Annotated in this window: 190 protein-coding genes and 1 pseudogene (1 of these 191 only partly in view); 70 read left to right on the top strand and 121 right to left on the bottom strand. The window is 59.1% G+C overall.

The window, feature by feature from the left end:
• Positions 1-222 precede the first annotated feature (222 nt).
• The 5 genes from L8H52_RS17320 to dadA form a co-directional block, all read right to left on the bottom strand.
• Positions 223-636, bottom strand: a complete 414-nt coding sequence (locus L8H52_RS17320) for a c-type cytochrome (protein WP_347340752.1) — start codon at positions 634-636, stop codon at positions 223-225.
• Positions 637-817: 181 nt separating this feature from the next.
• Positions 818-1366, bottom strand: a complete 549-nt coding sequence (locus tag L8H52_RS17315) for a cupin domain-containing protein (RefSeq protein ID WP_008086779.1) — start codon at positions 1364-1366, stop codon at positions 818-820.
• 88 nt (positions 1367-1454) lie between these two features.
• Positions 1455-2528, bottom strand: a complete 1074-nt coding sequence (alr, locus tag L8H52_RS17310; protein WP_242207817.1) for an alanine racemase — start codon at positions 2526-2528, stop codon at positions 1455-1457.
• A 94-nt stretch (positions 2529-2622) separates the two neighbouring features.
• Entirely contained in the window at positions 2623-2976 is a 354-nt protein-coding gene (locus L8H52_RS17305) for a RidA family protein (protein WP_242207818.1), read from the bottom strand.
• Entirely contained in the window at positions 2948-4252 is a 1305-nt protein-coding gene (gene dadA / locus L8H52_RS17300; RefSeq protein ID WP_016985828.1) for a D-amino acid dehydrogenase, read from the bottom strand. The genes L8H52_RS17305 and dadA overlap by 29 nt, the downstream gene beginning before the upstream one ends.
• Before the next feature lie 156 nt (positions 4253-4408).
• Between dadA and L8H52_RS17295 the strand changes: the two genes are divergently transcribed.
• Positions 4409-4897 (top strand): Lrp/AsnC ligand binding domain-containing protein, encoded by a 489-nt coding sequence (locus L8H52_RS17295; protein WP_003177284.1) that lies wholly within the window; start codon positions 4409-4411, stop codon positions 4895-4897.
• A 109-nt stretch (positions 4898-5006) separates the two neighbouring features.
• Here L8H52_RS17295 and L8H52_RS17290 read toward each other — a convergent pair whose 3' ends face one another.
• Positions 5007-5360 (bottom strand): YkgJ family cysteine cluster protein, encoded by a 354-nt coding sequence (locus L8H52_RS17290; RefSeq protein ID WP_038359217.1) that lies wholly within the window; start codon positions 5358-5360, stop codon positions 5007-5009.
• Positions 5361-5508: 148 nt separating this feature from the next.
• Here L8H52_RS17290 and L8H52_RS17285 point away from each other — a divergent pair, with 148 nt between their 5' ends.
• A complete protein-coding gene (locus tag L8H52_RS17285) occupies positions 5509-6819 on the top strand; it encodes an FAD-binding oxidoreductase (RefSeq protein WP_242207819.1) in 1311 nt (436 codons plus the stop codon).
• A gap of 114 nt (positions 6820-6933) precedes the next feature.
• On the opposite strand, the gene L8H52_RS17280 is transcribed toward L8H52_RS17285, so the two are convergent.
• On the bottom strand, positions 6934-7179 hold the full coding sequence (locus L8H52_RS17280) for a DUF1127 domain-containing protein (protein ID WP_242207820.1): 246 nt from the start codon (positions 7177-7179) through the stop codon (positions 6934-6936).
• 179 nt (positions 7180-7358) lie between these two features.
• On the opposite strand from L8H52_RS17280, the gene L8H52_RS17275 reads away from it, so the two are divergent.
• Both L8H52_RS17275 and L8H52_RS17270 read left to right on the top strand, forming a co-directional pair.
• Positions 7359-8780 (top strand): PLP-dependent aminotransferase family protein, encoded by a 1422-nt coding sequence (locus L8H52_RS17275; RefSeq protein ID WP_242207821.1) that lies wholly within the window; start codon positions 7359-7361, stop codon positions 8778-8780.
• Between the two features lie 60 nt (positions 8781-8840).
• A complete protein-coding gene (locus L8H52_RS17270) occupies positions 8841-10409 on the top strand; it encodes a phospholipase D family protein (protein WP_242207822.1) in 1569 nt (522 codons plus the stop codon).
• 12 nt (positions 10410-10421) lie between these two features.
• Here L8H52_RS17270 and L8H52_RS17265 read toward each other — a convergent pair whose 3' ends face one another.
• Both L8H52_RS17265 and L8H52_RS17260 read right to left on the bottom strand, forming a co-directional pair.
• The gene (locus tag L8H52_RS17265; protein WP_242207823.1) at positions 10422-11567 is read right to left on the bottom strand and encodes an MFS transporter; all 1146 of its coding nucleotides are present in this window, start codon (positions 11565-11567) and stop codon (positions 10422-10424) included.
• A gap of 191 nt (positions 11568-11758) precedes the next feature.
• Positions 11759-13252 (bottom strand): aldehyde dehydrogenase, encoded by a 1494-nt coding sequence (locus tag L8H52_RS17260; RefSeq protein ID WP_242207824.1) that lies wholly within the window; start codon positions 13250-13252, stop codon positions 11759-11761.
• 239 nt (positions 13253-13491) lie between these two features.
• Between L8H52_RS17260 and L8H52_RS17255 the strand changes: the two genes are divergently transcribed.
• On the top strand, positions 13492-13854 hold the full coding sequence (locus tag L8H52_RS17255) for a cupin domain-containing protein (RefSeq protein ID WP_242207825.1): 363 nt from the start codon (positions 13492-13494) through the stop codon (positions 13852-13854).
• Positions 13855-14034: 180 nt separating this feature from the next.
• Here the strand turns inward: L8H52_RS17255 and rpmG are convergent, their stop codons facing one another.
• Together rpmG and rpmB are read right to left on the bottom strand one after the other, a co-directional pair.
• Positions 14035-14190, bottom strand: a complete 156-nt coding sequence (rpmG, locus tag L8H52_RS17250) for a 50S ribosomal protein L33 (RefSeq protein ID WP_003177274.1) — start codon at positions 14188-14190, stop codon at positions 14035-14037.
• 11 nt (positions 14191-14201) lie between these two features.
• Positions 14202-14435 (bottom strand): 50S ribosomal protein L28, encoded by a 234-nt coding sequence (gene rpmB, locus L8H52_RS17245; RefSeq protein ID WP_007920377.1) that lies wholly within the window; start codon positions 14433-14435, stop codon positions 14202-14204.
• A gap of 448 nt (positions 14436-14883) precedes the next feature.
• On the opposite strand from rpmB, the gene L8H52_RS17240 reads away from it, so the two are divergent.
• Positions 14884-16470, top strand: coding sequence for an ABC transporter substrate-binding protein (locus L8H52_RS17240; protein WP_242207826.1), 1587 nt, complete (start codon positions 14884-14886; stop codon positions 16468-16470).
• A gap of 135 nt (positions 16471-16605) precedes the next feature.
• Here the strand turns inward: L8H52_RS17240 and radC are convergent, their stop codons facing one another.
• Positions 16606-17280, bottom strand: coding sequence for a DNA repair protein RadC (gene radC / locus L8H52_RS17235; RefSeq protein ID WP_016985817.1), 675 nt, complete (start codon positions 17278-17280; stop codon positions 16606-16608).
• 134 nt (positions 17281-17414) lie between these two features.
• On the opposite strand from radC, the gene coaBC reads away from it, so the two are divergent.
• The 4 genes and pseudogenes from coaBC (at position 17415) to argB (ending at position 21702) form a co-directional block, all read left to right on the top strand.
• The gene (gene coaBC, locus L8H52_RS17230) at positions 17415-18623 is read left to right on the top strand and encodes a bifunctional phosphopantothenoylcysteine decarboxylase/phosphopantothenate--cysteine ligase CoaBC (protein WP_007920365.1); all 1209 of its coding nucleotides are present in this window, start codon (positions 17415-17417) and stop codon (positions 18621-18623) included.
• 5 nt (positions 18624-18628) lie between these two features.
• A complete protein-coding gene (gene dut, locus L8H52_RS17225; protein ID WP_122594515.1) occupies positions 18629-19084 on the top strand; it encodes a dUTP diphosphatase in 456 nt (151 codons plus the stop codon).
• 291 nt (positions 19085-19375) lie between these two features.
• Positions 19376-20779: pseudogene (locus tag L8H52_RS17220) on the top strand (phosphomannomutase/phosphoglucomutase); the annotation flags it as partial.
• 17 nt (positions 20780-20796) lie between these two features.
• The gene (gene argB / locus L8H52_RS17215) at positions 20797-21702 is read left to right on the top strand and encodes an acetylglutamate kinase (RefSeq protein ID WP_007954443.1); all 906 of its coding nucleotides are present in this window, start codon (positions 20797-20799) and stop codon (positions 21700-21702) included.
• A 180-nt stretch (positions 21703-21882) separates the two neighbouring features.
• Here argB and pyrE read toward each other — a convergent pair whose 3' ends face one another.
• Entirely contained in the window at positions 21883-22527 is a 645-nt protein-coding gene (pyrE, locus tag L8H52_RS17210) for an orotate phosphoribosyltransferase (protein WP_008078597.1), read from the bottom strand.
• A gap of 82 nt (positions 22528-22609) precedes the next feature.
• Between pyrE and L8H52_RS17205 the strand changes: the two genes are divergently transcribed.
• Positions 22610-23389 carry an exodeoxyribonuclease III gene (locus L8H52_RS17205; RefSeq protein ID WP_007920349.1) on the top strand — a complete coding sequence of 260 codons (780 nt, stop codon included), beginning with the start codon at positions 22610-22612 and terminating at the stop codon, positions 23387-23389.
• A gap of 78 nt (positions 23390-23467) precedes the next feature.
• On the opposite strand, the gene gltS is transcribed toward L8H52_RS17205, so the two are convergent.
• The 3 genes from gltS to rph form a co-directional block, all read right to left on the bottom strand.
• On the bottom strand, positions 23468-24679 hold the full coding sequence (gltS, locus tag L8H52_RS17200; RefSeq protein WP_242207827.1) for a sodium/glutamate symporter: 1212 nt from the start codon (positions 24677-24679) through the stop codon (positions 23468-23470).
• Positions 24680-25036: 357 nt separating this feature from the next.
• Positions 25037-25405, bottom strand: coding sequence for a DUF4870 domain-containing protein (locus L8H52_RS17195; RefSeq protein ID WP_007920344.1), 369 nt, complete (start codon positions 25403-25405; stop codon positions 25037-25039).
• 28 nt (positions 25406-25433) lie between these two features.
• Positions 25434-26156 (bottom strand): ribonuclease PH, encoded by a 723-nt coding sequence (gene rph / locus L8H52_RS17190; protein WP_090287527.1) that lies wholly within the window; start codon positions 26154-26156, stop codon positions 25434-25436.
• Between the two features lie 270 nt (positions 26157-26426).
• Between rph and L8H52_RS17185 the strand changes: the two genes are divergently transcribed.
• From L8H52_RS17185 to L8H52_RS17160, 6 genes are all read left to right on the top strand, one after another.
• Positions 26427-27290 carry a YicC/YloC family endoribonuclease gene (locus tag L8H52_RS17185; protein WP_122842199.1) on the top strand — a complete coding sequence of 288 codons (864 nt, stop codon included), beginning with the start codon at positions 26427-26429 and terminating at the stop codon, positions 27288-27290.
• 12 nt (positions 27291-27302) lie between these two features.
• On the top strand, positions 27303-27923 hold the full coding sequence (gene gmk / locus L8H52_RS17180; protein WP_242207828.1) for a guanylate kinase: 621 nt from the start codon (positions 27303-27305) through the stop codon (positions 27921-27923).
• Positions 27924-28091: 168 nt separating this feature from the next.
• The gene (gene rpoZ, locus L8H52_RS17175; protein WP_242207829.1) at positions 28092-28355 is read left to right on the top strand and encodes a DNA-directed RNA polymerase subunit omega; all 264 of its coding nucleotides are present in this window, start codon (positions 28092-28094) and stop codon (positions 28353-28355) included.
• A gap of 57 nt (positions 28356-28412) precedes the next feature.
• Positions 28413-30518: a bifunctional GTP diphosphokinase/guanosine-3',5'-bis pyrophosphate 3'-pyrophosphohydrolase gene (gene spoT / locus L8H52_RS17170; protein WP_007920338.1), complete on the top strand. Its 2106-nt coding sequence runs from the start codon at positions 28413-28415 to the stop codon at positions 30516-30518.
• Positions 30519-30542: 24 nt separating this feature from the next.
• A complete protein-coding gene (locus tag L8H52_RS17165; RefSeq protein WP_003229509.1) occupies positions 30543-30923 on the top strand; it encodes a RidA family protein in 381 nt (126 codons plus the stop codon).
• Between the two features lie 67 nt (positions 30924-30990).
• On the top strand, positions 30991-31731 hold the full coding sequence (locus tag L8H52_RS17160; RefSeq protein ID WP_242207830.1) for a hypothetical protein: 741 nt from the start codon (positions 30991-30993) through the stop codon (positions 31729-31731).
• A 140-nt stretch (positions 31732-31871) separates the two neighbouring features.
• Here L8H52_RS17160 and L8H52_RS17155 read toward each other — a convergent pair whose 3' ends face one another.
• Positions 31872-32729: an SDR family oxidoreductase gene (locus tag L8H52_RS17155; protein WP_242207831.1), complete on the bottom strand. Its 858-nt coding sequence runs from the start codon at positions 32727-32729 to the stop codon at positions 31872-31874.
• Between the two features lie 188 nt (positions 32730-32917).
• On the opposite strand from L8H52_RS17155, the gene exbB reads away from it, so the two are divergent.
• The 6 genes from exbB (at position 32918) to L8H52_RS17125 (ending at position 39820) form a co-directional block, all read left to right on the top strand.
• Entirely contained in the window at positions 32918-33871 is a 954-nt protein-coding gene (gene exbB / locus L8H52_RS17150) for a tonB-system energizer ExbB (RefSeq protein WP_242207832.1), read from the top strand.
• 6 nt (positions 33872-33877) lie between these two features.
• On the top strand, positions 33878-34306 hold the full coding sequence (gene exbD / locus L8H52_RS17145; protein WP_242207833.1) for a TonB system transport protein ExbD: 429 nt from the start codon (positions 33878-33880) through the stop codon (positions 34304-34306).
• Positions 34303-35049: an energy transducer TonB gene (locus L8H52_RS17140; protein ID WP_034152067.1), complete on the top strand. Its 747-nt coding sequence runs from the start codon at positions 34303-34305 to the stop codon at positions 35047-35049. Before exbD ends, L8H52_RS17140 begins: the two co-directional genes overlap by 4 nt.
• A gap of 276 nt (positions 35050-35325) precedes the next feature.
• Positions 35326-36255 carry a hydrogen peroxide-inducible genes activator gene (locus tag L8H52_RS17135; RefSeq protein WP_007920331.1) on the top strand — a complete coding sequence of 310 codons (930 nt, stop codon included), beginning with the start codon at positions 35326-35328 and terminating at the stop codon, positions 36253-36255.
• 9 nt (positions 36256-36264) lie between these two features.
• On the top strand, positions 36265-38340 hold the full coding sequence (recG, locus tag L8H52_RS17130) for an ATP-dependent DNA helicase RecG (protein ID WP_016985805.1): 2076 nt from the start codon (positions 36265-36267) through the stop codon (positions 38338-38340).
• A 79-nt stretch (positions 38341-38419) separates the two neighbouring features.
• The gene (locus L8H52_RS17125; protein ID WP_064116442.1) at positions 38420-39820 is read left to right on the top strand and encodes an aminoacyl-tRNA deacylase and HDOD domain-containing protein; all 1401 of its coding nucleotides are present in this window, start codon (positions 38420-38422) and stop codon (positions 39818-39820) included.
• A 151-nt stretch (positions 39821-39971) separates the two neighbouring features.
• On the opposite strand, the gene L8H52_RS17120 is transcribed toward L8H52_RS17125, so the two are convergent.
• Positions 39972-40355 (bottom strand): helicase, encoded by a 384-nt coding sequence (locus L8H52_RS17120; RefSeq protein WP_016985803.1) that lies wholly within the window; start codon positions 40353-40355, stop codon positions 39972-39974.
• A gap of 585 nt (positions 40356-40940) precedes the next feature.
• On the opposite strand from L8H52_RS17120, the gene L8H52_RS17115 reads away from it, so the two are divergent.
• Positions 40941-41312 carry a DUF6124 family protein gene (locus tag L8H52_RS17115; RefSeq protein WP_123376100.1) on the top strand — a complete coding sequence of 124 codons (372 nt, stop codon included), beginning with the start codon at positions 40941-40943 and terminating at the stop codon, positions 41310-41312.
• A 62-nt stretch (positions 41313-41374) separates the two neighbouring features.
• Here L8H52_RS17115 and L8H52_RS17110 read toward each other — a convergent pair whose 3' ends face one another.
• The 42 genes from L8H52_RS17110 to L8H52_RS16905 form a co-directional block, all read right to left on the bottom strand.
• On the bottom strand, positions 41375-42394 hold the full coding sequence (locus L8H52_RS17110) for a hypothetical protein (RefSeq protein WP_242207834.1): 1020 nt from the start codon (positions 42392-42394) through the stop codon (positions 41375-41377).
• A 153-nt stretch (positions 42395-42547) separates the two neighbouring features.
• Positions 42548-43519, bottom strand: coding sequence for a hypothetical protein (locus L8H52_RS17105; RefSeq protein WP_242207835.1), 972 nt, complete (start codon positions 43517-43519; stop codon positions 42548-42550).
• A gap of 71 nt (positions 43520-43590) precedes the next feature.
• The gene (locus tag L8H52_RS17100) at positions 43591-44292 is read right to left on the bottom strand and encodes a lysozyme inhibitor LprI family protein (protein WP_347340751.1); all 702 of its coding nucleotides are present in this window, start codon (positions 44290-44292) and stop codon (positions 43591-43593) included.
• Between the two features lie 56 nt (positions 44293-44348).
• Complete coding sequence (locus tag L8H52_RS17095) at positions 44349-45212, bottom strand: tetratricopeptide repeat protein (protein ID WP_242207837.1); 864 nt, start codon at positions 45210-45212, stop codon at positions 44349-44351.
• 4 nt (positions 45213-45216) lie between these two features.
• The gene (locus L8H52_RS17090) at positions 45217-45672 is read right to left on the bottom strand and encodes a hypothetical protein (RefSeq protein WP_242207966.1); all 456 of its coding nucleotides are present in this window, start codon (positions 45670-45672) and stop codon (positions 45217-45219) included.
• 88 nt (positions 45673-45760) lie between these two features.
• The gene (locus L8H52_RS17085) at positions 45761-46489 is read right to left on the bottom strand and encodes a hypothetical protein (RefSeq protein ID WP_242207838.1); all 729 of its coding nucleotides are present in this window, start codon (positions 46487-46489) and stop codon (positions 45761-45763) included.
• The gene (locus L8H52_RS17080; protein ID WP_242207839.1) at positions 46486-48936 is read right to left on the bottom strand and encodes an alpha/beta hydrolase; all 2451 of its coding nucleotides are present in this window, start codon (positions 48934-48936) and stop codon (positions 46486-46488) included. The genes L8H52_RS17085 and L8H52_RS17080 overlap by 4 nt, the downstream gene beginning before the upstream one ends.
• A 9-nt stretch (positions 48937-48945) precedes the next feature.
• Positions 48946-50340, bottom strand: coding sequence for a TIGR01777 family oxidoreductase (locus tag L8H52_RS17075; protein WP_242207840.1), 1395 nt, complete (start codon positions 50338-50340; stop codon positions 48946-48948).
• A 138-nt stretch (positions 50341-50478) separates the two neighbouring features.
• The gene (locus L8H52_RS17070; protein ID WP_242207841.1) at positions 50479-51846 is read right to left on the bottom strand and encodes a lysozyme inhibitor LprI family protein; all 1368 of its coding nucleotides are present in this window, start codon (positions 51844-51846) and stop codon (positions 50479-50481) included.
• Between the two features lie 32 nt (positions 51847-51878).
• Positions 51879-52328 (bottom strand): hypothetical protein, encoded by a 450-nt coding sequence (locus L8H52_RS17065; protein ID WP_242207842.1) that lies wholly within the window; start codon positions 52326-52328, stop codon positions 51879-51881.
• A gap of 37 nt (positions 52329-52365) precedes the next feature.
• Positions 52366-53295 carry a hypothetical protein gene (locus L8H52_RS17060; RefSeq protein ID WP_242207843.1) on the bottom strand — a complete coding sequence of 310 codons (930 nt, stop codon included), beginning with the start codon at positions 53293-53295 and terminating at the stop codon, positions 52366-52368.
• A 307-nt stretch (positions 53296-53602) separates the two neighbouring features.
• The gene (locus L8H52_RS17055) at positions 53603-54190 is read right to left on the bottom strand and encodes a hypothetical protein (RefSeq protein WP_242207844.1); all 588 of its coding nucleotides are present in this window, start codon (positions 54188-54190) and stop codon (positions 53603-53605) included.
• Between the two features lie 133 nt (positions 54191-54323).
• Positions 54324-55424 (bottom strand): tetratricopeptide repeat protein, encoded by a 1101-nt coding sequence (locus tag L8H52_RS17050; protein ID WP_242207845.1) that lies wholly within the window; start codon positions 55422-55424, stop codon positions 54324-54326.
• On the bottom strand, positions 55421-58567 hold the full coding sequence (locus L8H52_RS17045; RefSeq protein WP_242207846.1) for a hypothetical protein: 3147 nt from the start codon (positions 58565-58567) through the stop codon (positions 55421-55423). Before L8H52_RS17045 ends, L8H52_RS17050 begins: the two co-directional genes overlap by 4 nt.
• Complete coding sequence (locus tag L8H52_RS17040; RefSeq protein WP_242207847.1) at positions 58567-59568, bottom strand: sel1 repeat family protein; 1002 nt, start codon at positions 59566-59568, stop codon at positions 58567-58569. The genes L8H52_RS17045 and L8H52_RS17040 overlap by 1 nt, the downstream gene beginning before the upstream one ends.
• Before the next feature lie 38 nt (positions 59569-59606).
• A complete protein-coding gene (locus tag L8H52_RS17035) occupies positions 59607-61643 on the bottom strand; it encodes a type VI secretion system tip protein VgrG (protein WP_242207848.1) in 2037 nt (678 codons plus the stop codon).
• Between the two features lie 28 nt (positions 61644-61671).
• Positions 61672-62673 carry a serine/threonine-protein kinase gene (locus tag L8H52_RS17030; RefSeq protein WP_242207849.1) on the bottom strand — a complete coding sequence of 334 codons (1002 nt, stop codon included), beginning with the start codon at positions 62671-62673 and terminating at the stop codon, positions 61672-61674.
• Entirely contained in the window at positions 62670-63398 is a 729-nt protein-coding gene (locus tag L8H52_RS17025) for a PP2C family serine/threonine-protein phosphatase (RefSeq protein WP_038359322.1), read from the bottom strand. The genes L8H52_RS17030 and L8H52_RS17025 overlap by 4 nt, the downstream gene beginning before the upstream one ends.
• On the bottom strand, positions 63398-66937 hold the full coding sequence (gene tssM, locus L8H52_RS17020; protein ID WP_242207850.1) for a type VI secretion system membrane subunit TssM: 3540 nt from the start codon (positions 66935-66937) through the stop codon (positions 63398-63400). The genes L8H52_RS17025 and tssM overlap by 1 nt, the downstream gene beginning before the upstream one ends.
• Positions 66938-66950: 13 nt before the next feature.
• Positions 66951-67826, bottom strand: a complete 876-nt coding sequence (icmH, locus tag L8H52_RS17015; RefSeq protein WP_016985783.1) for a type IVB secretion system protein IcmH/DotU — start codon at positions 67824-67826, stop codon at positions 66951-66953.
• A 5-nt stretch (positions 67827-67831) separates the two neighbouring features.
• On the bottom strand, positions 67832-69163 hold the full coding sequence (gene tssK, locus L8H52_RS17010; protein ID WP_007920300.1) for a type VI secretion system baseplate subunit TssK: 1332 nt from the start codon (positions 69161-69163) through the stop codon (positions 67832-67834).
• A gap of 2 nt (positions 69164-69165) precedes the next feature.
• Positions 69166-69666: a type VI secretion system lipoprotein TssJ gene (gene tssJ, locus L8H52_RS17005; RefSeq protein ID WP_007920299.1), complete on the bottom strand. Its 501-nt coding sequence runs from the start codon at positions 69664-69666 to the stop codon at positions 69166-69168.
• 5 nt (positions 69667-69671) lie between these two features.
• Positions 69672-70868, bottom strand: a complete 1197-nt coding sequence (tagH, locus tag L8H52_RS17000) for a type VI secretion system-associated FHA domain protein TagH (RefSeq protein ID WP_122604593.1) — start codon at positions 70866-70868, stop codon at positions 69672-69674.
• Positions 70869-70886: 18 nt separating this feature from the next.
• Positions 70887-71027 (bottom strand): hypothetical protein, encoded by a 141-nt coding sequence (locus L8H52_RS16995; RefSeq protein WP_007920296.1) that lies wholly within the window; start codon positions 71025-71027, stop codon positions 70887-70889.
• A 93-nt stretch (positions 71028-71120) separates the two neighbouring features.
• On the bottom strand, positions 71121-72641 hold the full coding sequence (locus L8H52_RS16990; protein WP_242207851.1) for a sigma 54-interacting transcriptional regulator: 1521 nt from the start codon (positions 72639-72641) through the stop codon (positions 71121-71123).
• A gap of 10 nt (positions 72642-72651) precedes the next feature.
• Complete coding sequence (tssH, locus tag L8H52_RS16985) at positions 72652-75309, bottom strand: type VI secretion system ATPase TssH (RefSeq protein ID WP_242207852.1); 2658 nt, start codon at positions 75307-75309, stop codon at positions 72652-72654.
• Positions 75310-75320: 11 nt separating this feature from the next.
• Positions 75321-76328, bottom strand: coding sequence for a type VI secretion system baseplate subunit TssG (tssG, locus tag L8H52_RS16980; RefSeq protein WP_064116462.1), 1008 nt, complete (start codon positions 76326-76328; stop codon positions 75321-75323).
• Positions 76292-78079, bottom strand: a complete 1788-nt coding sequence (gene tssF / locus L8H52_RS16975; protein WP_242207853.1) for a type VI secretion system baseplate subunit TssF — start codon at positions 78077-78079, stop codon at positions 76292-76294. Before tssF ends, tssG begins: the two co-directional genes overlap by 37 nt.
• A gap of 27 nt (positions 78080-78106) precedes the next feature.
• Entirely contained in the window at positions 78107-78532 is a 426-nt protein-coding gene (locus tag L8H52_RS16970) for a hypothetical protein (RefSeq protein WP_242207854.1), read from the bottom strand.
• Positions 78525-78941 carry a hypothetical protein gene (locus L8H52_RS16965; protein WP_242207855.1) on the bottom strand — a complete coding sequence of 139 codons (417 nt, stop codon included), beginning with the start codon at positions 78939-78941 and terminating at the stop codon, positions 78525-78527. Before L8H52_RS16965 ends, L8H52_RS16970 begins: the two co-directional genes overlap by 8 nt.
• Entirely contained in the window at positions 78941-79315 is a 375-nt protein-coding gene (locus tag L8H52_RS16960; RefSeq protein ID WP_242207856.1) for a hypothetical protein, read from the bottom strand. Before L8H52_RS16960 ends, L8H52_RS16965 begins: the two co-directional genes overlap by 1 nt.
• 23 nt (positions 79316-79338) lie before the next feature.
• The gene (locus L8H52_RS16955; RefSeq protein WP_242207857.1) at positions 79339-79731 is read right to left on the bottom strand and encodes a hypothetical protein; all 393 of its coding nucleotides are present in this window, start codon (positions 79729-79731) and stop codon (positions 79339-79341) included.
• Positions 79732-79768: 37 nt separating this feature from the next.
• Entirely contained in the window at positions 79769-80113 is a 345-nt protein-coding gene (locus tag L8H52_RS16950) for a hypothetical protein (protein WP_150694286.1), read from the bottom strand.
• Complete coding sequence (locus L8H52_RS16945) at positions 80103-80927, bottom strand: hypothetical protein (RefSeq protein WP_242207858.1); 825 nt, start codon at positions 80925-80927, stop codon at positions 80103-80105. The genes L8H52_RS16950 and L8H52_RS16945 overlap by 11 nt, the downstream gene beginning before the upstream one ends.
• A 14-nt stretch (positions 80928-80941) precedes the next feature.
• Complete coding sequence (locus L8H52_RS16940; protein ID WP_095119779.1) at positions 80942-81442, bottom strand: PAAR domain-containing protein; 501 nt, start codon at positions 81440-81442, stop codon at positions 80942-80944.
• An 11-nt stretch (positions 81443-81453) separates the two neighbouring features.
• Positions 81454-81861, bottom strand: coding sequence for a type VI secretion system baseplate subunit TssE (gene tssE / locus L8H52_RS16935; protein WP_007920274.1), 408 nt, complete (start codon positions 81859-81861; stop codon positions 81454-81456).
• 9 nt (positions 81862-81870) lie between these two features.
• Positions 81871-83346, bottom strand: coding sequence for a type VI secretion system contractile sheath large subunit (tssC, locus tag L8H52_RS16930; RefSeq protein WP_007920272.1), 1476 nt, complete (start codon positions 83344-83346; stop codon positions 81871-81873).
• 25 nt (positions 83347-83371) lie between these two features.
• Positions 83372-83875: a type VI secretion system contractile sheath small subunit gene (tssB, locus tag L8H52_RS16925; RefSeq protein WP_003229587.1), complete on the bottom strand. Its 504-nt coding sequence runs from the start codon at positions 83873-83875 to the stop codon at positions 83372-83374.
• Between the two features lie 32 nt (positions 83876-83907).
• On the bottom strand, positions 83908-85470 hold the full coding sequence (gene tssA, locus L8H52_RS16920; protein ID WP_242207859.1) for a type VI secretion system protein TssA: 1563 nt from the start codon (positions 85468-85470) through the stop codon (positions 83908-83910).
• Between the two features lie 651 nt (positions 85471-86121).
• A complete protein-coding gene (locus L8H52_RS16915; protein WP_003213368.1) occupies positions 86122-86397 on the bottom strand; it encodes an HU family DNA-binding protein in 276 nt (91 codons plus the stop codon).
• A gap of 192 nt (positions 86398-86589) precedes the next feature.
• Positions 86590-87738, bottom strand: a complete 1149-nt coding sequence (locus L8H52_RS16910) for an FAD-dependent oxidoreductase (protein ID WP_242207860.1) — start codon at positions 87736-87738, stop codon at positions 86590-86592.
• 20 nt (positions 87739-87758) lie between these two features.
• Complete coding sequence (locus L8H52_RS16905) at positions 87759-87926, bottom strand: rubredoxin (protein WP_007954349.1); 168 nt, start codon at positions 87924-87926, stop codon at positions 87759-87761.
• A gap of 200 nt (positions 87927-88126) precedes the next feature.
• Here L8H52_RS16905 and L8H52_RS16900 point away from each other — a divergent pair, with 200 nt between their 5' ends.
• Both L8H52_RS16900 and ubiA read left to right on the top strand, forming a co-directional pair.
• A complete protein-coding gene (locus L8H52_RS16900; protein WP_242207861.1) occupies positions 88127-88687 on the top strand; it encodes a chorismate lyase in 561 nt (186 codons plus the stop codon).
• Positions 88687-89577 (top strand): 4-hydroxybenzoate octaprenyltransferase, encoded by an 891-nt coding sequence (gene ubiA / locus L8H52_RS16895; RefSeq protein WP_158836332.1) that lies wholly within the window; start codon positions 88687-88689, stop codon positions 89575-89577. Before L8H52_RS16900 ends, ubiA begins: the two co-directional genes overlap by 1 nt.
• A 122-nt stretch (positions 89578-89699) precedes the next feature.
• Here ubiA and L8H52_RS16890 read toward each other — a convergent pair whose 3' ends face one another.
• Positions 89700-90077: a hypothetical protein gene (locus L8H52_RS16890; protein ID WP_242207862.1), complete on the bottom strand. Its 378-nt coding sequence runs from the start codon at positions 90075-90077 to the stop codon at positions 89700-89702.
• A 151-nt stretch (positions 90078-90228) separates the two neighbouring features.
• Here L8H52_RS16890 and phoB point away from each other — a divergent pair, with 151 nt between their 5' ends.
• From phoB to L8H52_RS16875, 3 genes are all read left to right on the top strand, one after another.
• Positions 90229-90918 carry a phosphate regulon transcriptional regulator PhoB gene (phoB, locus tag L8H52_RS16885; protein WP_007896474.1) on the top strand — a complete coding sequence of 230 codons (690 nt, stop codon included), beginning with the start codon at positions 90229-90231 and terminating at the stop codon, positions 90916-90918.
• Between the two features lie 74 nt (positions 90919-90992).
• A complete protein-coding gene (phoR, locus tag L8H52_RS16880; protein WP_219342044.1) occupies positions 90993-92279 on the top strand; it encodes a phosphate regulon sensor histidine kinase PhoR in 1287 nt (428 codons plus the stop codon).
• Between the two features lie 110 nt (positions 92280-92389).
• Complete coding sequence (locus L8H52_RS16875) at positions 92390-93730, top strand: hemolysin family protein (RefSeq protein WP_007920256.1); 1341 nt, start codon at positions 92390-92392, stop codon at positions 93728-93730.
• Between the two features lie 114 nt (positions 93731-93844).
• On the opposite strand, the gene L8H52_RS16870 is transcribed toward L8H52_RS16875, so the two are convergent.
• From L8H52_RS16870 to L8H52_RS16835, 8 genes are all read right to left on the bottom strand, one after another.
• Positions 93845-94741, bottom strand: a complete 897-nt coding sequence (locus L8H52_RS16870; protein WP_242207863.1) for a M23 family metallopeptidase — start codon at positions 94739-94741, stop codon at positions 93845-93847.
• A 208-nt stretch (positions 94742-94949) separates the two neighbouring features.
• On the bottom strand, positions 94950-95906 hold the full coding sequence (locus L8H52_RS16865; RefSeq protein ID WP_242207864.1) for a response regulator: 957 nt from the start codon (positions 95904-95906) through the stop codon (positions 94950-94952).
• 177 nt (positions 95907-96083) lie between these two features.
• Positions 96084-96845: a phosphate signaling complex protein PhoU gene (gene phoU, locus L8H52_RS16860; RefSeq protein ID WP_016985766.1), complete on the bottom strand. Its 762-nt coding sequence runs from the start codon at positions 96843-96845 to the stop codon at positions 96084-96086.
• A gap of 70 nt (positions 96846-96915) precedes the next feature.
• Positions 96916-97749, bottom strand: a complete 834-nt coding sequence (pstB, locus tag L8H52_RS16855; protein WP_097089455.1) for a phosphate ABC transporter ATP-binding protein PstB — start codon at positions 97747-97749, stop codon at positions 96916-96918.
• 144 nt (positions 97750-97893) lie between these two features.
• Entirely contained in the window at positions 97894-99564 is a 1671-nt protein-coding gene (gene pstA, locus L8H52_RS16850) for a phosphate ABC transporter permease PstA (RefSeq protein WP_242207865.1), read from the bottom strand.
• A 16-nt stretch (positions 99565-99580) separates the two neighbouring features.
• On the bottom strand, positions 99581-101614 hold the full coding sequence (locus L8H52_RS16845; protein WP_172828111.1) for an ABC transporter permease subunit: 2034 nt from the start codon (positions 101612-101614) through the stop codon (positions 99581-99583).
• Between the two features lie 422 nt (positions 101615-102036).
• Positions 102037-103038 carry a phosphate ABC transporter substrate-binding protein PstS gene (locus L8H52_RS16840; RefSeq protein WP_242207866.1) on the bottom strand — a complete coding sequence of 334 codons (1002 nt, stop codon included), beginning with the start codon at positions 103036-103038 and terminating at the stop codon, positions 102037-102039.
• Positions 103039-103271: 233 nt separating this feature from the next.
• Positions 103272-104570, bottom strand: a complete 1299-nt coding sequence (locus L8H52_RS16835; RefSeq protein ID WP_150749869.1) for an MFS transporter — start codon at positions 104568-104570, stop codon at positions 103272-103274.
• A gap of 376 nt (positions 104571-104946) precedes the next feature.
• Between L8H52_RS16835 and L8H52_RS16830 the strand changes: the two genes are divergently transcribed.
• Both L8H52_RS16830 and L8H52_RS16825 read left to right on the top strand, forming a co-directional pair.
• A complete protein-coding gene (locus L8H52_RS16830) occupies positions 104947-105351 on the top strand; it encodes an acyl-CoA thioesterase (protein ID WP_003229628.1) in 405 nt (134 codons plus the stop codon).
• Positions 105352-105408: 57 nt separating this feature from the next.
• On the top strand, positions 105409-106308 hold the full coding sequence (locus tag L8H52_RS16825) for a D-hexose-6-phosphate mutarotase (protein ID WP_242207867.1): 900 nt from the start codon (positions 105409-105411) through the stop codon (positions 106306-106308).
• 123 nt (positions 106309-106431) lie between these two features.
• On the opposite strand, the gene L8H52_RS16820 is transcribed toward L8H52_RS16825, so the two are convergent.
• The 5 genes from L8H52_RS16820 to L8H52_RS16800 all read right to left on the bottom strand — a co-directional run bounded on the left by L8H52_RS16820 (position 106432) and on the right by L8H52_RS16800 (position 110244).
• Positions 106432-106968: a DUF3299 domain-containing protein gene (locus L8H52_RS16820; RefSeq protein WP_007920225.1), complete on the bottom strand. Its 537-nt coding sequence runs from the start codon at positions 106966-106968 to the stop codon at positions 106432-106434.
• 93 nt (positions 106969-107061) lie between these two features.
• Positions 107062-107307, bottom strand: a complete 246-nt coding sequence (locus L8H52_RS16815) for a GlsB/YeaQ/YmgE family stress response membrane protein (RefSeq protein WP_003229635.1) — start codon at positions 107305-107307, stop codon at positions 107062-107064.
• A gap of 110 nt (positions 107308-107417) precedes the next feature.
• The gene (locus L8H52_RS16810) at positions 107418-108500 is read right to left on the bottom strand and encodes a 5-(carboxyamino)imidazole ribonucleotide synthase (RefSeq protein WP_242207868.1); all 1083 of its coding nucleotides are present in this window, start codon (positions 108498-108500) and stop codon (positions 107418-107420) included.
• A gap of 10 nt (positions 108501-108510) precedes the next feature.
• Positions 108511-109002: a 5-(carboxyamino)imidazole ribonucleotide mutase gene (gene purE / locus L8H52_RS16805; protein ID WP_007920220.1), complete on the bottom strand. Its 492-nt coding sequence runs from the start codon at positions 109000-109002 to the stop codon at positions 108511-108513.
• Between the two features lie 333 nt (positions 109003-109335).
• Positions 109336-110244 carry a LysR substrate-binding domain-containing protein gene (locus L8H52_RS16800; RefSeq protein WP_127930274.1) on the bottom strand — a complete coding sequence of 303 codons (909 nt, stop codon included), beginning with the start codon at positions 110242-110244 and terminating at the stop codon, positions 109336-109338.
• Between the two features lie 180 nt (positions 110245-110424).
• Between L8H52_RS16800 and L8H52_RS16795 the strand changes: the two genes are divergently transcribed.
• The 3 genes from L8H52_RS16795 to L8H52_RS16785 all read left to right on the top strand — a co-directional run bounded on the left by L8H52_RS16795 (position 110425) and on the right by L8H52_RS16785 (position 114927).
• Entirely contained in the window at positions 110425-111849 is a 1425-nt protein-coding gene (locus L8H52_RS16795) for an aspartate ammonia-lyase (RefSeq protein WP_016985755.1), read from the top strand.
• 450 nt (positions 111850-112299) lie between these two features.
• Positions 112300-113751: an alanine/glycine:cation symporter family protein gene (locus L8H52_RS16790; protein ID WP_242207869.1), complete on the top strand. Its 1452-nt coding sequence runs from the start codon at positions 112300-112302 to the stop codon at positions 113749-113751.
• 171 nt (positions 113752-113922) lie between these two features.
• Positions 113923-114927 (top strand): asparaginase, encoded by a 1005-nt coding sequence (locus L8H52_RS16785; protein ID WP_242207870.1) that lies wholly within the window; start codon positions 113923-113925, stop codon positions 114925-114927.
• Positions 114928-114999: 72 nt separating this feature from the next.
• Here the strand turns inward: L8H52_RS16785 and L8H52_RS16780 are convergent, their stop codons facing one another.
• Positions 115000-115431: a hypothetical protein gene (locus tag L8H52_RS16780; RefSeq protein WP_242207871.1), complete on the bottom strand. Its 432-nt coding sequence runs from the start codon at positions 115429-115431 to the stop codon at positions 115000-115002.
• A gap of 399 nt (positions 115432-115830) precedes the next feature.
• On the opposite strand from L8H52_RS16780, the gene L8H52_RS16775 reads away from it, so the two are divergent.
• From L8H52_RS16775 to L8H52_RS16765, 3 genes are all read left to right on the top strand, one after another.
• Positions 115831-116823 (top strand): AraC family transcriptional regulator, encoded by a 993-nt coding sequence (locus L8H52_RS16775; protein WP_242207872.1) that lies wholly within the window; start codon positions 115831-115833, stop codon positions 116821-116823.
• A 127-nt stretch (positions 116824-116950) separates the two neighbouring features.
• The gene (locus L8H52_RS16770; RefSeq protein WP_242207873.1) at positions 116951-117976 is read left to right on the top strand and encodes a histone deacetylase family protein; all 1026 of its coding nucleotides are present in this window, start codon (positions 116951-116953) and stop codon (positions 117974-117976) included.
• Positions 117977-118128: 152 nt separating this feature from the next.
• Entirely contained in the window at positions 118129-122733 is a 4605-nt protein-coding gene (locus tag L8H52_RS16765; protein WP_242207874.1) for a DUF6543 domain-containing protein, read from the top strand.
• Here the strand turns inward: L8H52_RS16765 and L8H52_RS16760 are convergent.
• Positions 122690-124243 carry a PLP-dependent aminotransferase family protein gene (locus tag L8H52_RS16760; protein ID WP_242207875.1) on the bottom strand — a complete coding sequence of 518 codons (1554 nt, stop codon included), beginning with the start codon at positions 124241-124243 and terminating at the stop codon, positions 122690-122692. The two genes, L8H52_RS16765 and L8H52_RS16760, sit on opposite strands and share 44 nt — an antisense overlap.
• A 92-nt stretch (positions 124244-124335) precedes the next feature.
• Between L8H52_RS16760 and L8H52_RS16755 the strand changes: the two genes are divergently transcribed.
• From L8H52_RS16755 to L8H52_RS16745, 3 genes are read left to right on the top strand one after another with little or no spacing between them, the layout of a single operon-like run.
• Entirely contained in the window at positions 124336-124959 is a 624-nt protein-coding gene (locus L8H52_RS16755; protein WP_026000519.1) for an FMN-binding negative transcriptional regulator, read from the top strand.
• A gap of 10 nt (positions 124960-124969) precedes the next feature.
• The gene (locus tag L8H52_RS16750; protein WP_242207876.1) at positions 124970-125416 is read left to right on the top strand and encodes a GNAT family N-acetyltransferase; all 447 of its coding nucleotides are present in this window, start codon (positions 124970-124972) and stop codon (positions 125414-125416) included.
• 12 nt (positions 125417-125428) lie between these two features.
• Positions 125429-126100: a GNAT family protein gene (locus L8H52_RS16745; protein ID WP_242207877.1), complete on the top strand. Its 672-nt coding sequence runs from the start codon at positions 125429-125431 to the stop codon at positions 126098-126100.
• 48 nt (positions 126101-126148) lie between these two features.
• Here the strand turns inward: L8H52_RS16745 and L8H52_RS16740 are convergent, their stop codons facing one another.
• The gene (locus L8H52_RS16740; RefSeq protein WP_242207878.1) at positions 126149-127048 is read right to left on the bottom strand and encodes a homocysteine S-methyltransferase family protein; all 900 of its coding nucleotides are present in this window, start codon (positions 127046-127048) and stop codon (positions 126149-126151) included.
• 113 nt (positions 127049-127161) lie between these two features.
• Between L8H52_RS16740 and L8H52_RS16735 the strand changes: the two genes are divergently transcribed.
• Both L8H52_RS16735 and L8H52_RS16730 read left to right on the top strand, forming a co-directional pair.
• The gene (locus L8H52_RS16735) at positions 127162-127983 is read left to right on the top strand and encodes an ABC transporter substrate-binding protein (RefSeq protein ID WP_242207879.1); all 822 of its coding nucleotides are present in this window, start codon (positions 127162-127164) and stop codon (positions 127981-127983) included.
• Positions 127980-128816 (top strand): amino acid ABC transporter permease, encoded by an 837-nt coding sequence (locus L8H52_RS16730; RefSeq protein ID WP_242207880.1) that lies wholly within the window; start codon positions 127980-127982, stop codon positions 128814-128816. The genes L8H52_RS16735 and L8H52_RS16730 overlap by 4 nt, the downstream gene beginning before the upstream one ends.
• Positions 128817-128848: 32 nt before the next feature.
• Here L8H52_RS16730 and L8H52_RS16725 read toward each other — a convergent pair whose 3' ends face one another.
• A complete protein-coding gene (locus L8H52_RS16725; RefSeq protein WP_077575106.1) occupies positions 128849-129127 on the bottom strand; it encodes a transcriptional regulator in 279 nt (92 codons plus the stop codon).
• Positions 129128-129370: 243 nt separating this feature from the next.
• Here L8H52_RS16725 and L8H52_RS16720 point away from each other — a divergent pair, with 243 nt between their 5' ends.
• The gene (locus L8H52_RS16720) at positions 129371-132328 is read left to right on the top strand and encodes an autotransporter outer membrane beta-barrel domain-containing protein (protein ID WP_242207881.1); all 2958 of its coding nucleotides are present in this window, start codon (positions 129371-129373) and stop codon (positions 132326-132328) included.
• A 200-nt stretch (positions 132329-132528) separates the two neighbouring features.
• Positions 132529-134700: an autotransporter outer membrane beta-barrel domain-containing protein gene (locus tag L8H52_RS16715; protein WP_242207882.1), complete on the top strand. Its 2172-nt coding sequence runs from the start codon at positions 132529-132531 to the stop codon at positions 134698-134700.
• 198 nt (positions 134701-134898) lie between these two features.
• Here the strand turns inward: L8H52_RS16715 and oadA are convergent, their stop codons facing one another.
• Together oadA and L8H52_RS16705 are read right to left on the bottom strand one after the other, a co-directional pair.
• Complete coding sequence (oadA, locus tag L8H52_RS16710; RefSeq protein WP_242207883.1) at positions 134899-136707, bottom strand: sodium-extruding oxaloacetate decarboxylase subunit alpha; 1809 nt, start codon at positions 136705-136707, stop codon at positions 134899-134901.
• A gap of 11 nt (positions 136708-136718) precedes the next feature.
• Positions 136719-138134, bottom strand: a complete 1416-nt coding sequence (locus L8H52_RS16705) for an acetyl-CoA carboxylase biotin carboxylase subunit (protein ID WP_025112637.1) — start codon at positions 138132-138134, stop codon at positions 136719-136721.
• Positions 138135-138324: 190 nt separating this feature from the next.
• On the opposite strand from L8H52_RS16705, the gene L8H52_RS16700 reads away from it, so the two are divergent.
• Positions 138325-139287: a LysR family transcriptional regulator gene (locus tag L8H52_RS16700; RefSeq protein WP_242207884.1), complete on the top strand. Its 963-nt coding sequence runs from the start codon at positions 138325-138327 to the stop codon at positions 139285-139287.
• Here the strand turns inward: L8H52_RS16700 and L8H52_RS16695 are convergent.
• The 3 genes from L8H52_RS16695 to L8H52_RS16685 all read right to left on the bottom strand — a co-directional run bounded on the left by L8H52_RS16695 (position 139229) and on the right by L8H52_RS16685 (position 143535).
• The gene (locus L8H52_RS16695; RefSeq protein ID WP_194935733.1) at positions 139229-139432 is read right to left on the bottom strand and encodes a hypothetical protein; all 204 of its coding nucleotides are present in this window, start codon (positions 139430-139432) and stop codon (positions 139229-139231) included. The genes L8H52_RS16700 and L8H52_RS16695 overlap by 59 nt on opposite strands.
• 238 nt (positions 139433-139670) lie before the next feature.
• A complete protein-coding gene (gene hexR, locus L8H52_RS16690; protein ID WP_007912071.1) occupies positions 139671-140537 on the bottom strand; it encodes a transcriptional regulator HexR in 867 nt (288 codons plus the stop codon).
• A 127-nt stretch (positions 140538-140664) separates the two neighbouring features.
• Positions 140665-143535: a GGDEF domain-containing phosphodiesterase gene (locus L8H52_RS16685; protein ID WP_242207885.1), complete on the bottom strand. Its 2871-nt coding sequence runs from the start codon at positions 143533-143535 to the stop codon at positions 140665-140667.
• Between the two features lie 257 nt (positions 143536-143792).
• On the opposite strand from L8H52_RS16685, the gene uvrD reads away from it, so the two are divergent.
• The 4 genes from uvrD to L8H52_RS16665 all read left to right on the top strand — a co-directional run bounded on the left by uvrD (position 143793) and on the right by L8H52_RS16665 (position 148157).
• Positions 143793-145976 carry a DNA helicase II gene (uvrD, locus tag L8H52_RS16680; RefSeq protein ID WP_064389631.1) on the top strand — a complete coding sequence of 728 codons (2184 nt, stop codon included), beginning with the start codon at positions 143793-143795 and terminating at the stop codon, positions 145974-145976.
• A 141-nt stretch (positions 145977-146117) separates the two neighbouring features.
• Complete coding sequence (locus L8H52_RS16675; RefSeq protein ID WP_016984014.1) at positions 146118-146558, top strand: EamA family transporter; 441 nt, start codon at positions 146118-146120, stop codon at positions 146556-146558.
• Between the two features lie 177 nt (positions 146559-146735).
• Positions 146736-147611 carry a Tim44 domain-containing protein gene (locus L8H52_RS16670; protein ID WP_242207886.1) on the top strand — a complete coding sequence of 292 codons (876 nt, stop codon included), beginning with the start codon at positions 146736-146738 and terminating at the stop codon, positions 147609-147611.
• Between the two features lie 138 nt (positions 147612-147749).
• Positions 147750-148157, top strand: coding sequence for an SMI1/KNR4 family protein (locus tag L8H52_RS16665; protein ID WP_008078852.1), 408 nt, complete (start codon positions 147750-147752; stop codon positions 148155-148157).
• A gap of 21 nt (positions 148158-148178) precedes the next feature.
• Here L8H52_RS16665 and L8H52_RS16660 read toward each other — a convergent pair whose 3' ends face one another.
• On the bottom strand, positions 148179-149942 hold the full coding sequence (locus tag L8H52_RS16660; RefSeq protein WP_242207887.1) for a cation:proton antiporter: 1764 nt from the start codon (positions 149940-149942) through the stop codon (positions 148179-148181).
• A gap of 278 nt (positions 149943-150220) precedes the next feature.
• Here L8H52_RS16660 and L8H52_RS16655 point away from each other — a divergent pair, with 278 nt between their 5' ends.
• Positions 150221-150703, top strand: coding sequence for an acyl-CoA thioesterase (locus L8H52_RS16655; RefSeq protein ID WP_003229693.1), 483 nt, complete (start codon positions 150221-150223; stop codon positions 150701-150703).
• A 117-nt stretch (positions 150704-150820) separates the two neighbouring features.
• On the opposite strand, the gene pdxY is transcribed toward L8H52_RS16655, so the two are convergent.
• A complete protein-coding gene (pdxY, locus tag L8H52_RS16650) occupies positions 150821-151693 on the bottom strand; it encodes a pyridoxal kinase PdxY (RefSeq protein ID WP_242207888.1) in 873 nt (290 codons plus the stop codon).
• Between the two features lie 117 nt (positions 151694-151810).
• Between pdxY and L8H52_RS16645 the strand changes: the two genes are divergently transcribed.
• Positions 151811-152224, top strand: coding sequence for a DUF3301 domain-containing protein (locus tag L8H52_RS16645; protein ID WP_242207967.1), 414 nt, complete (start codon positions 151811-151813; stop codon positions 152222-152224).
• Positions 152225-152230: 6 nt separating this feature from the next.
• On the opposite strand, the gene L8H52_RS16640 is transcribed toward L8H52_RS16645, so the two are convergent.
• Positions 152231-153196 (bottom strand): CobW family GTP-binding protein, encoded by a 966-nt coding sequence (locus tag L8H52_RS16640; RefSeq protein WP_242207889.1) that lies wholly within the window; start codon positions 153194-153196, stop codon positions 152231-152233.
• A 29-nt stretch (positions 153197-153225) separates the two neighbouring features.
• Here L8H52_RS16640 and L8H52_RS16635 point away from each other — a divergent pair, with 29 nt between their 5' ends.
• Positions 153226-153582, top strand: coding sequence for an NADH:ubiquinone oxidoreductase (locus L8H52_RS16635; RefSeq protein WP_242207890.1), 357 nt, complete (start codon positions 153226-153228; stop codon positions 153580-153582).
• 15 nt (positions 153583-153597) lie between these two features.
• Here the strand turns inward: L8H52_RS16635 and L8H52_RS16630 are convergent, their stop codons facing one another.
• Complete coding sequence (locus tag L8H52_RS16630) at positions 153598-154242, bottom strand: DUF1826 domain-containing protein (RefSeq protein WP_242207891.1); 645 nt, start codon at positions 154240-154242, stop codon at positions 153598-153600.
• Positions 154242-155447: a zinc metallochaperone GTPase ZigA gene (zigA, locus tag L8H52_RS16625; RefSeq protein ID WP_242207892.1), complete on the bottom strand. Its 1206-nt coding sequence runs from the start codon at positions 155445-155447 to the stop codon at positions 154242-154244. Before zigA ends, L8H52_RS16630 begins: the two co-directional genes overlap by 1 nt.
• Positions 155448-155669: 222 nt before the next feature.
• On the opposite strand from zigA, the gene L8H52_RS16620 reads away from it, so the two are divergent.
• A complete protein-coding gene (locus tag L8H52_RS16620; protein ID WP_242207893.1) occupies positions 155670-156047 on the top strand; it encodes a glutamine synthetase in 378 nt (125 codons plus the stop codon).
• Here L8H52_RS16620 and L8H52_RS16615 read toward each other — a convergent pair.
• Positions 156044-157246 carry an N-acetylmuramoyl-L-alanine amidase gene (locus L8H52_RS16615; RefSeq protein WP_242207894.1) on the bottom strand — a complete coding sequence of 401 codons (1203 nt, stop codon included), beginning with the start codon at positions 157244-157246 and terminating at the stop codon, positions 156044-156046. The genes L8H52_RS16620 and L8H52_RS16615 overlap by 4 nt on opposite strands.
• An 84-nt stretch (positions 157247-157330) precedes the next feature.
• Between L8H52_RS16615 and folE2 the strand changes: the two genes are divergently transcribed.
• Genes folE2 through L8H52_RS16585 form a run of 6 tightly spaced genes read left to right on the top strand, consistent with a single transcriptional unit; the run spans position 157331 to position 162537 of the window.
• Entirely contained in the window at positions 157331-158227 is an 897-nt protein-coding gene (gene folE2 / locus L8H52_RS16610; protein ID WP_242207895.1) for a GTP cyclohydrolase FolE2, read from the top strand.
• Positions 158224-158892 carry an ATP-binding cassette domain-containing protein gene (locus tag L8H52_RS16605; RefSeq protein ID WP_242207896.1) on the top strand — a complete coding sequence of 223 codons (669 nt, stop codon included), beginning with the start codon at positions 158224-158226 and terminating at the stop codon, positions 158890-158892. The genes folE2 and L8H52_RS16605 overlap by 4 nt, the downstream gene beginning before the upstream one ends.
• Positions 158892-159758: a metal ABC transporter permease gene (locus tag L8H52_RS16600; RefSeq protein WP_242207897.1), complete on the top strand. Its 867-nt coding sequence runs from the start codon at positions 158892-158894 to the stop codon at positions 159756-159758. The genes L8H52_RS16605 and L8H52_RS16600 overlap by 1 nt, the downstream gene beginning before the upstream one ends.
• An 11-nt stretch (positions 159759-159769) precedes the next feature.
• A complete protein-coding gene (locus L8H52_RS16595; RefSeq protein WP_242207898.1) occupies positions 159770-160645 on the top strand; it encodes a metal ABC transporter substrate-binding protein in 876 nt (291 codons plus the stop codon).
• Positions 160642-161202: a carbonate dehydratase gene (locus L8H52_RS16590; RefSeq protein WP_122842141.1), complete on the top strand. Its 561-nt coding sequence runs from the start codon at positions 160642-160644 to the stop codon at positions 161200-161202. Before L8H52_RS16595 ends, L8H52_RS16590 begins: the two co-directional genes overlap by 4 nt.
• Before the next feature lie 3 nt (positions 161203-161205).
• Positions 161206-162537, top strand: a complete 1332-nt coding sequence (locus L8H52_RS16585; RefSeq protein WP_242207899.1) for a dihydroorotase — start codon at positions 161206-161208, stop codon at positions 162535-162537.
• A 97-nt stretch (positions 162538-162634) separates the two neighbouring features.
• Here L8H52_RS16585 and L8H52_RS16580 read toward each other — a convergent pair whose 3' ends face one another.
• Positions 162635-163153, bottom strand: a complete 519-nt coding sequence (locus L8H52_RS16580; protein ID WP_242207900.1) for a DUF3617 domain-containing protein — start codon at positions 163151-163153, stop codon at positions 162635-162637.
• A gap of 131 nt (positions 163154-163284) precedes the next feature.
• On the opposite strand from L8H52_RS16580, the gene cls reads away from it, so the two are divergent.
• On the top strand, positions 163285-164724 hold the full coding sequence (cls, locus tag L8H52_RS16575; RefSeq protein WP_242207901.1) for a cardiolipin synthase: 1440 nt from the start codon (positions 163285-163287) through the stop codon (positions 164722-164724).
• A gap of 29 nt (positions 164725-164753) precedes the next feature.
• Here the strand turns inward: cls and cfaB are convergent, their stop codons facing one another.
• The 8 genes from cfaB to L8H52_RS16535 all read right to left on the bottom strand — a co-directional run bounded on the left by cfaB (position 164754) and on the right by L8H52_RS16535 (position 174011).
• A complete protein-coding gene (gene cfaB / locus L8H52_RS16570; RefSeq protein ID WP_158955426.1) occupies positions 164754-165941 on the bottom strand; it encodes a C17 cyclopropane fatty acid synthase CfaB in 1188 nt (395 codons plus the stop codon).
• A gap of 84 nt (positions 165942-166025) precedes the next feature.
• Positions 166026-166814 carry a DNA-binding domain-containing protein gene (locus L8H52_RS16565; RefSeq protein ID WP_242207902.1) on the bottom strand — a complete coding sequence of 263 codons (789 nt, stop codon included), beginning with the start codon at positions 166812-166814 and terminating at the stop codon, positions 166026-166028.
• Positions 166805-167650 (bottom strand): DUF692 domain-containing protein, encoded by an 846-nt coding sequence (locus L8H52_RS16560; RefSeq protein ID WP_242207903.1) that lies wholly within the window; start codon positions 167648-167650, stop codon positions 166805-166807. The genes L8H52_RS16565 and L8H52_RS16560 overlap by 10 nt, the downstream gene beginning before the upstream one ends.
• A gap of 64 nt (positions 167651-167714) precedes the next feature.
• Positions 167715-167966, bottom strand: coding sequence for a hypothetical protein (locus L8H52_RS16555; RefSeq protein WP_150774640.1), 252 nt, complete (start codon positions 167964-167966; stop codon positions 167715-167717).
• A gap of 111 nt (positions 167967-168077) precedes the next feature.
• Positions 168078-169985 (bottom strand): heavy metal translocating P-type ATPase, encoded by a 1908-nt coding sequence (locus tag L8H52_RS16550; RefSeq protein ID WP_242207904.1) that lies wholly within the window; start codon positions 169983-169985, stop codon positions 168078-168080.
• A complete protein-coding gene (locus L8H52_RS16545) occupies positions 169982-171031 on the bottom strand; it encodes a protease modulator HflK (protein WP_242207905.1) in 1050 nt (349 codons plus the stop codon). The genes L8H52_RS16550 and L8H52_RS16545 overlap by 4 nt, the downstream gene beginning before the upstream one ends.
• The gene (locus tag L8H52_RS16540; RefSeq protein WP_242207906.1) at positions 171028-172053 is read right to left on the bottom strand and encodes a protease modulator HflC; all 1026 of its coding nucleotides are present in this window, start codon (positions 172051-172053) and stop codon (positions 171028-171030) included. The genes L8H52_RS16545 and L8H52_RS16540 overlap by 4 nt, the downstream gene beginning before the upstream one ends.
• A complete protein-coding gene (locus tag L8H52_RS16535; RefSeq protein ID WP_242207907.1) occupies positions 172050-174011 on the bottom strand; it encodes a protease modulator HflK in 1962 nt (653 codons plus the stop codon). The genes L8H52_RS16540 and L8H52_RS16535 overlap by 4 nt, the downstream gene beginning before the upstream one ends.
• Positions 174012-174222: 211 nt before the next feature.
• On the opposite strand from L8H52_RS16535, the gene lpdA reads away from it, so the two are divergent.
• Positions 174223-175623 (top strand): dihydrolipoyl dehydrogenase, encoded by a 1401-nt coding sequence (lpdA, locus tag L8H52_RS16530; RefSeq protein WP_242207908.1) that lies wholly within the window; start codon positions 174223-174225, stop codon positions 175621-175623.
• A 130-nt stretch (positions 175624-175753) separates the two neighbouring features.
• Here the strand turns inward: lpdA and L8H52_RS16525 are convergent, their stop codons facing one another.
• Positions 175754-176227: an Lrp/AsnC family transcriptional regulator gene (locus L8H52_RS16525; protein ID WP_242207909.1), complete on the bottom strand. Its 474-nt coding sequence runs from the start codon at positions 176225-176227 to the stop codon at positions 175754-175756.
• Positions 176228-176372: 145 nt separating this feature from the next.
• Between L8H52_RS16525 and L8H52_RS16520 the strand changes: the two genes are divergently transcribed.
• Positions 176373-177002, top strand: a complete 630-nt coding sequence (locus L8H52_RS16520; RefSeq protein ID WP_242207910.1) for a LysE family translocator — start codon at positions 176373-176375, stop codon at positions 177000-177002.
• On the opposite strand, the gene L8H52_RS16515 is transcribed toward L8H52_RS16520, so the two are convergent.
• The 6 genes from L8H52_RS16515 to L8H52_RS16490 all read right to left on the bottom strand — a co-directional run bounded on the left by L8H52_RS16515 (position 176999) and on the right by L8H52_RS16490 (position 185326).
• Complete coding sequence (locus L8H52_RS16515) at positions 176999-179137, bottom strand: hypothetical protein (RefSeq protein WP_242207911.1); 2139 nt, start codon at positions 179135-179137, stop codon at positions 176999-177001. The genes L8H52_RS16520 and L8H52_RS16515 overlap by 4 nt on opposite strands.
• Positions 179124-180308: a DUF3142 domain-containing protein gene (locus tag L8H52_RS16510; protein ID WP_242207912.1), complete on the bottom strand. Its 1185-nt coding sequence runs from the start codon at positions 180306-180308 to the stop codon at positions 179124-179126. The genes L8H52_RS16515 and L8H52_RS16510 overlap by 14 nt, the downstream gene beginning before the upstream one ends.
• 74 nt (positions 180309-180382) lie before the next feature.
• Positions 180383-181531, bottom strand: a complete 1149-nt coding sequence (locus L8H52_RS16505; protein ID WP_242207913.1) for an acyltransferase — start codon at positions 181529-181531, stop codon at positions 180383-180385.
• Complete coding sequence (locus L8H52_RS16500) at positions 181528-182451, bottom strand: class I SAM-dependent methyltransferase (RefSeq protein WP_242207914.1); 924 nt, start codon at positions 182449-182451, stop codon at positions 181528-181530. The genes L8H52_RS16505 and L8H52_RS16500 overlap by 4 nt, the downstream gene beginning before the upstream one ends.
• Positions 182448-183752, bottom strand: coding sequence for a glycosyltransferase (locus L8H52_RS16495; protein ID WP_242207915.1), 1305 nt, complete (start codon positions 183750-183752; stop codon positions 182448-182450). Before L8H52_RS16495 ends, L8H52_RS16500 begins: the two co-directional genes overlap by 4 nt.
• The gene (locus L8H52_RS16490) at positions 183746-185326 is read right to left on the bottom strand and encodes a glycosyltransferase (protein ID WP_242207916.1); all 1581 of its coding nucleotides are present in this window, start codon (positions 185324-185326) and stop codon (positions 183746-183748) included. The genes L8H52_RS16495 and L8H52_RS16490 overlap by 7 nt, the downstream gene beginning before the upstream one ends.
• A 416-nt stretch (positions 185327-185742) precedes the next feature.
• On the opposite strand from L8H52_RS16490, the gene L8H52_RS16485 reads away from it, so the two are divergent.
• From L8H52_RS16485 to L8H52_RS16450, 8 genes are read left to right on the top strand one after another with little or no spacing between them, the layout of a single operon-like run.
• On the top strand, positions 185743-186657 hold the full coding sequence (locus tag L8H52_RS16485; protein WP_242207917.1) for a GDP-mannose 4,6-dehydratase: 915 nt from the start codon (positions 185743-185745) through the stop codon (positions 186655-186657).
• On the top strand, positions 186654-187625 hold the full coding sequence (gene gmd / locus L8H52_RS16480) for a GDP-mannose 4,6-dehydratase (RefSeq protein WP_242207918.1): 972 nt from the start codon (positions 186654-186656) through the stop codon (positions 187623-187625). The genes L8H52_RS16485 and gmd overlap by 4 nt, the downstream gene beginning before the upstream one ends.
• Positions 187626-187628: 3 nt before the next feature.
• The gene (locus L8H52_RS16475) at positions 187629-189071 is read left to right on the top strand and encodes a mannose-1-phosphate guanylyltransferase/mannose-6-phosphate isomerase (protein ID WP_242207919.1); all 1443 of its coding nucleotides are present in this window, start codon (positions 187629-187631) and stop codon (positions 189069-189071) included.
• Positions 189072-189869 carry an ABC transporter permease gene (locus L8H52_RS16470; protein ID WP_242207920.1) on the top strand — a complete coding sequence of 266 codons (798 nt, stop codon included), beginning with the start codon at positions 189072-189074 and terminating at the stop codon, positions 189867-189869.
• Complete coding sequence (locus tag L8H52_RS16465; protein ID WP_242207921.1) at positions 189869-191122, top strand: ABC transporter ATP-binding protein; 1254 nt, start codon at positions 189869-189871, stop codon at positions 191120-191122. The genes L8H52_RS16470 and L8H52_RS16465 overlap by 1 nt, the downstream gene beginning before the upstream one ends.
• Positions 191119-192486 (top strand): glycosyltransferase family 1 protein, encoded by a 1368-nt coding sequence (locus L8H52_RS16460; RefSeq protein WP_242207922.1) that lies wholly within the window; start codon positions 191119-191121, stop codon positions 192484-192486. The genes L8H52_RS16465 and L8H52_RS16460 overlap by 4 nt, the downstream gene beginning before the upstream one ends.
• The gene (locus L8H52_RS16455) at positions 192470-193600 is read left to right on the top strand and encodes a glycosyltransferase family 1 protein (RefSeq protein ID WP_242207923.1); all 1131 of its coding nucleotides are present in this window, start codon (positions 192470-192472) and stop codon (positions 193598-193600) included. The genes L8H52_RS16460 and L8H52_RS16455 overlap by 17 nt, the downstream gene beginning before the upstream one ends.
• Positions 193601-194731 carry a glycosyltransferase family 4 protein gene (locus tag L8H52_RS16450; protein WP_242207924.1) on the top strand — a complete coding sequence of 377 codons (1131 nt, stop codon included), beginning with the start codon at positions 193601-193603 and terminating at the stop codon, positions 194729-194731.
• Positions 194732-194867: 136 nt separating this feature from the next.
• Here the strand turns inward: L8H52_RS16450 and L8H52_RS16445 are convergent, their stop codons facing one another.
• The 16 genes from L8H52_RS16445 to L8H52_RS16370 all read right to left on the bottom strand — a co-directional run.
• Positions 194868-196898, bottom strand: coding sequence for a pyridoxamine 5'-phosphate oxidase family protein (locus L8H52_RS16445; RefSeq protein ID WP_242207925.1), 2031 nt, complete (start codon positions 196896-196898; stop codon positions 194868-194870).
• 45 nt (positions 196899-196943) lie between these two features.
• Entirely contained in the window at positions 196944-197570 is a 627-nt protein-coding gene (locus L8H52_RS16440; RefSeq protein ID WP_242207926.1) for a glutathione S-transferase, read from the bottom strand.
• A 104-nt stretch (positions 197571-197674) separates the two neighbouring features.
• Positions 197675-198601: a LysR family transcriptional regulator gene (locus L8H52_RS16435; RefSeq protein WP_242207927.1), complete on the bottom strand. Its 927-nt coding sequence runs from the start codon at positions 198599-198601 to the stop codon at positions 197675-197677.
• Between the two features lie 266 nt (positions 198602-198867).
• Entirely contained in the window at positions 198868-200700 is a 1833-nt protein-coding gene (gene glmS, locus L8H52_RS16430; protein ID WP_242207928.1) for a glutamine--fructose-6-phosphate transaminase (isomerizing), read from the bottom strand.
• A 2-nt stretch (positions 200701-200702) separates the two neighbouring features.
• Positions 200703-201479 carry a DeoR family transcriptional regulator gene (locus tag L8H52_RS16425; protein ID WP_242207929.1) on the bottom strand — a complete coding sequence of 259 codons (777 nt, stop codon included), beginning with the start codon at positions 201477-201479 and terminating at the stop codon, positions 200703-200705.
• Positions 201480-201640: 161 nt separating this feature from the next.
• Positions 201641-203008 carry a bifunctional UDP-N-acetylglucosamine diphosphorylase/glucosamine-1-phosphate N-acetyltransferase GlmU gene (gene glmU / locus L8H52_RS16420; protein WP_242207930.1) on the bottom strand — a complete coding sequence of 456 codons (1368 nt, stop codon included), beginning with the start codon at positions 203006-203008 and terminating at the stop codon, positions 201641-201643.
• A 118-nt stretch (positions 203009-203126) separates the two neighbouring features.
• Positions 203127-203552 (bottom strand): F0F1 ATP synthase subunit epsilon, encoded by a 426-nt coding sequence (locus L8H52_RS16415; RefSeq protein WP_007911962.1) that lies wholly within the window; start codon positions 203550-203552, stop codon positions 203127-203129.
• 45 nt (positions 203553-203597) lie between these two features.
• Entirely contained in the window at positions 203598-204977 is a 1380-nt protein-coding gene (atpD, locus tag L8H52_RS16410; RefSeq protein ID WP_016984062.1) for a F0F1 ATP synthase subunit beta, read from the bottom strand.
• Between the two features lie 27 nt (positions 204978-205004).
• Positions 205005-205865 carry a F0F1 ATP synthase subunit gamma gene (gene atpG / locus L8H52_RS16405; RefSeq protein ID WP_007911960.1) on the bottom strand — a complete coding sequence of 287 codons (861 nt, stop codon included), beginning with the start codon at positions 205863-205865 and terminating at the stop codon, positions 205005-205007.
• 50 nt (positions 205866-205915) lie between these two features.
• Positions 205916-207460, bottom strand: a complete 1545-nt coding sequence (atpA, locus tag L8H52_RS16400; RefSeq protein WP_016984064.1) for a F0F1 ATP synthase subunit alpha — start codon at positions 207458-207460, stop codon at positions 205916-205918.
• Positions 207461-207481: 21 nt separating this feature from the next.
• Complete coding sequence (locus tag L8H52_RS16395; RefSeq protein ID WP_007911956.1) at positions 207482-208018, bottom strand: F0F1 ATP synthase subunit delta; 537 nt, start codon at positions 208016-208018, stop codon at positions 207482-207484.
• A 12-nt stretch (positions 208019-208030) separates the two neighbouring features.
• Positions 208031-208501, bottom strand: coding sequence for a F0F1 ATP synthase subunit B (locus tag L8H52_RS16390; protein WP_003229781.1), 471 nt, complete (start codon positions 208499-208501; stop codon positions 208031-208033).
• Positions 208502-208560: 59 nt separating this feature from the next.
• Positions 208561-208818 (bottom strand): F0F1 ATP synthase subunit C, encoded by a 258-nt coding sequence (gene atpE, locus L8H52_RS16385; protein ID WP_003097235.1) that lies wholly within the window; start codon positions 208816-208818, stop codon positions 208561-208563.
• Positions 208819-208951: 133 nt separating this feature from the next.
• The gene (atpB, locus tag L8H52_RS16380; RefSeq protein ID WP_007911917.1) at positions 208952-209821 is read right to left on the bottom strand and encodes a F0F1 ATP synthase subunit A; all 870 of its coding nucleotides are present in this window, start codon (positions 209819-209821) and stop codon (positions 208952-208954) included.
• Positions 209822-209837: 16 nt separating this feature from the next.
• Positions 209838-210245, bottom strand: a complete 408-nt coding sequence (locus L8H52_RS16375) for a F0F1 ATP synthase subunit I (RefSeq protein ID WP_003229783.1) — start codon at positions 210243-210245, stop codon at positions 209838-209840.
• Between the two features lie 148 nt (positions 210246-210393).
• Positions 210394-211061 carry the 3' portion of a ParB/RepB/Spo0J family partition protein gene (locus tag L8H52_RS16370; RefSeq protein ID WP_242207931.1) on the bottom strand. Its footprint extends 205 nt past the window's final position, so the window shows 668 of its 873 coding nt (coding positions 206-873); the start codon falls outside the window, past its right edge; it ends in the stop codon at positions 210394-210396.

Below are 211061 nucleotides of genomic sequence, written 5' to 3'. Positions count from 1 at the left end.
GGAGGGAGAGGGGACTGAATGGGGGATATTGGAGAGGTACGCCGACTTGAAATAGCCTTACTGAATCCATAATCGACTCAATCTTTCAGGTCGATGTAGAGCGCCAGACACCTCGGTCGGCCCCCTCTCCCTCCGGGAGAGGGCTGGGGTGAGGGTTGGTCGAATCCAAGGCATAAAAAAACCGCCCTGAGGCGGTTTTTTGCAAAGAGCGAAGCCAGCGAATTAAAGACCGGACATTTTGTGGATCGCGCCCTTGAGTTCGTCGTCGGAGCAGTCGGCGCAGGTGCCTTTAGGTGGCATCGAGTTAATACCGCTGATGGCCTTAGCCAGCAGACCGTCAATCCCGCCCTGCTCTTTGGCGCGTTTGCCCCAATCCGCCGCATCACCAATCTTCGGCGCGCCCAACAACCCCGTACCGTGGCAAGCGTTGCAGTGCTTGGCAATCACTTCATCCGGGGTTTTCGCCCCGCCACCGCCGCCTGCGGAAGCGGCAACTTCCATCCCCTTGCACTCCTTGCCTTGTACACACACCTGGCCGACTGGCTCGAGGCGCTTGGCAATGTCGTCATTCGTCGCAGCTTGAGCGCTGACAGCCCAGAGGGCCAATACAGTTGCTGGTGCAGCCAGCATTTTCATAATTAGATTCACGCGTTCACCCTCAATGGTGGCTATTCACGCCTGCGGCCACGGTTCGCAGGCGGGCGGAAGTATAGCGGGTAGCCCGTCACACTGAAACAACCCCATAGTCGAAGGGGTTATACCGCACGGTAGAAAAACTCTCCGGATGCCTTTGCCATCATGGCTTGGCACCTCTTTGTTAAAAATTCGCCGGCGTGGCTGCGCTGATTAGTCGCGCAGGCAAGTCGAACGGATTACGGAAACGGTGCGGCTTGGTACTTTCAAAGTAGTAGCTGTCGCCGGCTTCGAGAATAAAAGTTTCCAGACCCACCACCAGTTCCAGACGACCTTCCACCAGAATCCCGGTTTCTTCGCCTTCATGGGTGAGCATTTCTTCGCCGGTGTCGGCGCCCGGCGGGTAGATTTCGTTGAGGAAGGCGATGGCGCGACTAGGGTGCGCGCGGCCGACCAGTTTCATGGTCACGGCGCCGTCGGAAATGTCGATCAGCTCGTTGGCCTTGTAGACGATCTGGGTCGGGACTTCCTGCAGGATTTCTTCGGAAAAGAACTCGACCATGGACATGGGAATCCCGCCCAGTACCTTTCTCAACGAACTGATCGAAGGGCTGACGCTGTTCTTTTCGATCATCGAAATGGTGCTGTTGGTGACGCCCGCGCGTTTGGCGAGTTCACGCTGAGAAAGCCCTTTGAGCTTGCGGATCGATTGCAGTCGTTCACCGACGTCCAAGGCGCGAGCCTCCTGATGTTGTAAGAATATTGAGCGTTATCATGGCGACAGCGTTCAGTATTTACAACACTTGGCCCCCGCAGCGGCGTCAACCCTCGGAATAGAGCCTTGGCACCCGGCGCAGGTTGCAGAAGATCTGGTACGGAATGGTCTCGGCCCACTGCGCCACTTCACTGGCGAGGATGTTTTTGCCCCACAGTTCGACGGTCGAACCGAGGTCGGCTTCCGGCACATCGGTGAGATCGATGCACAGCATGTCCATCGACACGCGACCGAGAATGCGGCTGCGCTTGCCCGCCACCAGAACCGGCGTACCAGTCGGCGCCTGACGCGGGTAGCCATCGGCGTAACCCATGGCGACCACGCCGATGCGCATTGGTCTGTCGGTGATGAATTTGGCGCCGTAACCCACCGGTTCGCCGGCCGGCAGTTCACGCACGCAGATGACTTTCGATTCGAGGGTCATCACCGGTTGCAGACGCTCGGCCACGGCATTGGCTTCTTCGAACGGGGTTGCACCGTAAAGCATGATGCCCGGGCGCACCCAGTCACTGTGAATCTGCGGCCAACCGAGTACGGCGGGCGAATTGCGCAGGCTGACTTCCGCGGCCAGACCCTGACGCGCCGCTTCGAACACCGCGACCTGTTCGGTGCTGCTCTGCGCGTGCAGTTCATCGGCGCGGGCGAAATGGCTCATCAAGACGATCTTCGCGACTTTGCCGCTGGCCAGCAGACGTTGATAGGCGGCTGCGTAATCCTTTGGATGCAGACCGACGCGGTGCATGCCCGAATCGAGCTTCAGCCAAACAGTAATCGGCTTGCTCAGCGCTGCCTGCTCAATCGCTTCGAGTTGCCACAGCGAGTGCACCACGGTCCAGAAATCATGCTCGACGATCAGCGCCAGCTCATCGGCCTCGAAAATCCCTTCCAGCAACAACACGGGCGCCTTGATGCCGGCCGCGCGCAACTCCAGCGCCTCTTCGATGCAGGCCACGGCAAAACCATCGGCCTCGGACTCCAGCGCCTGGGCGCAACGTACCGCGCCATGGCCGTAGGCATCGGCCTTGATCACCGCAAGCGCCTTGGCGCCGGTGACTTCGCGGGCAATTCGGTAGTTGTGGCGCAGGGCTTCTAGGTCGATCAGGGCACGGGCAGGACGCATGGCGGCAGACTTCTAGGCGGTCATGGGAAGAAAAACCGGCGCCGACTGACGACGTGAACCGCCAACAGCGCCGGGAGAGGGATCTTTACAACGGTTACGGCAGCGCGGCGACGATAGAGATTTCTACCAGGATGCTCGGCTTGGCCATTTTCGCTTCGACGGTGGCACGGGCCGGCGCGGCGCCTTTCGGCAGCCACTGATCCCACACCGAGTTCATCCCGGCGAAGTGTGCCTCGATGTCGTTCAGGTAGATCGCCGCCGACAGCAGGTGTTGTTTGTCGGTGCCGGCCAGATCAAGCAAACGCTCGATATTGGCCAGTACGTCGCGGGTCTGCTGTTCAATCCCGGCGTCGAAGTCGTCGCCGACCTGTCCGGCCAGATACACAGTGCCGTTGTGGCTGACGATCTGACTCATGCGCTCATTGGTGAGCTGGCGCTGGATTGACATGTTTTGCGGACTCCTGGGTCTTGTTGCCGTAACGGGAAATATCGAGGCCTTCGGCGCTGATCTGTGGTTTTTTCTTCGCCATCAGGTCGGCCAGCAAACGACCGGAGCCGCACGCCATGGTCCAACCGAGGGTGCCGTGACCGGTGTTGAGGAACAGGTTCTTGAACGGGGTGGCGCCAACGATCGGCGTGCCGTCCGGGGTGGTCGGACGCAGGCCGGTCCAGAAACTTGCCTCGGCCAGATTGCCGCCCTGAGGATAAAGGTCGTTGACGATCATCTCCAGGGTTTCGCGTCGACGCGGGTTCAGCGACAGGTCAAAACCGGCGATCTCGGCCATGCCGCCGACGCGAATGCGATTATCGAAACGGGTGATCGCGACCTTGTAGGTTTCGTCGAGAATGGTCGAGGTCGGGGCCATCGCCGGATTGGTGATCGGCACGGTCAGCGAGTAACCCTTGAGCGGATACACCGGGGCTTTGATGCCCAGCGGCTTGAGCAGTTGCGGCGAGTAGCTGCCGAGCGCCAGCACGTAGCGGTCGGCGGTTTCCAGCTTGCCGTCGATCCACACGCCGTTGATGCGATCACCGGCGTAGTCGAGTTTCTGGATGTCCTGGCCAAAGCGGAATTCCACACCCAGCTTCACGGCCATTTCAGCGAGGCGCGTGGTGAACATCTGGCAGTCGCCGGTCTGGTCGTTCGGCAGGCGCAGGGCACCGGCGAGGATGTCAGTCACACCTGCCAGTGCCGGTTCGACGCGGGCAATCCCGGCACGGTCGAGGACTTCAAACGGCACGCCGGATTCTTTCAGCACAGCGATGTCTTTGGCGGCGCCATCGAGCTGCGCCTGAGTGCGGAACAGCTGAGTCGTACCGAGGCTGCGGCCTTCGTAGGCGATGCCGGTTTCGGCGCGTAATTCGTCGAGACAGTCGCGGCTGTACTCGGACAGACGCACCATGCGCTCCTTGTTCACCGCGTAACGGTTGGCGGTGCAGTTGCGCAGCATCTGCGCCATCCACAGGTACTGGTCGATGTCGGCGGTGGCCTTGATCGCGAGAGGGGCGTGGCGTTGCAGCAGCCACTTGATCGCCTTGAGCGGCACGCCCGGCGCGGCCCACGGCGAGGCGTAGCCCGGCGAGACCTGGCCGGCGTTGGCGAAACTGGTCTCCATGGCCGCAGCAGGCTGCCGGTCGACCACCACCACTTCAAACCCGGCACGGGCCAGATAGTAAGCACTGGCGGTACCGATGACGCCGCTACCCAAGACCATTACGCGCATTTTTGTATCCCTCATCGCGGCAGGGCCGCGTACGTCTGTTGTTAGAGCAATGATGGGCGCAGTGTAAAAAAGAAATGCCAGTGCTTTTCACTATATAAGCGCCTATATTTGGCGACAATTCTCGGCAAAAACCCCTTTCACAGAGGCGCATCCCCTATGCGTACCAACACTCAGACCAAACGTGAGCTGGACAAGATCGACCGCAACATCTTGCGGATCCTGCAGGCGGACGGGCGGATTTCCTTCACCGAACTGGGCGAAAAGGTCGGGCTCTCGACTACGCCCTGCACCGAGCGGGTGCGGCGTCTGGAGCGCGAAGGGATCATCATGGGCTACAACGCCCGGCTCAATCCGCAGCATTTGAAGGGTAGCTTGCTAGTGTTCGTCGAGATCAGCCTCGACTACAAATCCGGCGACACTTTTGAAGAGTTCCGACGCGCGGTGCTGAAATTGCCGCACGTGCTGGAATGTCATCTGGTGTCAGGGGACTTCGACTATCTGGTGAAGGCGCGGATTTCCGAGATGGCCTCGTACCGCAAGCTGCTGGGCGACATTCTGTTGAAGCTGCCGCATGTGCGCGAGTCGAAGAGTTATATCGTCATGGAAGAGGTTAAGGAGAGCTTGAGCCTGCCGATCCCGGATTGAGATTGGTGTCGCTCCATTCGCGAGCAGGCTCGCTACCACAGGGGAATGCATTTCAAATGTGGGAGCGAGCCTGCTCGCGAAAGCGGCGCCTCGGTCCCAAGTGAACGCGTTAAACCAGCACCTGCCGATTCGCCGCCATGTACTCGAATATCTGCTTCTCCACCCGTGGATGAATCAGCTCCACCGGCCGCCGCTCATTCGGGCAAGGCAAAGTTTTGGTCGTGCCGAACAACCGGCAAATCAGCGGCCGCTCTTCATAGACCGTGCAGCCATTCGGCCCCAAATGCACACAGTTCAGTTCTTCCATCGCCGCATCCTGCTCGGCGCGGGTCTTGCGCGGCAGGCGGGCCATTTCTTCCGGCGAGGTGGTCACCGGGCCGCAGCAATCGTGGCAGCCGGGCACACACTCGAACGAGGGAATCTGCTGGCGCAAGGTGCGGACTGTCTGGCTGTTGCAGCTCATCGAAACGGTAACCAAGGTGGGATAGGCGACAATTGTGCCGCAAAAGCCGTGATCCAGACACCGCAGGCCGACCAGTGTTGCCCCCATTCGCGCGTGCGGCTTATGCTCCGTCAAATTTTCTCGACACCTTAGCCGTTGGATGACGCCCATGACTGCCCGCGCCTTCACCTCCGCGAGCCAACCCCACGTTGCCTCTTACTACGCCGCCAGCAGCCTGCCACAGCCGGATCACCCGCTGCTGCAAGGTGAAGTGATCGCCGACGTCTGCGTGGTGGGTGGCGGGTTTTCCGGGTTGAACACGGCGCTGGAACTGGCTGAACGCGGGCTCAGCGTGGTGCTGCTGGAAGCGCACAAGATCGGCTGGGGCGCCAGTGGTCGCAACGGCGGGCAACTGATTCGCGGCGTCGGCCACGGTCTCGATCAGTTCGCCAACATCATCGGCACCGATGGCGTGCGCGAGATGAAGCTCATGGGCCTGGAGGCGGTGGAAATCGTCCGCCAACGCGTCGAGCGTTTTCAGATTGCCTGTGATTTGACCTGGGGCTACTGCGATCTTGCCAACAAACCTTCCGATCTCGAAGGTTTTGCCGAAGATGCCGAAGAACTGCGCGGCCTCGGTTATCGCTACGAAACGCGATTACTGCAAGCCGACGAGATGCACACGGTTGTCGGCTCCAAACGTTATGTCGGTGGTTTGATCGACATGGGTTCTGGGCATCTGCATCCGCTGAATCTCGCATTGGGCGAAGCAGCGGCGGCGCAGCAATCGGGCGTCAAACTGTTTGAACACTCGGCGGTGACGCGTATCGATTACGGCCCCGAAGTCAAAGTCCATACAGCCCAAGGTTCGGTGCGCGCGAAAACGCTGGTGCTTGGCTGCAACGCTTATCTGAATGATCTGAATCCGCAACTTAGTGGCAAGGTTCTGCCCGCCGGCAGCTACATCATTGCCACCGAACCCTTGAGCGAAGAGCAGGCGCATAGCCTGTTGCCGCAGAACATGGCGGTCTGTGATCAGCGGGTGGCGCTGGATTACTACCGGCTCTCGGCGGATCGGCGTTTGTTGTTCGGCGGTGCCTGCCATTATTCGGGGCGTGATCCGAAAGACATCGCCGCGTACATGCAACCGAAGATGCTCGAAGTGTTTCCGCAACTGACGGGCGTGAAAGTCGATTATCAGTGGGGCGGCATGATCGGCATCGGCGCCAACCGTTTGCCGCAGATCGGCCGGCTCAATGATCTGCCGAATGTGTATTACGCCCAGGCTTATTCAGGCCACGGGGTGAACGCCACGCACCTGGCGGGCAAGCTGCTCGCCGAAGCAATCAGCGGGCAGCACAGCGGTGGCTTTGATCTGTTTGCCAAGGTGCCGCACATCACCTTCCCGGGCGGCAAGCATTTGCGCTCGCCGTTGTTGGCGTTGGGGATGTTGTGGCATCGTCTTAAAGAGCTGGTCTGATTGATCGTTCCCACGCTCTGCGTGGGAATGTATCCAGTGACGCTCTGCGTCACAGCGGACGCGGAGCGTCCGGGGCGGCGTTCCCACGCAGAGCGTGGGAACGATCGGTGGTTGTCAGATCCGCCAGAACGGCTTCAACCCCTCCTCCTGCGCCTGCTCAAGCGTCAACCCGATGTCCTTGAGCTGATCCGCCGTCAGCGCCAGCAACGCCCTGCGCGTGTGCAGACGATGCCAGAACAGATCCCAGCGACTCAGGCCGGACGGTGCGTTACGCATGATCTCATTGCGTGCACGATCCTTCTGCCCTGCCGCCAGTTCCTGACTGTGTAACGTCAGCCGCACATCACTCAAGCCGTTCATTTTGGTTGCTCCTGTTTACTTGGGTAGCCAGAGATTCCATGATGCGCGGGCGAGCAAAACCGTTACAGATTCAAAGCCACTGTATTTACTCCATACAGATTTGCCGCTTTATCGACTGAATTGTCGATTTCTGTCGCATCTGTACTGGTTTTACGAATCACCTGCACCGAGGCTGAGCCATGACCCTTTACGTAAACCTCGCCGAATTGCTCGGCACGCGCATCGAACAAGGCTTCTATCGTCCCGGCGACCGCTTGCCGTCAGTGCGTGCCTTGAGCGTCGAACACGGGGTCAGCCTGAGCACGGTGCAGCAGGCTTATCGCGTGCTCGAAGACAGTGGTCTGGCCACGCCGAAGCCCAAATCCGGCTACTTTGTGCCGGTCGGCCGCGATTTGCCGGAGCTGCCCGCCGTCGGCCGTCCGGCGCAGCGGCCGGTGGAGATTTCGCAATGGGATCAGGTGCTGGAATTGATTCGCGCGGTGCCGCGCAAGGATGTCGTGCAACTGGGTCGCGGCATGCCCGACATCAGCTCGCCAACGATGAAACCGCTGCTGCGCGGCCTCGCCCGCATCAGCCGTCGCCAGGACATGCCCGGCCTGTATTACGACAACATCCACGGCACCCTCGAACTGCGCGAGCAGATCGCCCGACTGATGCTCGACTCCGGCTGCCAGTTGAGCGCCAGCGATCTGGTGATCACCACCGGTTGCCACGAAGCACTGTCCACCAGCATCCACGCAATCTGCGAGCCGGGCGACATCGTCGCGGTGGATTCGCCAAGCTTCCACGGCGCCATGCAAACGCTCAAAGGCCTCGGCATGAAAGCCCTGGAAATTCCCACCGACCCACTCACCGGCATCAGCCTCGAAGCACTGGAACTGGCGCTCGAACAATGGCCGATCAAGGTCATTCAGCTCACCCCGAACTGCAACAACCCGCTCGGCTACATCATGCCGGAGTCGCGCAAACGCGCCCTGCTCAACCTCGCGCAGCGCTTCGACGTGGCGATCATCGAGGACGATGTGTATGGCGAGCTGGCCTACACCTACCCGCGTCCGCGCACGATCAAATCCTTCGACGAAGACGGCCGCGTGCTGCTCTGCAGTTCGTTTTCCAAGACCCTGGCGCCGGGGCTGCGCATTGGCTGGGTCGCACCGGGTCGATACCTTGAGCGCGTGCTGCATATGAAATACATCAGCACCGGTTCGACCGCGCCACAACCGCAGATTGCCATCGCCGAATTCCTCAAGGCCGGTCATTTCGAACCGCACCTGCGGCGCATGCGCACGCAATACCAGCGCAGCCGTGACCTGATGATCGACTGGGTAACGCGGTACTTTCCCGCGGGTACTCGCGCCAGCCGGCCGCAAGGCAGTTTCATGTTGTGGGTCGAATTGCCGGAAGGTTTCGACACCCTGAAACTGAATCGTGAGTTGCACGACCAAGGCGTACAGATTGCCGTCGGCAGCATCTTTTCCGCCTCGGGCAAGTACCGCAATTGCCTGCGGATGAACTACGCTGCCAAACCGACAGCGCAGATCGAAGAGGCGGTGCGCAAGGTCGGCGAGACGGCTGTCAGATTACTGGCCGAAGCCGACTGACCTTTTTCCCGAGAACCGCGTCCATATGCCGACCCTAGCCGCCAACCGGAATGATCCTACGTGAGCTTCAGACAGCCCTTGTTCGCTTTGCTGTTACTCGCCTCGTTCCTGAGCGGCTGTGCCAGTCTCGATGTCCCGCGCGAGCCGAGTCAGGCCTTGCCGGCTTCCGATTCCAGCTTCGGCCGTTCGATTCAGGCACAAGCGGCGCCCTATCAAGGACGCTCGGGTTTTCGCCTGCTATCCAACAGCAGCGAGGCATTCACTGCACGCGCCGAGCTGATCCGTAACGCCCAGACCAGTCTCGATCTGCAGTACTACATCGTCCATGACGGTATCAGCACGCGGATGCTGGTAGAGGAATTGCTCAAGGCCGCCGATCGTGGCGTGCGTGTACGCATTCTGCTCGACGACACCACCAGCGATGGCCTCGACCAGATCATCGCCACACTCGCAGCGCATCCGCAGATTCAGATTCGCCTGTTCAACCCGCTGCATCTGGGTCGCAGCACCGGTGTCACCCGCGCGGCTGGTCGCTTGTTCAATCTGTCGCTGCAGCATCGACGCATGCACAACAAGCTGTGGCTGGCGGATAACAGCGTGGCCATCGTTGGCGGACGCAATCTGGGTGACGAGTATTTCGACGCCGAGCCAAACCTGAATTTCACCGACATCGACATGCTCAGTGTCGGCCCGGTGGCCGAGCAGCTCGGGCACAGTTTCGACCAATACTGGAACAGCGCCCTGAGCAAACCGATCGACGAATTCCTCTCCAGCCAACCGACCGCCAAGGACCTGGAGAACACCCGCACGCGCCTGGAAGAATCGCTGGAAGAAACGCGCAAACAGAATCACGCGCTGTATCAGCAGTTGATGACCTTCACCACCGCGCCGCGCATGGATATCTGGCGCAAGGAGTTGATCTGGGCGTGGAACCAGGCGCTGTGGGATGCGCCGAGCAAGGTGCTGGCCAAGGGCGAGCCGGATCCGCAGTTGCTGCTGACCACGCAACTGGCGCCGGAGCTTAGGGGGGTCAGCAAAGAACTGATCATGATCTCGGCGTACTTCGTTCCAGGCCAGCCAGGGTTGGTGTACCTGACCGGACGCGCCGATGCCGGCGTTGCCGTGAGTCTGCTGACCAATTCGCTGGAAGCCACCGACGTGCCGGCGGTGCACGGCGGATATGCACCGTATCGCAAGGCGCTATTGGAACACGGCGTTAAACTGTACGAACTGCGGCGCCAGCCTGGGGATAACTACGGCAGCGGGCCGCATGTGTTTTACAGCAAGTCGTTTCGCGGCTCGGATTCGAGCCTGCACAGCAAGGCGATGATCTTCGATCGGCAGAAGTCGTTTATCGGATCGTTCAACTTCGACCCGCGCTCGGTGTTGTGGAACACCGAGGTCGGGGTGTTGGTCGATAGTCCGGAGCTGGCCGAGCATGTGCGTGAATTGGCCTTGCAGGGTATGGCGCCAGCACTGAGTTATGAGGCGAAATTGCAGGATGGCCAGATTGTCTGGGTCACCGAAGACAACGGCCAGATGCATACCCTGACCAAGGAACCGGGGAGTTGGTGGCGACGCTTCAATGCGTGGTTCAGCACCACTGTCGGCCTGGAACGCATGCTTTAAAAAGCAAAAGATCTACGCAGGCTCGCTTACTGGGCCGAATGCTCCTTGGCGCAAAAGCAGAATCACCAAGCCAAACGCGCCGATCGCCATCAGCAGCGGCAACGCGTGTCCGTTGATCCACTGACTGCCTGCCCCCGCCGCAAGCGGCCCGACCAGACAACCGACACCCCACAACTGCGCAATGTGAGCATTCGCCCGCACCAGTGCATCGTCACGATAACGCTCGCCAATCAGAATCAGCGACAAGGTGAACAAGCCACCGGCACTCGCCCCGAACAACACCCAAAGCGGCCAGATCAGCAGCGTATCGAGCAGCAGCGGGATCGCCAGGCTCGACAGCATCAATACCACCGCACACCCGGCGAACAACGTACGCCGCGACAGGTAATCCGCCAACGCGCCGATCGGCAATTGCAGCAGCGCATCACCGACCACCACGGTGCTGACCATAGCCAAGGCGATTTCAGCGGTGAAACCCTGTTGCAGGCAATACACCGGCAGCAACGTCAGGATCATTGCCTCGAACGCGGCAAACAACGACACCGCCCAGGCAATTGCCGGCAGCTCGCGCGCGAATCCCCAAAGATCGCGGAATGTCACGCTGCTGGCTTCACTGCTCGGCGCACCGCTGCGACCGATTAACAGCAACGGTGAAACCAGCAGCAAACCGACACCGACCCAAAAGCCGTAATCATGCTCGGTGCCCAGCGCGCCCAACAGCAACGGCCCCGACAGCTGGCTCAATGCATAGCTGCTGCCATACAGCGCCACAAGGCGGCCGCGCCAGTGTTCGACCACCAGTTGATTGATCCAGCTCTCGCCGAGGATGAACACGATGGTCAGGATCACCCCGATCATCAGACGCAGCACCAGCCAGACCGGATAACTTGGCAACAACGCCAGCAGGCCGATCGATAGCGCCCCGGCCCACAGGCACAGGCGCATCAGGTTCGCCGTGCCGAAGCGCGCCGCCAAATGGCTGGAAATCTTCGCGCCCAACAACACGCCAATCGCCGGCATCGCTGCCATTACACCAATGGCGAAGGAACCGTAACCCCAACCCTCAAGACGCAACGACACCAACGGCATGCTGACCCCCAGGGCCAGACCGACACTCAAGACAGACGCCAACACGGCGAAATACGTCGCCCAACGCATGTTCCACGCTCCTGTGGATAATTATTTTTAAAGGCCACATCAAGCAAATGTGGGAGCGAGCCTGCTCGCGAAAGCGGTTTCACATTCAGCACATGGGCTGACTGATACACCGCTTTCGCGAGCAAGCTCGCTCCCACAGGGATCTGCCTCGTCTGGAGGATCTGCTCTTGCGAACAGCCCCTCCTAACGGCTTACAGCTTGATCCACGTCGCCTTCAGTTCGGTGTACTTGTCGAACGCGTGCAGCGACTTGTCGCGACCGTTGCCCGACTGCTTGAAGCCACCAAATGGCGCGGTCATGTCGCCGCCGTCGTACTGGTTAACCCACACGCTACCGGCGCGCAGCGCTTTGGCGGTCAGGTGCGCCTTGGAGATGTCCTGGGTCCAGACCGCAGCGGCCAGACCGTAGGGCGTGTCGTTGGCGATCTGGATAGCTTCCTCGGCAGTATCGAAGGCGATGACCGACAGCACTGGGCCGAAGATCTCTTCCTGAGCGATCTTCATCGCGTTGCTCACGCCGTCGAAAATCGTCGGCTCAACGTAAGTGCCACCGGTTTCCTGCAGAATGCGCTTGCCGCCAGCGACCAGTTTGGCGCCATCGCTGTGGCCGGACTCGATGTACGACAGCACGGTGTTCATCTGTTGGGTGTCGACCAGTGCACCAACGTTGGTGGCAGGATCCAGCGGGTTGCCCGGCTTCCAGGCTTTCAACGCCTCGATCACCATCGGCAGGAATGTGTCCTTGATCGAACGCTCGACCAACAGACGCGAACCGGCGGTGCAGACTTCGCCCTGGTTGAAGGCGATGGCACTGGCAGCCGATTCGGCAGCCGCTTGCAGATCCGGCGCATCGGCAAAGACGATGTTCGGGCTCTTGCCACCGGCTTCCAGCCAGACGCGTTTCATGTTCGATTCGCCGGAGTAGATCATCAGTTGCTTGGCGATCTTGGTCGAACCGGTGAACACCAGCGTGTCGACATCGTTGTGCAGGGCCAACGCCTTGCCGACGGTGTGACCGTAGCCGGGCAGCACGTTGAGCACGCCTTTCGGAATGCCGGCTTCAACGGCCAGCGAGGCGATGCGGATGGCGGTCAGCGGGGATTTTTCCGACGGTTTGAGGATCACAGAGTTACCGGTCGACAGCGCCGGGCCGAGCTTCCAGCAGGCCATCATCAGCGGGAAGTTCCACGGCACGATGGCGCCGACCACGCCCACCGGCTCGCGGGTCACCAGACCCAGTTGATCGTGCGGCGTGGCAGCGACTTCGTCGTAGATCTTGTCGATCGCTTCACCGCTCCAGCTCAGCGCTTGTGCCGCGCCCGGCACGTCGATGTACAGCGAATCGCTGATCGGCTTGCCCATGTCGAGGGTTTCGAGCAGAGCCAATTCTTCGGCGTGCTGTTTCAGCAGGCCGGCAAAACGAATCATGGTGGCTTTGCGTTTGGTCGGCGCCAGGCGCGACCAGACGCCGGAATTGAAGGTGGCGCGGGCGTTTTCCACAGCGCGCTGAGCGTCGGCGGCGTCACAGCTGGCGATCTTGCCAAGCAGACGGCCATCGACCGGGCTGATGCACTCGAAGGTCTCGCCGGAGACGGCGTCGGTGTATTCGCCATCAAGGTAGGCGCGGCCTTCGATCTTCAGGTCGCGGGCGCGTTGTTCCCAATCGGCACGAGTCAGGGTGGTCATTTCGAGTGTCCTCCGCTTGTTGAATACGAGCGCCGCGCGATCTTCGCCAGCGTCCTCAGGAATTCTGCCCGGCCAGCCGGTTTTTCGGCCAGAGGCACCCGCCACCCTAAACCAGCGGCCGGGGTTGTTTCAATATATTTGACATAAGGTGGTCCTACGGCCTTGCGGTGTTGATTTTAATCAACATAGACTTTGGCCCTTTCCAGCCAATCGCGCCGTATTCACGGGGGATAACAACAATGAACATCCAGAACGTCGTCGACATCAGCCTGACCAGCAGCGAAGCCGAACGCTATCGCCCGGACCCGGCCAAAGTGCTGAAGGGCGATCCTGAGCAAGCGGTGTTCCATCAGTACGAAAGCCCTTGTGGGCAGATGGGCGTCGGCGTGTGGGAAGGTGCGGTGGGGCAATGGACGGTGAATTACACCGAGCATGAGTATTGCGAGATTTTGCAGGGGGTTTCGGTGTTGCGCGATGGCGATGGCAATGCCAAGACCCTGCGTGTGGGCGACCGGTTTGTGATTCCGGCGGGGTTTCGTGGCACTTGGGAAGTGCTGGAGGCTTGCCGCAAGATCTATGTGATCTTCGAACAGAAAGCTTGAGGATTTTCGCTGGCTGATCCGGCCCTATCGCGAGCAGGCTCACTCCTACAGGTGACCGCATTCCAATGTAGGAGTGAGCCTGCTCGCGAAGAGGCCCGGACAGGCGATGCAAATCTGAAGGCAACAAAAAAGGCCCGTATCGTGAGATACGGGCCTTTTTCGTAAGTCGGGAAAAATCAATTACTTGATTTTGCCTTCCTTGTAGATCACGTGCTTGCGAACAACCGGATCATATTTCTTGATCTCGATTTTGTCCGGGGTAGTACGCTTGTTCTTGTCGGTAGTGTAGAAGTGACCAGTACCGGCGCTCGAGATCAAACGAATCAATTCACGCATGATTAACTCCCTTAAATCTTGCCATCGCGGCGAAGTTCGGCGAGCACGACAGTGATGCCACGCTTGTCGATGATACGCATGCCTTTGGCAGATACGCGCAGACGCACAAAACGTTTCTCTTCTTCAACCCAGAAGCGGTGATGCTGCAGGTTCGGCAGGAAACGACGACGGGTTTTGTTGTTTGCGTGGGAAATGTTATTCCCAGTCACCGGACCCTTACCGGTAACTTGACATACTCTCGACATGCCTCAGCCCTCTAAAACCACATGCCCAACCCGGCATGGGTTGGCCGCTTAATCTCTCAGTCATTTGGCGCCAGGCGCCGCGTTTCTTTAGAGGTCTTACCGGCTACACCTACAGTGAAGGAACCGGGCCCCTAGAAAAGAGCGCTGCTTTATACCAGAAAGACTGGGGTGCAACAACATTCGGTGTGCAATCAATCCACAAAAAGGCGCTTTTTCAGCCCGCGAACGCCTTGGATAAAGGCTGCCATCGATTTTTACCACTCGTCGCAGAAAATCGCCTGAGCAGGCGTTTCCGACTTTTAACGTGACGCCGTGGTCTGAAAAACTGCCATCACTGTGCCCCGAAAATACAAAAAGGGGATAGTCATTTGTAATCCAGCCCTCTAGGGTAGGCCTTTTCCAGACTGCACTTGCAGATGGGCCTTCGATCTGTAAAAGGAAACCGACCATGCGCCTCGCTGCCCTACCCCTGTTGCTCGCCCCGCTCCTGCTGAGCCCTCTGGCCGAGGCCGCCGCGCTGAGCGTCTGTACCGAGGCCAGCCCGGAAGGGTTCGACGTGGTGCAATACAACTCGCTGACTACCACCAACGCTTCGGCTGATGTGCTGATGAACCGTCTGGTGGACTTCGACACCGCCAGCGGCAAAGTCGTGCCGAGCCTGGCCGACAGCTGGGAAGTCAGCACCGATGGCCTGACTTACGTGTTCAAACTGCACCCGCAGGTGAAATTTCACACGACCGAGTACTTCAAGCCGAGCCGCGAGCTGACCGCCGAAGACGTCAAATTCAGCTTCGACCGCATGCTCGACCCCGCCAACCCATGGCACAAGGTCGCGCAGAGTGGCTTCCCCCATGCCCAGTCGATGCAGTTACCGGCACTGATCAAGAAGATCGACGCACTTGATCCGCTGACCGTGCGCTTCACCCTTGATCACCCGGACTCTACGTTCCTGGCGACCTTGAGCATGGGCTTCGCCTCGATCTACTCCGCCGAATACGCCGACAAGCTGATGAAGGCCGGGGCGACGGACAAGCTCAACAGCCAGCCGATCGGCACTGGCCCGTTCGTGTTCAACCGCTTCCAGAAAGACGCGGCGATCCGTTACAAGGCCAACCCGGACTACTTCGGTGGCAAGCCTGCGGTGGATCCGTTGATCTTCGCCATCACCCCGGATGCCAACGTGCGCCTGCAAAAGCTGCGACGTAACGAATGCCAGATCGCCCTGTCGCCGAAGCCTCTCGACGTACAGGCCGCATTGAAAGAGCCGACACTGAAAGTCGAAAAGACTGACGCGTTCATGACCGCATTCGTCGGCATCAACAGTCAGCATCCGCCGCTGGACAAGCCGGAAGTGCGTCAGGCGATCAACCTCGCCTTCGACAAGGCCAACTACATCAAGGCTGTGTTCGAAGACACCGCTGAAGCCGCCAACGGCCCTTACCCGCCAAACACCTGGAGTTACGCGAAGAACCTGCCGGGGTATCCGCACGATGTCGCCAAAGCCAAGGCGCTGCTGGCCAAGGCCGGTTTGAAGGACGGCTTCCAGACCACCATCTGGACGCGTCCGTCAGGCAGCCTGCTCAATCCGAATCCGAGCCTGGGCGCACAGATGTTGCAGTCGGATCTGGCGGAAATCGGCATTCAGGCGGAAATCCGTGTGATCGAGTGGGGCGAGCTGATTCGCCGCGCCAAGGCCGGCGAGCATGATCTGCTGTTCATGGGTTGGGCCGGCGATAATGGCGACCCGGACAACTTCCTCACGCCGCAGTTTTCCTGCGCCGCGGTCAAGTCGGGCACCAACTTCGCGCGATACTGCAATGCCGATCTGGACAAGCTGATCAGCGCCGGCAAGACCACCAGCGAACAAGGTGTGCGCACCAAATTGTACGAGCAGGCGCAGGCGCAGATTCAGCAGCAGGCGTTGTGGCTGCCACTGGCGCACCCGACTGCCTACGCGCTGACGCGTAAGGATGTGCAGGGTTACTCGGTAAGCCCGTTTGGCCGGCAGGACTATTCCAAGGTCAACCTCAAATAACCTTGCCTGCATAGTTCCCAATGTGGGAGCGAGCCTGCTCGCGAAAGCGGTCCGTCAGTAACAAAAGTGCTGACTGACACACCGCCTTCGCGAGCAGGCTCGCTCCCACAGAGGTTTAGCGTTTGTCCCTGAGAACTACATCCAGCCGCACTCCGCCATCGACAGCGGCTCACCATCGCCGACAATGAAGTGATCCAGAACCCGCACATCAATCAGCTCCAGCGCCTTTTGCAGACGCTTGGTCAGCAGCCGATCTGCCTGACTGGGGTCGGTATTCCCCGATGGATGGTTGTGGCACAGGATCAGCGCCGCCGCGTTATTGGCCAAACATCGTTTAACCACCTCGCGGGGATGCACGCTGGTGTTGTCGATGGAGCCGCGAAACAGTATCTCGAAGGTCAATACTTGATGTTTGGAGTCGAGAAACAGGCAACCAAACACCTCATGCGGTTCGTGACGCAGCATCGATTTCAGATAATCGCGAACGACCTGAGGGTTTTCCAGGGCGGGTTTCTGCCGTGATTTCTCAGCCAGATGTCGCCTGTTCATTTCCTGAGCAGCTTGCAGTTGCGCAAACTTTGCCGGCCCGAGCCCCAATTGTTTGCTGAATGCGTCCTGATCGGCCTCAAGCAGCAAACGCAGGCTACCGAATTGAGTCAACAGATTGCGCGCCAGGTCGACAGCGCTTATTCCGGGCAATCCGGTACGCAGAAAAATGGCCAATAACTCAGCGTCCGAAAGGCTCGCTGCACCGTGTTCCAACAACCTTTCCCGCGGCCGTTCCGCCGCAGGCCAATCGCGAATACTCATACACATTCCCTGTCTGTGGGCGCCGCTGTTCCGTAGCGGTCGCTGTGATATCGTAGCCCATCTTTTTTGTGGTCGATTCAACCCTGGGGAGGGGGCATCGCACCGCAGTCATCAACGAAATGAAAGGCAGACCTATGCAGCGGCTGTATCGGAAACGCATCGTTCTGGGCGTCGGCGGCGGCATCGCGGCCTACAAGAGCGCTGATCTGGTTCGTCGCCTGATCGACCAGGGCGCCGAAGTGCGCGTGGTCATGACCCATGGCGGCGCCGAGTTCATCACCCCGCTGACCATGCAGGCCTTGTCCGGCCACCCGGTGCACCTCGACTTGCTCGACCCGGCCGCAGAAGCCGCAATGGGCCACATCGAGCTGGCCAAGTGGGCCGATCTGGTGCTGATCGCCCCGGCCACCGCCGACCTGATCGCCCGTCTGGCTCAAGGCATCGCCAACGATTTGCTGACCACCTTGGTGCTGGCCACCGACGCTGTCGTCGCCGTTGCTCCGGCGATGAATCAGGCGATGTGGCGCGACCCGGCGACCCAGGCCAACCTGCAACTCCTGGAAAGCCGTGGGCTGAAGACCTTCGGCCCGGCATCTGGCAGTCAGGCCTGCGGCGACGTCGGCATGGGCCGCATGATGGAAGCCACCGATCTGGCGCAATGCGCGGCGGACTGCTTCCAGCGCCAGGCACTGACCGGCAAGCACGTGGTGATTACTGCCGGCCCGACCCAGGAAAACATCGACCCGGTGCGCTACATCACCAACCACAGCTCCGGCAAAATGGGCTTCGCCCTCGCCGAAGCTGCGGTTGAGGCCGGCGCCCGCGTGACCCTGATCAGCGGCCCAGTGCACCTGCCAACGCCAGATCGCGTCACGCGCATCGACGTAGTCAGTGCCCGCGACATGCTCGCGGCTTGCGAATCGGCGATCCCGTGCGACGTGTTCATCGCCTCGGCAGCCGTAGCGGACTACCGCCCGGAAGTCGTTGCCCCGCAGAAATTGAAGAAAGACCCTACGAGCGGCGACGGCTTCGTCCTGCAAATGGTGCGCAATCCAGACATTCTGGCCACCATCGCGACCCGTCCCGACCGTCCGTTCAGTGTCGGCTTTGCCGCCGAGACCGAACACCTGCTCGACTACGCTGCACGCAAGCTGAAGGACAAGAATCTCGATTTGATCGTCGCCAACGACGTCGCCAACCCGAGCATCGGTTTCAACAGCGAAGAAAACGCCTGCAGCGTGATTGACCGTGCGCTGCACGCCACGGTTTTCGCCCAGACCAGCAAGAGCAAGATCGCTCGCCAACTGGTCACTTTTATCGCCGAACGTCTGAACCAGGTTTAATTTACATGCACGCTTTGCAAGCCAAGATCCTCGACCCACGAATCGGTACTGAATTCCCGCTGCCGCAATACGCCACCCCGGGCTCCGCCGGCCTCGACCTGCGCGCCATGCTGGATCAGGACATCGTGATCAAACCGGGTGAAACCGTGCTGATCCCCACCGGTCTGTCGGTCTACATCGGTGACCCGAACCTCGCCGCACTGATCCTGCCGCGCTCGGGCATGGGCCATAAGCACGGCATCGTGCTGGGCAATCTCGTCGGTTTGATCGACTCCGATTACCAGGGCCCGCTAATGGTGTCCTGCTGGAACCGTGGCCAGAGCGATTTCACCATGACCGTCGGCGAACGTCTGGCGCAACTGGTGCTGGTACCGGTGGTGCAGGCGCACTTCGAAATGGTCGAAGAGTTCGTCGAAACCGAACGCGGCACCGGCGGATTTGGCCACACCGGCACCAAGTAATCAGATGAATATCCTGTAGGAGCTGCCGCAGGCTGCGATCTTTTTATTTTCAAGATCAAGATCAAAAGATCGCAGCCTTCGGCAGTTCCTACAGGGTAAATTTGTGCAGTTTCAGCGACAGGTTTTAACACCGAAAATCAAGGTTTTGCCGGCCGAAAGCCACGCCAGGCGAGGCGTCATGGCCCTTTCACACCACGAACTCTCTGTGGAAAACGCCGTCATACCCTTCAGTTTGAGCCTGCCGTCGAACGATTCGTCGGTCTGTCCCGCCACTTTCGAGATGGAGCATTTCCGTAGATGAGCACCCCAGCCAAGATTGCCCCGACGCTGCCCGACAGCATTTTCCGCGCCTATGACATTCGCGGCACCGTGCCGGAATTCCTCAATGCCGAAACCGCCTACTGGATCGGCCGCGCCATAGGCTCGCAGAGCCTGGCGCAAGGTGAGCCGAACGTGTCCGTCGGTCGTGACGGTCGACTGTCCGGCCCGGAGCTGGTTGCAGAGCTGATTCGCGGTATTGCCGAGAGCGGCTGCCACGTCAGCGATGTCGGTCTGGTGCCGACGCCGGCGCTGTACTACGCCGCCAACGTCCTGGCGGGCAAGTCCGGGGTCATGCTCACCGGCAGCCACAATCCGTCGAACTACAACGGCTTCAAGATCGTCATCGCCGGCGACACCCTCGCCAACGAACAGATTCAGGCCCTGCACGAGCGCCTCAAGAGCAACAACCTGAGCAGCGGCACGGGCAGCGTCACCCAAGTCGAAATCCTCGACCGCTACAACACCGAAATCGTCCAGGACATCAAACTGGCGCGGCGCATGAAAGTCGTGGTCGACTGCGGCAACGGCGCGGCAGGTGTGATCGCTCCGCAACTGATCGAAGCGCTGAACTGCGAAGTCATCCCGCTGTTCTGCGACGTCGACGGCAACTTCCCGAACCACCACCCGGACCCGGGCAAGCCTGAAAACCTCGTCGACCTGATCGCCAAGGTCAAGGAAACCAACGCCGACATTGGCCTGGCGTTCGACGGTGACGGCGACCGTGTCGGCGTGGTGACCAACACCGGCAGCATCGTCTACCCCGATCGCCTGCTGATGCTGTTCGCCCGTGACGTCGTGGCGCGTAATCCGGACGCGGAAATCATCTTCGACGTCAAATGCACCCGTCGTCTGGTGCCGCTGATCAAGGAATACGGCGGCCGACCGCTAATGTGGAAGACCGGTCATTCGTTGATCAAAAAGAAAATGAAACAATCCGGCGCGCTGTTGGCCGGGGAAATGAGCGGGCACATCTTCTTCAAGGAGCGCTGGTTCGGTTTCGACGACGGCATCTACAGCGCCGCACGACTGCTGGAGATCCTCAGCAAGGAAAAATCCACTGCGGAAGAGCTGTTTGCGACCTTCCCGAATGATATTTCTACGCCGGAAATCAATATCCATGTGACCGAAGAGAGCAAATTCAGCATCATTGATGCACTGCATGACGCACAGTGGGGCGCAGGCGCTGACCTGACCACCATCGACGGCGTGCGAGTCGACTACGCCAAAGGCTGGGGCCTGGTGCGCGCATCCAACACCACACCGGTGCTGGTGCTGCGCTTCGAGGCCGATGACGAGGCTGAATTACAGCGCATCAAGGACGTGTTCCACGCCCAATTGAAACGCGTTGCACCTGATCTCCAACTACCGTTCTGATCCACCCGGAGCCCTGAATGACCCTCGAACGCGATGCCGCCGCCAACACTGCCAAGGTCCTGTCCGAAGCGCTGCCTTACATCCGACGCTATGTCGGCAAGACCCTGGTGATCAAATACGGCGGCAACGCGATGGAAAGCGAGGAGCTGAAAACCGGCTTCGCCCGCGACATCGTGCTGATGAAAGCCGTCGGCATCAACCCGGTGGTCGTGCACGGTGGCGGCCCGCAGATCGGTGATCTGCTCAAGCGCCTGTCGATCGAAAGCCACTTCGTCGATGGCATGCGCGTCACCGACGCTGCGACCATGGACGTGGTGGAAATGGTCCTCGGCGGCCAGGTCAACAAGAGCATCGTCAACCTGATCAACCGCCACGGTGGCAGCGCCATCGGCCTGACCGGCAAAGACGCCGGGCTGATTCGCGCGAAGAAGCTCACGGTGACCCGCCAGACCCCGGAGATGACCCAGCCGGAAATCATCGACATCGGCCACGTTGGCGAAGTAGTCGGCATCAACACCGAACTGCTGAACCTGCTGGTCAAAGGCAATTTCATCCCGGTGATTGCGCCGATCGGCGTCGGTGAGAACGGAGAGTCGTACAACATCAACGCCGATCTGGTGGCCGGTAAAGTCGCCGAGGCACTGAAAGCCGAGAAGCTGATGTTGCTGACCAACATCGCCGGCCTGATGGACAAGTCGGGCACCGTATTGACCGGCTTGAGCACGCAGCAAGTCGACGATCTGATCGCCGACGGCACCATCTACGGCGGCATGCTGCCGAAGATCCGTTGCGCGCTGGAAGCGGTTCAGGGCGGCGTGGGCAGCTCGTTGATCATCGACGGTCGTGTACCGAACGCGATCCTGCTGGAAATCTTCACCGACACCGGTGTGGGTACGCTGATCAGCAACCGCAAGCGCCCATAAGCACTGGCGTAAACAAAAAAACCCCGCTCAGCCTGGCTGAGCGGGGTCTTTTTTTGCCGGCAACCTCAGAATCTGCACCCCTTCTGTGTAGGAGCTGCCGAAGGCTGCGATCTTCTGATCTTGCTCTCAAATGCTAAAATCAAAAGATCGCAGCCTGCGGCAGCTCCTTGGGAAGGTGTGTCAGACGCCGAACTGCGCGCGGTAGGCTTCCACGGCTGGCAGGTGCTGCTTGAGCTGCGGATCATCGGCAAGGAATTCCAGCACCTGGTTCAGCGAAACAATGCTGATCACCGGGATACCGAAATCACGCTCGACTTCCTGAATGGCCGACAACTCACCGTTGCCACGCTCCTGACGGTTCAGCGCAATCAGCACGCCCGCAGCCTTGGCACCGTCCTGGGAAGCGATGATCTGCATCACTTCGCGGATTGCCGTACCGGCCGTGATCACGTCATCAATGATCAGCACATCGCCAGTCAGTGGCGCGCCGACCAGGCTGCCGCCTTCGCCGTGGGCCTTGGCTTCCTTGCGGTTGAAGCACCATGGCAGATCACGGTCGTGATGCTCGGCCAGTGCCACAGCGGTGGTCGCCGCCAACGGGATGCCTTTGTAGGCCGGGCCGAACAGAACGTCGAAAGGAATGCCGCTCTCAGCGATGGCTGCCGCGTAGAAACGCCCCAGCTGCGCCAGGGCCGAACCCGAGTTGAACAGGCCGGCATTGAAGAAGTAAGGACTGGTGCGCCCGGACTTCAGGGTGAACTCACCGAAGCGCAAAACGCCGCGATCGATGGCAAAACGAATGAAATCGCGCTGATACGCTTGCATGAAAAAAACCCCAAATACCACGGATTTAGCTAATTAGCTTGACGCCGTGTATCATACACGCACGCGATTTTTGGGGCCATTTATGCGGATCATCAGTGTGAACGTCAATGGTATTCAGGCTGCAGTCGAGCGTGGTTTGCTCAGTTGGCTGCAAGCACAGAATGCCGACGTCATCTGCCTGCAGGACACCCGTGCCTCCGCCTTTGAACTGGATGACCCAGCCTTCCAACTGGATGGCTACTTCCTTTATGCCTGCGATGCTGAAGTCCCTGCCCAAGGTGGCGTGGCTTTGTATTCGCGGTTGCAACCGAAGGCTGTCATCAGCGGTCTCGGTTTCGAGACGGCCGACCGCTACGGGCGCTACCTGCAAGCAGATTTCGACAAAGTCAGTATTGCCACCTTGCTGCTTCCTTCGGGGATGAACGGCGATGAGGACTTGAACCAGAAGTTCAAGCTCATGGACGACTTCGGCAAGTACCTGGACAAGCAGCGACGCAAACGTCGCGAGTACATTTATTGTGGCTCGCTGTACGTGGCGCAGCAAAAGCTCGACATCAAGAACTGGCGCGACAGCCAGCAATCCCCGGGCTTCCTGGCGCCAGAACGCGCCTGGATGGACGAGATTGTCGGCAACATGGGCTATGTCGATGCCCTGCGCGAAGTCAGCCGCGAAGGCGACCAGTACAGCTGGTGGCCAGACAACGAGCAGGCCGAGATGCTCAATCTGGGCTGGCGTTTCGACTACCAGATCCTGACCCCGGGCTTGCGACGCTTTGTACGCAGCGCACGCCTGCCACGTCAGCCACGGTTCTCGCAGCACGCACCGCTGATCGTCGACTACGACTGGACGCTGACCATCTAAGCGCCTTTTCGAAGTAAAAAATGCCCGTATCGCAAGATACGGGCATTTTTTATGCGTCACGTCCCGGCAGGCTCGAATTCAGACAGCCGCGAAGAACGGCAAGGCCAGATACAGCTTGATCACGATGACATTGATGATGTCGATGAAGAACGCCCCGACCATCGGCACCACCAGAAACGCAATCTGCGAGGGGCCGTAGCGCTGCGTCACCGCCTGCATGTTGGCAATGGCAGTCGGCGTGGCACCCAGGCCAAAACCGCAGTGCCCTGCCGCCAGCACGGCCGCGTCGTAGTTGCGCCCCATCATCCGGAATGTCACGAAAATCGCGAACAACGCCATGACCAGCGCCTGTACAGCCAGAATGATGAAAATCGGCAACGCCAGTGCGGCCAGATCCCATAACTTGAGCGACATCAGGGCAATCGCCAGAAACAGCGACAAGCTGACATTGCCCAGCACCGACACTTCACGCTCGAACACCTGATACAGGCCCAGCGCCGAGAGCCCGTTGCGCAACACCACGCCAACAAACAGGACACAAACAAACGTCGGCAACTCGAATGCGGTCCCCTGCAGCAGGCCGTTCAACAGATTGCCCGCCAGCAAACTGACCGCGATCAGGGCGAGTGTTTCTATAAACGAAAACGGGGTAATCGAGCGTTCTTTGTTTGGTTGCTCGAAGCCTTTCGGCAACCGCGGCGGTGCATCCGGACTCTGACAACCGGGCACCTGCACTCGCTTGATGAGCAAGCGCGCGACTGGTCCGCCGATCAAACCACCCAGCACCAGGCCAAACGTCGCGGAAGCCATCGCCAGCTCCGACGCAGATGCCAGACCGTACTTCTCACTGAATACCGTGCCCCACGCGGCACCGGTGCCGTGACCGCCCGCCAGTGTGATCGATCCGGTCAACAGCCCCATCAACGGGTCCAGCCCGAGCATTTTCGCCAGGCCGATACCCATGGCATTCTGCACCACCAACAGCCCGGTCACCGCCAGGAGAAATATCCCCACTATGCGGCCACCTTTCTTCAGGCTGGCAAAGTCTGCACTCAGACCGATGGTGGCAAAAAAGGCCAACATCAATGGTGTCTGCAGGGAAGTATCGAAACGAATTTCAATATCGAACGTCCGCAGCAGCAACAAAAGCAAGGCAACTACCAAGCCACCCGCGACAGGTTCTGGAATATTGTAACTGCGCATGAAACCTACACGCATAACGAGCCCGCGCCCCAGCAGAAGTACTAAGGAGGCGGCCACAAGTGTTCCGTAAAAATCGAGCTGAATCATTGGGATTATTCTTGGCTATATATTCAGAGGCGAGCTATTTACCTGCACGCGCCTCATGAACCGGCTGATTGTCTCAACACTGATTACTCGGAAATTCAAGAGCCTTCGATGGCTTGAATATATCTTAATATTTCAGGAGAAATATTATCCGAGCAACTTTAACAATCGCCGCCTTTGATTCCAAGGCTATGAATCCGAACTAAGCCGACGCAGTTGTGACTAAAAGTGTATATACAGAAAGAGCATCGACCGATCATCGCGATCAGATTAATCCTACCCATAATAGCGATTAATTTTGTTGCATTAATAAAATGCCCTGACAGGTCAGGGCATTTGTTTTAAAACTTTTCGAGCGTCTTATTTGATCAGCCGCCAGGTAAACGGATATCGGTAAGGAAAACCTTCATTGGCCTTCACACCGGCGATGATCGTCAAAACCAGCGCGCCGATAGCCAGTATGCCCAATAGAAAGAACCCGATGATCAGCACCATCAGCAGGAAACAGATCAACGAAGCAATGGCGACGGTGATCTGAAAATTCAACGCCTCCTTGCCTTGAGCATCGATGAACGGATCTGTCTCGCGCTTCATCTGCCAGAGAATCAATGGTCCGATCAGATTACCGAACGGAATCCAGATCCCCAGCAAGGCGGACAAGTGACAAAACATCGCCCACTGGCGAACCTCTTGGCTCGGCTTGGGCAGCAACTCTTGCTCGTCACTCATCGCGTCCTCCTTGCGGTTATGAACCTGCTCAGTCGGCCAGTGCAGCCTTTTGCAGTTCAAAGATTTCGTTCATGCCTTTTTTGGCCAGTTCCAGCATGGCGTTGAGGTCTTCAGGCTGGAACGGCGCGCCTTCGGCGGTGCCCTGCACCTCGATGAAACCACCGGTGCTGGTCATCACCACGTTGAGATCAGTCTCGGCGGCGGAATCTTCAAGATAGTCCAGATCCAGCACGGCCTCGCCCTGATACATGCCGACCGATACCGCACCGATCATTTGCTTGAGCGGATCGCCGCCTTTCAGGCCGCCGCGCTTCTTGATCACTTTCAGTGCATCAACCAGCGCAACCATGGCACCGGTGATCGAAGCGGTACGAGTACCGCCATCAGCCTGAATCACATCGCAGTCGACATACAGAGTGACATCACCCAGTTTGGACATGTCCAGCGCCGCGCGCAGGGAACGGCCGATCAGCCGCTGGATTTCCAGAGTGCGACCGCCCTGCTTGCCACGGCTCGCTTCACGCTGGTTACGCTCGCCGGTGGCGCGCGGCAGCATGCCGTATTCGGCAGTCAACCAACCTTGGCCCTGGCCTTTGAGGAAACGCGGTACGCCGTTCTCGACGCTGACGGTGCAGATGACTTTGGTATCACCGAATTCGACCAGCACCGAACCTTCGGCGTGCTTGGTGTAGTTGCGGGTAATGCGGATCGAGCGGAGCTGATCGGCAGCGCGACCACTTGGACGTTTCATAGGAGATACCTGTACTGAGGACGGAAAACTGCCGAGCATTATAGAGCGCTGCACCGCGCCTGGGCACTCGCTAAAAAATCGGGGCGACGACCGAAGCCCCTGAAACACCCATTACCGACGGGCTGCAGCCCTTTGTCACACCGTGTGTTTGGGCGCATTCGCCGCACTGCGCTACAATCCTGCGCCTTTGCTGCCAGTCGGCTTAAATTCATTGATATCGAGCCTGCGGAACATCCCTGCTGCGCCGATCTGCATTGCGAGGTCACCGCCATGGTGCACAGCATGACCGCCTTCGCCCGCGTCGAAAAAGCCGGCGCCCAGGGCACACTGAGCTGGGAACTGCGCTCGGTCAACAGCCGCTATCTGGAACCGCACCTGCGCCTGCCGGAGTCGTTTCGCGACCTCGAAGGCGCGGTGCGTGAAGCGCTGCGTCAAGGCCTGTCGCGAGGCAAACTGGAATGCACCCTGCGTTTCACCGAAGAAAGCACCGGCAAAACCCTGCAAGTCGATCGCGAGCGCGCCGCGCAGTTGGTTGCTGCGGCCGAGACCGTTGCCGGCCTGATCAAGAATCCTGCCGCACTGAACCCGCTCGAGGTGCTGGCCTGGCCTGGCGTCCTGGTCGGTGATGCGAGCGACCCGCAGGCACTGAATGCCGACGCACTGGCCCTGTTCAATCAAGGCTTGAAAGAGTTGAAGGCCGGCCGCGAGCGCGAAGGCGCGGAGCTGGCACGCTTGATCAACGAGCGCCTGACATCCATCGAAGAAGACGTCGTGACCCTGCGTGAACTGGTGCCGCAAATGCTCGCCACTCAGCGTCAGAAGGTCCTCGACCGCTTTACCGACATGAAGGCCGAACTGGATCCGCAACGCCTCGAACAGGAAATGGTCATGCTCGCGCAAAAGAGCGACGTGGCTGAAGAACTGGACCGCCTGAGCACCCACATCATCGAAGTGCGCCGGGTGCTCAAGTCCGGCGGAGCAGCCGGACGCCGCCTCGACTTCCTGATGCAGGAGCTCAACCGCGAAGCCAACACACTGGGCTCCAAAGCCTTCGACCCGCGCAGCACCCAGGCCGCCGTCAACCTCAAGGTGTTGATCGAGCAGATGCGCGAACAAGTGCAGAATATTGAGTAAGGCTACCCCGACATGACCCACAGCACCGGCACCCTGTACATCATTTCCGCGCCATCCGGCGCGGGCAAGAGCAGTCTGGTCAAGGCTTTGACCGACGCCGACGCGGAAATCCGCGTTTCGGTCTCACACACCACCCGCGCCATGCGACCGGGTGAAGTGGACGGCGTGAACTATCACTTCGTCTCACGCGAAGCGTTCGTGAAAATGGGCGAGCATGGCGATTTCCTCGAGCGCGCCGAAGTGTTCGGCAACCTCTACGGCACTTCGCAAAGCCACCTGCAGCAAACCCTCGACGCCGGCCACGACCTGATTCTGGAAATCGACTGGCAAGGCGCCGAGCAAGTGCGCAAATTGATGCCGCAGGCACGTTCGATCTTCATCCTGCCGCCATCGTTGCAGGCGCTGCATCAGCGTCTGACCAACCGTGGCCAGGACAGCGACGAAATCATCGACGGGCGCATGCGTGAAGCGGTCAGCGAAATGAGCCACTACGTCGACTACGACTACCTGATCATCAACGACGATTTCGCCCACGCGCTGGATGACCTGAAGGCGATTTTCCGCGCCAATCAGCTGCAACAGAAACGCCAACAGCAGCGTTTCGGCAAATTGCTGGCTGAGTTGCTGGGTTAAATCAGCACTTCCCAAAACCGCTGCAAGCGCTTTACATTGGTGCTTGCAGCGCGTTGAAGGGCTTGGTTAAAAAATCAGCGCTTCCCTAATCGCTGGTGATTTTTTAAACTGTTGAGTCCGCTCGCCCAACCGGGCAGCGCGCATATTGCATTCGCTCCGAGGAATACCATGGCCCGCGTAACCGTTGAAGACTGCCTGAACCACGTGGAAAACCGTTTTGAGCTGGTCATGCTCTCTACCAAACGTGCCCGTCAACTGGCCACCGGCGGCAAAGAGCCACTGGTTCAGTGGGAAAACGACAAGCCGACCGTTGTCGCCCTGCGTGAAATCGCTGAAGGCCTGATGAGCTACGAGTTCATCGCCGAGCAGGAAATTGTCCACGAAGAGCCGCTGTTCGCAGCGTTCGAGGACGAGTCCAACGAGGCCGTCTAAGCCTATGCCTGGTCGACGTAGCACGGCGCGGGATCACAGCTTACGGCAGGAATCATCATGCCGAGCATAGACGCCCTCGCCGATCGCTTATCGACCTACCTCGGCAACGACCAGGTCAACCTGGTCCGCCGAGCGTATTTCTACGCCGAACAAGCCCATGACGGTCAACGCCGTCGCAGTGGCGAGGCGTACGTCACGCATCCTCTTGCCGTGGCCAATATTCTTGCCGACATGCACATGGATCATCAGAGCCTGATGGCCGCGATGCTGCATGACGTGATCGAAGACACCGGTATCGCCAAAGAAGCGCTGCAAGCGCAGTTCGGTGAAACCGTGGCCGAACTGGTCGACGGGGTCAGCAAACTGACCCAGATGAATTTCGAGACCAAGGCCGAAGCCCAGGCTGAAAACTTCCAGAAAATGGCCATGGCCATGGCGCGCGACATTCGCGTGATCCTGGTCAAGCTTGCCGACCGCCTGCACAACATGCGCACGCTGGAAGTGCTGTCCGGCGAAAAACGCCGCCGGATCGCCAAGGAAACCCTCGAAATCTATGCGCCCATCGCCAACCGGCTGGGCATGCATGCGATCCGCATCGAATTCGAAGACCTCGGTTTCAAGGCCATGCACCCGATGCGTTCCGCGCGGATCTACCAGGCGGTCAAACGCGCCCGGGGCAACCGCAAGGAAATCGTCAACAAGATCGAAGAATCCCTTGGCCATTGTCTCGCCATCGACGGCATCCAGGGCGAAGTCAGCGGTCGCCAGAAACACCTCTACGGCATCTACAAGAAAATGCGCGGCAAGCGTCGGGCCTTCAACGAGATCATGGACGTCTATGCGTTCCGGATCATCGTCGACAAGGTCGATACCTGCTACCGCGTGCTGGGCGCTGTTCATAATTTGTACAAGCCGTTGCCGGGGCGCTTCAAGGATTACATCGCGATCCCCAAGGCCAACGGCTATCAGTCGCTGCACACCACGCTGTTCGGCATGCACGGCGTACCGATCGAGATCCAGATCCGTACCCGCGAAATGGAAGAGATGGCCAACAACGGCATCGCCGCCCATTGGCTGTACAAATCCAGCGGTGACGAGCAGCCGAAAGGCACTCACGCCCGCGCCCGTCAGTGGGTCAAAGGCGTGCTGGAAATGCAGCAACGCGCCGGCAACTCGCTGGAATTCATCGAGAGCGTGAAAATCGACCTGTTCCCGGACGAGGTCTATGTGTTCACGCCAAAAGGCCGGATCATGGAGCTGCCGAAAGGCTCCACGGCGGTCGACTTTGCTTACGCGGTACACACCGACGTCGGCAACAGCTGCATCGCCTGCCGGATCAACCGTCGTCTCGCACCGCTGTCCGAACCGCTGCAAAGCGGCTCCACGGTCGAGATTGTCAGCGCCCCCGGCGCACGGCCGAACCCGGCGTGGCTCAATTTCGTGGTCACCGGCAAGGCGCGCACGCACATCCGCCATGCGCTGAAACTGCAACGTCGCTCCGAGTCCATCAGCCTCGGCGAACGCCTGCTGAACAAAGTCCTCAACGGTTTCGACAGTTCGCTGGAGAAGATCCCGGCCGAACGCGTCAAGGCGATGCTCACCGAGTACCGCCTCGAACTGATCGAAGACTTGCTCGAAGACATTGGCCTCGGCAACCGCATGGCTTACGTCGTTGCCCGACGGCTGCTCGGCGAAGGCGAACAGCTGCCAAGCCCGGAAGGCCCGCTGGCGATTCGCGGTACCGAAGGTCTGGTGCTGAGCTACGCCAAATGCTGCACGCCGATCCCGGGCGACCCGATTGTCGGGCACCTGTCGGCAGGCAAAGGCATGGTCGTGCACCTGGACAACTGCCGCAACATCAGCGAAATCCGGCACAACCCGGAAAAATGCATCCAGCTCTCGTGGGCCAAGGATGTCACCGGCGAATTCAACGTCGAACTGCGCGTCGAGCTGGAACACCAGCGCGGCCTGATCGCTCTGCTGGCCAGCAGCGTCAACGCCGCCGACGGCAATATCGAGAAAATCAGCATGGACGAACGCGATGGTCGCATCAGCGTGGTCCAGTTGGTGGTCAGCGTTCACGACCGTGTGCACCTGGCCCGTGTGATCAAGAAGCTGCGCGCCCTGACCGGGGTGATCCGCATCACCCGCATGCGTGCATAACTCAACCATTACAAGGAGTCATACATGACCAAGACTGTTATCACCAGCGACAAGGCCCCGGCCGCCATCGGCACTTACTCCCAGGCGATCAAGGCCGGCAACACCGTTTACATGTCGGGTCAGATTCCTCTGGACCCAAAAACCATGGAACTGGTTGAAGGCTTCGAAGCCCAGACCGTCCAGGTGTTCGAGAACCTCAAAGCCGTGGCCGAAGCCGCTGGCGGTTCGTTCAAGGACATCGTCAAACTGAACATTTTCCTCACCGACCTGAGCCACTTCGCCAAGGTCAACGAGATCATGGGCAAATACTTCGACCAGCCGTACCCGGCTCGCGCCGCCATCGGCGTGGCTGCCCTGCCAAAGGGTTCGCAGGTTGAAATGGATGCCATTCTGGTCATCGAGTGATGCGCACGGCGCGGCCTTCAACCGCCGCGCCGACTGCTGCAAGAAAAGGTTTTGAAAGGATTCCACCATGCGCAAAGCGCTAGCTCTCCCGCTGCTCGCCATTTTCCTCGGCGGCTGCGCCAGCAACCCTGCCGACCGTGACATCAGCGGCACCTGGATCAACCAGGTGGCGATCGATGCCGCAGCCAAGGGCGGCCCCCTGCGCGAAGCGCTTCAGGCTTACGGCCCGAACCTTGAGTGGGACGTCAACACCAAGGCCAGTCAGGCCCGCTACACCAACGGATTTGAGAACGTCGAAGGACGGCTGCTGGGTGAGAAATCCGGCGCCTGGAAAGTCGACTTCTATGGCAGCTCCGCCAGTGAGCTGAAACGCGATGGCGGGCAACTACAGCAAGCCGCCAGCGACAACGAACCCGAGCAGGTGTTCGACCGCGCACAGATTCCGGTGCCGGAAGGCGCACCGATTGGCGCCAGTTTCGAGCGCGCGCTGTATTCCGCCTACATGGGCGGCAGCTGGACAATCGCCAGTGGTCAGGGCGAAGGCGGCACCGTGCAGTTCCAGGCTGACGGCCAGGTTTCCGGATTGCCGGGGGCCGACCGTTACGCCTTGTGCCTGGCGGGCGATTGCGCATCGATGAGCAGCACCAATGACAGCATGTGGTTGCAGCAGAACGGTCAGGGCAATAACTGGATCTTTGTGCGCAAGGGCAAAGAGCTGGAAATCCTGCAAGCGGTGAACTCCGCTCAAGCGGACGAACAACCGCAGTTCACCGCAGGTGAGCGCAAGTGGTTGCTGGAAAAACAGTAAACCGCTTCTGAAACCGCTGAAGATCAAATGTGGGAGCGAGCTTGCTCGCGAATGCGGTGCAACAGCCAACAGAGATGTTGGATGTTAAGCCCTCTTCGCGAGCAAGCTCGCTCCCACATTAGTTTTGTGGTGTTTGGAAGTCAGCAGCGCCCTTCTAAAATGGCGGCATAACCTTCGCGGTAACTTGGGTACGTTGGCGTCCAGCCCAACGCTTTCGCCCGGCCATTGCTGCAGCGCTTGCTGCCGGTGCGCCGCACACTGGCATCTTCAGACCATTCGGTAACGCCCAGATACTCGCGTAACCAGCCCACAACTTCCGCCAATGGCGCCGGTGCATCGTCGACGCCGATGTAGAAATCTTCCAGATTCACGCCCTGCCGAGCCTTCTCCAACAGGAATGCCAGCAACCCGGCCGCATCGTCAGCATGAATCCGATTGCCATACAGCGGCGGTTCGACCGCCACGCGATAACCGCGACGCACTTGAGTCAACAGCCATTCGCGGCCCGGGCCGTAGATGCCAGTCAGACGCAGGATGCTCGCGGGAATGCCACTATTAAGCGCCACCTGCTCAGCCTCCAGCATCAACCGCCCGGAGTATCCGGCAGCGATGGTCTCTGAGCTCTCATCGACCCACTCACCCTCCTGCTGCCCATAAACGCTGCTGCTGGAAACAAAGATCAGCCGCTCAGGCACCTGCCCATAGTCGTCCAGCCAGCTCAGGACATTCTGCAAACCCTGCACATAAGCCGCGCGATAACCGGCCTCATCGTGATCAGTGGCGGCGGCGCAATACACCAGATAGTCCACGGCACCCACCGGCCAGGTCGCCGGGCAGTCTTCATTGAACAGGTCGCCGGCAACGCCGATCACTCCAGCAGGCAGCTTCGAAACATCCCGGCGCAGGCCGTGAACTTCCCAGCCAGCCGCCAGCAATTGCTTGGCCAGACGACTGCCGACATCACCACAACCGGCAATCAAAACAGAAGGCGCGGACATCAAAAAACTCCTATCGGAAAGGCACAGACTAGCTCTGGCACAGGACGAACGGCTAGCAATGAAGGAAAAAAAGATACTCTATTACTTTTGTTAACAAGAATTACTTGCAATAATGCACGCCACTTTTGTTCTCGGCCTTACGAGGCCTGGTAGAGCATCACCGTTTTTCTATCTCAGGTCCGGCCAGCATGACACGTAATCAAATCCCCGCTTCGCCAACCAAACGACCTCGCGTTTTTAGCGCGGTGGCGGCTCTGTTGCTCAGCCTGATGCTGGCACCGACTGCTGCTTTCGCCGATGCCCAGGCACCTGCAACGCCAGCCGCCACCGAGCAAAGCGCACCAGCCGCCGCTCCGGCTGCCCCGGCCGCTACCGATCCAGTGCAAGCAGTTGACGCTGCCGATGTCCCTGAAGTTCTCGAAGCCGACAACAGCCTGGGCATGGCCCACGACCTGTCGCCGTGGGGCATGTACCAGAACGCCGACATCATCGTGAAAATCGTGATGATCGGTCTGGCCATCGCTTCGATCATCACCTGGACCATCTGGATCGCCAAAGGCTTCGAGTTGATGGGCGCCAAGCGTCGTCTGCGTGGCGAAATCGCCGCTCTGAAAAAAGCCACCACCCTGAAAGAAGCCAGCGCCACGGCCGGCAAGGAAGGCACCCTCGCCAACCTGCTGGTGCACGACGCGCTCGAAGAGATGCGCCTGTCGGTCAACAGCCGCGAGAAGGAAGGCATCAAGGAGCGCGTCAGCTTCCGTCTCGAGCGTCTGGTTGCCGCCTGCGGTCGCAACATGAGCAGCGGCACTGGCGTCCTCGCCACCATCGGTTCCACCGCGCCGTTTGTCGGCCTGTTCGGTACCGTGTGGGGCATCATGAATTCCTTCATCGGCATCGCCAAAACCCAGACCACCAACCTTGCTGTCGTCGCGCCCGGCATTGCTGAAGCGCTGCTGGCCACCGCACTGGGCCTGGTTGCCGCGATTCCAGCCGTTGTGATCTACAACGTCTTCGCCCGCTCCATCGCCGGTTACAAGGCGCAGGTTTCCGATGCCTCGGCAGAAGTCCTGCTGCTGGTCAGCCGTGACCTCGATCACCAGCCTGAGCGCAGCTCGCAGCCGCACATGGTCAAAGTGGGGTAATCGGCCATGGGCCTGCATTTGAAAGAAGGCGCAGACGACGATCTGGCCGAGAACCACGAAATCAACGTCACGCCGTTCATCGACGTGATGCTGGTGCTGTTGATCATCTTTATGGTGGCCGCTCCGTTGGCCACTGTGGATATCAAAGTCGACCTGCCTGCCTCGACCGCCAAACCGGCGCCGCGGCCAGAGAAACCGGTGTTCCTTAGCGTAAAAGCTGATCAGCGCCTGTTCATTGGTGAAGACGAAGTGAAGCCCGAAACCCTCGGCGCCTTCCTCGACGCCAAGACTCAGGGCAAGAAAGACACCACTATCTTCTTCCAGGCCGACAAAGGTGTGGATTACGGCGACCTGATGAGCGTGATGGACAAGCTGCGCGGCGCCGGTTACCTGAAGGTCGGTCTGGTCGGACTTGAGACGGCAGCCAAGAAATGATCACGACGCGCCATAAGCTGACGCGTTACAGCGGTAGCCTGGCCGTGGTGCTGGGCGTTCATGCGCTGGCCATCGCGCTGGCGCTGAACTGGACCGCCCGCCCGCCCATCGAATTGCCGCCGCAGGCAATGATGGTCGAGCTGGCCCCGGTTCCGGCCCCGCCACCGCCTGCTCCGCCGAAAGTCGTCACACCGCCGCAGCCACCGGCTCCGGTTGAAGAGTTGCCGATTCCGAAGCTGGCCGAAGCACCGAAAGCTGAAATCGCGGTGCAGAAACCCAAGCCGAAGCCCAAGCCTAAACCGCCGAAGCCGGTAGAGAAGAAGCTGCCCGATCCACCGAAGGAAAAACCTTCCGAGGAGAAACCGGCCGACACGCAACCGACTCAGGCGCCGACGGAGAAATCCGCCCAGCCTGCACCGGGTCCGTCGCCTGCTCAGATGGCTGCCAAGGCCAGTTGGCAAGGCACCCTGCTCGCGCACTTGGCCAAGTACAAAAAGTACCCGGCCAGTGCTCAGGCGCGCGGTAAAGAAGGCTTGAACCGCCTGCGTTTCGTAGTGGATGGCGAAGGTAATGTACTGTCGTTCGAACTGGTGGGCCGCTCCGGCAACGCCGATCTGGACCGGGCTACCCTGGAAATGATCCGCCGCGCGCAGCCGCTGCCCAAGCCACCGGCCGACATGCTCAACAACGGCTCGATCGAAATTGTTGCGCCGTTTGTTTATTCCCTCGAACGCCGCCGTTAAGGAACACCGCAATACCTGTGGGAGCGAGCTTGCTCGCGAAGAGGTCGTGTCAGTCAGCCCATGCTTGTCTGACCCACCGCTTTCGCGAGCAGGCTCGCTCCCACAGTGGTTATGTGTTGAACGTTAGACCGAGATAAAGGCACCGAAAGGTGCCTTTTACGTATCTGCCTGCGGCAAACCGAGATTGCCCGGTGTCGCATTGGGCGCTCAGTCTGATAACGTGCGTCTATCGATTGCAGCCGGTATGCTTGGCCCGCATCTTCATGGACGCTTGCTATGACCCTCACAGAATTACGCTACATCGTTACCCTCGCCCAAGAGCAGCATTTCGGCCACGCCGCCGAACGTTGCCACGTCAGCCAGCCGACCCTGTCGGTGGGCGTGAAAAAGCTTGAAGACGAACTCGGTGTGCTGATTTTCGAGCGCAGCAAAAGCGCCGTGCGCCTGACCCCGGTCGGCGAAGGCATCGTCGCCCAGGCGCAGAAGGTTCTGGAGCAAGCACAAGGCATCCGCGAACTGGCCCAGGCCGGCAAGAATCAGCTGACCGCGCCGTTGAAAGTCGGTGCGATCTACACCGTCGGCCCGTACCTGTTCCCGCATCTGATTCCGCAACTGCACCGGGTCGCCCCGCAGATGCCGTTGTACATCGAAGAAAACTTCACCCACGTGCTGCGCGACAAACTGCGCAACGGCGAACTCGACGCGATCATCATCGCCCTGCCGTTCAACGAAGCCGACGTGCTGACCCTGCCGCTCTACGACGAGCCGTTCTACGTCTTGATGCCGGCGCAGCACCCGTGGACGCAAAAAGAGACCATCGACGCCGGCCTGCTCAACGACAAGAGCCTGCTGCTGCTCGGCGAAGGCCACTGCTTCCGCGATCAGGTGCTTGAAGCCTGCCCGACTCTGACCAAGGGCAACGACGGCGCCAAGCACACCACGGTCGAATCCAGCTCGCTGGAAACCATCCGCCACATGGTCGCGTCCGGTCTGGGCATCTCGATCCTGCCGTTGTCGGCGGTCGACAGCCATCACTACGCCCCGGGCGTGATCGAAGTGCGCCCACTGTCGCCGCCGGTGCCGTTCCGCACCGTGGCCATTGCCTGGCGCGCGAGCTTCCCACGGCCGAAAGCCATCGAGATCCTCGCCGACTCCATTCGCCTGTGTTCGGTGGCCAAGCCAGCGGCACCGGTTACGGCCGGTTAAGCGAGCGTCATGACTGAGCTGTCGCAAGTGTCGGTGACGGCACTCAAGGGTGTCGGCGAAGCCATGGCCGAGAAACTGGCCAAGGTCGGCCTGGAGAATCTGCAGGACGTGCTGTTCCACCTGCCGCTGCGCTATCAGGATCGCACCCGTGTGGTGCCGATCGGCGCGCTGCGACCGGGACAGGATGCCGTGGTCGAAGGCACCGTCAGCGGCGCCGACGTGGTCATGGGCCGACGCCGCAGCCTTGTCGTGCGCTTGCAGGACGGCACCGGCGGTCTCAGCCTGCGCTTCTACCATTTCAGCAACGCGCAGAAAGAAGGCCTCAAGCGCGGCACGCGGGTTCGCTGCTACGGCGAGGCCCGGCCCGGCGCGTCAGGACTGGAAATCTACCACCCGGAATACCGTGCCATTACTGGTGACGAACCGCCGCCAGTGGATGAAACCCTGACCCCGGTCTATCCGCTCACCGAAGGCCTGACCCAAGCGCGTCTGCGCCAGTTGTGTCTGCAGACACTGACGATGCTCAAGCCAGATACCTTGCCCGACTGGCTGCCGACCGAACTGGCCCGCGACTATCAACTGGCGCCGCTGGCCGATGCGATCCGCTACCTGCACAACCCGCCCGCCGATGCCGACGTCGACGAACTCGCCCTCGGTCATCACTGGGCGCAGCATCGTCTGGCTTTCGAAGAACTGCTGACCCATCAACTGTCGCAGCAACGTCTGCGCGAAAGCATGCGTTCGCTGCGCGCGCCAGCCATGCCGAAAGCAAAAAAGCTGCCGCCGAAATATCTGGCCAACCTCGGCTTCAACCCGACCGGCGCGCAACAGCGCGTCGGCAACGAAATCGCCTACGACCTCAGTCAGCACGAACCGATGCTGCGACTGATTCAGGGCGACGTCGGCGCCGGCAAAACCGTGGTCGCCGCCCTCGCCGCGTTGCAAGCGCTGGAGGCCGGCTATCAAGTCGCGCTGATGGCGCCGACCGAGATCCTTGCCGAACAACACTTCATCACCTTCAAGCGCTGGCTCGAACCGCTGGGCATTGAAGTCGCGTGGCTGGCCGGCAAGCTCAAAGGCAAAAACCGTGTCGCCGCACTGGAACAGATCGCCAGCGGCACGCCGATGGTGGTCGGCACCCACGCGCTGTTTCAGGACGAAGTGCAGTTCAAGAATCTGGCGCTGGTGATCATCGACGAACAACACCGCTTCGGCGTGCAGCAGCGTCTGGCGCTGCGGCAGAAAGGCGTCGGCGGACGCATGTGCCCGCACCAACTGATCATGACCGCCACGCCGATTCCTCGAACACTGGCGATGAGTGCCTACGCCGACCTCGACACCTCGATCCTCGACGAACTGCCGCCCGGTCGAACCCCGGTCAACACCGTGCTGGTCACCGACACCCGCCGCGTCGAAGTCATCGAACGCGTGCGCGGTGCCTGCGCCGAAGGCCGTCAGGCCTATTGGGTGTGCACGCTGATTGAAGAATCCGAAGAGCTGACCTGTCAGGCCGCCGAAACCACCTTCGAAGACCTCACTCTAGCCCTCGGCGAACTGAAAGTCGGGCTGATCCACGGGCGCATGAAACCCGTCGAGAAGGCCGCCGTCATGGCCGAATTCAAGGCCGGCAATCTGCAACTGCTGGTCGCCACCACGGTGATCGAAGTGGGCGTCGACGTGCCCAACGCCAGCCTGATGATCATCGAAAACCCCGAGCGCCTCGGCCTCGCGCAACTGCACCAGCTACGCGGCCGCGTTGGCCGGGGCAGCGCCGCCAGCCATTGCGTGCTGCTTTACCATCCGCCGCTGTCGCAGATCGGGCGCCAGCGTCTGGGCATCATGCGCGAGACCAACGACGGTTTCGTCATCGCCGAAAAAGACCTCGAACTGCGCGGGCCCGGGGAAATGCTCGGCACTCGCCAGACCGGCCTGCTGCAATTCAAAGTCGCCGACCTGATGCGCGACGCCGACTTGCTGCCCGCCGTCCGCGACGCCGCGCAAGCCTTGCTGGAACGCTGGCCAACCCACGTCAGCCCATTACTCGATCGCTGGCTGCGCCACGGGCAGCAATACGGCCAAGTGTGAGCACCGTCGCAGTTTCTGACAGATCGTTCTGATCAAGGTGGTTATACTCCTGCCATTGTTTCAAAAACGGATACAGATCATGACCGAAGCCGCTCTCGCCCCCGAATCCCCGCACGCGCCGTCTGTCATTCGGCTGCTGCTAGGCAAACTCGGGATCGCCTACGAAGAAGTGCTCGACCACCACGGCCTCAATGCCTCGCGCAAGGTACAAGCCGTGTTGCTGGACGACGCCGTCGGCGCGCTGATGGTGCTGTTTCCGCAGAGCCAATTGCTTGACCTCAATCGCCTCGCCGAACTGACGGGCCGGCGCCTGACTGCCGTGTCCACCGAGCGCCTGGAAAAGATGCTCGGCAAGCACAGCCTGAGCCTGCTGCCGGGCCTGCCGGCGCTGACCAGTTCGCCGTGCCTCTACGAAGAAAGCCTGCTGCGCGAACCGAAGTTGCTGATCAACTCCGGCGAGCCGGGCCTGCTGCTGGAAATCGCCAGCGAAGACTTCAAGACCATGCTGACCAAGGCCAGCGCCGCCAACTTCGGCGAAGCCCTGAGCAGCATCCGCCCGAACCTCGACCGCCCGGACGATGACCGCGAGGAAATCACCCAGGCCGTGCAAGCGTTCACCGCGCGGCGCATTCAGCAACGTCTGGAAGCGACCATCGAGATTCCGCCGCTGGCCGAGACCGCGCAAAAAATCATCAAACTGCGCGTCGACCCCAACGCCACCATCGACGACATCACCGGCGTCGTTGAAACCGACCCGGCGCTGGCCGCGCAAGTGGTGAGCTGGGCGGCGTCGCCGTACTACGCCTCGCCGGGCAAGATTCGTTCGGTGGAAGACGCGATCGTTCGTGTGCTCGGTTTCGATCTGGTGATCAATCTGGCGCTGGGCCTGGCCCTCGGCAAGACTCTGAGCCTGCCCAAAGACCACCCGCAACACACCACGCCGTATTGGCAGCAATCGATCTACACCGCCGCCGTCATCGAAGGCCTGACCCGCGCCATGCCGCGCGCCCAGCGCCCGGAAGCTGGCCTGACCTATTTGGCCGGCCTGCTGCACAACTTCGGCTACCTGCTGCTGGCCCACGTGTTCCCGCCGCACTTCTCGCTGATCTGCCGCCACCTGGAGGTCAACCCGCACCTGTGCCACAGCTACATCGAGCAACACCTGCTCGGTATCAGCCGCGAACAGATCGGCTCGTGGCTGATGCGCTACTGGGACATGCCCGACGAACTGGCCACCGCCCTGCGCTTCCAGCACGACCCAAGCTACGACGGCGCCTACGCCGAATACCCGAACCTCGTCTGCCTGGCCGTGCGCTTGCTGCGCGGTCGCGGGATTGGCTCCGGCCCGGATGAAGACATTCCGGATGCGCTGCTTGAACGCGTGGGTTTGACTCGCGACAAGGCCAATGACGTCGTCAGCAAAGTGCTTGAGGCCGAGGTGTTATTGCGCGAACTGGCCTCGCAGTTCAGCCAGGCCTAAACAAAACAGGCCCGCTCCCTCAAGGATCACCAAAATCCCTGTGGGAGCGAGCCTGCTCGCGAAGAATCCAACTCGGTCTAACTGACCACCCCTGATCGTTCCCACGCTCCGCGTGGGAATGCATCCCGTGACGCTCCGCGTCACCAAAGGCTCAAGCCTTAGGCTTAGCCTTCCTCGGCACCAAATACTTCATCAACCCCTGAAACCACATCACCAGCGCCGGATTGCCCTTGAGCTGGATCGACTTGTCCTGAATCCCCTGCATAAACGCCAACTGTTTGTTCTTCGCCTGCATCGTGGCAAAGCCATAACCGGCATCTTTAAACGCAATCGCAAACGCCGGCTCCGCCACCACGCCGGACTTGCTGGTGATGCGCTGATCCTTGACCACAAAATGCCGCGCCACTTTCCCATCCAGCGTCTGCAGCTGAAACACCAGATCCTTGTCACCCAACTGCTGCTGGAAAGCAGGATTTGTCCGGCTGGCCTTGCCCATCAACAAACCCATCATCCACAGAAGAAAACGAAATTTCATGCGCACAGCCTCAAAAGGAAAATGAACGGCCGGGGCAGTGTAAGGGATTCGGACGATAACGCCAGTATCTGACGCTGTTGGAGGATGATGCAGACCATTTCCCGCACGATGACCGCCAAGTCACTATTCAACGTTTCCCCCTGACCGTCCCCCCGCTCCGCGTGGGAATGCAACCCGAGACGCTCCGCGTCTCATCACTCACCTTTCCTACACCTGTTGAAACACATCCCTGTAGGAGCCGGCGAAGCCTGCGATCTTTTGATCTTCCGGCCCGCGAATCTATGGGAAATTTCCTGCAAAGTACGGTGCTGTCCATGAACTAGGCGAGTTGGCCGGCTATCGATAGGCTCTGTGTGTCACCGCAAAATCGGTGACTCGGACGTGCAAGTCCGGTTCAGGTGCACAATCGTTAGTGGCGTTTCGCCGAGCGTTTTCCTATGCTCCCGATCGTTATGGCGGCTGTGCGTCGGAGACCTTCGGGTCTGCCGGGTTCCTGGACCGGTCTTGCACACCTACGCACAGCTGCCACCTATTCGAAGTGCAAAGCGAATTGGTGTCGGCCTCATAACTTCAGGAAGCTGCACCATGATCAAACCAACACCCAATCCCCCCGAAAACCCAGACGTTTCGCCCTACGAAACCCTGGAATCAAAGAAATTCCACGAAGCCGCCGAGCGCGCCCTCGACCACCATTTCAAACCAGCCGTCGATCCACACCCCAAGCGCGAGAACGGCCTCTTCAAACTCTCCCCCGGCACCGACGCCGAAGCCCTCATGGCCAACGCCTCCGAAGACCTCCTGTCCATCAGCGTCATCGCCTGCGACCTCGCCGACGACCTCCACGGCTCCCGCCGCTCGGTGGCACTGGCCCTGAGCAGAATGGCGGACGGCGTGAGATTGATGGTGGAAGGGACGCTCGACCAGATTGAAGTGCGAAGCGTGGCGGCCAAGCCGTAGCGAGACTTGTGGATGAAAAAAGGGGACGTTAAGTCCCCTTTTCTAAATCTCGATAACAAAAACTAGCGAAAGTCCTCTGCGCTTTTTGGGCGCGTTTCCAACCCCTGGAGCGCCGCCCGGTTTATGTAGGCATTCCCTCCCTCACCGCAATACTGCCGGAACACCGCCTTGTCGTCCTTGAGCACCGTCAGATAACTCAGAAAGGCTTGATTAACGAGGTAGGTATAAGCACCGTTTTTGAACTTGATGATGTTCAAGTTCACGCTGCCTTCCGAAGCGTTCACGACAAAGAATTTGCCCTTGGGCGGCAAAGCCGTCTTCGGATAGACCATCTCTATTTTGCTCGGCACGCCGTAACGGTACTGAACAAAACCGGCCGTGGGCTTGTTGTTTCCCCGTGCACAAACGGAAACCGTCTTACCACCCTCCAACGGGCAACTGAAGTAAATGTCTTCGTCATCTGAACACAACGTTCCATCCTGCCCGCCCTTCAAAGGCGCTGTTTCTTGCGAGACGCGTTCTGGTATTTGAGTGACATCGGCGCAATTGGACAAACACACCAGCTTCGAAAGCTCCGGAACATCACTTTCAGTAAACAGGTACGTCGCTGAACCGTCACGGTTGCGGGCGTGGTAAACGGGAACACTGACGGCCAGCCCCTTGGCAGACACCGGCACCTCGGTATTCCGACCCGAGACGACCCAGCCTTCGGCCTCCCCGCACAACTCCTCCAAAGCGACATCATTGAACGGATCTTTCGTGGGCACGGCGAACGGCTTGGCATCACCTCGGCAGTCGTAGCCATGCCAATAGGGCCCGGTGTTCATATCAATGTCGATCGAGAAAACATAAGCGCCGTCGAGCACCACTTTTCCGCTGTCGTAGGTGAATACCAGCCAGCGACGCGACTTCGCCTGTGAGGAGTTTTCCTCCTCCAGGATGTAGCGCTCGCCATCTCGATACAGCCAGAAAACACTCATCGCTCCGGCCGATACCGGCCTTTCGGAGAGACGTTGCCCGGACTTAGCGTCCACCAGAAAATCGTCTTTCAGCGCCAGCGCACAATCGCTGTCGGCGGCCATGCAAGACTCGAGTGACGGGAACATCGGCCCTGCCCCCACAGAGAAAGAACACAGCAATAACGCGATCAAGCCTAATTTTTTCAACTTGCTTCCCTGCTCATGATTTACGGATCTGATTGAACAGACTTCTTTCCTCAGCCCAGTTCTCTGCGTTTAAAGCGAGTAATCCATCACTTCTTCCAACTGCCAGCATTGCCCACGGACAAACCGATACTCGAAGATGTAGTCGGTATCTGGCTTCTGCAGGATCGCAATTGCCTTGTCGCCCCGCTCTTCCTTGACGGTCAACGTCAGGCCCTGGGCCTTTCGCTTTGCTTGATCCGGAATGATTGGAAACTTGAGCTGATCGCCGCTGAGGCTGCGCTTTTCCATCTCGGGTTCGGGATCGCCGGCCACAGTTGTAACCATTTTCAGTGGCTGCTGGACGAAGGATTTCTGTACATCGGCGCGCTCGGAGAAGGCTGTGAGAAATGCTGCAAAGTCGGTCGAAGGGCAAGCAACATTGGACGTATCAACCTCGGCTTTGAGTGAATTCTGGCCGTTGTCCTGATGCAGTTTTGAATCCGCAATTATCTTTGCATCCAAGTCTGCCAAGCGCTTTTTAATGCTGGTCGCATCCTTGTAAGCACATTCGACCTTTACATCATCCGCCAGATTTCGACCGTCGAGGCAGTTCTCAAGCTCGGGATCTGGCGGGTCGCCGCTAAAAAACCGCAAAGCCAACTGATCGCCGTCCTTTACCAGAGGCAATTCCAGCACCGAATAGGAATCACCTTCGAATTGACTGTGCGAGACTTTTTGTTTTGTCAGAACAAACATGGACTTCCCCGCTTGCTCCGGGAATTTGCGTTCAAAGAAGAACACCGAGGCGATCTGCTCGCCTTCGACCTTCCACACATAATTCAGCGAAGGCTTCACCGCATTCGTGGTGGTGTAGAAGATCTCGGCGTAAGGAACATGCCCTTCCCTCACCTGACCTTTGAGGTTGTTCTTCAAAAAGAACACGGTGATTTTTTGATCACCGAGCGAGGCAACTACAGGCGGATGCAGCTCACCGATGGTTTGTGGGTCACTCGCTATTGCCTGCTGAGCCAACAAGGCAACCACGAATCCGAGCGCACTCATACAACTTAAGAGCCTGGCCAATTCCACTCACTTCCCTGTTGATCAATCTTCGAATGTTAATGCTGATGGTTTCACGATGATTCAGGTGCGCCGCATTTCAGCTCTTTGATTTGCTCGCTCTGAATCGGAATCACACAGGCAAGGCGCTTCTCTCCGAGCCCACGAAGCTCCGTCAAACTGAGCGTCACGTACAACCCATCCTCGGCAAACACATGATCCTCAAACCCGGCATCGGCATAGTCCGTCCAAAATTCCTTGCCCTCGAAACTGCAAAACCGCTTGGAGGACAGCACCCTCCAACCGCCGTTCGGCGCCAGTATCTGGATTGTCAGACATGGGCTGCCAAAGGTGCTGACATAACGTGCCACGATATCGCCGAAGCGCTGGGAGCCGGACAGGTACACCTTGTTGAGATCGACCACATTACCCGGCTCATCAGCGACGATTGTGTCCAGGTAAGCCGCACGCTCCAGACTCATTCTGGCCATGCAGTTGTTGATCGTCGTGACATGCGCTGCCACCCCAGGCTCGATTTCCGTGGCTTCAAGTGGGCATGTGGTGTCGCGCAGCTTGATCCAGGCGCGCTGGGATTCTCTGGCCATGGCGACCAGTGCCTTGCCCTGCTCAGGGTCACGCCGTTGTTGAGTCTCAAGCCGTCCCAGCAGTTTCTTGTAGCTGGCATTGAGTTGCGCGTCGGCTTCCTTGCGGGCTAACTCCACACACCGATCGACCTGGGCGCTCACGGTGATTTCTTTGCAGTCGTCTTCGGCCATCGCAAAAGAGGCAAACAGGCATCCAAAGGACAACGCGATAAAACGCAAAAACCTGTTCAATTTTTCATTCCCTGAATGGCGGATCGCTCAACGACACGTTGAGGTATTTTCTGCGTCTTGCCGTCGGCGCTCATCGCGTCGCGGTACTGGCTGTAATAGCGCTGCGCTTCATCTTTGCGATCAAGGCGCCAGAGCGAGTCGGCAATGTTCAACATCAGTACCGTGCGTTTACCAACGGCCTCAACGCCGCGATAAAACTTCAGCGCCAGCTCATCTCTACCGCCCTCGGCCAAGTAGAAAGCCAGGTCGTTGAAAGCTTGAACATTGCGCGACGGTGGGTGACAAGCCATATAGGACTCTGGACTTATAGTGCGAAGATTGAATGCGAGTTCTTCCACGCGAGATTGTGGCATCTCAATATTTGAGACCTGCTTCAATAAGTCCTTTGGAGACGGCGTCTGCATGACGAGGTCAGGCGCATCCTCTTCCCCGGAAGTCCACCGATTGCCCTCCCACTTGCCGTAGCAAAACCTGGCTACAGGCTGACTGAGCACGCAACCGGTCTCCATCGAAATGACCCCGCAACCAGTTTCCTCTGTCGGGATTTCTTCACCCTCCTGGCCAATGACAACGCCATACAGAGTCTGAAGGAGGAGCAATGTTTTCTTGTCGGGACTTAACCAAGCCTCATGCGTTTCAGTACCCACCGCGGGTACATAGAGGGGAAACGTTTTTCCATTGGCGGTAAACGAGGCAACCGCCGCCTCCGGAGCAGGCCTGCCCCATGTCTTGTCCTTCAGCGTCACTAAGTGCCCGCCACCCCCCACAATCTGAATATTTTCAGACAAGGCATCGGCTGAAGCTAACAGGCTCATGACAATCATCATCCGCTTAAGGCTGCCCGCGAGAAGACGGTTCATCCACTCACTCCTCATCCATCGGCGACGATTCAACGTCGGTCATGCTCAGCAGCCGGAATTCGTTGTTCACAAACTCGTAGTAACGATCCCGGTTACCGCTTTCCAACGCGTTCCCCTGCGCATCTTCTTCGCCGTCGAGCGTGACGCCGGAGACGATGATCAAGCGGCTGTCGGGCTGGTAAACCATGCCGAACGTGCTGCCGTCGTAAGCATTCGGCAGACCGCCAACGACTTCCCCAGTCTGAGCATCCAGCACTTCGCCGCAAATGGCGCTACCGCCACAGCCGAGCCTGTGCAGGATGTAATGGCCGGCGAAGTTGACCTTGCCTTTCAGGGCTTGTGCCCGTGCCTGATCCATCATTGGACTGCTGTTTTCTTGCGGCACCAGCTTATGGTTGGGGCCGTTGAAAACTCGCGCGACGCTGAAATCCTTGAAGGTTGGATCGGCAGCGAATGCCATGGACGCGGCAGCCAATATCAAGCTGCCGAGAAGAACCGAAAATCCTTTCACGCTGTAGCTCCGTCGACGTAATGCATTTTGGGGATGTTCATTCGAAGGCAATGCCGCGCACCGCTTTCCTGATTTGCTCGAACCCTTCGTTGCTGATCGCCAGCGGGGCGGATGAACCCGATTCCGCCGAGCCGATCAGCACGTCTTGGCCCCTCAGCAGGCAAAAAGCGATGCGGGTAATGTGCCGTCGTGATTTGTCGTGGAAACCGAAGATGAACCCCGAAGAATTCTCCCCACCCCATTGTTCGAAGGTGTAGGTGTTCGCACGACCGGCCAGCGAATTGGGCACCCAGCCCTGATCGGTAAGGGTCGCCGGACACCTGCGGTCGTTGTCGTCACGCAGGATTTGCACCGCAAACGCATCGTCTTCCGGAGGTTTCCAGTCGGTGAGAAGCGAAAAGTACTCCGAGTTTTCACACATCAAACCAAACCACGGCTGGCTCAGGTCACCGTGTTTCTCGAAGTGCCAGTCGGCACCACTCGACGTCTGCGCTTGCCACAAGCTGGGGGCGCTTGACGATTTGGGCAGTTGTTTGGCTGCGATAAATACCGAATAGAAATCGTCGAACTTCAACCATTGGTCCTGCAGCAACGGCATGGAAAACCGACACGCCCCCATGTCGACAACTGTCTCGGTCGGGCCTTGGGCAACCGGCGACTGACCGGGTTCGTTACCGACCAACACAGCAGCTGCGGCGGTCACATAACCCATCTGTAAAAGCACGACCAGACCAATGATCAATTCGCGGAGGCATCGTAGTTTCACGTCACATCCTTCGAATTGATCAATTCCAACTCACCATCCCGATACAACACCTCACACCCCACCCACGCCGGATCCACCTGCGGCATCACCGCCGATGGCTTGCGCAGCTCCCGCAGCAACGTCGAGCCATGCGACAAGCGTCCACCCATCCGCGCAATCACCGCCCGCGCGGTTTGGTAATGCGCGTGCCGCCCCGGATCGAGTGTTTCTTCGAGCAAGATGTCGGCGCCGAGGATGCCCTGCACCTGCCCCGGATAAATCATGAACCCGGTGGCCTGCTCCGCACCTTCGCGACCGTCCTGCCAAAAGCTGCCATCGCGGGTGCGCACATCGGGGTGCGGTGCAAACCAGTGCTCGCGATCCACCAGCGGCATGGCGTGATGCAGACGAAAGAAGATGCGCATGAGGTTGTCGCGATACCACTCGCGTACTTGCAGGTAGTAGCCGCGCAAGCCCGGCAGGCCGCTCGAATGGGCGAGGCGGATCAGACCTGGCCATTGCGGGAATGGCTGTAGCGGCAGTTCGCTCGACGCGGGTCGAGGTGTGGCTGGATCGGTTTCCCACGGTAATCGATGCGGACTGTTTTCCAGATTGTCGTAAGCGGTCGGCGGGCGTCCGAGCCAGTCGCCGCCACTGCTGGCCAGCGCTGTAGCGATGCAAAGATTGCCTTGCACCACGAACACGTAAAACCGGGTGAACCAGTCCGCGAGTTGTTGGCCATCGGCACTCTGGGCGACGAGTTCGGCCAGTTCCTGATCGAAGCGCTGCAAGCCATTTTCAAGGCTCAGCAAATGGCCGCGAGCCTTGCGTTGCATACGCAAAAACAGCGGAAACGAACGCAGCATCTTCAGCGGTTGCCACGGCAGATGCGGCGTCGCACCGCCGACTTCACCGGCGTAGTTAGCGGCGCTAATGCCCCAGTCGGCCAGCCGGGCGAGAAACAGATCATTGTTGATATAGGACGCGCCGCCGAACACGGCGGTGAACGGCTCGTTGTCCTGCAACACCCGCGCATCCCAACGCGCCATGATCGCCGGAATACTCGCGGCGGCTCGGCGTTGGGCGTATTCCACCAACACGCTCGGTTGCGGCGGCAGGATCTCGGCGATATTGGCGGCGGTCAGGTGGCGGCGCCAGCCGTAATCGCTGATCGGCCGGTATTGCAGCAGCCACAGTTGTGAGCCGTCCCAGGCCCATTCGACGTCGCCGGGCACGTAGTGGAACACGCGCAGTACGTCTTGCAGAAAGCGCCAGAGCAGGTCTTCGGTCAAGCCATGGGATGGCGTGAACGTGCCGCTTCGCCACGCATCGCCAACCCGCGAAAGCGTTGCTCGCGAAGGGCTGACGTGACCGTCGGCCAGCGATTCGAGATGGCCTTCAACCCACTCCAGCTCTACCGAGAGATGGCGCACAAAAGCGATCCCGGAAACGACCGGGATGATGAAGCGTTGCACCACAACTTCCTCGACGCCTTCGGCCGTCAGTTCGGCGATGCGTGTTGGCACGTTGGCGGTCGGCTCGCGCAGATAGGTGGTGCTCAAACCGGCATTCGCGGAGTCGGCCTGATCTTCGCCATAACTGGAGGAGCGCACCGCCCAGGTCACATCAGGTTGGGCGGCGAGAAATGCCGGCAGGCGCGGATCGCTGCAATCGTTGAGCGTAAGCGCTGCCGGGACCGCTTGCCGGGCCAGTTCAGCCAGGCGCAAACGCCCACCCTTGGTGTGCGCGACAAACCCGCGCTCGCCCGACTCCAGCCACTGCGCGAATTCGGCGGGCGAGTCGATCCACGGGTAATGACCCCAACCAGATTTGAGGCTGATGGTCAGATCAGCGCGCGCAAGAATCGCCGACCACGCCGCCGCTTGCTCGATTCCGAGCACAGCGTCCTGATCGCCCCAAACCAGCTCGACCGGATCGGTGATCCACTCCAGCAGCGGCAGCGCAGTGTCGGCGCGAATCAGATCCCAGTGCGGCACAAACGCACGGCAGCGCGCATAACCGGCGCCCATGCGCTGGTACTGCGCGGGCGTCCAGATCTGGTTGGAAAACTTGCGCGCGAACAGCGTGGGTTTGTTCGACAGCAGCCAGTGAATGGTCTTGCGGATCGGCAGTGGCGACATCAGTGCCGGCAACCGCCGCTGCCACAAAAACGCACCGACCGGCGCCAACAAAACGCTGCGCGAAAAGTGCCCGGGCCGACGTTGCAACGCATGCAATACAAGCAAGGCATTGACCCCGACCGCCATGATCGCGCTGCCCTGCTCCGTCATCGCCAGCAAGGTCTGCGCGTAGTCCGCTAGATCCACACAGGGTGGCTGCGGATTGGCGCCGAAGCCCGGCAACTCCAGCGGCACCACGTCGTAGCGCTGGAAGTGTGGCAGTGCGTCGTCCCACCAATCGGCAGCGCTGCCATTGCCGGCCAGCAGGTACATCAAGGGCTTGCTCATGGACGATCCTCAGGTCAGATCGCGCAGAGCGGCGTCGAGGGTTGGATAACGGAATGTGTAGCCAGCCTCGGTCAAACGCTGCGGCACCACGCGCTGACCGTCGAAGAACAACTGCGCCATCTCCCCCGCCAATGCACGCACTGGCGCGGCGGGAATGTGCAACCACACCGGACGCTTGAGGACCTTGCCAGCCTGCTCGGCGAACGCGGCCTGACTGACCGTTTCGGGCGCGACCATGTTGTAGGTGCCACGCAGAGTGTCGTCGTTGAAAGCCCGCGCGATCACCTGAAGCACATCGTCGCGATGCACCCAGCTCATGATCTGCCGACCGTCGCCCATGCGCCCGCCGAAGCCCAGGCGGAACGGCAGCAGCAACGGCGTCAACGCACCGCCGGGGCCGAACACCACGCCGAGACGCAGCACCACCTGACGCACGTCAAACTCAGTGGCCGGTTGCGCGGCGGCTTCCCAACGTGCACAGAGTTCGGCCATGAAACCCTCGCCCTTGCTGGCGTGTTCGTCGAGGCTTTCGCTGGCATCGCGCACGCCGTAGAAACCGATGGCCGATGCTTGAATCCATAGCGCTGGTTTGTGCTGGGTGTTCTTCAGCCAGGTCATCAACGCTTCGGTGGTGCCGACTCGGCTGGCGAGCAGTTGCGCCTGACGCTTGGGAGTCCAGCGTGGGCCGGCGACTGGGGCGCCGGCGAGATTGATCACTACGTCGAAGGCTTCGTCATGGCTGAGTTCACTGAGCGAATGCACACAGCGGATGCGGCCGTTGAATAGATTGGCCGCGCTCAACGGATCGCGCGTCAGTACGCTGGCTGAATGGCCGGCGTCGAGTAATTGATTGACCAAGGCTTCACCGATGAACCCGGTGCCGCCGGTGATCAGCACGCGTTTGAAAGCGCTGTTGGCAAACGGGTTGGATTGGCTCGGCGCCTTTACCGAAGAAGCCTTTCGGCGGTCATGCCGATACAACCAGAACAGCGGCGGCAACAACACTAGCAACGCAAAACCGTCGAGCCACAGGTGCGACCAGACCTGTTGTTGCGCCGAGAGCCACATGTCCTGCGGCGCCCATAACAGGATGCCGGCGCTCAACCAGCCCCAGAATGCCGGGGCTTTCAAGCGATTGCCCAAGTGCACCAGCGCGAGCATATACAACGAATAACTTTGCAGCGTCGCGCCGAACAGCGCGAGCCACCAGACTTGTTGTTCGTGGCCGGCGGTGGGTACTGCGTCGGTGCCCCAGAACGACAGTTCGAGAACGTGCAGATAGCCGTCGAGTAATCCGGAATGACCAGCCCAAGTCAGGGTGAGACCGGCGAGAATGTGCACGATTGCGGCGGCGTATAGCCAGAGCACTAACGCTGGGCGAAGGGAGATCGAGGGGGCTGGCATTCCGTGTCCTGAGCGCATTCCTTGGGGGTGGGGAGTTTAAAGGAAAATCGCAGTCGTCAGATGCTCAAAAACTAAACGTTTTACCGGACGGATTCAGACCCAACGACTGCGAAAACGCATCAGCCATGACCTGGCATTTCAGATGCAGTGACTGGCCTTGATAGGTCCAGCGCCCTGCGATCCCAATCGCCCCACGTTGAAGATGCCCAACTGATTACCTTTGTCAGCCGCCATCTGATAACAGGCTAACGCCCGGGACATATCCTTCGTTCCAAACTCGCCACCTTCAAAGGTCGAGGCCAGATAATTCATCGCATCAGCGGAGCCCATGGAAATAGCACGAATAACCTGCTCTTTTGCCTGCTCGGGATGGAGGCAAGGGCCGTTATAGTCGGTCGAGTTTCCTGAACAAAGAAACGTGGCATAGGCCAACGCGCCACTCGGTATTTTCGAGGCCGCTTTGAACAACGCCTCTACCTTGCTCGTTTCCAACTGAGACGCCATTTGCGAAAGGCTTAGGCTTGCCGCCGACAGGCTCGCCTGTGCGTCACCCGACTCTGCAGCACACACAAAATTTTCCAGCGACGCTTCAATCAACTCCACCGTCAGCGGGTATTGTTCAAGAAACCCCAGCCCACCTAGCGCTTCGGCACGCTGATAACAGAAGTTCTCGGCGCGGCTCATTCCCGGGTTCTCTGTTGCGACAAGATCCTTCTCACTGATCGACCAATCCTCAATCCCCTCAAGCACCCAGCACGCCTGACGAGAGAAGTTGAAGATTTTCACATTGCTGTTACCCGCCCGTTTATCCACAACGTTGACGTGACTGTCATCGACCTCTTCGATCTCGACCCCAGGTGTCTTGCCGGGTGTGATTGCAGCCATCAGCGGATAGGTGAACGTTGTTCCACTAACACCGGAGGTCGAAGGCTCAAAGGTACTTCGATCCTTTCCTGCTACCGGTTTCAACACCAGCGACTTGACCGTCATCGCCGTGAGACGGCGCTGTGATTCGCTGTTGGCGGAAAACGCAGTCAGGAAAGGCGCGAACTCCTCCGAGGGGCAAGCGTCGCTGGTGGGAGCCGTCGAAGCGCTCTTATCGGATGCAAGCGCAGGGACAATCTTGTCCAGATACGCCGAGCGCTCGCGACTCATTCTGGCGATGCACGAGTTAACGGCGAACACATGCGCCGGCATCCCCGCCTCGATCTCGAACGCCTCCAAGGGGCAGTTCGCATCGCGCAATTTCAGCCACGCACGCTGCGACTCTTTAACCTTCGCCGCGTACTCCGCACCCAACGCCGGATTTGCTCGATAATCAGACTCAAGTCGCGTCATCAACTGCTTGTAGCTGACATTCAACTGCGCATCAGCAGCCTTCTTCGCCGCCTCCGAGCAGGGCACCATTTCCAGGCTTGAGGTGACATGGCTGCAATCGTCCTGCGCATAGGCCGCTGAAACTGGCAGTAGTAGCGCGGCTAGCAGGGTAAAAACAAAACGTTTCACGGTGTTCATCCTTGAGTCATTCAGGTTTTGCGTTAAGTGAATCGGGTGATGCATTGATCTGGTCCGTTCATGCCCCAGTAAGTGCTGAGCAACGCTTTACGCTTTTTGTCGACGCGCAGGTTAACGAAGCCATCGCCGCAGTCCGGCTGCAACTCTTCGAACACGCCGGTTTTGGCTTGATAAATGAACACTCGGTAGTAGTCATAAGTGCCCATGCCGTCATCGAGCTGCCAGATCGCGAAATCCTTGTCGCCGTCGAAATTGAAATCGTCGAACTGCATGTGGAGTTCATTCTCGGCTTCAAAATCGATTGTTCGCGACTCGCTGTGCGTTTCGCTTTTAACCGCGACGTTCAGCTTGGGGCCTTCGAGAACCAGCGTCGCTTCGACGCCTTTGGTTGGGCTGAACGTGGTGGTTTCGGCTAACGCCGGGATCGTCCACATCAGGCCGAGCAGTGATACCGCTAGAGTTTTGAATTGCATGTGCTCGCTTACTCATCCCCGTGAAACGCGGCTCGTCTCAATTGCAGTTTTCTCGAGATTCCGCTGACTGTGGAATACGTTCACCCTTTCCGCTCTCTGTCATTTTAGCGATGTATTCCTTATAAAGCGGACATGCGTTGGACTTCATTCCGATATCCCAATAAGCATCTGCCAAATTCAATATCGCAACGACTCTCTCCGGAAACTTTTTATGAATCCCCCTCAAAAGCAAAGCAGCTAAAACATTGTTTTTGCTACGGTACAAATAATAAGCATAGTCATTTAGAGGCCCGACATTATCATTGGAAATTATCAAAGTTAGCTCATACACCAGCTCTTGAGGAATACTCTTCCTTACCTTGTTCCCGCTATCATCGAGCCCATAAAATAATTCTCCTTTTTCGCCCTGAGGAAGCTTACCAAGAATATATTTGAAGTCTTTCCTGATTTCTGCAAGCTGATCCTCATTACTCAAATAGCTAAAATCTGGCCCATTTTCGGAGAACTGAGAAAACAGGGTGCAACACGCCACACGCTGAATATTGAACTTCTGCGGAAATAGTGCTTCGACTGGTAACCTCTCACCACCCAAGGTATATTTTTCATCTCTACCAGGTTCCGCCCAAGTAGATTTTTTATAGAGAACCCAGTCTTTCCGCGCAGAATTCCATTTAAAACCATACTGCGTAAGATCAGTATTACGAGTATAAAAATCCAGCAACAACGAGAATTCACCTGGTAGATAACCTACTGACAGCCCACCATCTCCAAGTTCAAAATCCCCCGAAACTGACTTGTCGCTTCCGCCTATATCGATAGTGATTCGCGAAACTGTGCCGTCATCCTCAAGTGGTCTAACACCATACGGATCGCAGATTCCATCCCCATTCAGGTCAGCCTCGCAGCTAGAGCTCGCATTGACCACTGACGCCAGGAGCGCTAAAACTAAAAAAGCTACCACCCTCATTCTAAGGTCCCCTCAAGTGCAACTATGCGTGCTTCGGCGTATTGTTTAGCCGCTGAAAATAAAAATGGACAACAAAGGGGACAGATTTATTTGGGCTCAACGATAAAGCAAACGGATAAATAAATCCGCCCCCTTTACCAGCTCCCTTTACCACCTGACTTAAATTGCCAATGTGGTGACGTATGCGCTGGATCATCTGGAAGACTAGATGGCGGTGAAGCAGGAAGTAAAACCGCAAGAAGATACACGGGACGGATTCAGCTAAAAATGAACAGCCCCGTTTTCTCTTTTGCCGCGCACACAACTTTTAATGTTTTTTATCCTGCAAGCTAAAGTAATTTTTAATGCTCGCCGCATCTTTATAAGCACAGACCACTTTATTTCCCGTAACCAGATCTGCCCCCTCCATACAATTATCTAGAGCTGGGTCAGGCAAATCGCCACTAAAATGAAGCAAGGATACACTTCCACCATCTCTCCTTATTGGGAACTCCATTACCGAATAAGCAAAACCGTCAAATGCCGAGTTCGACAATTTTCTTTTTATCAACACAAACATAGACTTTCCGGCTCTCGCAGGGGACTTCCACTCGTAGAAAAATACAGAATCGATCTGATCTCCCTCGACCTTCCAAACATAGTTTAGAGAGGGTTTACCGGAGCTCAATGATGAGTAATATATCTCAGCATCGGCAACATGCTCTTCTTTAGCTATCGCCTTCAGACTATTTTTCAAAAAAAATACAGCGATCTTTTCTTCGCCCAAAGAGGCTACCACCGTAGGATGGAATTCACCTATTGTGGGTGCGGCGTCCGCAAACACATTGGACGCTACGAAACCAAAAACTACATACGGAATAAAATGCCGCTTAAATAGAGTTAAATATTTTTTCAACTTTATATATCCTTTTTAGGAAAAAATGGAACAGACCACGTTTTTCGTGGCAAATACTAAAACCGTGATCTGTCCTCATTTCACCCTAAGAGCTGCTCGCGGGACGGACTAAAAAATAAATCCGTCCCTTTTATTACGATCGCTCTAAAACTCTCTTAGGAATTTTCATGGCTTTTCCCGACTGCTGCATCATAGAGATATATTTTTTATAGTTCTCTGCAGCCAAATCTTTTTGGCTCAACCCCCAATATGCATCAGCTATATTCAAGTAAGCGACAGTTCTCTCTGGTTTTTCAGAAATCACCTTTCTTAGTAGTTCAACCGATTCTGAATAATATCCTGCCTCAGCAAACAAAAATCCGAGATCATTGGACCAACCCACCTTGTCAGGATAGAAATACGCTTCAGCTATGTAGCTTTCAGGTGCACACGACTCACTACTGCCCCCATCGGCAACAAGATAACCCATAGATTCTATGAGCTTATTTTTATCATTATTTTTGTATGCAACGAGTGCTTGGTCTGCCGTCGAGACAACAAAGGATGACATGAGTTTTTCACCTTTCACCCGCCCCGCCTGAATGTCCAAATTTAACTTTTGAAGATATTCAAATGCAGTCGCACCGTCGAAATCTTCAAGTGATTTAGAAATCAAAACATTCAGAGGTAAAATATAAGCACTCTTAAGAGATCTATCGCACGATTCATTATTAACCGTATAGACAATCCGGCTAACTGCCACACTTTTGCGAGTAGCATCATATTCAAATTGAACATTAAAATTCTGCGACGTTTGGTCTTCTTTTTTTGTAATCAAATTCAAAACATCTCCCACAACGTGAGCGTCTGAATTGAACGTGTATATTTCCCCTTGATAATCCACAACACCTATAGTTTTATCGACGCCTTTAACAACAGAAACATTGAAGCCGTCATAACTTTTAGGCGAATACACATTATTAATTTTCGCCAATGCCGATTTTGCGCTCAATATAACCGAGTCTTTCCCAGACACCTCAGCAACCAAGACTAGTTTGTCGGGAAGTGCAGCATCGTCATTTTTTACGACCAGGAGTCTTGGAGACTTTAATCCAGGAACCAAACCAACATCAAACTGTTTCTTCACCATTTCTGCAGGAGGAAGACTATCGTTTGCAGTACCAAGTGAAGACTGGCCAGCAAAAAAAATAAATAAAAAAATCTGTAGACACCAAAATTTTTTTAAAATAATCATTTATTAAGCTCCTGATAAATCGCTGTAAAATTAGTCCTGCGCTCCGCATAACTATCAGTATGCTTATTAACTACCTCTGTAATTTTATTAGTAGAGTCCGTATTTGGCGCGACTAGATTATTTATATTATTTACATCCCAAAACCCCATAGCCGATAATAATCCTATTTTTGTATCCAGCAACTGGTCTGGATTGGAAACCATTTCAATGGTTTCCTCAGGTATTTTTTGCTTTAAGCGGTCCTCTACCGCCTGATAGTTTGATTTCCACGTCAGCTGAATAAAACCTTTGCCTTTATACTTCTTACCTTCTTCACAGCCACCCGCAGTCAATACAAATCCACCTTGAACTGAGTTGCAGCAATAAATACGCTTCGCGATCTCGTCTTCATTTGGGAATTGAGAATATGCTTTATTTTTACGAATCGTATAGGCGCTCTTTGCCGCAGGGCTTAGTGCATTATACTGCGCCATTGTAATGCGTTTATATCCATACAGTTCAGCTTCCGCAGGATATGTGTTGAAATACCTTCCAAACTTAGACCTGAGAGCTTCAGCTGAATACCAAAGATCTTCTACCTTACCTACCAAGGCGCTACCAACCTCGGTCTTCACTTGAGCAAAAAACTGAGCCATTTTCGGCGCGGTATTAATTTCAAATCGATCAGCATACTTATTAAATAACCCCCTTACCTCCTCACGCTTTTGATCGGTAGAGTCTGGGAACATTTTCTTCATTTGATCGAAAGAGATCAGTTCCGCGGCCGATGAAGTAAACCCAGCTATGAACTCTATCGGATGAAAGTGCCAAACTAGACTGGATTCAACTGACGCTTTTCCAGATAGCTCATCCCAGAAGATAAATTTATCTATCCTCTCTTTTTCATGAGCCTTTAATTTTGGCGAATGCTCTAAAATATCATCCAACCGAGCCCATTTTGGTTGATTAGCTCTATCTTTCCATTCCGTTGGATGCTTGGCGACAAGCTTTGACCATTGAGAGCGTGTGTCAGTATCCTTCAACGCGTCGGCCAACTCTGATGCGTCTATCTCTTTATTATTATCTTTATCGATTTTTTCAAACAATCTTTTGAAGAAAACGGGCATATCGTTTGGATCGAGAAATCCATCAGCAGCAGCGTTTGACTCCTCCACTATCTGAAAGCCCAGCTTCGCCCAATCATGCTGCGATATTAAGGTGGCGCCAGCCTTACGTACTAAACCGGCCACGTTTTGCCCTTCGTCTATTACATTGATCTCATACCACTCTTGTGTATCTTTATAAATCGGCGCTTTGCTTAACTCTACAGCATGCAGTTCTTTCAGAGAAACTTCCCCAGTGGCTGGGGCCTTTAACTTAACCAGAGAATTTTTGGCTAAATACAAATACTGTCTGCCAACTTTTAAGGCAGCAGTATTATTCAAAAAGTCTTCTATACCTGTATCAGCGGTAAAAATTTCTATATGGGCTTGGAACTTACTACTAACCTCCCCAGCTTCAGTGACATTCTCCATTTGCCCAAGGTAACCGACAGGATCTCCCGCCTTAATTCCAACTCCTATGTTCAAAACAGTGTCAACAGATGCCGGTTCAGCTACACTCCATTTTAGAACATTATTTTCCGAAGTATTTTCAACACACGCCCAGAATGTCGGTGGCACATTTCCTGTGGCGACCGGACCACCACTCACCATCGTGCATTCGGCCATACGCTGCAGGGATGGCCCGACAACTAAATTCAAAACTTTTTGACTATCAAAAGCTACGACGCTGTTCATCATCAACTGCAAGGCACCGAGCGAAGCACCCGCCGGCTTGCCATTAGTAGGATCTGACGGTGCATCGAAAAGGGGAAGCTTATTAACTACTGTCCCATGAACCTTGCCCTGCCAATAGGTTGGCCGCTCTCGCTCTGGTACCTTTTCTTCCAACCAAACTCTATCACCGGCGTTGTTTTTATAGGGTTCGCCGGCCTTTAAGTACGCAAACCAGACTTCACTCCCTACTTCTCGTGTCTTTTGTGAGTTTAGCTGCACACTTCCAGATATGATTTTACCTTTAGCATAAATTCGGTCTGTACCCGCGACCGGACTTTGATCTAAGATTTCAAGTTTCGAGTCTTTATTTAACTTACCCACAGACACAATACTAGATGACACTGGCAATTCGTCATATGCTTTAAAATCATTGACCTGCATTGTCACTTTCGGCTTAGGCGCTTCCTCAGGAGGTATAGGATAACGATCAAACGGTAGCAAATGCATATATAGGCTATAGAATGTCAGCTTATTTTGCTTCCCCTTATTCGCCCCTTCTTCTGGATTAGGTGCAGACTTATACTCGTGCCGGACCAGACAGAAAGAATTCGAATACTTTAATTTTTTTGAACTCCCACCTGCATCAAATGATGATTCTAGATATTCTTTATTTAGGCGATAAGCAACGACTTCACCATCAGCCATACACCGTAATGGTTCATCCAATACACATTGGGGAGCGCTTGCATTGCTAACATGTAGTCCGCCATGCCAGAATTTGTTACTACCTAACAAATAATGACCAGATACTTCGCTCTCTAGTACCTTATATACTTCGTCAGCCCCAGTGAACTGCTTGCCATCTGGTTTACGGAATGGATATTGGAAGCTCATCAGCGGAGCTGGGCCTGCCGGTGCAGGGGCCGGCGCAGGATTAGGTGCGGGTGCTGGTTGTGCGCCTCTGAATTGGGGCCTCGGGCGTAAAAACTTTTCAGGCATTGGCCAGTAACCACTGCCCACCCCATATTTGGCAGATTTCGGTCCGTTTGAAGACTGTGAACCGAAGAAATTCCCCCGATCTCGAACAGGCGATCCGGAGATGTCTTCGATGACCCCAGTGTGCCCATGAAAGTTTATCCACAGCGCAATATCGCCAGGCTGTACTTCCGCGAGTGGGATCACATCAAAATAAGTAGTGTCGGTATTTAACCCTGATGTTGTGAGGTAAGGGATCGTATATCCAGCATCCTTAAGCATTCGATACAGAAGCCCGGAGCAGTCAATTTCCTTCTTGCCATTGTTATCATGGTCAGTCTCGCCCTTGAAAGGGCCATACTCATAACCAGTGCGATATTGCTGCCTTTGCTCAAGTAGTCCTGTGCTCATCAAAAGCTTCCTGCTTCAAAACATTGAATAGAGTTATCGCTGACGACGCCTCGGGCTGCCAAGCGCTCAACCAACGCGGTAGCCGTGTTAGGATCGGTTTTCTGGATCTTCCGGTAACACGCCATCGCGCGAGGCAAGTCAGCAGCTACGAGGGCTCCCGCTTCGTACACTTCACCTAATCGAATCAGTGCGTTAGTCGAACCTAGGCGGGCGGCACGCTCCAATGTCGCTATTGATTCTTTGGGGTTAATACAACCGTGATTTTCGTCGTACTCACCCTCATCGCAATAAAAATCTGCGAGAGTCAAGCCGGCATCCGGAACTTGTTCTGAAGCTTGAATCAATAACGCCAGGATTCTGAAATTCTCCAAGCGTGGCGCTTGCCCAGAAAGACTGATTCCCGCAGCAGCAAATGCTGCTTGCGCCGAACCCTTCTGGGCACCATCTAAATAGCTATCCAATGCCGCAGCGTATAAAGAGATACCTGATGCTGGAGACGCCTTATTGACCAGTCTGTCAAATATGACGCCTTTTTTGAGTTCTAGCTCACCTGGCGTTAGTTTCTCAGACTGAGTGATCTCTTCCATGACCGCATCGATTGCCCAGTTCTCCACTCGATTCAGAGCCCAGCAATCACTGTGTTTGAAAAGAAAAATCTTCAAAAAATGGCCCGCCTCATCTCGGACGACCACCCTGTCAGGCACCTTGGTTTCAATAGTGAGACCCAATTTGGCAGCATTTTCCGGAAGCAGCACCTTCAACTCATCGGCGGAAATCGAGCCCAAGCTCCGTTCGACAACCTTCGGTATTTTCCCATCAGCTATCACGTGAACATGCTTCACAGGAGACGCAATAAACGCTTTCTGTGTCTCTGGCTCAGATGCAAAAACTTTTACGAAATCAGCAAAATTGCCGCTTGGGCATTGGGCGGTGCTGGACGAAGAGGCAAAGGCCCCCGAAGTCATGCCCCAGCACAACAAAACAATCGAAAACCACTTCATCTGCCTTACGTACCTGTTTGTTGTCATCACGACACTCATCATTCGGAAAACACAAAAAAAGCCTTCGGTTTAACCTTCTCAGGCACCGCATTCCCCAACGCCTGATCCATCAAACTCCCCGCCTTATCCTTATCCGCCGCCCCCGGCAGCACCGGCGGTTTAATCCCGATCCCCGTGCCGGAACCAGCCGAACCACCCGCATTGATCTTGATCACCGGCCCAACCACCGTCACCCCACCGCCATCCAGCTTGATAAAGCTCCCACCCCCAAGAATGGTCAGCTCCGTCCCCGCCTCAATAACAATCTTGTCCCCAGCCTTGAGGTGAATCTCTTTCCCCACACTGGTCAGTTGCGCAGTCCCCAGTTTCACATGCTGGTTCTGCCCCACCGTCAGGTGATCATCCAGCTTCGCTTCAATCTTGCGGTCGCTGATAGTGGTGCGGTGTTCTTCAGCCTTCAGCTCGGTGTAGGTGTTCTTAACCACCGTGTCGTGACGTTCATTGCCGACCCGAATCTTCTGGTCATGCTCGACGTTTTCATCCCAGTCACGCTGCGCATGAATGTAGATCTGCTCCGCACCTTTCTTGTCTTCGATGCGCAGTTCGTTGTACCCACCGCCCCCCGGCGAGCTGAGTGTTTTGAACACACTGCGAGTCTTGTTCGCCGGCAGGGCGTACGGCACCGGGTTTTCCTTGTGGTACAGGCAGCCGGTCACCAGCGGTTGGTCGGGGTCGCCTTCGAGGAAGGTGACGAGGACTTCCATGCCGATGCGCGGGATGCTGATGGCGCCGTAGCGGTCGCCGGCCCAGGAGCTGGAGACGCGCAGCCAGCAGCTGGTTTTGTCGTCGGCGAGGCCTTCGCGGTCCCAGTGAAACTGGACTTTGATGCGGCCGTATTGGTCGCAGTGGATTTCTTCGCCTTTGGGGCCGGTGACCATGGCGGTTTGGCTGCCGAGGACGCGCGGTTTCGGGTGTTCGAGGGCTGGGCGGTAGAACACGTCCCACGGGGTGGCGAGGAAGGTGTTGCGGTAGCCCTGGTGGAAGTCGTCCTTGTTGTCGGTGGTGTCGCTGGTCACGCCTTCTTCGAGGACTTGCGGCTGTTTGCCTTCGTGGAAGATTTCGGTGAGCAGCCACAGGTCGTTCCACTCGCTGCGGGGGTGGTCGGACATGGCCATGAAGTGGCCGCTGACCAGTTTGGTCTGGTCGCCACGGCCTTCGGCTTGACGGTAGTCGGCGCGATGGCGTTCGAGGGCGCGTTGGCTGAGGAACTTGCCACGGGCGCGGTCGATGAAGCGGCCGGGGTAGTCGTAGTCTTCGAGATCTGGCTCGGTGCTCTCGCCGTCCGGTTTGTAGGCCGCTTCCATTTGCAGGCGCGGTTTTTCGAAGTCGTAGTCGCGGCGCGTGGTGCGGCTGGTGCGGGTTTCCAGGCGCAGCTTGAAGCCTTTGATCACCGGTTCTTCGGCGACCATGCCGCTGCCCTGCACGTACGCGGTCGGCTGGCCGAGGTCGGGGAACACGGTCTGGTCGTCGCCGAACACCAGCAGGTGGCCTTTGTCGCTGTGCTGGAAGTGGTAGTGAATGCCTTCCTCTTCGCACAGGCGCTGGACGAAGTGCAGGTCGGTTTCGTCGTACTGCACGCAGTAGTCGCGATCTGGGCACGGCTGGCTGAGCTGGAAGCTGTAGGCGTTGCCCTTGATGCCGTGCTCTTCGAGGATCAGCGCGATGATTTTCGGCGCCGACATCTGCTGGTAGATGCGCTGGTTGGTTCGGTGATGCAGGTATTGCAGTTGCGGCACCATCGACACTTTGTAGCGGGTCAGGCGCTTGCCGGCATCGCCTTGGGCGACGCGGTAGATCTGCCCGTGGATGCCCGAGCCTTGTGGATCGAATGCGAGAAACGCCTGCTTGTGCAGCAGTTGTTCGAGGTCCAGATCAGGGTTTTCGCTGACCAATTCCAAGTCGAAGCGAAACGGCTGGCTGATGCCTTCGGTGCCGGTGAACGACAGCACTTGCAGGTCGCCGACGTAGTCTTCGACCTTGAGGCTGAAGTGGGTTTCGTTAGCTGGGTTGAACATAAAGTGCTCCCTGTTCGAATGTCATCCGTTAGGCCCGAAGTCGCAACCGTTGCAGCCAGGACGAAGTGGCGCCCAAGGCGTCACGCAATTGTTGGGCAGTGATGGTGCGTTCTGCCGGGTCGAAGCTCAGCGCGGTTCGCAGCGCTGGCCAGCCGTGTTTGGGTAAATTCGCCGGTGCTTGCAGCTCGCGCTCCAGATGCTCGTCGCGGGCCTGGGTCGAGGGCAAGCGGCGGAACGGGTGTTTGCCGCCCGCCAATTCATAGATCACGCAGGCCACGCCGTACACGTCCGCGCTGGCCGACAACGGTTGGCCCTCAAGCAGTTCGGGGGCGGCGTAGCCCGGGGTCCAGGCGTTGAAGCGTTCGCGGCTCAGGTGTGGCAGGCCGGGCAACACGCCCTCCTCTGCCTGACCGAGGCCGAAGTCAAAGAGACGCAAGCCGTCTTCGCTGAGCATGACGTTGCTCGGTTTCAGGTCACCGTGCAGCACGCCGCGACCGTGGGCGTAGGCCAACGTGTCGAGCAGCGGCAGGACGATGTCGCGCAGTTCTTGCCACGGCAGGCCGAGGGGCCGCTCGCAGAGCAATTTGTCCAGGGTCAGGCCACGCATGTATTCCATGGTGATGAAGGCCCGCTGGCAGTCGGTGTCGACTTCAAAAGTGTGTGCACGCACGACGTTGTCGTGGCGCAGGCGTCGGGTCAGGGCGAACTCGCTGTAGAGCAAGGCACTGGCGTCCGGCGATTCGGCAAATTCTTCGCTGAGGATTTTCAGCGCGATGTAAGGATCGGGATCACCGAACTGTTCGTGCAGCAGATCCCGCGCCCGGTAAACGGCGCCCATGCCACCGGCCCCGAGCAGACGCTCGAGGTGGTAGCGACCGGCGAGTACATCCGGCAGTGCACCGATGCTGGCCTTGGTCGGCGCCAGCAAAGGCTCTGCCTTGTTTTCCTTGGCGAAGGCGAAGTAGGTCAGGTTGTTGGCCTGTTCTTCGCTCATCAGTAAGTCATCGACTGAGGATTCGATTTCAGTCATTGGCGGATCACCACGGCTGTCAGGTTGTCGCGCGCGGCGCCACGCAGAGCGCCGTCGAACAAACGTTCCAGCGCCACGTGCGGCGCGCTGAGGCTGAGAGCGTTGCCGAGGGCATCGCTGCTCAAGCCCTGATACAAACCATCGCTGCAGAGCAAAAACGCATCGCCCGGATAGACCTCGAGTTCGAGGACATCCAGGGTCAGTTGTTCGGCGGCGCCGACGGCTCGGGTCAACGCCTGAGCCGCCGGGTGTGCTGCCGCTTGTTCGACGCTCATTTGCTGCTCGTCGATCAATTGCTGTTGCAGCGAATGGTCCTTGGACAGCTGATACAGCCGCTGCCCGCGCCACATGTAACAACGGCTGTCGCCGGCCCAGATGCAGGCCGCGCGATTGCCTTCCACCAGCAGCGCGACGACGGTGCTGCCCATGATGCTGTCGTGACGCCCGGCGGTGACCGTCAACTCCTGCCCCAAACGCCGGTTCAGCCAGTGCAGGCACTGGCGAATGGCTTTGAGGCGTTCGTCGAAGTCCTCGTGTTGCGGCAGTTCAGCCAGGCTGGCGACGATCAACTGGCTGGCGATGTCGCCACCCTGATGACCGCCCATGCCGTCCGCGACCACCCACAGCCCCTGCTGTGGCGAGTCGAGGAAGGCATCTTCGTTGCGCGCCCGCACCTTGCCCGGGTCGGTCCGCGCCGCGCTGCGCCAGGCACTGGCCACCAGCATCAGAGCTGCACCGGCATACGGAAGGTGCGCAGTACGCCCATGTCGAACGGGTTCGGCGTGCGCTGGCTGGTCAGCAGGTAGTTGGCGCGCAGGCCACCTACATCGGCTTTCAGCACCAGCACGTCGCGGCCGGTCAGGTACTCGGTCTGCATCAGGTCGAACAGACGGAACAGCGACCATGGGCCGGAGTTCTTCTCGATGCCGATCGGGCGCCCGGCCATTTTGTCCATGACCAGACTGGTGCGACCGTCTTCAGCATCGGTCGGCCACTTGAAGGACATTGGCAGGATCGGACCGTGGCGGTATTCCATGGTCTTGTCGCCGAACTTGAACTCGGAACGGCTGACCGCCGGGTCGAGGGTGTACGGCTCCAGTTTGAACTGCACGGTCGGCTCGGCCGGGTTGATCGAGAAGAAGCTCTGACGAATCGTCAGCGCTGCGGCCATTTGGTCCAGGTACATCTTCGATACCGGCAGGCTGTGACCATCGACGCTGCGCATGCGGTAGTTGCCCGGATCGCCGCTGACGAACGGACGCAGGTAGCTGTCGAAGAAGCGGTCGACGGTGCCTTGCGCGCGGAAGAACTCACGGAAATCGCTGATCGCTACGTCGCTGGTGCTGCTGGCGCTGAACGGATAACGCTTGCTGATGGTTTTGCCATACACGCTGTACAGCTCGTTCTGATAACGGCCGTTCAGGTATTGGTAAGCATCGTTGAGCACCAGACGCCACGAATCTTCGGCCAGCACGTTGAACCACACGCTGAGCGGACGCGGCAGTCGGCTGGAGGCATTGCGCAGGTTGGTCAGCGCATCACGCTGGCCGCTCATGCGGGTTTTCGCCATTTCGAACGCGGCTTGTTCCGGCGTGCTGGAACGGGCCAGACCGGCGAGTTGCAGTTGCAGGTCGTTGAGCGCGCTCAGTGCAGGCGTCAGGTCCGCCGCCGGGCCGTTGTTGTCATCGAGCAAACGATGCAGCGGTTCGAAGCGGCGTTGCAGCGACTTCTTCGCGGTGTCCGGCAGGGTTTTCGCCACGTTCAGGGCCGAAGCCTTGTCCGCCACGGCAGACGCCAGTTTGCCGACTTTACCCAGTTTGCCTTTCTGCCCGGACAGCGCATCAGCAGCGTCGCCAGCTTCTTCGACCGGATCTGCAGCGGCCTGGAAGCGGGTGTTCTCACGCACTTCGGTCAGCAATGCCAGCACCGGCGAGTTGGCCGAGGTCAGGCCCGCCAGTTGCTCGGCGCCTTCACCGGCGTCGCTGATCGGCGGCAATGCAACTTGGCCAACGGCTTCGCTCCAGTAGTTGGCGTAGTCGCGGAAGTACAGCTGCTCCAGCTCGACCATCAGACGACGCAAGTCCATGTCGCTGATGCCTGCGCCTTCGCCGAGTACCCAGTTGTCACGCAGAATGTCGGTGACCAGCGCCGAACCCTGTACCGAGAAGTACTGCTGATAACCGGTTTGCGTGTAGAAACCCGGGATCACGTATTCGGTGCCGATAAACAGCGAGCCTTGTGGACCGAGGTGTTGGCTGAAACGATAGTCCGGCAGGTTGCGCGCCTGCTCGCGGAGCATGCGGTAAACCACGGTGGCCAGCGATTCGCTGCGCAATACCTGACGCGCCTGAGTGACCAGTTGGTCGTTCAGCGGGTAGATAAACGGCTGTTTCAGCAAACGTTCCAGATGCGCATTCAGACCGTTCTGCACCGCAGTATTACCGGTGTAGCGCGTCGACCAGTCAGTGCCGACCCAGTCCTTCAGCCACGCCGCATCGCGACGGTCTTTCATGTTCAGCATCAGGTACGCGCGCAGGCTGTTGAGCAGGCGGTCACGGTCCTTCATGTTGGCGCGGATCTGCCCTTCGAGCATGGTCGCCACCCGTGGCAGCAGTTGCTTTTCAAGCTCGCGCTCGTAAGCCTCTTTGACCACTGGATTGACGTCTTCACCCTGATACAGCCCGCCACGTTCGTGATACGAAACGTCGCCCTTTTTCGGGAACACCTGAGTTGCGGCATAGCTGCTGTCGAGGGTTTTCAGCACGCCCATGGCGTCATCACGCGGCGACAGCGCCGTGCGTTGCTGCGTCCAGTTCTGCGCCAGATTGCGCAGGTTTTCCAGGCGCTCGTAGTTGGCCGAGAAACCACCCGCCCAGAGCATGCCGAACAGTGCCAGCGAGGCCAGTGCGCCAACGTACAGCGCACGCTGGCCCCAATGAATGCGGCTGCGTTCGCGCTTGTCCAGACCGGCCAGGTCGGACTCAGGGAAAATCACCTGGCTGAACAAGTGGTGGATGAACCGCGAACGACCGCTGCGCAGGGTCGGCAGCACGCCGGCGCTCATGCCGAGGCTGGCGCCGATGCCGGCGGTGGTCGCATCCATCTCTTGGGTCAGGTGCGGCGCGCTGGTCAGGTAGAAACCACGCAGTTGCGTGGCACGCTGATAGCGGTTGCCGGTGAACGCCATGTCGACGAACAGGCACAGGCGCTCGCCGATCTGCCCCAGTTGATGCGGGAAGTCGAGGATGCGGCCACGGCGCTGAGTGTCGCGCTCGGAGTGCATGCGCATGATCACTTGGCTGTTGAGGCGACGCAGCAGCTCTTCGAACTCGTTGCGCAGCACAGCGACGTCGGTGCCGACCTGATCCTTGCGGAAACTGGTGCCGAGCACTTGATCGCTTTCTTCGCGGGTCAGTTGATCGAAGAACTCGTCGAAACCGAGCAACTTGTCAGCTTTGCTCAGGACCAGATACACCGGTACGTCGACGTGCAGTTTCTGATGCACGTCTTGCAGACGGCCGCGAATCTGGCGCGCGAGGGTGTCGATGTCCTGCTCACTGCCGCCGAGCAGGGTTTCCACCGGAATGGTCACCAGCACGCCGTTCAACGGACGGCCGCGACGACGCTTGCGCAGCAGCTCCAGCAACGTTGTCCAGGCACCGCCGTCGACTTCCACATCCGGTTGCGTGGTGTAACGCCCGGCGGTGTCGATCAGCACACCGTGGTCGGCGAAGTACCAGTCGCAATGACGGGTGCCGAGGGTGTCGCGGGTCAGCTTGCGGTCGATCTTGTTGATCGGGAATTCCAGACCGGAAAAGTCCAGCAGGCTGGTCTTGCCGGAAGCCTGCGGACCGATCAGCAGGTACCACGGCAAGTCGCTGCGCCAGCGCTCGCTGCGGCCGCGATACAGGCTCGACGTCTTCAGGGTTTTCAGCGCGTCTTTGAAACGTGCCTTCAACTCCTTCTGTTCTTCGTCGATCAGCTCTTCGCGGCGAATGCGATCCTGGCCGTCCTCGCTTTCTTCCTCGGCTTTCTTGCGAATACCCGAGCGCCAGCTGACGAAGACCATGGTCAGGCCCCAGATCAGGAACAGCACAGCGATGGTCAGCAAGCGCGCGGTCGCACTCTCCCAGAACTTGTAGTCATCCACCGCCAACAACGGGCCGACGAACCACACCAGCAGCGCCACAAACAGCACCAGCAGCAAGGTCCAGACCCAGGTCTGGCGCAGGAAGGCGCCGACTTTCTTGAAAAACTTTTTCATCACACGTCCCTGTTTACGGCTGCGACTGCGGTTGCACCGCGGCCGGATCAAGCGGCTGATAAGGTTGCAGAACGGTGTCGCGCTGCTCGCCCAAGACCCAGGCGAAGCCCGAATACATCACCACCAGACAGACGAAAGTGAACAACACCACCATCCACGCCGGCACGATGCGTACCAGGTTACGACGCTGATCGTTCAAGCCTTCCCAGTGCGGCGACAACTCGCGCGGCACGTCGCCACGCAACTGACGGATCTGCCGATACAGAGCATCGCGGATGCCTTCAAGTTCGAGCATGCCGCGTGCCTGTACGCGGTACTTGCCCTCGAAACCGAGGGACAGGCACAGGTACATCAGCTCGAGCATCGGCAAGTGCTTGACCGGGTTTTTCGACAGTCGATCGAGCAACTGGAAGAACTTCTCGCCACCGAAGGTTTCGTTGTGGAAGCTGCTCAGCAGGCTCATCTGTGACCATTCGCTTTCGTTGCCCCACGGCGTCGTCACGACGGCTTCGTCGACCACGGTGCAGAGCACGTAACGCGCGGCCATCACCTGGCTGCTCTCGGCGCCGTTGTGCAGGGCGCGTACTTCAAACAATTTCAGCCCGGCAGTCAGACGCTCGTTGAGTGCGTACAAGTCTTCGCGGGTTTCGCTGTGCTTGAGGCGCACCACTTCCGAAAGCAGCTCGGACGAAGCAGCGACCAGCGAATTGAGGCTGATGTTGAACGCTTCCGCCGGGCGCAGGCGCGCGGCGTAGATCATGCGTTCTTCCAGTTGCTCGAAACGCGGCGGCGCGGCGAAGTCGGTCAGCGGACTCGATGCCGGTCCGTGGCCCTGACGATCGAGCAGGACGGTTTTGTCGTCCTGGTTGTAATCCGTTTCCTTGATCATGTCGGTCAGTTCCTGATGGCCCAGAATTTCAGTTCAAGCTCGGCGAATTCGCCGGACACATGGAACGCGAAACCGCCGGAGCGCTCGAGTTGTGCCAGGTCTTCGGAACTGAGTTCGAGGATGAAATAGGTTTTGTTCGAGTGAAACGCGATCTGCCGTGGGGCCACCGGCAACGGTTTGACCTTGATCCCCGGCAAGTGCAGGTTGACCAGTTGGCGGATACGTTCCACCGGGCCGACCTTGAGGTGCGCCGGCAAGCGGTGGCGCAGTTCTTCGGAGTCGCAGTTGGCACTGGCTGCCAGCACGAACGACGCCGAGCCGAGCAGTTTGTGGTCGTGCAACGGCGAGACGATGATGCCGTACTGACGCGCTTGCAGGATCAGTTCGATGGCGTGCTGTTCGAGCACCATCGACAGCACCTGACGAATCGCTTCCATCAGTTTGCGGAAGCTCCCACCCTGGTCGGCGTGGGAATAGCGGCTGTCCAGGCGCGGGCGTTTGCTCTCGCCGGAGAAGGTCGCCAGATCGCCGAGCATGGTCAGCAACGTGCGATACAACTCTTCCGGGTGCACTTGCTCCAGGCCGAGGTAGTGGCGCAGCAGCAGTTCGGTGCGGTTGATCAGTTGCAGCATCATGAAGTCGCCGACTTCCGCGCCGCCAACCTTGCCATTGGAGCGAATCCGCTCGGCAATCGTGTCGCCACGGTGGTTGAGCATGCTGATGACTTCTTTCAGGCACGACAGCAAATAGCTGGAGGCGTGGGCCTGAATGTAGGTCGGGACGAAATCCGGATCGAGGCTGATCACGCCGTCAGGGGTGGTGTCGAGCACGTCGCAGATCTTCAGCTTCACGTAGGCCTGATCGCTCTGCTGCTCGCCGAGCAACAGTTTGAAGTCCGGGCGACCGCAGCTGACCTGGCTGGCGGAATCGTCGCCGGCGTTGGAGTCGGCCACTTCGGCGTCGTACGCGGTGTAACGCGCGAGCACGTCGGATTGCTCCGGACGGCGCGACTCGATGTGGTTACCGGTGACCAGCGGCAGCGCCAGATAGATCGGCGTGTTGCCAGTGTTCGGTGGTACGTCGAGCGCCAGCGGCTCGGTGTTGCCACCGAGTTCGAACAGGCTGCCGTCCGGCAGAATCCCCGAGGCTTCACTGATCACCAGTTTGCCCATGTTGAGGAACTGCAGGTCGATCTCCAGATTGAGGAAACCCCAGGTGTAGCCACCCAGCAACTGGGTGCGGGTTTTCATCTGGTGATCGTAATAACGATCGTTGTGCTGGAAGTGCTGCGGACGCAGCAGCATGCCTTCCTGCCAAATGACTTTATGGGTATTCATGATCAGTCATCCGCCTTGGCGAGCACTTGATTGGTGTTGCGGATGCCGGTCTGGTCCAGAGTCAGATCGACTTCGGTGACTTCCAGCGGAGTGATCTGAACGGTGTGGCGCCATTGGGTGTCCGGCAAGTCGCGGTAAGCGGCGAGAACGCCAACATAAAGGCTGCCCTCTTCCACCTTGAGCTTCATTTCCACGGTTTCACCCGGGCGCAGTTCGAGTTCTTCGCTGGCCACCAGATCCGGGTTGAGGGATTCCTTGGCGCGTTCGTAGAGGCTGAAGAAGTCAGCGTTCTCGAAGGTCACCGGGTGCTTGAGTTCGAACAGGCGCACGACGATCGGCGAAGGACGGCCGTTGAGGTCCGGGTTGAGCTGATCGCTGCCGGTCAGCTTGAGGTTGATCTTGGTCACTTTCGAGTACGGCGACAGCGACGAGCAACCGGCGAGCAGCACCAGCACGGTGAGCGCAGTCAGCGTCTTGAAAAAAGCGGTCGAGCGGCGAGACATGCGCATCATCCTTGGTGGTCGGTGTGGAGGGTGGAGATCAGGCGGATCTGTTCTTCGTAGGCCTGAGCGAAGTCGCGGGCCAGCAGACGCTCGCTCCAGTCATCGTCCTGACGCAGCGCCTGGTGATAACGGCCGAACGCTCTCCAGCGCCCGCCCGAGGTGGCGATCAACGGCTTGCTGTCACGCTCGAAACGCAGGGTCAGTTGCTCCGGCGAGAAGTGCTCCAGCGTGCCGCGTACGGCGGCGCGACTGGCGGTCAGCAGCGCCACTTGATGCGCCTGCAGGTCGCGGAACGCGCGGGAAATGGCTTGCTCGGCCGGCAGATGGCCGGGCTTGCTTGGTTGCAACAGAATCTGCAGGGCTTCGCTCGGATCGACGGCGAATTTCAGCGGATTCTTGTTGGTGCCTTGCACGGTGGTCTGGGCCAGACGCAATTCGTTTTTCAGCTCCGAGCGGGTGCGCAGGCTCTGCTGCAATCCGCCGATGCTTTGGCGCAGCAAGCGCGCCGCGTTCAGGGCCAGGGCTTCGCGTTCGTCGTGGCTGAGGCCTTTGACGTCGACGCCCAGCGCAGCACCGAAGTGCTCCCAGAAACCTTCGCTTTGACGCTCAACGGCTTTCGGCGCCGGAGCAGGCTCTGGTTCGGCAGGCGCGGCGATCAGTTCCGGCACCATCAGGCTTTCCATGTCGATGCGCGCGTAGTCGGCGCGCTGACGGGAATCCTCAGGCTTGGTGTTCGGCGCCAGCAGTTCGTCGATTTCTGAGTACACGCGCTCTTGCTGTTCGAGGGCATTGAGCGGGTCGAGATCGAGGAACGCATCGTCCGGAATGATGCTGCCAGCGGCGCGTGGGCGGCCGACTTCGCCGTCGAAGGTCGCCGGGTCACGGACCAGGCGCGCGCGAATCTCGAAGTCACCCAGTACGTAGGTGCTGCCATGCTCGATGCGCACCGGTTCGCCTTTGTGCAGGCGTGCACCGCTCTCGCCGTCCTGAACACCGTTGCTGCTGGTGTCGGTGAGGAAGAATGTGCCCTCGCGATAGCTGACAATCGCGTGGTGATTGGACAGGTGACGCTTGCGGTCAGGGATGATCCAGTCGCAGTCCTCGCCCCGCCCGATCACGCCGCCGGCCTGTTTAAAGGTCTTCTGGCACAACTCGGTGGGCACGAACTGCTTGGTGTTCAGCATTTCGAAAACCAATTCCATGTTTGATGCTCCTTGCGGTCACTTGCCGCGATTGACCGCTTGCGGATCACCCAACGGGCGATAGTCGTTGTCGTTGAATTTGTAATTGCCGCTACAGCCGCCAAGGCCGCATAGAACGACGAGGGTCAGCAGGACAGCTTGCCAGTGACGAACAGACATCAGAGGGTCTCCAGGTGTAGACAAAGCACAAAGCGCCGACCCTTGCGGGCGGCGCTGAAATTGGTTTTTGCGGGAAAATCGAGGATGTTTTGCCTACCCATCGAAATCTCCCAGATTGATGTTCAGACGGCCGAGCCGGTACAGCAGCGTGCGCCGTGGCAGACCCAGTTCGCGGGCGGCGAGGGTCTGGTTGCCGTCGTTCTTGCGCAGGCAATCGAGCAACAAAGTGCGTTCGACTTGCTCCAGTCGTTCGCGCAGATTGAGGTGGCTGTTGTCTTCCGGCATTGCCTCCATGCGCAGGGAGAAATGCTCGGCGAGCAACTCACCGCCCTCGCACAACAGCACCGCGCGCTCGACCAATGCCTTGAGTTCACGCACGTTGCCGGGAAAGTTGTAGCCGGACAGGTGTTCCAGCGCCGCACTCGACCAACGCACCGGATCGCGCTGCAAATACGTGCAGGTCTTTTCGGCGAAGTGCTGGGCCAGTTCGAGGATGTCGCCTTCGCGCTGACGCAGTGCCGGCAGCTCGATCGGAAATTGCGCGAGACGGTAATACAAGTCCTCGCGGAATTTGCCCTCGCTGACCAGCGTCGACAGATCACGGTGGGTCGCGGCGATGATGCGTACATCGATCTTGTGGGTGTCGTTGGAACCCAGCGGACGAATCTCGCCTTCCTGCAACACGCGCAGAATCTTCGCTTGCAGCGACAGCGGCATATCGCCGATCTCGTCGAGCAACAGCGTGCCGCCATTGGCCGCATCGAACAGGCCGGCGCGGTCGCGATCGGCGCCGGTGAACGCGCCTTTGCGATAGCCGAACAGTTCGCTTTCCAGCAGGTTTTCCGGGACCGCCGCGCAGTTCTGCACGATAAACGCCTGCGACCGACGCGGGCCGCAATCGTGAATAGCCCGCGCGACGACTTCCTTGCCGGTGCCGGTTTCACCGCGCAGCAACACGGTGTACGGACTGTGCAGGACTTTGCTGATCAGCGAATGGGTCTGGCGCATCGCCGCGCTTTTGCCGATCAGCCCATAGCCACTGATGCTTGGCACGCTGCGCACAACCGATGCCGACTCTGCCAACGGCTGACGCAAACGTTGCAGCAAATGCAACTGGCCGAGCACGAACGAGCCGAGCTGGCCGAGGGAATCGGCGAAGCCTTGCAGGTGGGTACGACGACGGCTGGCGCACAGCAGCAAGCCTTCGACCGCCTTGTGCTGATTGACCAGTGGCACGCACAGCAGCGACTGCCACGGCGAAACCGCCGCCGGCAGAAAACTGGTTTCGTGCAGGCTGCCGCTCAAGTCGTCGAGGCACACCACGCGATTCTGGCACAGGGCGAATTGCAGCAGTTGCTCACCGTTGTAATCCGCCGGCAGGATCGCCGCTTCACGCGGTTGCAGGGCGCCGTCGAGGCATTCGGCGTTCATCCCCAGGCACGTGTGGGTGGCGTCGAGCAGATACAGCTGCGTCAATTCGCAACCGCTCAGCTCGGCCAGACCACGCACGAAGTCACCCAGCAACGCAGCACCGTCCGCCGCCCGCGACAGACTGGCGAACTGCGCCAGCAACGCTTCGGCATAGACCAGTGGCTGCGGCACCTGAGTGAACATCACACCCACCTCAGGCGAACTCGCACGTCACGCTGGCGTCGCCGTCGAGCGTGGCATGCACACGCTTGAGGCTTTCACCGGTGGCCATGGCGTCGAGCAAACGATCCGCCACCAGCGGCAGCACATGCTGGTCGAGCAGATGGTCGATCAGGCGCGCACCGCTGTCGCTTTGCGTGCAACGCTCGGACAGGTGATCGACGAGGTTCTGGCACCAGCTGAAATCCAGCTGACGACGGTTGAGGCGCTCGCCGAGACGACCAAGTTTGATCTCGATCAGCTCGCGCAGCACCGGGCCGCCGACCGGGTAGTACGGCACCACTTTCATCCGCGCCAGCAACGCCGGTTTGAAGTGCTTGCTCAGCACCGGGCGAATGGTTTCTTCGAGGACTTCAGCGGTCGGGCGTGCGCCGTTCTCGCAAAGGTCGCTGATCTTGTCGCTACCGAGGTTCGAGGTCATCAGGATCAACGTGTTGCGGAAGTCGATCTCGCGACCTTCGCCGTCGTTGGCCACGCCTTTGTCGAAGATTTGGTAGAACAGGTTGAGCACGTCCGGGTCGGCCTTCTCGACTTCATCGAGCAGCACTACCGAGTACGGCTTTTGGCGCACGGCTTCGGTGAGCATGCCGCCCTCGCCATAACCGACGTAGCCCGGTGGCGCGCCGATCAGACGAGAAACGGTGTGTTTCTCCTGGAACTCGGACATGTTGATGGTGGTGATGAAACGATCACCGCCGTAGAGCAAGTCAGCGAGGGCCAGTGCGGTTTCGGTTTTGCCGACGCCGCTCGGGCCGACCAGCAGGAACACGCCGACCGGTGCGTCAGGCTTGTTCAGGCCGGCAGCGGTGGCGCGCATCGAGCGATCCAGTGCGTGCACGGCTTGTTCCTGACCACGGATGCGCGTGCGCAGGTCGGTGGCGAAGCTGGCGACTTTGGCGTTGTGTTCGCGGGCCAGTTGCGCCAACGGCACGCCGGTCCAGGCACTGATCACTTCGGCAACCAGACGCGGGCACACTTCGAAGCTGACCAGACGCTCCTTGACCTGTGCGGCGGTCAGGGCGCTGTGGGTTTCGTTGAGCTGGGCTTCCAGCGCTTCGACGCTCTGGCCTTCTTCGACTTCGGCAGCGACGGTTTCGATCACGGTGCCTTCGGCGTCTTCCTCAACGGTGACCACTGGCTCGACGGCAGCAGCTTCGCGGGCCTTGGCCAGTTGCTGACGCAGTTCCAGCAGGCGTTCGGCCAGTTGCTTCTGCTCAGTCCACAGGGTTTCCAGCGCGACCATTTCGTCTTCGGCTTCGTCGAGACGTGCTTCCAGTGCATCCAGCGCTTCGTGGTCGATCAGCAGACCGGCTTCGGCATCACGGCGCAACGCCTGACGCTGGCGGCCACCTTCAGCCAGTTCGCCACGCAGGCGCTCGAGACTTTCCGGAGCGGCGGCTAGGCTGATGCGCACACGGGCGCAAGCGGTGTCGAGGACGTCGACGGCTTTGTCCGGCAGTTGTCGGCCGGCCAGATAACGCGCAGACAATTCGGCAGCGGAAACCACCGCGTCATCACGCAGGTAGATGCCGTGGCTCTTCTCGTAAACCTGGGCCAGACCACGGAGGATGGTCACCGCTTCGCTGACAGTCGGTTCGTGCAGTTGCACCGGTTGGAAACGACGGGCCAGCGCCGGGTCCTTCTCGAAGTATTTCTTGTACTCGGCCCAGGTGGTCGCGGCGATGGTGCGCAGTTCGCCACGCGCCAGTGCCGGTTTCAGCAGGTTGGCTGCGTCGGAGCCACCCGCATTGCCGCCTGCGCCGATCAGGGTGTGGGCTTCGTCGATGAACAGAATGATCGGTTTCGGCGAGGCTTTGACTTCGTCGATCACGCCTTTGAGGCGACGCTCGAACTCGCCTTTGACGCTGGCGCCAGCCTGCAGCAGGCCCATGTCCAGCGACAACAGTTCAACGCCTTTGAGCACTTGCGGCACTTCACCGGCGGCGATGCGCGAAGCCAGGCCTTCGACGATGGCGGTCTTGCCGACACCGGCCTCACCGACGACGATCGGGTTGTTCTTGCGGCGACGGGCGAGGATGTCGACCATCTGCCGGATCGCGCCGTCACGGCACAGCACCGGGTCGAGTTTGCCGTCGCGGGCCTGTTGGGTCAGGTTGTGGGTGAAGCGCTGCAACAGCGATTCGCCCTGCGCCGCCGGTTTGCCATTGGCCGCTGGTTGCTCCTGTTGCGACAGGGCAAATTCCTTCAGGCGATCGATGTTCAGCTTGGCGAGCAGCGGCTGATAACGGCTGCCGGCGTAGCGCATCGGATTGCGCAGCAGCGCGAGGATAAGCGCCGCGTCTTCGACCTGGGTCTGACCCAGCTCGAGGTTGGCCACCAGCAGCGCGTCTTGCAGCCACTGCACCAGTTCCGGGGCGAACACCGGGTTGCGCGAAGCGCTGTGTTCGACGCGCGATTGCAGCGCGGCGCTGAGTTCGCCGGCGTCGACGTCTGCATCCTGCAGTGCACGCGACAACAAGCCGTTCGGACGCTCGAGCAGACCGAGCATCAAATCTTCGACGAGGATCTTGCTGCCGCCACGGGCCACGCAACGCTCGGCAGAACGTTCCAGATCACGACGGGTTTCGGCGTCCAGCGCCTGGATGAGTTGTTGCAGGTCTACGTTGATCATGGCTCACTTCCTTAATGAATTTTGCTGCCCAGGGTCACCACGCCGTCCGCTTTTTCGCGGCCCAGCCAACTGGTCCAACCGAGGCGACAGGCGTTCTGCTCACCAATGCGCAGTTCGCGGATTTCTTCCTGGCGCAGAACCAGGCGAATGTCGTAATCGAGCGGGTCACGCAAGGTGAACCGCACCAGCGCGCAGAGCGGCTGGTAACCGAAACCGATCGGCAGGAATTCATGGAATCGCTGCCAGTCGAGTTCGGTGATGTGAATGCGGAATTTGCCGCTGCGGTCGCGCACGTGTTCGCCGAGCACCAGGTCTTCACCGAGCAGGCTGTTGGCGCGGCCCAAACGATTGCGCTGCTCTTCGAGAATTTCCACGCGACGCTCGATGCACTGCTCGATGACCAGGTCTTCGTGCTTGAAGTAGTAACGCAGCACGGCTTCGATCAACGCCGCCGAGTGCGCGCGCAAGCTGAGCAGGCCGAGGTACGGCAGCAGGCGTTTCCAGTTGAGTTCCTTGGCCTTGCGGATCTCGTCGCCGCCCAGACCAATCAGCGCAAACAGCTGCGCCGAAAACGGGTCGAGCGCGCCGCTCTGGAAACTCGCGCGGTAACGATATTTGCGCCAGATCGGCAGCATCAGCCGTTGCAGGCGATGGTGGAACAGGTCGAGGAAGTTGCGCGTAGGGTTGCCGTCTTCACTGTCGCCCAGGGCTTGTTCGCCATAGAACGCCGGCAACGGCGAGCCCGAGCCGACCAGGCCGATCAAGTTGAAACGCATGCGCGCGCGCATCTGCCCGTGCTCTTCGAAAAACTCCACGCGATCGACGTCGCTGCGCGGAAAGCCCAGGCTCGGGTTGGCCTGGAACTCCACGTGGTCGTAAAGATCGTCTTCGCTCAGGTGCGGGTGTGCCTCGCGCAGCCGGTCGATCACCAGCAGCACGGCCTGAAACAGCGAGTACTCGCGTATTACCTTGGTCAGCCCGCTTAAAGCAGGGGCTGCAGGCCCATACGTGGTGTCCATTGGTACACCTCTCCCTGTGTGCTTTTTACGCGCAGCTCATGGAATGAATTGAGACTGGCGTAAAGCGCGAAAAACTCGTTAAGAACCGAAGCGAAAACGAACAGGTCGCCCTCGCCGATGTACCCTTCCGGGTCGATGGTCAGTTCGGTGCGCAAACCGCGCACCGGCAACCCACGGTGCAAGCGGTCGACGTGGTGATGCTTGATGTGCTTGAGGCCGCCGAGCAGGCGTTTGCTGACCTTCTCCGCGTGCTGGTCGTAGTAACGCGGCAAGTCGTAGGTTTCGAGAATCACCTTCAACGCATTGACGTCGGCCAGCGACAGATAGTTAAGCGACATGTTGCTGATCAGCTTCCACAGGAAGTCACGATTCAGCGGTGGCGCAAAACTCGACGTAGCCGGGGTGATGTTGCGGAAGCTCAAGAACTCCGGCGTCTCTTCGCAGGCCATGCAGATGTCGCCAAGCTTGAGCTTGCGCGGCAGGTTCTGGTTGGTGCAGATCAGCTCGATCGACAGGGTTTCGTGGGCTTCGGTGTGGCGGATGCCGAAGCTCAGGTAAGTGTCGAGGCCGTCGTGCAGCAAGGACGACCGCTGGCGAATGCTGTAATGCGGACGGCTGTTGGGTACGTCGAAACTCGGGTCGTGCTCGAAGGATTCGAACGGCACGTACTCCTGATAACCGAGCCCGCCGGGTTTCCAGCCGGTCACGGTTTCCACCGAAAACACACCACAGTTTTCCAGATCGTATTCCGCCGGCAGCAACAGGTATTCGTCCTGCTTTCCGTCGAGGCGAATCGGCAGTGCGTCGTGCGCAAACAGGTTGGCAATCGGCGTGCAGAACAGCTTCACGTTATCCAGCGTCGGCCGCATGCGCATGATGCCGCTCTTGCGAATGTCGAAGCGCAATTCCAGGCCGCGCATCTGCTTGAGGGTGTCTTCCGGCAGCGCGTTGAGGATGTCCAGACCGTTGACGTCGACGAACAGGAACTTGTCCTGGAAGGCGAAGTATTCCTGCAGGTAGCGATAGCCACGGAAGGTGTTCAGCGGATACGGGATCAACGCTTCTTCTTCGGCAAAGCCCACCGGTTTGACCCGATCACCGGGAATCTTGAACGCCATCGGTTTGCCGCTGACGCCATCAATCGGTTTGCCGGCACCGTCGAGCGGGATCAGCTCGATGCCTTCGAGGTTGCGCAACAGGCTCAGGTAGAGCATCTGGCTGATGTAGCGCTCACCGGCAAAGTGCAGACGCAGTTTGCTCAGTTCCAGCTCACCAAGGTGGCCGTCGGCGCTCATTTCCAGACGCAGGCTGAGCAGCGAGCCGTCGCCCTTCACCGAGTAGTTCAGCGCGGCCAGATCCAGTGGCAGCACGTCAGTCGGGTAGCAGGTGCGGAAGCGGCAACGCACGTCTTCGATCGGCTTGCTTTCAATCGGCGTATCGCGCTCGACACGCAACGCCGGCCCGGAACGCTTGAGCGGATCGAACTGCAAAATGCTGAACGCCGGCAGCGGGCGCATGTAGTTCGGCCACAGCAACTGCATCAGCGAATGGCTGAGCTCCGGCAACTCGTCATCGAGCTTCTGGCGCAGACGCCCGGTCAGAAACGCAAAACCTTCGAGCAACCGCTCCACGTCCGGATCCCGCCCGGCCTGCCCCAGATACGGCGCCAACGCCGGACTACGCTCGGCGAAGCGGCGACCGAGTTGGCGCAGTGCGGTGAGTTCGCTTTGGTAGTAGTGGTTAAAGGACACGGGTTACCTGCCTGGTAATGGAACGCATCAAAAAAATATCCTGTAGACCGCGACCGTCACGCCGGCACAGACGTAACCGCCAATCAGGAGAAACGGCACAATCGAGATCCAGCCGTACGCCATGTAGGCATCACTGAGCTGACCGACGGCCAGACTGAGCAAGCCATACAGCATCCATGGCACGGCATAGAACGGGATGAACTTCACCGGCGCCCACCAAACCATCCGCAATGCCTGCTGCTCGTTTCGGCGCTGCGCCGATCGGGACATCCACAGCGAGAAACCCAGAAGCCCGGGAATTCCCCACCACAACAGGTACTGCCAATAAATTCCGGACGACTCGGGTGTTGAATACTCGCCATTCCACAGGTCACAGGAACTGATCGCCAACACCGCCAGCAATGGCCACCACAAGGCGCACATAAAGAAGCTAAGTTGCGCACGACTAAGCATGAGCAGGGCTCGCAGGCGACGTCTGCCGCATCAGCGCAAGCTTTTCCCAACGCAGTTCAATGACCTGCGTGAGCAGAATCGCCAACAACGTGACTCCGCCTTGGGCCACGGTGTAGAACAGTGCGCGTAGCGGGTTGTCAGGCACCATCATGAACAGAATCCAGGCAACCATTAGAGCGAGCAGACCGAGCTTGGCCCACAGGTTCGGGATGATCACGGCCAGCGCGTTTATGCCAAAAAATATGTAGATGAACATGTAGTGGGCGATGCCAATCGCCACGCCACGGGTGGTGAATCCGCCGTTGAAAGCCTTGTAGGCCACAACCACTGCGTTATTCAGAAACACGTAGGCCACACATCCCGCCGCGTGGATCACCAGACAGAGTGCAAGACGCGCATAGATATTCATCACTGCGCCACTCCCTGCTTTTTCGGCGTGATCGCCATCCCCGAATACACATAGAGTTCGACGCCGTCGTAGCCACCGATAGCGGCAGCGCTCAATGGGTAGCTGTCCCGTGTGCCGTATCGAACCCAGCCCTCAGTCCACACTCCGCCACTCTCGTGGCGAATCTCGACGTAATAGTCCGGCGCCTCGTTCCTGGTCACTTCAACGAATACCCCGCCATCTTCGGCGCCCACCCACAATGCGTTGGGATGAGCGAACAGCTTTGGTTTGGTCGAGCTTTCCATTCGCAACAGCAGCGCGAAGCCGACCAGAATCGTCAGCAAACCGACCGAGCAGAGGAAAGCGGCAAGGCATTGCCACGCTCTTGATTTCATTGAGCCGTTCCCGCTAAAAAACTTCATGGGCAGAAAGAACCATCAGTAATGACCCATGAACGAACAGCTTTTTCTTCAGTTCTTTCGGTGCTTGCGACAGCCTTTCGCAACGTCTGCGCGTCGATGGTTTTGGTCGCCGTCGGGCTCTTGATCGACAGGCTGTACTGGTCGCTGATCTGACCGGCTACGTCCTCGCCGAACGAGCTGTAGTTGGCGATAGTTCTGCGCTGATCTGGATTCAACGCCAAGCGGCGGGGTTTATCGTCATAGTTGGAGTCATGCACCACGCACAATTCCAGAGGCACACCACAGGTGTTCAGCAGGAAAACATTATTGCTGTAGACCTGCTGAGCGGCGTAGGCAGTCACTGGGATGAAAAACGTGAAAAACACTGCCCCCCCCGACATGGAAATCATCCTTGGCTGTTTCATGAGCAGATCGATGCCTCGCTGATCATTTCTTCGTACCTTGTTTCGCACTGCACCATGTTTTGAAATTCAGACGATCAAACCCCTGACAAACATTTGCTTTGGAAATAAAAATGTAAGGCGCAGCCGCGTCATAAGAAAAATAATAATAATTTTCCCCATCCTGACCGTAGATCCAATAGGAAGACGACCCTTGATTTATCTCATAAGGTTCAAAAGCGAGGATTGAAGATTCCGCAGGAATAAAATTAACGCCGTCCATTAACAGCATCAGCGAATTGGAGAAAATGTTTGTCCACACGACAACCCCCACAGCCAAAATGCCGGCAGCAAGCGCAAGAGTGGTAGACGTCGAGAGTTTATCTTTCATAAAAATACAACCACGCCGTACCTGCTTTCGCTGCGTCTAACAACGTCATAGCATCGGTTGAATACTTTTCGGCAAGCGGCCCCGAACCGTTGTAGGAAGCAATCACCTTTTTCAGCTGCTCTGCGGTCAGCGCCCCGGAGTGACAGCTAGTCCCGGTAGCCCGGTCAACCAGTTCACGTAAATGGCCGGCGCAATAGTAGAGGTCTGCCTTCCAATCATCGCCCGGAATTCGCGTGTCCTGGTTCCAGCCAAAAATCCGGTACTGAACGTCTTCGGGCAAAGGTTTCTTGCAGTAATAGTTCTCTGTGTATTGAACGGACTTCTGCAATGTTGCCCTACTCATATTGGCAAAGCCGCTGGAGCCACCGGCCAACTTGTCGGGGACGGCATCGAAAGCCAAGTTGTCAACAATTGCCAGCAGAGTGGTCAGCGACCGTTCGCCGAATTGCATGGTTTGAAGAAATTTACTGCCCTTAGGTCCATTCTCCTGCTGCAGAATAACCGCCAGCAAAATATGCGGGACGCCATAATATTCAGCCGCCTGCTTTATCCAGACACGAATTTCTGTATCAGAGAAACTTGCCTTAAGCATTTCTTTGGTTTTTGGCACGTACCACATAATTTGCAACGGAGAAGGCAGCTCGCCGGTATAGCTCGGGATGCTGTCGTAGCCAGCCAGCGTTGTGACTTCTTTTCCGTTACAGCGGCAAACCTGCAACTCTACCGGCGCAACCTCAGAGGTTTTTGTGCTCGCGGCCCCGCCCGCTGGCACATATTCCTGCCCATCCTTATTGATTTTTTCAGCCTCGGCCATGAATGAGTACTCCCTCAGCTCTCAATAAAAACTTCGATTTTTTCGGAGGCTGTGTGGGCCTTCACGCGATGAGTCAGGCCCAACTCATTGGTGATTCCACTTTCGAGAGAACCATCCGCTCGACGGAGTAGGTATTTAGTATCCGCAAGCGGATTGCCCAGACCGTTTTTCAGCTGGAACTGAGCATCAAAACCCGGAATGATCAAAGGCACTGGCGGCACAAACGCCACAGGCGAATGCGAATTCCCGATGATGACCGTCCCGGAACCTGCCGTAACCTTGTTGCCGTGAGAGCCAACAGAGCCGACCGTGGCGGCCGGTTTGCCATTGATCAAAACCGTGGTCGCCAGATCGCCGACCATCGCACCACCACACGCCGAGGCATCGCCTTGGCGGGCGGCCGCGAGGCCGTCGAAGAACACGTCGCCGGAACCGGCGGCGATCGGGTTGGTACCGTGGCCTGGAAGTGGGCAAGCGGTGGGGTCGGATACGCGTGCTGCGGGTTTGCCAGACATCGGGGATCTCCTTAGGTGACCTTCACTTGACCGCTGCCATCCAGGCGCGCGGAAAAACTGACTTGACGCTTGAACCCTTCAACTTCCAGCAGGCCTTCGATGCTGAAGGCCAGGCGAAGTTGATCGTGGTCACGCGGCAGGGAAATGACACGCACGTTGCTCAGGCGCGGCTCGTAGGCTTCGATGAAATTTTCGATGGCCAGACGGGCCTGACTCAGGGAGTCGTGCAGGCTCAGACGCATGTCATTGAGATCGGGCAACCCGTAGTCGGCCAGCGTTTGCACGCTGCCGGCCCGGGTGCTGAGCATTTTGGCCAGATGGGCAGCCACTGACGCCATGGCACAAGCCTCAAGGCTGTTGCCCTTGCGTAGTTGCGCGTCGCCGTTGAGGCGTTCGAACAGGCTGCCGTATCCGTCCATGAGTCGCTCTTACTCTTTGTCCAGCTTGCCAACCAGCGACAGGGTGAAATCGGCACCCATGTACTTGAAGTGCGGACGCACGTTCAAGCTCACGCGGTACCAGCCCGGCTCGCCTTCAACGTCGCTGACGATCACTTGCGCAGCGCGCAGCGGACGACGGCCACGCACTTCGGCGCTCGGGTTTTCCTGGTCGGCAACGTACTGACGGATCCACTTGTTCAGTTCCAGCTCAAGGTCGGTACGCTCTTTCCACGAACCGAGTTGCTCGCGCTGCAGCACTTTCAAGTAGTGAGCCAAGCGGTTGACGATCATCATGTACGGCAGTTGGGTGCCGAGCTTGTAGTTCAACTCTGCGGCCTTGCCTTCTGCGCTGATGCCGAAGAACTTCGGCTTCTGCACCGAGCTGGCGGAGAAGAACGCCGCGTTGTCGGAGCCTTTACGCATGGTCAGGGAGATGAAGCCTTCCTCGGCCAGTTCGTATTCACGACGATCGGAAACCAGAACTTCGGTAGGAATCTTGGTTTCGATTTCGCCCATGCTTTCGAAATGGTGCAACGGCAGGTCTTCAACCGCGCCACCGCTTTGTGGGCCGATGATGTTCGGGCACCAGCGGAATTTGGCGAAGCTGTCGGTCAGCTTGGTGCCGAACGCGTAAGCGGTGTTGCCCCACAGGTAGTGCTCGTGGCTGTTGGCAACGGTTTCCTTGTACACGAACGATTTGACCGGGTTTTCTTCCGGATCGTACGGGTTACGCAGCAGGAAACGCGGCACGGTCAGGCCAACATAACGGGAGTCCTCCGAAGTACGGAAGCTCTGCCATTTGGCGAATTGCGGGCCTTCGAAGTGGTCTTTCAGATCTTTCAGATCCGGCAGGCCGGTGAAGCTTTCCAGACCGAAGAATTTCGGGCCGGCAGCAGCGATGAACGGCGCGTGGGACATGCACGAAACGCTGGCCACGTACTGCATCAGCTTGACGTCTGGCGAGCTTGGCGACATGTAGTAGTTAGCGATGATCGCGCCCACAGGCTGACCACCGAACTGGCCGTATTCAGCGGTGTAGATGTGCTTGTACAGGCCCGACTGCATGACTTCCGGCGAATCTTCGAAATCGTCCAGCAGGTCTTCTTTGGAGACGTTGAGGATTTCGATCTTGATGTTTTCGCGGAAGTTGGTGCGGTCGACCAGCAACTGCAGACCACGCCACGACGATTCCAGCGCCTGGAAATCCGGGTGGTGCAGGATTTCGTCCATCTGACGGCTGAGCTTGGCATCGATCTCGGCGATCATGCGGTCAACCATGGCCTTCTTGACCGGCTCACCGTTGTTCTGCGGCTTGAGCAGTTCTTCGATGAACGCCGACACACCGCGCTTGGCGATGTCGTAGGCTTCGTCGTCCGGAGTCAGACGGGTTTCGGCGATGATGCTGTCGAGAATGCTGTACTCGCCGTTGCCGGCGCTCTTCTCTTGTGCTGCGCTAGTGCTCATTGTGTTGGCTTCCTTGGCTGGAGTCTCAGGCGTCCGGGGCTGCGGCGTTCAGGCCCAGCTCACCGAGTACGCGACCGCGGGATTCGTCGTCGGCGAGCACGCCTTCGATCGCTTTACGGAACGCAGGTGCGTTACCCAGCGGGCCTTTGAGGGCCACCAGCGCATCGCGCAGTTCCATCAGTTTTTTCAGCTCAGGCACTTGCTCGACCAGGCTGGCCGGGTTGAAGTCCTTCATCGAATTGACGCGCAGTTGCACAGCCAGCTCGTCGGCCTCGCCATCTTCCTGCAGACGGTTCGGCACGCTCAGCGTCAGACCCAGTTCTTGCTTGGCCAACACTTCGTCGAAGGTCATCTTGTCGATGCTGATCGGCTTGCGATCTTCGATTTTGCGATCGTCCTTGCGGTGGGTGTAGTCACCGATTGCCAGCAGCTTCAGCGGCAGTTCAATCTCTTCCTGAGCACCGCCGGTGGCGGGTTTGAAGGTGACGTTGATGCGTTCCTTGGGGGCTACCGAGCCTTCTTTGGCCATGGCTTTTCTCCTTGCGGTTGTGGCCCTGGGGCCTATTCGAGTACCACTTCGAGATCGAGGTGGCACAGCCTGCGATAAATCTCTTCCTTGCGTTCACGTACGGCATGGTTCTGCGGCAACAACTCGCAGCAGCTATGCAGTAGATGCAGCACTTCCAATGCAAGATCGGGCTCCCAGGCGTGCAGGCCTGAGTCCTGTAATGTCTGATCGAGGGTTTCCAGCTGGTTCTTGGCCAGTTCGTATTTCTTGGCCATGAAGCACAGGCGCGCGAGCGCAAACTGCCAGAAGAAGCGTTCGCGTCCGCCGTGGGCCGACTGCAAACCTTGCTTGAGGGTCTGCACGGCAGGCTTCAGGCCTTCCTTGCGCAGCAGCGGCAGGACTTCCTCGAGGGCCTTTTCCCAGGCCGGCTGGGTTTCGACATTTTCGCTTTCGACCTTGCGCGGCGCACTGGCGCTTTGCAGGTGCGGCATGACGTTGGCGGCGATCCACGCCCGGGTGGACGGATCGGCAAACGGCGCGCCGTCATGGAAGCGCAACTCGACAATGCCGGGCAGGCGCTGAATCAAAAGCGCGAAGTGGATTTCCACTTCGCGCATTGCCAGCTCGGCGTTGAGGTTCTGGAGACATTCCCAGACCATCCTCTGGCCATCGAACCAGAACGGCGCCTTCGCCAGGCTCGCCTCCAGTTCCACCAGCAGGTCAGCGTATTTGCCCTGATCGAAACGGTCCTGATAGAGCTTGAGTTTTTCCAGCGGCAAACCGCGCAGCACGGTGATTTGCTCGGCGTTGCGCTCGGGTACCGCGTCGATGGTCATCCACAGCAACGTGCGATTGAGGCGCAGGGCGCGCAGGTCGGTGGCTTTCTGCTTGAGCCACCAGGCACACAGCGGACGGGCGCTTTCCTGCTGGGCGCGCAAGGCTTTGTGCGCATCACGCTCGTTGTCGATCGGCGCGCCGGGGGTGAGCAACTGGCTCGCGGCCTGCTTGACCTGCGCCACCGCCGCGCCGACCACACCGGGAGCCGGCTGGTTGTCAGCGGCGCGCTGGATCATGGTTTTCAGGCGACGGGAGATCGGCAGCAACAGCGGCGAGTCATCGCCCAGGTGCTCAGCACACGCCCCTTCGAGACCGGACAGGTGCTCGGAGAGCTGCCGGAACATCGGTAGCTGCTCTTTGATCGCAATGTTTTCGGTGATGACCTGCTCGAGACGCGGCACCAGCCAGCCGATCGCGGCGGCACGGGTGCGGGGTTTGAGCGGGTGAACGTCGGCCCAGTTGTTTTCCGACAAATGGTGCAGCAAGCCGAGGCCGGCAAGGAGGCCGGGAAAGGACTCGCGCTGGTACAGCGACCAGGTCAGCCAGGCGCCGACACGCAAATCCTTGGATTGGGTACGCAGCAGGTTTTCGCTGTTTTCACGGATTTTCAGCCAGTCGATCTGCCCGCTTTCGTGCATCGACGAGGCTTTGGCCAGCTCGCTTTCCAGCGCCTCGAATTCGCTCGAAAAACGAACGTCTTCGCCCGCGAAATTCTCTTTGGAAACAGAGACTTTAGCGAGTTCGAGGTAATGGGCGGAAAGTTTGCTTGAGTAGGACATCCATGGCCTTTATTAAGGATTACAGTCAGGCGCCTGTTGGAGTAACCGTGGCGCGGGACAGTATCGAAGAGCGGTGAAGCGACTCATCCAATTGAGATGTGCTCTTTCAAGTGGGCGCATCGTAATCACTATGATGGCCACTAGCAAGCATCTGATTAAACAACAAGACGAACTGTTCTTTGTTTGTTGTAGGAGGTTTCCCTATATTTAGTCAGGGGATCCCCGATGCCGCCTTCATATATACGCAGCCGTACGAAACACTTGAAAGCCCTGACTTAGAGCGTTCGTTCCAATCGGCCGTGATCACCGAAAACCGGGGTCGATGAGAATGGCGCGGAGCATGACGGGTTTTGAAAAAAACGGATGTAGGATGATTCCGAAAGATTTCAGTGTTGTTTCAACAATTCACCGCAAGACAACCAACAGCGTAGAAAGTGCCATCACAATGATGGCTTTTATATATAGAGAATTGATTTAACTGCGTGACGGATCGATAGCCAGCAAATGCAACCAGTTGCGCTGCCTAATAAAAGGCCGCAAAAACTGTTGGGTGTCAGAACCAGACAACAGGCACAAAAAATGGGCACCCGACCGCAATCGGTGTGCCCATTTTTATACGGTTCTCCCCGTTATTCGAGGAGTTCGCCGCAATTATGGATTAACGCTGTCTTTCAACGACTTGCCTGGCTTGAACGCAACGGTGTTGCTGGCCTTGATTTTCACCGGTTCGCCGGTCTGCGGGTTTTTGCCGGTGCGGGCGCCGCGGTGGCGTTGCAGGAAGGTGCCGAAGCCGACCAGCGTCACGCTGTCCTTGCGGTGCAGAGCGCCGGTGATTTCTTCGAGAACGGCGTTGAGTACGCGGTTGGCCTGTTCTTTGGTCAGATCTGCTTTTTCAGCGATTGCAGCGGCGAGTTCTGGTTTACGCATTAGTGAAGCCCCTTTGACGGTTTTTTGTTGTTATGTCCGTGCTGTCCTCGTTGGAACAGCGCCCAAGGCGCCGCAGGTGCTCTACTCTGCGGCAGACGGGAGTGAGAATGGCACGCGGATACCGGCGGCGCCAGTCTCCCCGCGACCTTTGTAGGGGCAAAAGCGGGGTGATTCCGACAGAACGACCGGTATTTACGCCAGCAGGGCCGGAAGCTGTTTGTTCAGGGCGAGTTTTTCCATTACCGCAGCGCCGGTCAGCGCGTAACCGAGCAACTGGCCGTCGGTGCTGTGACACAGGGCCTTGATGTCGGCGCCCTGCCCTTCAACCGTCCAGACACCTTCGCTGCCCCGTGGTGGCGGCGAAACCACCAATGGGCACACCGGGGTTTTCACCGTGATCGGCATCGGGCCGTAACTCACCGCAGTCAGGTTGCCCGCCAGGGTTTGTGCCAGCGCTCGCGCACAACTCATGAGGGGCATCACGTACAGCAGATTCAGCCCGTCGACTTCAGCGCAGTCGCCCAAGGCGTAAATATTGGCGTGGGAAGTTTTCAGGTGCCGATCGACCACGACACCACGATTGACCTGTACACCGGCAGCCGCCGCTAGATCGATGCGAGGACGCAGGCCAATGGCTGAGACCACCACATCGCATGGGATGACCTGGCCGTCGGACAGATGCGCTTCGAGGCCGTCGGCGACTTTCTGCAAGCGTGTCAGTACCGGGCCGAGATGGAATTTCGCACCGAGACTTTCCAGCCCGGCCCGCACGGCCGCCGCAGCCGCCGGGTGCAGCAGCATCGGCATGACCTGTTCACAGGGTGCAACCAGTTGCACTTCGTAGCCGCCGAGGATCAGGTCATTGGCGAATTCGCAGCCGATCAGGCCGGCACCGAGCAGTAGCACCCGGCGCTTGCCCGCCGCAGCGGCACGGAAACGCGCGTAGTCTTCGAGATCGTTGATCGGGAATACCAGCTCCGCGCCATCGCCTTCGATTGGCACACGCACGGTTTCCGCGCCCCAGGCGAGGATCAGATCACGGTAATAAACCGCTTCTTCGCCGATCCACAGACGCTTGTGGCCGGCGTCGATGCCGCTGATGCGCGTATGAGTGCGAACCTCGGCTTTCAACTGCTCGGCCATCGCGCCCGGCTCGGCCATGCTCAGACCATCGGCGTCCTTGTTCTTGCCGAAACCGGTGGAGAGCATCGGTTTGGAGTAAGAGCGGCCGTCATCGGCAGTGATCAGCAGCAGCGGGGTTTCGCTGTCGAGCTTGCGAAACTCGCGGGCCAGGTTATAGCCCGCAAGGCCGGTGCCGATGATGACGACAGGTGCGCTCATGCCTTACTCCTTTGTTTTGCTTAGTTGATTTCGATCATTTCGAAGTCCATCTTGCCGACGCCGCAGTCCGGGCACAGCCAGTCTTCCGGCACGTCCTGCCACAGGGTGCCCGGCGCAATGCCGTCATCCGGCCAGCCGTCGGCTTCGTTGTAAATCAGGCCGCAGACCACACATTGCCACTTTTTCATTCAGGTACTTCCTCAGGGTTCAGGCTTGGTGCCGGCGCGGACGGTCGATGGAGTTGCGCTGCCATCCGGCTCAGGGCGTTTTGTACTGATGGTGCCGGGCAGATGCAAGCCTGTTCGGCGCAATGGCGACCCGGGTCACTCAATATCGCAGCGCGCCATGGTAAGCTCGCCGCCTCATTTGCGGCCAATAATGACTCATTGTGCAACATTCAAATGCCTGCCCGACCCCGCTCTGGCTGACCCAAAGCCGACTGACGCCCCTCCCCGATTCGTTGACTCTCGACTGGTTGTTCGACGAAGGCTCCCTCACCCGCCGACTGACCCGGCTGTCCAATGATGGCTTCAGTGTTACGCCGTTGTTCGAAGGCTGGGACACCCTGCGCGCTGACGAATGCGCCGCACTGGATCTTCCCGAGGGCAGCGAAGGCTGGGTGCGCGAGGTGTATTTGCGCGGCCACGGCGAGGCTTGGGTGTTTGCTCGCAGCGTCGCCTCGCGCGCCGCCCTGCAAGGCGACGGGCTGCACATGGATGAACTGGGCAGCCGCTCGCTGGGCGAATTGCTGTTTTGTGATCAGGCCTTCCAGCGCCGCGCCATTGAAGTTTGCCACTACCCTGAACAATGGCTGCCGGAAGCCGCCAAAGCGCCGGAACTGTGGGGCCGTCGTTCGCGTTTTGACCGTGGCGCTTTGAGCGTGCTGGTGGCGGAGATTTTCCTGCCGAGCCTGTGGAGCGCTGCCCGCGCCCATCCGGAGAATTGCTGATGTATCAGAGCCTGCTCAAGTCCCTGAACCGCTTGAACCCGCGCGCCTGGGACTTCATTCAATTGACGCGCATGGACAAGCCGATCGGCATTTACCTGCTGCTGTGGCCGACCCTGTGGGCGCTGTGGATTGCTGGCAAAGGCTCGCCGTCGCTGGCCAACGTGGTGATTTTTGTCCTCGGCGTGATCCTGACCCGCGCCGGTGGCTGCGTGATCAACGACTGGGCCGATCGCAAGGTCGACGGCCACGTCAAACGCACCGCGCAACGGCCATTGGCGGCCGGCAGAATCAGTTCGAAAGAAGCGCTGGTGTTCTTCGCCCTGTTAATGGGCGTGAGTTTTCTGCTGGTGCTGTGCACCAACGCGCCGACCATCTGGTTGTCGCTGGGCGGTTTGGCGTTGGCGTTCACCTATCCGTTCATGAAGCGTTACACCTATTACCCGCAAGTGGTGCTGGGCGCGGCGTTCTCGTGGGGCATGCCGATGGCGTTCACCGCCGAGACCGGTGAGTTGCCGGCGGCAGCGTGGCTGCTGTGGATCGCCAATCTGCTGTGGACGGTGGGTTACGACACCTATTACGCGATGACCGATCGCGATGACGATTTGAAGATTGGCGTGAAATCCACGGCGATTCTGTTCGGCGAGGCGGATCGGGTGATCATTCTGAGCTTGCAGGCGTTGTCGCTGGGTTGCCTGTTGCTGGCAGGGTCGAAGTTCGAGTTGGGTGTCTGGTTCCATCTCGGCTTGCTGGTGGCTGCCGGTTGCTATGCATGGGAGTTCTGGTACACCCGCGATCGCGACCGGATGCGCTGCTTCAAGGCTTTCTTGCACAACCATTGGGCCGGGTTGGCGATTTTTGTCGGAATCGTGCTGGATTACGCATTGCGCTAAACGCAAATCAATATAGGAGTGAGCCTGCTCGCGAAGGCGTCGTGTCAGTCAGCCAATGCGTTAACTGACACACCGCTTTAGCGAGCAGGCTCGCTCCCACAGGGACGCAGTTGCTGTAGGACTCAGTGTTTCGGCATGTGCCACATGTCCTTGAAGCCTTCCCCCTTCATGTCGCCTGGTTTTTCATCCTTCATGAAGGTGTAAAGCGGCTTGCCGTCATATGCCCATTGCATCATGCCGTCATCACGCTTGATGGGGGTGAATTTGCCTTCAGCCTTGGCACCCGCCGGCGCCATCATCGGCGGCCAGTTCTTCGCGCAATCGCCGTTGCACATCGACTTGCCGCCCGTGTCCTTGTCGAAGGTGTACACGGTCATGCCTTTGTGGTCGGTCATCATGCCGTCTTTCATCATGACCGGGTCAGCGGCGAACGCCATCGACGGTAATGCAACGGCAGCGGCAAGCAGCAGTGCTTTGAAAGAAACAGTCATTTGAGTCATGGAAACCTTCTTTTGTGGTTGTCAGGATTCGGACTTAGAGCTTAGTTGAGGATTTGCACAATCGCTGCCGGACTAAAATACTGTCACACGACTGCAATAATTCCGTTATCTAATGCGGCGCAAGACAGTTAAATGACAAGAGGATTAAGGCATGGTTGGCAGGAGCATTCTGATCGTCGACGACGAAGCGCCCATTCGCGAAATGATCGCCGTTGCGTTGGAAATGGCCGGCTATGACTGCCTCGAGGCAGAGAACTCGCAGCAGGCGCACGCCATCATCGTCGACCGCAAGCCGGACCTGATCCTGCTCGACTGGATGCTGCCCGGCACGTCGGGCATCGAGCTGGCCCGTCGCCTCAAGCGTGACGAGCTGACCGGGGACATCCCGATCATCATGCTCACCGCCAAGGGCGAAGAGGACAACAAGATCCAGGGGCTGGAAGTCGGCGCCGACGACTACATCACCAAACCGTTTTCCCCGCGCGAACTGGTCGCCCGCCTGAAAGCCGTGCTACGCCGCGCCGGCCCGACCGACGGCGAAGCGCCGATCGAAGTCGGTGGCCTGCTGCTCGACCCGATCAGCCACCGCGTGACCATCGACGGCAAACCCGCCGAAATGGGCCCGACCGAATACCGTCTGCTGCAATTCTTCATGACCCACCAGGAACGCGCCTACACCCGAGGCCAGTTGCTCGATCAGGTCTGGGGCGGCAACGTCTATGTGGAAGAGCGTACCGTCGACGTGCACATCCGCCGCCTGCGCAAGGCCCTCGGCGACGCCTACGAAAATCTGGTACAAACCGTGCGCGGCACCGGCTACCGGTTTTCCACCAAGGCCTGATCCGACCGCCAGACTCGCAGACAAGGACCGTATTTCCCGTGAATCAAAACTGGCATGGCACCCTGATTCGCCACATGCTGTTGCTGGTCACCGCCTGCCTTGTGATCGGCCTGATCACCGGCTATTACGGCTGGAGCCTCGCGGCGGGTCTGGGTATTTATCTGGGCTGGACGCTCAAGCAGTTGCTGCGTCTGCACGAATGGCTGCGCCAGCACCAACCCGACGAAGCACCGCCGGACGGCTATGGCCTGTGGGGCGAAGTGTTCGACAGCATCTACCACCTGCAACGCCGCGATCAACGCGTGCGCGGGCGTCTGCAAGCGGTGATCGACCGGGTGCAGGAGTCCACCGCCGCGCTGAAAGACGCGGTGATCATGCTCGACAGCGACGGCAACCTGGAATGGTGGAACCGCGCCGCCGAAACCCTGCTCGGTCTCAAGACCCCGCAAGACAGCGGCCAACCGGTGACCAACCTGGTGCGCCATCCGCGCTTCAAGGAATACTTCGAGCAGGACAGCTACGCCGAGCCGCTGGAAATCCCCTCGCCTACCAATGATCGCGTACGCATTCAGCTGTACCTGACCCGCTATGGCAACAATGAACACTTGATGCTGGTGCGCGACGTCACGCGCATTCATCAGCTGGAACAGATGCGCAAAGACTTCATCGCCAACGTCTCCCACGAGTTGCGCACGCCGCTGACGGTGATCTGCGGCTACCTGGAGACCCTGCTCGACAACGTCGAGGAAGTGAATCCGCGCTGGAGCCGCGCCCTGCAGCAGATGCAACAACAGGGCGGGCGCATGCAGACGCTGCTCAACGATTTGCTGCTGCTGGCGAAACTCGAAGCCACCGATTACCCGTCGGACAACCATCCGGTGCAGGTCGACACGCTGCTGCAATCGATCAAGAGCGATGCGCAGCAATTGTCCGGCGCGAAGAACCAGCGCATCACCCTCGAAGCCGATACCAGCCTGCTGCTCAAGGGCAGCGAGGCGGAATTGCGCAGTGCGTTTTCCAATCTGGTGTTCAACGCGGTGAAATACACCCCGGCCGAGGGCAACATCCGCATTCGCTGGTGGGGCGACGATCAGGGCGCGCACCTCAGCGTGCAGGATTCCGGGATCGGCATCGACAGCAAACACCTGCCGCGCCTGACCGAACGCTTCTACCGCGTCGACTCCAGCCGCAACTCCAACACCGGCGGCACCGGGCTCGGTCTGGCCATCGTCAAGCACGTGTTGCTGCGCCACCGGGCACGCATGGAAATCAGCAGCGTGCCCGGACACGGCAGCACATTCACCTGCCATTTCGCCCCGGCACAAGTGGCCAGCGCACGGGCGATCAGCGCCGCTGAGTAATGTCGCACTAGGCAATCGTCAGGTCAGCCGCTACATTGGCTGACTTGTGCCTGCCTTTCAGGCGCGACTTTTACCTCTCTTGAATCACACGGAACCCGCAAAACTCCATCATGGACCCTTCCCCTGGCTTGTCCCTCGCAACAATATTTGCCGATTTCGGCATGATCCTTTTTGCTCTGATCCTGGTTTTGCTCAACGGCTTTTTCGTTGCGGCAGAGTTCGCCATGGTCAAACTGCGCTCGACCCGGGTCGAGGCCATCGCTGATCAGAACGGCTGGCGCGGACACATCCTGCGCACCGTGCACAGTCAGCTCGATGCGTATCTGTCGGCGTGTCAGCTCGGTATCACCCTCGCCTCCCTTGGCCTGGGCTGGGTCGGTGAGCCGGCGTTCGCGCATATTCTCGAGCCGCTGCTGAGCGCGGTCGGCGTGCAGTCGCCGGAAATCGTCAAGGGCGTGTCGTTCTTCACCGCGTTCTTCATCATTTCGTACCTGCACATCGTGGTCGGCGAGTTGGCCCCAAAATCCTGGGCGATCCGCAAACCCGAGCTGCTGTCGCTGTGGACGGCGGTGCCGCTGTACCTGTTCTACTGGGCAATGTACCCGGCGATCTACCTGCTGAACGCCAGCGCCAACGCGATTCTGCGTATCGCAGGGCAAGGCGAACCCGGCCCGCACCACGAACACCATTACAGCCGCGAAGAACTGAAACTGATCCTGCACTCCAGCCGTGGCCAGGATCCGAGCGATCAGGGCATGCGCGTGTTGGCCTCGGCGGTGGAAATGGGTGAGCTGGAAGTGGTCGACTGGGCCAACTCCCGCGAAGACTTGATCACGCTGGAATTCAACGCGCCGCTGAAAGAAATCCTGGCGATGTTCCGTCGCCACAAGTTCAGCCGTTATCCGGTGTACGACAGCGAGCGCCAGGAGTTCGTCGGCCTGCTGCACATCAAGGATCTGCTGTTGGAGCTGGCGGCGCTGGACCACATTCCCGAGTCGTTCAACCTCGCTGAACTGACCCGTCCGCTGGAGCGCGTGTCGCGCCATATGCCGCTGTCGCAGCTGCTGGAGCAGTTCCGCAAGGGCGGCTCGCACTTTGCCGTGGTCGAAGAGGCCGATGGCAACATCATCGGCTACCTGACCATGGAAGACGTGCTGGAGGTGTTGGTCGGCGACATTCAGGACGAACACCGCAAGGCTGAGCGCGGCATCCTTGCCTATCAGCCGGGCAAACTGCTGGTGCGTGGTGACACGCCGCTGTTCAAGGTGGAACGCCTGCTGGGCATCGACCTTGACCACATTGAAGCGGAAACCCTTGCCGGGCTGGTCTACGAAACCCTGAAACGGGTGCCGGAAGAGGAAGAAGTGCTGGAAGTCGAAGGCCTGCGGATCATCATCAAGAAGATGAAAGGGCCGAAGATTGTGCTGGCCAAGGTGTTGATGCTGGATTGATGGGCTGATCCGGCACCGCGCCGCTGCCTTCGCGAGCAGGCTCGCTCCCACAGTTGAAATGCATTCCAGGGTGGGAGCGAGCCTGCTCGCGAAGGGGCCCGCAGGTGCAGCACATCATTGCTTGCCCAACGCAAAGTTGGGCAACGCCCCCAGCGGCTGGTTGAACTGATACGGAATCGACACCAACCCTTCCCCGGTATTGCGCTGCACCACAAAGTGCAGGTGCGGGCCGCTGCTGTTGCCGGTATTGCCTGACAGCGCCAGCGGACTGCCCACGGTCACCCTTTGTCCTTCGCGCACGCTTACCGAGCCTTGCTTGAGGTGCAGGTACACGCCCATGGTGCCGTCGTCGTGCAACACCCGGACGAAATTGCCGGACGCATCCGAGCCGCGCCCGCTCTGGGAATTCTCGGTCTTCACCACCACCCCGGCCCGCGCGGCAATGATCGGTGTGCCCACCGGCATGGCGATGTCCATCGCATAGCGATTCTTCGGTCCATAGTGGCTGTATTGGCCATTGGCGCCCTGACTCAGACGAAACGGTCCGCCACGCCATGGCAGTGGATAGCGATAGCCCTGCGCGGTGCCTGTGGGGTCGCCGAGGGAGTAATGGAACTGCGGCGAATAGACCAGCGGCTTGCCGCTGGTAATCGCCGTCAGCAGCGCCAGACGCGTGTTGCTGCGCGCCGGCAGTACCCGGCGGATGGTTTGTGCCGGCGCGCCGCGCACGTTGCTCATCCCGGTAAACGCCAGTGCCACCTCGACCGGCGCATACAGATCGTTGCGCACGAACACCACATCGGTGCCCTTCTGCTTTTTGATGTCGAGATAGACCTGCCGCTCCAGGCGCTCGACCATGCGGTCCTGAAAAACGAACACCTGCGAGCCTTTGCTCGGCCGGTCGCTGTACGAGACCACGCCGTTGGCATCGGTGGATTTGTAAATGGTCATGGCCACAGCCGAGGTGGAGGCCATGAAGAGACCACAGAGAAACAGCAGGCGCGCGAGCATGGGCAAGAGTCTGTCGAAGTGAGGCCTGGGAATGAGCCTAGCAGGTGAAGCAGACCAGGCTAGTCGACAGATGTTTCAAATTAGGCAGTCTGGGAGATTGGTGGTGAAAGTGATGGCCCCTTCGCGAGCAGGCTCGCTCCCACATTTGGAATGCATTCCAAGGTGGGAGCGAGCCTGCTCGCGAAGGCGGTGTGTCAGGCGACGAAGATCACGCGCCCGGAACGAAGTGCTTCTGCGCCGTGCCGCGGGCGATCAGGCGGGAGATGTAGTCGAGCTTTTGCGCGTCCTGATCGACGAAACGGAAGGTCAGTTGCAGCCAGTCGCTGTCCGGTTTTTGCTCGAAGGCGACGACGGCGTGCAGGTAGCCGTTGAGGCGGGCAATCTCGGCGTTGTCGCCCTGCTCCAGATCGAGCACAGCACTGTCGAGGATCTGCGGCAGGGTGTCGGTACGCTTAACCACCAGCAACGCTTCCTTGATGCTCAGCGCCTTGATCACGCATTGCTGAGTACCGCTTGGCAGGCGCAACTGACCCTGACCACGACCGCTGGCCGGAGCCGATGCGGCGGCTGGAGCCTTGACCGGTGGGCTGTTGAGCAAACCACGCGATGGCGCAGCGGCGGGCGCTGGCGCGGCTGCAGCCGGTTTGGCAAACGGATTGACCGCAGCGGCTGCCGGAGCACCGCCGACCACGGCAGGCTTGCCACCGGTCAGGGCACTCAGGGAATCGTTGCCGAACGCCGAGTTCATCTTGGTCGGCGCGCTGTTCATCAGGGTGTCGAGCTTGCCGACCTTGTTCAGCGCCTGTTTGACCTTGGTCAGCAGCTGCTCGTTGGTGAACGGCTTGCTGACGTAGCCGGAAACGCCAGCCTGAATCGCTTGCACGACGTTTTCCTTGTCGCCACGGCTGGTCACCATAACGAACGGCATGGTCTTGAGGTTGTCTTGCTCGCGGCACCAGGTCAGCAGTTCGAGACCGGACATTTCCGGCATTTCCCAGTCGCACAGGACCAGGTCGAAGGCTTCCCTGGCCAGCATGGCCTGAGCCTTTTTACCGTTGACGGCGTCCTCGGTGCGGATCCCCGGGAAGTAATTACGCAGGCACTTTTTCACCAGGTCACGAATGAACGAAGCATCGTCCACGACCAACACACTGATCTTGCTCATCCAACACCCCTATTAAAATCCCGGCAAGCATAACGCTGGCTGATGGCACATTGCCAAAACTCTTCAGTCACGCCGGGACTTTTCGTTCGCGGGTGCTGCTTTTTAATTCGATCTGCCTTGTGAAAAGCACAAACAAAAACGCCCGGCCAAAGGGCCGGGCGCTTTTCTCAGGCAATCTTACTTATCGTCAGCATTGCCCGGAACATTAGCGGTTTCGCCGCTTGTGCCTTCAACTTCTTCCTTCATGCGCTTGAGGCCCATGTGGCGCACGTCGGTGCCGCGCACCAGATAGATGACCAATTCGGAGATGTTGCGCGCGTGGTCACCAATCCGCTCCAGCGAACGCAGCACCCAGATGATGCTCAAGACCCGCGAGATAGAGCGCGGGTCTTCCATCATGTAGGTGGCCAGCTCACGCAAGGCGGTCTTGTATTCGCGGTCGATGATCTTGTCGTACTGCGCCACCGACAACGCCAGATCAGCGTCGAAGCGGGCAAACGCGTCCAGCGCATCACGGACCATGTTGCGTACCTGGTCGCCAATGTGACGAACCTCGACGTAACCGCGCGGCGCTTCGCCTTCTTCGCACAGCTGAATCGCTCGACGAGCGATCTTGGTCGCTTCGTCACCGATGCGCTCCAGGTCGATCACCGACTTGGAAATACTGATGATCAAACGCAAATCGGACGCCGCCGGCTGACGGCGGGCGAGAATGCGCAGGCATTCTTCGTCGATGTTGCGTTCCATCTGGTTGATCTGGTCGTCGATCTCACGCACCTGCTGAGCCAGACCGGAGTCGGCCTCGATCAGCGCGGTCACCGCGTCGTTGACCTGCTTCTCGACCAGCCCGCCCATGGCCAGGAGGTGGCTGCGCACTTCCTCGAGCTCGGCGTTGAACTGCGCGGAGATGTGGTGGGTAAGGCCTTCTTTACTAATCATGTTGGCGTCCTTGGAGCGTCCGGTAAGGTGCGGTGGGCCGCAGCGTCAATCTGTGAATAAACCGCAACTGTCAGCCATAACGACCGGTGATGTAGTCTTCGGTCTGCTTCTTCGCCGGATTGGTGAACAAGGTATCGGTGTCGCCGAATTCCACCAGTTTGCCCATGTACATGAACGCCGTGTAGTCGGACACCCGCGCGGCCTGTTGCATGTTGTGCGTGACGATGACGATGGTGAACTTGGACTTCAGCTCGTAGATCAGCTCTTCGACTTTCAGCGTCGAGATCGGGTCGAGGGCCGAGCACGGTTCGTCGAGCAGCAGCACTTCCGGTTCAACCGCAATGGTACGGGCGATCACCAGACGCTGTTGCTGACCGCCGGACAGGCCGAGGGCCGAGTCGTGCAGACGGTCTTTGACTTCGTCCCACAGTGCCGCACCTTTCAACGCCCACTCGACCGCTTCGTCGAGGATGCGCTTCTTGTTGATGCCCTGGATGCGCAGGCCGTAAACCACGTTTTCGTAGATGGTCTTCGGGAACGGGTTGGGCTTCTGGAACACCATGCCGACGCGACGACGCAGCTCGGCAACGTCTTCGCCCTTGCGATAGATGTTGTTGCCGTAGAGGTTGATCGCGCCTTCTACGCGGCAGCCGTCAACCAGATCGTTCATGCGGTTGAAGGTGCGCAGCAGCGTGGATTTACCGCAGCCGGACGGGCCGATGAAGGCGGTCACACGCTGTTTCGGGATGTTCATGCTGACGTCGAACAGCGCTTGTTTCTCGCCGTAATACAGGCTCAGGCCCGGTACTTCGATGGCCACGGTTTCCTGCTCGAGGCTGAGGCTTTGCTTGTCGCGACCCAGGGCCGACATGTTGATGCCGTGGGTATGTGTTTCGTGCTGCATGGGAGGCTCCCTGTGCTAACAAAATTCGGTTCGGTTTTTGTGGGAGCCAGCCTGCTGGCGATTCAGGCACTGCGGTTTGTCTATGAAACCGCGGTGATGCCTTCGCGAGCAGGCTCGCTCCCACATAGAAATCAGTGCTGCAAATCAGCTGTCCAGTGCTTTGTATTTTTCGCGCAGGTGGTTGCGGATATACACCGCCGACAGGTTCAACGTCGCGATCACCAGTACCAGCAACAGCGCCGTGGCGTACACCAGCGGACGGGCCGCTTCGACGTTCGGGCTCTGGAAGCCGACGTCATAAATGTGGAAGCCCAGGTGCATGATCTTCTGGTCCAGGTGCAGGTACGGGTAGTTGCCGTCCACCGGCAGCGACGGCGCCAGTTTCACCACACCCACCAGCATCAGCGGCGCCACTTCACCAGCGGCACGCGCTACGGCGAGGATCATGCCGGTCATCATTGCCGGGCTGGCCATCGGGATGACGATCTTCCACAAGGTTTCAGCCTTGGTCGCGCCGAGGGCCAACGAGCCTTCACGCACGGTCCGCGGAATACGCGCCAGACCTTCCTCGGTCGCCACGATCACCACCGGCACCGCCAGCAGTGCCAGCGTCAGCGACGCCCAGAGCAGACCCGGTGTACCGAAAGTCGGTGCCGGCAGCGCTTCCGGGAAGAACAAGCGGTCAACCGAACCACCGAGCACGTAAACGAAGAAGCCCAGACCGAACACGCCGTAAACGATCGCCGGTACGCCAGCGAGGTTGTTCACCGCGATACGGATGATCCGCGTCAGGGCGTTCTGCTTGGCGTATTCACGCAGGTACACCGCCGCGAGCACGCCGAACGGGGTGACGATCATCGCCATGATCAACGTCATCATCACGGTGCCGAAGATCGCCGGGAAAATCCCGCCTTCGGTGTTCGCTTCACGCGGGTCATCCGAAAGGAATTCCCAGATCTTGCCGAAGTAGAAGCCGACCTTGGTGAAGGTGCTCATCGCGTTCGGCTGGTAGGCGTGAACCACTTTGCCCAGACCGATTTCGATTTCTTTGCCGTTGGCATCACGAGCGGTCAAGGCATCGCGGTTGAACTGTGCATGCAAGTCAGACAGACGCGCTTCGATGTCCTGATAACGCGCGTTCAACTCGGCACGCTCGGATTCCATGTCCGCTTGCGCGGTGGCGTCGAGCTTGCCTTCCAGTTCCAGTTTGCGACCGTGCAGACGGATGCGCTCCAGGCCTGCGTTGATCGCACCGATATCAGTCTTTTCCAGCGACTTCAGTTGCGCAGCCAGACCATTCACACGGTTGATCCGCGCTTGCAGCTCAGGCCATGCAGCCTCGCCTTCGGCGATGACCTTGCCGTCCTGTTTGACGTTGACCAGGTAGCCGTAGAAGTTGCCCCACTCGCGACGTTCGATCGCCATCAGCTCCGGCGGCGTGGTCTGGTTGGTCAGCCACTCACCGACGATCCACGTGAAGTCGTTGCCGTTCAGGTCACGGTTGCCGACCTTGATCAGCTCGCGGGTCATGAATTCCGGACCTTCATCAGGCACCGGCAAACCGGCGCTCTTCAGACGGGCACGAGGCACTTCTTCTTTCTGCACCACTTCACCGACGATCAGGTGATTGGCCTGACCCGGTACGTCGTAATTGGCGTGGACCAGGTCCGCCGGCCAGAAGTGACCCAGACCGCGCACGGCAATCACTGCCAGCAGGCCAATGGTCATGATGACCGCGATGGACACCGCGCCACCGCTGATCCAGACGCCCGGGGCGCCGCTCTTGAACCATCCTTTCAGGGAGTTCTGTTTCACAGACTTCTACCTTTGCTTAAAGCGACGAGTATTTCTTGCGCAGACGCTGACGAATCAGTTCTGCCAGGGTGTTCATGACGAAGGTGAACAACAGCAACACCAGCGCCGAGAGGAACAGCACGCGGTAGTGGCTGCCGCCGACTTCCGACTCGGGCATTTCCACCGCGACGTTGGCGGCCAGGGTGCGCAGGCCTTCGAACAGGTTCATTTCCATGACCGGGGTGTTGCCGGTGGCCATCAGCACGATCATGGTTTCGCCGACCGCACGGCCCATGCCGATCATCAGCGCCGAGAAGATCCCCGGGCTGGCGGTCAGGATCACCACGCGAGTCATGGTCTGCCACGGCGTAGCACCCAGCGCCAGCGAGCCGAGGGTCAGGCCGCGCGGCACACTGAACACGGCGTCTTCAGCAATCGAGTAGATGTTCGGGATCACCGCAAAACCCATGGCCAGCCCCACCACCAAGGCGTTGCGCTGGTCGTAGGTGATGCCCAGGTCGTGGGAGATCCACATGCGCATATCACCGCCGAAGAACCAGTTCTCCATGAACGGGCTCATGTACAGCGACAGCCAGCCCACAAACAGGATTACCGGAATCAGCAGCGCACTCTCCCAACCGTCCGGGACTTTCAGGCGGATCGATTCAGGCAGACGGCTGAAGGTGAAACCGGCGACCAGAATGCCGATCGGCAGCAACATCAAAAGACTGAAGATGCCCGGCAAATGCCCTTCCACATACGGCGCGAGGAACAGACCGGCGAAGAAACCGAGGATCACCGTCGGCATCGCTTCCATCAGCTCGATCACCGGTTTGACCTTGCGGCGCATGCCCGGGGCCATGAAGTACGCGGTGTAGATCGCAGCAGCAACGGCCAGCGGCGCCGCCAGCAACATCGCGTAGAACGCGGCTTTCAGGGTGCCGAAAGTCAGTGGCGAGAGGCTCAGTTTCGGCTCGAAATCGGTGTTGGCCGCGGTCGATTGCCAGACGTATTTAGGCTCGTCGTAGTTCTCGTACCAGACCTTGCTCCACAGCGCGCTCCAGGAAACTTCCGGGTGCGGGTTGTCGAGCAGCAATGGTTGCAGTTTGCCGCCGGCTTCGACGATGACACGGTTAGCGCGGGGCGACAGGCCGAATACGCCTTGGCCGTCGACCACCTGATCAACCAGCAGCGTGCGGTGCGCGGTGCTGTGGAACACGCCGAGCTTGCCGCTGGCGTCGAGGGCGAGGAAACCTTTGCGACGCTCTTCGGCGGTGATTTCAACGATCGGCGTGGTGCCCATCTGGAAGGTACGAATCTGCTTCAGGCGCAGCTCACCGTCGGTGTCGCGGGCCATGAACCACTGGGCCAGACCACCCTTGGAGTCGCCGACGATCAGCGAGATACCGCCGACCAGTTGCGTGGTTGCAGTGACTTCAGCGTCAGCGTTTTCCAGCAGTTTGTAGCGACCGTTGAGGCTCTTGTCGCGCAGGCTGAAGACGTCGGCCTGAGCCCGACCGTTGACCACATACAGCCACTGCTGGCGCGGGTCGACGAAGATGTTTTTCACGGGTTCAGTCATCTGCGGCAGATCGATACGCTTCTGCTCGTTGGTGACTTCGCCGGTCATCATGTTTTCTTCGCTGGTCAGCGACAGCACATTGAGTTGCGAACCGGTCGAACCGACCAGCATCAGCGTCGTGTCGGTGGCATTCAGGCTGACATGCTCCAGCGCACCGCCGGCTTCGTTCAACGCGATCGGCGTCTCGCCATACGGATACTCGATGGCCGGGGTGATGGTTTTCTTGCCATCGGGGTAGCTGACTTTATAGGTGTGACGGAACACCAGCGCCTGACCGTTGGACAGGCCCACGGCCACCAGCGGATGGCCCGGCTGGTCTTCACCAATGGAGGTCACGGTGGCGCCGGCAGGCACCGGCAGATCGACGCGCTTCAGCTCAGCGCCACTGTCGATGTCAAAGAACAATGCCTGGCCCTTGTCGGAAACGCGCATGGCCACCTGATTCTGCTCTTCGAGCGAAATCATCAGCGGCTTGCCGGCGTCCTGCATCCAGGCCGGGGTGATCGAGTCTTTCGCGGTCAGGTCGGCCCCCTGAAACAGCGGCGCAACCACGTAGGCGAGGAAGAAGAAGATCAGGGTGATGGCTGCCAGCACCGCGAGGCCGCCAACGAGGACGTACCAGCGGGTGAAGCGATCCTTGAGCGCGCGAATGCGGCGCTTGCGTTGCAGCTCAGGCGTATTGAAATCAATGCGCTTGGGAGGATTAGTAGTCATGTGGGAATTGGCCAGATCATTCATGCGCTCACCCTAGCGATCCTGTATGACAGAAAGATGACAGTGCAGTGACGCAGCAAATCCACCGCCAGCGGGACTGGCAGGGGATCAAAAATTTGAGGTGTGGAAAAGGCCGGTCTGCAAGCAGTTCCGGCCTTTTACCTGAGTCCGGCGGGGTTCACCCCGGACTCAATTTGTTACTTCTTTGCGACTTCAGCGCCGCCTTCCTGCAGACCCAGGTCAGCCAGTGCTTTTGCAGCAACTTTGGCTGGCAACGGGATGTAGCCGTCTTTCACTACCACTTCCTGGCCCTGCTTCGACAGCACCAGTTTCACGAACTCAGCTTCCAGCGGCGCCAGAGGCTTGTTCGGGGCTTTGTTGACGTAAACGTAGAGGAAACGCGACAGCGGGTATTTGCCGTTCAGGGCGTTTTCTTCGCTGTCTTCGATGAACTCGGTGCTGCCCTTCTTCGACAGTGCAACAGTCTTCACGCTAGCGGTCTTGTAACCGATACCCGAGTAACCGATGCCGTTCAACGAGGAGCTGATCGACTGCACAACCGACGCCGAACCTGGTTGTTCGTTGACGTTTGGCTTGTAGTCGCCTTTGCACAGGGCTTCTTCTTTGAAGTAGCCGTAGGTGCCGGATACCGAGTTACGGCCGAACAGTTGCACTGGCTTGTTGGCCAGGTCGCCGGTCACGCCCAGGTCGCCCCAGGTTTTTACGTCGGCTTTGGCGCCGCACAGACGGGTCGACGAGAAGATCGCATCAACCTGCTCCATGGTCAGGTGCTGGATCGGGTTGTCCTTGTGCACGAACACAGCCAGGGCGTCCACGGCAACCGGGATAGCGGTTGGCTTGTAGCCGTACTTCTGCTCGAAGGCCGCCAGTTCGGTGTCCTTCATCTTGCGGCTCATCGGGCCCAGGTTGGAGGTGCCTTCAGTCAGCGCAGGTGGCGCAGTGGCGGAGCCAGCGGCCTGAATCTGGATGTTTACGTTCGGGTATTCTTTTTTGTAGTTCTCAGCCCAGAGGGTCATGAGGTTGGCCAGGGTATCGGAGCCGACGCTGGACAGGTTGCCCGACACACCAGTGGTCTTGGTGTAGCTCGGGATCGACGGGTCAACAGCGGCAACCGCGTTGGCAGTCGCAACGCCAGCAGCGACAAAAGTCATTGCCGCCATCAAACGCTTCAGTTTCATGCCTTACTCCTAGCAGATAGGGTGTGTTAAGTCGGGGCCAAGTATCAGCAGGCCGTGTGAACACTCTATGGCTGAAATATGACAATTGGATGAAAGGCCAGCATCGAGGTTTTACTGAATGATTCGTGGTGCCCCCATTCGCGAGCAGGCTCGCTCCCACAGTTGAAATGCATTCCTAATGTGGGAGCGAGCCTGCTCGCGCAGGCGCCGGGACTATTGAGGGAGATTTCGGATCAGCGCCCCTTCTTCCACAGCCACGCCCCGACCAGAATCCCCATCGTACAAAGTACCGCCACATAGTAGGCCGGCCCCATCGCACTCTCCTTCAGCAGCAAACTCACCACCATCGGCGTCAGGCCACCAAAGATCGCGTAAGCCACGTTGTACGAGAACGACAATCCACTAAAACGCACCACCGGCGGGAACGCCTTGACCATCACGTACGGCACCGCACCAATGGTGCCAACCAGAAAACCGGTCAGCGCATACAGCGGGAACAACCAGTTCGGATGATCGGCGAGGCTGTGATAGAAGGTCCACGAGCTGATCAGCAACCCCAGGCAACCGAACACGAACACGCGGCCGGCACCAAAGCGATCCGCCAGTGCGCCGGAGATGATGCAGCCGATGCTCAGGAACACGATTGCCAGACTGTTCGATTGCAACGACTCGGTCGGCGAGAAGTGATAGACCGTTTGCAGCACGGTCGGGGTCATCAGGATCACCACAACGATCCCGGCCGACAGCAACCAGGTCAGCAGCATCGAGATCGCAATCGCCCCGCGATGGTCACGCAGCACTGCGCGCAGCGGCACTTCTTCAGCCAAGGCTTTACGCAGTTGCAGCTCGGCGAATACCGGCGTCTCGTGCAGCCAACGACGCAAGTAGACCGAGAACAGGCCGAACACACCGCCGAGCAGGAAAGGGATCCGCCAGGCGTAATCGGAAACCTCGGCCGGCGTATAAATGCTGTTGATCGCGGTGGCGACCAGCGAGCCGAGCAGAATACCGGCGGTCAGGCCGCTGGTGAGGGTGCCGCAGGCGTAACCCATGTGCTTTTGCGGTACGTGTTCGGAAACGAAGACCCACGCGCCCGGCACTTCACCGCCAATCGCCGCGCCCTGAATCACCCGCATCAATAGAAGCAGGATCGGCGCCCACATGCCGATCTGTGCATACGTTGGCAGCAGACCCATGATCAGGGTCGGCACGGCCATCATGAAAATGCTCAGGGTGAACATCTTCTTGCGCCCCAACAGGTCGCCGAAGTGCGCCATGACGATGCCGCCCAGTGGCCGCGCGAGGTAACCGGCGGCGAAGATGCCGAAGGTCTGCATCAGGCGCAGCCACTCGGGCATGTCGGCCGGGAAGAACAGCTTGCCGACCACGGTGGCGAAGAACACGAAGATGATGAAGTCGTAGAATTCCAGCGCGCCGCCAAGGGCGGACAGCGACAGAGTCTTGTAATCGTTGCGGGTCAACGGTCGTGCGGGTTGCTCGGGCTGCGCGAGGCTCGAAGGCGCTGTGGTCATGGCAAGGGCTTCTCTTATAGTCGGATCTGCCGCCACAACAACGCTGGCGGTGGCTTGGGCAGGTTCGGCACCATAGCAAATTGTTCGAAAAAGCACATAGAGGTGCGTATTTGACGGTCGAAATGAGAACCGGATGGTCGTCGCGGAGTCTACCGACCGATATACTCGCAACCTGCTCCGGTTTGTAGGGGGTTGCTGTGCGAAAACGTCGTTGGCCCGGCCTTTGCTCGGGATTAGCCGGTTTCGCAGAGTTTCTCCTTAGGCGCCTGATGGAAAACGTGACGAACGTAGTATGTTCGGTGCTGAATCGTTTTTCCCGAAGACGGCTACCACCAGCAATACCAACGAAGAGTCACGGGTCAGAGGCACCCCCGGCATGATAGAGCTCGAACAAGAAGATCCGATCCCGCAAGGCGACCTGGCCCTGCAAATCACCGCACTCCCACGCGAAACCAACGGCTTTGGCGATATTTTCGGCGGCTGGCTGGTGGCACAGATGGATTTGGCCGGCACCGCAATGGCCAGCCGTGTCGCTGGCGGACGCGTCGCCACCGTCGCCATCGACCGCATGGCGTTCCTCGTGCCTGTGGCTGTCGGCGCGCAATTGTCCTTTTATACCCAGACCCTGGAAATCGGCCGCAGCTCGATCCAGATGATGGTCGAAGTGTGGAGCGATGACCCGCTGTCCAGCGAGTGGCGTAAAGTCACCGAAGCGGTCTTCGTCTTCGTCGCCATCGACGGCAGCGGCCGCACTCGCTCGGTTCCACCACGCGCGCGTTAAACATCGTCGCCGTTTTACGGTCGATAGTTGTCCTTGTTACTGATCGAGAGCTGTCCCATGAACACGCCCAACGTTGAAGCCGTGAAACTGGATGAACTGAACTGCTGGCGTATCCGCCACGGTCAGGCCGAAGTGCTGGTGGCCCAGCAAGGCGCGCACATCCTCAGTTATCAGATCGATGGCCAGCCGCCGATCATCTGGCTCAACGACAAGGCCGAGTTCAAGACCGGCAAAAGCATCCGCGCCGGTGTACCGGTGTGCTGGCCGTGGTTCGGCAAGTTCGAGCGTAACCCGCAGAGCGTGCAGGCCATGTTTACCGGTGAGCAACCGGCACCCGCGCACGGTCTGGTGCGGGCGATGGATTGGGAACTGGGCGGCATCGAATCAGAGGCTGACGGCGTCAAGGTCGAATTCAAGCTGCCCTACCCCGAAGGTGGCCTGCCGGGCTGGCCGCATCAGGTCGATCTGACCCTGACCCTGCATTTATCCGAGCAACTGAGTTTCAGCCTGACCAGCCATAACCGTGGCAGTGACAGCGTCAGCCTGAGCCAGGCGCTGCACACTTACTTCGCGGTCAGTGACGTGCGCAATGTGCATGTCGATGGCGTGGATGGTTTGAATTACATCGAGACGCTGGATGACTGGAAAACCACCAGTCAGCAAGGTGCTCTGCATTTTGCCGGAGAGACCGACCGCATCTACCTCGATGCTCCGCCACAGCTGAGCATTGTCGATCCAACGTGGGAACGACGCATTGTGCTGACGGCTACCGGTTCGCGCACGGCGGTGATCTGGAACCCGTGGATCGATCGCGCGGCAGCACTGGCCGACATGGACAACGATGGCTGGCAGCGCATGCTGTGCATCGAGACGGCGAATGTGATGGATGACATCGTCACGCTGGCGCCGGGTGCGAGCCATACCATGGGCGTCAGCGTCGCCAGCAAACCGCTCTAAGCAACAGCCGATAAAACTGTGGGAGCGAGCTTGCTCGCGAAAGCGTCGTATCAGTCAACATCAATGTGACTGAGAGACAGCATTCGCGAGCAAGCTCGCTCCCACAATTGTTTTGTATAGGTCTTACAGATCAGATTCCTGCACCACCCGCACTTTGTCCGCTTCCAGCGCATACGCCGCATCGGCCAGATCATTGCTGACCTTCTCGACCTTCAGCGTGCCGGTCACCCACAGCGGCGTGTAGATATCGTCCAGTTTCAAACCTTTCGGATAACGCACCAGCACCAGTTGATTTGGCGGCGGTGGCGGCACGTGGATGCAGGCGCCCGGGTACGGCACAAGGAAGAACAGCGTGCTGCGGCCCTTGGCATCGGACTCCAGCGGCACCGGATAACCACCGATGCGGATGTGTTTGTCGTTCATCGACGCCACGGTCTTGGTCGAATACATCACCGCCGGCAGACCTTTGGCCTGCTTCATCCCGCCCTTCTCGGTGAAGGTGCCGGTGGCTTCCGGGGAGTTGTGGTCGATTTCAGGCATGGCCTCGAGGGCCTTTTGGTCCGACTTGGGCATCAGTTCGAGCCAGTCGGTTTCCGGCAGTTCGCCGGCGTGGGCCAAACCGCTGCCCAGAAAAAGGAGAGTCAACAGAAGACGGCGCATGAAGGTGCTCGGTATAGAAAGGAAGGAACAGTGAATCGCCGAGCATTCTAGCCCTCCCCGCCACTTTGGCAGAGAGGGCTTTGTCGCTTTGGATCAGTTCTTTTTGATCAGGCCGTAGATCACCAGCAACACGATCGCGCCGACCAGTGCGCCGATGAAGCCTGCGCCCTGACCTGCCTGATAAATACCCAGGGCCTGGCCGCCGTAAGTGGCTGCCAGCGAACCGCCGATACCGAGCAGGATGGTCATGATCCAGCCCATGCTGTCATCGCCCGGTTTCAGGAACCGCGCCAGCAGGCCGACGATCAAGCCGATAAAGATGGTTCCGATAATTCCCATGGCAATTCCCTCTCAGTAGTAGATATGCGAAGCCTAGTCAGACTTTGGCATCCTGCCATGAGAGAACGGCGGCCCCTGAATGGTTCCGCCGCTGCCACATGAAACTGCCGTTACTCGGCGATCAGCGCTTCGACCTTGACGATCTGCGCCTGCAGCGTGGCCATGTCGGCGCAACGCAGGTTGGCGTGACCGACCTTGCGTCCGGCCTTGAAGGCTTTGCCGTAGTGATGCAGGTGGCAATCTTCGATGGCGATGACCTTCTCAACCGGCGGTACCACACCGATGAAGTTGAGCATTGCGCTCTCGCCGACCTTGGCGGTCGAACCCAGCGGCAGGCCGGCAACGGCGCGCAGATGGTTTTCGAACTGGCTGCACTCGGCGCCTTCGGTGGTCCAGTGCCCGGAGTTGTGCACGCGCGGGGCGATTTCGTTGGCTTTCAGGCCACCGTCGATTTCAAAGAACTCGAACGCCATGACGCCGACGTAGTTCAACTGCTTGAGCACACGGCTCGAATAGTCTTCGGCCAACGCCTGCAACGGGTGATCGGTGCTGGCCACCGACAGCTTGAGGATGCCGCTGTCGTGGGTGTTATGCACCAGCGGATAGAACTTCGTTTCACCATCGCGGGCACGCACGGCGATCAGCGAGACTTCACCGGTGAACGGCACGAAGCCTTCCAGCAGGCAGGACACACTGCCCAATTCGGCGAAGGTGTCGACCACATCTTCCGGCTTGCGCAGGACTTTCTGGCCCTTGCCGTCATAACCCAGAGTGCGGGTTTTCAGCACGGCCGGAAGACCGATCGAAGCCACGGCGGCATCCAGATCGGCTTGCGATTGAATGTCGGCGAAGGCTGGGGTCGGAATGCCCAGGTCCTTGAACATGCTCTTTTCGAACCAGCGGTCGCGAGCGATGCGCAGGGCTTCGGCGCTCGGGTAGACCGGGACGAATTGCGACAGGAATGCCACGGTTTCGGCCGGGACGCTTTCGAACTCGAAGGTCACCAGATCGACTTCATCGGCCAGTTGGCGCAGATGATCCTGATCGCCGTAATCGGCCCGCAGGTGTTCGCCCAGCGCGGCCGCACAGGCGTCCGGCGCAGGGTCGAGGAAAGCGAAGTTCATGCCCAGCGGAGTGCCCGCCAAGGCCAACATGCGACCCAACTGGCCGCCACCGATTACACCGATCTTCATCTCAACAACCTCAGGCAATACGTGGGTCTGGATTGTCCAGGACGCTGTCTGTCTGCTCGGCACGGAAGGTTTTCAGTACCGCGTGGAACTGTGGGTGCTTGGCGCCGAGAATGCTCGCCGAGAGCAGCGCGGCGTTGATCGCGCCAGCCTTGCCGATAGCGAGTGTGGCGACCGGAATGCCCGCTGGCATCTGCACGATCGACAGCAGCGAGTCGACGCCCGAGAGCATGGCCGACTGCACTGGCACGCCCAGCACCGGCAGGTGGGTCTTGGCCGCACACATGCCTGGCAAGTGGGCTGCGCCACCGGCACCGGCGATAATCACCTCGATGCCGCGGCTCTCAGCTTCTTCGGCGTACTGGAACAGCAGATCCGGGGTGCGGTGGGCAGAGACCACTTTGACCTCGTACGGGATGCCGAGCTTTTCCAGCATATCGGCGGTGTGGCTAAGGGTGGACCAATCGGACTTGGAGCCCATGATCACGCCAACCAGTGCACTCATCGTCGCGCCTCTTCTCTCTGGAGCGCCCGCAGGCGCGTCATAAAACAACAAGCCACGCAGGTTGCGTGGCTTGATTGTACGAAAAATGGCCGGACGTGCCGGCCGAAGGCCGCGCAGTATACCGCAAAGAAAGCAATAAACAGCCCCCGAAACGACCATCTGTCAAATGAGCGAAAGGCCCGGTTTTATTGACCTGAAGGTCAGCGGAGAGACACCTCAAATTTCATTGCGGGAGCGAGCCTGCTCGCGAAGAGGGAGGGTCAGTCAACATTGATGCTGCCTGACCCACCGCATTCGCGAGCAGGCTCGCTCCCACAGGGGCTGCGAGTGGGTTCAGGAGTTTTGTGCGGCGCCGCCTTCGAGCTTGCGCCACAACAGCCGCACGTTGGCTTTTCGCACCAGTGCGCAGCGGTACAGGCGAATCTCCAGCGGCACATGCCATTGCGGGCCGCCGCAGACCACCAGCTCGCCACGTGCCAGCTCAGCACGCACGCTCAACTGCGGCACCCAGGCAATGCCAAGCCCCTCCAGCGCCATGCTTTTCAGGCTGTCAGCCATCGCGGTTTCGTAAATAGTGGTGAAGCGCAACTGACGCTGACGCAACAAGCCATTCACCGAACGCCCAAGAAACGCCCCGGCGCTATAAGCCAGCAACGGCACGCTGGCCTCTCCTTCGAGATCGAACAGCGGCTTGCCCTCCGCATCCGCCGCGCACACCGGGAGCATCTCGGTCTGGCCCAAATGCAGCGAGGGGAAAATCTCCGGGTCCATCTGCATCGCCGCGTCCGGGTCGTAGAACGCCAGCATCAGATCGCAACCACCTTCGCGCAACGCATGCACCGCGTCGCCGACGTTGGTCGCGACCAACCGTGTGGCGATGTTCAAGCCTTCATTACGCAGTTGCGCGATCCAGCGCGGAAAGAAACCCAGTGCCAGCGAGTGAGCGGCAGCGACTTGCATCACCTCGCCCTGCCCGCCTTCCAGATGATGCAGATGGCGCAGCACTTCACCGAGCTGTTCGACGACCGTGCGCGCAGTGACCAGAAACAGTTGCCCCGCCGCCGTCAGTTCGATCGGCGTGCGCGAGCGATTGACCAGAGTCAGCCCCAGTGCCGCCTCCAGACTGCGGATCCGCCGACTGAAGGCCGGCTGAGTCACGAAGCGCCGTTCAGCGGCCTGCGAGAAACTGCGGGTGGCGGCCAGAGCACTGAAGTCCTCGAGCCATTTGCTTTCCAGATTCATCACGTCCTCCCGGACACGCACCAAAACAGGTCACACGTCTGCCGCGCACGCGGCGTCACATGGGCATTATGCCGAATGTGCATAGGGCAGTGCTGAACAGCATTGGCCCAAAATTTCCCACAAGCCTAGCATTCGCAGCGTTCCGGCACAGACCGGGTCCATATCGAGATGATTTCTATCATGTCCTCCGCTGCATCTTTCCGCACAGAAAACGACCTGCTTGGCGCCCTCGAAGTACCGGCTCAAGCGTATTACGGCATCCAGACCCTGCGAGCGGTGAACAACTTCCGTCTCTCCGGTGTTCCGATTTCGCATTACCCGAAACTGGTTGTCGGTCTGGCAATGGTCAAACAGGCCGCTGCTGACGCCAACCGCGAGTTGGGTCACCTGAGCGAAGCCAAGCACGCTGCCATCAGCGAAGCCTGTGCCCGATTGATCCGCGGTGATTACCACGAAGAGTTCGTGGTCGACATGATTCAAGGTGGCGCCGGTACTTCCACCAACATGAACGCCAACGAAGTGATCGCCAACATTGCGCTCGAAGCAATGGGTCACGAGAAAGGCGAGTACCAGTACCTGCACCCGAACGACGACGTCAACATGGCGCAGTCGACCAACGACGCCTACCCAACGGCGATCCGCCTGGGTCTGCTGCTCGGTCACGACACCCTGCTGGCCAGCCTCGACAGCCTGATTCAGGCGTTCGCGGCCAAGGGCAAAGAATTCGATCACGTCCTGAAAATGGGTCGTACCCAACTGCAAGACGCCGTGCCGATGACCCTCGGCCAGGAATTCCGTGCCTTCGCCACCACCATGGGCGAAGACCTGGCCCGTCTGAAGACGCTGGCCCCGGAACTGCTGACTGAAGTGAACCTGGGCGGCACCGCGATCGGTACCGGCATCAACGCCGACCCGCGTTATCAAGCGCTGGCGGTACAGCGTCTGGCCCTGATCAGCGGTCAACCGCTGGTTCCAGCCGCCGACCTGATCGAAGCGACTTCCGACATGGGCGCCTTCGTGCTGTTCTCCGGCATGCTCAAGCGCACTGCGGTGAAGCTGTCGAAGATCTGCAACGACCTGCGCCTGCTGTCCAGCGGCCCACGCACCGGCATCAACGAAATCAACCTGCCGGCGCGTCAGCCAGGCAGCTCGATCATGCCCGGCAAGGTCAACCCGGTAATTCCGGAAGCTGTGAACCAGGTTGCTTTCCAGGTCATCGGTAACGACCTGGCGCTGACCATGGCAGCCGAAGGCGGCCAACTGCAGCTGAACGTGATGGAGCCGCTGATCGCTTTCAAGATCTTCGACTCGATCCGCCTGCTGCAACGCGCCATGGACATGCTGCGCGAGCACTGCATCGTCGGCATCACCGCCAACGAAGCGCGCTGCCGTGAACTGGTCGAGCACTCGATCGGTCTGGTCACCGCACTGAACCCGTACATCGGCTACAAAAACGCCACCCGCATCGCCGGTCTCGCTCTTGAAAGCGGCCGCGGCGTGCTGGAACTGGTGCGCGAAGAAGGTCTGCTCGACGAAGCCATGCTCGCCGACATCCTGCGCCCGGAAAACATGATTGCTCCGCGTCTGGTTCCGCTGAAAGCCTGAACCGACGCGTTACTTGTAGCACCGCTCACCAGGTCGAGGGACTAGACACCTCTCACCTTTTGAGGGCTTGGGGATTTAGTCCCCAAGCCCTTTTTTTTAACTTTCTGACCCTGAGACCCGTATGTCTGGGGACTGCCCGCTCTCACAGAAGAGCAGTTCCTGCACAAACCCGACGCCGGTAACGTCGGGTGTTTCACAGCCTCGTTTCGTCGCTTGCACCACTACCGTGCAGACGGGCGCGCCACTGATCGGTATAGTGCCGCCCCTCTTCGCGTGAGCGGTCGTCGGTAACGAGGCCATAACCCATGCGAAACCCGAACTAATAACAAACCCGCGAAATGGAACGGGACGAAACCTTCGCCTCACCCGTCGTGCCGCGCGCACACCGGTGTAACACGATGTTTCTTCCATCCAGTATTTGCTTACACAATAAACAGCGAGGAAAAATCCATGCTCGAAGTCATTAACGACTTCCTCTCAGGGAAAGTACTGATCGTGCTCATTGTCGGGCTCGGTAGCTACTTCACGATTCGCTCGCGTTTCGTTCAACTGCGTCATTTCTTCCACATGTTCGCGGTGTTCCGCGACAGCCTCAAAGGCAGCGCCGGGCAACTCAGCTCGTTCCAGGCCTTGATGCTCAGCCTTGCCGGCCGTGTCGGCGCAGGCAACATCGCCGGTGTCGGCATCGCCGTGACCCTCGGTGGTCCGGGTGCGGTGTTCTGGATGTGGGTGACCGCACTGGTCGGCATGTCCAGCAGCTTCTTCGAATGCACCCTGGCTCAGGTCTACAAGCGCGCCGAAGGCGACGGCTTGTACCGCGGTGGCCCAGCCTACTACATCCAGCACGGCCTGAAGCTCAAAGGCATGGCGGTGGTGTTCTCGGTCCTGCTGTTGGTCACCTACGGCTTTGCCTTCATTGGCCTGCAGTCCTACACCGTGACCCACTCGCTGCAGAACGCCTTTGAATTCAACCCACAACACACCGGTATCGTCCTGGCAGTGCTGCTGGCCATCACCTTCATCGGCGGCATCAAGCGCATCGCCTCGGTGTCTGACCTGCTCGTACCGATCAAGACCCTCGCCTATATCGGCGTGACCCTGTACGTGATCGGTACTCAGATCGAACACGTGCCAGCCATGCTGGAAACCATCTTCAAGAGCGCCTTCGGCCTCGACCCGGCCTTTGGTGGTCTGCTCGGCAGCGCCATCGTCATGGGCGTGAAGCGTGGCGTGTTCGCCAACGAAGCGGGTCTGGGCAGTGCGCCGAACGTCGCCGCCGTGGCCGCCGTGAAGCACCCGGGCGCGCAGGGCGTGGTTCAGGCTTTCAGCGTGTTCCTCGACACTTTCGTGATCTGCACCTGCACCGCGCTGCTGATCCTGCTATCGGGCTTCTACACCCCGGGCTTCGAAGGTGACGGCATCGTCCTGACCCAGAACTCGCTGGCCGCCGTGGTCGGTGACTGGGGTCGCATGTTCGTCAGCGTCGCACTGTCGCTGTTCGTCTTCACCTGCATCCTCTACAACTACTACCTGGGCGAAAACAGCCTGCAGTTCCTCACCCGCAACCGCGCCGCGCTGATGATTTTCCGTGGTCTGGTGCTGGCGCTGGTGGTATGGGGTTCGATGCAGGATCTGTCGACCGTGTTCGCCTTCGCCGACATCACCATGACCTGCCTGGCCTTCGTCAACCTGGTGGCCCTGGCCATGCTGTTCAAGGTCGGCATGCGCGTGATGCGCGACTACGACGGGCAGCGCCGTGCCGGCGTCAAACAGCCGGTGTTCGACTCGAGCAAATTTGCTGATCTGGACCTCGACCTGAAAGCATGGCCGGCGAACCCGTCGTCTGCCGCTGCCGGCAAGACCGAAGCCGAGCCGCAAGGCGTGCCTGCAGCGCAACGCTGACAGGTGAATGACGGGCGCATCCCCTGCGCCCGTCAGTTATTGTGGTGCAATAACTTGTAGGAGCGAGCCTGCTCGCGATAGCTGTCTTTCAGCCAACATCAATGTTGAATGATGAACCGCCATCGCGAGCAGGCTCACTCCTACAAGGACCTCATCCTTTCGGAGAATCCCATGAATTCGTCGACTTATCCCGCCGCCCAGCACGTCATGGTTTTGTACACCGGTGGCACCATCGGCATGCAGGCCAGCGCCAACGGCCTGGCCCCGGCGTCCGGTTTCGAAGCGCGGATGCGCGACTACCTGCACAGCCAGCCTGAACTCGCCGTGCCGCAGTGGCGCTTTCGCGAGATGTCGCCGCTGATCGACAGCGCCAACATGACCCCGGCCTATTGGCAGCAACTGCGTGAAGCGGTGGTCGATGCCGTGGATGAGCAAGGTTGCGACAGCGTGCTGATCCTGCACGGCACCGACACGCTGGCCTATAGCGCGGCGGCGATGAGCTTCCAGTTGCTGGGGCTGAATGCCCGTGTGTGCTTCACCGGTTCAATGTTGCCGGCGGGCGTGCCCGACAGCGATGCCTGGGAAAACCTCGGCGGCGCACTGGTTGCTCTCGGCCAAGGCCTGGCACCGGGCGTGCACCTGTACTTCCACGGTGAACTGCTGCCGCCGACCCGTTGCGCAAAAGTACGCAGCTTCGGCCGTCATCCGTTCAAACGTCTGGAGCGTCAGGGTGGCGGCGTGAAAGCCTCTTCGATTCCAGCGTCTTTGAACTACAACCAGCCGAAGCAACTGGCCAAAATCGCTGTGCTGCCGCTGTTCCCAGGCATTAGCGCTGAAGTCCTTGATGGTTTGCTCGACAGCGGCATTCAGGGTCTGGTGCTGGAGTGTTATGGCAGCGGCACCGGGCCGAGCGATAACCCGGAGTTTCTGGCGAGCCTCGGCCGCGCGCGGGACAACGGCGTGGTGGTGGTGGCGGTGACGCAATGCCATGAAGGCGGGGTGGAGCTGGATGTGTATGAGGCAGGCAGTCGCTTACGCGGTGTCGGCGTATTGTCCGGTGGTGGCATGACTCGCGAGGCAGCGTTCGGCAAGTTACACGGCCTGCTCGGTGCAGGGCTTAACACACAGGAAGTTCGTCAACTGATTGAGTTCGACCTGTGTGGCGAGCTGGTCTGATCAGCGCTGGCCAATAAACCTCTCGTCATAAATAAACCTTCCTGCAAAATAAATGCAGGAAGGTTTAAACAATCAAGCTAACGTGATTTCAAACTTTCCGCCGGTGAGTTTGGAGTTACCGTCTATATCGCCCTGCACATCATCCAGCAATCCAACGATTTTTTTACTGCCTTCTTTCCACTCCACTCGAATCCAGCCCTTTGTCGCCACCCACTCTTGCACAGAATCCTGAAACAACAAATAAACAGGATCGCCGTGCCCCACAAACGTCACTTTCTTATTCAAATGAGCTTTGCCGACTACCATAGCGATAATATTATTGCGGCCCGGATCTCCGCCGCTCATATCGAAGTCCAAAACAATATCATTTGCACGGACTTCGACGTGAATGACCGGAAACTTTTGCTTGTCACCGTCAACTTCCACAGTGATTTCGCCTTGACCCTCCTTCTTGCTGCCTTTGAAAAATTCCGGAGTATATTCTTTAGTTTGTGAACGGCTCATTTAAATCTCCTTTTCGACACGTTAGTCAAAATTCATATTTACTGAAAAATCCGCAACATCCACTGAACAACCAGCGACATTCACTGGCAAACTAGACCCGACTTATGGAGCTGTCAAAAAAAATACCTACAAATAAAAATATTCGACAAACGGCTAATAATTCTCCAAAAACCTGTAATTTCTGACAGTAGACCAACCGCAGCTTAAACTTTAGAATTGACATGCGCCATGTCCTGCCCTGATTACTCAAAAGCTTATAGCTGACTTTAGAAAACATAACTTGCAAATCTCTCGCCAGTGATTGAGAGTTTAACTTTCAATATAATCGCGACATTACAAATTATCTTGAGCGGCACATAAATTGCTGGAGTATCCCCATCCATGATCGGGAAACTTCTTATGCTCCACTCCCACCTCACTACCCTCAACGCGGTCTCGCTAATCCTCAACACCTTCAAAGCCGAAGGCCTGTCGAGCGAGGCGTTGCTGGCCGGCAGCGGCATCAGTGCGGCGGATTTGCAACGTGCCGACACACGCATCACCACCAATCAGGAGATGCAGGTCTGCGCCAACGCGGTAGCGCTAAAGCATGACATCGGCCTGGAACTGGGCCGGCGCATGCACGTTTCCTGCTATGGCATCCTCGGTTACGCACTGCTTACCTGTGCCACCTTCGGTGACGCTTTGCGCTTGGCGATCCGTTATCCGGCGCTGTTGGGAACACTTTTCGAACTGAGTCTGGAAGACGATGGCGAGCGCGTCTGGTTCGTCGCTGCCGATTATCGCGAGAGCCCGGCGATGGCGGTGTTCAATGCCGAGTTCTGCCTGGTTTCGCTGAAAGTCATTTGCGATGACCTGCTCGGACATCCGCTGCCGCTGCTTGCCACGCGGTTCGAACACGCGGCCCCGGATTACCGCGACAGCTATGCCGAGCACTTCGACAGCCCGCTGCACTTCACCGCCAAGGACAACGCCTTCGCCTTCGACCGGCACTGGCTCGATCAACCGCTGCCGCTGGCCGATCTCATCACCCACCAAGCCATGGCTGAACGTTGCCGCAAGCAGAATCTGGAATTCACCGGGCGTCAGGCGTGGTTGGGGCGGATTCGGCAGTTGCTCAGCGCGCAACTGAATGCCGCGCCGGGACTGGAAGGTCTGGCGCAGCAGATGAAGTGCTCGCCGCGCACTTTGCGCCGGCATCTCAAGGACATGGGTAGCAGCTATCAGGAACTGCTCGATGAGCTGCGCTTCGAGCGGGCGAAGCAGATGTTGTGTGAGGACCAGCTGCCGATCTACCGTATCGCCGAAACCCTCGGCTTCAGCGAGACCGCCAGTTTCCGCCATGCCTTTGTGCGTTGGAGCGGCGTGGCTCCAAGCCAGTTCAGGGCCTGAAGAAGGGGCGAATTGCGGTCACGATTTTTGGCCAGATCCATCCCCTTTTGGCCTTTCCTGCCGTTCTCCGATTCGCTTCACGCCGCAACACTGAGAGCAACCGAATCAGCCCTGCGGAGAACAACAAATGCTGACGATCTACTCGGATGATCACCACCTGCACCATGGCCGCTGCGAACTCATCGATGGCCAGCTCAAGCCGTGCTTCGAGATGCCCTCGCGCGCCGACCATGTGCTGCAACGCGTGAAACACCAAAACCTCGGCCCGGTCGAGGCACCGAAGGATTTCGGTCTGGCGCCGATCGCCCGCGTCCACAGCCACGACTACCTCGACTTCTTCAAAGGCGCCTGGGCGCGCTGGACTGAATTCAATACTGACGGTGACTTGCTGCCCTACACTTGGCCGGCGCGCACCCTGCGTGCGATCAAACCGACCAGCCTGCACGGCCAGCTCGGTTATTACAGTTTCGACGGCGGTGCACCGATTACCGCCGGCACCTGGCAAGCGGCCTACAGTGCGGCGCAGGTGGCACTGACCGCACAAGCGCAAATCCAGCGCGGCGCGCGCAGTGCCTTCGCGCTGTGCCGGCCGCCGGGGCACCACGCCGCCAGCGATTTGATGGGCGGTTATTGCTACCTCAACAACGCCGCCATCGCCGCGCAGGCGTTCCTCGATCAGGGCCACAAGAAAGTCGCGATCCTCGACGTCGACTATCACCACGGCAACGGCACGCAGTCGATTTTCTACGAGCGCAGTGACGTGCTGTTTACCTCGATCCATGGTCACCCCGAAGCGGAATTTCCATTCTTCCTCGGCTATGACGATGAGCGCGGCGAAGGCGCCGGTGAAGGCTTCAACTTCAACTATCCGCTGCCCGCCGGCTCCGGCTGGGAAGTGTGGAGTGCAGCGCTGGATCAGGCCTGCAAGGAGATCGAAAGCTATGGCGCCGACGTTATCGTCGTGTCGCTCGGCGTCGACACTTTCAAGGATGACCCGATCTCGCAGTTCAAACTCGACAGCCCGGATTACCTGGCAATGGGCCAACGCATCGCCAGACTCGGCAAACCGACGCTGTTCGTCATGGAGGGCGGTTACGCGGTGGAAGAGATCGGCATCAATGCGGTGAACGTGCTGGAAGGATTCGAGCAATAACCACACGCCAGTGGCCACGCAAAAAACCAGACCCGCCCACGCGGGTCTTTTTTTGCCGGCAATATTTATGTACCGCACATGCCCCGCAGGCCGCCGCTACCTTGCCCGCAATCGCCGCCCTTTCGGCGCGTCCATCAGAGCAGGAGTTGCCCATGTCCGAAATCCCCTCGCCCAGCGCCGTCGATATCCTGACCCAGTTGGTGACCGGCCCTTCGCTGCGAGAAGTCGCCTCGAAAACGCTGCGTCCGGCGCTCAAGACGCTCTATCCGGATCTGGAGATCGACCCCCAACGAGCCATGGTCGTAAGACCGACCTGGGTCATCGAGGATGATCAAGTCGTCCCCGGCCGTCACCTGATCGAATCGCTGACCGACACACTGGTGCGCCTGGGCCTCTCCGGCACTGCCGTGACTTACCTCGACGGTGATCATTATCTGACCTTGCAGCCCGACCAGCCCGCGGCCATTCAACTGCCGGTGAAAATCAGCGCTGTCGGCAAGCTGCTCAATGACTTGGCACCGCTGCTGTTCATTGCCTACAAGGAACAGCAAGTCAATTACTGGGACGAGTTCACCTACCCGGGACAACCGCGTTGGCAGCAGATGTCGCAAGCCTTGCGCAAGCTGTGGAACGTCGAAGCCAATCCTGACTGGGATACGGACCAGCGCACCATGGTCGACGCGGTTTACCAGCACCCCGACAAACAGCAGCGGCGGCCAACCGGCAAATACCAGGTACGCGCCTGCCTGATCGATCTGGACCGCGACGAGGGTGGCGAACGGAACCACCTGACTCTGCTCGATACTGCAGTGTTGATCGGTACCGATGGCCAGCGCACCTGGATCATGACGCACTCGGTGATCCAGGGTTTCGAGAGCTTCGAATCGCTGGATGAACTCGGCAAAGCCTTGCCGCGCCACTACTGGAAAGAGGCCTCCGGGGCCGGATTGAAGTGGCGACTGTTCGAACCGCAGGGTAACTTCTTCGACTATCAGGCCTGTACCTTGATCGCGCTGGAGGCTGATGCCCTCGGCGCGATCAATTTCTTTCAAGAGTCGGGCCCCCGTCCGCCCTATCCGCACCCCGGGACTGTCGGCGACCCGCGAGAACCGACACCGCGCCTCAAACCGCATATCGAGCGTCTGCGTCCGATGCTGCCAGCCTGGCTCGACAGCGCCGCGCCGGCCGATCAAACCCGTTACAGCCGGCATCTGCTGGACCTGACCATGGTGCAGCATGCCAACAAAGGAAAAACCTTCCAGAGCGAAGTCGTCAGGCTGCAAGCGTTTACCCGCGATGCCCTGAAACAGCAGATGCTCAAGGATCATCCGAAGGCCAGCGACGTAACGATCGATGACATTGAAATCAGCATCACCAGCCTGGTGGTCTGGGGCACGTTTGTCTTGCCGGGCAACACGCAGACCCAGACGCTGTCACTCATTGAGCTTGCCTTGCAGAACCTTGCCGGACAGCCGATCGGTAACAAAACCGTACGCTACAAGGACGGCAGCGAATTGCCCACCTGGATGACCGTCAGTTACGTGGAAACGCTGGTCAGCACGGTCGATATCGGCAAGACCTACCCGGCGCACCTGCAAAATCTGCTGATCGACGACACCGAGCAAGCGACCGCACTGCAAGGGCTCTACACCAGCCAGTTGCCCATCGAGCTGCCACTGCTGGCGTTGCAACGCAAAATACAGGGTGAGGCGGGCATGACGGATCTGGGTTACCGCTATGTCGTCGCCGCACTGGCCAACACCGACGAGGAACGGCATGTCGATCACGAAGAAGTGGTCATTCGCCCGCTGGCATTCGTTGCCCATCGCTCCCGCTCACAGGCCGACACCGTCAATAACATGTTCATCATCGGTCCGCGCACGGTGGAAAAAGGGCCGTGCGTGCTTTATCGGCCACTGTTCGAAATGGCGCTGATGCAGTTTCCCTCTCACGCCAACCTGCTGTACGAAATCCAGCAGTCTCGCCATCTGCGTGAGTCAGTCCTGGCCTGGTTGCCGGACGACGTCCGCTTCAACTACAGCCAGTTCGTCTTCACTGCCCGGCTGCCTTCGGTATGGACAATCCCGCAACTGCTGATCAACCCCACTACCGCGCTCGACATGTCCGGTCCGGTTGCACTGGGGACTGCGGTGATTGAGGAAGATGTGCTGGCGACGCTGCACAACAGTAACGTTCAGGCGGTGATTACCCAGGCTGATCGCCAGTCGGTCTCCGATGCAGAAGCACGCTGGGCCACGCTGAAACACGGCGGCTGGATGCTGTTCAACGCGGCATTGCCGTTCCTGGGGCGCAGCGTCGGCACAGCGGCGTGGATCTGGCAGATCATGGACGACCTGCAAGAAGTCAGCGACGTCGCCAATGAACAATCCGGCAAGACCGCCTGGGTCGCACTCACCGATATTCTTCTGGCATTGGGCATGGTGCTCGCCCATCGCGCAGCGGTCGGCGACAAGCCACAAAGCGAATCACTGACAGAGGAAGAAACCGTTCACCCCATCACCACCGCCACCGTCACCCCCCGTGCATTAAAGCTGCCCGACATCTCCGGCAGCGCATTACCCAGCGGCCACGAAATGTCGATAAATCCTTTTGCCGCACTGAAGCGATCTCCCGTTGCGCTGGCGACTTTGCTCGAGAGTTTTCAGATCGCCAAACCCCGAGGCATAGGCGATGCCGCCAGCGAGGGGCCCCACAGATACCTCTATCCGCGCCAGAAACAATGGTTCGCCCCCGTGGGCAAGCGCTGGTTCGAAGTCACGATCAATGAGCACGCCGACGTGCAGATCATCGACTCACGCCAGGCAACGGCGCGTCCCGGACCACCGCTGACCCGCACTGCCAATGGCCAATGGGTGGTCGATCTGCGCTTGCGCCTGCGCGGCGGTGGGCTCGACAGTGCGCTTGAAAAAGCTCAGGACTTCAGCAAGAAAACCGCGAAGCAGCTGACCACCGCGATCAGCGCTTTTGACGCAACCATGAAGGCTAAACAAGTCAAGCGTGATGCAGACCACAACGTGCTCAACAACGCACCTGCGTCGACTCGTGCTCAGGCGCGTCAGCAGTATCTGGATACCCTCGATGCTCAACTCAAGGCGTACGGTACGAGCATCGAACAGATCAAGGCATTGAATAAAAAGGCACCCATTCCCAACTACCGGGAAGTGATGATTCAGCGTCTCGAGATGCAGTTGTTTCTCGGACAGGAATGGCTCGAACTGCATTCCACAGAGTTTCAGGCGAGCCTGCAAACGATGCAGACAATGCTTGCCGATGAACGCCGTTTCGCCATACAGACGTTTGTTCAAACCTTCGACCGCATGACCGATCAGACCCAGGCAATCATTGAAAAAATCGAGTCAGCCCAGACTCGTTTTGACGAACTGATGCTGCTGGGCAAAGACGCGGTCAAGGTCCTTCACACCTATCGCGAGGCGTTACCGAAATATGATCTGAACGACCTCAAACTTTTGCAGATCAGTCTCGGTCAGGAGATCTGCATCAAGGCCGGTGACACGACGACGAGCGCCAACGCCTATCAAGCGTTGTCCACGCTCATCGAAGAGGCTGCGCTGAATATCCAGAGCGCCTTGAATCTGACCGTCGATGAGAGCCTGGACAACCTGCGCGAACGCAAGGAGGCCTTGAGCAACGTCGCCGAACAATTCACCGCGATCGATCAACGCTTTGGCGATCTGCTGATCGACTATCCCGAGCAGATCTACACTGAGCGCCTGGCACATGTGCGCAGGCGGATAAACGCGTTCAAGGCCCGCACCGATGTAAAGCTGGCCGAGCTGCTGCGCTTCAGGCACTTGCTGGACCCGGCGCCAGGTCCTTCCAGACCGGCATCGGCGTCATCATCGGCACGCCAGATCATCAAAACCAAATCCAGGCGCACGCTGGTCGGCGAACGCAAAAAGAGCCTCGAAGGCGAGGATACCGATCTGGTGGAAGTGCGCACCACCCTGACGGGTGTCATTGCCACCTTCGAGGAAGAATCACCCGGCGTCTGGGTCGAACAGCGCAGAGCAAAACCCAAGGCGCCCAAGCCCAGCCTCGACCTGACCGCCAGTGCGCGAGAAGGCCAGGCCCTGCTCGACGGTTTGGCCGCGTTCCACCGGCGTATCGAAGCCCAACTCAAACGAGGACCACGGATTCCTGTCGAGATCGAAGAAGAATATCAACAACACGCTGCCACCTTGCGCAAAGCCAACGCAGACATCGATGAAGCGTTGACTGCCAGCAACCTGACTGCCGACCTTAAAGAACCGACCGAAAGGCTTGGCCACAAGCTCGACGAGGCCGCTGGCACCCTGGACGCCAAAGGCACCAGCACGCGCATCCGGATGGTCAAGCAACAGCCTCCGACAGCGGCCGGAATCCAGTGGCTGAAGGACAAGGGCGAAGTGAAGATTGCCCAAACCGTGACTCGTCGCCGGCTCAAAGGCCAGCCAAAGGACTTTCTCGACGAGTATGAAATACGCGATAGCCACACCGACAAAGTGCTGTGTTACGCACACTTCCACTACAGCAGCGTGCAGGCGCCCGTTGCGCCGTTCCCCATCGGGCATATGAAAACCGTTGCACAACGCTATATGGCAGGAACCTACGAACCACACCTGCTCGACAATCAGGCGTTGATCAGGGTCCACCGCAGCGGCATTTCCGACAAATCCGCACAGGCGCTGTTTCTCACTCCCGCCACGCCTGTCGCAAGCGAATCAGTGCCGCGTTGATCGCCGCTTCAGGTACGGCGGCAAACCCCAGCACCAACCCGGCGCGCTGATCCATGGGCGTGGTGGAATCAGGCAGCCAATAGCTGCTCAGGCCGTTGATCTCCACATCGACGCGAGCAGCTTGTGCAATCAACTGCTGCTCGCGCTCGATGCTGTCCACGGCCACGGTCAGGTGCAGTCCGGCCGAGACGGCAGGCAGATCGCCGACTCCGGCAATGGCAGTCGGCCAACCATCGAGCAATGTATTGCGGCGACTCAGTGCGGCCCGCCGCATGCGTCGGATATGCCGCTGGAAATGCCCGGCAGCCATGAATTCGGCCATCACCGCTTGGGTACTCACCTCCGAATGCCGGACATCCACAGCCCGCCGTTGCGAAAACGCATCCACCAGCCCCGGCGGCAGTACCAGATACCCGAGCCGCAGCGCCGGGAACGCAACCTTGCCGAAAGTGCCGACATACAGCACCCGCCCCTGTCGATCGAGTGCCGCCAACGGTGCCAGTGGCGCACCGGTGTAGCGGTACTCGCCATCGTAGTCATCCTCGACGATCCAGCCTTGGCAGCGCTCGGCCCAGGCGAGCAGTTCAAGACGTCGCGCCAGGCTCATGACCACGCCTGTCGGGTATTGATGAGAAGGCGTCACATAGGCCACGCGACAATCCCCGGTGGCCGACAGCGCCGAGCAATCCATGCCCTCTTCGTCCACGGCAATACCGTGCAAACGAGCACCAGCCACAGCGAACGCATGACCGGCCGCGCGGTAGCCCGGATTTTCGATTGCCACGCCATCGCCCGGCTCCACCAGCAACTGTGCACAAAGGCTAATGCCCTGCTGTGCACCACTGGTGATCACAATTTGTTCAGGCGCACACTGCATGCCCCGCGAACTACGTAAATAGGCCGCGATCATGGCGCGCAAACGCGCATCGCCGGACGGATCGCCGTAGCACAGTTGCGCCAGATCCGGTTTGCGCCAGAAAGCCGCATTCAGCTTGGCCCACACCTCGAACGGGAACAGATCAAACGCCGGAACACCCACCCGAAATGCTCGCGGCGGACCGCTCGGCGGCCGGGACAAATGATTCTTTTCGATGCGCAAGAAACTATCGCTGTGGATAACTTTACTGGATGGAACCACAGGTAAATCCAGCCAATTTGTGGATAAGGCTGTGGGTAAGCCTGTTGAAAACCCTGTGGATACTTTTGTGGATAGTTTTTTTGCTGGAGCCGTTATCGGCATCAATTGCGCGACATAAGTCCCGTCCCCGACCCGCCCTTCGATAAACCCTTCGGCATACAGTTGATCGTAGGCGCGCACCACGCTGTTGCGGGAAATGCCCAAGGCCGCCGCCAGATCGCGACTGGCGGGCAAGCGCGTGCCGCTCGCCAGTCGCCCATCCAGTACCCGCAGGCGCAAAGCCTGATAGAGCTGGCGACTCAAACCCTGACGGCGATCAAGCTCGATACCCGCAGGATTGAACGGCATGGACAACGTCGGCGAATCGGACATGACAATGGACCTATGAAATTGGTCATCAATGGCTCTTACAACAGACCAATAGCCTGCCTACGATGCAGGCATTCGCCAAGGAAAATCTGTCCATGTACACGCCACGCGCCTTTGCCATCGAAGACCTGTCCCAACTGCACGAGTTGATCCTCGCCACTCGCCTCGCCATTCTGGTGACCCACGGCGAAAGCGGCCTGCAGGCCAGCCATGTGCCGGTGCTGCTGCATTGCGAACAAGGCGAGTACGGCACGCTGTACGGACACCTGGCCCGCGCCAATCCACAATGGAAAGACCTGCGCGACGGTGCCGAAGCCATGCTGATTTTTGCTGGCGCCGACGCCTACGTCAGCCCGGGCTTTTACCCGAGCAAGGCCGAGCACGGCAAAGTCGTGCCGACCTGGAACTACATCGCCGTGCACGCCTATGGCCATGCCGAAACCTTCAGCGATGGCGGGCGCCTGCTCGACATCGTCAGCACCCTCACCGACCGGCATGAAGCCGGCCGCGCACAACCGTGGTCAGTTGCCGATGCGCCCGCCGATTACATCGACGGCATGCTCAAAGCCATCGTCGGTTTCGCCATTCCCATCGACCGTCTCGAAGGCAAGCGCAAGCTCAGCCAGAACCGCAGCGCCGAGGACATTGCCGGCGTGCGCGAAGGCCTGGCCGCCAGCCCGGAAATCAATGATCAAACCCTCGCCCGATTGATGCGCTAAGGAAACCACCATGAGTCAGATCGACATTCGCCAGGTCAGCGCCGCCGACCGCGCCGCGTGGCTGCCGCTGTGGCAGGCCTACCTGCGTTTCTACAACACCGAACTGCCGGAAGCCGTGACGGAAAATACCTGGCAGCGTTTTCTCGACCCGAACGAACCGACTCACGCCGCCCTCGCCTGGGCTGGCGGTAAAGCGGTAGGCATGGTGCATTACATCTACCATCGCTCGAACTGGAGCATCGAAAACTCGTGCTACCTGCAGGATCTGCTGGTGGTGCCGGAAACCCGTGGCACCGGCGTCGGTCGCCTGCTGATCGAACACGTCTACGCCACCGCCAAGGCTGACGGCTGCGGCAAAGTGCACTGGCTGACCCACGAAACCAACGCCACTGCGATCCAGCTCTATGAGCGCATCGCCGAACGCCCGGGCTTCATCCAGTTTCGCAAAGCCATTTAAGGAGACGCACGCATGACCGCTTCACTCGCTGACTGGAAAGGCGCGCCCGCCCCTACCGCCACTCTGCTCGAAGGGCGCTTTATCCGCTTGGAAAGGCTTGACCCGGCGCGCCATGGCGAACAACTGTTCGCCGCACTGGAAGGCCCTGGCGCCGACCCGAAACTTTGGGATTATTTGCCCTACGGTCCGTTCCCGGAACGCAACGTTTTTGACGCCTGGCTGAAGAACCATGCCGCCAGCAGCGACCCGTATTTTTTCGCTGTCATCGACCGCGCGAACAACCAGGTGCAAGGCATCCTCAGCCTGATGTCGATCGTCCCGGCGCAGGGCCGCATCGAGATCGGCCACGTCACCTTCGGCGCACCAATGCAGCGCTCGCCGAGAAGCACCGAAGCGGTGTACCTGTTGGCCAGGCACTCCTTCGACCTCGGTTACCGCCGCCTCGAATGGAAATGCAACAACGGCAACGCCCGCTCCAAGTACGCCGCCGAGCGCCTGGGTTTCAGCTTCGAAGGCGTGTTCCGCCAGCACATGGTGGTCAAGGGCCAGAACCGCGATACCGCGTGGTACTCGATTCTGGATGGCGAGTGGCCAACGATTGCGGCAGGTTTCGAGCAGTGGCTGTCCGATGAAAATCAGACGCCCGACGGGCAGGTGAAAGGCTTGGTCGAATGCCGTTCCTGATTATCTGAAAAGCAAAAGATCGCAGGTTGCGATCTTTTGATCTGCTATTCACCCCAGCTTTTGCGCCAGCACCGCAATGTGTTCCGGCCCGATCCCGCAGCAACCACCCAAATGGCTGGCACCGCGCTGCTGCCAATCAATTGCCCAATGCAAGTAACCCGGCGGATCAAGATCCTCGCGCAGCGGATCGAGTCCATCATTGGCCGTAGCCTCTTTTGGCTGCGGTGGAAACGCATTGGCGTAAGCGCCAATATGAATATTCACCCCCAGACGCTCGAAGGTTTCACGCGCCGCATCAATCGCTGCGCCAATCACTTCCGGCTGACTGCAATTGAACAACAGCGTCTCGACGCCCAACTCAGCCGCCACCGCCGCCGCTTCGGCGACCGGCTCGCCAGAGCGCAGGCGCGGCACTTCATCGGTGTCTTCATCCTTCAAGGTGAACGACAACCAGAACGGTTTGCCATCCTTCGGCAACCCAGCGTGAATAGCTCGCGCCTCAATGATCGAACTCTGGGTTTCCGCCAGCCACAGATCTACATGCGGAGCCAGGCCATTGACCAAGGGCGCGAGCAACTCGGTCACTCGGTCGGCGTTGAACAGATCCGGACGATAGGAGCCGAACAGCGGCGGCAATGAGCCGGCCACGCGCACGGATTTTCCCGATGTCTGCACCGCACGCCGCGCCAGTTCGCCAGCCAACGCGGCCAACGTCTGCCCTTCGGCAGCGAAACGCTCTTCGCCAATGTGGAACGGCACCACGGCATAACTGTTGGTGGTAATCACGTTGGCGCCACTGGCGATATAAGCCGCGTGTACCGCCTCGACCGCTTGCGGTGCTTCGCTCAACGCCAGCGCCGACCACTCTGGCTGGCGAAATGGCGCACCGGCGCGCTGCAGTTCACGGCCCATGCCGCCATCGAGAATAATCGTGCTTCCTGCGCCCATATGCTTTTCACTCATATGCTTATGAAAATAACTCACTATCAGAGTCGTTCTTATAACTATTTAATACGCACCATTCGGTTAATAACAACCTCTTTTTTGCTCAGGGATCGACTGTGAAATTTCAACCGCTACAGGCCCTGGGCCTGATGATTCTGGCCGCCTCCACGCAAGCCATTGCTGGCACGACACTGGACCGTATCGAGCAAAAGAAAGAACTGGTCGGCGTGCTGATGGAAAGCTATCCACCGTTCTCGTTTCTCAATGACCAGAACCAACTCGACGGCTTCGACGTTGATGTCGCCAAAGCGGTGGCTGACAAGTTAGGCGTCAAGTTGCGGCTCGAAACGCCGTCGTGGGACGTGATTGCGGCCGGCCGCTGGAGCGGGCGCTACGATATCTGCATCTGCTCGATGACGCCGAGCAAGGCCCGCGCCGAAGTGTTCGATTTCCCGGTCGAGTACTACGCCTCGCCCGCAGTGATCGTAGTCAACGCCAAGGATGAGCGGATTCACGCTGCCAAGGACTTGAGTGGCAAAAAAGTCGGCCTCACCAGCGCGTCCAGTTACGAAAGCTATCTGAACAAGAACCTTGTCATCGAAGGTGCCGAAGACACGCAGTTGCAGTACCCGTTCGACGATGTGCAGATCGCTCCGTACGATACCGACAACGTCGCCTTCCAGGATTTGGGGCTGGGCGCTGGCGTGCGCCTGGATGCCATCCTCACCAACCTCGTCACCGCGCAGCCACGCCTGAACGAAGACAAACGCTTCAAACTGGCGGGTCCGGCGCTGTATTCGGAGCCGAATTCGGTGGCCATCGAAAAGGGTGACGCGCAATGGGATGCCAAAGTGCGTGAGGTGTTCGCGCAACTGAAACAGGACGGCACCCTGAGCCAGCTGTCGCAAAAATGGATCGGCGCTGATATCAGCCAATGACTTCTTTCCCGACACCTCCCCAGCCACCGCAATCGGTGGCTGAAACTCGCCTGCAACGCTTGTTCGGTTTTCGTACGCGGCTGTACCTGACATGGGCAGCGCTGTTCTGCCTGTTCGCCGGGTTCTTCCTGAGCTTCGACCTGAAGTTCTCGATCATCCTCGACAAACTGCCCAACCTGGTCGGCCTGCACCTGGCGCCCAATGGCTTTTTGCAAGGCGCGGCGCTGACGCTTTTCCTCTGTGCCTGCTCGATTGTCGCCTCGTCCCTGCTGGGTTTCATCACCGCATTGGCACGTCTTTCGAAAAGCGCAGTAGCGTTCGGCATCGCCAGTTTTTACACCTCGTTCTTTCGCGGCACGCCACTGCTCATCCAGATCCTGCTGATCTACCTGGGCTTGCCGCAACTGGGCATCGTGCCTGGCGCCATCGTCGCGGGGATCATTGCCCTGTCGTTGAACTACGGCGCCTATCTCAGCGAGATCTTTCGCGCCGGCATCCTCGGGGTCGACCACGGCCAACGCGAAGCTTCGCTGGCACTGGGTATGCGCGAGACAGTGATTTTCTGGCGCATCACCCTGCCGCAAGCCATGCGCACGATCATCCCGCCCACGACGAACCAGTTCATCTCGATGCTCAAGGACTCGTCGCTGATTTCGGTGATGGGCGTCTGGGAAGTGATGTTTCTCGCCCAGTCATACGGGCGCTCAAGCTACCGCTACATCGAAATGCTGACGACGGCGGCGATCATTTACTGGCTGATGTCGATTGGCCTGGAGTTGATTCAGGCGCGCATGGAGCGGCACTACGGCAAGGCTTACGTGCGACGGAGCTAGGGCGATCGGCACATTGCGGGCTGCGTCGGGTTTCAATTGGTCTCTCGGCGTACCCGCACAACGCCCATTTTCAGGCCAAACAATCGGAATATTGAGTCCAACGACCTCAACGTCTGATTGCCCTCAGCGTGCTCTATGTGTATCAACGTGCGGACCGAAATTTTGCACATCTTAGCGAATTGGATTTGATGCAGCCCTGTCACCTCCACTCGTAAACGGCGGACGGCTTCGCTGATTTCTAATGTCCCGTCGGCCAGCGCTTCCTGGATGCTTTCGATGAGCGCCATGCGCTCAGCTACCGTCAGGCTCATTGCAGATCCCACGCTTTCATTTCCTCTACTTTTAAATGCATTTCAACAGAGCCTTCATTGATGCCGGATGCAATGTAGTGAATTCAAAGCCTGATAGAACGCCAAAATCTGCAACAAAATGCAGATCTACCCCTGATAAGCGAAGTCTGAATGCAAAACAATGCAGATCAGCCATCGACATCATTCTGTAAAAACCCTTCGCTATACAGGACGGCCCGCTTATAACAAGAAGGCCGTCCACTCATGCCGTTCCCGCCCCAGCGTCTGTCCCTCGCCATTGCCCTGTTGATCGCTGCCACGACAGCCCACGGCAAAACCGTGCAGATCGACACCGCCACCACTGCAGCGCAAACGTTGGGTGGCAGCGACACGTTGACGATTTCTGCGCCGGGCAGCATCACCAATAGCGGCAAGACCGTGAGCCTGAAAGACAGCACCAGCGGTGCCGGTGTGGTGATCGACAACGCCGGCAAAATCGTTTCCAGCGGCGGCCGGGCCATCGACAGCAGCGGCGACCTGACCCAGGCGCGCAACTACACAATCTACAACCGCAGCGGCGGGCAGATTCTCGGCGCCAACGACGCCTTGCGCATCGACAGCAACTTCGTCAGTGGCAGCCTGTTGATCGACAACAGCGGCGTGATTCGCTCAACCACGGGCCAAGGTCTGGACCTCGATGCGCTGCGCAGCGACGGGGTGAAAACCACCATCATCAACCGTGCCGGCGGGCTGATTCGCGGCGACGCCAGCGACGGCATGAAGACCGGTGCCAACGCGACGATTACAAACTACGGCGAGATCTCCACCGGCGATTCGCACAATGCCGACGAGAAGTTCGACGGCATCGACATCGATTCCGCAAGTGGTGTCAGCGTGACCAACTATGGAGTGATTTCCGGCGGCCGGCATGGCATCACTACCGACCTTGGCGCGACGCTGCTCAACTACGGGCAGGTCACTGGCCGCAATGGTTCCGGGTTCGGTTCCGACGGCGATGGCACGGTGATCAACCACGGCACCATCACAGGCGCTTACTCAGGCTTGCAAGCGAACGGTGATGGCGATGGCGTGGACATCGACAAGATCGCCCACATAGAAAACTACGGGACCATCCAGGGCATCGGTGCCGGCGGTGTGGACAAGGGCGGTTTCGCCAATGGCAGCGAAGGTATCGCCCTCGGTGGTGGCTACATTCTCAACGCCAACAGCGCTTTGATCAGCGGCGCCGACAGTGCCATTCTGGTCGACGATGGCAGCGGCGGTTCGGGGCTGGCGGCGACTACACTGGAAAACTTCGGCACCATTCAAGGCCTCAACGGGTTCGGCGTGAAATTCGTCGGCGAGTTCGCCGACAGCGTCAACAACGGCGGTACGATCAGTGGCAGCAATGGCCTGGCGCTGGACCTGGGTGGCGGCAATGACAGCCTGACCTTGCGCAATGGCAGTCGCTTCGTCGGTGTTGTCGACGGCGGCAGCGGTTATGACCGGGTGGTGATGGATGACGCGGCCGGTGGCAGCTTCGGCGCCAGTCGCAACTTCGAATGGCTGGAGGTCAAGCAAGGAGCCTGGACGCTGACCGGCCATGACGATTTCAGCGATGGCGGCGCAGTGCGCAACGGCGCGACACTGCTCAACCAAGGCAGCATCGCCGGTAACCTGAGCGTTGACGCCGGCGGTGTGTATGCCGGTGGCGGTTCGGTGGGCAGCCTCAACGTCAACGGCACATTGCGCACCGACACCAGCCTCGGTCGCGCAACCATCGTTCGCGATTTGAACATGGGCAGCGCCGCCACCCTCGCCTACGGCGTCAACGCCGACGGCAGCAGCGCGCCGGTACAGGTCGGCGGCATCGCCAATCTCAACGGCGCAACCCTCGCGGTGAATCCCGGCAGCGGCACGTACCCGTGGCAGAGCCATTACACCGTGCTGCAGGCGGCGCAGGTCAACGGCACCTTTGGCAAGATCAGCAGCGACTATGCGTTTCTGACGCCGACCCTCGCCTACACGCCCACCCAGGTCGACCTGACCTACACCCGCAATGACGTGGCCTTCAATGCGTTCGCCGCGACCGGCAATGGTACAAACGCCGCCAACAGCCTGGCCTCGATCGGCAAAAACAACGCTCTGTACAACGCCTTGCTCAACACCACCCAAAACAGCGCCGGTGCGGCCATCGAGCAACTGGCCGGTGCCAGCAACGCCAACCTGACCAGCGCCACCCTCGGCGCCAGCAGCCAGGTTGGCAGCAGCATGCTCTCGGCCATGCAGCAAATGGCCGGCAGCCCGGGACTGATGGTCGGTCTCGATCAGCGCGACACACCCGTGCTGGCGGCCAATGGCGTGCCCTCCGAGACGCGCAATCTGAATGATCCGAACGCGCGCGGGCGGCTCTGGCTGCAAGGCATCGGCGGCTACGGCAAGCTCGATGGCGAGCATGGCAGCAGTGGCCTTGAACAACGCACCAAGGGCAGCGTGCTGGGCGCCGACTGGGCTCTAAATCCGGCGTGGCGCCTGGGTGTACTCGGTGGCTATTCGAAAACCGATCTGGACGCGACCGGCGTCGACGGCAACGTCGAGAGCTGGCACGCCGGGGTTTATGCGCTGCATCAGAATGGTCCGATCGCCGTGCGCCTCGGCGCGGCGTACAGCGGTCATCAAGGTGAAAGCAAACGCACCATCGCCTTCAATGGTTTCAGCGACCGTCCGAAAGGCGATTACGACGCCGACAGCCAGCAAGCCTTCGCCGAACTCGGCTACGCCATGGGCAGCGGCCGGCTCAGCGCCGAGCCATTCGCCAGCCTCGGCTATCAGCGCTACCACCGCGACAGCTACAAGGAAAAAGGTGGCGCCGCCGCGCTGCAAGTCGACGGCCAGATCCAGGACAACTTCAGCAGCACCTTCGGCCTGCGCCTGGCGCACTTGAGCAGCCTGGACAACGGCATGAGCGTGACCCCACGCATGGCCGCTGGCTGGAAACACACTTACGGCGATGTCAGCAGCTCGACGCGTCAGGCGTTTGTGACCGGCGGCACGGCGTTCAGTGTCGATGGCAGCTCGCTGGATCGCGACAGTCTGGTGCTGGAAGCCGGGCTGGATGTAGGGATCTCGGCGCGGCATACATTGGGTGTGGGATACAGCGGCGAGATCGGCAGCAACAGCCGCAACCACGGGCTGATCGGGCAGTGGCAGATGAGTTTTTGAGGGTTGAACAGCCGGCGGGGTCTTGATTGGCTGTAGGAAAAAGGACCGCTGCAGCCGAGTAAAAGGCTTGGTTGCGGATCTGAGGGTCATTTTCTACAAAATGATCCGACGTCGCCTGCAAGCGTGCGGGAAGCAGCCGACATCGGATTTTGGGGTGCATCAATAGAGTTGGGTCTTCTTCCAAAGAGAGGCCCAACCCGATGCCCACTCAACACATATTCAAACCAAAACACTTGGCTTTGGCCATTTCGCTGGCACTGGGTTGCGTAGCGTTTGCCAACGCTCAGCAACCCTCTGAAGTCGCTGATTCACCCGCAATAATGGATGCTGCAGAATCGTCCGAAACCAGCCATAAAGAAATGGCGCTTGAACGACTCAGGGCATTTCTCACTGCCCCAAGTACGGTGCCCATCGCTTTTGAAACCCCTGAAAAAACTTTTAAAGGTACCGCTGTAAACGATCTGATCACGCTCACGGACGGCGCAAGCTTTACGGGCCTGCTGGATGGTGGCGAGGGGGATAACGTCCTCTTTTTGAATGCCGCTGAAGGCGGAGAGTTGAAAGACACACGTAACTTCAACGGTCTATTTCTCGCTCGAGGAGCCTGGACGTCGAGTTCCAAGGGAGACTTCAAGGAAGGTGTGCTGGTGAACAGTGGTACCGCTCTGACCAACTTGGGAAGCATCAAGGGCGACGTCTATGTCGCGAGGGGTGGCAGCTTTGCAGGTAAAGGTGCGGTGGGAGGCTTGGAGGTCGACGGCCTGCTTACCGTCAATGGAGCGCTAGGCAGTCCGCGAGTGAAAGGAAATTTGCGCCTGTCTCCAACCGCCGAACTGGCTTACGAGGTCACTCCCGATGGCAGTCAAACGATCAAAGTCGATGGCACCGCCAGGCTGGAAGGCGCCACTCTGAATGTCATTGCCGCTCCGGGAGAATATCCGCAAAGCAAACAGTACAAAATCATCGAAGCCAGCAATGTCGAAGGTGAATTCGGTAAGGTCCTTAACAACCTCGCCTTCATGACAGCCACACCTCAATACAACAAAAAATCCGTCGGACTGACTTACGCCCGTAACGGTGAGCCACTTGCGGGCGCTGCCACGACAGACAACGCTCGCGCCGCTGGCGAAAGCATTGTCGAACCACAAGCGCCTGCGCCTTCCACGGCTTCAACTCCAACGCCATTGATTGCGTCCGCAGCGGTTCCAGTTCCGACCTCAGCGTTGACTTCCGTTGCAGAGTCCATCCCATCGCCACTACAGGAGAAACCTCTTACTGCGCAAGTTAACGAGTCCGCCGAACAGCCCGCACCTGCGCCAATAAAACCTGCAAACGCAGCAGTCGCCGCGCTTCTGACCAGCGACAAAACCACCGCACCTGTCGCCCTCGAACAACTCGCCGCCGGCAGCAACGCCAACCTCGCCAAAGCCACGCTGAGCAGTATCACCCCCGTGAGCGCGAGCATGCTCTCGGCCATGCAACAACTGAATAGCCGTTACGGCTCTGCTTACAGATCCGGCAACTCGCCGCGTCAGGCGACCGCCGCGGCCGATTCCGGTCGGGTATGGATTCAGGCGCTCGGCCATGGCGGCAAGGTCGATCGCGAGTTCGACAGCACCCTCAAACACGCGACCCAGGGTCTGGTCATGGGCGCCGACTGGCGGCTCGATGAGCAATGGCATATCGGCCTGATCGGCGGTAAATCGCAGACCAGACTGGACGCTCGGCAATACGATGGCGACCTCGACAGCTGGCACCTCGGTGCCTACGCCGTGCGCCAGGACGGACCATTCTCACTGCGTCTCGGGGCGACATACGCCAGCCATGACGGCGACAGCAAACGTCGGGTGGCCTTCAACGGCTTCAGCGATCGACTCAAGGGCAATTACGACGCCAATACCCAGCAAGCCTTTGCCGAACTGGCGGTCAATGTCGGCCGCCACAACGCCACGCTCGAACCGTTTGCCAGCCTCGGCTATCAGCGCTACCAGCGCGACAGCTACAGCGAAAAAGGTGGGGATGCGGCGCTGAAAGTCTTTGGGCAAACCCGCGACAACCTCAGCAGCACCTTCGGCCTGCGCACGGCAAAAATCAATCGACTGGATAACGGCATGACGTTGACGCCGCGCTTCAGTGCCGGCTGGAAACATACCTTTGGCGAGATTGAAAGCGACACCCGCCAGCAACTGCTCAAGGGTGGCAAACGCTTTGAGGTTGCCGGTGCAGCGCTGGATCGCAACAGCCTGTCGGTGGATGCCGGCCTCGATCTGGGCCTTTCAGCCAATCACACAGTCGGCGTGGGTCTCACCGGAGAAATAGCCACTGACAGCCGCACTCACGGCGTGATGGGCCAATGGCGCATGGCGTTCTAACGGCCTGAACATCGTCACTGTGGGAGCGAGCCTGCTCGCGAATGCGATCTGTCAGTTGAAAAAATATCGACTGACACTCCTCTTCGCGAGCAGGCTCGCTCCCACATAGGTCTCATGTGATGCAGACAAATTCCGCATGAAAAAAAAGGGGAGCACATGCCCCCCCGAGGTTTAAAGCGTTGTATCGCGGCCGTTATCTCAGCCTTCGATCTCGATCAGGATTTCACCCGGATTGACCCGATCACCCTTGGCCACATGAATCGCGGTGACCTTGCCGGCAATCGCAGCCTGGACTTCGGTTTCCATCTTCATCGCTTCGGTGATCAGCACAGCCTGGCCCGCCTTGACGGTGTCGCCCTCCTTGACCAGCACATCGACGATGTTGCCCGGCATGGTGGTGCTGACGTGGCCCGGCGCCGACGCTTGCTTGCGCTTGCTGCTGCCACCACTGACGAATTCGTTGAGCGGCTCGAACACCACCTCTTCCGGCATGCCGTCGATGGACAGGTAGAAGTGACGCTTGCCTTCAGACTTGACGCCAACACCGGTGATGTCGACGCGGTAGGTTTCACCGTGCACATCGATGACGAACTCGGTCGGTACGCCTTCGCCGCCCGCCGAAGCAACGCTGCCAGCCTCTGGGATCGGCAGCAGCACTTCCGGCGTGAGGGTGCCAGCGGCACGCTCTTCGAGGAACTTGCGACCGATGTCCGGGAACATGGCGAAGGTCAGTACGTCTTCTTCGGACTTGGCCAGTGCGCCGATATCGGCACGCAGCTTGGTCATTTCCGGCTTGAGCAGGTCCGCCGGACGCACATCGATAACTTCTTCGCTGCCGATCGCCTGACGACGCAGCTTCTCGTTGACCACGCCCGGCGCCTTGCCGTAGCCGCCTTGCAAGTAGAGCTTCACTTCGTTGGTGATGGTCTTGTAGCGCTCGCCGGCCAGCACGTTGAAGAAAGCCTGGGTGCCGACGATCTGCGAAGTCGGAGTCACCAGTGGCGGGAAGCCAAGGTCTTCACGTACACGCGGGATTTCCGCCAGCACTTCGGCCATGCGGTTCAGCGCGCCCTGCTCTTTCAACTGGTTGGCGAGGTTGGAGATCATCCCGCCCGGCACCTGGTTGACTTGCACACGGGTGTCGACGGCGGTGAATTCGCTTTCGAACTGGTGGTACTTCTTGCGCACGGCGTAGAAGTACAGACCTATCTCTTGCAGCAACTCGAGGTTCAGACCGGTGTCGAACTCGGTGCCCTTGAGCGCAGCGACCATCGACTCGGTGCCCGGGTGGCTGGTACCCGATGCGAAGCTGGAGATCGCGGTGTCGATGTGATCGGCACCGTTTTCGATTGCCTTGAGCTGGCACATGGTCGCCAGACCGGCAGTATCGTGCGAGTGGATAAACACTGGCAGCGACTGCTCGGCTTTCAGTGCGCGAACCAGTTCGCCGGTGGCGTACGGGGTCAGCAGACCGGCCATGTCCTTGATCGCCACCGAGTCGCAACCCATGGCTTCCATTTGCTTGGCTTGTGCAACAAACGCATCGATCGTATGCACCGGGCTGGTGGTGTAAGCGATGGTGCCCTGGGCATGTTTGCCGGCCGCTTTCACCGCTTCGATGGCCACGCGCAGGTTCCGCACGTCGTTCATCGCGTCGAAGATGCGGAACACGTCGATGCCATTGACCGCAGCTTTGGCGACGAAGGCTTTGACCACGTCGTCGCTGTAGTGGCGATAGCCCAACAGGTTCTGGCCGCGCAGGAGCATTTGCAGACGCGTGTTAGGCAGTGCCGCGCGCAGTTGGCGCAGACGCTCCCACGGATCTTCCTTCAGGAAGCGGACGCAGGCGTCGAACGTCGCGCCGCCCCAGCATTCCAGCGACCAGTAGCCGACTTTGTCGAGCTTGTCGCAGATCGGCAACATGTCTTCGGTGCGCATGCGGGTGGCGAGCAGCGATTGGTGAGCGTCGCGCAGGATGGTATCGGTAACGAAGATCTTCTTGGACATTGTTGTATTCCTCACAGGCCTGCGTGGGCGGCGATGGCGGCGGCGATGGCCAGGGCCAGCTCTTCGGGTTTGCGCTTGATCGAGTAGTTGGTCAGTTCAGGGTGGCTTTCAACGAAGCTGGTATTGAACTGGCCGCTACGGAATTCCGGGTTGCGCAGGATTTCCTGGTAGTACGCGGCGGTGGTCTTCACGCCTTGCAGGCGCATGTCGTCCAGCGCACGCAGGCCACGGTCCATCGCCTCTTCCCAGGTCAGTGCCCAGACCACCAGCTTCAGGCACATCGAGTCGTAGAACGGCGGAATGGTGTAGCCGGTGTAGATCGCTGTGTCGGTGCGCACACCCGGGCCGCCGGGGGCGTAATAACGGGTGATCTTGCCGAAGCTCGGCAGGAAGTTGTTCTTCGGGTCTTCGGCGTTGATGCGGAACTGCAACGCGAAACCACGGTGCTGAATGTCTTCCTGCTTCACCGACAACGGCAGGCCGGAGGCGATGCGAATCTGCTCGCGGACGATGTCGATCCCGGTGATTTCTTCGGTGATGGTGTGTTCCACCTGCACCCGGGTGTTCATCTCCATGAAGTACACCTCGCCCTCGGCGAGCAGAAACTCCACAGTACCGGCGTTCTCGTAACCGACAGCCTTGGCCGCACGCACCGACAGGTCGCCGATGTAGGCGCGCTGTTCCGGGGTCAATTGCGGGCTCGGGGCGATTTCGATGAGTTTCTGATTGCGGCGCTGGATCGAGCAATCACGCTCGAACAGGTGCACGACGTTGCCGAAGCTGTCGCCGAGAATCTGCGCTTCGATGTGCTTGGGATTGACGATGCATTTTTCCAGGAACACTTCGGCAGAACCGAAGGCCTTGGTCGCTTCGGAAATCACCCGAGGGAAATTCTGTTCGAGTTCTTCGCGGCTGTTGCAGCGACGGATACCGCGACCGCCACCACCGGAAGTGGCTTTGAGCATCACCGGGTAACCGATGCGGTCGCCCTCGGCCAAGGCTTCTTCGATGTCCGCTACGTTGCCTTCGGTGCCCGGCGTCACCGGTACGCCAGCCTTGATCATGCTGCGGCGCGCTTCGGTCTTGTCGCCCATGCGGCGGATGACTTCTGCCGACGGGCCAATGAATTTGATCCCGCGCTCGGCGCAGATGTCAGCCAGTTCAGCGTTTTCCGAGAGGAAACCGTAACCGGGATGCAGTGCATCGCAGCCGGTTTCAACTGCAAGGTTCACCAGCTTGCGCGGGTTCAGGTAACCGGCCAGTGGCTCGGCACCGATGCTGTGGGCCTCATCCGCACGCTTCACATGCAACGCATGACGGTCGGCGTCGGAAAAAATCGCAACCGAGCGAATGCCCATTTCAGCGCAGGCTCGCACGATTCGTACGGCAATCTCACCACGGTTGGCGATCAGGATCTTTGTTATCACTTGGAGGTTCCCTTGAGCCGGTGGCACCACGACCTGCTAGACCCAGGTCGACGCGTGACCAAATGTTTCAATTTGGTCGCAGGTCCACACTAGCGCTCATGAGGGATTAACAAAAATGAATAAAAATTGGGTCAGTCATAAGTAAAGACTTATAGTTGAAACATCCGCCAGCCGTCAGAGCCTGTATAAAATGCGTAAGTCCTTGATGCGTATGACATTGCGTCAATTGCAGATCTTCAACGAGGTATGCGATTTACGCTCTTACAGCCGTGCAGCCGAGGAAATGTCTCTCACACAACCGGCCGTCAGCCTACAGATTCGTCAGCTCGAGGAGCTAATCGGCCAGCCATTATTCGATTATGTCGGCAAAAAACTCTACATGACCGAAGCCGCCGAAGCACTTCAGCGTGCCAGTCGAGACATTTTTGGCCGCCTGGAAAACCTCGATATGCAGCTGTCGGACATGCAGGGATCGCTGCAAGGTCAGCTAAAACTGGCGGTAGAATCCAGTGCAAAATATTTCGTGCCGCACTTGTTCGCAGCATTCAAGCACCAGCACCCGGAAGTGAATCTGCAACTGACCGTGGTCAACCGTGGCCAGGTGATTCGCAGACTTTCGGACAACCGCGACGACCTGGTGATCATGTCGATGGTGCCGCAGGACATGGGCCTGGAATTCCTGCCGTTTCTGAACAACCCGATTGTTGCCGTGGCGCGCCCGGATCACCCGTTGGCGCACATGGGCCCGCTGCGTTTGCAGGATCTGGAACCCTACACGCTGCTGATCCGCGAACCCGGCTCGGGGACACGACTGGCTTGCGAAGAGTATTTCAAAGAGAAGCGCGTGCACTTCACCCAGACCCAGGAAGTGGCCTCGGCCGAAGCTCAGCGCGAATGCGTGGCGGCGGGTCTGGGCCTGGCGCTGTTGACGCGCCACGCCCTTAACCTGGAGCTGGCGACCGGCGGGCTGGTGGAACTGCCGATCGAAGAACTGCCGCTGCTGCGTAGCTGGTGCCTGGTGCAGGCCAAGGCGAAACGCCTGTCACCGGTGGCGCACGCCTTCCTGGCGTTTATCCGCAGCGAGCGTGTGCAGATCAGCGCGCTGGTTGAGCGCTTCGACGGGAAGCTGAAGGTGCTGCCTGCCAGTGATTGATCTCGGGAAAGTCGCCGATTTCGGCCTGAAGCTGGCGGAGTTCGAAGCGATCTTCGATAGCGCGACGGAATTCCATGCGGCGCTGGTCTTCCTGCTGACGACGGGTTTTCGCGGCGCTGTTGCGTTCTTCGTAGGGCTGAGCCATTTCGAGTCTCCCAAGGCGATTACGGGAGTTTCACGATAGGCGTGGGGGATGACGGTTTGGCTGCGTGTGGATGACAGTGCGATGAAACTTGCGCAGGGGTGTGATGTTTTTGAGGACGCCTTCGCGAGCAGGCTCGCTCCCACATTTGATCTCGGTGTGACACAGAATTTGTGTACCTCGAAGATCCCCTGTGGGAGCGAGTCTGCTCGCGAATAAGGCGGAACGACCTTAGTTGGCTTCAGTCATCCAGCGCTTTGGCAGCCTTTGGCGACAAGCGCAAGCTGCGCAAACTGCGCTTCACGCTCTTGAGGTGATTGACCAGGCTCGGCCCGCGCGCCATGGCCACGCCCATCGCCAGCACATCGATCACCACCAGGTGTGCGATACGCGAGGTCAGCGGCGTATAGATTTCGGTGTCTTCATGCACATCGATCGCCAGATTGACGGTCGACAATTCGGCCAGAGGTGTCTGGCTCGGGCACAAGGTAATCAACGAAGCGCCGCTCTCACGCACCAGATTGGCGGTGATCAGCAAATCCTTGGAGCGCCCGGACTGGGAAATGCAGATCGCCACATCGGTCGGCTTCAGCGTCACCGCCGACATCGCCTGCATGTGCGGATCGGAATACGCCGCTGCCGTCAGCAGCAAACGGAAGAACTTGTGCTGCGCATCCGCCGCCACTGCGCCCGAGGCACCGAAGCCGTAGAACTCGACACGCTGCGCCTGCGACATCAGCGTCACGGCACGCTGCAACTCAACCGGATCGAGCTTCTCGCGAACCTCCATCAAGGTGTGCAACGTGGTGTCGAAAATCTTCAGGCTGTAATCGGCAACCGAATCGTCTTCGTGGATCGCGAACTGGCCAAAGCTGGCACCGGCAGCCAGACTTTGCGCCAGTTTGAGTTTGAGATCCTGAAAACCGGAGCAACCGATGGCGCGACAGAAGCGCACGATGGTCGGCTCACTGATGCCGACGCTGTGGGCCAGATCGGCCATGGAACTGTGCATCACCGCCGCAGGGTCAAGCAGCACGTGGTCGGCGACCTTGAGCTCCGACTTGCGTAACAGGTGACGTGACTGGGCGATGTGTTGCAGCAGATTCAAGGGGCTGGACTCTTCTTATGGGCAAGGATGTAGCACGCTTGTAGTTATACTACATGAATTGGCTTTTTGCCTGCTCAATGCGTAACTCGATGTCCCCATATCAGGCGCGATGAGGTGCATGTAGCCCTTAAAGCGGTTTTTCCTGATCGCGCAAAAGCCCGGCCAGACTGGCAGCTTCTACCGGGCGGCTGATCAGATAGCCCTGCACCTCATCGCAACGCTCGGCGCGTAAAAACTCCAGCTGATCCTGTCGCTCGACGCCTTCAGCCACTACTTTCAGTGACAGCCCATGAGCCATGGCAATGATCGCGCGGGTAATCGCCGCATCCTCGCTCCCTTCGCCCAGGCCACGAATGAATGCCTGATCGATCTTCACGTAGTCCACCGGAATGCGCTTGAGGTAACTCAACGACGAATAGCCGGTGCCAAAGTCATCAATGGCCAGTTTCACCCCCAGATCGCGCAGTTGCTGGAAGGTCGCGATGATGTGTTCGACGCTGTCGAGCAACTGGCTTTCAGTCAGTTCCAGTTCGAGGTAGTGCGGCGCCAGACCGGTTTCTTCCAGCACCTGCCGCACCAGACTGACCAGTTTGCCCTGGCGCAATTGATGCACCGACAGGTTCACCGAAACGCGGATCGGCTCCAACCCTTGGCGCTGCCACTCGCAGGCCTGCCAGCACGCCTGACGCAGGACGAATTCGCCGATTGGCCCGATCAAACCGGTTTCCTCCGCCAGCCCGATGAAATCCCCCGGCGGCACCCGGCCCATGCTCGGATGATCCCAGCGCACCAGCGCTTCCGCCGCATTCAAGCGTCCGGTTTGCAGGCACAGCTTGGGCTGATAGAACACTTTCAGCTGCTTTTCTTCGATGGCTTTGCGCAACTGGTTTTCCAGTTGCAAGCGCTCGAGGGTGCTGGCCTGCAAGCTGTCGGTGTAGAACTGAAAATTGTTGCCGCCCAAGTGCTTGGCATGTTGCATGGCCATGTTCGACTGGCTGACCAGCGCAGAAATCTCCCGCGCATTGTCCGGCAACATGCTGATGCCCATCGACGCGCTGACCACCAGTTCATGCCCTTCCACGGTCAGCGGCAAGCGTAGTTTGGACGACAACCGCGTAGCCACCCGGGCCAGACTCGACAGGTTGCCGTAGGCATCGAACAGCACCGCAAATTCATCACCGGACAACCGCGCGATGGTGTCGGCTTCTGGCAAGGCGTTGACCAAGCGGCGCGCCATTTTCTGCAGCAACTGGTCGGCAATCTCATGGCCCAAGCTGTCGTTGAGCAGCTTGAAGCGATCCAGATTGATGTGCAGCAACGCCAGACTGCGTCGACCCTGACGCGAACGCTGATGCGCTTCGTGCAAGCGTTCGCGGAACAGCGAGCGGTTGGCCAGACCGGTCAGTTCGTCGTAATGGGTCAGGTATCGCATGCGCTCTTCGGATTCACGCCGCGCTGAAAGATCGGCGAAGAACCCGACGATATGACTGACATTTCCCCGACCATCACGCACCGCATTGAGTTGCAGCCACTGCGGATACAGTTCGCCGTTCTTGCGCGTTTCCACCAGTTCGCCCTGCCAACTGCCGTGCTGCTCCAGTGCATGACGGATCGCCACGTAATGGCGGCGCGCATCGCGGCTGCACGGCAATTCGACAACGTTGCGCCCGAGCATGTCCTCGATGTCGTAACCGGTGACCCGGCTGAACGCCTGATTGATTGCGATCAGCGCGTAATTCGGGTCGAGAATCACGATGCCTTCACTGGCCGCTTCGAACACCGTCGCCGCCAGACGTTGCTGTTCTTCGAGGCTTTTGCTGGCGCTGATGTCGCGACGGGTGCCGACCATGCGGATTACCCGCCCGCTGTCGCTGCGCTCTACCGCGCGGCCCCGATCCTCGATCCAGACCCAATGACCATCGCTGTGACGCACGCGGTATTCGATCTGGTAGTCCTCGGTGCGGCCCTTCAAATGCTCGATCAACGCGTATTTCAGCGTCGGCACATCGTCGGGATGCAGGCGTGGCTTGAGGTCGCGCAGGAGCGCCGTGACGTATTCCGGAGCGAGGCCGAACAGTTCCTGAATCTGTGTGTGGTGGACTTCGTCGGTTTGCAGGTTCCAGTCCCACAGCCCCAACTCACTGGCTTTCAACGCCAGCGCCAGCCGCGCTTCGCTTTTGCTCAGGGCCTGATTGGCTGCATCCAGCTCGCGGCTGCGCTGGGCAACGCGGTCTTCGAGTTCGACCTGAGCTTCACGCAGCTTGCCCTCGGCACAACGCCGATGGTCGATTTCCTTGGCCAACTCCTGATTGAGCTGCTCGCTGCGCAATTGCGTCTGTTGCAGGTGTTCGATCAAGTGCTGATTCTGGAAGCGCCGCAGCAAGCCGCGATCGATCAGCCGATTGACCTGCCACGCCACCACGCTCAGCGAGCCGAGCAGGATCAACCCGAGCCAGCCCCAGCCGCGCGCCTGCTCATCACCGCCCCAGAACAGATAACCGATCGCTGGCAACAGACAGGGCAAGGTAAAGGAAAGAAACGCCGGCAGGCTCACCGCGTAGGCGACACTAGCCGACAGAGTTGCGGCGCCAATCAGGCCGAACACCCACGCCTGCTGCATGAAGTTGTCGGCAGGCACCAGGGCGATGCCGGCACCGGCCAGTGTCAGGCCGGTCATGGTCGAGCCGAGCAGAAACATCCGCCGCCAGATCGGTTGCGCCTGCCGGTCCGGGATGGCCGAGTCGAACGCGGCGACCTGAATCACCCGCAGCGCCACCAGCGACAGCAACCACACCAGCCAGACGCTGACCACGAAGTAACGCTGCGGGCTCCAGAGCAAAGCGGCGCAGACCAGACCATTGATCAACATGAACAGCGTGGGCAACAACGAGCCCTGATACAGCAGACGCGTGCGCTCGACCGACATTTCGACGGCATAGTGCTTGCGGATAACCCGGGGTTCCACAGAGGGGCCCGACAGTTCAGAGCTGAGGGTCATGGGCAACGTTCTTGTTCTTATAAGGAGGGCGTGCGCCCGAAACGTGGACGGAGCATACACAAGCAGCTCCCGTTGCCAAACTGCTCCAGATCACAATTTCAGCGAAACTTTTCCGCCCTTTGCCACCCGCGAAACCCTTGGAGCGCGGCGGGCCGATGCCTGTAGCCAGTGACTGACCGGTCGTCATCGGCAGGAGTTTCATCGGCTAATGCAAAGCTCGGTTTGCCCGGGCCTGCGGCGCACCCTAGAATGCCCCGATGCGCGATGATCTCTCCCTTCTGCTGAATTCCCTCAACGATGCCCAACGCCAGGCCGTAGCAGCCCCCGTTGGCCGTCAGTTGGTCCTGGCCGGCGCCGGTTCCGGTAAAACCCGAGTGCTGGTGCACCGTATCGCCTGGTTGATCCAGGTCGAAAACGCCTCGCCCCACTCCATTCTGTCGGTGACCTTCACCAACAAGGCCGCTGCCGAGATGCGTCACCGCATCGAGCAGTTGCTGGGCATCAACCCGGCGGGCATGTGGGTCGGCACCTTCCACGGCCTGGCGCACCGCTTGCTGCGGGCGCACTGGCAGGAAGCGGGCCTGAGCCAGACCTTCCAGATTCTCGACAGCGACGACCAGCAACGGCTGGTCAAGCGGGTGATACGCGAGCTCGGTCTCGACGAGCAACGCTGGCCGGCGCGTCAAGCGCAGTGGTTCATCAACGGCCAGAAAGACGAAGGCCTGCGTCCGCAACACATTCAGGCCAGCGGTGATTTGTACCTGGCGACCATGCGCGGCATTTACGAAGCCTACGAGGCAGCGTGCCTGCGGGCCGGCGTCATCGATTTCTCCGAACTGCTGCTGCGCGCCCTCGACCTGTGGCGCGATCATCCGGGCCTGTTGGCGCACTACCAGAAGCGCTTCCGCCATATTCTGGTGGACGAATTCCAGGACACCAACGCCGTGCAGTACGCCTGGTTGCGCTTGCTCGGCAAGGGCGGCGACAGCCTGATGGTGGTCGGCGACGACGATCAGTCGATTTACGGCTGGCGTGGCGCGAAGATCGAAAACATTCATCAGTACTCTTCCGACTTCGCCGACTCGGTGACCATTCGTCTGGAGCAGAACTACCGCTCCACCGCCGGCATCCTCAAGGCCGCCAACGCGCTGATTGCCAACAACACCGGCCGCCTCGGTAAAGAGCTCTGGACCGACGGCGGCGACGGCGAAGCAATCAATCTGTACGCCGCGTTCAACGAACACGACGAAGCACGCTACGTTGTCGAAACCATCGAAAGCGCGCTGAAAACCGGCTTGGCCCGCAGCGATATCGCGATTCTGTACCGTTCCAACGCCCAATCACGCGTTCTCGAAGAAGCTTTGCTGCGTGAACGTATTCCGTACCGCATCTACGGTGGTCAGCGCTTCTTCGAGCGTGCGGAAATCAAAAACGCCATGGCTTACCTGCGCTTGCTCGAAGGTCGCGGCAACGATGCGGCGCTGGAACGGGTGATCAATGTGCCCGCCCGTGGCATCGGCGAAAAAACCGTCGAAGCCATCCGTGATCACGCGCGCCACAGCGATGTGTCGATGTGGGAAGCGATGCGTCAACTGGTTGCCAACAAAGGCCTGACCGGTCGCGCGGCCGGTGCACTGGGTGCGTTTATCGAGCTGATCGAGAACCTCGCCGCCAAGTGCATGGAAATGCCGCTGCACCTGATGACGCAAACCGTCATCGAGCAATCCGGCCTCATTGCCTATCACGAAGCGGAAAAAGGCGAGAAAGGCCAGGCCCGGGTAGAGAACCTTGAGGAACTGGTCAGCGCCGCGCGCAACTTCGAGAACACCGAAGAAGACGAAGAACTGACGCCACTGGCAGCATTCCTCGGCCACGCTTCGCTGGAGGCCGGCGACACCCAGGCCGACGAGCACGAAGACAGCATTCAGTTGATGACGCTGCACAGCGCCAAAGGCCTGGAATTCCCCTACGTGTTCCTCGTGGGCATGGAAGAAGGCCTGTTCCCGCACAAGATGAGCCTGGAAGAACCCGGGCGTCTTGAGGAAGAACGGCGCCTGGCCTACGTCGGCATCACCCGGGCGATGCAGAATCTGGTCATGACCTATGCTGAAACCCGACGCCTGTACGGCAGCGAGACCTACAACAAGGTCTCGCGTTTCGTTCGCGAAGTACCGAAGGGCCTGATTCAGGAAGTGCGCCTGTCGAACAGTGTCAGCCGTCCATTCGGCGGTAATCAGTCGATGAGCGGCAGCAACCTGTTCAGCGGCAGCGAGATTCCGGAAACGGGTTTCAGCCTCGGTCAGGCGGTACGGCATTCGATTTTTGGTGACGGTGTGATCCTCAACTTCGAAGGTGCCGGTGCGCAGGCACGGGTGCAGGTGAACTTCAGCGAAGGCAGCAAATGGCTGATGCTCGGTTACGCCAAGCTGGAAGCGATCTGACGCCGATTTCGCTTTTCTGTGGGAGCGAGCCTGCTCGCGAATGAAATCACCGCGGTTGATCTGATAGACCGCGGTGCGGCGTTCGCGAGCAGGCTCGCTCCCACAGGGTTTGGCGGTGGATTATCGAACAAGGACATTTCCATGGGCTCAGGCTTCTTTTCTTCCTGGACATTCTGGGCCTTGCTCTCGGCCACTTTCGCCGCATTGACGGCGATCTTCGCCAAAGTCGGCATCGAAAACGTCAATTCCGACTTCGCCACTCTGCTGCGTACGATTGTGGTACTGGTCAGCCTGGCCTTGATTTTGTACGCAACGGGCCAATATCAGTCATTGGGATCGATCTCCGCCAAGAGCTACCTGTTCCTGCTGTTGTCCGGTCTGGGCACGGGCGCATCGTGGCTGTGCTACTTCCGCGCATTGAAAGTCGGCCCGGCCTCACTGGTCGCTCCGGTGGACAAACTCAGCGTGGTACTGGTGGCGGTGCTCGGCGTGATTCTGCTGGGTGAGAAACTCGACCTGCGCCAATGGGGCGGCATCGGCCTGATCACTGCCGGTGTAGTGATGCTGGCGTTTCGTCGCTAAGCGCGTTTTCTCACTGAACCTGTCCCGATTTCCTACAGCCAAAAGTACATGGCCTTATTGCCCCGACCGAGCTGAACGTAACCTGTCAGGCAAAAGCCCGAAACACTCTCTCGCTAGCCAGTAACACTTCAGCTGTGCAACATGGCGCGCGTGTCTCCACAAACGGGAATTCCCTTTATGAAACGTTTTCTTAGCATCGCCATGGCGTTGTGCATCGGCCTGACGATGAGCCTCGACGCCAACGCCAAGCGCTTTGGTGGTGGCAAAAGCGCCGGCGCTGCGCCGACGCACCAGACCAGCCAGATGGCTCCTTCTTCTCCAGGTGTCGGCGGCGCGGCTGCGACCGCTGGTGCTGCCGGTGCCGCGGGCGCTGCGGCCAAGGCCGGCGGTGCTTCGAAATGGCTCGGCCCGCTGGCCGGCATCGCTGCCGGTGGCCTGCTCGCATCCATGTTCATGGGCGGCGGCTTCCAGGGCATGCAGATCTTCGACATCCTGATCATGGCAGTGATCGCGTTCGTGATCTTCCGCTTCATCGCCGCACGTCGACGCAAGCAGCAGGAGCAATTCGCTCCGGCCGGCGCGCCGATGCAGCGTGAAGTGTTCGAGCAGAAGCCTGCTGCCATGGGTTCGATTTTCGGTGGTTCGGCTGCGCCTGCTGCCGCTCGTCCGGTGATCAACGCACCAGCCTGGTTCAACGAGCAGAACTTCCTTGACGCTGCACGTAGCCACTTCCAGTCGCTGCAGCAGCACTGGGATGCCAACGAAATGGACAAGATCGCCGAGTTCGTGACCCCGCAAATGCTCGAGTTCCTCAAGCGTGAGCGCGCGGATCTGGGCGACGCGTTCCAGTCGACCTACATCGACAATCTCCAGGTTCAACTGGATGGCGTTGATGACCGTGCCGACAAGACCATCGCCACCCTGACTTTCAACGGTGTGTCGAAGTCCTCGCGCTTCGATCAGGGCGAAGTGTTCAGCGAAAGCTGGAACATGGAACGTCCGCAGGGCGAGAACCAGCCTTGGCTGGTTGCCGGTATCCGCCAGAACGGCTGATCCCCCCGCGCGCTTCACTTGCGGTAATAAAAACCCCAGCCTCGGCTGGGGTTTTCTATTTCGCGGTTGCATCTATAGCGAGCTACTGTATAAACCGGCCCATATAAACCGCGCCATTCAAGCAAGAGGATCCCGGACGTGGAAGAAATCATCGAACAACTGCGCGAAGCCAACGAACCCGTACCGGTTCCATTGGAGTTGCCTGACGAAGACCAACTGGTGGAAGTCGAAGAAGAACTCTTCATCAACATCCCGTTCGTCTTCAAAGAATTTTTGCTGACCGTCAGCGACGTGGTTTACGGCAGCCTCGAGCCGGTGACTGTCACCGACCCGCAATCGCACACCTATTTGCCGGACGTCGCGGCCAATGCGTGGGACATCGGCGTACCGCGTGACCTGATCCCGATCTGCCAGGACGGTGAGAACTACTACTGCGTCGAAGAAGACGGCACCGTGGTGCTATGGTCCGGCGAAGAAGAGCTGATCACCGAAGAGTCCTGGGAATCGGTGTGGCACTGGGCGCGGGACGTCTGGCTGGAAAGCTGATCGGTCAGCCGCCCCGACGGTTCAGTGACCCGACGACTCTTTGTGGTTGTCGAGGGTTTCCAGCAGCGCCACCTGCATCCGCGTGTGCACGCGGATGAACCAGCGCCAGAGCAGCGCCGCCACGGCGGCCGCGACCACGGCGATCAGCATCAGCAACTTGTTGGTCGGCAAGATACTGGCCGACAAGGCTGCCAGCAGCAGGAAAATCACCAGCAGCGAGAGAATCGGGATCACTTCGGAGATCACCCGGCGCACTCGCTGCGTGTGACGCCCGGCCATCTCCGGCTTCACGCCCATCTCTGCCAGCAGCATCGACAGTGCCTTGAGCTTGCGGTACGCCGCGATCAAGAACGGCAGCGACACCAACAGCGCTCCGCCCCAGATCAACGCTTTCTGCCAGCTAGGATCGCTGATCCAGTCCTGTAACCACAGCGAGATGCGTTCGGCGAAATACGCGCCTGCGAAGAAGATCGCGATGACCAGGGCGAGATTGACTCCGACCTGCAGCAGGATCTTGCGAATTATTGAAGCCAGCATCGCACCCTCGCCTTGCGGCTGAATGCTGCGCAACCATTCCCCGTACATGCCCAGCACGCGGCCAAGAGGCTTGGGCACCGCCGCCGACAACTTGATCGACAGCGGATCAGCCGCACGGATCAGATACGGCGTCAGCAGCGTGGTAATCACCGACACGGCCACAGCGACCGGATAAAGGAAATTGCTGGTGACCTGCAAGGTCATGCCCAGTGCGGCGATGATGAAGGAAAATTCGCCAATCTGTGACAGCCCCATCCCCACGCGCAGTGAGGTACGTCCGTCATTACCGGCGATAAACGCACCGAGGCCGCAGGACAACATCTTGCCGAGTACCACGGCGACGGTAATCACCGCGATCGGCCATGCGTATTCGAGAAGAATCATCGGGTCGAGCATCAGGCCGATCGCAACGAAAAAGATCGCGCTGAACAGATCGCGAACCGGCTCGATCAGGCGTTCGATTTTCAGCAACTGCCGCGACTCGGCCATGATCGCGCCGATCAGGAACGCGCCGAGCACCATGCTGTACTCCAGCTTGACCACCAGCAGGCAGAAGCCGAAACACAGGCCGAGCACGGTGATCAGGAGCATTTCATTGCTTTCGAATTTGGCCACGTAAGCCAGCAGGCGCGGCACCAGCAGGATGCCAATGACCAGCGCGACGATCATGAACAACGACAGCTTGCCGACCGTGGAAAACACTTCGCCGGAGCTGACGGTGCCGCTGACCGCGATGCTCGACAGCAGTGCGATGATGCCGATGCCGAGGATGTCTTCGACGATCAGCACACCGAAGATCAACTGCGCAAAGCGCTCGTTCTTCATCTTCAGATCATTGAGTGCCTTGACGATGATGGTGGTCGAGGAGATCGCCAGGATGGCGCCGAGGAACAGCGAGTCCATGGTGTTCCAGTCGAACCAGCGGCCGATTTCGTAGCCGATCCAGATCATCAGGACAATTTCGAGGAACGCCGCGATAAACGCTGTAGCGCCGACCTTGAACAGTTTGCGCAGGCTGAACTCCAGCCCGAGGCAGAACATCAGAAAAATAACCCCGAGTTCGGCAAGAGTCTTGATGGTTTCTTCGTCGTGAATCAGGCCGAACGGCGGTGTGTGCGGGCCGATGATGAAGCCAGCAACGATATAGCCAAGCACCACCGGCTGCTTGAAGCGGTGGAACAACACGGTCACCACACCTGCGACCAACATGATCACTGCCAGGTCCTGAATAAAACTGATGGCATGCATGGCGTGGGCTCCTTGAATGACGAGACTCCCGGCAGACGTCAGAAAGGTCTGGGCGAGCTAGGTAAAAATCCGCTTTTTGTGTGGGAATTGCCCTCGAGGTGGGCTTTTGCAGGTTAACACCGCGACTTCCGCCTGGAAGGCGGTGCAATATATGGAAACAGATCGATTCCGGCGTGACGGCGGCCAGTCGCCCGGCGTCCCGATAACGGTGCTTTTGAAAAGCGACCAGGCACCCGCAGAGGTGCTTCCAGAAATCAGCCTTGATCCGTGAGAACGTTATGGAACCCGGAAACGCCCAACTGTCGATGACGGTACTGATGACCCCCGACATGGCCAACTTCTCTGGCAATGTCCACGGCGGCACCCTGCTCAAATACCTCGACGAAGTGGCTTACGCCTGCGCGAGCCGTTATGCCGGCCGCTATGTGGTGACCCTGTCGGTGGATCAGGTGATTTTCCGCGAGCCGATTCATGTCGGCGAACTGGTGACCTTCCTCGCCTCGGTCAACTACACCGGCAACACATCGATGGAAGTCGGCATCAAAGTCGTCACCGAAAACATCCGCGAGCGTTCGGTGCGCCACACCAACAGCTGCTTCTTCACCATGGTGGCGGTGGATGACCAGCGCAAGCCGGCCGCCGTGCCGCCGCTGCAACCGCAGAACAGTGAAGACAAGCGTCGTTATATGCAGGCGCAGCAGCGTCGGCAGATTCGCCAGGAGCTGGAGAAGCGCTATCAGGAGATCAAGGGCGACGCCTGAGATCTTTAGCGCTCTGAAGAACGCTTTCGCGAGCAAGCTCGCTCCCACACTGGATCTGTGGCGTACACAAAACCAAATGTGGGAGCGAGCTTGCTCGCGAATGGGGGCAGCGCGGTGTTACAGACTGATTGCAGTCGCCTCGAACTTCACCCGCGGATGCGCAATCCGATCCTGCGCTCGCACCAGTTGCAGCTCATAACTGGCGCAAGCCTGAGTCTCCAGCAGCACCTCATGCACCGCCGCCGCCGTGAATTCAAACGCCGCCACCAGGCTATCGCCCAACAACAGCCGCGCCAGAAACAGGCCAGACGTCAGATCGCCAACACCCACCGGCTGACGCGGAAACGCCAGCAACGGACGGCGCAAATGCCAACTGCCTTCGGCCGTGACCAGCAGCATCTCGAAGCCATCGGCCGGTTTTCCCGGATAATCCAGATGCTTGACCAGCACCACTTTCGGCCCACGCGCCAGCAACGCCCGCGCCATTGCCAGGCAATCGAACAACGACTGCGGCTTGCGCCCGGAGAAGCTGTCCAGCTCCAACTGGTTCGGACACATGATGTCCGCCACCGCAGCCGCCTCGTCCAGGAGGAAGTCGCTGACCTCGGTCGGCACGCTGCAACCCTTCTCTGGATGGCCCATCACCGGATCACACAGATACAGCGCTTTCGGATTGACCGATTTGATGCGCTCGACGCCGCTGAGGATCGCTCGACCCTGCGCCGCACTGCCGAGATAACCGGACAGAACCGCATCGCAGTTGCCCAGCTCGCCAATCGCGGCGATGCCTTCGACCAGCTCGGGAATCTGCTGCGGCGCCAGCACTTCGCCAGCCCACTGACCGTACTGGGTGTGGTTGGAAAACTGCACGGTGTTGAGCGGCCAGACATTGACCCCGACCCGCTGCATCGGAAAAACCGCCGCGCTGTTACCGGCGTGGCCGAACACGACGTGGGACTGAATGGCGAGCAGATGAGGCGTACGTTTCATTCGGGTCATTCCGTAAAACGATTGAAATTCAAGCCGCGCAGTATGCGACGAAACGCAGCCTGTACGACAGACCGGCGACGCAGTTAAGCTGACGCTATCTTTTGGAGTTCGATGTTGATGCTGACCCTGGAAAACATCTTTGTGCTGATGCTGTTCGCTGCTGCCGGCGCGTGGCTATGGCACAACCACGGCTTGCGCGAGCGGGCGCTGGAACGGGTCAAGCAGCATTGCCTGAACGTGCGCGTGGAGTTGCTCGACGGCAACGTTGCACTGAAGAAGATCGGTTTCATCAAGGACGCCAATGGGCGCCGACGACTGGCGCGGGTGTACAACTTCGAATTCACCGTGACCGGTGAAACCCGGCATAACGGCACGATTACCCAGTTTGGCGCGCACAGTGCGCAGATCGAGCTGGCGCCCTACCCGGCGCCGTTCGACGATACTCCGCCAGTGGTCGAAGTGCAGAAGCCACGGGCAGAAGTCATCGAGCTGAGCCAGTGGCGGCAGGAACACACGAAGTGGAAACCTTGAGCTGAATCACCGGGTTCGGCATCGCGCCAGCCCCGCCTGCAATTGATCAATATTTTGCGGATCGACGAAGATCAGTTCGATTCGCGAATCTTTCCGCCATTCGCTGGCCTGCCAGATCAGCTTGGCATTATCCAAAGCATTCGCAGACACCCAGCCATCCGAGCTGCGGATCACCAGTTTCGCTCGCTTCCAATCAAGGCCGGTTAGCCAGTCGACAGTGCGTTGCTTGTCGAACGTCTGGCCCGGATGCCAACGCCAACCAATGCTCCAGCCACCCTCCTGCGTCTGACTCAGGCAAATCGGCAACGTCGGATCGCTCCAGACGGCCGGCATTTGTCCCAATCCTTTGGGCACGGCCAGGTTATCCACACCGTCGACTGCTTTTGCAGCCAGGCCCGGCAGTTCGTTCAGCGGTAGTTGCGCCTGTTGCGTCCAGATCAGCGGGACTGGCGGCAATCGGTTGGCGATATTTGCCCGGGCCGTGTCATCCAGGTTTTCGGCCTTGTTCAGCAGCAGCAATCCGGCGCTCGCCAACGCGTCCTGTTGCGCGGCTGGTAATGCTTTCCCGACATGCAGCGCCTGAGCATCCAGCACCAGCACACAGGGCTGGACCGCCAGAACGCCTGACCATGGCGCTTCATTCAACTGCTTGAGCAATTGCGCCGGATGCCCCAACCCGGACGGTTCGATGAACAGCCGATCCGGTTTCTCCTTGCGCAACAACCGCCCGAGACCAATCTGAAACGGCGCGCCATTGACGCAGCACAGGCAGCCCCCGGCCACTTCGCCGAGTGCGACACCATCGGCATCGCGGGTCAGCAGCGCCGCATCGAGGCCGATCTGGCCGAACTCGTTGATCAGCACCGCCCAGCGCTCACCGTCTGGCCGCTGGGCCATGAGCTGGCGAATCAGGCTGGTCTTGCCTGCGCCCAAAGGGCCAGCAATGACATGGGTAGGAATGTTCTGCAACATGGCGGGAAGCTTTCTTGGGAGATGCAAAGATGCGTTGGATGGGATGGTCGTTGCTGTTGACGCTGCTGTCGAGTGAAGCGTGGGCCCAGGCTTGCGTAGTGCATAGTCAGGGCGAGCGGCTCGACGTCAAAGTCTGCCAGCAGAACCGCAATATCCCGGAGAGGCTGTTCAACGACGGTTTCTGCCAGCCAACGCTGGCCGGGCAGAAAGTCGAAGTACAGTACGTCGATCAATGCCCGAGTGGTGCGTTTGGTGTGTGCAGCAACGCGCAAGTCGCCAATATGCCTTATCGCCAGGACATCCACTATTACGGCGTCGCCACTGATGCAGCGTATTTGAAGCCATATTGCGAAGGCCAGAGCCAAGGATCGTGGCTAAAACCTTAAAGCGTCTTTGAGACATTAGCCGAGCCAGTCGAGGGTGAGGATCAATCGACGCTCGCCAGTAGGCGGTTGTGGCGAGCGATGGATGAGACCGAAGCCTTCATTACCGTGCCATTTTTCGCCTTTCAACAGCGCGACATCGCCACTGCTGAGTTGCTGAATTAGCACCTGGGGCTCAGCGTTGGCCTGCCCCAGTTGCTGGCGATCCATCACGCCTTCCTTGAGCCATTGGCTGCCGACGCCAGCGTACGTGGTGATCAGCCGCACCGGCACGTGATCAACGTGGAAGCGCGGGCACATGGCTTTATCGAGCGCCCGCAGGCGCAGGCCGATGCGCTTGGCGCCCAGCAAACAGGCAAAGGCACTGACCAGCCACTTCAGGTCGGCGATAAAGCCTTCATAGCCTTCCAGATCGCGGAAGCCTGAAGCCAACCCGGTCAGGTCAGGCTCGGCGTCCTCGCTTGCCAACTCCAGGCATAACGATTGCGCCAAGGGTTCGTTGAGCGACAGCAATAACTGAGCGAAATCGCTGATGTGCAACGGCAGTTGCCGCTGCCACACGGCAAGATTGGTGTCATCGTCCAGAATTCGCGCCAGCGTCTTTGGAGTCGGCCCTTGATGCTGATGGCGGGTACGGTCCTGCTGCAGTTTCAGGGCTAACATCAGGCAGCCTCTTCATGCCAAGGGCCGAATGGATCCGCCAGCAATCGCCAACCCTCTACGCCGAGCGCCATTTCTTCATCGGTGAGCAGGCAGTCATCCAGTTCGTCGGAGAGCTGTAGGAAATCGATGTTCTGTCCGATGAAAACCAGCTCCTGGCGGCAGTCTCCGACGCTTGGCGTCCAGTTTTCCATGATCGCGGCGGTGCTTTGTTGATCTTGTGGCCATTGGTCCTTCGGCACAAAACGCCACCAGCGTCCGGCAAAACCGTGGCGCATCAAACCGCCAGCCTGCGACCAGCTGCCAGCGTCCGTAGGCTTGCTCGCCAGCCAGAAGAATCCTTTGGAGCGCAGCAGCTTGCCGTTCAGCCACGGGCGGTCGATGAAGCTGAAGAAACGCTCCGGGTGAAACGGCCGGCGTGCGCGGTAGGCGGTGGAAGCGATGCCGTACTCGTCGGTTTCCGGCACGTGCTCACCGCGCAACTCCTGCAGCCAGCCCGGTGCTTGCGCGGCTCTGTCGAAATCAAAACGGCCGGTGTTGAGGATCTTCTCCAGCGGCACCTCGCCCATCACCATCGGGATGATTTCGGCTTGAGCATTGAGGCGTTTGAGGATGGCGATCAACTCTTCGCGCTCGGGCTGGCTGATCAGGTCGATCTTGCTGATCAACAGTACGTCGGCGAACTCGATCTGTTCGATCAACAGGTCGGTGATGGAGCGCTCGTCTTCCTCGCCGAGAATTTCGCCACGGGAGGCGAGGCTTTCCGCCGCCTGGTAGTCCGGCAGGAAATTCACACCGTCGACTACAGTAACCATGGTGTCGAGACGGGCGATGTCGGAGAGGCTTTGGCCATGTTCATCGCGGAAGGTGAAGGTTTCTGCGACCGGCAAAGGCTCGGAGATACCGGTGGATTCGATGAGCAGATAATCGAAGCGATCTTCACGGGCGAGCTTGCTGACTTCTTCGAGCAAATCTTCGCGTAACGTACAGCAGATACAGCCGTTGCTCATTTCAACGATTTTTTCTTCTGCACGGTTCAGGCTGACATCGCGCTGGACTTCGCTGCCATCGATGTTGATTTCGCTCATATCATTGACGATCACAGCAACACGCAGCCCCTTTCGATTACGTAGTACGTAATTCAAAAGTGTACTTTTTCCAGCGCCGAGAAATCCTGAAAGTACGGTGACGGGCAATTCGGCTGACATTGGATAATCCTCATAGGAAGGTGGCCGATTGGCGCTTTTGTCAGCGCTTGGCGTTTGGGCGCTTCATACGAGGGGCTCGCTGAAGGTAAACGCTTGAAATCGGCCCGCTCAGGCTCAGTTATTATTTATGTTATAGTATAACAACATGAATAAACCAGCCCTGCTCTTGTCCTTAGCGATAAACAGCAGGAAGCTGAGCTCATCCCACTCCCGGAATTGGTAATGAAAACTGCGCTGAAATGCTCGTTGTTGAGCCTTGGATTGCTCGTTGCTGGCGATACGTGGGCGCAGATGCCGGCGCTGGCGAGCTGCACACGTAGCGCTAATCTGCTGGCGTGCGTCGATGCCGAGGGCAACGCTTATAGCGTCAACACCGTCGGCAACACGCTTTATCTGCGTGGGTTTGAAAAGGCTGACCAGCGTTATTGGGCACAAACCAATAGCCGCTTCGGCCAATTGACGTTCTTCACCGGCATTGCCTCTGACGGAGAAGCCTGGGTCGGTTACACCCGCCGCGTCGGCTGGACAACCATCAATCGCTTTTCCAGCTCGGGCGGCAGCAGTGCAAAGTTCACCTGTAGCCGGATTGCCGGTTGCTAAACCCGTGCGGTTTTTTGCTCCTGCTGCCAGGCGAGATAACTGTCGATCGGTGGATTTCTCTCAAAGTAACGCTGCAACCCTTCAAACAAACCATCTGCCACGGCCTTCTGATGCCGCGCAGTGACCAGTCGCTGACTGTCGCGAACATTGGAAATAAAGCCGGTTTCCACCAGGATTGAAGGCACATCTGGCGACTTCAACACGGCGAAGCCTGCCTGTTCCACGCGTTTCTGATGCAGCGTAGTGATGCCCGCCAGACTGCCCAATACCGTGTTGCCCAACTGTAGGCTGGCAGCGATGGTGGCGTTCATCGACATGTCGAGAATTACCCCGGCGAGCATCGGATCTTTATCTTTGAGATTAAGCAGACTGGTCGCGCCGAGCAGATCCGCACCGTTCTCACGCTGCGCCATAAAACGCGCCGTCGCTGATGTCGCGCCACCCTCAGAGAGGCAATACACGGAGGCACCAGAAGCCGTCAGCCTTGGCGCCGCGTCGGCATGCACAGAGATAAACATGTCGGCTTTATGCTGACGAGCGATCTCAACCCGCTTGCGCAAAGGCACGAAAAAATCGTCATTGCGCACCAGTTTCACATCGAATCCTTTCTCTTTTTTCAGGCGCTTGGCGAGTAGCTGAGCAATGGAAAGCACCACATCTTTTTCCCGCTCCCCCTTGGCGCCAACCGCACCAGGATCCTTCCCACCATGTCCTGGGTCGACGACTACGATGATGTCACGCTTGGGGTGAACGTCAATTCTGGGTGTTTCACGTGGAACCATTGGGGCTGTTTGAGGTGCTTTTGTGCTGACGAGATCCAGAACCAACCGATGACTTTGGCCGTTTTGCGGAGCCAAAAGGAAGCTGTTCAGCAGCACTGGATTGCTCAGATCGAGAACAATCCGCGTATCTCCCTGACCAAAAGGACCGGATCGAATGGAACGGATCACTGTGCCATTCAAAGCCAACTGGCTGAAGTCAGCGCTTAGATTGGCTCCGGACACATCGACAATCAGTCGTTCAGGCGAACTCAGCGTGAAGGTTTTGTAGCGCACCGGCCCGCTCAGATCGAATACCAACCGCAGCTTTTCATCAGAACGCCAAAGCCGCGCGTTGCGAATTTGCGTGGCCGAAACACCGAAAGGGAAGGCGAAGGCCGTGCTGGCCAGAATCAGATAAAGCAGATGGCGTCTGTGCATATGAAAGCCTGTTCATGAAAAAGGCATCGTGATTTGAATTGTTATAATGTAACATTGATTTCAATCAACACGATGGTTCCAAACATGAATTCGCTGACACTTCCGGATATCGCCGCGCAATCCGCTCGCCAAGCCTTACCCCTCGAATGGGTGGGTATGCACGGCATCGCGTTACCTGTTTTACTGGAAGGCCAACGCTTGAGTGCGAAGGCAGATGCGGGAGTGAGTCTGGATGACGGCGAGGCTCGCGGGATTCACATGTCGCGACTTTATCTAGCCTTGGAGACGCTCGAACAGGAACAACTTTCCCCTGCTCTTCTGCACCTGGTACTGAAACATTTTTTGGATAGCCACGAAGGTTTATCCAACTGTGCCTACCTGAACATCCACACCGATCTGCTGCTGAAAAGACCCGCGTTGATCAGTCCATTGGCCGGATGGAAGTCCTATCCCGCGACGATTTCAGCCAGCCTGAAAAACAAGATGTTCCACGTGGAACTCAAAATCGAAGTGCCCTACTCCTCAACTTGCCCCTGCTCCGCAGCTTTGGCGCGCCAGTTGATCCAGCAGCAATTCATCGACGACTTCGCCAATAAAACTCTTCAGCACGCAGACATTCTGGCTTGGCTCGGCTCGACACAAGGCATCGTCGCTACGCCTCACAGTCAACGCAGCGCTGCACAGCTGCATTTACATCTCGACGAATTCATCGATGAGCTCCCGCTGAGCGTCATCATCAATGACGCCGAAACCGCCCTCGGCACTGCCGTGCAAACCGCAGTAAAACGCGCCGATGAACAAGCCTTCGCTCTGGCGAATGGACAGAACCTGATGTTCTGCGAAGACGCCGCACGCCGGTTGAATCTCGCACTTCGCCGCACACCCGGAGTTAATCAATTCCACCTGCGAGTGATCCACGCCGAAAGCCTGCACGCCCACGACGCCGTCGCCGAAAGTCATTGGCAGCGTGAGCAAGCATGATCCGCTGCCAATCCCTGAGCTGGGGCGCCCCGGGCCAACCGCTCACCGCCCCCCTGAATCTTGAATTGGAAAGCGCCAGCCTCACGGCAATCATTGGCGCCAACGGCTGCGGAAAAAGCAGCCTTTTGAAAGTTATCGCCGGGCTGCAGAAACCCTTGGCTGGCAAAGTCAGCCTGAGTGTTCCACGCCAAAGCGGATTGTCTTTCCTGCCCCAACAACAGCACCTCGACCGCCAGTTCCCCATCAACCTCGAAGACCTGATCGCCGCCGGTTTCTGGGGACGTCGACTCTCAACCCGACTGCGCGCACAACGACTGAACGTCGCACTGGAAAACTGGCACCTGAGCGGACTCGAACGGCGCCCGCTCATGGCCCTGTCCGGTGGCGAATTGCAGCGCGCCCTGCTCGCCCGATTGAGTCTGACCGACGCCCCGGTTCTGCTCCTAGACGAACCCCACGCCGCCCTCGATGAACTCGGCCAACAACTGCTCTGGCAGCACATCCATGCCTGGCATAGCGAAGGTCGAACGCTCGTCGTGGTCTGCCATGACCTCGTCGCCGTACGCCAACACATCCCGCAAACTTTGCTGATCAAAAACCGCGAATGCGTGTACGGCGCCAGCGTTGAACTGATCCAGCAAACCCCTCACACGCAGGTGGCCTGATGCTCGTCGTCCCCCACTTCTGGCAACCGTTCAACGAGTTCGTGTTCATGCGCCGCGCCCTGCTTGGCGGGCTGGTATTGGCGTGCAGCACCGCACCACTCGGCGTGTTTTTGATCTTGAGAAGAATGAGCCTGATCGGTGACGCCGTCGCCCACGGCATCCTCCCCGGCGCCGCACTGGGATTCTGGTTCGCTGGCCTGAGCCTTCCCGCCCTCACTCTCGGCGGCCTCGGCGCCGGTCTGAGCATGGCCGGCCTTGCCGCCTGGATCACTCGCCGCACCGGTCTGCGCGAAGACGCCAGCCTCGCTGCGATCTACCCAATTTCCCTCGCGAGCGGTGTGCTGATTCTCGGCATGGCCGGCAAACGCCTCGACCTGCTTCACCTGCTGTTTGGCTCGGCATTAGCCGTCGATGGCCCAACCCTCACCGGCATGTTGTGGGTCTCGGGATTCAGCCTGATGGCCATGGCGCTGATTTACAAACCGCTGCTACTCGACACTCTCGACCCACTTTTTCTCAGAACCGTCAGCCGTCTCGGCCCACTCGCCCACGGCGTGTTCCTGACGCTGGTCGTGCTCAATCTGGTGATCGGATTCCAGGCCATCGGCGCACTGATGGTCGTCGGACTGATGATGCTCCCCGCCGCTGCCTCACGATTCTGGAGCCGCCGGTTACCGATCCTGATTGGCATCGCCGCGGTCATCGGTTGCCTCTCGGTATGGTTCGGCTTGTTGCTGTCGTTGTACTACTCGCTGCCCAGCGGACCGGCCATCGTGCTGGTCGCCGGCGTCGGTTATCTGCTGTCAGTGGTGTTCGGGCCGGTTCACGGCCTGCTACGCCGCCCACCTTTGCTCACATCCCAATGAGGTGTTTCCCGATGCGCGTTCTAGTCGTGTTGTTCAGCCTGATGCTGTCGATGTCATTATCGGCGGCGGAAAAATTGCCGGTGGTGACCAGCTTCAGCATTCTCGCCGACATGGTGCATCAGGTCGGCGGCGAACATATCCAGATCACCAACATGGTCGGCCCGGACGCTGACGCGCACACCTACGAGCCGACACCGGACGACGCCAAAGCGCTGCTCAGCGCCAAACTGATCATCAAGAACGGCCTCGGTTTCGAACCGTGGCTGGATCGACTGGTGACCAGTACCGAGACCAAAGCCACGGTCATCAGTGCCAGCCATGGCGTGATTCCGCGCTCACTGGATGAAGACGGCGAAACCGTTGCCGACCCGCATGCCTGGCACAATCTGGCGAACGCTGAGTTGTACGTCGCCAACATCACCAAGGCGCTGATCGCTACCGACCCGGCGAACAAAGCCGACTACGAACGCAACAGCAAAACCTATCTGAAGCAGATCTACGCCCTGCTCGCCGAAGCCAAAACCAAACTCGGTTCGCTGCCACCGGGCAACCGCAAGATCGTCACCAGCCACGATGCTTTTGGATATCTCGGCCAGGCGTATGGTATCGACTTCATGGCACCGCAGGGCTTGTCCACCGAACGTGAACCCTCCGCCGCCGAAGTCGCAGCACTGATCACCCAGATTCGTCAGGCCAAAGTCAAAGCGGTATTCATGGAAAACATCAAGGACGCCCGCCTGCTCAAACAGATCGCCGACGAAAGCGGCGCGCACATCGGCGGCACACTCTATTCGGATGCCCTCGCCGCCAGCGGCCCTGCCAGCACTTTCACCGGTCTGTTCGAATACAACCTCAACACCCTTTACGACGCGCTGAGCCGACCATGATCCGCAAGAATCCTTCAGGTGATTTACCGCAGATCGCCGAGTCGGCCTACGTCGATAAAACCGCGATCATCTGCGGCAAGGTAGTGATCGGCGAGAACGTCTTCGTCGGCCCCTATGCGGTGATCCGCGCCGACGAAGTGGATGCGTCGGGCGAGATGGAGCCGATCACCATCGGTGCCAATTCGAACATTCAGGACGGTGTGGTGATCCACTCCAAATCCGGTGCAGCGGTGACCATCGGCGAATTCAGTTCCATCGCCCACCGCTCGATCGTGCATGGACCCTGCGTGGTTGGCGACCGCGTGTTCATCGGCTTCAACAGCGTCCTGTTCAACTGCGTTGTAGGCAATGGTTGCGTAGTTCGACACAACTCAGTGGTCGACGGCCGGGATCTGCCGGACGCCTTCTATGTACCCTCCACTACTCGCATAGGCCCGAATACAGATCTGTCGTTGTTCCCTCCTGTGAGTGTCAGCGCTTCGGAGTTTTCCGAGGACGTGGCGCGCACTAACGTCGATCTGGTGCGCGGCTACAAAGCCTTGCAGAACGAGTTCTGAACCATGAGCAGCGTGCTGATTCGCAATGCCAGACTGGTTAACGAAGGGTGTGAGTTCGACGCAGATCTGTTGGTCAGCAATGGACGCATCGTCAAGATTGCACGCAGCATCGAAGGTGAAAGCGCCAAGGTGGAAATCGACGCCAACGGCCGATGGTTACTGCCGGGGATGATCGATGACCAAGTGCATTTCCGCGAACCGGGTGCATTAGCCAAAGGCAGCATTCATACCGAGTCGCGGGCGGCGGTCGCCGGTGGCATCACCAGTTTCATGGACATGCCCAACACCAACCCGGCCACCCTTACGCTCGAAGCGCTGGCGGATAAAAAGCGCCGTGCGGCGATCAACTCGGTGGCTAATTACGGCTTTCACTTTGGCGTGAGCCGGGACAACCTCGACACCGTTGCCGCGCTCAATCCGTGTGAAGTGGCCGGGGTGAAAGTGTTCATGGGGGCATCCACCGGCAACATGTTGGTGGATGATCCGCAGATTCTCGAGCGGCTGTTTGCCGAAGTGCCGACCATTCTGTTGGCGCACTGCGAACACACGCCGAGCATCGACGCCAACGCGGCCAATCTGCGAGAGCTGTTCGGCGAGCGAATTCCACCGGGAGCTCACCCACTGATCCGCAATGCCGAGGCATGTTATCGCTCCTCTTCTCTGGCGGTGGAACTGGCAAAACGTCATGGCACTCGTCTGCACGTTTTGCACCTGACCACGGCGCGTGAACTGGCGTTGTTCGAGGACAAACCGTTGGCGCAGAAACGCATCACCGCTGAAGTGTGTCTGCATCATTTGTTGTTCGATGATCGCGACTATCCAAACCTCGGCAACCTGATCAAGTGCAACCCGGCAATCAAGACTCAAAACGATCGTGACGCTTTGCGCGACGCGTTGAACAGCAACCGGCTGGACGTCATCGGCAGCGATCATGCACCGCATACCTGGGAAGAAAAGCAACTGCCTTACACGCAGGCGCCTTCGGGATTGCCATTGGTGCAGCATGCATTGCCGGCGCTGATGGAGTTGGTTGCGGAGGGGGTTCTGCCAATCACGACCTTGGTGGCGAAGACCAGCCATCGCGTCGCGGATCTGTTTGCGATTCCGGATCGTGGTTATTTGCGTGAGGGGTATTGGGCGGATCTGGTGCTGGTTGAGGCGCAGACGCTGGAGGTCGATCGGCAACCGATTCTGTCGCAGTGCGGATGGACGCCGTTTGCCGGGCGCAGCTTTCGGCATCGAGTGAATGCGACGATGGTGTCGGGGCAGATTGCTTGGAGAGGTGGTCGGGTGAATGAAGGATGTCGCGGGTTGGCGCTGAGGTTTATGCGCTGAGCTTGAGGACGCTTTCGCGAGCAAGTCGAATCGTCGCACCGTCGCTCCCACACTTGGAATGCATTTCAAGGTGGGAGCGAGCCTGCTCGCGAAGCTTTTAGGCTCTTGGTTTCACAGCGCCGCAATCCTGGCCGAGCCAAACCGCGCGAGTCTCCAGACTGCCCTTCTGATTGATCCCGATCGCATTGAACGTGCCATTGGCCACGGTGGTGAACTCGCGATCACTGAGGAACGTCGCCACCCCGGTGCCCTGCGCTTTCGGGCAGCTGAAGCGGAATTTCCACTGATTGCCCGTGCGATCGGTGATCTGCTGTTTGCAGCCCGATTGCGGGTCTGCCAACGGAATATCGTTGGTCGCCACCTGTTCAGGCGTCAGGCAGGCACGAATGCCTTTTCCGCCAATATTGATCCCATTCTTCTCCAGCGCCGCGCGCTGTTGCGGGGTCATCTGGCCTTGCAGCTGGCCGAGGATCGATTGCACATCCATCGGCTGATCATCGACCTTGACGTTGCTCGATGTCATTTCCCACAGCCCCGGCTGCAGCATCTGCGCCTGCGCAACCATCGGCAATGCCAAACCCAGGCCCAGCGCCAAACCCAGCAGACGAACGTTCATCGAAAAACTCCTGATCAGTAGTGGCCGTTAGACGTCGGCCGATTGCTTCGGTTCATGCACCAATTAAATAGCGACAATCGCGACAGAACATGGTCTGTTAAGCATTGAATCTTCCGGAGCAAGGCTGCCCCATGGATTATTTTGGACCGCACATTTTCGGTTATCTGATCGCCCTGATACACACCCTCGGCTTGATCGCCGCGATTCACGCGGTGCTCACCGTACGCACGGCTCAAGGCTCGATCGCCTGGGCATTGTCGCTGATCTTCATTCCCTACCTCACGCTTATTCCGTACCTGGTGTTCGGCCGCAGCACGTTTGACGGTTACATCAAGGCGCGGCGTCAGGCCAACGAACAGATGCGTCAGGCCATCTCCGAACTGAACTGGCGCCCGTGGGTGGAAGAAGCCCTGACCGCGCGCGCCTCGAATGCCTACGCCTCGTTACGCGCGATGCCCAAACTGGGACGTATGCCTTGTCTGGCGAACAACGAAGTGCAATTGCTGGTAAACGGCACGGCCACATTCGAGGCGATTTTCCAGGCCATCGATCAGGCGAAAGAAGCGGTGCTGATCCAGTTTTTCATCATTCACGATGATCGACTCGGCCAGCGTCTGCGCGACCTGCTGCTGAAGAAGGCCGCCGAAGGCGTATCGATTCATCTGCTTTACGACCGCATCGGCAGCCACGCCCTGCCCCACAGCTATGTGCAGACGCTGCGCGATGCCGGCGTCGAGGTGAAAGCCTTCGCCACGCGCAGCGGCTGGCTCAATCGCTTTCAGGTCAACTTCCGCAACCACCGCAAGATCGTCGTGGTCGATGGCGTGGTGGGATTCGTCGGCGGGCATAACGTTGGCGATGAATACATGGGCGAAAAACCACCGCTGGCACCGTGGCGCGATACCCATGTGAAGGTGCGCGGCCCGGTGGTCGCGTGCATGCAGGAATCCTTTGCCGAAGACTGGTTCTGGGCCGCACGCACGCTGCCGCCGCTGATCCTGCCCGACGAATACCCGGATGACGGCGTGCTCTGCCAACTGCTGGCCAGCGGCCCGGCCGACGCCTATGAAACCTGTTCACTGTTCTTTGTCGAAGCCATCCACGCGGCAACCGAACGAGTGTGGATCACCAGCCCATATTTCATCCCCGACGAGGCTGTGTTCGCCGCACTGAGATTGGCGGTGTTGCGCGGCGTCGATGTGCGTCTGCTGCTACCCTCGCGACCCGATCACCGCATCGTTTACGCCGCTTCCAGCCTCTATGCATTCGAAGCGGTGCGCGCTGGTGTGCGAGTGTTCCGTTACGAACCCGGTTTCCTGCATCAAAAAGTGGTGTTGATCGACAGCGAAATCAGCGCCATCGGCAGTGCCAATCTGGACAACCGTTCGTTCCGGCTGAATTTTGAAGTGATGCTGCTGACCGTTGACAGTGACTTTGCCGCCCGTGTGGAAACCATGCTCATCGCCGATTTCGAGCAAGCCTACGAAATCGCCAAAGAAGAAAGCCGGGAGATCCACCGCCTGCAACAAGTCGGCATGCGCATCGCCCGGCTAATTTCGCCGATTCTTTGAAACCCTCTCCCAAAGGGAGAGGGAAAGGCTCAAGGGTTGTAGATGTCGTCACGGGTCCATGGCAGTTCATGGCTGCCATCCGGATGCGCCTTCACCGCGAGGATCTGGTGCAAATTGATCCAGCCCCGGGCAAAAGCGTAAGCACAGCCGGCCAGATACAGGCGCCAGATGCGCAGTGCCTGATCCGGCACCAGTTTGCCCGCGGCCTCAAGGTTGTCCTCCAGGCGCTCGCTCCAGTGATCCAGCGTGCGCGCGTAGTGCAGGCGCAGGCTTTCAACGTCGACAATTTCCAGGCCCGCCTCGCTGATCTCCGCCGAGATCATCGACAAGTGCGGCAACTCGCCGTTGGGGAACACGTACTTCTCAATGAAATCCCCGGCTCCGCGTCCCACCGGACGGCCATCGGTGTGTTTGGCGGTGATGCCGTGGTTCATCACCAGACCGCCCTCCTTCACCGCGCCGAACAGGGTTTTACAGTACTCGGCGAGATTGGCGTGGCCGACGTGCTCGAACATGCCGACACTGACCACTTTATCGAAACGCCCGTCCTGAGGCAGATCTCGATAGTCGAGCAGTTGCAGTTCGATCTGGTCTTCCAGACCTTCGGCCTTGACCCGCTCACGCGCCAGTTCCAGTTGTTCCTTGCTCAGCGTGATACCAAACACTTTGGCGCCGAATTCCCGCGCGGCGTAACGTGCCAGACCACCCCAGCCGCAGCCGACATCCAGCAGATAATCGCCAGGCTGCAGACGCAGCTTGCGGCATAAATGGCGGAATTTGGCTTGTTGCGCCTGCTCCAGGGTTTCGCTGCCCGTTTCGAAATACGCACAGGAATACGCCATGTCGCTGTCCAGCCAGAGCTGGTAGAACGCGTTGGACAAGTCGTAGTGATAGGAGATGGCTTTGGCGTCGGTTTCCTTGTCGTGCAAGGCCCGCACCGGCTGGTTGTCGTCATCGTCACCGAGCAAGGCGTTGCTCAATTCGTCGCAGACCCGGATGACCTCGCTGATCGAGCCCTCCAGTTCCAGTTTGCCTTCAACGAATGCCGCTCCGAGCGCATCAAGGCTTGGGTGGGTGAACTGGGTGACCATCTGCGGGTCCTTGACCACGATGGTGACGCTGGGCGTCGGCCCCAGATTGAACTCATGGCCGTCCCAGAGTCGCAGGCGAAGCGGTAGCTGCAGATTCTGTAAGGCCGGTGGAAGTTGCGCAAGCATGGAAAATCCCCCTTGTTTCAGACGTCAGATCTGAGGGTAGACCATCCCGGAAAAATAGCAGGCTATCGATTTGATTAGCCGTATCTATCGTTGCAGACGCTCCAGCAAACCGTCCTGAACCCACTGTTTCAACCAGCTAACAGCTTGAAGTGGCGCGCCCTCACCATAAATGACTGCTAACTCTGCGCACAGTTCGGAGAAATTCCAGCCGCCGTCGAGCAGGCCATTGAGGGCTGTAGCTTCGGCTGGATCGAGACTGCGGTAATTGCAGATCAGTTCGCTGCGCCAGATCAGACAGGTCTGGGGGATTTCGAGCGTTGTGCTGTCAGGGAATTCGGATTCTTCTTTCACCGAACGCCATAGCGCAAGGCTGTTGAAGCGGCATTCCAGCCACTGCAGCGAAGGCGTCGGCTTCACCCGCAGCTCAGGCCACTCCTCTGCGGCCAGCATCGCCATTGATTCGAGCGTCAATGGCTGACCCGCAGGCGCATCGAACGCCAGCGTAAATGCCCATTCAAGCGAGGCCAGTTCGGCCAGTGGCGCGCTTTGTTCCGGCACCAGATGCTCGCGAATGAAGCCTGCGAAACCTTTGCCCAGCCAGCGCAGGCTGTAATGCCCGGACGGGTACTGGCGGAGATAAGAACTGGCGAGCCGATCGAATTCGTCGTCACCCATCCAGTGCAAGATCGCCACGAAGTCATTGCGCAGGACTTCGAGAAGACGGGCCCTGTAGGCATTGTGATAGATCGCCAGTCCTGTGCCGACATCCAGCGTCGGGCCACCGATCAGGCTTTTGCCCAGGATCAGATTCGCCGTAGCGTCGTCGTCGAGCAGAAACGACTCGAACGCCAGTTGCCATTCTTTCAGGCGCATTGCTGCCTCCCGGCCAAGACCTTGTCACCCAGCTCACGTGCCTTTTGCAACTCAGCGAGCAGTGCTTCGAAAGGTGGAAAATGGTCGTCGCGTTCCAGCAATGTGGCCACCGGGCCGAAGTGTTCCAGTGTGCGTTGATAGAGCGCCCAGACCGGATCGCTCACCGGATGGTCGTGAGTGTCGATCACGTAATCGCCGTAGTCACTGTGCCCCGCCAGATGCAATTGGCGGACTTTGTCGACGGGCAGGCTGCGAATGAACGCCCACGGGTCGAAGCCGTGGTTGCGCGAGCTGACATAGACATTGTTCACATCCAGCAGCAACTCGCAGCCGCTGATCCGGCTAAGCAAAGCCAGAAACTCCCACTCGCTGAAGTCATCCGAGACAGCACGCACGTAACTGGAGACATTCTCCAGCACCAACGGACGCTGCAGGGTGTCCTGCACCTGCCTCACCCGGCCGGCAATGTAATCCAGGCTTTCTTCGGTGTATGGCAGTGGCAGCAGATCATGTAACTGATGGGCATTGCCACGGCTCCAGCACAGATGATCGGAGATCCATGCAGGTCGGACCCGATCGGCCAGTTGCTTGAGTTGTTTGAGATAGTCCGGATCGAGGGCATGCGGGCCGCCGATGGACAGGGATACACCATGCATCACCAGCGGATAGCGCTCGGCGATGGCGTCGAGGTAATACAGGGCTTTGCCGCCCTGCACCATGAAGTTTTCCGAGACCACTTCGAACCAGTCGACATTCGGCGACTGCTCGAGGATCTGCTGGTAGTAAGCGCTACGCAGTCCGAGGCCGTAACCCAGGAAAGGTACAGAAGCTGACATAAGCGGACTCCTGATAAAAGTGGCCGCAGTGGCGCAAACCACTGCGGCGACACTAACCGGTCAGTTATTCGCCAACCTTGCCACCGGCTTTTTCGCAAGCCGCCTGAGTCATCGCCTTGAAGCCCTGACCTTTGCACGAACCCAGGCCTTTGCACGCGTGGTCTTTGGTTTTGCAGTCGTTCTGGCCCTTGCAGCCATTCACGCCATAGCAGTGAACGTTGGCATCAGCGGCCATCGCGTTGGTGGCAACACCGGCAAACAGGGTAGCGGCGGCCAAAGCGAGAGCGGCACCAGCAGCAGCGGTCTTGATGGTCATTTTTCTTATCCTCGGTAATCGTCAGGGGTGTCGGCTGGAAGGTTTGTTCAGTCCCGACATAGCACTAGAGAGAGCGCCCCCGACGGCGTTACAGAAGATCAAAAATAATGTTCAACGGTCTTCCTTGAGCTTCAATAACGGCTCCTGAAAGCGCAGCAACCGCCCAGCATTACCCAGTACCAGCAGCGTGCTGAGGTTGTGCAGCAGCGCGGCGATCATCGCCCCGGCAGCGCCGAGCCAGCCGAACGCAGCGAACACGACGATGGCCAGCGTCCAGCCCAGACCAATGATCACGTTGACCTGCAACGTCCTGCGGCACTGACGACTGAGGCGCACGCACGTGCCGAGGCGGCGCAGGTCGCTGCCGATCAAAACTATGTCTGCCGAGGCGAGCGCGATGTCCGCGCCACCCGCGCCCATCGCCACACCGACAACGCCCGCCTTGAGCGCGAGCGAATCATTGATGCCGTCACCAACCACCATAGGACGGAAGCCGTTGTCGATTTCCTTGAGCACGCGATTGAGTTTGTCTTCGGGCAACGCCTGGGCTTCGACCTCGTGCAAACCAACATCCTTGGCCAGCGACTGCGCCACGCTCTGGCGATCGCCCGTGAGCAACAGCTGTCGACCCAGACCCAGTTCACGCAATTCATTGAGGGCAAAGCGCGCTTCCGGTTTGACGCTGTCAGCCAGCAGCAGCCAGGCCAGAAACTCACCGTTCAGTGCCAGGCCGGCGATGGGGCCGTCATGATCGGGAACCGTTGTCGTAATAATGCCGAGTTGTGCGAACAACTCCGGGCGGCCGAGCGCCGCTTCGCCCTGCCCGGTCATGGCCACGACCCCAAGTCCCTGACGCTCGTGGATATCACTCAAGGGTAGGCACTGATCTTGAGTGACCAACCCTGCGAGCGCACGACTGACCGGGTGGCTGCTCGCCGCCCCGAGGCTGGCGGCGAGCGCCATGAGGGTGGACGACTCTGCGCGCGGGTTGTCGATCGACTGCAAGCGCAAGGTGCCGTAAGTCAGCGTGCCGGTCTTGTCGACCACCAGCGAAGTCAGGTCCGCCAGTTCCTCGAGAAATGCTGAACTACGGATAAGAATCCCATGCCGTGCCGCCACTGCCACACCGGCAATTGCTGTCGCCGGGGCAGACAACACCAACGCGCAGGGACACGCGGCTACCAACACGGCGAGCATTGCCTGAGCATCATTGGTGATGAACCAGGTCACCGCCGCCAGCAACAACACCAGCACCATGTAGCTGCCGGCGTAACGTTCAAGCAAACGCGTGATCGGCGGCTTCGAGCGCTCGGCGTTCTGCATCAGCGCGATGACCTTGCCGAGGGTCGACTCATCGCCGGTTCGCGTCACTTCGATGCGCAACAGGCCGTCGAGGTTGATCGCGCCGCCGAATACGCTCATTCCGACGCCCGCCTCGACCGGCACTGATTCGCCGGTAATCGAAGCGGTGTCGAGGCTGGCCTGGCCAGACAGGATTCGCCCATCTGCCGGCACCCGATCACCGGCTCGCACCTCAACGGTGTCGCCTGCTTTCAACGTTCCGTTGTCCACTTCGATGATCGCGCCATCCGCCTGCACCTTGCGCGCATGGCTGCGGGTCAGTTGGCCGAGGGCGTGAATCGCTTCCTGCGACCCGATAACGCTACGCTCTTCCAGCACATGGCCGAAGATCATGATGATCGGCAATAACGCCGCCGTCAGCAGATCACCGGTTGCCCATGCGCCAAGCATCGCCAAGGCAATCAGTTGATCGGTAATGCCGTGCAGACTCGGATAACGCAGGCTGTACCACGCCGAACGCATGACCGGCACGGCGACCAATAAAGAAGCAAAACCCAACAGCAACTGGCTGACACCGGTTTGCTCTGGCACCAGCCAGCGCCAGATCAAACCAAGACCCAGCAGGCCCAGCGCAAGCATGGCCAAGGTCAGTTGCCGGGCAGCGCGGCGTTGTTCAGCCGAGGACAACAAGCTCGGTGCAGCGGTCGTCGCGGTCATTTACTGGCTCCCTGAATGATCAGGCGGGAATCGTCTTTTGGGTCGACCGTGGTCACGGATCCCGCCTGACCAAGAATCTTCGGCATGCGCTCGCGATACAGGCGCAGGAGCATTTGCGGGTCGGTGCTGCTGGCCAGACTTGATACCGTGGCGGTGTCGGCAGACGCTTTGGCGAGGCGTTCCCCGGCCTGTGCATGAGCGACTTGCAACGTGCGGTCGGCTTGTTCGTTGGCGGTCTGCGTGAGTTTCTCGGCGTCGGTGCGTGCGTTGGCCACGGCTTTGTCAGCTTGCTGACTGGCCGTCAAAACCGCATTGAAAGCACTGACCGCCGGATCGGGCAGACTCGATTGCACATCGACCCGCGCCACCTCGATGCCGATGCCCTGCCCGCTCGCCTTCAACTCGGCCAAGCGTTTGTTGATGCCCTGTACCAGATCACCGCGCAACCGCTCACGACGTTCGGCAGCCTGATTGTCGGCGCCGATCAACTCCGGTCGAGCGACCAGAATAGTGTCCAGATCTCGCGCGGCCGTCAGTGCCACAGCGCTGCGGGTGACCAATCGATCCAGCGCCGGCAGCACATGATCGGCCTGCAAGACGAAGTCATAAGGGTCGGTGACTTTGTAAAATACCCGCACATCCAGTTGCACCACACCGGCATCACCGGTCAATAAATAACCAGAACCGGCCAGTGCATCGCTGAGGGGTGTTGCGAAAGATGCGACCCGATCAGCCTTGAGCGCCTCGTCGCTGCGCAGCAGATTGTCGACGCGACGCTCAATAACCCGATCGGCTGCCGGCAACAGAATCACTTGTTCGAATGGCTGTGGCCAGGCCAACAAAAGTCCGGCGTTGTGGATGCGATCCAGCGCGCCGAAGTGCAAAACCACCGCGCGATTCTGCGGATCGATTTGCCGCACATTGGAAACCGCCCACGCCAAAGCGGCCAGTACCGTCACCGCATACAAAGCAAAAAATGCCAAACGCCCAGCCTGAATCCACGGACTGTTCGGCGCATGTGTTCCACGTGGAACTTCTTCACTCATGGCTGCGATCCGGATTTGCTGTCGAGTGTCGGCGGGCCGTCAACCAACACGCGGAATGGCGCGGCGTCGGTGCGTAGAATCAGTTTGGTGTCTGGCGTGACGATGGTGCCAAGGGTGTCCAGCGAACGCAGCAAGTTGTACAGCTGCGGCGAACTGGCGTAGGCACGGCCATAGATCTGTGCGGCTTCGACGCGAGATTGCGCTTCGATTTCTGCCGCTTTCACCGTGGCGTCAGCCTGCACAATTCGCGCATCGCGCTCGGCGGCGGAACGAATTTGCGCGGCTTCGCGCTTGCCGATCGCCGTACGCTCGGTGGCAATTGTTTCACGCTCGGCGCGCATGCGATCGACCGTGGCGGTGAGCGTCACCGACGGCAAGGTCAAACGCTCAATGCCGACTTGCACGACACGCACGCCATAGGTCGCGAGCAATTGCTGATCGATCTGCTGGCGCAACTGCGCTTCGAAGTCGGCGATGCGCACCTGACTGGCGTCGGTGTTGACCAGATTTGCCAGATCGAAACTGCTGGCTGTGGTTTCCAGTGCCGAGCCGACAAAGGTACGAATCTGCCGCGCAGCCTCATCCGGCTGGTTCTGCACGGCGCGCATGAATCGCTGCACGTTGTCCGGATCACCCTGAACCTGCCACGCCACGTAGGCCTGGACGATGATGCGCAAACCGTCACGCGTGCCGACATCCTGCAAGCCGCTGGACGTCGTGCGCAGCCGCAGATCCACCGGAATCGCTGCTTCGAACGGCGCCGGCCAACGCCAGCTCAAACCCGGATCCAGCAACACCCGCGACGGATTACCGAAACGGGTGATAACCGTGGCTTCACCGGAGCGCACTTGCACCAGGCTCGCCGCCGCGATAGCGAACGCCACCAGCAACACGGCCCAGCCCATGCGTCGCCACGGAAACGGCCCCGCCTCCTCCGGCACACCGTGGTGATGGTGATGTCCGCCGTGGTCGTGATCGTGGCCGCTGTGATCATGCGGTTCGTGCGTGTGCGACTGGCTCAATGGGCGACTCCTGGTTGAGCGGTGGTGCGCGCGGGCGTCGGGTCAGCCGGCAGCGAGAAGGTACGCAGGTCGATGGTCGGCGCATTGCTGCTGCCACCCAGACGATGATCGAGTACCAGCAATTTGGCTTTGCTCAAACCTTGGCTGAGCTGGCCGAGGTATTGCTCGAGCACGAAGGCCTGCCCGGCACTGGCATAGGCTTTTTGCTCGGCGCTGAATCTCAGGTCCGCCGCTTGCGCCGTGGCACTGGTTTCCCGCGCATTGGCGCTGGCCTGATCGCGAGCAAGGCTGGCCTGCAACTGCGCCTGATTACTCGCTTCAGCCGCTGCGCCACGCTCGCGGGAGATCAACGCTTGCGCGCCGATCTGCGCGGCTTGCACGCTGTGATAGGCATTGGCGGCACCGGCCGGCGGGTGAATGGCTTCGACGACCGTGGCGAGAATTTCCACGCCACTGTTGAGCTTGTGCAAATCGCTTTGCACCGCACGCCCAATCTCTTCGCCCAGGCCTACCCGGTCTGCACCGAGCAAACCGTCGAGCGTGCGCGAGGCAAAGTCGTGCACCAGAATCCGGCTGGCGGTGCTGCGAATCAGCGTCGGCACATCGGCGCTGTTATAAGTCGCGGCCAGCGCGGCTTGATCGCTCAGGCCGATGCGATAGACGAAGCGTACGTCCATGTTGACGATCTGGAAGCTCTGCTGATCGCCACGGCTGCTGGCGATGACCTGCGACTTGTCGTTGACGTGACTGGCGTCCCACAAACGATTAGCGGTGAAGGGCGCCGGGCCTTCAGCAGGATCGGCTTGCAGTGGCGCAGGATTCTCGCCAACGCTGGTTGCCAATTCATGCACCACGCCGTTTTCAACGATCAAAACGCGCCCCAGCGGCCACGGCAAACCTGTGTGCAATCCCGGGCCGAACACCTGCACCGGTTCGCCGAAACGCTCATAAATGCCTCGGCCTTGCAGGGGGACTTCATGAATGCCGGTCAGCAACCAACCCACGGCCGCAACCAACGCCAGCACCGGCAGAAACGCCCGGCGCATGTAGCTGAACGCCCAGATCTGCCGCAGATCGATGCCAAAACGGTTGTGCAATTCATGCTGCAATGCGAGTAACGGCTGGGGCGGCCAACGCAGCATATCGGCGACAAAACTGCGCGCCAGCAAGGTGGGTTCAAGTTGCTCGCGGCGGGGACTGAAAATCGAAAGAACGGCGCGCAATAGCAGCTCAATCGCGACCAATCCCGGCAATATTCCCAGCAGAACGGCGACGCGAACCGGCCAAACGGCGTTCTCGCTCGCGAACAGCAAGCACAGCGCCGCAAGCACCAGCGTGATGATCGCCACACGCGTCAGTTGTGCCAATGAGCCCGCTTCCGGCCATTGCGCGGGATTTTCCTGTGCAAGTTGTCGCTCCAGCACCAGTAAGCCGAACGCCAGTAACAATGTCAGCGTCGCGCCCACAGTTGCGGATACACCGACGGCCGCGGCAGGCAAGGCGAGGTTCCACACCGGGTCGATGCTTAACACCACCAGCAGCGCCCAGCCGCCCAACCACAGGGTCGCCGCACCGATCTGGCCGAGCAGATGCAAACTGCGCTGGCTCAAGCGATCCAATAATCGCTCGTACCAGCCCTGCGGCGCCGACTCTTCGTCCACAGCAACCATCGTCACCGCGCCAGGATTGATCGCCCGCGCGCGCCATTGCGTCACCCACCAAGCCGATTGGAACCCGGCAACCAGCACCAGCAGCGCCGCGCTCTGATTGATCAGCAACGGCAACCATAATGATTGCGGAACAAACAGGCCGACAAAAAACGCCAGTATCCACCCTGCCCCGGCCAATCCGCCGAGGCCGATCGCCCAACGTCGCAAGCGTCGGCTCTGCACGGCCGCCTGTTGAAAGCGCGGCAGTCCGGTCACTTGCGTGCCATCCACCTCCAGATCGACTTGCATATCACCCCAAATTCAATGGTTCGCTGTTCATATCGTTACGATATAACGAAAAGCGTGAAATATTCGTACACAATTACCCGTATTCAAAGATGCCCAACCTGTCGCTTGCCTGAAGCCTTGACCGAAATGTCCGCAAACGCACATATTACGTTCGTAATTTTTATCCAGAACTACTTTTAGCGATCCGCATCCATCAATCAGGAGCAAGCGCATGAGCAACTATGACGTAGTGATTCTGGGCGGCGGCCCCGGTGGTTATAACGCGGCGATCCGCGCCGGCCAGTTGGGCCTCAAGGCCGCCTGCGTGGAAGGTCGCGCGACCCTCGGCGGCACCTGTCTGAACGTCGGTTGCATGCCGTCCAAAGCCCTGTTGCATGCCTCGGAACTGTATGACGCGGCGATGGGAGCGGAATTCGCCAACCTTGGCATTGAGGTCAAACCGACGCTGAACCTCGCGCAAATGATGAAGCAGAAAGACGAAAGCGTGGCCGGCCTGACCAAAGGCATCGAATTTCTCTTTCGCAAAAACAAGGTCGACTGGATCAAAGGCTGGGGCCACATCGACGGCCCCGGCAAAGTCGCGGTGACTGACGCTCAGGGCAACAAAGTGGGGCTGACTGCCAAGGACATCATCATCGCCACCGGTTCCGAGCCCACTCCCCTGCCCGGCGTCGAGATCGATAACAAACGCATCCTCGATTCGACCGGTGCGCTTGCACTGAGCGAAGTGCCAAAACATCTGGTGGTGATTGGTGCTGGCGTGATCGGCCTGGAACTGGGCTCGGTGTGGCGGCGACTGGGGGCTCAGGTAACCGTGGTCGAATACCTCGACCGCATCTGCCCCGGCGTCGATGGCGAGGCCGGTAGAACCCTGCAACGCTCACTGAGCAAACAGGGCATCGCCTTCAAATTGAGTTCGAAAGTCACCAGCGCCACGTCTTCCGCCAACGGCGTACAGCTCAGCGTCGAGCCTGCTGCGGGTGGCACAGCTGAACTGCTCGAAGCCGATTACGTGCTGGTAGCCATCGGTCGCCGCCCGTACACCCAAGGCCTGGGCCTGGAAAACGTCGGCCTCAGCACCGACAAACGCGGCATGCTCGCCAACAAACAGCATCGCACCGAAGCCCCTGGCGTCTGGGTGATCGGCGACGTGACGTCCGGGCCAATGCTCGCGCACAAGGCCGAAGACGAAGCGATGGCCTGCGTCGAGCAGATCCACGGCAAGGCTGGCGAAGTTAACTACGACCTGATCCCCAACGTGATCTACACCCGACCCGAGCTGGCCAGCGTCGGCAAGACCGAAGAGCAGCTCAAGGCCGAGGGCCGCGCCTATAAGGTCGGCAAGTTCCCGTTCACCGCCAACAGCCGGGCGAAGATCAACCATGAGACCGAGGGTTTTGCCAAAGTCCTCGCCGACGAACGCACGGATGAAGTACTTGGCGTGCATCTGGTGGGACCGAGCGTCAGTGAAATGATTGGCGAGTTTTGTGTGGCGATGGAGTTCAGTGCGTCGGCCGAGGACATTGCGTTGACGTGCCATCCGCATCCAACGCGGTCAGAGGCGTTGCGCCAGGCGGCAATGAATGTCGAGGGGATGGCAACGCAGATGTAGGTTTCGGAATTTTTATTGGCGGACCCACCGCATTCGCGAGCAGGCTCGCTCCCACATTCGACCGCAGTCTTCCAGAAGGAACGCGGTCAACGGTGGGAGCGAGCCTGCTCGCGAATGCGGGCCACCCGGGCTAAAGCGGAAGATGTCCAAGCGGCAACGCCCCCGGCGTCTTCACCGTGTGAATGGCAAAGTTGCTGCGAATATCGCTGACCCCGGGCAACTTCAACAGGCAGCCGCTGAGAAAGCGGTCATACGCACGCAAGTCCGGCACCACCACTTGCAGCAAAAAATCCGACTCCCCCGACACCAGAAACGCGGAAATCACTTCCGGTAACGCGGTCACGGCTTTGTAGAACGCCCCGGCCTGCTCGTCGTTATGGCGCTCGACCTTGACCCCGACAAACACCGTCAACCCCAGCCCGACTTCATCACGATCGAGATTGGCCTGATAGCCGCGGATCACTCCAGCCTCTTCCAGCATCCGCACGCGGCGTAGACACGGCGAGGCCGACAGGCCGATTTCGTCCGCCAGTTCGACATTGCTCAGGCGTCCATTGCGTTGCAGGGCCGCGAGGATCTTGCGGTCGAAGGCATCGAGTTTCATCTTTGGCAGATTCCGCTAGTCATGGCGCTTGAAACCAGCAGGTTATGCCAATCCGTCGAGCTTTTGAAGCTGACTTCGCAAGCACCTGCCCTGCCCCTCGGCCATAGACTGACGGTCACCGAATCGACAACGAAAGGGGTGCAGCGTGGCAAATCTCTGGCTGTTTTTCCTCGCATTGGCGGTGGTTTATCTATTGCCCGGGCCGGACATGATCCTGCTCCTGCAAACCGGTGCCCGGCAGGGACGCGGTGCGGCACTGGCCACTGCCATCGGTCTGGGCATTGCCCGTGGCTGTCACGTGGCATTGGCCGCGTTGGGACTGGCGGCACTCTTCAAAGCCGCGCCGTGGACGTTCGACGTGGTGCGCCTGGCTGGCGCGGCGTATCTGTTGTGGATCGGAATTCAATGCCTGCGCAGCACACTGCTGCCGAACCTGACGACGGGCGATGTGGCCAACACGCACGGGCAATGGCGCGAAGCAATCCGTCGCGGTTTGCTGACCAACCTGCTCAACCCGAAAGCATTGCTGTTCTGCTCGGTACTGTTGCCGCAGTTCATCGTCACCGACGGTGCTCCGGTGCTGAGCCAATTCGCCGTGCTCGGCGCACTTCTGGTCGGCATCGGGCTGCTGTTCGACAGCGCCTACGCCCTCACCGGCGCCGCGCTGGGCCGTTGGCTGCAACACAGTCCAACGGCCCAACGCGTACAACAATGGCTGTTCGGCAGCCTGTTGATCGGTTTTGCGGTGCGCTTGACTTTCGTCCAGCAGGCTTAGTCTTTGCGTGCCTTGCGCTGGCGGCGGCCGATCAGCAACAACGCAGCAGCCGTGACCAAAACAATGGCGCCGACCTGCACCGGCCACTTGTACGGCCGCAGTGATGAACGCACGGCATCAGTGATCTGGGTAACGTAACGCTTGTCGGCGTTTTCGAAATCCGGGTACGGGCACTGATTGCCGAAATCCACCGCCCACGGCACGAACGGGCCTTCCTTGATATAGCGCTGATACAGCGCACTCTGATCCTCCAGGCTGCTGTTCCAGCCGGCGGCGTTGCACAGCACGGCGGCAAACGCCTGACTGGTGTGCGGCAGGTTATCGGCGGCGCGACCGGCCAATGCGGTGGCGACAAAACGATAGTGGTAACGCTGATCCGGCTGCGCGGTGCTGGCCTGCTGACGTTTGACTTCCGCTTCGGACACCAGCGGACCGACTTTCAGCTCAACATTTTCCAGACTGTAGTTGCCACCGAACGTGGCGTAGTCCGGCGCCATCTCATAACCGAGAATATCCATGCCCCACTCGCGGGCCGTCCACGCGGCGTTATACAGCGCGCTGGCGCGTTTCGTCGGCCACCACGCGGCATCGGCCTTCAGCCGTTGCTCGCCGTAGAGTCGAGCCTTGTTCTGCAGATCGGGATTGTCAAAGTAGGCAACCGCGTCCGCGTAATGCCCTTCGCGCAACAGTCGCCGGCCGAGCAGATTGCGCAGGCTGGCGGCGACCGGCAGCGGCACGTAGTTATCGCGCTCCTGCTGAGTCAATGCGGGCGGCGCCGGCACGTTATCGTCGACGTATTTTTTCAGCTCCTCGACCGTCAGCACACGCTCGGCGACGGTGGCGGCATCAAACCAATAGGTGCTGTTGCTGCGATACAACTGCACGAACGCTTGCAGATATTCGCCGCGTTGCAACGCGAGGATCGCGCTTTCGCCCTCGACCCGGCATTTCGGCTGCAGGCTTTCGTAAGCCCAGTCCGGTGTGCGGCGATAACCCCAATCTTCTTTCTGCGGGAAGGCCTGCGCAGCTTTCGAATAGGCAGCAGCGGCAGCATTTTTATCACCGTCACGCACCGCCAGTTTCGCCCGCAGCCACCACGCCAGCCCGCCGTCGCCAGCGTTTTCGAGGAAAGCCTTGGCGCCGGCGTAATCGCCTTGTTGATAACTCATTGCCGCCAGACGATCGGCGTTTTCCAGGCTGCCACGGGTGCTGTTTTGCAGCAGCTTCACCAGTTTCTTCTCGTTCGGCGGTTCGTCGCCGAACGACCAGCCCTGGCGGCTGACCAGCGATGCAGTCACCAGTTGCTGCACGGATGGGTGCTGGAGCAACTCGGCCAGTTCGGCCTCGGGCAACTCCGCCAGTTCGTTCATCAACTGTTTGAGCGAGGTGTAACCCACGGCGGAACCGTGCAGATTCTGCGCTTCATACAATTCAATGGCGCCGTTCCAGTCGCCGGCGGCACGGACAACACGCGCCTCTTCGCCAAGACTGGCAACCCCCAGCTCCAGCGGATCGCTGAAACCGTCAATGCTCAGTTGACGGGCCTGCCGGAACGCATCACGCGAGCGCTCCAGCGCCACGACCGCATCCCCGGCCTCACTGCTCATGGCGAACAACGTCCGCCCGAGAGAATACGCAGCCCACGTGCTGCGCAACGGACGCTGATCCGCCGGCAGCGCCAGCAGCTTGTTGAAATATTCAACGGCGAGTTGATGATCGCCGGTGGCAAACGCCACCGCGCCGGCCACGTACAAACGGATTTCCGCCGGCAGACTGGCGCCCTGCACTTCGACTTGCCGGGCATCAGTCAACTCGCGCAACTGCTTGACCAGCGCTTGCTGGTCGACACTCAGGCCGGCCTGCTCGGCTTTTTCGCGCGCCTCGGCGGCCGCGTTTTCATCACCGTACAGGTCGTCGGGATTGTGCGTCGCAGCGGTGACGTTCTTCAGCCCGGCGATGGCTTTGCCGAGGCGATTGAGTTCGAAGTTGAAGTTGCCCTCCGGCAGATCCGCCAGGGTCTGCCCGCGATTGTCGAGCAGGCGCATCGGGAAGTCCGGGCCGCAGGCCAGCGCCGAACCCAGCGGCAGGCAGAGGCTCAAGCAGAGCAGATGGCGGGGCCAGTTACGGGTCAACATGAGAACCTCCTTGATCAATATTTGCGCAACGCGCCCAACCGATGGCACGTTGTCCGCCCGCCGGCAAGCGGCCGTCGCGCAGGCGGGTGAAGGTAAGCAGATCCGGGCTTTGTTGCAACGAGTAACCGGCGAGTGCATCAGCACCTTCACAGCTTTGCGCCTGCAGCGTGATGCGCGCCGGCCAGACACTGTCGAGATTGCCGGGGTTGTCGAGTTTGATGTCGTAGAGACCGTTGTGTTCGCTGACCGTCACGCCGAGCTGACTGACGAGTTGCTCGCCACGGGCAACCGCACGCAGGGTGGTCAGGCTCCAGGCGCGGCGGTCGTTGACCAGCGGCAGGCGAAACCAGATCAACCCGGCCAGATGCGCCGGCGGGTCCTCGCGCAAGGCCTTGCCGAGTTGGCTCAATTGCAGTGGATCGGCGAGCAGTTCCCGACGCTCGCCACCGCGCTCAAGTTGCACTTCGCTTTCCACCACGGGTGCACCGCCGTCATCCGGCAACAGCGCGACACCGTACGCCGGCAGCGCCAGATAAAATGGCTTGTCAGTGATTCGCGCCCAGGCCTTGGCCCATTGCAACGCCTGATCAGAATCGAACAATCCTCGACGCGGATTGCTGACCGCGTGGACTTGCAGCACGCTGCTGTCGACGGTTTGCAGGAGCATTGGCAATTGCGCACTGCCGAGCCAGGCCGGAAGTGCGGTAATGCTCAATGGCAGGGACGTCGGCAATGCCGAGCGCAAATGTTTGAGAAATTGCGCGTAGGCCGGCAAACGTGCGTTACCGGCATCGTGATCAATCTCGACGCCGCTCAATACAAGGCCTTGCGCCTGCCAATCGGCAAGCACCTGAAGAATCTGCGTGGTGACTTGATCCTGGTCCAGCGCCTTCAGCTGGCCATCGAGACGAATCACCGCGATCAACGGACGGCCGTCGGCTTTCAACAACGGCGCATCGATCCGGGCGCGACTCCACCCTGCGTTTGGAAAGGCCTGCAGCGCGAGCACGCGCAGCGTCGAGAAGTCGTCGTGGCTGTCACGGAGCGCCAATTCATGGGCCGGCGTCCATTGACGTTGCCAGATGTAGAGTTGCTGATCGAGAGGGAGCGCGTCCTGCTGCTTGCAAGCAGACAGCACCATCAAAACAAACAGACTGACGATAAACCGCATACCTTCCACATCCCTGAACCACAAGGCTGCAAGGTTACACAAAACCCTGCCGGCCTCGCTCCCACAAGTCGCAATCAGGAAGTGACTTCAGTAGACGCGACGGTAGCTCGCGACGTCCTCAGGCGTTGTACCAGCGCGGTACCGCGTCTGCGCATAGGCATTTCAATGAAGCGATAATTCAGTTCGCTGAGCAATACGATCAGGACGCATGCACACAGCAAAGTGACGATCGGGTGCCCGGCCGGGCTCGGCAGGCCTGCACCCTGCAAACGGAAAATCACTTCGCGTATCAGGAAATACACCGGAATGTGGATCAGGTAGATCCCGTAGGAACGATTGCCCACCCACGCCATCACCCGCTGCAAACGTCCGGGTGGCATCAGATAATCTCTGTTGTAAGACGCGATCCATACCAGCACTGCACTGAGGATGGCGATAGCGCCGATGCGATAGGGTGCCGAGGTGAACCGGTCGGTGCCCAGGTAACTCAGCAGCAGCCCGATAATCACCAGCACTGAAATCCCGGCCCACGGGCGGCACAGAAACGTTGGTTGCCAGCGTTGGTAACTCGGTTGAACACTCCACATTGCCAACAACACACCGAGGGCAAGCGCGTCGGTTCGTACACTCATCAACAGCGACGAACGCGCCATGAAGAGTTGCACCGCAACCAGCGCCAGCAGCACCCACACCAGGTGTTTGCGACAGAGCAGAATCAGCAGCGGAAACAGCAAGTAGAACTGCTCCTCCAGCGCCAGACTCCAGTAGACGAAACTGCTGCCGTACTCGTAATGAAAGATCGCATCGGCAAAGCGGAAATTGGCGTACTGAAATACCCCCGCAAGCGTGGCCTGCACGTTGGCTTGCACCGTGCCGAAGGCCCCAGAGCGGTTAAAGAACACACACAACAGCAGCATCAGTGCCAGCCACAACCACGCCGATGGCAGCAGGCGAAAGGCGCGACGCAACCAGAAGTTACGCGTCTGCTCCCAGTACTCCTGACGGTTGCTGCAACGGCGCAGCGCAGGAATCAGACTGCGAGCAATGACGAACCCGGAAATCGCGAAGAAAAGATCCACCCCCCACCACAACCCCACCCAGTCACGCAGGACTGCGAGCAGCGGCACGGGGTCGCTGAACAGACCTTGCAAGTGATGAAACACCACCCCAAGCACTGCAAAGGCGCGCAGTACTTCGATATCCATGATTCGCTTACTGATCATTTGGTCCCCCCCGCATCCAGCGGTTTACGGGCAATGATCACCTGACTCTTGGGCATGAACTGGTCGAGGATCTGTTTGATCGCCAGCCCGTCAGGCCGGTCAAGCATCTCTTCCCAGGTTCTGGCCCAGCCGCCCATCAAATGCGGGAACGGTGCCTGAATGCGATCACGCACCGCACCACCCGGATCTTTGCCGGCAGCCTTTTCGCTGGCCCAGAAGAAAATCATCCCCATCACCCAGAAGAACCCGGTGGCTTGCCGATGTTCGATGACCAGCCCGGCATCCTCGATCATCGCCTCGAAGCGCTCCGGGGTGAAAATCTGTACATGGTTGGGTGACTGGTAATAACTCTGAGGGGCGATGCCTTTCTGCAAATGCTCGCCAACCGGCGCTGGCACACTGAGCAGATACAACGCACCGGGCCGGCCCATACGCGCCAGTTCGGCCATGAACGGCTCGGGCTCGTCGACGTGTTCCAACACCTCCATGCACACCACTCGGCTCGCGCAGCCATCGGCCAATGGCAATGGCAAGCTGTTGCTGACCAGTCCCAGACTCGGCTTGGTGCTGCGCGCTTCAACCTGGCGGGCCAGCTCGCTCACCTTGTCGTGCTCGCTGTCGGTGAAGATCACGGAAGCGCCCTGGCGTATCGCAAACAACGTCGCGGCCCCCTCGCCACAACCGACGTCGAGCAAGGTGTCTTCAGGCGTTATGGCGAAGCCCTTGAGCAATTCACCACTGTCATTGAGAAACCAGCCGTCGAGGACCGCATCACGTAAACCGACATCGCGTGGCGACCAGGTGAACAACGGTTCCGGCTCAGATTCAGGCGGCAGTTCAACCACCGGTTCGTTGACCGGTTCAACGGCTTGCGGCGCTTGCGGCTCGGCTAAAAATCGCTGGAACAATCGACGGATCATGCTCCAGCAACCTCCGTTGCAAGTTCGGCGTGCCGCTCGAACAACTGCGCGAAAAATGCCTGCAAGCGCTGCTCGGCCACGGCTTGACTGCAAAACCCCTGGAGGCTTTCCACAGCCTGCGCCGACATGTGCGCATAACGTTGCGGATCGTTTTTGGCCACCTCGTAGCTGGCTCGATAAGCCGCACAGATCGACGCCCAATTGGCCGCGTAACGCAGTGTCCGGTAAGCCGAGCGCGGATCGTGCGGCCAGGCCGTAAATTCCTCGGTCGACGAGATCAGGAACGCATTATCGGCGTGCAGATAATCGATCATCGCTGTCGTGCACGGTGCGACTGCCGGTTTGCCACAGGACATGAATTCCATCAGCGGCAGGCACTGGCCCTCGCCGTAGGACGTGTTGACGACGTAACGGGTCGCCTGTACCAGCCGTTCGTAATCCGCGTCCGCCAGATAACCGTAGACCAGCACGACGCGGCAGCGATAAGGCTGGTTTTTGTACAGATGATGAAGAATGTCAGTGAGCGCTTCTTCGGCATCGTGGTGCGTGAGTTTGAGCACCAGCGTTGCGTCGTCGTTGTCACGGAAAGTCGTACAGAAGGCACTGATCATGTCCTCCCAGTTCTTGCGGCCGTCGCGAGGGTTGAACACCGAGGTGTACACCACACCTTCAAGCAACAACGTCTGCTCGGTGACAGGCGCCAGGAAATCGATGCCCGGGCCACGGCGCAAATGCACAGGGCCGAAGGCATCCAGATCGATTTCGCGACTGTCGACCACCAGCCCTTTGATCGTCAAACGCACCGGATCGACCACAGGTTGCCCCTGCAACTGAACGCCCCGCGCGGCAAATCGATCCCAGACCGGGGCCGGTACGGCGACAATCGGGTAATCGGCAGTCATCGCGTCGCGCACCGCATCGACTGTGTAAGTGGAGTGAGTGATCGCGGCACCGCAGGCAGCGAGTACCGTGCGCCAGTCGTTCAACGGATCGCCGGCAAACGGTTCGTTGGGGATGGTGCTGAACTCCCAGGCGAAGACCGGCAACGTCGGGCAGGCCAGATGTACCGGGGTGCGGTGCGGTGGCGAAAACGAGAGAAACACGCAAGGCTCGCCACGGGACTGGCAGTCGGCGTACAACGCGTCGACTTCGGTGTTCGGCTCCAGGACCTCGATCACCCGCCCGAGGCGTTCCAGCACCGGCCGGTATTCCTTGAGCACAAAGAAATAGCTGTATTCGGAACGCCCGAGGTTGCGGCTGATGGTGTGCTGGTTGGTTTCGGAATGAATGATGATCAGCATGAGGCGTTATCCGTAACCGGGGCAACGTTGCCAGCCTGTGATGCCAGCCCGAAAAAATCTTCCACACGCTTTTGCAGAGCCGCTTGCGCGCAGTAATCGCGCATGCGTTCGGCTACTGCCAGCGACATGCGCTGATAATCCTGTGGTTGTGTCTTGGCCATCCGGTAGCTGTTTTCGTAGGCCTTTTTCAACGACCCCCAGTCCGGTCGATGACGGTGTGCGCGAAACAGCATTCGCGGGTCATGGGGCCAGGTGCACGCCTCTACGCTGGAGCCGACCACGAACGCCACAGATGCGTCGATGTAATCTTGCATCGCCGTGTGATCGGGAGCGATCACCGGTTTGCCGCACGCCATGAACTCCATCAACGGCAAGCACAGCCCTTCACAATGCGAAGCGTTGACGTAAAAACTCGCCGCCTGATAAAGCCGCGCATATTCAGCATCGTCCAGATAGCCGTGAATCATCACGACCCGGCAGGAAAACGGTGCCAATTGCGCCAGCGGCGTCATCAGATGTGCGTAGACGGTCTCCAGATCGCTCTGAGTAAATTTCATCACCAGTGTGGCGTCGGGGGTGTCACGAAACGCTGCGCAAAAAGCCGTCAGGATCTGTAGCCAGTTCTTGCGCCCGTCCTCGGGGCGGAACACCGTCACGTAAACCACACCGTCCACGCGGGTTTGAACCTCTAATGAACTGTCCGGCATGTCTCGCGGCGGCGGTTGGACCGTCACAGGCACCGGCTGCGGGCCGGCGATATTGGGCAGACGTTTGCCGAGCCAGTCATGCAAAGTCTCTGGAACCAGGTCGCGAACGCCTTCCCAGTACCAGTTCTGCAGAAACCTCACGCGTGGCACTGGCGGTTCCTGCTGATGGCCCACATTCAGTAGCCACAACCGCCAGTAATGCCGGGCAATCACGAAGCGCCGCTTCAAGGTCAGCGGCGGTGGCCGTGAGGCTTCCAGGCGGGCTTCGATTTCGGCCAGTTCTTCAGGCGCAATAGGCTTCGGCAGCAGGTTATCCGGGTGCAGGTTCATCTGGCGGGAATCAAAGATGCAACCTTTGACCGTCAAGGTCGCCCCCGCATTGACCGCTGCACTGACAGCCTGTTCGCGAATCGCTGCAAAGCGTTCCCACAGGGGTGCCGGCAAGACCAACACCGGGAAGTCTTCGCCCATGGAGCGACGGATCGCTCGGGCCGTATGGCTGGACAGCGTGATCACGCGGCCATGTTTGGCCAACATGCGCGTCCAGTCCTGCCGTGGCTCGTCGTTCCACTGTTCATCAGGGATCGAATCGTACTCCCACGCCACAACGCAGACGGTGGGGCACTCCAGATCGATAGGAGTTTTCTGTGGTCGGGTGAACGAGAGGAAAACACTCTCCTGGCCAGCGGCGAGCAGCTGCCGGTAGAGCGGATCGACCTCGGCCACAGCACTCACCACATGGACTCGCCCGAATGTTTCGAGCAACGGGTGATAGGCCCTCAGCACAAAGTAATAACTGGAATCGGGATGCCCCAGATTCTGGCTGATGGTGCGCTCGTTGATGTCCGAGTAAAGAATGAAATTCATGGCATTCCACGATGAAACTGCCATCCCGGCAGCCTCACACTATGACGGCCAGGCGTTGAATCGGATCGATGCCCGTTCTTCGTCTTCGGTTCCGTCTTGTTCTTGTTTTAGTGGTCAGTTTCACCTTTTGACACGACGACTCCGACGAACCCGGCCAATCGTGACAAGGCGCATTCTAAACACATCCACAAAGGGTTCGTGAACCGCTTGGCGAGAATAAACCGGACTACGCTAACGAGAACTGACCAGTCACGGTTTGGCCTGTTGAAATTGCCGAGCAATTGGCACAGATTGGCAACAAACAACTACAACAACTGACTTCGCCTGTCTTTTAAGCGGTTTTTTTACCGGTCTGACAGACCTTCCTTCAAAGCCTGTGGGAAAGTGGCGCAAGTTCAAGACCAAGGGGTCGCTGTTTGAAAAAGCGTCTGTTCGTCACGGGTCTCAGTGGATTCGTGGGACAACATATTCAGTCGCGTCTGGCGCTGCCGGATTCGTCGTGGGAGCTGCTGCCTGCCGCGGTACCCTACGACCTCACCGATCCGCACAGCCTCACCGACCTGTGGCCACAACTGCCTGATGCCGTCATTCATCTGGCCGGGCAGACTTTCGTTCCCGAAGCCTTCCGCGATCCGGCACGCACACTCGAAATCAATCTGCTCGGCACGCTCAACCTGTTACAAGCCCTCAAGGCGCGCGGTTTTGCTGGTACGTTCCTGTATGTCAGCTCTGGCGATGTTTACGGCCAGGTCGGCGAAAGCGATCTGCCCATCACCGAACAACAACCGCCCTGCCCGCGCAACCCGTACGCGGTGAGCAAGCTTTCGGCGGAATTTCTCAGCCTGCAATGGGGCCTGAGCGAAGGTTGGCCAATACTGGTCGCACGACCGTTCAATCACATGGGCAGCGGACAGAACCCAGGTTTTGTGATTGCCAGTGCCGCGCGCCAGATCAATCGCATCAAACAGGGCCTGCAAGCCCCGCAGCTGGAAGTCGGCGACATCGACGTGACGCGGGACTTCCTCGATGTCGGCGATGTGATTTCGGCCTACTTCGCACTTCTGGAAAAAGGCACGCCAGGACAGGTCTACAACATCTGCTCGGGCCGCGAGCAAAGCATCCGCAGCCTGATCGAGCAGCTCGGCGATCTGGCCGAGGTCGAGATGCAACTGGTTCAGGACCCCGCGCGCATGCGCCGTGCCGACCAGCGTCGCGTTTGCGGCAGCCACGCCAGCCTGACCCGGACCACAGGGTGGACGCCTGAAATCACTACACAACAATCCCTGCGGGCGATCCTGTCCGACTGGGAGACGCGAGTAAGACAAGAATGACAAAAAGTGCACTGATCACAGGGATCACCGGCCAGGATGGCGCGTATCTGGCCAAGCTGTTGCTCGACAAGGGCTACAAGGTTCATGGCCTCGTCGCAAGGCGCAGCAGCGATTCGCGCTGGCGCCTGCGCGAGATGGGGGTCGAAGCCGACATCGTCTATCTGGACGGTGACATGGCCGATGCCTGTTCGGTACAGCGTGCGGTCATTCAATCGGCGCCGGACGAAGTCTATAACCTCGCCGCGCAGAGCTTTGTCGCCGCGTCGTGGAATCAACCGGTCACCACCGGCATCGTCGACGGCCTGGGCGTTACTCACTTGCTCGAAGCGATTCGTCAGTTCAGTCCGCACACTCGGTTTTATCAGGCCTCGACCAGCGAAATGTTCGGTCTGATTCAGGCCGAACGGCAGGATGAGAACACCCCGTTCTACCCGCGCAGCCCGTACGGCGTGGCCAAACTGTATGGCCACTGGATCACCGTCAACTACCGCGAAAGCTTCAACCTGCACGCCAGCAGCGGCATCCTCTTCAACCACGAATCACCGCTGCGCGGCATCGAATTCGTGACCCGCAAGGTCACCGACGCCGCTGCACGCATCAAACAGGGCAAACAGCAGGAGCTGGCCTTGGGCAACATTGACGCCAAGCGCGACTGGGGGTTTGCCGGTGACTACGTCGAAGCCATGTGGCTGATGCTGCAACTGGACAAGCCTGACGATTTTGTGGTCGCCACCGGCGTCACCACCACGGTGCGCGAAATGTGCCGCATCGCCTTCGATCACGTCGGCCTCAACTACCGCGATTACGTGAAGATCGACCCGGCGTTTTTCCGCCCGGCCGAAGTCGAAGTGCTGCTCGGCAATCCGGCCAAGGCTCAGCGCGTGCTGGGCTGGAAGCCGAAAACCGACCTGGATACCTTGATCCGCATGATGATGGATGCGGACATGAAACGCGTCGCCAAGGAGTAGGCCATGCTGATTCCCGTGATTCTGTCCGGCGGTGCCGGCACCCGTTTGTGGCCGGTGTCCCGCGAGGGCCATCCCAAGCCGTTCATGACCCTGCCCGACGGCCAGTCGCTGCTGGGCAAGACCTACCAGCGTGCGGCAGCACTGCTCGACGGCTGGGGCGACATTGTTACGGTGACCAACCGCGAGTACTACTTCCAGAGCAAGGATCACTATTGCGCCGCCCACGTGTCGCGCCATCGCGGGCACTTTCTGCTGGAGCCGACCGGGCGTAACACCGCGCCGGCAATTGCGGCGGCGGCGTTGTCGCTGCAAGCCTTGCACGGTGACGACGCGATCATGGTGGTGATGCCCGCCGACCATTTGATCGTCAATCAGGACGCGCTGAAAACCGCGGTCGAGCACGCGGTCAATCTGGCCAAGGACGGTTATCTGGTGACGTTCGGCGTGATCCCGACCGCAGCGGAAACCGGCTTCGGCTACATCGAAACCGGCGCGCCGCTGGACGCCAAAGGCGCGGCGAAAGTGCAGCGTTTCGTCGAGAAGCCCGATCTGCAAACCGCCACGCATTATCTGGAGAGCGGCAACTTCCTGTGGAATTCGGGAATGTTCTGTTTCACCACCGCCAGCGTGATTGCCGAATTGCAACTGCACGCACCCGAACTGCTGGAGCAGACCCGTGCCTGCATGGCTGCCAGCGCGCCGATCGAAACGGTTGGTTGCCTGCAGCAGGAACTGTCACCGGCGCTGTTCGCTGAAATTACCGACATCTCCATCGACTACGCGCTGATGGAGCGTTCGGAAAAAGTCGTCGTCGTGCCCGCCGGTTTCGACTGGAGCGATATCGGTTCGTGGGGCGCCGTCGCGGCACTGGTGCCAGCCGATGCCGACAACAATCGCGCCAGCGGTGAAGCGATCTTTATCGACAGCCACAATAACTTCGTGCAGAGCGAAGGCCGCCTGGTGGCGACGGTGGGTGTGGATAACCTGATCGTGGTCGACACCGCCGACGCCGTGCTGGTGGCCCATGCCGACCGTGCGCAGGACGTGCGCCGGGTGGCCAAGCAACTCAAGGACAAATCCCACGAAGCCTATCGGCTGCATCGTACCGTCAGCCGCCCGTGGGGCACTTACACGGTTCTCGAAGAAGGCCCGCGCTTCAAGATCAAGCGCATCGTGGTCAAACCCGGTGGCAAGCTCTCGCTGCAAATGCACCATCACCGCAACGAACACTGGGTGGTGGTCGAAGGCATGGCCAAGGTCACCAACAACGGCTCCGGCACGACGCTAGTGGCCAAGAACGAATCGACCTTCATCGCCGCCGGCCACAAGCATCGCCTGGAAAACCCCGGCGTAATCGACCTGGTGATCATCGAAGTGCAAAGCGGCGAATACCTGGGAGAGGACGATATCGTCCGCTTCGAAGACCAGTACGGCAGGACGGTTTAAATGCTGCTTTCCCTGTACCGCTCATTGCATGAATACCGAGGCTTCATCCTTGGCAGCGTGCAGCGAGAGTTTCAAGCGCGATACCGCAACTCGCTGTTTGGCGCTCTGTGGCCAATCTTCAATCCGCTGTCGATGATCATCGTTTACACCGTGATCTTTTCCCACATCATGCGCGCCCGTTTACCGGGCGTGGATGACAGCATGGCCTACAGCATTTACCTGTGCGCCGGCCTGCTGGCGTGGGGTCTGTTTTCGGAAATCACGCTGCGCAGCCAGAACATGTTTCTGGACAATGCCAATCTGCTGAAAAAAATCAGCTTTCCGAGAGTCTGTCTGCCGGTGATCGTGCTGATCAATGCCGGGATCAATTTCGCCATCATTATTGGCTTGTTCCTCGGTTTTCTGCTCGTCACCGGACGCTGGCCGGGCATGGCCTTGCTGGCGCTGGTGCCACTGGTTGCCCTGCAAATGATGCTCAGCGCCGGACTCGGCATGGTGCTGGGCGTACTCAACGTATTCTTCCGTGATGTCGGGCAACTCTTCGGCATCTGTCTGCAATTCTGGTTCTGGCTGACACCGATCGTTTATCCCATCAGCATCTTGCCGGAGTGGCTGCGAAGCCTGCTGCAATTCAATCCGCTGACCAACCTGATCGCCAGCTACCAGAACGTGTTCCTCTACGGTCAATGGCCACTCTGGAGTTCACTGCTGCCGGCATTCGTGATCGGTGCCGTGTTCTGCGCAATCGGTCTGCGTCTGTTCCGCCAACGGGTCGGTGAAATGGTGGATGAGCTCTGATGGGACATATCCGTGTTACCGGGCTGGGCAAAGCCTATAAACAATACCCCAGCCGCTGGAGTCGCCTGGCCGAATGGCTGATTCCTTTTTCGCCGCTGCGTCACCGCCAGCATTGGGTACTCAAGGAGCTTACCTTCGAGATCCCGGCCGGCGAGGCCGTGGGTATCGTCGGGGTCAATGGCGCAGGCAAGAGTACGCTGTTGAAGATGATCACCGGCACCAGCCGACAGACCTGCGGCACCATTGAGCTGTCGGGTCGGGTCGCCGCGCTGCTGGAACTGGGCATGGGTTTTCACCCGGATTTCACCGGCCGGCAAAACGCGGTGATGGCCGGGCAACTGCTCGGTATGCAACTTGATGAAATCAACGCGTTGATGCCACAGATCGAGCGCTTCGCTGAAATCGGCGAGGCGATTGATCATCCGGTACGCACCTACTCCAGTGGCATGCAGATGCGTCTGGCATTCAGCGTCGCCACCGCACGCCGCCCCGATATTCTCATCGTTGACGAAGCCTTGTCCGTGGGCGACGCCTACTTCCAGCATAAAAGCTTTGAGCGTATCCGCAGTTTCCGCGAGGCCGGTACCACCCTGCTGATCGTGTCTCACGATCGCTCGGCGATTCAATCGATCTGCGATTCTGCGATCCTGCTCGATGGCGGCCGCATGGTCATGCACGACAGGCCTGAAGCGGTGATGGATTACTACAACGCCTTGCTCGCCGAACGTGAGGGCCAGATCGTGCGCCAGGAAACGCTCAGCGACGGCCAGGTGCAAACCGTATCGGGTACTGGTGAGGCGGGCATTTTGCGCGTGCGCCTGCTCGACGAATCCGAACGCGCCATCGAAGCCGCCGAAGTCGGCCAGTCTGTGGTGCTGGCCGTGGACGTCGAGGTTCGTCAGGACATCGAAAGGTTGGTGCTGGGATTCATGATCAAGGATCGCCTCGGCCAGCCCATGTATGGCATCAACACCCATCGCCAGAACCAGGCACTGGAAAACCTGCGAGCCGGCGAGCGCATCACCTATCGCTTTGCGTTTGTCATGGGTCTGGGTAAAGGCAACTATTCAGTGGCCCTGAGCTTGTCGAGGCTGGACTCGCACCTGGATCGAAATTACGAATGGCGTGATCTCGGTCTGGTGTTTCATGTCATCAACAATCGACGCGAAGATTTCGTCGGTTGCGCGTGGCTGAACGCACGGACCACGATCAGCCGTGATGTCGAAACCAGCCGTGTGGAGCGCACACCATGACCCGCTTGCTGGTGGAATGCACCCATGTGTTCAAACACCCGACGGTCAATTCGGGTATTCAGCGCGTGGTTCGCAATGTCATCAAACAACTGCCTGCCAGCGCTGAAGGCGTCGAGTGCCTGCCGGTGGTCGTGCTTAATGGCGAACTCTATCGCGTGCTGCAACTGGCATCGCTCGATACGCCTTTTTTCAACAGGCTGGAAACCTTCGGTGGACGCCTGGAGCGCCTCGCTCATCGCTTCTGGCAGTGGCACCAGCGTCGTGATGCGCAACTCACCTCGAAACTGGCGCGACGGATTTTGTATGTCGGCTACCGGCTGACGATCTTCGGCGCGTTCGGCCTGCCGATCCGCCTGATCCGACGGATCAACCGCACGCAACTGCTCAAACGTTGTTCACCCCTGCAACATCAGCCGGGCGATCAACTGGTGCTGCTGGACTCATCCTGGCACTCGGATCTTTTCGCCCACGTCGAACGGCTCAAACGTGACGGCGTCGGTTTGATCGCGGTGATCTACGACCTGATCCCGCTGACTCACCCACAGTTTTACGACACACGTCTGGTCGAGGTTTTCAGTGAGTGGTTCGACTGGATCACCCGCACAGCCGACGGCTACATGGCCATTTCTGCCACGGTGCGCGATCAGGTGCGTGAAGAATTGCAGCGCAGAATCGGTGCAGAACACACCGACCAGCGCTGGTTCGATTTCTTTCACCTGGGTTCCGAACTGGATCTGCACAACAACCAGGCCACGGTCGAGCCGCGCCTGAAGCAATTGTTCACGACAACAGACCCGGTTTACCTGATGGTCAGCACCATCGAGCCACGCAAGAACCACGCGTATTTGCTCGATGCCTTCGAACGCGCCTGGGCCACTGGCTCAACGGCACGGCTGTGCATCGCCGGGCGGGTCGGCTGGAAATGCGACGCCCTCCTCGCCCGGGTGCGCAATCATCCCGAGCTGAACCAGCGTCTGTTCATGTTCAACGACCTCAGTGACACCAGCCTTGAACACGCCTACGCCCACGCCAGTGCGCTGGTGTTCCCCTCGTTCGTCGAAGGCTTTGGCTTGCCGTTGGTGGAAGCCATGCAGCGAGGCTTGCCGGCGATGGGCAGTGATATTGCGGTGTTCCGCGAAATTGGTGGCGAGTTCATGGCGTATTTCGACTTGCAGGATCCGCAAAGCCTTGCCGACTTGATCAACGTCTTCCAGCGCAGCGGCCAATTCCCCGCCGCTCGCGATGTCGCCGATTGGCAGTGGATCGGCTGGCGCGAAGCCAGTCAGCAACTGGCCGAACGCAGTGTGCGTAACGTCCAGCAAGCGCCGGCGGCGCCAGCGAGGCAGCATGCGCATAGCGCTTAACGCACGCATTCTCCAGGCACCGCGCACCGGCATCGGGCATTACGTCGCCGAGCTGGTCAACGCTTTGCGCAGTGAACCCGACGTGGACGTGACGTTGTTCCACGGCTGGGGCTGGAGCTCGGCACTGCCGGAAGCGGCCATGCCAGGTTATTCGCGTCTTACACCACTACTGCGGCAGATTCCCGGAGCCTATCAGGCGCGCCGCTGGCTGGAGCAGAAACGCTTCGATCAGGGCCGCACCCAAGGCATCGACCTCTATCACGAGCCGAGCCTGTGGCCACTGGCCTTCGATGGCCCGACGGTGATCACTCTGCACGACCTGACTCACCTGCATTTTCCCGACACGCAGCCCGCCGCGCGACTCAGGGAAATCGAGCGACGGTTGGCCGTGGGTGTGCAGCAGGCCCAAGTGATTCTCACCGACTCGCAAGCCATTGCCGAAGAAGCTCAGGCCTGGTTCGGCCTGCCTGCCGAGCGTTTCGTCGTCGCGCCACTGGGCGTCGCCGAGCGTTTTCACCCGCGCGAGGCGAGCGTCATTGACGCAGTACTCAAGGCGCATGCAGTGGCGGCACGGGAATATTTTCTATGCGTGGGCACGCTGGAGCCGCGCAAGAACCTTGGCTTGGCCCTGCGCGCCCACGCCCTGTTGCCGGAAGCCGTGCGCCAGCGTTATCCGCTGCTGATCGTCGGCATGGCCGGGTGGGAGCGCGAGCAGTTCAGTGAACCTTTGCGTCAGGCGCTGGCCAGTGGGCATGTGTGCCTGCTCGGATATCTGCCCGATGAACAGGTCGCGCAACTACTGGCCGGGGCGCGGGCGCTGATTTTTCCGTCGTTGTATGAAGGTTTTGGCCTGCCGGTGCTGGAGGCCATGGCCAGCGGCACACCGGTGGTGCTCACGCGTTCTTCGGCGATGCCGGAAGTCGCGGGCGCCGCAGGCAACTATATTGAAGCTGACGATGCACAAGGCCTGCGTGATGCGATGAGCCTTCTGATCGACGATCAAGCGCATTGGCAGGCATGCCGAGAAGCCGGGTTGCAGCAGTCACGGCTTTTTTCCTGGGAACGTTGTGCACAGGCCACGGCCAGTGCCTACCGCCAGGCCATGGGAGGTTGAATGCGAGTTCTTCATTTTTTCAAGACGTACCTGCCTGACTCGGTCGGCGGCATTGAGCAAGTGATCTTCCAACTCTGCGAAAGCGGCGCCCAGCATGGCATCGATGGCCAGGTGCTGACGCTCAGTGCCGACCCGACACCACCCGTGGTGCAACTCGGTCAGCACGAAGTGCACCGCGCCAAACTGGATATTCAATTCGCCTCCACCGGTTTTTCCTGGAGTGTGTTCAAACAGTTTCGCGAGATGGCGGCCGAGGCCGATGTGGTCAATTACCACTTCCCGTGGCCGTTCATGGACCTGGTGCACTTCGCCAGTGCGATGAATAAACCGAGCGTGGTGACTTACCACTCGGACATTATTCGCCAGAAGCACCTGCTCAAACTCTACCGACCGCTGATGAATCGCTTTCTCTCCAGCGCCGATCGCATCGTTGCCGCTTCGCCGAACTACCTGCACACCAGCGATGTACTGCAGCAGTTTCAGGACAAGACCCGGGTGATTCCCTACGGTTTGAACAAGGCCGGTTATCCACAGCCTGATTCCGCACGGATGAATCGCTGGCGCCAGCAGCTTGGGGATAAGTTTTTCCTGTTTGTCGGCGTGATGCGTTACTACAAAGGCCTGCACATTTTGCTGGAGGCACTGAAAGACGTGGACTATCCCGTGGTCATTGTCGGTGCCGGGCCACTGGAGCTGGAACTGCACGCTCAGGCGCAGGCGCTGGGCCTGCGCAACATTCACTTCCTCGGACGTCTGGATGACGAAGACAAGGTCGCGCTGCTGCAACTGAGCTACGCCATTGTCTTCCCTTCGCATCTGCGTTCGGAAGCGTTCGGCATTTCCTTGCTGGAAGGCGCGATGTACGGCAAACCGATGATCTCCAGCGAGATCGGCACCGGCACCAGCTACATCAATATCCACAACGAGACCGGGCTGGTGGTGCCACCGAGTCATCCACAGGCGTTCCGCGAGGCGATGCGAACCCTGTGGGAGGATCCGGTGCGGGCTGCTGCGATGGGCGTAAAAGCTGAAGCACGTTATCGGCAGTTGTTCACAGCCGACGACATGGGCCGCAAGTGGACAGAGCTGTATCAGGAATTGCTGGAAGAGAAATCGCTGTCCTACGCCTGAACCTGTTTTGGAACGCATACCAACTGTGGGAGCGAGCCTGCTCGTGAAAGCGGTCTGTCAGCAACAATGATGTTGACTGATCCGACGCATTCGCGAGCAGGCTCGCTCCCACAGGGTATTTGTGGTGGGTTCAGAATTACAGATCCAGCACTAAAGGCTGCGTGCTTTGTGCCGGAACGGCACAGCAAATCAGCACATGCCCCGCCTCCGGAATGTCCGCCGGCACCTGTGGATAATTCACCGCCCCGCTGACCAGTCGGGTCTTGCAGGTACCGCACGAACCGCCACGGCAGCTGAACTCGGGACGTAAACCCCGGCTTTCCGCCAGTTCCAGCAAACTCCCGCCATCCGGCTGCCAGCGCGCCTCTTTCGCCGAGCGCTCGAACACCACCGGAACCGATGTGGTCGCTGCGGGCGGTTGTTCGATGACGATCGCGTCCGGATCGGCCTGACGTTTCAGCGTCGACGGCCCGAAGGTTTCCGCATGAATCTGCGCGTCGCGTACATCCAGCTCACGCAAGGTGTCGTACAACCCTTGGGTAAAACCACCGGGGCCGCAGAGGACAAAGTCGAGCTGGTCGAAATCCTCGGCATCCAGCAGGTTTCTCAGCACTTGCGCGTCGATACGCCCCGACAGATCGAAATCCTCACCTTCGTGCAGTTCGGCTTCCGGCTGGCTGAGCAAACGCACCACGCGCACAGAATCGCCAGCACTCTCAAGCAAGCGATCCAGTTCCTTGCGAAACGGCTGATCCGCCAGGCTGCGTGAACTCTGCAATAACAATGTCGGACGAATACCCCGCGTTCGTAGGCCTTGGTAGACCACTTCGCGCAGCATCGACAGCAACGGCGTGATGCCTACTCCGGCCGCCAATAACACCAACGGCCTGTGTTCCAGTGGCGCCACGGTGAAATGCCCTTGCGGCGCCCGCGCTTCAAGTACATCGCCGACGCGAATCTGTTCATGCAGATGCGATGAAATCAGGCCTTCGCGCTTGACGCTGATCCGGTAAAAACCATCCGACGGCGCACTCGAAAGGCTGTAAGTGCGGATGTGTACATCGCCATCAAGGGTGAAACGCAGCGGCAGATGCTGGCCGGCAAGAAACACCGGCAAACCGGCACCGTCGGTGGGCTCCAGATAGATCGAGCGAATGTGCTGACTCTCCGCTTCGATCTTCGCCACCCGCAGCGGCCGCCATTGATTGCCCAGCGCCTGCGCCTGCAAACGTGCGTCCGCCTCGGCCCAGTTACCGGTCAACAGACTGGTCGGCGACATGCCGTCGAAGCGCCAGCGCAACACCAATGCCGCCGGGCGCCGCACCAGTTTTTCCACATCGAATGTCCACAGGCGCTCGGCGCCCTGAAAAGCCTCAATCTGCGGATCATCGAGAAGAATCTCGGTACGCCCGCTGAGTTGCAGCACATCGCCTGTGGAAAAGTCGATGAACAGCAAGCCCGCTTTAGGGTTGAGCAGCAAATTGCCGAGGGTATTGAAGTGCAGATTGCCGGCAAAGTCCGGGATGGTCAGACGATTCCCTTCAACGCGTACGAAACCGGGTTGACCACCGCGATGAGAAACATCCACCGCACGCAAGCCATCGACATCCACATAACTGGCGACAAAAAACGTATCCGCGCCAGTGATCAGCGCGGTGGCCGCATCATCGAGGCCATCCAAATGTTTAGCCGGGCGCGTCTGTGGATCCGTCAGCGGCACACGCTGAAACTGGCGCAGTTGAATGTATTGCGGGCAGTTGCCGAAAGCCTGATCCACGCTCACGTCGAAACCCTGCGCGGTCAGATTGTCGACATGGCCGTTGAGGCGATTGCGCCGGCGGGTGTGCAGTTCGATGCCGAGTAAACCGATCGGCTCGCCGTTGCGCAGTTGCGCCGGATCATCGGCCGAGGGTTGGCTGGCGAAATGCAGATGCTCGGGATCGGGCGAGTGGGCAAACCCCGGCGCACCTTCAAGCACGCTCGCCCACGGCCGACCCTGCGCATCGACGGCGCCGTACAGCATGAAGGGCAATTGCTGATAGAACTCACGGTGCTGATCCGGCATCCACGTGCGAATCACCTTACGCCCGAACGCCCCCATGCGTTCGGCAACCCCGACTTTCGCCTGCAACTGTTGCTCGCCTGCGTGCCACGGTGAACGTTCCATCACGACCTCTCCCCTGCACCGCTGGCACAGTGTGGATTGCGAAAATCAGGCAGTGGTTTGCAGACCGGCGACAGTGCGCGGCATACCGACGAAACCGGGCAAGGCTTCAACGCGAGCCAGCCAGCCGCGAACGTTGCCGTAGTCGTCCAGCGACACATTGCCTTCCGGTGCGTGGGCGATGTAACTGTAGGCGGAGACGTCGGCGATGGTCGGTTCGGCGCCGGCCAGATACGCCGTTTTACCCAACTCGGCGTCCATTACCTTGAGCAGGTTGTGCGCACGGGTGATGGCTTCTTCAGCATTCAGTTGCGCGCCGAATACGGTGACCAAACGGGCGGCAGCGGGGCCGAAAGCAATAGGTCCGGCGGCGGCCGACAACCAGCGCTGCACCCGTGCCGCACCGACCGGGTCAGCGGGCAGCCAACGACCATTGCCGTATTTCTGCGCCAGATACACCAGAATTGCGTTGGAGTCGGCCAGCACCACGCCGCCGTCATCAATGGCCGGTACCTGGCCAAAACTGTTGATCGCCAGATACGCCGGCTGCTTGTGCTCACCCTTGGCCAGATCGACGAAGATCAGCTCGGTCGGCAGTTGTAGCAGGGACAACATCAACTCGACACGGTGGGCGTGGCCGGAACGTGGAAAGTTGTAGAGTTTGATCGCTTGCATGGTCGACTCCGCTGGACAGGGGCGCCGCTGCGGGGATGAGCGCGCCGAGGCAGCCATCTTCCCCTGATCGCGAAAACAACAGAATCACCAGCAACTGCAATCGATTATTTCAGCTCATGCAATAACGCAGCATTTTTAAGCGCCGGGTGCTCACGCAAAGCCTTGGCCGTGAAATCGACGAAACTGCGGATTCGCGCCGGCGCCTTGCGCCCACCCTGATACACCACGTGGATCGGTAATGGCGGCAGCTCGAATTCGGCAAGGACGATTTCCAGCTCTCCGGTGGCGATTTTGCTGGCGACTTGATAGGACAACACTCGAGTGAACCCCAACCCCAAACAGGCAGCAGCGATGGCCGCCTGATTCGCCGTCACCACCAGACGCGGTTCCGGGCGCACGCTCAACGGCTCGCCGTGTTCAAGAAACGGCCAACTGCGCTGCTGCCCGATCGATGAAGTCGCCACCACCGGCGCCCCGGCCAACGCCCGTGGATGCTCGGGACGACCGTGTTTATCCAAGTAAGCAGGCGAAGCGCAAATCACCCGCCGCACTTCGCCCACGCGAATCGCATGCTGGTTGCTGTCCGGCAGATCACCGATACGCACCGCAACATCAATGCCTTCCTCGACAACACTCACCACTCGGTCGACCAACAATGCATTGATGCACACGTCCGGGTACTGCGCGAGATAACCCGCCATCACCGGCGTGACAAACAACTCGCCGAACAACACCGGCGCCGTGACCGTCAATTGCCCACGCGGCTCGGCATGACTGCCCGCCGCCGAATCCTCGGCTTCCTGCACCTCGGCAAGAATCCGTCGACAATCCTCCAGATAACGCTGCCCCGCTTCGCTCAAATGCACACTGCGCGTGGTGCGAATCAGCAACTGCGTACCAATCCGCAACTCCAGCGCCGCTACCGCCCGCGTGACGCTTGCGGCCGACAACCCCAAGCGCCGCGCGGCAGCAGAGAAGCCTTGCTCCTGGGCGACGGTGGTGAAGATGTGCATTTCCTGGAAGCGATCCATCCAATACCTCTCAGCGGGGCGATAGGTTCTTTGGAAACGATTACACCAGCGAGAAAGCGATCGACCGCTCAAAAAATACTGTAATCGCGGATTTTTACGAAGCTATAAATGCGCTCAAACGCCCGTCTTATCTAGCCGCCGGAGGTTTTGGTCAGCAACGATAGGCGGATTTTTTCGCGGATTTTCAGTAGAGGAAATTGGTGAAGTAATAAAGCAGGGGGAACAACGCAGGGAGCAAGAAAACTCTCGCCCCTGCGTAAGGACAATTACTCCACCGTCACTGACTTCGCCAGATTACGCGGCTGATCCACGTCCGTACCTTTAAGCACCGCAACGTAGTACGACAGCAACTGCAGCGGAACCGTGTAGAGGATCGGCGAGAGAATGTCGTGGATGTGCGGCATCTGAACCACGTGGGTGCCCTCGCCGTTGGTCATGCCGGCTTTTTCGTCGGCGAACACGATCAATTCACCGCCACGGGCGCGGACTTCCTGCAGGTTGGATTTGAGCTTTTCCAGCAGTTCGTTGTTCGGCGCCACGGTGACTACCGGCATGTCGTTATCCACAAGCGCCAGCGGGCCGTGTTTCAGTTCGCCGGCCGGGTAGGCTTCGGCGTGGATGTAGGAGATTTCCTTGAGTTTCAGGGCACCTTCCATCGCCACTGGGAATTGCGCACCACGGCCAAGGAACAGGGTGTGGTTTTTCTCGGCGAACAGTTCGGCGATCTTTTCCACCGTGCTGTCCATGGCCAATGCTTCGCCGAGACGGGTTGGCAGGCGACGCAGCTCTTCGACCAGACGCGCTTCAACGCCGTCGGCCAACGTGCCGCGCACCTGGCCCAGCGACAGGGTCAGCAGCAGTAGACCGACCAATTGCGTGGTGAAAGCTTTGGTTGAGGCGACTCCGATTTCGCGGCCGGCCTGAGTCAGCAGGGTCAGATCGGATTCGCGCACCAGCGAGCTGATGCCAACGTTGCAGATCGCCAGGCTGGCCAAGAAGCCCAGCTCTTTGGCGTTACGCAGGGCCGCAAGGGTGTCGGCGGTTTCACCGGATTGCGAGATGGTCACAAACAGGGTGTCCGACTGCACCACGACTTTGCGGTAGCGGAATTCACTGGCGACTTCGACCTGGCACGGGATACCGGCCAGTTCTTCGAGCCAGTAACGGGCGACCATACCGGCGTGATAGCTGGTGCCACAGGCGACGATCTGTACGTTACGCACTTTGGCGAACAGCTCGGCCGCTTGTGGGCCGAACGCTTGTACCAGCACCTGATCGTTGCTCAGGCGACCTTCGAGGGTGCGCTGCACAACGGCCGGTTGCTCGTGGATTTCCTTGAGCATGTAGTGGCGATATTCGCCTTTGTCGGCGGCTTCGGCACCGTCGCTGTACTGCACGGTCTGGCGTTCGACAGCGTTGCCGCTTACGTCCCAGATCTGCACGTTATCGCGGCGAATTTCGGCGATATCGCCTTCTTCCAGGTACATGAAGCGGTCGGTGACCTGACGCAGGGCCAACTGGTCAGAGGCAAGGAAGTTCTCGCCCAGACCCAGACCGATCACCAACGGGCTGCCACTGCGGGCGGCGACCAGACGATCCGGCTGCTTGGCATTGATCACGGCCAGGCCATAAGCACCGTGCAGTTCCTTGACCGTCTCTTTAAGTGCAACGCTCAGATCAGGCTGATCCTTGAGTTTATGGTTGAGCAGGTGAGCGATGACTTCGGTATCGGTATCCGAAGTAAACACATAACCCAGCGCTTTCAATTGTTCGCGCAGGGCTTCGTGGTTTTCGATGATGCCGTTGTGCACCACCGCGATGTCGCCGGAAAAATGCGGGTGGGCGTTGCGTTCACAGGGTGCGCCGTGGGTCGCCCAACGGGTGTGGGCAATGCCGAGACGGCCAACCAGCGGATGCTCGGCCAATGCGGCTTCGAGTTCACTGACCTTGCCCGGACGACGCATGCGCTCAAGGGTTTCGTCGTTGGTGAAGACCGCGACACCGGCGCTGTCATAGCCGCGGTATTCCAGGCGCTTGAGGCCCTCGAGCAGGATGGCGGTGATATTACGTTCAGCAACTGCGCCGACAATTCCACACATGCTTATTTCTCCTGACTGACAGCCGCGCAAATCACGGTGATACCGCGGGCCTGTATCTGATCGCGCGCTTCGATAGGCAGGCGATCATCGGTAATTAGGGTATGGACGCTGCTCCACGGCAGTTCCAGATTGGGGATCTTGCGACCGATCTTGTCGGCCTCGACCATGACGATGACTTCTCGCGCCACCTCGGCCATGACCCGGCTCAGTCCCAGCAATTCATTGAAAGTCGTCGTGCCGCGCACCAGATCGATACCGTCGGCGCCAATGAACAACTGGTCGAAGTCGTAAGAGCGTAGTACTTGCTCGGCGACCTGGCCCTGGAAGGATTCCGAATGCGGATCCCAGGTGCCGCCGGTCATCAACAGCACCGGTTCGTGTTCGAGTTCGCTCAAGGCGTTGGCGACATGCAGGGAGTTGGTCATCACCACCAATCCTGGCTGTTGGCCGAGTTCGGGGATCATCGCAGCGGTGGTGCTGCCGCTGTCGATGATGATCCGCGCGTGTTCGCGGATGCGTTTCACCGCCGCGCGGGCAATCGCCTGTTTGTATTTGGAAATGCTCTGCGCCGTTTCCGCGACCAGTTCCTGCGGCATGGTGATCGCCCCACCGTAGCGGCGCAGCAACAGACCATGACTTTCCAGCGCGGCGAGGTCCTTGCGAATCGTAACTTCGGAGGTTTCGAAGCGCTTGGCCAGTTCATCCACACTGACTTCGCCCTGCTCGTTGAGCAAGGCGAGAATATTATGGCGGCGTTGTGGCGTGTTGCGTTTCGACATGGCGACCTAAGTTTCGATTCGAAAGATAACGGAAGCAATCAAAACCTATCAGCCATAAATCGTCAAGCCGTCATCCAAAAAAAATCGCAACCTCCAACAGTCCCCGTAGGAGCTGCCGAAGGCTGCGATCTTTTGATGTTCAAAAGGCAGCTGTGGATAACTCAGCTCTTCCTGATCTTCTCCGGCCGCTTCCAGCCATCGATGTTTCTCTGCCGCGCACGACCAACGGCCAACTGCGCGTTATCCACATTCTGGGTAATGGTGGATCCGGCTGCTGTGGATGCACCGTCAGAGATATCCACAGGCGCCACCAACGAATTGTTGGAGCCAATGAACACGTCCGCACCCAATACGGTTTTCCACTTGTTGGCGCCATCGTAGTTGCAGGTGATGGTGCCGGCGCCAATGTTGGTACGCGCACCGATCTCGGCATCGCCCAGATAAGTCAGGTGACCTGCTTTGGCGCCTTCACCCATGTGGGCGTTTTTCAGCTCGACAAAGTTACCCACATGCGCACGTGCTTCGAGCACGGTGCCTGGACGCAGGCGCGCGAATGGTCCGGCATCACTGCCCTCGCCCAGCACCGCACCTTCAATGTGCGAGTTGGCCTTGATCACCACGCCTTTGCGCAGGGTGCTGTCCTTGATCACACAGTTCGGACCGATCTCCACATCATCTTCGATGACCACGTTGCCTTCGAGGATCACGTTGATGTCGATCAGCACGTCTCGACCCACGGTCACTTCGCCACGCACATCGAAACGTGCCGGATCCCGCAAGGTGACGCCTTGCGCCATCAGACGACGGCCAGCGCGCAATTGGTAATGACGCTCCAGCTCGGACAACTGCTTGCGATCATTGGCGCCCTGCACTTCCATTGGATCGTGCGGTTGTTCGGTGGCCACCACCAGACCATCACTGACCGCCATTTCGATCACATCGGTCAGGTAGTACTCGCCCTGGGCATTGTTGTTCGACAAGCGGCTCATCCAGTCGGCCAAGTGATTGGCCGGGACTGCGAGAATGCCAGTGTTGCCTTCAGTGATCGCGCGTTGCGCTTCGCTGGCGTCTTTGTGTTCAACGATTGCGGCCACCTTGCCGTCGGCATCACGCACGATACGGCCGTAACCGGTAGGGTCTTGCAGCTCGACGGTGAGCAAACCCATCTGCCCAGGCACGACATGTTTGAGCAGTCGCTGCAGGGTTTCGACTTCAATCAGCGGCACATCACCGTAGAGAATCAGCACGGTGTCGGCAGTAATGAACGGCACAGCCTGGGCAGTGGCGTGGCCGGTGCCCAGTTGTTTGTCTTGAAGGACGAAATTCAGATCGTCAGCAGCCAGACGTTCACGCACTACGTCAGCGCCATGGCCGATGACCACGTGAATGCGTTGTGGATCGAGTTGGCGGGCGCTGTGGATAACATGACCCAGCATGGAATTGCCGGCAATCGGATGCAGTACTTTCGGCAGGGCCGAACGCATACGAGTGCCTTGACCGGCCGCGAGGATAACGATTTCAAGAGACATGACTGGCTACCAATCCTGGGTGGTCAGCAACTGCGACCGGGTTTCGGGAATTCGGAAAAGAAAAAAGGGTAGCCGAGGCTACCCTTTTTTATCAATCGCACAACAAGCGGCTGACGGATTAACCGCCAAACTTCTTGCGGATCTGCTGGACGGTGCGCAGCTGAGCTGCAGCCTCGGCCAGACGAGCTGACGCAGCGCTGTAGTCGAAATCAGCGCCTTTTTCATGCAGAGCATGCTCGGCAGCCTTGAGAGCTGCTTGAGCCTGAGCTTCATCCAGGTCGGCGGCACGTTGCACGGTATCGGCAAGCACTTTGACCATGTTCGGCTGAACCTCGAGGAAACCACCGGAGATGTAGAACACCTCAGGCTCCCCGCCTTGCTTGATCAGGCGGATCGGACCTGGCTTCAGATTAGTGATCAGCGGCGCGTGACCCAGAGCGATACCAAGATCACCCAGTGCACCGTGCGCAATCACCATCTCGACCAGGCCGGAAAAGATTTCCCCTTCCGCGCTGACGATATCGCAATGGACTGTCATAGCCATCTGATTGCCTCAACCTAAATTAGCACCCGTTGCCGGGCGCCGGGATTACAGTTTCTTGGCTTTCTCGATCGCTTCTTCGATGCCGCCAACCATGTAGAACGCTTGTTCTGGCAGGTGGTCGTAGTCACCGTTGAGGATGCCTTTGAAGCCAGCAATGGTGTCTTTCAGGGAAACGTATTTACCCGAAGCACCGGTGAAGACTTCAGCCACGAAGAACGGCTGCGACAAGAAGCGCTGGATCTTACGAGCACGGTTTACCAACTGCTTATCGGCTTCCGACAGCTCGTCCATACCCAGGATCGCGATGATGTCCTTCAGCTCTTTGTAACGTTGCAGAACGTACTGAACGCCGCGAGCGGTGTCGTAGTGGTCCTGGCCGATTACGTTCGGATCCAGCTGGCGCGAAGTCGAATCCAGTGGATCTACTGCCGGGTAGATACCCAGGGAAGCGATGTCACGGGACAGAACGACAGTGGCGTCCAAGTGGGCGAAGGTGGTCGCTGGCGACGGGTCGGTCAAGTCATCCGCAGGTACGTATACCGCTTGGATCGAGGTGATCGAACCTTCCTTGGTCGAAGTGATACGTTCTTGCAGAACGCCCATCTCTTCAGCCAGGGTCGGCTGGTAACCTACTGCCGAAGGCATACGGCCCAGCAGTGCGGATACTTCAGTACCGGCCAGGGTGTAACGATAGATGTTGTCGACGAACAGCAGAACGTCGTTACCTTCGTCACGGAACTTCTCGGCCATGGTCAGGCCGGTCAGAGCTACGCGCAGACGGTTACCCGGCGGCTCGTTCATCTGACCGTAAACCAGTGCCACTTTGTCCAGAACGTTGGAGTCCTTCATCTCGTGGTAGAAGTCGTTACCCTCACGAGTACGCTCACCCACACCGGCGAACACGGAATAACCGCTGTGCTCGATGGCGATGTTACGGATCAGTTCCATCATGTTTACGGTTTTGCCTACACCGGCACCACCGAACAGACCGACTTTACCGCCTTTGGCAAACGGGCAAACCAGGTCGATAACCTTGATGCCGGTTTCCAGCAGGTCGTTGCCGCCTGCCTGTTCAGCGAACGAAGGCGCTGGACGGTGAATGCCCCAACGCTCTTCGGTGTCGATCGGGCCAGCTTCGTCGATCGGGTTACCGAGGACGTCCATGATCCGGCCCAGGGTCGCTTTACCGACCGGTACGGAGATGGCTGCGCCAGAGTCGGTAACTTCCAGACCGCGCTTCAAGCCCTCGGTGGAACCCATCGCAATGGTACGAACCACGCCGTCGCCCAGCTGCTGCTGAACTTCCAGAGTGGTGCCGGCATCGCTTTTGACTTTCAAAGCGTTGTAGATGCTCGGTACGCTGTCGCGTGGAAATTCCACGTCGATAACGGCGCCGATGATTTGAACGATACGTCCGCTACTCATAGCTGGATCCTCTGAATATTTGAACCGTTAAACCGCGGCAGCGCCGCCGACGATTTCCGAGATCTCTTGGGTGATCGCAGCCTGACGCGCCTTGTTGTAGATCAGCTGCAAATCGCTGATCAAATCACCGGCGTTGTCGGTAGCGTTCTTCATCGCGATCATCCGCGCAGCTTGTTCAGCCGCGTTGTTCTCGACCACCGCCTGGTAGACCTGCGACTCAACGTAGCGGACCATCAAGCCGTCAAGCAGCTCTTTGGCATCCGGTTCGTAGAGATAGTCCCAGTGGTGCTTGAGATCCTGATCCGGGGTGGCCACCAGTGGAATCAACTGCTCCACGGTAGGCTGTTGCGTCATGGTGTTGATGAACTTGTTGGACACCACGGACAGGCGGTCAATACGGCCGTCCAGGTAGGCATCCAGCATCACCTTGACGCTGCCGATCAGATCATTGATCGACGGCTCTTCACCCAGGTGGCTGATAGCTGCAACGACGTTACCGCCGAAGTTGCGGAAAAAGGCCGCACCCTTGCTACCAACAACACACAGATCAATCTCGACGCCGTTTTCGCGGTTTACCGCCATGTCCTTGACCAGGGCCTTGAACAGGTTGGTATTCAAGCCGCCGCACAGACCACGGTCACTGCTCACTACGACATAACCAACGCGCTTGATTTCGCGGTCGATCATGAACGGGTGGCGGTATTCCGGGTTGGCGTTGGCCAGATGCCCAATAACCTGGCGGATACGCTCCGCATAAGGACGGCTAGCAGCCATGCGCATTTGTGCCTTGCGCATTTTGCTGACCGCCACTTTTTCCATGGCGCTGGTAATCTTTTGCGTGCTTTTGATGCTCGCAATCTTACTGCGAATCTCTTTTGCGCCTGCCATGTAACACCTATCAGGTTAGCAAGCGGGAGCCTCGCGGCTCCCGCTGCGGCTTACCAGGTTTGGGTGGCCTTGAACTTCTCGATACCGGCTTTCATGCCAGCGTCGATTTCGTCATTGAAGTCACCTTTAACGTTGATCTTGGCCATCAAATCGGCGTGATCGCGGTTGAAGAAAGCAATCAGCGCTTGTTCGAAGCTGCCGATCTTGGCGATTTCAATGTCAGTCAGGAACCCACGCTCAGCGGCATACAGCGACAGCGCCATGTCAGCGATCGACATTGGTGCGTATTGCTTCTGCTTCATCAGCTCGGTAACGCGCTGACCATGCTCAAGTTGCTTACGGGTCGCTTCGTCCAGGTCAGAAGCGAACTGGGCGAATGCCGCCAGTTCACGGTACTGAGCCAGAGCGGTACGGATACCACCGGAGAGCTTCTTGATGATCTTGGTCTGAGCGGCACCACCCACACGGGATACCGAAACACCGGCGTTCACTGCAGGGCGGATGCCCGAGTTGAACATGGCCGATTCCAGGAAGATCTGACCGTCGGTGATGGAAATCACGTTGGTCGGAACGAACGCGGAAACGTCGCCAGCCTGGGTTTCGATGATCGGCAGTGCGGTCAGGGAACCGGTTTTGCCGGTCACTGCGCCGTTGGTGAACTTCTCTACGTATTCTTCCGAAACGCGGGATGCGCGCTCCAGCAGACGGGAGTGGAGATAGAACACGTCGCCTGGGTAAGCTTCACGGCCTGGTGGACGGCGCAGCAGCAGGGAAATCTGGCGGTAAGCCACTGCTTGCTTGGACAGATCGTCATAAACGATCAGCGCGTCTTCACCGCGGTCGCGGAAGAATTCACCCATGGTGCAACCGGAGTACGGTGCCAGGAATTGCAGCGCAGGAGATTCCGAAGCACTGGCAGCCACGATGATCGTGTTGGCCAGGGCGCCGTTTTCTTCCAGCTTGCGAACCACGTTGGCGATGGTCGATTGTTTCTGACCGATAGCTACGTAGACGCAGAAAATGCCGCTGTCTTTCTGGTTGATGATCGCGTCGATCGCCAGAGCGGTTTTACCGATCTGACGGTCACCGATGATCAGCTCACGCTGGCCACGGCCGACAGGAATCATGGCATCGACAGCCTTGTAGCCAGTCTGTACAGGCTGGTCTACCGACTTACGCCAGATCACGCCTGGAGCAACTTTCTCGACCGCGTCGGTCTCGGTGTTGCCCAGTGGACCTTTGCCGTCAACAGGGTTACCCAGTGCGTCGACTACGCGACCCAGCAGTTCCTTACCAACCGGAACTTCGAGGATGCGGCCGGTGCACTTGGCGCTCATGCCTTCAGCCAGAGACTGGTAAGCGCCCAGTACAACGGCACCTACGGAGTCTTGCTCCAGGTTGAGGGCCATACCGTAGACGCCGCCCGGAAACTCGATCATCTCGCCGTACATTACGTCGGCCAGACCGTGAATCCGCACGATGCCGTCAGATACGCTGACGACAGTGCCTTCGTTACGGGCTTGGGAGGTCACATCGAGCTTGTCGATGCGGCCCTTGATAATTTCACTTATTTCGGAAGGATTGAGTTGCTGCATTGCTCTGCTGCCCCTTCAAACTCAAGATTTCAATGCTTCGGCAAGTTTCGCGATTTTGCCGCGAATCGAGCCATCGATAACCAGGTCGCCGGCGCGGATGACGACACCACCTATTAGGGCAGCATCCTCCGCAACTTGCAGGCGCACTTCCCGGTTGAGTCGTGCACTGAGAACCTTGGCGAGTTTGTCTTGCTGTTCTTGGTTCAATGCAAAAGCACTGGTCACTTCAACGTCTACCGACTTCTCTTGTTCGGCCTTGTACAGGTCGAAAAGAGCGGCAATCTCCGGCAGAAGCGGGAGACGGTCGTTTTCGGCAACGACATTGATGAAGTTCTGTGCCTTCGCATCAAACTTGTCGCCGCACACGTCAATAAACGTGGCGGCCTTTTCTGCGCTCGTCAGTCGCGGGGCCTTGAGCACGCGCTGCATGGTGTCATCTTGTGACACCGCTGCAGCCAGGCCGAGCATGGCTGACCAATTGGCCAGTTGCTGGTGGGCCTGAGCGTGCTCGAAGGCCGCCTTAGCGTAAGGTCGGGCCAACGTGGTCAGTTCTGCCATGATCGCCCTCGCTTAGATTTCAGCAGCCAGTTGGTTAACCAGCTCTGCGTGCGCGTTTTGATCGATTGTGGCACCCAGGATCTTCTCGGCGCCGCCGACAGCCAGCAAACCCACTTGGGCGCGCAGCTTGTCTTTGACACTGTTCAGTTCCTGTTCGATCTCGGCTTGAGCCTGAACCTTCACACGGTCAGCATCGACACGGGCCTTTTCAACGGCCTCTTCGACAATCTGGTTACCGCGTTTCTTGGCTTGCTCGATGATTTCAGCTGCCTGAGCTTTCGCTTCGCGCAGTTGCTGACCCGCTTTTTCTTGGGCCAACTCCAGGTCGCGAGCTGCACGGCTGGCAGCGTCCAGACCATCAGCGATCTTCTTTTGACGTTCGTGCAGAGCAGCGATGACCGGAGGCCATACATACTTCATGCAGAACAGTACAAAAATCAGGAACGCAACGGACTGGCCAATCAGGGTCGCATTAATGTTCACGCCAACACCTCGCAGTTACGTTGTCCATCACATCAAATTACTCGGAAGAATCCGGGTAATTAGCCAGCGATCTGACCAACGAACGGGTTCGCAAAGGTGAAGAACAGAGCGATACCAACACCGATCATGGTTACGGCGTCGAGCAGACCGGCAACGATGAACATTTTAACTTGCAGCATTGGAACCATTTCTGGCTGACGCGCTGCGCCTTCCAGGAACTTGCCGCCCAGCAGGCCGAAACCAATTGCGGTACCCAGTGCGCCCAGGCCGATCAACAGTGCAACAGCGATAGCGGTTAGACCAACTACAGTTTCCATCTTTCCTCCCGACTTTTACGTCGTATGGTTTAGGTTTTTTAGATTAAAGCGGTAAAACAAATCGTTTCAGTTGCCCTGTGAAGAGCCCCTTCCCGTTTGACCGGGAAGGACATCAGACTAGTCGAGACTGGCCTTAATGGTTTTCTTCGTGCGCCATCGACAGGTAGACGATGGTCAGCATCATGAAGATGAACGCCTGCAGCGTGATGATCAGGATGTGGAACACAGCCCACGCCCACTGCAGAACAACGCCCAGGCCGCTCAGCCAGAGCAGGCCGCTGCCGAACATCACAGCGATCAGAATGAACACCAGCTCGCCGGCATACATGTTGCCGAACAGACGCAGAGCCAGAGAGATCGGTTTAGCGATCAGGGTCACGAATTCCAGCAGGAAGTTCACCGGGATCAGCAGGGCTTGAACGAAGATGTTCTTGCTGCCGAACGGGTGCAGGGTCAGTTCGCCGATGAAGCCGCCGAAGCCCTTGACCTTGATGCTATAGAAAATGATCAGTGCGAAAACCGAGAACGCCATGCCCAGGGTCGCGTTCGGGTCGGTAGTCGACACGGCGCGGAACGGGATGTGGTGGTCACCGGAGATCAGGATGGCCAGCTGAGGAATCCAGTCGACCGGTACCAGGTCGACGGCGTTCATCAGGAACACCCAGACGAAGATGGTCAGTGCCAGCGGCGCAATCACCGGGCTACGGCCATGGAAGCTGTCTTTCACGCTGCCATCGACGAATTCGACCAATACTTCAACGAAGTTCTGCAAAGCACCCGGCTGACCCGAAGTCGCTTTCTTTGCCGCCATGCGGAAAAGAAGTACGAAGATCAGACCCAACGCGACCGACCAGCCGAGGGTATCGACGTGGAAAGCCCAGAAGCCCATTTCTTTGGCTTCTGCTGCGGTATGGGCAAAGCCCCAGCCGCCGTTAGGTAGCTGACCGAAGGTCAGGTTCTGCAAGTGGTGCTGGATATAGCCCGAAGCGGTTGTTTCTGCCATGGTTGCCTCAAACGCCCTAAGGTCTCGAAAGTCTTGTTCTCATCAGCAGGGGAGCGAACCAGCTGACCGACTGAGTCAGCACGAACGCGCCGAATACAGCTATCGGCGCCAGTGGCTTCACACCTGCAAACACCAGTGCAAAGAGCACTGCCGTCAAAATCAGTTTGCCTGCCTCGCCGGCATAAAATGACCGTACGATGGACTGGGCTGCTCGGGCGCCGGAAAACCGAAATGCCTTGTGAGCAAAATAAACATTGGGCAGCAAGGCTATCAGGCCTCCGCAAAGTCCCGAGTATCCGGCAACGACTCCGTGCCATTGCCAGAGCGCCAAAGCGGCAATGAGCAAAATGACAAATTGAGCCATCAACACCGGAAAAACCGCCAGGCGATGGAACGGCAGGCGGTTTGGCTTGCGGGTTTCCATCACTATTGCTCTCCAATGGTCGGCTGCCAGAATTCAATAACTTGGCATAATTTGTGCCGACAAAATGCGCGCAGAGTATAGGGGCGGTTCTGCCCCTATTCAACTGTCAGGTAGTGATTTCCGACTGCGCGCTACATGAGGAAATGTTTCAGCGGATGTGTGCGAGCACACCTTGAAGCTCATCGAGAGAGTTGTAACCGATCACCAACTGCCCCTTTCCCTTCTTGCCGTGGCGAATCTGCACCGCAGAGCCTAGGCGCTCGGCCAGACGCTGTTCGAGACGAGCAATATCCGGGTCGGTTTTGGTCGCTTCCACAGGCTCCGGTTTGCCACTCAACCACTGGCGAACCAACGCCTCAGTTTGGCGCACAGTCAGGCCGCGTGCGACAACATGTCGCGCCCCTTCCACCTGCTGATTGTCCGGCAGACCGAGCAAAGCACGGGCATGACCCATTTCCAGGTCACCGTGGGACAGCATGGTCTTGATGACTTCCGGCAGTGCAATAAGCCGCAACAGGTTAGCCACAGTGACGCGGGACTTACCCACAGCCTCGGCGACCTGCTGCTGCGTCAGCTGGAACTCCTGCTGCAAACGCTGCAGGGCCACCGCTTCTTCGATCGGGTTGAGGTCTTCACGCTGGATGTTTTCGATCAGCGCAATGGCGATTGCGGTTTCATCCGGTACGTCGCGCACCATCGCCGGGATGGTTTCCTGCCCGGCTTGCTGGCTCGCGCGCCAGCGGCGTTCACCGGCGATGATTTCAAAACGACCACCGCCAATCGGGCGTACCACGATCGGCTGCATTACGCCTTGAG

This window comes from Pseudomonas sp. CROZ-RG-20F-R04-15, assembly GCF_022662375.1.
In the GTDB taxonomy this organism is placed as follows: Bacteria; Pseudomonadota; Gammaproteobacteria; order Pseudomonadales; family Pseudomonadaceae; genus Aquipseudomonas.
The sequence above is the reverse complement of the archived record's forward strand: the minus strand, read 5'-3'. Positions and strand labels throughout refer to the sequence as shown.

Coding starts and splice junctions, on each gene's coding strand:
- gmd (WP_242207918.1), top strand. CDS start 186,654: ATGACAAAAAGTGCACTGATCACAGGGATCACCGGCCAGGATGGCGCG.
- coaBC (WP_007920365.1), top strand. CDS start 17,415: ATGCAGCGGCTGTATCGGAAACGCATCGTTCTGGGCGTCGGCGGCGGC.
- zigA (WP_242207892.1), bottom strand. CDS start 155,447: ATGTCAGCCGAATTGCCCGTCACCGTACTTTCAGGATTTCTCGGCGCT.
- alr (WP_242207817.1), bottom strand. CDS start 2,528: ATGCGTCCTGCCCGTGCCCTGATCGACCTAGAAGCCCTGCGCCACAAC.
- L8H52_RS17075 (WP_242207840.1), bottom strand. CDS start 50,340: ATGCCAGCCCCCTCGATCTCCCTTCGCCCAGCGTTAGTGCTCTGGCTA.
- L8H52_RS16375 (WP_003229783.1), bottom strand. CDS start 210,245: ATGGAAACCCGCAAGCCAAACCGCCTGCCGTTCCATCGCCTGGCGGTT.
- atpD (WP_016984062.1), bottom strand. CDS start 204,977: ATGAGTAGCGGACGTATCGTTCAAATCATCGGCGCCGTTATCGACGTG.
- L8H52_RS16415 (WP_007911962.1), bottom strand. CDS start 203,552: ATGGCTATGACAGTCCATTGCGATATCGTCAGCGCGGAAGGGGAAATC.
- gmk (WP_242207828.1), top strand. CDS start 27,303: ATGACCCACAGCACCGGCACCCTGTACATCATTTCCGCGCCATCCGGC.
- L8H52_RS16770 (WP_242207873.1), top strand. CDS start 116,951: ATGCTGACGATCTACTCGGATGATCACCACCTGCACCATGGCCGCTGC.
- rph (WP_090287527.1), bottom strand. CDS start 26,156: ATGAAACGTCCAAGTGGTCGCGCTGCCGATCAGCTCCGCTCGATCCGC.
- L8H52_RS16760 (WP_242207875.1), bottom strand. CDS start 124,243: ATGTCCGATTCGCCGACGTTGTCCATGCCGTTCAATCCTGCGGGTATC.
- L8H52_RS17155 (WP_242207831.1), bottom strand. CDS start 32,729: ATGTCCGCGCCTTCTGTTTTGATTGCCGGTTGTGGTGATGTCGGCAGT.
- L8H52_RS16950 (WP_150694286.1), bottom strand. CDS start 80,113: ATGAAAGATAAACTCTCGACGTCTACCACTCTTGCGCTTGCTGCCGGC.
- radC (WP_016985817.1), bottom strand. CDS start 17,280: ATGAGTATTCGCGATTGGCCTGCGGCGGAACGGCCGCGGGAAAGGTTG.
- tagH (WP_122604593.1), bottom strand. CDS start 70,868: ATGGAATTGGTTTTCGAAATGCTGAACACCAAGCAGTTCGTGCCCACC.
- L8H52_RS17135 (WP_007920331.1), top strand. CDS start 35,326: ATGACCCTCACAGAATTACGCTACATCGTTACCCTCGCCCAAGAGCAG.
- L8H52_RS16635 (WP_242207890.1), top strand. CDS start 153,226: ATGCGTTGGATGGGATGGTCGTTGCTGTTGACGCTGCTGTCGAGTGAA.
- atpB (WP_007911917.1), bottom strand. CDS start 209,821: ATGGCAGAAACAACCGCTTCGGGCTATATCCAGCACCACTTGCAGAAC.
- L8H52_RS16585 (WP_242207899.1), top strand. CDS start 161,206: ATGAGCAGCGTGCTGATTCGCAATGCCAGACTGGTTAACGAAGGGTGT.
- tssK (WP_007920300.1), bottom strand. CDS start 69,163: ATGAATACCCATAAAGTCATTTGGCAGGAAGGCATGCTGCTGCGTCCG.
- L8H52_RS16745 (WP_242207877.1), top strand. CDS start 125,429: ATGACCGCTTCACTCGCTGACTGGAAAGGCGCGCCCGCCCCTACCGCC.
- L8H52_RS16965 (WP_242207855.1), bottom strand. CDS start 78,941: ATGAATATCTATGCGCGTCTTGCACTCTGTCTGGTGATCCACGCGGCG.
- L8H52_RS16605 (WP_242207896.1), top strand. CDS start 158,224: ATGATCCGCTGCCAATCCCTGAGCTGGGGCGCCCCGGGCCAACCGCTC.
- L8H52_RS16660 (WP_242207887.1), bottom strand. CDS start 149,942: ATGCATGCCATCAGTTTTATTCAGGACCTGGCAGTGATCATGTTGGTC.
- L8H52_RS17035 (WP_242207848.1), bottom strand. CDS start 61,643: ATGTTCAACCCAGCTAACGAAACCCACTTCAGCCTCAAGGTCGAAGAC.
- lpdA (WP_242207908.1), top strand. CDS start 174,223: ATGAGCAACTATGACGTAGTGATTCTGGGCGGCGGCCCCGGTGGTTAT.
- L8H52_RS16995 (WP_007920296.1), bottom strand. CDS start 71,027: ATGTCTGTTCGTCACTGGCAAGCTGTCCTGCTGACCCTCGTCGTTCTA.
- purE (WP_007920220.1), bottom strand. CDS start 109,002: ATGAGTGCACTGGTTGGCGTGATCATGGGCTCCAAGTCCGATTGGTCC.
- phoR (WP_219342044.1), top strand. CDS start 90,993: ATGCTGTTGCTGGTCACCGCCTGCCTTGTGATCGGCCTGATCACCGGC.
- L8H52_RS16460 (WP_242207922.1), top strand. CDS start 191,119: ATGACCCGCTTGCTGGTGGAATGCACCCATGTGTTCAAACACCCGACG.
- L8H52_RS16505 (WP_242207913.1), bottom strand. CDS start 181,531: ATGATCAGTAAGCGAATCATGGATATCGAAGTACTGCGCGCCTTTGCA.
- L8H52_RS17080 (WP_242207839.1), bottom strand. CDS start 48,936: ATGAGCAAGCCCTTGATGTACCTGCTGGCCGGCAATGGCAGCGCTGCC.
- L8H52_RS16905 (WP_007954349.1), bottom strand. CDS start 87,926: ATGAAAAAGTGGCAATGTGTGGTCTGCGGCCTGATTTACAACGAAGCC.
- L8H52_RS17065 (WP_242207842.1), bottom strand. CDS start 52,328: ATGCAATTCAAAACTCTAGCGGTATCACTGCTCGGCCTGATGTGGACG.
- oadA (WP_242207883.1), bottom strand. CDS start 136,707: ATGTCCAAGAAGATCTTCGTTACCGATACCATCCTGCGCGACGCTCAC.
- L8H52_RS16830 (WP_003229628.1), top strand. CDS start 104,947: ATGATAGAGCTCGAACAAGAAGATCCGATCCCGCAAGGCGACCTGGCC.
- folE2 (WP_242207895.1), top strand. CDS start 157,331: ATGAATTCGCTGACACTTCCGGATATCGCCGCGCAATCCGCTCGCCAA.
- rpoZ (WP_242207829.1), top strand. CDS start 28,092: ATGGCCCGCGTAACCGTTGAAGACTGCCTGAACCACGTGGAAAACCGT.
- L8H52_RS17305 (WP_242207818.1), bottom strand. CDS start 2,976: ATGTCAATCCAGCGCCAGCTCACCAATGAGCGCATGAGTCAGATCGTC.
- L8H52_RS16590 (WP_122842141.1), top strand. CDS start 160,642: ATGATCCGCAAGAATCCTTCAGGTGATTTACCGCAGATCGCCGAGTCG.
- L8H52_RS17140 (WP_034152067.1), top strand. CDS start 34,303: ATGATCACGACGCGCCATAAGCTGACGCGTTACAGCGGTAGCCTGGCC.
- ubiA (WP_158836332.1), top strand. CDS start 88,687: ATGTATCAGAGCCTGCTCAAGTCCCTGAACCGCTTGAACCCGCGCGCC.
- tssE (WP_007920274.1), bottom strand. CDS start 81,861: ATGGACGGATACGGCAGCCTGTTCGAACGCCTCAACGGCGACGCGCAA.
- tssG (WP_064116462.1), bottom strand. CDS start 76,328: ATGGACACCACGTATGGGCCTGCAGCCCCTGCTTTAAGCGGGCTGACC.
- L8H52_RS17030 (WP_242207849.1), bottom strand. CDS start 62,673: ATGACTGAAATCGAATCCTCAGTCGATGACTTACTGATGAGCGAAGAA.
- L8H52_RS16725 (WP_077575106.1), bottom strand. CDS start 129,127: ATGAGCCTGACGGTAGCTGAGCGCATGGCGCTCATCGAAAGCATCCAG.
- tssH (WP_242207852.1), bottom strand. CDS start 75,309: ATGATCAACGTAGACCTGCAACAACTCATCCAGGCGCTGGACGCCGAA.
- L8H52_RS17290 (WP_038359217.1), bottom strand. CDS start 5,360: ATGAGCTGCAACAGCCAGACAGTCCGCACCTTGCGCCAGCAGATTCCC.
- L8H52_RS16785 (WP_242207870.1), top strand. CDS start 113,923: ATGAATTCGTCGACTTATCCCGCCGCCCAGCACGTCATGGTTTTGTAC.
- L8H52_RS16515 (WP_242207911.1), bottom strand. CDS start 179,137: ATGTTGACCCGTAACTGGCCCCGCCATCTGCTCTGCTTGAGCCTCTGC.
- pdxY (WP_242207888.1), bottom strand. CDS start 151,693: ATGAAACGTACGCCTCATCTGCTCGCCATTCAGTCCCACGTCGTGTTC.
- L8H52_RS16670 (WP_242207886.1), top strand. CDS start 146,736: ATGAAACGTTTTCTTAGCATCGCCATGGCGTTGTGCATCGGCCTGACG.
- L8H52_RS16720 (WP_242207881.1), top strand. CDS start 129,371: ATGCCGTTCCCGCCCCAGCGTCTGTCCCTCGCCATTGCCCTGTTGATC.
- L8H52_RS16565 (WP_242207902.1), bottom strand. CDS start 166,814: ATGCGCCTGAAAGAATGGCAACTGGCGTTCGAGTCGTTTCTGCTCGAC.
- L8H52_RS16475 (WP_242207919.1), top strand. CDS start 187,629: ATGCTGATTCCCGTGATTCTGTCCGGCGGTGCCGGCACCCGTTTGTGG.
- L8H52_RS16615 (WP_242207894.1), bottom strand. CDS start 157,246: ATGCACAGACGCCATCTGCTTTATCTGATTCTGGCCAGCACGGCCTTC.
- L8H52_RS17240 (WP_242207826.1), top strand. CDS start 14,884: ATGCGCCTCGCTGCCCTACCCCTGTTGCTCGCCCCGCTCCTGCTGAGC.
- tssJ (WP_007920299.1), bottom strand. CDS start 69,666: ATGTCTCGCCGCTCGACCGCTTTTTTCAAGACGCTGACTGCGCTCACC.
- L8H52_RS17110 (WP_242207834.1), bottom strand. CDS start 42,394: ATGGCCGCCGACAGCGATTGTGCGCTGGCGCTGAAAGACGATTTTCTG.
- recG (WP_016985805.1), top strand. CDS start 36,265: ATGACTGAGCTGTCGCAAGTGTCGGTGACGGCACTCAAGGGTGTCGGC.
- pstB (WP_097089455.1), bottom strand. CDS start 97,749: ATGCAGCACGAAACACATACCCACGGCATCAACATGTCGGCCCTGGGT.
- L8H52_RS17265 (WP_242207823.1), bottom strand. CDS start 11,567: ATGCGTTGGGCGACGTATTTCGCCGTGTTGGCGTCTGTCTTGAGTGTC.
- L8H52_RS16955 (WP_242207857.1), bottom strand. CDS start 79,731: ATGATTTCCATGTCGGGGGGGGCAGTGTTTTTCACGTTTTTCATCCCA.
- L8H52_RS16560 (WP_242207903.1), bottom strand. CDS start 167,650: ATGTCAGCTTCTGTACCTTTCCTGGGTTACGGCCTCGGACTGCGTAGC.
- L8H52_RS16890 (WP_242207862.1), bottom strand. CDS start 90,077: ATGACTCAAATGACTGTTTCTTTCAAAGCACTGCTGCTTGCCGCTGCC.
- uvrD (WP_064389631.1), top strand. CDS start 143,793: ATGCGCGATGATCTCTCCCTTCTGCTGAATTCCCTCAACGATGCCCAA.
- L8H52_RS16465 (WP_242207921.1), top strand. CDS start 189,869: ATGGGACATATCCGTGTTACCGGGCTGGGCAAAGCCTATAAACAATAC.
- L8H52_RS16750 (WP_242207876.1), top strand. CDS start 124,970: ATGAGTCAGATCGACATTCGCCAGGTCAGCGCCGCCGACCGCGCCGCG.
- L8H52_RS16545 (WP_242207905.1), bottom strand. CDS start 171,031: ATGAGTGAAGAAGTTCCACGTGGAACACATGCGCCGAACAGTCCGTGG.
- L8H52_RS16765 (WP_242207874.1), top strand. CDS start 118,129: ATGTCCGAAATCCCCTCGCCCAGCGCCGTCGATATCCTGACCCAGTTG.
- L8H52_RS16395 (WP_007911956.1), bottom strand. CDS start 208,018: ATGGCAGAACTGACCACGTTGGCCCGACCTTACGCTAAGGCGGCCTTC.
- L8H52_RS17160 (WP_242207830.1), top strand. CDS start 30,991: ATGCGCAAAGCGCTAGCTCTCCCGCTGCTCGCCATTTTCCTCGGCGGC.
- L8H52_RS16525 (WP_242207909.1), bottom strand. CDS start 176,227: ATGAAACTCGATGCCTTCGACCGCAAGATCCTCGCGGCCCTGCAACGC.
- L8H52_RS17120 (WP_016985803.1), bottom strand. CDS start 40,355: ATGAAATTTCGTTTTCTTCTGTGGATGATGGGTTTGTTGATGGGCAAG.
- L8H52_RS17125 (WP_064116442.1), top strand. CDS start 38,420: ATGACCGAAGCCGCTCTCGCCCCCGAATCCCCGCACGCGCCGTCTGTC.
- tssA (WP_242207859.1), bottom strand. CDS start 85,470: ATGTCCTACTCAAGCAAACTTTCCGCCCATTACCTCGAACTCGCTAAA.
- atpE (WP_003097235.1), bottom strand. CDS start 208,818: ATGGAAACTGTAGTTGGTCTAACCGCTATCGCTGTTGCACTGTTGATC.
- spoT (WP_007920338.1), top strand. CDS start 28,413: ATGCCGAGCATAGACGCCCTCGCCGATCGCTTATCGACCTACCTCGGC.
- L8H52_RS16775 (WP_242207872.1), top strand. CDS start 115,831: ATGCTCCACTCCCACCTCACTACCCTCAACGCGGTCTCGCTAATCCTC.
- L8H52_RS16715 (WP_242207882.1), top strand. CDS start 132,529: ATGCCCACTCAACACATATTCAAACCAAAACACTTGGCTTTGGCCATT.
- L8H52_RS17095 (WP_242207837.1), bottom strand. CDS start 45,212: ATGAACCGTCTTCTCGCGGGCAGCCTTAAGCGGATGATGATTGTCATG.
- L8H52_RS17100 (WP_347340751.1), bottom strand. CDS start 44,292: ATGGCCGAAGACGACTGCAAAGAAATCACCGTGAGCGCCCAGGTCGAT.
- L8H52_RS16500 (WP_242207914.1), bottom strand. CDS start 182,451: ATGATCCGTCGATTGTTCCAGCGATTTTTAGCCGAGCCGCAAGCGCCG.
- L8H52_RS16730 (WP_242207880.1), top strand. CDS start 127,980: ATGACTTCTTTCCCGACACCTCCCCAGCCACCGCAATCGGTGGCTGAA.
- L8H52_RS16800 (WP_127930274.1), bottom strand. CDS start 110,244: ATGAATCTGGAAAGCAAATGGCTCGAGGACTTCAGTGCTCTGGCCGCC.
- L8H52_RS16845 (WP_172828111.1), bottom strand. CDS start 101,614: ATGCAGGACGCCGGCAAGCCGCTGATGATTTCGCTCGAAGAGCAGAAT.
- L8H52_RS16685 (WP_242207885.1), bottom strand. CDS start 143,535: ATGACCCTCAGCTCTGAACTGTCGGGCCCCTCTGTGGAACCCCGGGTT.
- L8H52_RS16945 (WP_242207858.1), bottom strand. CDS start 80,927: ATGGCCGAGGCTGAAAAAATCAATAAGGATGGGCAGGAATATGTGCCA.
- L8H52_RS17060 (WP_242207843.1), bottom strand. CDS start 53,295: ATGAGGGTGGTAGCTTTTTTAGTTTTAGCGCTCCTGGCGTCAGTGGTC.
- L8H52_RS16780 (WP_242207871.1), bottom strand. CDS start 115,431: ATGAGCCGTTCACAAACTAAAGAATATACTCCGGAATTTTTCAAAGGC.
- L8H52_RS16495 (WP_242207915.1), bottom strand. CDS start 183,752: ATGCTGATCATCATTCATTCCGAAACCAACCAGCACACCATCAGCCGC.
- L8H52_RS16820 (WP_007920225.1), bottom strand. CDS start 106,968: ATGCGCCGTCTTCTGTTGACTCTCCTTTTTCTGGGCAGCGGTTTGGCC.
- exbD (WP_242207833.1), top strand. CDS start 33,878: ATGGGCCTGCATTTGAAAGAAGGCGCAGACGACGATCTGGCCGAGAAC.
- gltS (WP_242207827.1), bottom strand. CDS start 24,679: ATGATTCAGCTCGATTTTTACGGAACACTTGTGGCCGCCTCCTTAGTA.
- L8H52_RS16450 (WP_242207924.1), top strand. CDS start 193,601: ATGCGAGTTCTTCATTTTTTCAAGACGTACCTGCCTGACTCGGTCGGC.
- exbB (WP_242207832.1), top strand. CDS start 32,918: ATGACACGTAATCAAATCCCCGCTTCGCCAACCAAACGACCTCGCGTT.
- L8H52_RS16865 (WP_242207864.1), bottom strand. CDS start 95,906: ATGAGCAAGATCAGTGTGTTGGTCGTGGACGATGCTTCGTTCATTCGT.
- L8H52_RS16700 (WP_242207884.1), top strand. CDS start 138,325: ATGCGTAAGTCCTTGATGCGTATGACATTGCGTCAATTGCAGATCTTC.
- L8H52_RS16655 (WP_003229693.1), top strand. CDS start 150,221: ATGGAACCCGGAAACGCCCAACTGTCGATGACGGTACTGATGACCCCC.
- L8H52_RS17050 (WP_242207845.1), bottom strand. CDS start 55,424: ATGATTATTTTAAAAAAATTTTGGTGTCTACAGATTTTTTTATTTATT.
- dadA (WP_016985828.1), bottom strand. CDS start 4,252: ATGCGCGTAATGGTCTTGGGTAGCGGCGTCATCGGTACCGCCAGTGCT.
- L8H52_RS16695 (WP_194935733.1), bottom strand. CDS start 139,432: ATGGCTCAGCCCTACGAAGAACGCAACAGCGCCGCGAAAACCCGTCGT.
- L8H52_RS16910 (WP_242207860.1), bottom strand. CDS start 87,738: ATGAGCGCACCTGTCGTCATCATCGGCACCGGCCTTGCGGGCTATAAC.
- L8H52_RS16740 (WP_242207878.1), bottom strand. CDS start 127,048: ATGGGCGCAGGAAGCACGATTATTCTCGATGGCGGCATGGGCCGTGAA.
- cls (WP_242207901.1), top strand. CDS start 163,285: ATGGATTATTTTGGACCGCACATTTTCGGTTATCTGATCGCCCTGATA.
- L8H52_RS17165 (WP_003229509.1), top strand. CDS start 30,543: ATGACCAAGACTGTTATCACCAGCGACAAGGCCCCGGCCGCCATCGGC.
- L8H52_RS16875 (WP_007920256.1), top strand. CDS start 92,390: ATGGACCCTTCCCCTGGCTTGTCCCTCGCAACAATATTTGCCGATTTC.
- L8H52_RS16970 (WP_242207854.1), bottom strand. CDS start 78,532: ATGCTTAGTCGTGCGCAACTTAGCTTCTTTATGTGCGCCTTGTGGTGG.
- rpmB (WP_007920377.1), bottom strand. CDS start 14,435: ATGTCGAGAGTATGTCAAGTTACCGGTAAGGGTCCGGTGACTGGGAAT.
- phoU (WP_016985766.1), bottom strand. CDS start 96,845: ATGATTAGTAAAGAAGGCCTTACCCACCACATCTCCGCGCAGTTCAAC.
- tssB (WP_003229587.1), bottom strand. CDS start 83,875: ATGGCCAAAGAAGGCTCGGTAGCCCCCAAGGAACGCATCAACGTCACC.
- L8H52_RS16825 (WP_242207867.1), top strand. CDS start 105,409: ATGAACACGCCCAACGTTGAAGCCGTGAAACTGGATGAACTGAACTGC.
- L8H52_RS17255 (WP_242207825.1), top strand. CDS start 13,492: ATGAACATCCAGAACGTCGTCGACATCAGCCTGACCAGCAGCGAAGCC.
- atpA (WP_016984064.1), bottom strand. CDS start 207,460: ATGCAGCAACTCAATCCTTCCGAAATAAGTGAAATTATCAAGGGCCGC.
- L8H52_RS16870 (WP_242207863.1), bottom strand. CDS start 94,741: ATGCTCGCGCGCCTGCTGTTTCTCTGTGGTCTCTTCATGGCCTCCACC.
- phoB (WP_007896474.1), top strand. CDS start 90,229: ATGGTTGGCAGGAGCATTCTGATCGTCGACGACGAAGCGCCCATTCGC.
- L8H52_RS16595 (WP_242207898.1), top strand. CDS start 159,770: ATGCGCGTTCTAGTCGTGTTGTTCAGCCTGATGCTGTCGATGTCATTA.
- L8H52_RS16510 (WP_242207912.1), bottom strand. CDS start 180,308: ATGCGGTTTATCGTCAGTCTGTTTGTTTTGATGGTGCTGTCTGCTTGC.
- L8H52_RS16470 (WP_242207920.1), top strand. CDS start 189,072: ATGCTGCTTTCCCTGTACCGCTCATTGCATGAATACCGAGGCTTCATC.
- L8H52_RS16435 (WP_242207927.1), bottom strand. CDS start 198,601: ATGGATCGCTTCCAGGAAATGCACATCTTCACCACCGTCGCCCAGGAG.
- L8H52_RS17115 (WP_123376100.1), top strand. CDS start 40,941: ATGATCAAACCAACACCCAATCCCCCCGAAAACCCAGACGTTTCGCCC.
- L8H52_RS16555 (WP_150774640.1), bottom strand. CDS start 167,966: ATGACCATCAAGACCGCTGCTGCTGGTGCCGCTCTCGCTTTGGCCGCC.
- L8H52_RS17040 (WP_242207847.1), bottom strand. CDS start 59,568: ATGAAGTGGTTTTCGATTGTTTTGTTGTGCTGGGGCATGACTTCGGGG.
- L8H52_RS16455 (WP_242207923.1), top strand. CDS start 192,470: ATGCGCATAGCGCTTAACGCACGCATTCTCCAGGCACCGCGCACCGGC.
- L8H52_RS16440 (WP_242207926.1), bottom strand. CDS start 197,570: ATGCAAGCGATCAAACTCTACAACTTTCCACGTTCCGGCCACGCCCAC.
- L8H52_RS16630 (WP_242207891.1), bottom strand. CDS start 154,242: ATGTTAGCCCTGAAACTGCAGCAGGACCGTACCCGCCATCAGCATCAA.
- atpG (WP_007911960.1), bottom strand. CDS start 205,865: ATGGCAGGCGCAAAAGAGATTCGCAGTAAGATTGCGAGCATCAAAAGC.
- L8H52_RS16755 (WP_026000519.1), top strand. CDS start 124,336: ATGTACACGCCACGCGCCTTTGCCATCGAAGACCTGTCCCAACTGCAC.
- L8H52_RS16790 (WP_242207869.1), top strand. CDS start 112,300: ATGCTCGAAGTCATTAACGACTTCCTCTCAGGGAAAGTACTGATCGTG.
- L8H52_RS17260 (WP_242207824.1), bottom strand. CDS start 13,252: ATGACCACCCTGACTCGTGCCGATTGGGAACAACGCGCCCGCGACCTG.
- pyrE (WP_008078597.1), bottom strand. CDS start 22,527: ATGCAAGCGTATCAGCGCGATTTCATTCGTTTTGCCATCGATCGCGGC.
- L8H52_RS16600 (WP_242207897.1), top strand. CDS start 158,892: ATGCTCGTCGTCCCCCACTTCTGGCAACCGTTCAACGAGTTCGTGTTC.
- tssC (WP_007920272.1), bottom strand. CDS start 83,346: ATGAGCACTAGCGCAGCACAAGAGAAGAGCGCCGGCAACGGCGAGTAC.
- L8H52_RS16840 (WP_242207866.1), bottom strand. CDS start 103,038: ATGAAACTGAAGCGTTTGATGGCGGCAATGACTTTTGTCGCTGCTGGC.
- L8H52_RS16640 (WP_242207889.1), bottom strand. CDS start 153,196: ATGTTGCAGAACATTCCTACCCATGTCATTGCTGGCCCTTTGGGCGCA.
- L8H52_RS16940 (WP_095119779.1), bottom strand. CDS start 81,442: ATGTCTGGCAAACCCGCAGCACGCGTATCCGACCCCACCGCTTGCCCA.
- L8H52_RS16445 (WP_242207925.1), bottom strand. CDS start 196,898: ATGGAACGTTCACCGTGGCACGCAGGCGAGCAACAGTTGCAGGCGAAA.
- rpmG (WP_003177274.1), bottom strand. CDS start 14,190: ATGCGTGAATTGATTCGTTTGATCTCGAGCGCCGGTACTGGTCACTTC.
- tssM (WP_242207850.1), bottom strand. CDS start 66,937: ATGAAAAAGTTTTTCAAGAAAGTCGGCGCCTTCCTGCGCCAGACCTGG.
- L8H52_RS16815 (WP_003229635.1), bottom strand. CDS start 107,307: ATGGGAATTATCGGAACCATCTTTATCGGCTTGATCGTCGGCCTGCTG.
- L8H52_RS16960 (WP_242207856.1), bottom strand. CDS start 79,315: ATGAAATCAAGAGCGTGGCAATGCCTTGCCGCTTTCCTCTGCTCGGTC.
- L8H52_RS16490 (WP_242207916.1), bottom strand. CDS start 185,326: ATGAATTTCATTCTTTACTCGGACATCAACGAGCGCACCATCAGCCAG.
- L8H52_RS16550 (WP_242207904.1), bottom strand. CDS start 169,985: ATGACCGCGACGACCGCTGCACCGAGCTTGTTGTCCTCGGCTGAACAA.
- L8H52_RS16810 (WP_242207868.1), bottom strand. CDS start 108,500: ATGAAGATCGGTGTAATCGGTGGCGGCCAGTTGGGTCGCATGTTGGCC.
- L8H52_RS17205 (WP_007920349.1), top strand. CDS start 22,610: ATGCGGATCATCAGTGTGAACGTCAATGGTATTCAGGCTGCAGTCGAG.
- L8H52_RS17090 (WP_242207966.1), bottom strand. CDS start 45,672: ATGGCATTCGCTGCCGATCCAACCTTCAAGGATTTCAGCGTCGCGCGA.
- L8H52_RS16675 (WP_016984014.1), top strand. CDS start 146,118: ATGGGCTCAGGCTTCTTTTCTTCCTGGACATTCTGGGCCTTGCTCTCG.
- L8H52_RS17185 (WP_122842199.1), top strand. CDS start 26,427: ATGGTGCACAGCATGACCGCCTTCGCCCGCGTCGAAAAAGCCGGCGCC.
- L8H52_RS17195 (WP_007920344.1), bottom strand. CDS start 25,405: ATGAGTGACGAGCAAGAGTTGCTGCCCAAGCCGAGCCAAGAGGTTCGC.
- L8H52_RS17105 (WP_242207835.1), bottom strand. CDS start 43,519: ATGAGTGCGCTCGGATTCGTGGTTGCCTTGTTGGCTCAGCAGGCAATA.
- L8H52_RS17285 (WP_242207819.1), top strand. CDS start 5,509: ATGACTGCCCGCGCCTTCACCTCCGCGAGCCAACCCCACGTTGCCTCT.
- icmH (WP_016985783.1), bottom strand. CDS start 67,826: ATGATCAAGGAAACGGATTACAACCAGGACGACAAAACCGTCCTGCTC.
- L8H52_RS17045 (WP_242207846.1), bottom strand. CDS start 58,567: ATGAGCACAGGACTACTTGAGCAAAGGCAGCAATATCGCACTGGTTAT.
- glmU (WP_242207930.1), bottom strand. CDS start 203,008: ATGTCTCTTGAAATCGTTATCCTCGCGGCCGGTCAAGGCACTCGTATG.
- cfaB (WP_158955426.1), bottom strand. CDS start 165,941: ATGCTTGCGCAACTTCCACCGGCCTTACAGAATCTGCAGCTACCGCTT.
- L8H52_RS16645 (WP_242207967.1), top strand. CDS start 151,811: ATGCTGACCCTGGAAAACATCTTTGTGCTGATGCTGTTCGCTGCTGCC.
- L8H52_RS17280 (WP_242207820.1), bottom strand. CDS start 7,179: ATGAACGGCTTGAGTGATGTGCGGCTGACGTTACACAGTCAGGAACTG.
- L8H52_RS16835 (WP_150749869.1), bottom strand. CDS start 104,570: ATGACCACAGCGCCTTCGAGCCTCGCGCAGCCCGAGCAACCCGCACGA.
- argB (WP_007954443.1), top strand. CDS start 20,797: ATGACCCTCGAACGCGATGCCGCCGCCAACACTGCCAAGGTCCTGTCC.
- L8H52_RS17275 (WP_242207821.1), top strand. CDS start 7,359: ATGACCCTTTACGTAAACCTCGCCGAATTGCTCGGCACGCGCATCGAA.
- L8H52_RS16425 (WP_242207929.1), bottom strand. CDS start 201,479: ATGTCGAAACGCAACACGCCACAACGCCGCCATAATATTCTCGCCTTG.
- L8H52_RS17295 (WP_003177284.1), top strand. CDS start 4,409: ATGCGTACCAACACTCAGACCAAACGTGAGCTGGACAAGATCGACCGC.
- L8H52_RS16535 (WP_242207907.1), bottom strand. CDS start 174,011: ATGCAAGTCGATCTGGAGGTGGATGGCACGCAAGTGACCGGACTGCCG.
- L8H52_RS16795 (WP_016985755.1), top strand. CDS start 110,425: ATGTCCTCCGCTGCATCTTTCCGCACAGAAAACGACCTGCTTGGCGCC.
- glmS (WP_242207928.1), bottom strand. CDS start 200,700: ATGTGTGGAATTGTCGGCGCAGTTGCTGAACGTAATATCACCGCCATC.
- L8H52_RS16620 (WP_242207893.1), top strand. CDS start 155,670: ATGAAAACTGCGCTGAAATGCTCGTTGTTGAGCCTTGGATTGCTCGTT.
- L8H52_RS16915 (WP_003213368.1), bottom strand. CDS start 86,397: ATGCGTAAACCAGAACTCGCCGCTGCAATCGCTGAAAAAGCAGATCTG.
- dut (WP_122594515.1), top strand. CDS start 18,629: ATGCACGCTTTGCAAGCCAAGATCCTCGACCCACGAATCGGTACTGAA.
- L8H52_RS16990 (WP_242207851.1), bottom strand. CDS start 72,641: ATGTTCACTCAGGTGCCGCAGCCACTGGTCTATGCCGAAGCGTTGCTG.
- L8H52_RS17320 (WP_347340752.1), bottom strand. CDS start 636: ATGAAAATGCTGGCTGCACCAGCAACTGTATTGGCCCTCTGGGCTGTC.
- L8H52_RS16580 (WP_242207900.1), bottom strand. CDS start 163,153: ATGAACGTTCGTCTGCTGGGTTTGGCGCTGGGCCTGGGTTTGGCATTG.
- L8H52_RS17025 (WP_038359322.1), bottom strand. CDS start 63,398: ATGCTGGTGGCCAGTGCCTGGCGCAGCGCGGCGCGGACCGACCCGGGC.